Source organism: Streptomyces griseus (assembly GCF_900460065.1).
Classification (GTDB): Bacteria; Actinomycetota; Actinomycetes; order Streptomycetales; family Streptomycetaceae; genus Streptomyces; species Streptomyces griseus.
On the sequence record NZ_UAVD01000025.1, the window covers coordinates 1 to 230,686 of the forward strand.

Below are 230,686 nucleotides of genomic sequence, written 5' to 3' on the forward strand. Positions count from 1 at the left end.
GGCCGCGGTGATCAGCGGGCCCATCTCGGAGGCGGGGTCGTTGCCGGGGCCGATCTTGATCTTCTCAGCGCGCTCGCGGATCTTGGCGACCAGCTCGTCGCCGATCGCGCCGACCGCGACGACGGCGGAGATCGCCATGCAGCGTTCGCCCGCGGAGCCGTACGCCGCCGAGACCGCGGCGTCGGCGGCGGCGTCCAGGTCGGCGTCCGGGAGGACCAGCATGTGGTTCTTGGCGCCGCCGAGCGCCTGGACGCGCTTGCCGTTGGCGGAGGCCGTGGCGTGGATGTAGCGGGCGATGGGGGTGGAGCCGACGAAGGAGACGGCGGCCACGTCGGGGTGGTCGAGCAGGGCGTCCACCGCGACCTTGTCCCCGTGGACGACGTTGAGGACGCCGTCCGGGAGGCCGGCCTCGGCCGCCAGCTCGGCCAGCAGGTTGGCGGCCGAGGGGTCCTTCTCGCTGGGCTTCAGCACGAAGGTGTTGCCGCAGGCGATGGCCAGCGGGAACATCCACATCGGCACCATGGCAGGGAAGTTGAACGGGGTGATGCCCGCGACGACGCCGAGCGACTGGCGGATCGAGGAGACGTCGACCCGGCTGGACACCTGGGTGGACAGCTCGCCCTTGAGCTGGGTGGTGATCCCGCACGCCAGCTCGACGATCTCCAGGCCCCGGGCGACCTCGCCCAGCGCGTCCGAGTGCACCTTGCCGTGCTCGGCGGTGATCAGCGCGGCGATGTCGTCGCGGTGGGCGTCGAGGAGCGCGCGGTAGCGGAAGAGGACGGTGGTGCGCTGGGCGAGCGAGGAGGTGCCCCAGGTGGCGTACGCGGTCTTCGCCGCCGCCACGGCCGCGTCGACCTCCTCCGCGGAGGCCAGCGCGACCTGCGTGGTGACCGCGCCGGTGGCCGGGTCGGTGACGGGACCGTACTGGCCCGACGTGCCCTCCACGGTCTTGCCGCCGATCCAGTGGTTGACGGTCTTCGTCATGACGTACTCCTTCAGGCTTCTGGCCGCTCAGGCCGTTCGAGCGGCTTCAGGCGGTCTTCACAGGTGGCGGCGTCGGGCGGCGACCTGCCGGTCGTACTCCTCCCGGGCCTTGACCGCCGCCGGCCGGCTCGCGGTCTCGGCCACCGGAACATCCCACCACGCCTGTGCCGGAGGGGGGCCCGACACTGTGTCGGGCGTTTCGGTCTCGACGTAGACACAAGTGGGGCCCTCCGCGTCCCGGGCCTCGGAGAGTGCGGTGCGCAGGTCGTCGACGGTGGTGGCGCGCAGGACGCGCAGGCCGAGGGAGGCCGCGTTGGCGGCCAGGTCGACGGGGAGCGGCGGGCCGGTGAAGCCGCCGTCGGCGTCCCGGTGGCGGTAGGCCGTGCCGAAGCCTTCGGCGCCGACCGCCTCGGAGAGCCCGCCGATGGAGGCGTACCCGTGGTTCTGGAGGATCAGCAGCTTCAGCGGCAGGTTCTCCTGGACGGCGGTGACGATCTCGGTGGGGTTCATGAGGTACGTGCCGTCGCCGACGAGCGCCCAGACGGGGCGGCGCGGCCGGTGCGGGCCGCCCCGGGCCCCGTCGGCGAGCAGGACGCCGATCGCGGCGGGGATCTCGTAGCCCATGCAGGAGTAGCCGTACTCGACGTGGTACTGGTCGGGGGAGCGGGTGCGCCAGAGCTTGTGCAGGTCGCCGGGGAGGGAGCCCGCGGCGTTGACGATGATGTCGTCCTCGGTGACCAGGGCGTCCAGCAGGCCGAGGACCTGGGTCTGGGTGGGGCGCGCGGTGGGGTCGGGGGTGGCGAAGGATGCTTCGACCCGTTCCTCCCACGCCTCCTTCGCGCCGGTGTACTCCGTCTCGTACGCCGGGTCGACCCGGTAGCCGCGTCCGGCGAGCTGTGCCGTGAGCGCCTCCAGTCCGGTGCGGGCGTCGGCGACCAGGGGGAGGGCGGCCAGCTTGTGGGCGTCGAAGCCGGCGATGTTGAGGTGGAGGAAGCGGACCGACGGGTTGGCGAAGAGGGTGCCGGAGGCGGTGGTGAAGTCGGAGAAGCGGGTGCCGACGCCGATCACCAGGTCGGCGGTGCGGGCCAGTTCGTCGGCGGTGGCGGTGCCGGTGTGGCCGATGCCCCCGACGTCGGCCGGGTGGTCGTGGCGGAGCGCTCCCTTGCCCGCCTGGGTCGCGGCGACCGGGATGCGGGTGGCGGCGGTGAACGCGGCGAGCGTCTCCTCGGCGGCGCTGTGCCGGACCCCGCCGCCCGCGACGATCAGGGGACGGCGGGCGGAGCGGATCGCCCGTACCGCCGTCTCCAGCTCGTACGTGTCGGGCGCGGGCCTGCGGACGTGCCAGTCGCGCTCGGCGAAGAACTCCTCCGGCCAGTCGTACGCCTCCACCTGCACGTCCTGCGGCAGCGCGAGCGTGACGGCCCCGGTCTCGGCCGGGTCGGTGAGGACCCGCATCGCCTGGAGGGCCGCCGGGATCAGCGCCTCGGGCCGGGTGATCCGGTCGAAGTAGCGCGAGACGGGGCGCAGACAGTCGTTGACGGACACGTCGCCGGCGTAGGGGACTTCGAGCTGCTGGAGTACGGGGTCGGCGGGGCGGGTCGCGAAGGTGTCACCGGGCAGCAGGAGGACGGGCAGGCGGTTGATCGTCGCGAGGGCGGCCCCGGTGACGAGGTTGGTGGCCCCCGGGCCGATGGACGTGGTCACCGCGTGCGCGGAGAGCCGCCCCGACTGGCGGGCGTATCCGACGGCCGCGTGCACCATGGCCTGTTCGTTGCGGCCCTGGAGGTAGGGCATGCGGTGCGCGGCCCCGGCACCACTGTGGCCGTTCGCGTTGCCGTTCGCGCCGCCGCCGTTCCCGTCGCCGTTTCCGCGCGGGCCCGCCTCGACGAGCGCCTGGCCGATGCCCGCGACGTTCCCGTGCCCGAAGATGCCCCAGGTGGCGCTGATGAGCCGCTGCCGACGGCCGTCGCGCTCGGTGTACTGCCGGGCCAGGAAGGCGACCAGGGCCTGAGCGGTGGTCAGCCGGCGGGTGGGGCCGTGGGCGTTCGCGGAAGGTGCCGTGCGGGCGGGACTCGTCGGGCTCAAGGCGTTACCTCCGGGCCGGGCGACGGATGCGCCGTGTACAGCGGGAGTCTGGCGTCGATCGGCTCGCCCGGCCAGGTGTCGCGGATCCATCGGTGGTCGGGATGGTCGCGGATCAGCCAGGCGCGCTCCTCCCCCGGCCCGGCCATCACGTTCAGGTAGTACAGCGTCCGGCCGGGCGGGGCGATGGACGGGCCGTGCCAGCCGTCGGGGATGAGGACGGCGTCGCCGTCGCGCACTTCGGCGAGGACGTCCGTGCCGCCGTCGTGCGACGGGGAGACGCGGTGGTAGCCGATCCCGCCGTCCGCGACCTCGAAGTAGTAGATCTCCTCCAGTTCGCACTCCTCGCCCGGCACGTGCTCGTCGTGTTTGTGCGGCGGGTAGGAGGACCAGTTGCCGCCGGGGGTGAGCACCTCGACGGCGATCAGCCGGTCGCAGTCGAAGGTGTCGGCCGCGGCGAAGTTGTTCACCTGGCGCGAGCAGGTCCCGGAGCCGCGCAGCTCGACGGGTACCTCCGGCGCGGGGCCGTAGCGAGCGGGGAGTCGTCGCTCGCACTTCGCTCCTGCCAGGGCGAAGCGGCCACCTGCGCCGGAGGCGATCTGTGCGGGGGAGTCACGCGGTACGTAGGCGAAGTCGGAGACCCCGCTGAACACGCTCTCCCGGCCCAGCAGTTCAAAGGTCTCGCCTGCCGTACGCACCGTACATGCACCGGCCAACGGCAGGACGATCCATTCACTGCCGCCGGTGTCGAGCGTGTGAACACCTCCCGGTTCCAGCTCCAGCACCCGCAGGGCCGAACGCTCCCAGCCGGCCCGCCCGGGGTCGATGTCGACGGCGTACGCCCCGCGCGCTGCGCTGCCGGCCGGCAGGTGGTGGCGAGGGTGCGGCTGTTGCTGGTGATGCGTCGTCATGCCCCCTGCCTACCCGTACCGAGCAGCGATACGGCGGTGTCGACGGCACTCTTCACGTCCCCGTCGACCGGGTAGAGCAACGAGCGGCCCACGACCAGCCCCCGTACGGTGGGCAGCCGCAGCGCGTCGCGCCATTTCCCGTACGCGGCGTCCTGGTCGTGGCCGACCTCGCCGCCGAGCAGGACGGCGGGCAGGGTGGAGGCCTCCATGGCCCGGGCCATGGCGTCGGGGTCGTCGGTGACGGGGACCTTCAGCCAGGTGTACGCGGACGTCCCGGCGAGGCCCGACGCGATGGCGATGGAGGTCGTCACGGCTGCGGCGCCGAGGTCGTTGCGGAGGCGGCCGTCGACGCGCCGGCAGAGGAACGGCTCGACGAAGACCGGCAGCCGGTGCGCGGCCATCGCGTCGATGGTCCGGGCGGCGGCGTGCAGGGTGTCCAGCGAACCGGGGTCGTCGTAGTCGATGCGCAGGAGCAGCTTCCCCGCGTCGAACCCGTGGCGGACCAGGTCGTCGGGGCGGTGGCCGGTGAACCGGTCGTCGAGCTCGAACGCGGCGCCGGCGAGTCCGCCGCGGTTCATCGAGCCCATCACGACCTTGTCCTCCAGGGCCCCCAGCAGGAGGAGGTCCTCCAGGACGTCGGCGGAGGCGAGCACGCCGTCGACCCCGGGGCGGGAGAGGGCGAGGCAGAGCCGCTCAAGGAGTTCGAAGCGGTTGGCCATGGCGAGGGACCGGTCCCCCACGGCGAGCGCGCCGCGCGCGGGATGGTCCGCCGCGATGATCATCAACCGGTCGCCGGGGTGCCGGATCAGCCGCCGTCGTCTCCGTCGCGCGGCGGCCTCGGCCACGGCTTCGGGGCGCTCGGCGCGCAACCGCACGAGCGCGGAGAGGGAGGGCGCGAAAGGCGTCATGAGCCCGCTCCGGTCCCGGCGGCACCGGGCGCGGAGTCACCCGTCGGGGCGTCTCCGGTCCGGGAACCACCGGCCGGGGAATCACCGGTCCGGGAATCACCGGTCGGGGCGTCTCCCGACGAGGCGTCTCCGGGCGAGGCGTGTCCGGGCGGGGCATCGGCCGTGGTTCCGGAGGGCCCCTGGGCGCCGGGGGTCGTCCGAGGGCCCGGGTCCGACGTGACGGCCCCGGCCCTGACGGCTTCCTCGACCTCGTCCGGGAAGGGCATCGCGGACGAGCAGGCGAGCCGCGAGGCGACGATGGCGCCGGCCGCGTTCGCGTACCGCACGATGCGCTCCAGCGGCCACCCGGCGAGCAGCCCGTGGCAGAGCGCGCCCCCGAACGCGTCCCCCGCGCCGAGTCCGTTGACCACGTCCACCGGCAGCGGCGGGCAGTCGGCGGTGGTGCCGTCGCGGTGGACGGCGAGCACGCCCTTCGGGCCCTGTTTGACGACGGCGAGCTCCACCCCGGCCGCGAGCAGGGCCCGGGCCGCGGCGTACGGTTCGCGTTCGCCGGTCGCGATGCGGCACTCGTCGACGTTGCCGACGGCGACCGTCGCGTGGGCCAGCGCTTCGCGGTACCGCGCGGGCGCCTCGGCGCTGTCGTCACCGCCGTCCCAGAACATGGGCCGCCAGTCCAGGTCGAAGACGGTCGCCGTGCGGGGCGGGCCGGCCGGGCCGGTGGTGCGCGCCGCGAGTGCGGCCAGGGTGGCGGAGCGGCTCGGCTCGGCGCTGAGTCCGGTGCCCGTCATCCAGAAGATCCGGGCCTCGCGCACCGCGTCCAGGTCGAGGTCCGGCGCGTGGATCTCCAGGTCGGGGGCCTTGGGGTGACGGTAGAAGTAGAGCGGGAAGTCGTCCGGCGGGAAGACCTCGCAGAAGGTGACCGGGGTCGGGTACTCCGCCACGGTCGTCGCCCAGCGGGCGTCCACCCCGAACCGTTCCAGCTCCTGATGGAGATACGCGCCGAAGGCGTCCTGCCCGGTCCGGGTGATCACGGCCGTCCGCCGCCCCAGCCGGGCCGCCGCCACCGCGACGTTCGTCGGGGAGCCGCCGAGGAACTTGCCGAACGTCTCGACCCGGGCGAGCGGTACCCCGATCTCCAGCGGGTAGAGGTCCACCCCGATCCGCCCCATGGTGATCACGTCGTACGGCTCAGGCATGCCCATCCCTTCGACCCGCCGGTGGCCGGCTGGGTCCCAGGTGTAGCCCCCTCCCGGGAACCCTGTCAACATTTTGTCCGGACATTCGGACGAACCCTTGACACTCTTCCGCACGGCCCGTGAGGCTGGGCGTTATGACCCCCTCCGTCCGCTCCCCGGCCCGCATCCGTATCGGCTCGGCCCCCGACTCCTGGGGTGTGTGGTTCCCCGACGACCCGAAGCAGGTGCCGTGGCAGCGCTTCCTCGACGAGGTGGCCGAGGCCGGGTACGCGTGGATCGAACTCGGCCCGTACGGCTATCTGCCCACCGACCCGGCGCGGCTGGCCGACGAGACCCGCGCGCGGGGGCTGAGGGTCTCCGCCGGGACCGTGTTCACCGGACTGCACCACGGCCCTGACGTCTGGGACCGGACGTGGGCGCATGTCGCGGACATCGCCGGACTGACCCAAGCCATGGGCGCCGAGCACCTGGTCGTCATCCCCTCCTTCTGGCGCGACGACAAGACGGGCGAGGTGCTGGAGGACAGGGCGCTCACCCCGGCGCAGTGGCGTGAACTGACCGCTCAGACCGAGCGGCTGGGCCGGGAGGTCCGCGAGCGCTTCGGGCTGCGCATCGTCGTCCACCCGCACGCCGACACCCACATCGACACCGAGGAGAACGTCAACCGCTTCCTCGACGCCACCGATCCGGATCTCGTCTCCCTGTGCCTGGACACCGGGCACTACGCCTACTGCGGGGGCGACAGCCTCAAGCTCATCGAGACGTACGGGGAGCGCATCGGCTACCTCCACCTCAAGCAGGTCGATCCGGAGATCCTGGCGACGGTGGTGGCGGACGAGGTGCCGTTCGGGCCGGCGGTGGCCCGGGGGGTGATGTGCGAGCCGCCCGGCGGGGTCCCCGCACTGGAACCGGTGCTGGAAGCCGCCCGGGCCCTGGACGTCGACCTGTTCGCGATCGTGGAGCAGGACATGTATCCCTGCCCGCCGGACAAGCCGCTCCCCATCGCGCGCCGCACCCGGGAGTTCCTCCGCTCCTGCGGAAGGCCCGGCGCAACGGCCTGAGCCCGTCGGCGCTTCGGGCTCGGCCGCGGGACCCGTTTCACCCGTTCTGCTACAGCGGTCATCATTTCGGCGCACATATCTCGGTTACGCGTGGTTTCTGTCACAGCCGGTCGACAGCTCCGCGCCGCCTGCCGTCCGAGTCGGCCCGGCCGAGCACAGGCTGAGTGGTCGTCAGCCTGCGCCGCGGAGCGCAGCAGAGCCGGAGAAGCGCTGAGAGAGGTGTCACCGATGACCGACGGAACGCTCTGGTCCTACAAGGACATTGCCGCGCACATCCAGGTCCAGCCGGACACCGTCCGCTCCTATCGCAAGCACGGGCTCCTGCCCCCGCCCGACCAGGTGAGGAACGGGAAGCCGTACTGGTACGGAGACACCATCCGCGCCTGGGTCGCCTCCCGCCCCCGCAACCGGAGCCGCTGACCTCCGGTCCCGCACGGCGGCCCCGCCCTCCGGGGCCGCCCCGTCAGCTCCGGGCGGGCGCCCGGAAGAGGGCCGTCCAGAGGAACGGCTCCCCGAAGACCGGGGATTCGGGGGCCTCGTCGTTCATCCGGCGCAGCTCGATCTCCGTCAGCCCGGAGAAGACGTGACGCAGTTCGTCGTCCGTGTAGGCGAGCCCGCCGTGCAGACCGCCCGTCAGATAGAGCTCGGCGTCGGGCAGCTCCGAGCCCATCCCGCCCTCTCCGGCGGCGAAGCAGGTGAGCGCGAAGTGGCCGCCGGGCGCCAGGCAGCGCTCCAGGAGGGCGAGATAGCTGATGCGCCGGTGGGGTGGCAGATGGTGGAAGCAGCCCGAGTCGTAGATCAGGTCGTAGGGGCCGGCGAGGGCGGCCCCCGCCGCCGTCAGGGCGAACGCGTCACCGTGGTGGAACCGGATGGTCCCGGCCCCCGCCTCGTCGGCCCGCTCCCGGGCCCAGGCCAGCGCCTCCGGGGAGAGGTCGACCGCGTCGACGTCGAAGCCGAGCGCGGCCAGACGGAGGGCGTTGCGGCCGGGCCCACAGCCCAGTTCGAGCGCGCGCCCCGGGGCGATCCGCCCCTGGCGGAGGTGGGCGTCGAGGTTCTCGTCGGGCTTCTCCGCGAAGAACGGGACCTCGCGTGAACGGTCCGCGTAGAACGCGTCCCACCAGGACGCCCCACCAGCCGTCCACCGGTCCGCCTCCGGGGCGAACAGGCCGTCCAGCAGAGCCAATACGTCATCGGTCGTCGATACGTTCCGGTGCATCCGGGCCCCCTTCTCCGTGAGGGAATTCTAGGCGGGATGGGCAGGAAAGCCCAGGTCAGAGGCGCTTTACCGATGCCGTCCGCGGGCCTGTGGAGACCCCCCGGCCGGCGGCCGGGCCCGGGCCCCGCCCATCATCCGTCCGTTGCCGGGCGGGCCCGCCCTGTCGCCTCCAGAGGGCATTCCCGGCTTCCCCGAGGACCCCTTTCCGGTCGACTTCGGTGTGAGGGTCTCAGCGTCGCGCCGGTTCGCCGATCTCCCTGCTCGCGCCCGAACCCTCCTCGTCCTCCGCGGTCGGTCGCGGGCCCGCCGGGCCTCCCCGGCCGGCCGGGTCCGGCACAGCCGGCGGGGCGACGGCCGAGGTCGCCTCCCCTTCGCTGAGGCCGAACCTGCGGTGGAAGGAGCCCAGGGGTGCGGGGGCCCACCAGGTGGAGGGGCCCATCAGCTTCATCACGGCGGGGACCAGCAGGCCGCGCACCACCATGGCGTCCATCAGGACGGCGAGGGCGATACCGAGTCCCAGCATCTTGGTGCTGGTGACCCGTGAGGTGCCGATGGCCACCATCACGACCGCGAGGATCACGGCGGCAGCGGTGATCAGCCCGCCGGTGTGCCGGAGTCCGAAGGTGACGGAGTGCTCGTGGTCACCCGTGCGGTCGTGCTCCTCCTTGATCCTGGATATCAGGAAGACCCCGTAGTCCATGGAGAGTCCGAAGGCGACGCAGAACATCAGGACGGGCAGGGTCGTCTCGATGTCGCCCGTGCTGGTGAAGGCGAGCAGCCCGGAGAGGTTCCCGTCCTGGAAGACCCAGACCACCGCTCCGAACATCGCGGTCAGGCTGAGGGCGTTGAGGACGACCGCCTGGAGCGGGATGAGCACGCTGCCGGTGAGCAGGAACACCAGGAACAGGGTGACCACCACGATGATCCCCACCGCCCAGGGCAACCGGTCGGCTATGGCGTCCTTGGAGTCGACCAGGACGGCAGCCGTGCCCGTCACCGAGGTGTCGAGGGAGGCGGCGGAGGGCAGGGCCCTCAGGTCCCGTACGAGCTGCTGCGCCTTCTCGCCGACGGCTTCCCCCTCGGGCAGCACGCCGTAGAAGGCGACGGCATCCCCGGTGACCGGGCCGTCGACCCGCAGGACGCCGGGGAGCTGCTCGATCCGGCGCTTCAGCTCCGCGTACGCGGCGGGGGACCCCTGCCCCTCGGCCAGCACCTCCAAGCCGCCGCCGGGGCTGCCGGGGAACCCGTCGCGGAGGTGCTCCTGGACGATCCGGGACTCCGCTCCGGCGGGCAGCTGGCGGTCGTCCGCCGTGCCGAACCTGACTCCCAGGAAGGGCAGTCCGAGCAGCAGGAGCCCGACGGTGGTGACGACGGCGAAGACGGGCGCCCTGCGCATCACCAGCACGGCCAGCCGCGCCCATCCCCGGCCGGGCGACGCACCGGCGTCGGCGGGCCCCTTCTTCCGGCGGCGGAAGAGGCGGCGCAGGTCCAGGGAGTCGACCCGGTGGCCGAGCAGCACGAGGGCGGCCGGCAGCAGGATCAGGGCGGCAGCCGCGGCCAGGAGGACCACGGCGATCCCGGCGTAGGCGAAGGACCGCAGGAAGTACTGCGGGAAGACGAGCATGGCCGACAGGGACACCGCCACGGTCAGCGCCGAGAACAGCACCGTACGCCCGGCGGTCCGCAGCGTCGTGCCCACGGCGCTCCGGGGGTCCGCCCCGCCGGCCAGCTCCTCGCGGAAGCGGCGGACGATGAACAGGGCGTAGTCGATGGCGAGTCCGAGGCCGAGCGCCGTGGTGAGGTTCATGGCGAAGACCGAGACGTCGGTGAACTCCGTCAGGGCCCGCAGCACGGCGTTGGTGCCGAGGATGGCGACGATGCCGACACCGAGCGGCAGCAGCGCGGCGACGGCGCTGCCGAAGACCATGACCAGCAGGACGAGCGTCACCGGCAGGGCGATCAGCTCGGCCCGCAGCAGGTCTTCCTGGATGATCGTCTGCATCTCGTGCTGGACCGCCACCGGTCCGCCGAGGGAGACCGTCACCGGGCCCCGCTCCCCCGCGAAGGCCGGGGCCAGTCGGTCGAGGGTCTCGCCCGCGGTCTTCTCGTCGCCCCCGATCCGCGCGGCGATGACCGCCTCGTGACCGTCCTCGGAGCGCAGGGCGGGGGATCCGGTCTCCCAGTAGGACCCGACGCCCGAGATTCCCGGCTCGGCCTTCAGCCGCTCGACCAGGCGGGCGGCTTCGGCGGCCACCGCCGGGTCGTCGACGGACGCGGAGCCGCCGTCCACCAGCAGGAGCAGATTGGGCTGGGAGGCGGGGAACTCCCTCGCCAGCACCTCGGTCGCGTAGGTCGACTCGGCGTCGGGGGCCTGCCAGCCGCCGCTGCCCATCCGGTCCGCCACCCCGCTCCCGGCGAAGACGGCGAGCGCGGTGATCACCAGCGCGGCCAGCAGTGCGAACCGCGGCCGGGCGGTGACGAACCGGGTCCAGCCGCCGATCGGAGGCGGCGCGGAACGGTTGACTTCGGACATGGTGCGGTGTCCCCTTCACCGAGACCCGGGCGGCACAGGGCAGCATGGGTCGGTCATTGCCACTTACCCTGGCAAACACGAGTAGTCGCTCGCGTTTCACAAGAATGCGAGCGAACACTCGTGTTTGTCAATCGCATCACGAGAGCCGGGGATGGACCGTGTCGGAGGCCAAAGCCACCAAGGGCGCCACAGCGGGCGGAGCGGACGACGGAGCCACCGCGGACGCGGCCGACGGAACGCCGGGGTCCGCCCGCCCGCGCCGCCGCCAGGCGCGCGGCGAGGCCCGTATCGCCCAACTGCTCCAGGCCGCCGCCAGCGTCTTCTGCACCAGCGGCTACACCGCGTCGAGCACCAACGCCATCGCCCGCGAGGCCGGGGTGTCGCCGGGCACGCTCTACCAGTTCTTCCCGAACAAGGAGGCCATCGCCGTCGAGCTGGGCGATCAGCTGCTCAACCGCTGGCGGGACACCTACGGCGCCGCCTTCACCCAGAGCCACATCGAACTGCCGCTCGACCGCATGCTGGACGCCATCCTCGACCCGCTGATCGCCTTCAACTGCGAGAACCCGGCCTTCTCCGTCCTGATGCACGGCTCGGAGATCCCCGGCCGGATCACCGAGGAGCACGACACGCTGCACGCCACGATGCTGACGCGGGTCGAATCGGTGCTCGCCGGCTACCTCCCGGACGTGCCGGACGGCCAGGTCCACCGCATCGCGGACATGACCTTCATGATCTTCAAGGCCGGACTGGATCTGATCATGGCCCACGAGGGCGAGGAACGCGCGGCCTACGTCCGGGAGCTGAAGACGATCATGTTCCGCTACCTGGACCCCCTGGTGGGCGACGCCGTGCGGCACCGGACCCCGAACGCGCCGTAGGCGGCCCGCGCACACCGCGGACGGGCCCGGGACCGACACAGGGCGCCCCTGGATCGCTTTATACCCCCTAGGGGTATAGTGTGGTGACGTCGGAACGCAGGGAGCCCTCCGCGACCCCCTGCGCCCCGCCACGCCGCCGTAACGTGTTCGCGAAGAGGAGAACGTCATGACCGCCGAGACCGAGACCACCCCGTCCACCGGTTCCTGCTGCTCGCCCACCGGCTCCTGCCACGACGGCGCGGCCGACGTGCAGATCGAGCAGAGCGACTCGGTCACCACCGTGTACCAGGTCAAGGGCATGACCTGCGGCCACTGCGAGGGCTCCGTGTCGGAGGAGATCTCCGGCATCGCGGGCGTGACCTCGGTCGCGGCCGTCGCCGCCACCGGCCTGGTCACCGTCACCTCCAAGGCCCCGCTGGCCGAGGACGCCGTCCGCGCCGCCGTCGACGAGGCCGGGTACGAGCTCGTCAGCCCGGCCGTCTGACGACCTGTCGGAGCGGCAGCACCCCTTCGCCGTCGGGCCGTCTCCCACCAGCCGATACTGGTGGGGTACGGCCCGATCTGCGTTTCCCAGGAGTTCCGGACATGGCCAGCACAGCAGCAGCCGACTTCCCCACCGCCGAGGCGTCCGAGGCCGAGCTCATGATCGGCGGGATGACCTGCGCCTCGTGCGCCGCCCGCGTCGAGAAGAAGCTCAACCGGATGGACGGCGTCACCGCCACGGTGAACTACGCGACCGAGAAGGCCCGCGTCACCTTCGGGGAAGGCCTGGAGCTGGGGGACCTCGTCGCCACGGTCGAGAAGACCGGCTACACGGCCCGCCCCGTCGCCCGGCCGGAGCGGAGGGCGCCGACGCCGTCCGAGGCCACCGCTCCCCCGGCCGCCGCCCTCCCGAGCCCCGCTTCCCCGGCCGCCGTCCCGGCCCCGTACGCCGGCGAGAGCCGCCGCACGGACCCCGCCACGCCCCTCGACGCCACCCCCGCCGCGGGACCCGGGCCGGACCCGCGCTCAGCGGACCGGGACGCCGGGGCGGAGCAGGACGCCGCCATCGGCGCGCTCCGCCGGCGCCTGGTCGTCTCGGCCGTGCTGGCACTGCCCGTGGTCCTGCTCGCCATGGTCCCGGCCCTCCAGTTCGACTCCTGGCAGTGGCTGAGCCTCGTCCTCGCCGCGCCGGTCGTCGTCTGGGGCGGCCTGCCCTTCCACCGCGCCGCCTGGACCAATCTCCGGCACGGTGCGGCCACGATGGACACACTGGTCTCGCTCGGCACGCTCGCCGCGTTCGGCTGGTCGCTGTGGGCCCTCTTCTTCGGCGACGCGGGCATGCCCGGCATGCGCCACGGCTTCGACCTCACCGTCGCGCGGGCCGACGCCGGCTCGACGATCTACCTGGAGGTGGCGGCCGGGGTCGTCACCTTCATCCTGCTCGGCCGCTACCTGGAGGCCCGCGCCAAGCGGAGGTCGGGGGCGGCGCTGCGGGCGCTGATGGGCCTGGGAGCCAAGGACGTCGCCGTGCTCAGGGGCGGCCGGGAGGTCCGCGTCCCGGCGAGCACGCTCGTGGTCGGGGACCGTTTCGTGGTCCGGCCCGGGGAGAAGATCGCGACGGACGGGACCGTCGTCGAGGGCTCCTCCGCCGTGGACGCCTCCATGCTCACCGGCGAGTCCGTCCCCGTCGAGGTCACCACCGGCGACACCGTCACCGGAGCCACCCTCAACGCCGGCGGACGCCTCGTCGTCGAAGCCACCCGCATCGGCGCCGACACCCAACTCGCCCGCATGGCCAAACTCGTCGAGGACGCCCAGAACGGCAAGGCCTCCGCACAACGCCTCGCCGACCGCATCTCCGCCGTCTTCGTCCCCATCGTCATCGCCCTCGCCCTCGCCACCCTCGGCTTCTGGCTCGGCAACGACGCCGGACTCACCGCCGCCTTCACCGCCGCCGTCGCCGTCCTCATCATCGCCTGCCCCTGCGCCCTCGGCCTCGCCACCCCCACCGCCCTCATGGTCGGCACCGGCCGCGGCGCCCAGCTCGGCATCCTCATCAAGGGCCCCGAAGTCCTGGAGACCACCCGCCGCGCCGACACCATCGTCCTCGACAAGACCGGCACCGTCACCACCGGCCGCATGACCCTCCAGACCACCCACACCACCCACACCACCGACACCACCGAAGTCCTCCGCCTCGCAGGAGCACTGGAGAACGCCTCCGAACACCCCATCGCCCAAGCCGTCGCCACCGCCGCAGCCGCCACCACCGGCCCCCTCCCCACCCCCGAGGACTTCACCAACGTCCCCGGACTCGGCGTCCAGGGCACCGTCAAAGGCCACGCCGTCCTCGTCGGACGGCCCCGGCTGCTCGCCGACGCGGCGATCCCCCTCCCGCCGGTGCTGGAGGCCGCCCTGGCGGAGGCCGAGGAGCTCGGCCGTACGGCGGTCGTCGCGGCCTGGGACGGGGAGGCCCGGGGCGTGTTCGCGGTGGCGGACGCGGTCAAGGACAGCAGCGCGGCGGCCGTGCGCGAGCTGCGCGCCCTGGGGCTGAGGCCCGTGCTGCTGACCGGCGACAACCGGGCCGTGGCGGAGGCCGTGGCCCGCGAGGTGGGCATCGACGAGGTCCACGCGGAGGTGCTCCCCGAGGACAAGGTGAACGTCGTGAGGCGGCTTCAGGCCGAGGGCCGGGTCGTGGCCATGGTCGGCGACGGGGTCAACGACGCGGCCGCCCTCGCCGCGGCGGACCTGGGGCTGGCGATGGGCACCGGGACGGATGCGGCGATCGAGGCGAGCGATCTCACACTGGTTCGTGGAGATCTCAAGGTGACGGCTGACGCAATCCGCCTCTCCAGGCGTACGCTGGCCACCATCAGGGGCAACCTCTTCTGGGCCTTCGGGTACAACGTCGCGGCCTTGCCCCTGGCTGCAAGTGGCCTGCTCAACCCTATGATCGCGGGAGCCGCCATGGCGTTTTCGTCCGTGTTCGTCGTCACGAACAGTCTACGGTTGCGTGCCTTCACGTAACTTCCACAAAGAGATTTAGATCACACCGGTTTCAGGGTAACCATCCGGTGGGTTCGCGAGTCTTAGAGTGCGATGCCAAGGATGTCTTGGGGGACGTCCGATGGAGTGTCTTGGGGGACGCTCCTGTGGCAAGCGTTGGCCGGGGCACGTGCACCGGGGAGCTTTGAGCGGCCCTCCCGTGCGTACGTACCCCGGCGGACCGCAGCACAACAGAACAACGGGAGCCTCGGCTCCTTGCAGACGCCCGGCCGGATCCCGTGGGGGGAATCCGCTCCGGGATATGGGAAACGCCCTGACCGTCGACCCGTGGGGGGATCGGCGGCGGGGCGTTTCTCGCTTTCCGGCAAAGGGGCGCGACCGAGCCCCGCGCACAACACCGCAGGAGCCGCCGGCGCGACCGCCCAAGCCCTCCCCCGTGCGCACACCGCCCCGCCCAGGCCCCGTACGCGCGCCCGCGGCCCCCTTGAGCCGCCCACGCGTGAACACGGCCCCTCAGGCCCCGTACGGACGCCCGCGGCCCGGCTCAAGCCCCGTACGCACCCCGCGCGAAGCCCTCCACAAAGCCGAATCGCCCCGGACACCGCGCTCTGTGCGAAGCGCGGTACGCGGGGCGAAGGCAGTCGGCCGAAGAGGCCGGGCACTCCAGAGGGTCGTGCGGTCGGGTCAGCGGCCCTCGACCGGGACGAAGTCGCGCAGGACCTCGCCGGTGTAGATCTGGCGCGGGCGGCCGATGCGGGAACCCGGCTCCTTGATCATCTCGTGCCACTGGGCGATCCAGCCGGGAAGGCGGCCGAGCGCGAACAGCACGGTGAACATCTCGGTCGGGAAGCCCATGGCCCGGTAGATCAGACCGGTGTAGAAGTCCACGTTGGGGTAGAGGTTGCGCGAGACGAAGTAGTCGTCGGAGAGCGCGTGCTCCTCCAGCTTGAGCGCGATGTCGAGCAGCTCGTCGGACTTGCCGAGCGCGGACAGCACGTCGTGGGCGGCGGCCTTGATGATCTTGGCGCGCGGGTCGAAGGACTTGTACACCCGGTGGCCGAAGCCCATCAGGCGGACGCCGTCCTCCTTGTTCTTCACCTTGCGGATGAAGGAGTCGACGTCGCCGCCGTTGGCCTGGATGCCTTCCAGCATCTCCAGCACCGACTGGTTGGCGCCACCGTGCAGCGGGCCCCACAGCGCCGAGATGCCGGCGGAGATCGAGGCGAACATGTTCGCCTGCGAGGAGCCGACCAGACGCACGGTGGAGGTCGAACAGTTCTGCTCGTGGTCCGCGTGCAGGATGAGCAGCTTGTCCAGCGCCGAGACGACGACCGGGTCCAGCTCGTACTCCTGGGCGGGGACCGAGAAGGTCATGCGCAGGAAGTTCTCGACGTACCCGAGGTCGTTGCGCGGGTAGACGAAGGGGTGCCCGATCGACTTCTTGTAGGCGTACGCCGCGATCGTCGGAAGCTTGGCGAGGAGGCGGATCGTCGAGAGGTGACGCTGCTGCTCGTCGAACGGGTTGTGGCTGTCCTGGTAGAACGTGGACAGCGCGCTGACCACCGAGGACAGCATGGCCATCGGGTGGGCGTCGCGCGGGAAGCCGTCGAAGAACCGCTTGACGTCCTCGTGCAGCAGGGTGTGCTGGGTGATCTCGTTCTTGAAGGTCGCCAGTTCGTCGACCTTCGGCAGATCGCCGTTGATCAGCGTGTACGCGACCTCGAGGAACGACGAGCGCTCGGCGAGCTGCTCGATCGGGTATCCGCGGTAGCGCAGAATGCCCTGCTCACCGTCGAGGTACGTGATGGCGGATTTATAGGCGGCGGTGTTGCCGTATCCGCTGTCCAGCGTCACCAGGCCGGTATTGGCCCGGAGCTTCCCGATGTCGAAGCCCTTGTCGCCGACGGTGCTGTCGATCACCGGGTAGGTGTACTCGTCATCGCCGTACCGCAGTACTACAGCGTTGTTGGTGTGCTCGCTCACGTCATCCCTCACCGACGTAGTGCCTCTTCTTCGAGGTGCCCTGACTGTCTTCCACCCTCCCCCATTCGGCTCAGGAGAGTGCACTCGGGGTCGTCCATTGGACTCATGGGCGGCACTGAGTGCCGCCAACTTACTCATCCTGCCCCCTTGACTCCGGTTCCGGAAGACCTCCGTGATGTTTCCCACCGATTTGATCGATCATTTTTTCCACGGCTCACGCGAAGTCTTCTCCGGAGCCGCCCCGGAGCCGGAAATCCAGTGCCGTACAGCGCCTGCCTGCGGAAACCGTGCGGACCGCCTGACCGATCGCCTTACGGGACCCGACCAGCACCACCAGCTTCTTGGCCCGCGTCACGGCCGTGTAGAGCAGGTTGCGCTGGAGCATCATCCAGGCACTGGTGGTGACGGGGATGACGACGGCCGGATACTCGCTGCCCTGGGAGCGGTGGATGGTCATGGCGTACGCGTGGGCCAGCTCGTCCAGTTCGTCGAAGTCGTACCCGATCTCCTCGTCCTCGTCGGTGTGGACGGTGAGCCGCTGTTCGTCGACGTCGAGGCCGGTGACGACGCCGACCGTGCCGTTGAAGACGCCGTTCTCGCCCTTGTCGTAGTTGTTGCGGATCTGGGTGACCTTGTCGCCGACCCGGAAGACCCGGCCGCCGAACCGCTTTTCGGGGAGATCGGGACGGCCCGGGGTGATGGCCTGCTGGAGCAGCCCGTTCAGATTCCCCGCGCCCGCCGGACCCCGGTGCATCGGGGCGAGAACCTGCACGTCACGGCGGGGATCGAGGCCGAACTTGGCCGGAATGCGACGGGCCGCCACATCGACGGCGAGCTTGCCCGCGTCCTCGGTCTCGTCCTCCACGAAGAGGAAGAAGTCGCTGAGCCCCTCGGTGAGCGGCGGCTGCCCGGCGTTGATCCGGTGGGCGTTGGTGACCACGCCGGACTGCTGGGCCTGGCGGAAGATCCGGGTGAGCCGGACGGCGGGGACCGGGCCGCCCTCCGCGAGCAGATCGCCCAGCACCTCCCCCGCGCCGACCGAGGGCAACTGGTCGACGTCGCCCACGAGGAGGAGGTGGGCACCGGGTGCCACCGCCTTCACGAGCTTGTTGGCGAGCAGCAGGTCGAGCATCGACGCCTCGTCCACCACGACCAGATCGGCGTCCAGCGGGCGGTCCCGGTCGTAGGCGGCGTCCCCGCCCGGCTTCAGCTCCAGGAGCCGGTGCACGGTGGACGCCTCGGCCCCGGTCAGCTCGGAGAGGCGTTTGGCGGCGCGCCCGGTGGGGGCGGCGAGCACCACCTTGGCCTTCTTCGCCCGGGCCAGTTCGACGATGGACCGTACGGTGAACGACTTGCCGCAGCCGGGGCCGCCGGTCAGGACGGCCACCTTCCGGCTGAGCGCGAGCCGTACGGCCTGCTCCTGTTCGGGCGCGAGGGTGGCTCCCGTACGGGTGGCGAGCCAGGCCAGGGCCTTGTCCCAGTCCACGTCCCGGAAGGCCGGCATGCGGTCCTCGCCGGTCTTCAGCAGGCGGCGCACCTGCCCGGCGAGGGACAGCTCGGCACGGTGGAAGGGGACGAGGTAGACGGCGGTGATCGGCTCGCCGCCGTCGGGGGACGGCACCTTCTCCCGTACGACGCCCTCCGGGTCGGCGGCCAGCTCGGCCAGGCACTCGATGACCAGCCCGGTGTCGACCTGGAGCAGCTTGACGCCGTCCGCGATGAGCCGCTCCTCGGGGAGGAAGCAGTGCCCCTGGTCGGAGGACTGGGACAGGGCGTACTGGAGGCCGGCCTTGACCCGCTCGGGGCTGTCGTGCGGGATGCCGACGGCCTGGGCGATCCGGTCGGCGGTGAGGAAGCCGATGCCCCAGACGTCGGCGGCCAGCCGGTAGGGCTGGTTCTTCACGACGGAGATCGAGGCGTCCTCGTACTTCTTGTAGATGCGGACGGCGATGGAGGTGGAGACCTCGACGCTCTGGAGGAAGACCATGACCTCCTTGATCGCCTTCTGCTCCTCCCAGGCGGTGGCGATCATCTTGGTGCGCTTGGGGCCGAGGCCGGGGACCTCGACGAGGCGCTTCGGCTCCCGCTCGATGATGTCGAGGGTGTCGACGCCGAAGTGGGTGGTGATCCGGTCGGCCATCACCGGCCCGATCCCCTTGATCAGCCCCGAGCCGAGATAGCGGCGGATGCCCTGGATGGTGGCGGGCAGCACGGTGGTGTAGTTCTCCACGGTGAACTGCTTGCCGTACTGCGCGTGCGAGCCCCAACGGCCCTCCATCCGCAGCGACTCGCCGACCTGCGCGCCGAGCAGAGCGCCGACCACGGTGAGGAGGTCGCCCGCTCCCCGCCCGGTGTCGACGCGGGCGACCGTGTACCCGTTCTCCTCGTTGGCGTAGGTGATCCGCTCCAGGACACCTTCGAGGACGGCCATGTTGGACATGACCCGACGCTACCGGGTGCCGCTGACAGGGCGGTTCGCGGCCCGGGGCCCGTCACGGCGTGCGGAGGCGCGGAGGCCGTCGCGGGGCGCGGGGGCCGTCAGGGCGTGCGGGGGTCGTCCCGGGGCGCGGGGGCCGGTCCGCCGTCGCGGTACTCGTCGGCCAGCAGGGAGTCCATGGTCGAGCGCAGCCCGCCGAGGAACCGCTCGAACCGCTCGATCTCCTGCGGGGAGTAGGCGGCCATCGCCGCGGCCATCCGCTCGGAGTACGGGCCGAAGAAGGCCATGGCCCGCGGCCGGATGTCGGGGCTGCTGCGCAGGGTCACCACCCGGCGGTCGGTGCTCTCGCGGGTGCGGACGATGTGTCCGGCCTGTTCGAGCCGCTTGAGCAGGATGGCGGTCGCGCCGGAGGAGAGCGAGACGCGCTCGCTGAGCCGGGCCGGCGACAGGGGCGTGCCCTGGTCCTCCGCGTAGAGGATCTCCACCAGGGCGGCGGCGTCGGTGGAGTGCAGCCCGAGCCAGGCCGCGAAGCGGCGGGTGAACTCGGTGTAGTTGGCCCCGAAGGCGCGCAGGCCGTCCATCACCCGGTCGACCCGTGAGGCGTCGTGGCCGGTCGCCCCGTCACCGCCGGCGACGGCGTTCCCGCCCACCGGGCCGACCTCGTCCGCCCTGGCGTTCCCGTCGGCTCCGTGCCCGTTCGGCATTGGCGCTGCCCCGCTCTCTTCCGGTTCCGGTTCCGTCGCGGGCCCTCCGGCCGCGTCTCCCACCGTCTGTTTTGACAACCTACCCCGCCACATTTACCTTTGCGACAAAGCTATCTTCCTTTGCCGCAAAGTGAATCCGGGGAGTCGAAGCACTGTGTCCGAACCAGCGGAAATCCCTCCCACAGCACGTCAGTGGCTCGGTCTCGTCGCCGTGGCGCTCGGCGTGGCCCTGATCGTCGTCGATCTGACGATCGTCAACGTGATCCTCGCGCCGATCATCGAGGACCTCTCCATCGGCTCCTCGGAGGCCCAGTGGATCCAGGAGTCGTACGCGATCACGTTCGCGGCGCTCCTGCTGGTCACCGGGCGCCTCAGCGACCTGTACGGCGCACGCCGGATCTTTCTGCTGGGTCTCGCCGTCTTCGGCGTCACGAGCCTGCTGGCGGCGCTGGCCCCCGGCGGCGGTCCGCTGATCGTCGCCCGGTTCGTCCAGGGCGTCGGCGGAGCGATGATGCTGCCCACCTCGCTGGCCCTGCTGAACGCCACGTTCACGGGCCGGGCACGCGGTCAGGCGTTCGCCGTGTGGGGCTCGACCATCGGTGCGGCGGCGGCCGTGGGCCCGCTGCTGGGCGGTTGGCTCGCCGACATCTCCTGGCGCTGGGCCTTCGGCATCAACATCCCGCTGGTCGCCCTGATCGTCGTCGGGGTGCTCAGGTATCTGGACGTGTCGCCCCGCACCCGGGGCCGTATCGACGGCGTCGGCGCGGTGCTGTCGGCGGTGGGCCTCGGCCTCCTCTCCTTCGTCCTGATCGAGGGGCGCACCCATGGCTGGCTGATGACGACCGAGCCCCTGGAGATCGGAGGCCTCTCCTGGTCCGGCGGGCTCTCGCCGGTCTTCGTCGCGCTGCTGCTGTCCGTGCCGGCGCTGGCGGTGTTCTGGCGCAGGCAGGCCGTGCTGAGCCGGGCGGGCGACGAGCCGCTGATGGACGTGGGGCTGCTCTCCATCCGCTCGTTCCGCAACGGCAACTTCGTCACGCTGATGGTCGGCCTCGGGGAGTTCGGCATCATCGCGGTGCTGCCGCTCTGGTTGCAGTTCGCCCTCGGCTACAGCGCGTTCGAGGCGGGACTCGCCCTCGTCGCGCTCGCCGCGGGCAGCTTCGCCGCCTCCGGGGCGAGCTTCCCGATGGCCGCGGCGGTCCCCGCGCTCGCCCAGGTCCGGATCGGCCTGGGCCTGGAGGCCGCCGGGCTGACGATGCTGGCCCTGATCGCGTCGACGGACAGCTCCTGGTGGCTGATCTCGATCGCGTTGTTCGTGTACGGGATCGGCGTCGGCTTCGCCACGGCCCAGGTCACCAACATCGTCCTCGTGGACGTGCCGGAACGGAGCGGGGGCCAGGCCTCGGGCATCCAGAGCGCGGCCCGCGAGCTCGGGTCGGCCCTCGGCATCGCCCTCCTGACGACATTGTTCTTCAGCACCCTGGCCTCCGGCATGACCGACCGGCTGACCCGGGAGGGAGTCCCCGCGGACGAGGCGGAACGGCTCGGGGGCGTGGTGACGGACAGCGCGGGATCGGTGATCGGGAGTCTCGCGTCGGAGCCGCGCACGGCGTCGGCGGCGGAGGCGGCCCGCGAGGCGATGGCGGTCGGCGTGCAGGTCTCCGGGTACGTCTGCGCGGGGCTGCTGCTCCTGGCCCTGGCGGCCACCCTGTTCATGTCACCGAGGGGGCCGAGGACACCGAAGACGCCGAAGACGCCGCAGAACCAGGGCCCTTCGGACCCGAAGGCACCGCACGGTCCGGTGCGGCGAACGGTGTGAACAACCCGGTCGCCGACGGCGCTCTCCCGGCCGCATGATGACCCCATGCCCCTGAACGACACCCTGGCCCGCGTGGACGCGGACCTCGCCGCCGGCCGGATACCGGTGGCGAGGCAGCGTCTGCGCGGCCTGGTCTCCTCCTACCCGCACGAGCCGGAGCCCCGCCGTCGGCTGGCCGCCGTCCACCGCCTGTACGGCGACCCGGCGGAGGCGGGCCGCTGGATGTATCTGGAGGAGGACCGCGTCCCGGAGGAGACGGCGGCCTTCGAGAAGCGGTACGCCACCCCGCTGCGCCGGATGACCGCCGTCGCCTGGCGCGATCCGGAGTCTCCGGAGGAGGTTCCCGCCTTCGCCGCCCGGCAGTTGACGGCCCTGCGCACCGCGGCGTCGGACGAGGCCGGCTGCCCGCTGGACTGGGACGGCCTCCCGGCCGGGCGGCCAAAGCCCGGCCCCCGCGAGGACCTGCCCACGACCGTCGGGGAGCGCGCGGCGGCCGTGGGCTGCGCGGTCGCCGTGATCGCGTTCCTGGCGATCTGGGTGAACGGGCTGATCGACCTCTTCGACTGACCGGCGGCGAAGTCCCGTACGTACCGCCGCCGCTGTGCGGCTCGTTCGTCGCGGCGGCCGGTGGCCCGGCCCGGCCGACGGTCATCCCGGGCCCGGGCGGCGCTCCCTCCCGTGAGGGGGCCGGCCTTCCGGACTCGGGCCCGTGGGGCGGGCCGTGCTCCGGGGGTGGGCCTGCTCAGCTCGGGTCCGTGCGCCGGCCCGCGTTGAAGCGCGCCTTCTTCTGGCGGTTGCCGCAGGTGTTCATGTCGCACCACTTGCGCGTACGGCTCTGGCTGGTGTCGAAGAAGGCAGCCCGGCAGGTCGGGGAAGCGCACAGGGCCAGTCTTCCGTCCCGGACGCCCGAGATCACGTCGACCGCGTCGGCGGCCACCACGCTCAGGGCGTCCTCCACGGAGGAGGAGGCGAGCCGCCACCGCCGCTCGCCCCCGGGGGTCAGGACCGCCGCCGCCCGCCCGGCGACGCTGTGGTCGCCGATGACCTGGACCGCGTCGGCGGGGAGGGGCTCGTGCAGCGCGGCGGCCGTCGCCGCGGCGTGGATCGACTCCCTCAGCTCCCGGGCCCGGTCGAGCTGGGCCGGGGTGCAGGAGTCCACGGCGAGTCCGTACTCCGCCAGCCAGTCGACGAGCCGTCGCGGAACGGGGATGCGCTCCACGGCGTCGCCGAAACGCTCCGACAGGGTCCCGGTGAAGCTCGTCGCCAGCACGTTGCCGAGACGGAAGTCAGGAAAGCCAGCACGCATGGAACCACCTTAGCCGGTTGCGACCCGCGCCGGATCACTGTTAGAACCGTCTTAGACGGTTCACGATGGGCCGGGGTCGTCGCGGTGGCGGCGGGGCGGTACGGGCCCGCCCCGGCCGATCGACGCCGGTCCCCACCATGGCCAGGAGGCCCCATGCCGCACCCGAACAGCGACGTCCACGCCTACGAGGCCCGCGCGACCGAAGCCGATCTCGATGATCTGAAGGCGCGACTGGCCGCGGCGCGACTGCCGGAGGCCGAGACCGTCCGGGGCGCCGAGCCCGGCCGCCGCTGGGACCAGGGCGTTCCGCTCGCCGACCTCGTCGACGTCGTGGAGCACTGGCGCACCGGGTACGACTGGCGGTCGTTCGAGCGGCGCCTCGACCGGATGGGCCAGTTCCGTACGGTCATCGACGGCCTGGGCATCCACTTCCTGCACCGGCGGTCCGCGCGCCCGGACGCCACCCCGCTGCTCCTGACGCACGGCTGGCCGGGCAGCGTCGTCGAATTCCTGCACGTCATGGACGAGTTGGCGGACCCGAAGGACGCGACCGCACCGGCGTTCCATGTCGTGGCCCCCTCGCTGCCGGGCTTCGGGTACAGCGACCGGCCGACCACCACCGGCTGGGGCACCGAGAGGATCGCGGCCGCGTGGGTGGAGCTGATGGGCCGGCTCGGCTACAGCGCGTTCCTGGCCCACGGCGGCGACTGGGGCGGCAACATCACCACGGTGCTGGGCGGGCGGTTCCCCGACCACGTGCTCGGCGTCCACTCCACCTTCGCGGAGGCCCCGCCCGGCCTGACCACGGACGGCCTGACGGAGACCGAGCGGAGGTGGACCGAGGAGACCCGCCATTTCTGGCGCCACCGCGCGGCCTACGCCAAGCAGCAGGCGACCCGGCCGCAGACCGTCGGCTACGCACTCGTCGACTCGCCGGTCGGGCTGCTCGCCTGGATCCTCGACAAGTTCGCCGAGTGGTCGGACACCGCGGACAGCCCGTTCGAGACGATCGACCGGGACCGCGTCCTCGACAACGTCACCCTGTACTGGCTGACGCGGACGGGAGCCTCGGCGGCCCGCATCTACCACGAGAGCCACAACTCGCTGGACCCCGGGCTCCGGGTCGACGTCCCGTCGGCGATCACCATGTATCCGCGCGACATCGACAAGACGCCGCTCCCCTGGGCCCGGGAGCGGTACCGGAACATCGTGCGGTGGCGGTCGCCCGAGGCCGGAGGGCACTTCCCGTCGCTGGAGATGCCCGACTTCTTCGTCGCCGACCTGCGGGCGGGCCTGGCGGCGGTCCTGGCCGCCCGGCGGTGAGCGGCGCGCCGCTCACCGAGGGTCCACGCTCCGGGCACCGCCCGGTCCACGCCGGCTCCGGTGACCGACCGCGCGAGAGCCGGAGCCGGAACCGGTGACCGACCGGAGCGCGGGCCTCGGCCGAGCGCTCAGCCACTCAGCCACTCAGCCACTCAGTCACTCAGTCACTCAGTCACTCAGCCCATGCTCGCCGCGACCTCGCTGCGCAGTTGCGGCAGCTTGTCGTGGAGCACGCCCGGGCAGAGGGTGTCGCCGAAGTCCTTGTGCCCGTAGATGCGGCTCGGCGCGATGCCGTACTGCCGGCAGGTGTACGCGCAGAGCGCCACCAGGACCTCCCACTGGGCGCGCGGCGGCTGGGCGCCGTCGTGGTACGCGCCTTCGTTGGCGATCCCGATGCCCGCTCCGTTCTGGCCGGAGGTGTGCGCGCCCAGGACGAAGTCCCTGCCGCTCCGCAGCGCGCCGAGGCTCTGGTGGCGGCCCTCGGTGATCCAGCCGCCCCGGCTGACGAGGAAGTGGTAGCCGGTGTCGGTCCAGCCGTTCTCGTCCATGTGCAGGTCCTGGACCCAGTGGGCGTGTGCGTGGGCCTGGGCGCGGGAGACGTCGGTGGTGTTGGCGCTGACCGTGTGGTGCACGACGATCATCGTCGGCCGCTTGCCCACCAGGTCGATCGGCCCCTGCGGCGGGCGGGCCTTCCACCGGGACGTGCTGTCGACGTCCGGTTCGACGACGTCGAGGGCATGGGCCGTGTTCGGCAGCGCGGCGGCGGCGAGACCTCCGGCGCCGGCGAGGAGGACGTGGCGGCGGGACGGCCGGGGAAGGTGCACGGCGGACTCCTGATCTGTGGTCGTTCCGGCGGCCGGGCCGACCCGGCCGCCGTGGGCGCGGGGCGGCTAAGCCGTGTTGTCGGCGAGGGCCTGGAGCCGGGCCGGGGAGCCGTTGAACTTGTTGCGGTCCACGTCCCCGGAGACCCCGGAGACCCGGCCGGTGGCCGTGTACTGCCAGATCGTCCAGGTGGGGAAGCCGGCCGGGATGTTCGGGCTGCTGGTCCCCCAATGGGCCACCCAGAGGGGAGATTTGGCGGACATCCCGGTCCAGCTGCCGGTGCAGGTGTTCCACCAGCTCGCCGTCGTGTAGATGACGACGTCCCGGGTGGTGCGCGCCTTGTAGGTGTTGTAGAAGTCGTTGATCCATGTGCGCATCTGGGTCGTGGAGAGGCCGTAGCACATGGCGCCGTACGGGTTGTGCTCGATGTCCAGCACTCCGGGGAGGGTCTTGCCGTCCCTGGACCATCCGCCGCCGTTGCCCGCGAAGTAGCCCGCCTGCGTCGCCCCGTTGGAGACGTCGGGGCGGGCGAAGTGGTACGCGCCCCGGATCAGGCCGGCGTTGTAGGAACCGGTGTAGTTCGCGCTGAAGCGGCTGTCCTTGAAGGACGTGCCCTCGGTGGCCTTCATGTAGGCGAAGTCGATGCCCGCGGCCTTCACCGAGCCCCAGTTGATCGCCCCCTGCCAGTGGGAGACGTCGACGCCCTGGACACCGCTGGTGTCCATCGGCGTCACGCCGCCCGGAACCGAGGAGGACGGGCCCTGCTCGATGCGGGTCCCCGCCCCCATCCACGCCTGCCCGGGCCGGACCGGCTCATCGGGGTCGGGCGGCGCGGCGGCGGCCGGGCCCGTGGCGGTCAGGACCAGCGCCGCGGCACTGCCGAGGGCTCCTGCGGCCAGCAGGGCCCTCCGGGATCTCTTGAGTCGGCGGGACGGAGAACGGTACGCGGGCACAGCCACCTCCGGGCACGTTGACGGGAAGAGGGCCATGGCATCCGCATAGCGGACGCCATGGACATGTCATGAGTAACGCACGGGCGGCGGGAGGCGTAAAGAGGCCCTGCGGTCTAGACCTGTGCCGACCGGTCCCACCTGCGCGAACGCTCCGGATCGGCGAGAATTTTCACGCCTGAAGGCCCCCGGCGCCCGACCCCGCCCCACGGGCGCGCCACGGCGCGCAAGGGCGGCGGCCGGTCACGGAACACCCCTTGCCCTCAGTATTCAAATTTGACTACGCTGTCGGGCATGACCGAGACGACCATCCCGATGCTGCCCTGCCGCACCTCGCTGATCGAGACCACCGTCGAGTTCTACACCGCCCTGGGCTTCGCGACGACGTACCTCCAGAAGAGTCCGTACGCGTACGCCGTCGTCGAGCGGGGAGCGGTCGAACTCCAGCTGTACGGCATGAAGGAGTACGACCCGGCCTCCTCCCACTCCGGGTGCTACGTCCTGACCGAGGACGTGGACGGCCTGCACGCGGCGTTCCGGACGGGCCTCAAGGCGGCCTACGGGCGCGTCCCGGCGCGGGGGCTGCCGCGCATCGGCCCGCTGAAGGACATGTCGTACGGGGTAAGGCAGTTCCTGGTGACCGACCCGACCGGGAACACCATCCGGATCGGGCAGCCGATCAGCGAGGACCAGAGCCACCGGCCGGCGCCGAAGGAGACCTTCGCCCGCGCCCTGCACATGGCGGACCTCTTCGCCGACTCCAAGCAGGATCTGGCGGGCGCGGCGAAGATCATCGACCGGGCGCTGGGGCTGACGGACGAGCAGCCGACTCCGGTGCAGAAGCTGCGGCTCCTCGTCCTGCGCGGGGACATCGCGCAGCGGACGGGGGACGCGGAGCGGGCGGCGGCGCTGCTGGCCCAGGCCGCCGCGCTGCCACTCGACGCCGAGGAGCGGGACGTGGCCGCCGACACCCTGTCCAGGCTCGCGGAGCTGCGGAGCTGACGCCCGGCGCCGACCCGAAGGGGTCGCCGGGCGTCGGGCGCCCGCACCCGCCCGACACCGCCGCTCGGGCGGCGCCGTCAGGCGGACGGCGTCAGGCGGACGGCGTCAGCTTCTGTGCCGTACTGCAATGACTGGTCCGCGCGTGCCTCCACAACTGCACGATCGTCAGGGTGAACAGCGCCGAGAACGCGACCAGGAGCACCGTCACGATCACCGCCTGCCGTCCGCCGGAGCCCCGCTCCGCCTGGAGCACCAGGCCCAGCAGGCTGAGCACCGCCCCTGCGAGGTACACGGAACGGATGCGGCGGAGCTGCCGCACAGCGCGAGGGGCGAGGGCTACACGCTTCATGAGGGCCATGACCGCCGATTACCCCGAGGCGGCCCGTTCTACCCCGCGGCCGGCCACCCGGCCCCGGTCGCTCCGCCCGCCCCCGGCCCCGGTCGCTCCGCCCGACCCCGGCCCCGGTCGCTCCGCCCGACCCGGGCGGCGTACCGCCGAAGTGTCCCCGGACAGCGGAATGGGGCCCGGCCTCGCGGCCGGACCCCCCTCGCTTTCCCCTCCCGTCGGGCCTTCCCGTTCCCCCCGGACCCCTCCCCGGAAGTCCCGACGCCATGTGTGACCCGGGAGGGTACGCAAAGGTTGCAGCCCTTTGCGATCTCTTTACCCGAGCCTCGGCGCACGGCTCTCAGCAGGCGTGTTGCACATAGCGCTCCGCCACTTCCGCCAGGACCTCCGCCCCGTCGCGGGCCCACAGCGCCTCGTTGAAGATCTCCACCTCGATCGGGCCGTCGAAGCCGGCGGCCTCCACCTGACGGCGGAAGGCGCGGAAGTCCACGCTGCCGTCGCCGAGTTGACCCCGGCCCAGCAGAACACCCGCCGGGAGCGGGGTGATCCAGTCGGCCAACTGGAAGGAGTGGATGCGGCCGCCCGCGCCCGCGCGGGCGATCTCCGCCGGGGCCCGGTCGTCCCACCAGAGGTGGTAGGTGTCGACGACCACCCCGACCTGCTCGGCGGGGAAGCGCTCCGCGAGGTCCAGCGCCTGGCCGAGGGTGGACACGACGCAGCGGTCGGCGGCGTACATCGGGTGCAGCGGCTCGATCGCCAGGCGTACGCCGCGCGTCGCCGCGTACGGGGCCAGCTCCGCCAGCGCGTCGGCGACCCGCTCGCGGGCCCCGTGCAGATCCCGGCTGTCGGGCGGGAGGCCGCCGGAGACCAGGACCAGGGTGTCGGTGGACAGGGCCGCCGCCTCGTCGATCGCCGACCGGTTGTCGTCCAGGGCGCGGGCCCGGTCGGCCGGGTCGAGTGCGGTGAAGAAGCCGCCCCGGCAGAGGCTGGTGACGGCGAGCCCGGCGTCGGACAGGAGGCCGGCCGTGCGCTCGACGCCGTAGGCCTGCACCGGCGCCCGCCACAGACCGACCTTGCCGACGCCCGCCTTGACGCAGCCCTCGGCCAGTTCGGGCAGGGACCACTGCTTGACGGTCTCCTGGTTGATCGAGAGGCGGGAGAGGGGGCCGTCGCTCATCGTGCGCCTCCGTGGACCGTGAGCAGGGAGCGCATCCGGTGCTCGGCCAGCTCCGGGTCCGGGAACAGGCCCAGACCGTCGGCCAGTTCGTACGCCTTCGCCAGATGCGGGAGCGAGCGCGCCGACTGGAGCCCGCCCACCATCGTGAAGTGGTCCTGGTGGCCGGAGAGCCAGGCCAGGAACACCACACCCGTCTTGTAGAAGCGGGTCGGCGGCCGGAAGAGGTGGCGGGAGAGCTCGACCGTGGGGTCCAGGAGGGCCCGGAAGCCGTCCACGTCTCCCGTGTCCAGCACCCGTACCGCGTGCGCGGCCAGCGGGCCCAGCGGGTCGAAGATCCCCAACAGGGCGTGGCTGAAACCGCGTTCGTCGCCCGCGATGAGCTCCGGGTAATGGAAGTCGTCGCCCGTGTAGCAGCGCACCCCGCCCGGGAGACGGCGGCGGACGTCGATCTCGCGGGCCGCGTCCAGGAGGGAGATCTTGATGCCGTCGACCTTGTCGGGGTGTTCGGCGATGACCTTGAGGAAGGTGTCCGTGGCCTCGTCGAGGTCGGCGCTGCCCCAGTAGCCCTCCAGGGCCGGGTCGAACATCGGGCCCAGCCAGTGCAGGATCACCGGCTCCGAGGCCTGGCGCAGGAGGTGGGCGTAGGTGGTGAGGTAGTCCTCCGGGCCCCGCGCGGCGCGGACCAGCGCGCGGGAGGCCATGAGGATCGGCCGGGCGCCGTGCTCCTCGGCCAGGGCCAGCTGCTCCTCGTACGCCGCGATGACCTCGGCCAGGGCGGGCGTCCCGTCGGCGGGCAGCTGGTCGGTGCCCACGCCGCAGGCGATCCGGCCGCCCACCGCCTTGGCCTCGGCGGCCGACCGGCGGATCAGCTCGGCGGCGCCCGCCCAGTCCAGGCCCATGCCGCGCTGCGCGGTGTCCATGGCCTCCGCGACGCCCAGGCCGTGCGCCCACAGGTGGCGGCGGAAGGCGAGCGTGGAGTCCCAGTCGACGGCGGCCGGGTCGTCCGGGCTGATGTCCGCGTAGGGGTCGGCGACCACGTGCGCCGCCGAGAAGACCGTACGGGAGGTGGGGGCCGGTGCTCCCGGGGCGAGGTCGAGCGGGGTGGCGCGGGGCATGTAGGGGCCCTGCGGGAGGTGGATCGTCATGTCAGCGGCCTCCGTCGGCGCCGCGGACCGGCCGCGCGGGTCACAGGTTCAGCTCCGGGACGTCGAGGCGGCGGCCCTCGGCGGACGACTTCAGCCCCAGCTCGGCCAGTTGGACGCCCCGGGCGCCGGCCAGCAGGTCCCAGGTGTACGGCTCGTCGAGGACGACGTGGCGCAGGAACAGCTCCCACTGCGCCTTGAAGCCGTTGTCGAACTCCTGGTTGTCCGGGATCTCCTGCCACTGGTCGCGGAAGGACTCGGTGACCGGGAGGTCCGGGTTCCAGACCGGCTTGGGGGTCGACGAGCGGTGCTGCACGCGGCAGTTGCGCAGCCCGGCGACGGCGGAGCCGTGCGTGCCGTCGACCTGGAACTCGACCAGCTCGTCGCGGTTGACCCTCACCGTCCAGGAGGAGTTGATCTGCGCGACCGCCCCGCCCGCCAGTTGGAAGATGCCGTACGCGGCGTCGTCGGCGGTCGCCTCGTACGGCTTGCCCCGCTCGTCCCAGCGTCGCGGAACATGCGTCTGCACATGGGCGGTTACGGAGGTGACCTGGCCGAACAGCTCGTGGAGCACGTACTCCCAGTGCGGGAACATGTCGACGACGATGCCGCCGCCGTCCTCCGCGCGGTAGTTCCACGAGGGGCGCTGGGCCTCCTGCCAGTCGCCCTCGAAGACCCAGTAGCCGAACTCCCCGCGCACGGAGAGGATCTCGCCGAAGAAGCCGCCGTCGATCAGGCGCTTCAGCTTCAGCAGGCCCGGCAGGAAGATCTTGTCCTGGACGACGCCGTGCTTGATGCCCGCGTCCCGGGCGAGCCGGGCCAGGTCGAGGGCCCCCTCGACGTCCGTGGCGGTCGGCTTCTCCGTGTAGACGTGCTTGCCCGCCGCGACGGCCTTCTTGATCGCCTCCACCCGGGCCGAGGTGACCTGGGCGTCGAAGTAGACGTCGATCGTGTCGTCCGCGAGGACCGCGTCCAGGTCGGTCGACCACTCGGTCAGCCCGTGGCGCCCGGCGAGCTCCGCCAGGGCGTCGGCACGGCGGCCGACGAGCACGGGCTCGGGCCACAGCACCTCGCCGTCGCCGAGATCAAGGCCTCCCTGCTCGCGGATCGCGAGGATCGAGCGCACCAGGTGCTGCCGGTACCCCATGCGTCCCGTGACGCCGTTCATGGCGATGCGCACTGTCCTGCGTGTCACGAAGGTCCCTCCATACAGCCGTAGCAAGCGCTTTCTATCGAAGATGACGCTAGCCTGCCGACAGCGGCCGGACAAGAGGGGGCCGCACGTGATCTCACGGAGGACAGCGATGACAGTCACCCTGGCGGATGTGGCGGCCCGCGCCCGGGTGTCCCCGGCCACCGTCTCGCGTGTGCTGAACGGCAACTACCCGGTGGCCGCGTCGACCCGGGAGCGGGTCCTTCGCGCGGTGGACGACCTGGACTACGTGCTCAACGGTCCCGCGAGCTCGCTCGCCGCCGCCACCTCCGACCTGGTCGGCATCCTGGTCAACGACATCGCCGACCCGTTCTTCGGGATCATGGCGGGGGCGGCCCAGACGCAGATCGGCGGACCCGGCGACGGTTCCGGGCGGGCGGGCGGCGAGAAGCTGGCCGTCATCTGCAACACCGGCGGCTCCCCTGAGCGCGAGCTCACCTATCTCACCCTCCTCCAGCGCCAGCGCGCCGCCGCCGTTGTCCTCACCGGCGGCGCGGTCGAGAACCCGGCCCACCAGGCGGCGATGTCCGCGAAGCTGGCGAAGCTCGCGGACGCGGGCACCAGGATCGTCTTCTGCGGGCGGCCCCCGCTGCCCGAGGGGGACGCCCTCGTCGCCGCGCTCACGTTCGACAACCGGGGCGGCGGACGCCGGCTCGCCGAGCACCTCGTCTCACTCGGCCACCGCAGGATCGGTTACGTCGCCGGGCCTCCGGAACGCACCACCACCCGGCACCGGCTGGAGGGCCACCGGGAGGCGCTGCGGGCCGCCGGGCTGGACGCCGCCCCGGCCGGGGCGGACCGCGACCGGAGCTCCGACGATCAGGAGCGGCTCACCGTGCACGGCCCCTACGACCGGCGCTCCGGCTACGAGGCCACCCTCGAACTCCTGCGCAGGGCACCGGACGTGACCGCGATCGTGGCCGCCAACGACACCGTGGCGCTGGGCGCGTGCGCGGCCGTCCGGGACCAGGGGATGCGGATCCCCCAGGACATCTCGGTCGCGGGCTTCGACGACCTGCCGTTCTCGGTGGACGCGGTGCCGGCCCTCACGACGGTCCGGCTGCCCCTCTTCGAGGCTGGCGCCCGGGCCGGCCGGCTGGCGATGGGCAAGGAGAACCCGCCGCCCGGCGGCATCGCGACCATCGCGGCCGAGCTGATGATCCGGGGGTCCACGGCGGCGCCCCGGGGGTGAGGCCGGTGCGGGCGGCGGCCCCGAGGACCGGGACCCGGAGGTCCGGGGTCTCCCGGCCTCCGGCCCCACGCACCCCCGACGGCCGTCCCGGATCCCGCGGCGGGACAGCCTCAGCCCAGCAGCCCCAGCAGCCGCCCCAGCGCGTCCGCGACGGGCTGGGCCATGGGTCCCACGCTGTTGGCGATCTGGCCGAGCCGCGCCAGGACGAGGCCGCGCTCGGTCATGGCCTCGCGGTCCAGGGCGAGCACGGGCAGGGTCTCTTCGACCGCGCGGACCTGCTCCGGGGTGAGATGGGCCGTCAGGTCACGGAGTCGGGCGGTCAACTCCTGCACCGCGGCGCGGAGTTCCGGGTCCTGGGTGGCTCCGACGATGCCGTAGTTGATGCCGATCACCTGCTCTCCCCGCTGGTTGAAGACGGGGCCGTTGTAGGTCGTGTGGTGCGTGGGTTCGGTCACAGCTTGATCCCCGTGTTCGTCCCGCCGTTCTGGTTGAAGACGGGGCCGTTGTAGTTGTTCAACTCGTGCACGTACGCGGTGAACTCGGCCTCCGGGTGGTTGATCGCGTGGACGATCTGACCGGCGATCGTCCGCAGCTCGTCCACGCTCGGCAGCGTCACGACCGCCAGGGAGCCGCCGGCCGTCTCGACGGCCAGGATCGGCTTCGCCGGTTCGAGGAGTTCCTTGATGAAGTACATGACCAGACCGACCAGGAAGACGACGAACACGGGGTTGCCGCTCTCCCCGATCCGCGCGTCACCGCCGCTCGACGCGTTGACCACCACGTAGACGACGGCGGTGAGGGCCAGCCACTTCAGGAAGCTGAGGAAGGTGGCGCCTCGTTGCGGCTTGACCTTGGTGGCCTCGACCCGGGTGAGGTTGTCCAGCGGGAAGGCCGCCGAGCCGATCCAGAGCATGCGCTGGTTGACCGACACCTCCAGGACGCCGCCGGGACGCGGCAGCGGCGGTATGGGCGGCTGCCCCTGCGGAGGTCCGGGCGGAGGGCCCGGCGGTGGCGGGGACGAGGAAGGTGGTGAGGAGGGCGGCGGCGTGGAGGGCGGCGCCGGTGACGGTCCGGACAGCCGCCCGGACGGTGGCGCGGATCTCTGTGGCTGCCCGAAGCTCCCAGTGGTGTCCATGTGCTCCCCCGTGCACTCGTCACTCACCCCGCGCTCGCGGGAGCCCTATTAAGCAGCAACCCGGCTCCGCGCGGCAGGCGAGAAGTGGCCATTTCCCGAATCCGCCGCCGCGGCCGTGGCCGGTGTCTGCGGGGCCGGGGGGCGAAAGATGGGGGCGACTCCCCCATGCGCCCCCACCCGCTCCCCCGCCACGATGGACGCGGGCGGCCCGACCGGGGCCGGCCCGGGACCGGGGAGGTGCGGAGCGGTGACGGAGAAGGATCTGATCGACAGAGGGCCGAGCCGTCGCCCCGCCGCCGCGGTTCCCTTCGCGTCCGCTCCCGTCACTCCCGGCGCGTCCGCTCCCGCGGTGTCCGCCGAGTCCGCGGCGGCCGTTCCCGTCGGCTCCTCGCCCGCCGTATCCGTCGAGTCCGCGCCCGTCGTGCCCGTCGGCTCCGCTCCCGCGGTTTCCACCGGGTCCACGCCCGCCGCTCCCGTCGGCTCCGGTCCCGTCGTCTCCGGCGCGTCCGCTCCCGTCGTGCCCGTCGGATCCGCTCCGGCCGTTCCCCTCGGCTCCTCGCCCACCGCTCCCGTCGCGTCCGTCGCTGCCCTCTTCTCCACCGTCGGGGAGCCGTGGTGGCTGCCCGGTGTCGTCGGGGGCGGCCCCTCCGGCGAACCCGGCTGGGCGGTCTTCGCCCGGGAGGCCGTCGCCTCGGCGCCGCGTGACGTGGAGGTCGCCGACCGGGCGTACCCCGGACTCAGCGGCTTCGGGCCGATCGTCGCGCCGTTCGTCGAGGCGTCCGCACGGCGGCTCCAGGACGCGCCGGCGGTGGGCGGCTCGGCCGCGGACGGGCCGACGGGGGACGGTTCGGCCCTTCTGGCGGACTTCCGCCGGCAGCTGACGCGCCGGCTGTCCCGGATCGCGGCGCGCACCCTCGTCACGGAGTTGCACGAGGCCCGGCGGCTGGGCCGGTTGAGCGGCGAGGGCGCGAAGGAGCGCTTCCGGGACTTCGTCCGGCGCACCGCCCGACGCGACGGCCTCGCCCTGCTCGTCACCGGCTATCCCGTGCTGGCGCGCCTCCTCGCGACGGCCTGCCTGAACGCGGGGGACGCGTTCGCGGAGATGGCCGCGCGGCTCGCCGCCGACCGGCACCTGCTGGCCCCCTCGGGGGTCCTCGGCGACCGGGCCGGTTCCCCGGAGGGCGGACGCGGCGGGAGCACGGGGCCCGGGGCGCTCACCGGCGTCGAGGCCGGGGCGGGCGACAGCCACCGCGGCGGCCGGTCGGTGATGCTGCTGCGGTTCGCCGACGGCACGCGGCTGGTCTACAAGCCGCGTCCGCTCGCGGCGCACCGGCACTTCAACGCCCTGGCCGAGTGGTTCGGTTCGCTGTCCGGCGCGCCGGAGCTGCGGGTGCTGCGGGTCCTGGACCGGGGGGAGTACGGCTGGGCGGAGTACGTCGAGGAGCGGCCCTGCGCCACGGCGGCGGAGACCCGCCTGTTCTACCGGCGCCAGGGGGCGCTGCTGGCCCTGCTGCACACGCTGGACGGTACGGACCTGCACCACGAGAACCTGATCGCCTGCGGCCCGCACCCGGTGCTGGTCGACGTGGAGACGCTGTTCCACCCGCCGCTGGGGCCCGCCCGGTCCTCCGATCCGGCCGCCCGGGCCCTGCACGACTCGGTCCACCGGGTGGGCCTGCTGCCGCAGTTGCTCGTCGGGGACACCACCGCGCTCGACATGTCCGCCATCGGCGGGGGCCGGGCCGCGTCCTCGCCGATCGAGACCGCCGACTGGGCGGACGCCGGCACCGACCGCATGCGGCTGGTGCGGCGGGCGGGCCTGTTCACCGAGTCCGCCAACCGGCCCCGGATGGGCGGAGTGGCGGCCGATCCCTCCGCGTTCACCGAGGCCCTGTGCGGCGGCTTCCGCGCCGGATACACGGCGATCAGCGAGCACCGGGACGAACTCCTGGGCTCGGACGGTCTTCTGCGCCTCTTCGCGCGGGACGAGGTGCGCGTCGTGCCCCGGCCGACCTGGACGTACACGACGCTGCTGGACGAGTCGACCCACCCCGATCTGATGCGGGACGCCGCCGAACGGCACCAGGTCCTCTCGCTGCTGCGCACCCCGCTCCTGGGCGTGCCCGCCCTGCCCGGCGTGGAGGACGAGGAGGTCGCGGAGCTCTGGTGCGGTGACGTGCCGGTGTTCGGCACCCGGCCGGGCTCCACGGAGCTGTGGAGCGGCACCGGCCGTACGGTCCCGGGGCAGCCCGACGGCGAAACCGCCGGCCCCACCGGGCTGGCGCGCGTCGAGGCCAAGGTCCGCGCGATGGACACCGTGGACCGCCAGGACCAGGAACGGATCATCCGGGCCGCCATGGTGAGCACCTCGCCCGAGCCGCCGCACCGGTCGGCGCCGGGCGGCCGGTCGCGGAGCGCGGCGACCGCACCGGAGCCCGAGCAACTGCTGTCCGCCGCACGGTCGGTGGGCGACCAGCTCGTCTCCCTCGCCTACCGGCACGAGCGCCGCACCAACTGGATCGGGCTCGAACTGCTCGGCGAGCGCTACTGGCGGCTCACCCCGATGGCGGCGGACCTCGCGGGCGGGTACACGGGACCCGCGCTCTTTCTCGCGCAACTGGCGGCGCTCACCGGCGCCTCCCGGTACGCGGAGGCGGCCCGCGAGGCGCTCACCCCGGTCCCGGGGCTGCTGGACACCCTGCACGGCCGGGCCGACGAACTCGGGGCGCTGGGCTCCGGAGCCTTCGCCGGCCTCGGCGGCATCGCGTACGCGCTGACCGAGGTGGGCACGCTGCTGGGCGACCGGGAGGTGCTGGACCAGGCCGGTCCCGCCGTCCGGCTGAGCTGCGCGGCGAGCGCGGCCGAGGACGGGTACGGGGTGCGCGGCGGGGCGGCGGGCGGGCTCGTCTCGCTGCTCGCGGTGCACCGCGCCACCGGCCGCCCCGAGGCCTGGCGGGGCGCCGAGCGCTGCGCCGAGCGGATCGCCGCCGCCCCGCTCCCCGACGCCGCGGGCTTCGCCGACGGGGCGGCGGGGATCGGCTGGGCGCTGTTGCGCTTCGCCGGGGCCGGGGGCGACGCCAGCCACCGGAGCACGGGGCTGGCGGCCCTGCGCCGGGCCACGGCCGGAGCGAACCGCGCGACCGCCATCGGGACGGCTCCCGAACCGGCGGCCCGAGCCGCCACCGGGTCGGCCTGGTGCGACGGGGCGGCCGGTATCGCGCTGGCGATCGCGGACAGCCCCGACGCGCTGGTGGACCCGGAGCTGTCCGGCTGGCTCGCCGCGCGCTCCGCCGAGCTGGCGGGCATCGGTCCGCTCGCCGACGACAGCCTGTGCCACGGGGAGTCGGGGCTGCTGGAACTCCTCGGCCACCGTGCGCTGCCCGCCGCGCGACCCGCGTGGATGCGCCGGGCCGGAACGCTGCTGGCCTCGGCGGACCGGGCGGGCCCGCAGTGCGGGACACCCGGCCGCGTACCGCATCCGGGGCTGCTCACCGGGCTCTCCGGGATCGGGCACGGCCTGTTGCGGGCCGGGTTCCCCGACCGGATCGGGTCCGCGCTGCTCCTGCGCCCCTCCGGGGCCCCCTGACCGAACCACCGCTCCGATGACCACGACGACCGACAGCGACCGACGACCAGCGACAGCGCCGAGATCGGCGACAGCGACCACATCATCACCACCGCTATCACCACCACCCAGAGGATGAGGCAGAGATGAAGCAGTTCGGCGAATCGGCCCTGCAGGCGTCCGGCGAGATCGCGCACGAGGGCACGCCCGAGCACCCGGCGGGGCAGATCTCCTTGGGGTCCACCGGAGGCCTCGGTGCACGCGGCAGACTCCTCAGCGCCTCGGAGGGCGAGAGCGGCTACAGCCACGATCTGCCGTGGACCACCATGACGGCCCCGTGGTGAACGGTTCCAGCCAACTAAGCCTTAAATGAGCCGAATTGGCCCGCTGCCGTCGAGGATTGGGCTCCAGTAACCTGCGGCCATGCGAGCGACTTCGCCGGTCATCGTCGGACGGGACGAAGAGATCGGACTGCTGAGCAGCGCCCTGGACGCCGTACAACGGCGTTCGGGGCGCGCGCTGTTCCTCCTCGGGGAAGCCGGTATCGGCAAGTCCCGACTGGTGGGCGAGTGCGCCTACCGGGCGTACGGGCTCGGCATGCCCGTCCTGCGCGGCCGGGCCACCTCGACCGGGCTCGTCGTGCCCTTCCGCCCGCTCGCGGAGGCGCTGGCGTCCCGGTTCCGGGCCGCTGGCACCCCGACCGATCCGGAGCTGGCGCCCTACCACCCCGCGCTGGCCCGCCTGGTCCCGGAGTGGCGCAAGGACGGGTCCCCCGGCTATCCGGAGACGGTCGTGGAGCTCGCCGAGGCCCTGCTGCGGCTGCTGTCGGTGCTGGGCCGGGAGGCGGGCTGCGCGATCCTCCTGGAGGATCTGCACGACTGCGACACGGAGACCGTCGCGGTCGTCGAGTACGTCATCGACAACCTGGCCGATCTGCCCATCCTGTTGCTGGGCACCCTGCGTCCGGAGCCGGGCTCCGCACTGGACCTCGTACGCTCCGTCGAACGCCGGCACGCCGCGACCGTGCGGGAGCTGGGCCCCCTCCGCGACGACCGGGTGCGGGCGCTGACGGGCGCCTGTCTGGAGGCGCGGCCGGAGGAGATACCCGAGTCGGTGCACCGCCGGCTGGCCGAGCGTGCCGCGGGCAACCCGTACTTGCTGGAAGTCCTGCTGGCGGACCTGCTGGACACGGGGCGGCTCCGGCGGACGGACGAGGGGTGGGAGGCGGTGGACCAGCCGGGCGGCTCGGTCCCCTCGGACATCGTCCGCAGCTGGGCCCGCAGGCTGGAGCGGCTGGACGAGCCGGTGCGGGACCTCTTACTGGCGTCGGCCACCCTGGGCAGCCAGTTCTCGGTGACCGTGCTCCAGACCGTCACCGGTTTCGAGGACCGGGCCCTGTTCACGCATCTGCGCTCCGCCGTCGAAGCCGGTGTCATCGCCCCCGACGGCGCGGCCCCCGACCGCTACACCTTCCGGCACTCGCTGACCGCCGAGGCCCTGATCTCCTCGCTCGCGCCGGCCGAACGCGCCTCGCTCGCCCGCCGCGCCGCCGGGGCCATCGAGCACGCCGGGCAGCCGCTGGACGAGGACGGGCGGCAGCTCGTGGCCTCGTTGCAGCTGGCGGCGGGCAACCGGGCCGGAGCGGCCCGCCAGTTCGCGGAGGCGGGAAGACGGATGCTCGCTTCGGGGGCGCACGGCTCCGCCGTGGTGCTGCTGGAGCGGGCGCACCCGCTGGCCGCCGAGACCGACCGGGCCGCCGTCGCCGAGTCGTTGGCGGTCGCCCGGGCCGAGGGCGGCGATCTGGACGGCGCGCTGGCGCTGGCGGACGCGCTTCCGCCGGTTCCGGCGCGTTCCGAGGCCGCCGCCCGGCGCGGCCTGATCCACATCGAGCTGGCCTGGGCCGCGGTCATGGCGGAGCGCCCCGCCGACGCGGCGCTCCAGGTCGAGGCGGCCCGGGTGCTGCTGGGACCGTCGCCGCCGCCGGGCCGCCGGGCCGCGCTCGTGGTGGTCGACGGGTACCTGGCGCTGCTTCCCGGGCACGGGCGGCCCGGACCCGAGCCCCGGGATCCGGCGGGCTCCGAGCGGGCCGTGCGGGAGGCCGCGGAGACCGCGGAGGCGGAGGGGCTGCCCGTGGTGGCCTGTCAGGCGTGGCAGTTGCTGGCGCTGCTGCGGCGCGAGGAGGGCTTCGACGCGGCGGACGCCGCACTGGAGCGGATGCTGTCGATCTCCACCGAACACGCCCTGCCGGTCTGGCGGGTGGAGGCGCTGGTGCGGCTCGGGGCGAACGCCTTCATGCGGACCGGGGACGCGGCCCGGCTGCTCTCGGCGCGGGCGGCGGCCACCGAGCTGGGGGCGCTGCTGCTGACCCGCACGGTCGACGGGCTGCTCGCGATGAACGCGGTGATGTGCGCCCGGTGGGAGGAGGCGCAGGAGATCATCGACCGCTCGGCGGAGGCCAGCGCGCGGGTCGGTGACCGGTCCGCCCACCGCTACCTGCTGCTGGCCGGGGCGACGATGGCCGCGCACCGGGGGCGGCGGCGGGACATGGACCGGTCGCTGGCCGCGTTCCGGCGGGCGGGTGGCGAGCAGTCGCTGCTGGTGCCGCTCCGGTCGGGGCTGTGCCGGGCGTTCGGGGCGCTCCTGGAGGAGGACCGGGAGCGGGCGGCGGCGGATCTCGACGAGGCGCTGGCCTGGGAGGCGGACCACCCGAGCTACTACTACCTGAGCGGGCGGTACGGGCTGCGCCCGCTGCTGCGGGTGCTGGCGGGCGACGCGGACCGGGCGGAGCTGGAGGAGGCACGGGCGACGCCCGGGGGGTGTCTCGCCTGGAACCGGCAGTTCCTGGAGCTGGCGTCCGCGGTGCTGCTGGGGCGGGAGGGGGACGCGGCCGGGGCGGCCCGGCGGATGGCGTCGTTCGACGGGCGGTCCGCGCCCTTCCCGGTCGCCCGCCACCTGGGGCTGCGGCTGGTCGCGGACGCGGCCCGCGCGGACGGGTGGGGCGAGCCGGTGGCGTGGCTGCGGTCCGCCGAGGAGTTCTTCTACGGGGCGGGGGTGCAGCCGGTCGCCTCCGCGTGCCGGGCGGCGCTGCGGCAGGCCGGGGCCAGCGTGGGCCAGCACCGGGGCGGCTGGGACCGGATCCCGTCGCCGCTGCGGTCCAGCGGGGTGACCCCGCGCGAGTACGAGGTGTTCGTGCTGCTGCCCGAGCGGCCCGGCAACCAGCAGATCGCCCGGCGGCTCTCCATCTCGCCCCGCACGGTGGAGAAGCACATGGCCAGTCTGCTGAGCAAGACCGGGCGCGCGGACCGGGCGGCGCTGTGCGAGTTCGCCGCCGAGTGCGCCGTCGAACCGGCCTGAGCCCCGACCCGCCCGAACCGGACCGGCCTGAGCCGCGATCCGCCCGGACCGGCCGGGGGCGGGGTCCGCTCCGGGGCCCATGGGGGCCGGGGCGGGCAACATGGGGGCAGCGGGCGGTTTCGGTCGGGTGGCCGGGCGGAAAATGCGTGCGGGGCCCCGATGTGCGGGGGTCGGGGGGGCCAGCAGGATCGGGCGTACGTACGGACCAGTCCGCCGCCCGTCCCCGTTCCGGAGGCCCGCTGATGACCCGACCTCCCGCCCGTACCGGCTCCGCAGGTGCGGTGCACGTCTCCCTGCTCGGCCCGCTCACCGCCCGGCTGGACGGCCGTGAGCTGCCGCTCGGCCCGCGAAAGCAGCGCCTGGTCCTCGCCACGCTGCTGGCCCGCCCCAACACCCCCGTGCCGGTGGGCGTGCTGACCGACGCGGTGTGGCCGGACGACCCGCCCCGGACCGCCCGCAAGAACCTCCAGGTCTACGTCAGCGCCGCCCGCACCCTCCTGGGGCCCGCCGGGGACGGGGGCCGGGACCGGGTGGTGCACGGTTGCGGGGGCTACCTCCTGCGCATCGCCGAGGCGGAGCTGGACACCCTGCGGTTCGGGGCGCTGGCCCGCGCGGGGCGGGCGGCGGCCGGCCGGGGCGATCTGCCCGGCGCGGCCCGGCTGCTGCGTGAGGCACTGGACCTGTGGGAGGGGCCGCCGCTGAACGATCTGCGCGACTCCGTCGGGGTCGCCGAGGAGGCCGACCGGCTGGAGGCCCGCTGTCTGACGGTGTTCGAGGACTGGGCGGAGACCGAGATCGAGCTGGGCCGGGCCGCCGTCGCGGTGGACGGGCTGCGGGATCTGGTGGAGCGCCACCCGCTGCGGGAGCGCCTCCGGGCCGCCTGGATGACCTCCCTGCACCAGTCGGGGCGGCAGGCCGAGGCGCTGGCGGTGTACGACGACTACCGGCAGCTGATGTCGCGGGAGCTGGGGCTGGAGCCGTCTCCGGCGATGGCGGCGCAGTACCGCTCGATGCTCGGCCGGGGGCGTGAGGCCCGGCGGCCCGCCGCCACCCGGGAGGCGGGGAGCGCGGGGGCGCTGCCCGCCTGTACGGGCGCGTTCACCGGCCGCCGCGACGAACTGCGGGACCTGCTGGACGTGCTGGGCGGTGGCGAGGAGCGGGTGGTGGTCGTCTCGGGTCCGGCCGGGGCCGGGAAGTCCGCGCTCGCGGTCCGGGCGGCGCATCTGCTCGCCGACCGTTTCCCCGACGGGCGCGTCCACGTCCGGGTGCGCCGGGAGGACGGTACGGCCCGGAGCCGGGCGGAGGTCCTGGCCGAGCTGGGACGGCTGTGCGGGGTGGCCGGCGCCGCGCCCGCGGGGGCGGCGGGCGGCCCGGCGGACGCGCGCGGGGCCACGGCGGCCCTGGCGGACGCCTGGCAGGGGTGGCTGGCCCGGCACCGGGCGCTGGTCGTCCTGGACGGCGTGCCGGACGAGGCGGCCGTCCGGGGGCTGCTGCCCCGGTCCGGGAAGTGTTCCGTACTGGTCACCGCCCGGGGGCAGTTGGCGGGTCTCGCTCCGGTACACCGGATCGCGTTGCCCGCGCTGGCGGACGGTGAGGCGCTGGAGCTGCTGGGGAAGCTGATCGGGGCCGGGCGGCTGCGGACCGACCCGGGGGCGGCGTTACGGATCGTCCGGGCCTGCGGGGCGCTGCCGCTCGCGGTCGAGGTGAGCGGGATGCGGCTGGCGGTGCTGCGGCATCTGCCGCTGGCGGAGTACGCGGCCCGGCTCGACGACCCGTCGGCCGCGCTGGACGAACTGGTCGCCGGGGACGTCTCCGTACGGGACCGGATCGCGTCCGGCTGGCGGGACCTCGGGGACGGCGACCGGTGGGCGCTGGGCCGGCTGGCGGAGCTCGCCGAGGACGGGGGCTTCGCCCTGGACCGGGCCACGGCGGCGCTGGGCCGCGGGGAGCGGGCGGCGATCCGGGCCGTGGAGTCGCTGATCGGCGCGGGGGCGGTGACCTCGCCCGCCGGGGAGGTCACCGCGCACGCCGCGCTCTACGAGGTGCCGAGGCTGCTCGCCCTGTACGCCCGTGAGCGGGAGGCTGCCGCCCTGCCGGGGGCCCCGGACCGGCCGGAGGCCCCGGACCTGCCGGGTGTGCAGGCCTCCGCGCTCATCCCAGGGTGAGCAGATCCAGCAGATCGTGCGGCCGGTCGCCGGCGGGGGCCCCGAGGGAGGGTCCGCCGGCTTCCGCACCGGCCAGGAAGTACAGGGACAGCAGCAGCCCCGCCGCTCCGGTGGCCAGGTCGGCGGAGCAGCGCAGCAGCCCCGCCCCCGGGACGAGCAGCCGGTCCTCGTCGGCGACCAGGTGCCAGGACAGGTTGCGTACGGAGGCCAGGACCCCGGGGGCCGTACGGCCCTCCGGCGACAGGGCGCCCGCCACGGCCATGAGCCCCGCCCGGCCGGTGAACAGCCCCGGCTCGCGGACGAATTCGAAGGCGCAGCCCCTGGCCACCCCGGGCAGCAGGGCGGCGAGCTCCGGGGACTCGCGGCGGGCCAGCCAGGCCCGGGCCACCAGGGCGAACCCGCCGCTGCCCTGGTCCAGGTAGAGGAAGTGCCGTCGGCCGTCCTTCACCTGGACGGTGCCGTCCGGCATGGTCACGCAGTGGGCCGCCTCCGCCTCCAGGGCCCGGCCCGCCGCGAGAAGGAACCGCTCGTCGCCGGTCATGGCGTGCAGTTCGAGGTGGAGCAGGGCCGCACCGCTCAGCCCGCGCAGCAGACCCGCCGAGGCGGGGGCGCGCAGCCCCGGCACGGACTCGCCCCGCACCAGCCGGTCGAGGTCGTGGGCGGTGCGGGCGGCGGCGTCGACGAGGTCGTGGTCGACCTTGGCGTCGGGCGAGGCGCCCTCCGCGCGCTGGGGGCGGGCGAGGCGCAGCGCGGCGAGGGCGACGCCCGCGCGGCCGTTCATCAGGTCGGCCGAGGCGGACGGGGGCGCGGCGGCGCACCGTTCGTAGAGTTCCCGGCCCTCCTCCCGGCGGCCCAGCGCGGACAGCACCACCGCGGTGCCCGGCAGCCCGCCGTAGAGGCCGCCGGGCGACGCGGGATCCTGGCGCCGGGCGGTGTCGGCGAGCCAGTCGGTCCAGGCGGGCGGCACCGGGGCGCCGGTGCGGTGCAGGGTGTGGAGCACCCCGGCCGCCCCGTGCGCGACGTCGGTCCCGCCGGTCGAGAAGGCCTGGGGGTCCCCGGGGAAGAGGCGGTCGGTGCGCTCGGGCGTCGCCCCCGCGTGGATGCCCCGCAGCAGCCGGTCCCGCAGCCCGGCCCAGTCCGGCCGCGGCCCTTCGAGGAGCGCGGCGGTCTCCCGCTCGCGGCCGTCGGTGCTCTCCGCGGCCCGCAGCGCCGCGGGCCTGCGCGGTCCCGCTCCGGCGTCCAGGCCGTACCTCCGGCGGGCCCAGCGTTCCAGCGTCAGGGCCTTGGCCCGGTCGTGGCCGGCCATCTCCATGATGGGCATCAGCATGTAGAGCCAGGTCGCCCAGAGCGCGTAGGCGTCGGCCTCGGCGCCGACGGTCCCGGCGGGCGCCTGGAGCCCCGGTGCCCCCGCCACCGGGGTGTCCGGGTCGTCGAGGGCGGTGGCGTACTCGAAGTCGATCAGGGCCACGCGGCCGTCGGGGCGGATGATGACGTTGGAGGGGTGCAGGTCGCCGAAGCGCAGACCGCGCTCGTGGACGGCGGCCAGCGCCGCGGTCAGCCGCTCGGTCACCGACTCCACCCAGTCGGTGTACGGGGCGAGTTCGGCGGCCGTGCCGGTGGTGTGGAGCAGGGCGAAGCGGCCGACGATCTCCTCCAGGAGGGTGGTCCCCTCGATGTGCTCCTCGATCAGGAAGTGGTGCTCCCACACGGTCCGTACGCCGTACACCTCGGGAACGCAGTCCAGCCCGGCCAGCGCGGTCAGGGCCCGGTGCTCGCGGCGCAGCCGGGTGACCGCGTCGTCGCCCGCCTCGTCCAGCCCGCTGTGCGGCCTGGCCTCGCGGAGCACCACCCGCCGGCCCGTCTCCCGGTGCCGGGCCAGGTAGATGCCGCCCGCGTTGGAGAACTGGAGGGATTCGGAGACGTCGTAGGGGAAACCGGCGTCCCCGGCCGCGGCGCGGGCCGCCAGGTGCGGGCGCAGCGCGTCGGGGACGGTGACCCACGGCGGTATCCGGAACACCACCCCGCGCTCGTCGGGCACCAGTTCGCCCGAGGGGTGGCGCAGGGCGAGGACCCGTTCCCCGTTCCCGTCGAGGCACCAGCGGGAGACGAACGCCCCGTACCGGATGTACACCGGGGCGTCGCCGATCCGCAGGTCGCTGAGGATGTAGGGGCCGCGGCGGCCGGCGAGGGCGCGGGTCAACTCGTCCAGCACCCGCAGGAAGACGCGCTCGTCCGGCGGGTAGAGCGTGATGAACTTCCCGGCGCCCGCCCGGGACATGTACTTGCCCGACATCAGCAGGAGCGCCCGCTCGCTGCGGAGGAACTTGAACGGCACCCCGTGGGCCCGGCAGATCCGGGCGGTGTCGAGCAGGGTCTCCTCGGCCTCCTCCGGGACGGTGGAGACGTGGATCTTCCAGCCCTGCCCGGCCGGTTCACGGCCCTCGGGGAGCAGGGAGGTCCACAGCCCGCCCGCGACCCGGCGCCAGCCGTCGGCCGGCGGCTCCGAGTCCAGCGGGTAGCGGGTGCTCTCGTCCTTCAGCCGGGCAGGGGTCTCGTAGTACGTACGGTCGGCGAGGCAGTAGAGCTGGGTCTGCTGGAGACCGGGCACGGGATCCTCCTCAGGGTGTGCCGGGGCCCGCGGCGTCGGGGGCCGGCCCGGCCGTGGTCCGCTCCGGGGCGGTCGCCGGGCGGGTGGGGACGGTTCCGGCCGGTTCCGGGTCCGGCCGTTCGGGCAGCTGCGGCGTCGCCGGCTCCTCCCGCGGCTCCGGCGCCCCGGCCGCATCCGGCTTCTCCCCCACCGCACCCGCCCCGGCGCGGACGGACGGCGCGAGCGTCACGACGGCCGCCGAGACGGCCAGCACGCAGCCGATCACGACGAAGGCGGCGCTGCTGTCCAGCGTGGTCAGCAGGAAGCCGCCGACGAGCGGGCCGAACGGCTGGACCAGCGAGGAGAGGAAGCCCGCGGCGCTCTGCACCCGCCCGATCCGGTCCTCGGGGGTGACGACCAGCAGGGTGGAGAGGAAGCCGATGCTGGCGACCGTCGAGAGGCACATGCAGAGCGCGCAGAGCAGTCCGGCCACCAGCGGGCTGCTGAGCCAGGCCAGGACGCCCGCCGTCGCCACACAGCTCCAGCAGGTGAGGACGATGAGCGTCCGGACGTGGCGCTCCGCGGCGAACCGGGGCGCGATCAGCGCACCGGCGAGGGCTCCCGCCGAGACGCAGGTGATGACGAAGCCGCCGCCGAGGCCGGAGCGCCCGCCGTCGGAGAAGACGGCGAGCGCCGTGAAGGTGAGGGCGCCGAAGGAGAAGTTCATGCCCAGCCCGAAGACGAGCAGCACCGTCCGCAGATAAGGCAGTTGCCACAGGAAGGAGAGTCCCGCGGTGAGCTCCCGGCGGCTGAACACCGAGCCCGCCCGGCTCCTGGCCTTCGAGCGGGTCCGTACGAGCGCCACACAGACGGTGGAGAGGAGCAGCCCGAGGAACTGGGCGGTGAAGGGCAGGGCCTCGTGCACGCCGAACAGGGCGCCGCCGACCAGCGGCCCGACCAGCCGGGCCGTGGAGGTACGCGCCTGGAGCCGGGCGGTCGCCGTGCTCATCCGGTCCGGCGGCACGACCGCGCGCATCAGACCGAAGGCGGCGGGGGCGTAGACGCTGTTGAGCACGGCGCCGGCGGTCGCGACCAGGAGGACGAGGGCCATCGGGGCGTGCCCGTTCCACACGGCGACGGCCAGCGCGGTGACGGCCGCCAGGCTGCCCACGTCGCACAGCCGCATCAGCCTGCGGCGTTCGACCCGGTCGGCCATGACCCCGCCCGGCAGCATCGTGATCAGCACGGCGCAGACGGCCACGGTTCCCACGGCGCCGGCCTGCACGGCGGAGCCCGTCTCCTTGAGGACCAGCAGGGGCAGCGCGATGGCACTCATCTGGCCGCCGAGAACGGCGAAGAGGCCGCTCAACCAGAGCAGCCGGAAATCCCGGTTGGAACGGAGCGACTCGGCCATCGTGGGCTCCCGTCGGTGGTGGTCGTTCGGCTGCGCGGGACGGGGCGGCCTCCGTGGTGCGCGGAGGCCGCCCCGGCTCAGGCCGGTGCCACGGCCGTGGGACTCGGGGCCCGTCGGGCGTGGCTCAGGGCGGTGCGGCCCTGACGGCCGCGTGGTCCGTCCGGTCAGCCCAGGACGAGGCTCACGGTGCTGACGCAGTTGCCGGGGACGTCGATGATCTCGTGGTTGCCGGCCGTCTCCTGGAGGTCCAGGACGGAGTGCGCCTCGACCTCGGGGGTCTCCTCGGCGTCGCCGGCCTCGGGCTTGGTGTTCTCGGACATGATGGTCTCCATCCACTCGTCACAGCGGGGCCGGGTTCCGTCGGGGATCGCCCCTCGGTGTCCGGTGCGGCCGGCTGGTGCCTGCCGTTGCCGAGAACGTTAGGAAGCCGGGCCTGGCAATCGCTTCGGCGTCGGTATGGCGCCGGTATCGGGCCAGTTGACGGTGTACGGGGGCCGGTTCGCGACCGTTCGCGGCGGCCCGCGGACCCGCTCCGACCTGGGCCCATACCGCCGCCGAACCACCTTCGGACCGTCCCCGAACCGGTGCCGCGCAGCCTGGGTACGCGCCCGACGCGCCCCGGCCCCGAAGGAGGCGGCCCGCATGGAACTCGCCGAACTCGTCGCACGGCGGCCCTTCCCGGCCGCCGGTCTGCTCCTCGGCCTCACCCGGCGCTGCCCGCTGAGCTGCGCGCACTGCTCGACCGGGTCGGACCTGTTCACCCGGGAGGAGCCGGACGGCGGTCAGCTGGAGCGCTTCGTGGGCTCGTTCACCGAGGTGGACCGGCCCGACATCGTCATGCTCACCGGCGGGGAACCCCTGCTGCTGCCCGCGCTCGCCGAACGGCTGAGCACCCTGGCGCGCGGTGCCGGGTCCCGTACCGCGCTGCTCAGCGGCATGTTCTTCGCCCGGTCCGGGAGCCGGCGGGGCCGGAGGGGCGCGGCGATTCCCCCCGCGATCCTGCGCGCGATCCGCTCCGTCGACCACTTCTCGGCCTCCCTCGACCTGCACCACGAGCGCGAGGTGCCGCGCGCCGACGTGTTCCGCGCCCTGCACCGGATCCGGGACGAGGGCGTGGCGGTGAGCTTCCACCTCACCGGGACCGGTGCGGCCGACCCGTATCTCGCCGACATCACCCGGGCGGTGGAGCGGGAGTTCGGCGGCCGGGTCCCCTGCCTGGTCAACGAGGTGCGCCCGTTCGGCCGGGCGGCCTCCTGGGCCAGGCCCGCCCGTACCGGCCCCGACCCCGCGGCGGCCTCCCCCTGCTCGATGGCCGCCTGGCCGGTGGTCGCCTTCGACGGCCGCGTACTGGCCTGCTGCAACCAGGACACCGTCGACAAGCGGCCCGTCCCGGCCCATCTGGACCTCGGGCACATCGGCGCCGACGACTGGGGGACCGTACGCGCCCGGGCGCTGGAGTCGCCGGTGCTGCGCATGCTCCGCACGGTCGGGCCGACGCATCTGGCCGCCCGGTACGGCTCCGGCCCCGGGGCGGGCTCCTACTGCGACGGGTGCCGGGCGCTGGGCGACGACGAGGCGGCGGCGGCCGGGGCGCTGGCCGTGGCGGGCGGGGCGGCCGGGGCGCTGCTGGACCTGACGGCCGCGGTGCGCGGCTCCCGGGAGGGTGCGCAGGGCGTCGTGCGCCGCCACGGCTGTGCGGCCTACGCGCCCCTGGTCGTCACGGGCGGGCCACCGCTGCCGGAGACCGAGGGGCGGGACGTCCGATGAGCACCGCGACCGACGGCACACGGGTCGGGCACGCGGGGGCGTCGGCCCGGCTGCGGGTCAAACTGCTGCTGCTGGAACCGGAGTTCCGGGACGCCACGCACCACATGTGGCGCGCCGACGGGCTGTTGCCGCGCTACCGGACGTATCTGTGCACCATGCACGCCGTCATCCGCGCCTCCGTCCCGCTGATGGAGCTGGCCCTCGACCGCACCCGCGCCCTGGCCGGGTCCGGCGATCCGCTGGCCGTGCCGCTCGCCGCGTACCTGGAGGAGCACATCCGGGAGGAGGCGGACCATGACGCCTGGCTGCTGGAGGACCTCCGGGCGGCGGGCGGCGACCCCCGGGACGCGCTCGACCCCCTGCCCTCCCCCCTGGTCGCCTCGCTCGTCGGGTCCCAGTACTACTGGATCGAGCACCACCACCCGGTCGCCCTGCTCGGCTACATCGCCGTCCTGGAGGGCTACGCCCCCGCCCCGGGCCTGACCGGCCGCATCGCCCGGCTGACCGGGCTGCCCGCCGCCGCGCTGCGGACCGTACGGGAGCACTCGGTGATCGACACGGAGCACCTGGACGAGCTGTACGCGCTGCTCGACCGGCTACCGCTCGACCGGGGGCGGGAAGCGGCCGTCGCGGTCAGCGCACTGCACTCCCTCGACGCGCTCACCAGGCTGTTCGTCCGGCTCGGGCGCTCCGCACCGGCGCCGTCGCTGCGGGGAGCCGGACTCGTCCCACCGATGGGAGTCACACCATGACCGGACCACCCGAGAACGGCGAACGGCCCGTGCTGCCCGCCGCCCTGTACGAGGCGGGCTTTCCCGTGGACCTGCTCACCGAGGAACAGCGCGAGGTGCTGTGCGGGCTGACGCCGGAGGAACTGGCGCTGCTGCTGGACGTCAAGGGCCGGCTGGACGCCGTGGGGCCGGAGGTCCAGGCGCACGGCGAGATCGCCGGCGGCGCCCTGTTCTGACCGGCGGGCGGTGACCGATCACCGGTACGGCCCCGGCGGCGGGTTCAGGGCCGCCGGGGCCGTACCCGCCGGGGCACGGGCGCCCGGTGCGCCCGCCCGGCCCCTCACCGCACACCGTCCGACCGCACGCCCCCCGACCGCGCACGGGCGCCTGACCGCACGCCACCCCGCCGCACGCGCGCACACCTGACCGCACGGCACCTCCGACCGCACGGCCCCCGGGAGAGAAGGACCCGCCATGAACTGCTCCTCGTGCCAGCAGGATCTGCCGCCGACGGCCCGGTTCTGTTCGTCCTGCGGGACCCCGTGCGCGGCCACCGGGGCCGCCGGGGCCGGGCCGGTCCCCGCCGCGCCGCCCGGTGACGAACGCAAGCCGGTGACCGTGCTGTTCTGCGACCTCGTCGGGTCCACCGCGCTGTCGGGGGTGCTCGACCCCGAGACCCTGCGCACGGTGACCCTGCGCTACTTCGAGGCGATGAGCGCGGAGATCGTGGCGCGGGGCGGCACCCCGGAGAAGTTCATCGGGGACGCGGTGATGGCGGTGTTCGGCGTACCGGTGGTCCGTGACGACGACGCCCGCCGGGCGCTGGCGGCGGCGCTCGGGATGCGTCGGGCGCTGGCCCGGCTGAACGAGGAGCTGGACGCCACTCTGGGCATCGAGCTGACCACCCGGATCGGCGTCAACACCGGGCAGGTGGTGGCGGGTTCGGACACGACCGCCCGGCAGGCCCTGGTCTCCGGGGAGACCGTCAACATCGCCGCCCGGCTGGAGCAGAACGCGGGCCCCGGCGAGATCCTGATCGGCCCGGAGACCCTGCTCGCCGCGGGCCCGACGGTGCGGGCCGAACCCACCGGGCCGCTGCGGCTGAAGGGCAAGCGGGACAGCGTGGAGGCCTACCGGCTGCTGGCGCTGGGCGCGGACGACCCCGAGCTGCTGCGCCGCTTCGACGTCCCCTTCGTCGGCCGCGACGCCGAACGGCGTTCGCTCGACGCCGCTTTGGAGCGAGCCGTCCGCGGCGGCGGGGCCGGGCTGCTGCGGGTCACCGGGGAGGCGGGCATCGGCAAGACCCGGCTGGTACGGGAGTGGCTGTCGCGACGGTCGGCGTCCGGCGCGCTCACGTACGGGGCGGGGCGGTGCCGCAGTTACGGGGACCACGGCACCCTCGCCCCGCTGGCCGACGCGGTGCGCTCGCTGGTGGCGGTGGGGCCCGCATCCGATGCCGGGCCGGGCTCCGGGGCCGGATCGGCGGCGGGGTCCGGGCAGGCGCCGGAGCCTGGGCCCGGGTCCGGTCATGTCTCCGGGCAGGCGTCCGGTCGGATGCCCGGCGCCGCGGACGACGGGAAGGACACGGCGGGTGGTCTGGCGGTCGACGACGCGATGGCCCTGCTGTCCGGGGGCCTCCTGCGCGACGGTACGCCGAACGCGCCGTTCGAGGACATGTGCGCGGCCCTGACGGCGGTCCTGGAGCGGGCCGCCCGGGCCCGCCCGGTCGTCCTGGTCCTCGACGACTGGCACGCGGCGGCCCCGTTGCTGGTCCGCACGGTGCGCCGGCTGACGGACGGCTCGGGGTGCGCGGGGGTCCTGGTGGTCTGCGCCGGGCGGCCCGACGGACCGGACGGCGCGGAGGGCCCGGGAGCGCCGGAAGGGCCGGACGAGGGGGTCGAGGGGGACGGGTCCGCCACCGGTGCGGGGCGCCTCCTGCTCACCGGTCTGCCGCCCGGGGAGGCGGCGCGGCTCGCCGCCGGTCTGGCGGGGCCGGACGCCGGGCCCGCCCCGGTGGACGACCGGCTCCTGGCCCGGGCCGGCGGCAATCCGCTCTACCTGGAACAGCTCCTGATCGGCGACCGGGCGGACCCGGCGGTCGCCGCCCGTCCGGGGGAACCGGCGGCCGAGGAGGATCTGCCGCCCACGCTCCAGGCCCTGCTGGGCGCGCGCATCGGCGCCCTGGCCCGGGCGGAGCGCGGGGTGGTGGACCTGGCCGCGGTGATCGGACGGGAGTTCACCGCGGCGGAGCTGGTCCGGCTGGAGCTGTCGCTACGGGCCGGGGAGGGGCACGACGCCGGGCAGCTCGCCGGGGCGACCGGCGCGGCCGGGGCGGCCCCGGAGCACCGGCGGCGCGTCGAGGAGGCGTTGGCCGTGCTGGGCCGTCGCCGGCTGGTGGAGTCGGGGGCCCCGGGGTCCCGGGAGCCCGCGCCCTACCGGTTCAGCAGCGGACTGGTGCACGAGGTCGCGTACGCCTCGCTGTCCAAGCGGGCCAAGGCCGAACGCCATGCCTGGGCGGCGGAGCTGCCCAGCGTGCTGCGCAGCGGCGACGGCGCGGTCGGCGGCCATCTGGAGCGGGCCTACCGCTACCGGGCGGAGCTGGGCCTGCTGGACGATCCGGCCCGGCGGCTGCGCGAGCGGGCCGCCGCGGCGCTGGGCCGGGCCGGGGCGCAGGCCGCCGCCCGGTCCGACCTGCACTGGGCGCACGGCCTGCTGGAGCGGGCGGTGGACCTGTGCCCCGGGGACCCGGCGGCGACCCGGCGGCTCGGCGAGGTACGGGTGGCGCTGGGCCGCACCGTGGAGGGCGCCGAACTGCTGCGCCTCGTCCGGGACTCGGGGGGCGACCCGGTGGAGGCCGCCCATGCCCGCCTGGCGCTCGCGGTGCTGGATCCGGGCGGTCCGGGTCCCGGCCCCGCCGCCGTGGCCCGGGCCGTGCTGCCGGTGTTCGAGGCGGCCGGGGACTCGGCCGGCCGGGCGCGGGCCCATCTGCGGCTCTCCCAGCAGTTCCAGCGGTCCGGTCGGCACGAGGAGGCGGAGCGGGACCAGGCGCGGGCCCTGGAGCACGCGGTGCTGGCCGGCGCGGAGCCGGAACGGGCCGGGGCGCTCGGCGCGATCGGCGTCTCCCTGTGGCGGGGGCCGGTTCCGGTGCCCGAAGCGGTGGACCGCTGCCGGTCGCTGCTGGCGGCGCACGGGGCGGGCCGGCCCACGGTCCGGGTCACCCTCAACTGCCCGCTGGCGGTGCTGCACGCGCTCCAGGAGCGGCCCGACGAGGCATACCGCTGCCTGGCCGAGGCGGAGCGGCTCGCCGGGAAGCTGGGGTTCGCCGAGGCGGAGGTCTTCCTCCCGGTGTTCCGGGCGGCGGTGGAGGCACTCCTCGGCAACGGCCCGGAGGCCCTGGACCTGCTGGGGCGGGCGGACGCGGCGGCCCGGCGCACGGGGGCGGCCGGGATGCGGACGGCGGTGGCGCTGGACGCGGCCCGCCTGGAGCTGGACGCGGGCCGGGAGGCCCCGGCGGCGGCCCGGCTGGCGGGCGTCGGCGACACGTCGGGGCTGAGCCGCGCGGACGCGGTGGACCTGGCGGGGCTGCGGGCCCGGCTGACGGTGCGCGACCGCCCGGAGGAGGCGGCGGAGCACGCGGACCGGGCGGTCCGGGCCTCGCTGCTCACGGACTCCCCGCTGGTGCAGGCGACGGCCGAGCTGGACCGGGCGCAGACGCTCGCCGCCCTGGGCCGGTGGCCGGAGGCCGAGGCCTCGGCCCGGTCGGCCGGGGCGCACTTCACGGGCAAGGGGCATCTGCCGGGGGTGCGCCGGGTCTCCGGCTTCCTCGCGCACCCGCCCCGGCCGCTGGCCACGACGAGGGAGAGGAGCTGACCGATGACGACCACGGAATCGGAACGGCCACGGACGGAACCGGAACGGCCGCGGACGGCCCCGGGGCAGGGGCTGACCTGGAGCCTGCGCGGGCGCGGCCCGGAGGACGTACCGGTGCTGGCGGACCCCGGGCCGCCGCTCGGCCGCCCCACCGGGCCCGCCACCGGGCGCGGGGTGCGGGTGTGCGTGGTGGATTCGGGCGTGGAGCGGGACCATCCGCTGATCGGCCCGCTCGCCGGTTCCTGGGTGGTCGTCAAGGACGCGGAGAGCGGGGAGATCACGGTCGAGCCGACGACCACCGGGGACACCTGCGGGCACGGCACCGCGTGCGCGGGCATCGTCCGCCGGACCGCCCCGGAGTGCGAGATCCACAGTGTGCGGGTGCTCGGGGAACGGTTCTCCGGCACCGGCGACGTCCTGATGGCGGGGTTGCGCTGGGCGGTGGAGCAGGGCTTCGACGTGGTCAACCTCAGCCTGTCGACGACCCGTACGCGGTTCGCGCAGGAGCTGCACAGCCTGGCCGACAGCGCCTACTTCGCCCGTACGGTGATCGTCGCCTCGGCCCACAACACCCCGGTGGAGAGCTTCCCCTGGCGGTTCGCGTCGGTGATCTCGGTGGGCAGCCACCAGGAGGACGACCCCGAACTCCACCTGTACAACCCCGAGCCCCCGGTGGAGTTCTTCGGGCCCGGCCAGAACGTGACCGTGCCGTGGCTGGGCGGCCGGACGATCCGCACCACGGGGAACAGCTTCGCCACGCCGTACGTCGCCGGGCTCTGCGCCCGCGTCCTGTCCGCGCATCCGCGGATGACGGCCTTCCAGCTCAAGAACGCCCTTTATCTGTCCGCGGCCAATGTGCGCCACACGCCGCGTCCTTCCACTGCGGCAGGAGATATCCGTGATGACTCCGAGAACTGATCCCGCTCCGTCCCTCTCCCCCACCGCCGCCGCCACGGTCGCCGACGCCCCGCGCCGCGAGCTGCTCCAGTCGGTCGTCGACGTGGCCCGCGCCATCTTCGGGGCCGAGGCCAGCTCGGTGTTCCTGCTCGACGAGGAGGCGGACGAGCTGGTCTTCCAGGCCGTGTCCGGGCAGGGCGAGGAGTTCCTGGTGGGCCGCCGGTTCCCGGCCGGCCGCGGGATCGCCGGGTGGGTGGCGACCTCCGGCGAGCCGATGGTGGTGGACGACCTGAGCTCCGACACGTCGTTCGACCGGTCGCTGGCCGAGTCGACCGCGTACGTGCCGAACGCCCTGATGGCGGCCCCGCTCATCAGCGAATCCCGGATCCTCGGGGTGCTGGAGGTGCTGGACCCCTCCCCGCAGGCCAGGTCGGGCGTCCGGGAGCTGGACCTGCTCGCGATGTTCGCCCGGCAGGCCGCGGCGGCGCTGCGGGTGGTCACCCCGGAGCCGGTCCGCGAGGCCGAGCAGCGGGCGGCGGCCGGCGCGGGCGTGCTGGACGGTGCGCGGCGCGAGGACGCGCTGAAGCTCCTGGGTAGCCTGGAGCGGCTGCTGCGCGGCGTCGGCTGAGGAGGCCGGCGCCCGGGCGGCCGTCAGCCCCGGGCCGGGAGCGCCCGCCGACCACGCGGTCGGGAGTAGCGACCGGCCCGGCGGGCAGGAGCGGGGCGTCGGCACAAGGGAAGGAACCGCACGATGAAGCTCGCATTCTCCACCCTCGGGGTGCCGGGAACGCCGGTCCCGGAGGTCGTCCGGCTCGCCGCCGGGAACGGCTATCAGGGGGTGGAGCTGCGCGTCCACCCCGAGGAGCCGGTGCACCTGGGGCTCTCGTCGCTGGAACGGGCCGATGTGGTCGAGGCGTTCAAGGCCGGCGGGGTGGAGATCCTGGCCCTCGCCGGGTATGTGAAGGCGGCTGCCGAGGGGGACGACGAACCGGTCCTGGCGGAACTGTCCGAGCTGGTGAAGCTCGCCCGGGACCTGGGCGCGTCCTACGTCCGGGTCTTCCCGGGCGGCGGCGACCAGGAGCAGGCGGAGGCCGACGCGACGGCCGCCCGGCGGCTCGGGGCCGTGGCGCCGGCCGCCGCCGACATGGGCGTGAGCATCCTGCTGGAGACCCATGACTCGCACCGGGCGGGCCTCGACGCCGCCCGGGTCGTCGCCACGGTCGGGCACCCCCGGGTCGGGGCGATCTGGGACGTGCTGCACACCTGGCTCGCCGGTGAGGAGCCGGCCGCCAGCCACGCGGTGCTCGCACCGCACCTGGGCTACGTCCAGGTGAAGGACGTGGCGTCGGCGGACGACCTGACCCCGTTGGCGCTGGGCTCCGGGGTGCTTCCGCTGGCGGAGTGCCTGGACGGGCTCGATCCGGACACGTGGGTGTGCTGGGAGTACGAGAAGCGCTGGCACCCGGGGGCGGCGGAGTTGCCGGGGCTGCTGGGCGCGGGGCGCGAGCACCTGCTGCGGCTCAGAGCGCCGAAGCAGTAGCGGCGGGCGGTACGAGGGCGCGGGGGCGGCGGGAGCCGGCGCACCCCGCGCCTTCGCATGCCCGCCGGAGGGCGTTCCCCCGCGCTTCCGGGCCGCTCGTTCCCGTCCCCCCGTTCGCGTGCGGGTCGTCACGCGAACGGCCGGGCCCCTTGACCGGAAGTTACTTTCCCTATAAGCGTACTCACTTGGAAGTTTCTTTCACCCCGGGAAGGAGCTCACGTGCCCCACCGCACCTCAAGACGCACCCTCCTCACCGCCACCGCGGCCGCCACGGCCGCGGCGGCCACCGGCGCCCTCGCCGTCCCCTCCGCCGCTTCCGCGCACCCCACGAACGCCTCCTCCGACCGCCGGCTGCGACGGATCATCGCCGGGATGAGCCTGGAGGAGAAGGTCGGCCAGCTGTTCGTGATGCGGGTCTACGGGCACTCCGCCACCGACCCCGACCAGGCGGACATCGACGCGAACCTCAAGGAGATCGGGGTCCGTACGGCCGCCGAGTTGATCTCCACGTACCACGTCGGCGGCATCATCTACTTCACCTGGGCGCACAACACCCGCGACCCGCACCAGATCGCCGACCTCTCCAACGGCCTCCAGCGCGCCGCGCTCGCCGGGCGCTCCCGGCTGCCGCTGCTCGTCTCCACCGACCAGGAACACGGCATCGTCTGCCGGGTCGGCGAACCCGCCACACTGCTGCCGGGCGCGATGGCCCTGGGCGCGGGCGGCTCGCGCTCCGACACCCGCCGGGCGGCCCGGATCGCGGGCGCCGAACTCGCCGCGCTCGGCATCAACCAGAACTACGCGCCGGACGCCGACGTCAACGTCAACCCGGCCAACCCGGTCATCGGCGTACGGTCCTTCGGCTCCGACCCCGCCGCGGTGGCCGCCCTGGTCGCGGAGCAGGTGAAGGGGTACCAGGGCGCGGGCGTCGCGTCGACCGCCAAGCACTTCCCCGGCCACGGGGACACCAGCACCGACAGCCACACCGGGCTGCCCGTCATCAACCACACCCGGGCCCAGTGGGAGGAGTTGGACGCCCCGCCGTTCCGCGCCGCCGTCCGGGCCCGGATCGACTCGATCATGACCGCGCACATCGTGGTCCCCGCACTCGACCCGTCCGAGGACCCGGCCACGCTCTCCCGGCCGATCCTCACCGGCATCCTCCGCGAGGAGCTCGGCTACGACGGGGTGGTGGTCACCGACTCCCTCGGCATGGAGGGGGTGCGCACGAAGTACGGCGACGACCGCGTGCCGGTCCTGGCGCTGCTGGCGGGCGTGGACCAGCTGCTCAACCCGCCGAACCTCTCCGTCGCCTGGAACGCCGTGGTGGCGGCGGTGCAGGGCGGCGAGATCAGCGAGGCGAGAGTCGATGAATCGATCCTGCGGATCCTGCGGCTGAAGGACCGGCTGGGCCTGTTCCGCGACCCGTTCGTCAGTCGGCGGGACGTCGGGCGCACGGTCGGCAGCCGCGCCCACCGGGCCGCCGCCGACCGGATCGCCGAACGCACGACCACCCTGCTCGCCGACCCGGGCGCCCTGCTGCCGCTCTCCCGCCGCAGCCACCGCGACCTGCTGGTGGTGGGGGCCGATCCGGCCTCCCCCTCCGGGACGACGGGCCCGCCGACCAGCACCCTGCGCGACGCCTTCGGCGAACTGGGCTTCACGGCGACGGCGTTGTCCACCGGTACGGCTCCGAACCAGGCGAAGATCGCCGAAGCGGTCGCCGCGGCCCGGGGCCGGGACGCGGTCGTCGTGGCGACGTACAACGTCACGGCGACCAGCGCGCAGCGCACCCTGGTCACCGCCCTCGTGGCGACCGGCGTCCCGGTGGTGGCCGTCGCCGTCCGCAACCCCTACGACATCGCCCACCTCACCGGGACCGGAGTCGCGGCGAGCCTCGCCGCGTACTCCTGGACCGATGTCGAACTGCGCGCCGCGGCCCGGGTGATCGCGGGCCACGCCGACCCGCGGGGCACCCTCCCGGTCCCGGTGCAGCGCGCGGACGACCCGACGCAGGTGCTGTATCCGGTGGGCCACGGCATGTCGTACTAGCCCTACGGCGGCCGGACGGCACCGCCCTCCGGCCACGGACGCAAAGCGCCCCGCGCACCTGGCGTGGCCCCGCTCGCGCGGGCCGCGCCGGGTGTACGTCTGGAGAGACGTATCGGGGGTTCTCCATGGATGAGCGCACTTTCCCGGGAGCCCGGCGCCGGCCGCCGGTTCCATCGCGGGCCCGGGTCACGGCCCGCGCCGCCGTGCCGGTCGTGCTCGTGGCCGCGCTCCTGCTGACGGCCTGCCGGGCCTCGGACGGGACGGCCGCCGACGACCGCGGGCACGCCTCCGCCGCCGCACCCGCGCCCGGCCCCGGCCCCGGCTCGCCCGGCCCCTCCCCCTACGGGGTGGTCTTCCTCGGCCCCGGCGACTGCAGTTCGCGCGGACCGGAGATCCGGGAGGTGTTCTGCCGCAGCGAGAAGGCCCTGGCCACCGTGCTCGCCCGGCACCTCGGCACCCCGGCGTCGGGCCCGCCCTGCCCCGACGCGACGGATTTCGTCCTGCATGTGTCGGAGACGGGCGCCGGGGCCCGTTCCCGGCTCACCACCGGTTACGCCTGCATGCGCAACCTGGAGCCTCCGCACCCGGGCGATCCGGGGCAGGGCGGCGGTCCGCTGACCGTGGTCGGGGACTGCGTCACGGGCTCCCGCGCGGGGGAGGTCACCGAGACCCCGTGCGCGGACACGGGCGGACGGGCACCGCGCTACCGGGTCGAGTCGGCGGTGCAACGGCGGGCGCAGTGCCCCGCCACCACGGACCTGTTCGTCGCCCTGGACGGGGACAGGCCGGTGGGCTGCGCCCACCGGTCACCGGGAGAGTGACCGGGGGACACAGCCCACGGGGACGGGCCGGGACGCCGGCGGAACCGTGCGTGGCCGGGACGCCGCCCGGAGAACCGCGCCTCGCCGTTACGGGCGCAGCGTGGCCTCGTCGCGCTCGACCTCGCCGTTGCGCAGGTCCAGCCTCTTGTCGAACTTCGCCAGCGGCTTCGCCTTGGCCGGGTCCGCCTCGACGGCCGCCGGGGCGACGCCCGCCCAGCGCAGGATGTCGGCGGTGGCCTTCGCCCGCTGGGCCTCCGGGAGACCGGAGACCCTCGAACCGTGGTTGCCGCCGGGGACGGTGTGGACGGCGCTGTCCTTCGCGCCGCGCCCGAGGCGGAAGGGCTCCGCGCTCCACGGGTCGTTCTCGCCGTTGACGTACATCATCTGCCGGGCGTTGTGCCTGACCCAGCTGTCGATGTCGCGCATGGCGCCCCGGTCGAACTTCATCGGGATGGAGCGGGGCACGAAGTTGCGCGGGGGCTGGTAGCCGTAGCGGCTCAGGTTGCCGAGCCAGGGCTGCTTGATGTCCGGCGATCCGAGCTGGGTGCCCGCCTGGTAGTAGTACGGGGTGTACGTCTGGAGACCCTGGTCGGCATAGCCGGAGAAGCCGACGATGCCGTCGACGGAGTTCCAGATGTCCTCGTCCGTCGCCTTCTTCGCGTCGGCGGGGATCTCCACGCAGTCGGCGAGCAGGCTGTACTGCCAGAAGGCGAACACGTAGTCCAGGACCGTGGCCTCGTAGGCGCGGTCGAGGGAGCCGACGGTGTTGAAGGTCCAGCCGTTGGCGGCGGCCTGCTCCTGGTACTTCTTCTGGAGCGGGGCCCGGCGGATCAGCGCCTCGCGCTGCACACCGGCCAGCTTGTCGCGGCACTCCTTCGTCCCGACGTCGCGGAAGAACCGGTCGTACGCCGAGTCCTCCTTGTCGTTGACGTCGTTGGGCGCGACGTAGGCGACGACCCCGTCCATGTCCTTCGGGTAGAAGCGCTCGAAGTACGTGGCGGTCATGCCGCCCTTGGACCCCCCGGTGGCCAGCCACTTCTTGTCGTAGATCTTCTTCAGCGCCGTGAACACCCGGTGCTGGTCGCTGGCGGCCTGCCAGATGTCCAGCTTGGACCAGTCGGCGGGGGCCGGCCGGGACGGGGTGAAGTAGCGGTACTCCAGGGAGACCTGGTTGCCGTCGATGATCTGCGTGGGCTCACTGCGGCTGGGGTTGGTCGAGACGTTGTAGCCGCTGGTGAAGAAGACCGTCGGACGGCTCACGTCCTTGTGCAGCAGGGTCAGGCGCTGCTGGAACGTGCCCTTGGACGGGCGCCGGTGGTCGACCGGCTGGGTGTAGTTGAGGACGAAGTAGCGGTAGCCCGCGTACGGCTTCTCCTCGATCAGACTCATGCCCGGGATGGCCAGGATGCGGTCCTTGATGTCCTCGTTGCTCGCTTCGCTGCCCGCGACGGCTCCGCTGCTCCGCTTCGCGGCCGGTTCCGCGGCGGTGGCCGCACCGGCCGAGGCCCCCGTGGCTCCGACCGTGCCTATGAGCACGGCGAGCGAGAGAACCCCTGTGAGTGACTTGCGCATGCACGCTCCCCTTGATTCACAACAGTCGCCGTGAACTTATCGGGGCAACACACGCCACGCCAGACCTGGTTGCCCGTGTCAGTGGGGAAGATCCGCCCCGGGGGCGAAGTTCGGCCGGCCGGGCGGCGGTGGTCAGCAGAGAATCCATCCGGTGGAGGCGGACTTCTTGCCGATCGCGCCGGTGGCCCGGACGCAGCGGTTCAGCGCGCTGACCGTGACGGGCCCGGCCATCTTCGTGTACGAGCCCTTGTCGGTGACCGCGCGACCGCCGCGCGCCTGGAGCGTGACGCTCATCGTCCGCCGCTTGCCGGGCTTCTTGGCGACGGTCACCGCGCACGCCTGCGCGCGGCTCTTGTAGACGCGCAGCTCTCCCGTGGAGAACTCGACGGTCTTCGCGGGGCGGCCGGAGCAGCCGGAGGCGGCCTGCGCGGTGGCGGGGGCGGCGAGGAGGGGGACGGACCCGGCGAGGAGGGGAAGGACGAGCAGGCGGACGAGCAGGCGCCGCGCCCTGGGCCGGGTCGGGCCGCCGGACGCCCCGGGCCCGGCGGACGTCCCCCGACCGCCGGGCGCCCCCGGTCCGGCCGGTAGCGCCGGTCCCGTCGACTCCGCAGTTCTGTCGAACACCTTCGCCCCCACCTGACGTCTGTGCGCACCCGTGCGTCCCTGGCTACGACGCAGCGGGCCCGCGGGAGGTTGCGTCACCGGGGCCACCCGGACCACGCGGCCCCGGCGTCACCCGGACCACGGGGCCCGGTGGACCAGCCGCGCGGGCCCGGTGGACCACGCGGCCCGGGGGCCGCTCAGACGCCCGCCGGCTCGTCCTCCCCTATGCCCTCGCCGATGAAGGTGCGCCACAGCCGGGCGTACCGCCCGCCGAGGGCGAGCAGCTCGTCGTGGGTGCCGTCCTCGACGACGCGCCCGTGGTCCATGACCACGACCCGGTCGGCGCGGGCGGCGGTGGTCAGCCGGTGGGCCACCACCAGCGTGGTGCGGCGGCCCGCGAGGCGGTCGGTGGCCTGGTTGACCAGGGCCTCCGTGGCGAGGTCCAGGGCGGCGGTGGCCTCGTCCAGGAGCAGGACGTCCGGGTCGACGAGTTCGGCGCGGGCCAGCGCGATGAGCTGGCGCTGCCCGGCGGAGAGGTTGCGCCCTCGCTCGGCGACCTCGTGGAGATAGCCGTCCTCCAGCGTGGCGATCATCTCGTGCGCGCCGACCGCCCGGGCGGCGGCCTCCACCCGGGCGTCGGTGGCGTCGGGCAGCCCGTAGGCGATGGCGTCACGGACCGTGCCGGCGAAGAGGTACGCCTCCTGCGGGACGACGCCGAGGCGGTGCCGGTAGGCCGTCAGGTCGAGGGTGCGCAGATCGGCCCCGTCGGCGGTGACCCGGCCGCTCGTGGGGTCGTAGTAGCGGGCGACCAGTTTGACGAGGGTCGACTTCCCGGCACCCGTCTCCCCGACGAACGCCACCGTCTGGCCCGCCGGGATGCGCAGGTCGACGCCGGTCAGGGCCTCCTCGTCGGAGCCGTACGCGAAGGAGACGTCCTCGAAGGCGATCTCGCCGCGCAGCGAGAGCACGTCGAGCGGTTCGTCCGGGTCCTCGGTCGAGGTGGGTTCGCGCAGCAGCTCCTGGATGCGGCCGAGGGAGACGGTCGCCTGCTGGTAGCCGTCGAAGACCTGGGAGAGCTGCTGGACGGGGGCGAAGAACAGCTCGATGTAGAGGAGGTAGGCGACCAGGGCCCCGACGGTCAGCGTGCCGTTGTCGACCCGTCCCGCGCCGACGATGATCACGGCGGCGGCGGCGACCGAGGCCAGCAGCTGGACGAACGGGAAGTAGACGGAGATCAGCCACTGGCCGCGTACCCGGGCCTGGCGGTAGTGGTCGCTGCGCTCGGCGAAGCGGGCGGCCCCGTCGTGCTCGCGGCCGAAGGCCTGGACGATGCGGAGACCGGAGACGGACTCCTGGAGGTCGGCGTTGACGGCGCTGATGCGGGTCCGGGCCAGCTCGTACGCCTTCACACTGCTGCGCCGGAAGAAGACGGTCCCGATGATCAGTACGGGCAGGGTGGCGAAGACGACCAGGGCGAGCTGGACGTCCAGGACGAGCAGCGCGACCATGATGCCGAAGAAGGTGACCACGGAGACGAACGCGGTGACGAGCCCGGTCTGGAGGAACGTGGCGAGCGCGTCGACGTCCGTCGTCATCCGGGTCATGATCCGGCCGGTCAGCTCCCGCTCGTAGTAGTCGAGGCCGAGCCGCTGGAGCTGGGCGAAGATCTTCAGGCGGAGCGAGTAGAGGATCCGCTCGCCGGTCCGGCCGGTCATCCGGATCTCGCCGGTCTGCGCCGCCCACTGGACGAGGACGACGACCAGCGCGATGGCGGACGCCGCCCACACCGCGCCGGTGGAGAGCCGGGAGACGCCCTCGTCGATGCCGTGCCGGATGAGGACCGGCAGCAGCAGGCCCATGCCGGCGTCGACGGCGACGAGCCCGAGGCTGATCAGCAGGACCGCGCCGAAGCCGCGCAGCAGCCGGCGCAGCCCGTAGGAGTCCTCCGGTCGCACGGCGGCGGTCTCGTCGACCTCGGGGGTGTCGGTGGCGGGCGGCAGGGCCTCGACCTGGGCGAGCAGCTCGGGCGTCGCGGGCATGCCCGCGACGGTGGTGTCCCGCTCCTCCTCCTCGCGGATCCAGAGTGCGGGGGTGATGCCGCGCTCCGCGTCGAACTCGGCGTCCAGCTCCTCCTGGAGCGCGCGGTCGTCCTCGGGGTCCGTCGCGGTGCGCAGCGGGCGGTGGCCGGGCGAGGCGCCGCCCAGCTCGTCGGGGTCGGTGAGGAGGCGGCGGTAGAGGGCGGAGGTGCGCTCCAGCTCCTCGTGGGTGCCGATCGCGGCGAGTTTCCCGCCGTCCAGGACGGCGATGCGGTCGGCGAGCTGGAGGGTGGAGCGGCGGTGGGCGATGAGGAGTGTGGTGCGACCCGCCATCACCTGCTTGAGGGCCTCGTGGATCTCGTGCTCGACCCGGGCGTCGACGGCGGAGGTCGCGTCGTCGAGGAGGAGGAGCCGGGGGTCGGTGAGGATGGCGCGGGCGAGGGCGACGCGCTGGCGCTGGCCGCCGGAGAGGGTGAGCCCGTGCTCGCCGACGGTGGTGTCGTACCCCTCGGGCAGGTCGGCGATGAACCCGTCGGCCTGGGCGGCGCGGGCGGCCTGTTCGATCTGCTCCTGGGTGGCGCCGGGGAAGCCGTAGGCGATGTTGGCGCGGATGGTGTCGGAGAACAGGAAACTGTCTTCGGGGACGAGTCCGATGGCGGAGCGCAGGGACGCCTGGGTCAGCTCGCGGACGTCGTGGCCGCCGATGAGGACGGCCCCGTGGGAGACGTCGTAGAAGCGGGGCAGCAGGAGCGAGACGGTGGACTTGCCGCTGCCGGACGCGCCGACGACGGCGACGGTCTCGCCGGGCTCCACGGTGAGCGAGAACCCGTCGAGGACGGGCCGCTCCTCGTCGTACCCGAAGCGGACGTCGTCGAACTCGATGCCGGCCGGGGCGTCGGCGGGCAGTTCCTTCGTGCCGTCCCGCAGGGAGGGCTCGGTGTCGATGAGCTCCAGGACGCGTTCCACACCGGCCCGGGCCTGCTGGCCGACGGTGAGGACCATGGCGAGCATCCGGACGGGTCCGACGAGCTGGGCCAGGTAGGTGGAGAAGGCGACGAACGTGCCGAGGGTGATCTCGCCCCGGGTGGCCAGCCAGCCGCCGAGGGCGAGCATGGCGACCTGGCCGAGCGCGGGCACCGCCTGGAGGGCCGGGGTGTAGCGGGAGTTCAGCCGGATGGTGCGCAGCCGTCCGGCGAACAGCCGGCGGCCGACCTCGCGGAGCTTGCCGGTCTCCTGGTCCTCCTGGCCGAAGCCCTTGACGACCCGGACCCCGGAGACGGCCCCGTCGACGACTCCGGCGACGGCGGCGGCCTGGCTCTGGGCGTACCAGGTGGCGGGGAAGAGGCGGGCACGGGAGCGGCGGGCGATGACCCAGAGGGCGGGGGCGACGGCGAGGGCGACGAGGGTCAGGGGCAGCGAGAGCCACGCCATGATCACCAGGGAGATGAGGAAGAGGAGGACGTTCCCGATGGTCATCGGGAGCATGAACAGCAGGCCCTGGATCAGCTGGAGGTCGCTGGTGGCGCGGCCGACGACCTGGCCGGTGGAGAGCTCGTCCTGCCGTTTCCCGTCGAGCCGGGTGATCGTCGTGTACATGTCCGTACGCAGGTCGTGCTGGACGTCCAGGGCGAGCCGGCCGCCGTAGTACCTGCGGATGTAGGTGGCTATGTAGACGAGGACGGCCGCGCCGATGAGCAGCCCGGTCCAGACGGCGAGGGAGCGGGTGTGGTCGGTGACCACGTCGTCGATGATCACCTTGGTGATGAGCGGCACGAGGGCCATGACGGCCATGCCGACGAGCGACGAGCCGAGGGCGAGCACGACGTTGCGCCGGTACCGCCACGCGTACCCGGTCAGCCGCCGGCCCCACCCCTGTTGCTCTGCGCCCGTCACGCGTTGCCTCCCGTTTCGGCCCGTCCGCCGGCCTGTCGCTGATCCAACTGTTCCACCGGTGGCCGGGGCCGCATCCCGTGCGCGTCCCGTCCGGAGCCCGCCGTCGGACCTCGCCCACCGCAAGGCACCAACGCCCGGGGCTGCGGATTTCATCCCGCCGCAACAAGCCGCAACAAAGGGGGCGGGAGACGGGACCGGGGTCCCGGGACCGGTTCGCCGCCCCGGCACGGTGGGTAGTCATCCGCGGCGGCACCGGCGGCCTCCCCGCCGGACGGCACCCGAAGGGGCGGGAACCATGGCGATCGACCGGCTCACCGAGGCCCACCGCTGCGGACGGCTCTACGCGGCGCTCGCCGCGCTGGAACGTCTCGGCGAGGGCGCGCACCACTCCCTGGGGAGGCCCGGGACACGGCGGCAGGTGTCCACCGAGCCGCGCAAGCACCTGACCGTGCACCTGTGGCAGGCGGGCCGGTATCTGGCCGCCGCCGCCGGGCGGGGCGAGGGTCCCGCCGCCGCGGTGGTGTTCCGGCAGCTGCCGGATCTGCTCCCGCTGCGCCGGGAGCTGCCCGGGGAGATCCGGGACCCGGCGGAGCGGGCCCGCTTCCAGGAGGGCGTCCAGGAGCAGGAGGCAGCGATCGGGAAGGCGCTCGCGGAGCTGTGAGCGGGCGGGCGCCCGGGTGACCGGGGCGCCCGCCGCCGGCTCACGCGCGCCGGCCTACAGGTGCGTCGGCTCGAACATCCGCAGCAGGGCCGGGAGGACGACCACGGACGGGCCCGGGGCCGCCAGCGCCTTGCCGAGGTCGGCGGCGAGGGACTCCGGTGTCGTACGGACGGCCGGTACGCCGAAGGACTCGGCGAGCGCCACGAAGTCCGGGCGGGACAGCTCGGTGGCGGTGGCCTCGCCGAAGGCTCCCGTCATGTACTCGCGCAGGATGCCGTAGCCGCCGTCGTCGACGATCAGCCAGGTCAGCGGCAGGTCGTACTGGCGGGCGGTGGCCAGCTCCGCGATGGAGTACATCGCGCCGCCGTCGCCGGAGACCGCGAGCACGGGCTTCGTCGGGTCGGCGGCGGCGGCCCCGATGGCCGCCGGGAAGCCGTAGCCGAGGCCGCCCGCGCCCTGGGCGGAGTGCATGGTGTTGGGGCGGCGCGCGTCGAACGCGGACCAGGCCCAGTACGCCAGGATCGTCATGTCCCAGAAGCTGGGCGCGGTGTCGGGCAGCGCCTCGCGGACGGCGGCGAGCACCTGCTGTTCGAGGGTCAGCTCCTGGGCGTCGATCCGGACCCGTACCTTCTCCAGCACCGTACGCACGCGCTCGGCGGCGCCCGGGTCCTCGCGGCGCTCCACCGCCTCCAGCAGGTCGGCCAGCGCCTCGCGGGCGTCGGAGTGGATGCCGAGGGCGGGGTGGTTGGACTCCAGCTTCCCGGCGTCCGCCTCGATCTGGATCACCCGGCCGCGCGGGCGGAAGGTGTGGTAGTTCGAGGAGAGTTCGCCGAGGCCGGAGCCGACGACGAGGAGGACGTCCGCGTCCTCCAGGAAGTCGGTGGTGTGCCGGTCCTCCAGCCAGGAGCGCAGCGAGAGCGGGTGCTCCCAGGGGAACGCCCCCTTGCCGCCGAAGGTGGTCACCACGGGGGCGTCGATCCGCTCGGCCAGCGCGCGCAGCTTGCCGGAGGCGTCGGAGCGTACGACTCCGCCGCCCGCGATGATCACGGGCCGTTCGGCGTTGGACAGCAGGTGGGCGGCGGTGATCGTCAGCTCGGGGCGCGGGTAGAGCTCGCGCGGGGTGGCGTCCATGGCGCTGACGACCGGCAGCGTGGTCTCGGCCAGCAGCACGTCCTGCGGGATCTCCACCCAGACCGGGCCGTGCGGGGCGGTCAGGGCGGACTCCCAGGCGGCGGCGACGGCGGAGGGGATCTGCGAGGCGGACCGCACGGTGTGCACGGACTTCACGATGTCGCGGACGGAGGCCTGCTGGTCGCGCAGCTCGTGGAGATAGCCGTGCCGCCCGCCGCCGAGCCCCGCCGTGGGGATCTGGCTGGAGATGGCGAGGACGGGCGCGGAGGCGGCGGCGGCCTCCTGGAGGGCGGCGAGCGAGGTCAGCGCCCCGGGCCCGGTGGACAGGAGCAGCGGGGCGACCTCGCCGGTGATCCGGCCGTACGCGTCGGCGGCGAACCCCGCGTTGTTCTCGACGCGGAGTCCGACGTAGCGGAGGGAGGAGCGGCGCAGCGCGTCGAACATGCCGAGCGCGTGCTGACCGGGCAGGCCGAAGACGGTGGTCGCGCCGAGCCCCTGGAGGGACTCGACGACGAGGTCACCGCCGTTGCGGCCGGCCGGCGGGTTCAGTACGGCGGCGGCCTGGGCGGCGGTGAGCTGCGGCCGGTCGTCGTGGTCGTGGCTCACTTGGCGTCCTCGGCTTCCTTCGCTTCCCGCTGCGCGGCGATCTGCCGGGACATGATCGTCGTCAGCTCGTACGCGGCGTGCGAGGCGGCCACGGAGGTGATCTCGGCGTGGTCGTACGCCGGGGCGACCTCGACCAGGTCGGCGGAGACCAGGTGGCAGGAGGAGAGGCCGCGCAGGATCTCCAGCAGTTCGCGGGAGGTGAGGCCGCCGGCCTCGGGGGTGCCGGTGCCGGGGGCGTGCGCCGGGTCCAGGACGTCGATGTCGATGGAGATGTAGAGCGGCCGGTCGCCGATGCGCCCGCGCAGCTGGTCGGCGATCTCGTCGACGCCGCGCCGCATGACGTCGGCGGAGGTGACGATGCCGAAGCCCATCTTCTCGTCGTCGGTCAGGTCCTGCTTGCCGTAGAGCGGGCCGCGGGTGCCGACGTGGGAGAGGGCGGAGGTGTCGAGGATGCCCTCCTCGACGGCCCGGCGGAACGGGGTGCCGTGGGTGTACTCGGCGCCGAAGTAGGTGTCCCAGGTGTCCAGGTGCGCGTCGAAGTGGAGCAGGGCGACGGGCCCGTGCTTCTTGGCGACGGAGCGCAGCAGGGGCAGGGCGATGGTGTGGTCGCCGCCGAGGGTCATCAGGCGTGCGCCGGTGCCCAGCAGGTCGTCGGCCGCGCCCTCGATGGTCTCGACGGCCTCGTTGATGTTGAACGGGTTCGCCGCGATGTCGCCGGCGTCGGCGACCTGCGCGAGGGCGAACGGGGAGGCGTCCTGCGCCGGGTTGTACGGGCGCAGCAGCCGGGAGGCCTCACGGATGGCGTTGCCGCCGAAGCGGGCGCCGGGGCGGTAGGAGACCCCGGTGTCGAAGGGCACGCCGACCACGGCGACGTCGGTGCGGCCGACCTCGTCGAGCCGGGGCAGCCGGGCGAACGTCGCGGGCCCGGCGTACCGCGGGACGCGGGAGGAGTCGATGGGGCCGCGCGGCGCGTCGGTGCTGCTCATGGGGTGTGCCTTTCCTTCGGTTTCGTACGGTGTCAAGTGTGCGGTCTTCTCAGCCCGTGCGGCGACGCTCAGCCCGTGCGGCCGCATCAAGCCCGTCCGGCGATTGAGGACGCCTTTGAGCCCGGCCCAACTCAGCCCGTGCGGCGATTGAGGACATCGGTGGGCTCGGCCGGATCCGGCGCAGGGGTTCCGTCCTCGAACGCCGGACGCGCTGGGTTGCCCGCGAGGCGTTCGCGCCACGCCGCAAGCACGGCCGCGTCCGTCGGCGGCGTGGCCAGCGAGACGACCACGTACACGGTCAGCGACGCCAGCAGCCCGTAGTAGATCGGCTGGTTGGCCAGAATCCCGTAGTGCCCCATCAGCCCGATCACCGCGAGACCCCCCACGCAGACCGCCGACAGCGCCCCGGCCGCCGTGCCGCGCCGCCACAGCAGCCCGCCGATGATCGGCACGAGCAGCCCGCCGACCAGCAGGTTGTACGCGACGGTGAGCGCCTCGACCACGTCGTTGAGCGCGATGGCGATGAGGATGACGCCGATGCCCATGATCAGGATGAAGGCCCGGTTCCCCTTGACCTCGTCGACCTCTTCGTGCGGCCCCTCGCCGCCCGCGCCCCGGCCGACCACCCCGCGGATCCGGGACCAGATGTCGTTGTTGGCGACGGTGGCGCAGGCGATCAGCGCACCGGAGGAGGTCGACATCACGGCGGCCAGCGCGGCGGCGAGCACCAGTCCGCGCACGCCGACCGGCAGCTCGTCCTTGACGATCGTCGCGAAGGCGGAGTCCGGGCTCGCCAGGTCCGGGTACATCACCTTGGCGGCGGTGCCGATGACGGCCCCGGCGATGGCGTAGACGAGGCAGTACGTACCGGCGACCGTGCCGCCCCAGCGCGCCGTCCTGTCGCTGCGCGCGGTGAAGACGCGCTGCCAGATGTCCTGCCCGATGAGCATGCCGAACGTGTAGATCAGGACGTACGTGAAGATCGTCTCGCCGCCGATGCCGAGCGGGTCGAAGTACTCGGTGGGCAGCTGGGCCTTCATCTCGCCGAAGCCGCCCGCCTTGACGACGGCGATCGGCAGCAGGAGCAGCAGCACCCCGATGGTCTTGACGACGAACTGGACCATGTCGGTGAGCGTGATCGACCACATGCCGCCGAGCGTCGAGTACGCGACGACGATCGTGCCGCCGAGGACGATGGCGACGGTGCGGTTCACATCGAAGAGGACGTCGAAGATGGTGGCGTACGCGATGGTCGAGGTGACCGCGAGCATCAGGGTGTACGCCCACATCACGACGCCGGAGATGATCCCGGCCCGGCCGCCGTAGCGCAGGTCGAGCATCTCGGAGACGGTGTAGACCTTCAGCCGGGCGATCCGCGCGGAGAAGAAGACGGACAGGGCGAGGAGCCCGAGGCCGATGGTGAAGACCATCCACGCGCCGGAGAGGCCGTACTGGTAGCCGAGCCCGACACCGCCGATGGTGGACGCGCCGCCGAGGACGATCGCGGCCATGGTGCCGGAGTACATCCCCGGCCCGAGGCGGCGGCCCGCGACGAGGAACTCGCTCTTCGACTTGGCGCGGCGCATGCCCCACCAGCCCATGGCCAGCATGCCGGCCAGATAGGCGACGATCACGGCGTAGTCGACAGCCATGGGCTTCCCTCCGTCTCGCGGAACAGATGTACGTGCGAGGAAGACGGTAGGTGGCCGAAAGCCGACGCTGAAGTGTACGTTTCCTCCCATCGCGACGCACTGAATGGATGAACCGTCCATGCCGAACTCCGCCACGGGCGCCTCGCAGCCGACTCCGCCGGCCGGCCCGCCGACCCCGCCCATCCCGCTGGCGGAGCTCCTGGCCCGGGAGGAGCTGGGCCTGCGCCTGATCGCGGGCCCGGCCGAGGCCGATCTGCTCTGGGTGCACACGTCGGAGATGGCCGACCCCTATCCGTACCTCCTCGGCGGCGAACTGCTGCTGAGCGCGGGCGTGCTGCTGACGGACCCGGACCACTACGTCGGCCGACTGGTGGAGGCGGGGGCGGCGGCGCTGGGATTCGGGGTGCGGCCGGTGCACGAGACGGTGCCCCGGGCCCTGATCGAGGCGTGCGACCGGGAGGGGCTGCCGCTGCTGGAGGTGGGGCCGAAGACCCCGTTCACCGCGATCGCGCGGGCGGTCTGGCGGCTGATGGCCGAGGCGCGCCACCGCGAGCTGCGCCGGGTGACCCGCGCCCAGCAGGCGCTGGCGACGGCGGCGGCCCGCCCCGACCCCGTAGCGGCGGTCCTGCACCAGCTCGCGACGCAGCTCGGCGGCCGGGCGGTGCTGCTGACGGCACGGGGCGAGGAGGTGCACGCGGCGGGCCGCGCCCCGGTCGAGGAGGTGCGCGCGGCGGGCCGCCGCCCGGACCAGGAGGCGGCGGGCGCCCTGATCCGGCTGGCCCGGGTGGTCGCCCGCGAACGCCCCGGCTCCCCGTCCTCGGCCACCGACACCCACGGCGGTACCCACCTGTCCGCGTACGCGCTGGGCGGCGGTCAGGGCCTGGTCCTGGCGCTGGCGACCCGGGGACGGGAGTCCGGCGACCACACGGTGGCGGGCATCGCGGTGGTCCTGCTCTCCCTGCTGGCCGCCCCCCACCAGGGCGCGGACGCGGCGGGCCGGTCGGCGGCCCTGGTCCGCATGCTCCTGGGCGCCTCCCCGGCCGAGGTGGCGCCGCTCCTGGGCTCCACCGACCCGGACGCCTCCACCGGCTCCTGGACGGTCGTCCACGCCCGCCGCGCGGACGGCGCCCCGGCGGACGCCCTGACGGCCGGGGCGCTGGGCGCGTCGCTGGGCACCGCCCTGGTCGACGCGGGACGCGGGCCCGGCGAGGCGGTACGGCTCCTGCTGCCGGGCGGCGGAGAGGGGCCGGCGGCGGGCGACGAGCCCCGGAACGGCGATCCCGCGGCGCCCGCGGCTCCCCCCGGGCGGGGCTCACCGCCCGGGGGGATCCGGCTCACCCCGCAGCCCGGCTGGACGCTGGGCGCGTCCGCCCCCACCCCGGTCACCGCTCTCGACACCGCCGACGCCCTGGCCGCCCGTGCCCTGGCCCACGCACGGGCGACCCGGTCCCCGCTGACGGTGGACTCCCCCACGAGGGGCCTCGCCGCGCTGGTCCCGCCCGAACAGGCCGCCGCCCACGCCCGCGCCCTCCTCGCCCCGCTCACCGCGCCGCTGGCCGAGACCCTGCGCTGCTGGCTCTCCCTCCACGGCAGTTGGGACCGTACGGCGGTGGCCCTCGGCGTCCACCGCAACACCGTGCGCCAACGCATCGGGCGGTGCGGGGAGTTGCTGGGCGCGGACCTGGACGACATGGACGTACGGACGGAGTTGTGGTTCGCGCTGCGGCAGGGGTGAGCCGGGGCGGTACGGGGCGAGGGGCACCGCGGCACTCCGCCCGGGGAAGCGGACGGCCGGATGCCCCGGGCGGGTCGGCGCACTACCCTCGCGCCCATGCCTCCCGTCGTGCGACGCACCCTGTCCCCCATCGAGACCCCCCGGGCGCTGCGCGCGCTCGGCGTGTGGACCCCGGCCGACGCCCCGGCGGGGAGCCTGCACCCCGGGGACGTGGGCTGGCTGCTGCGCCACGCGGACGCGACGGTCCACCTCTGGGTCGACGCCCGGGGCGCGGGACGGCCCGACCCCCGGCTCGACCCCCGGCACGACGCCGCGGCGCCCGTCGCGGTGGGGTTCCTCGACGGGCGCGTGCTCCGGGTGACGGCCGCGCCCGACGCGGATCTCGGGGCGCTCGCGGCGGACGCGCAGGAGTTGCTCGTACCGGGCAACGACTGGTCCGACGGCCTGCCCGTACCGGGGTGGCGCCCCGACCTGAAGGAGAGCCGGCTCGTCCTGTCCTGGACCCCGGAACCGGTGACCACCCGCGCCGAACCGGTCGGCGAACCCGACGCGGCCGACCGGGTGCTGGTGCACCGGGCGGCTTTCCCGGGGTCGAAGTTCGCCCTGAAGCACTGGGAGGCGATGCGGGCCTCCCCGGCGGGCCACCTGGCCGTGGAGACGCTCGTCCGCACCCCCGCCGGAGACCCCGCCGCAGCCGCGACCGGCTGGTTCGCGGGCGCGGGCCGGTGCGGCCTGCTCGAACCGGTCGGCACCCACCCGGACCACCGCGGCCACGGCTACGGCCGCGACGCCGTACGGGGCGCGTGCGCGGCACTCGCCGACCGGGGCGCGAGCGCGGTGGCCGTCCTGACGCCGGCCTCCGACGAGGCGGCGGTGGCGCTCTACACGTCGGCCGGGTTCACCGTCCTGCGCGAGTACCGCGACTGGAAGCGCCCCGACCGGGGGTGAACCCCGCCTCTTCGGCGGAACGCCGGGTCACCCCAGCAGACCGCCGAAGCGGACCGCCGACGGCTTGACGCCCAGGGTCGACTCGCCGAAGGAGACGCTGCCCTTCGCGACCGGGCCCGTACGGCTGCCCTTGAGGAGCCAGACGCCGCCCTGGTCGGTGTTCTCCCCGGGGGCGGCCACCGCGAGCGTGGCCCGAACCCCCTTGGCCGGGGCCACCACGTGGACCTCGCCGCCGAACGCGTCGCCCGGCTCGTCGACTCCGGGGACGTTCGCCGTCGACTGGCCGATCACCTTCGTGCCGGCGCCCGTGATGCCGGTGGCGCGGCCCTTGAAGACCAGGACCCCGCCGGCGTCCTCGGCCGCGCCCACGTCCTCGCCCGGCAGGCCCACGACGACCTCGCCGTAGCCGTCGCCGTCCAGGTCCCCCACCGCCGCGCTCGCGCCCATGGCGTCGCCCTTCTCGTCGGCGCCCGGCACGCCCGCGGTGGCCTGGGTGATCCACTTCGGCTTCACCGCGGTGTTCTGGCCCTTGGGTCCGCCGAGGACGACCGCCACGGCGCCGCCCTTGCTCGGGAAGTCCAGGTCGCTGTCCATGCCGGTGGGCTGCCGGGTGAAGACCAGGTCGGGGTAGGCGTCGCCGTTGACCGAACCGACCGTCATGGAGGAGTGCGTGAGGGAGGTTCCCGGCGCGGTGACGATGGGGGTGCGGGTGAACCCCGTCCCCGTCGACAGGTACAGCGACCGGCCACCGCAGTCCGGCTCGTCGTTGCAGCCGGTGCTCACCAGCAGGTCGTCCTTGCCGTCGTTGTTGATGTCCACGGCCTGCACGCCCTCGAAGACGATGGCGCCGTTGTCGACGGTGAGCGCCGTGCGGGTGCCGCCGACGGAACCGTCCGCGCCGATGTTCTCGTCCAGCACCACCTTTCCGTCCCACTCGGCGTGGTCGATGCCGGCCGCGTCGATCCGGCCGTCGCCGTCGAAGTCTCCCAGCGCGTACCCCTGGCCCTGATACGCGACGGCCCGGGTGCCGAGGCCGCCCTTGCCGCCGAACAGGATGATCCGCGGGCCCTTGCCGGCCGAGACCAGCAGGTCGGTGTAGCCGTCCCGGTCGATGTCGGCCGGGGTACCCGTGCCGAAGCGGGCGTTCGCGGCGGCCGTGCCGGGAACCCCGGAGGTGTTCTGGTGGATCACCCGGTGCCGGGCCGGGCTGACGCCCTGCGCGTCGCCCGGGTAGACCACCAGGTACCCGGCCTTCTTGAGGCCGGACGCGGTTCCGTCCGGCACCGAGGCGTACATGTCCTCGTAGCCGTCCCCGTTGAAGTCGACCTGCTGACGCGCGGCGGAGACCGGCGCGGCGGCGGTCGCCGTACCCGAGAGGGCCGGTACGGCCGCGGCCGTGGCCGCGAGCGTCACGACGATCGCGGAAGCGGTACGGAGCCGGAGCCGAGAAGTCTTCATCGTTGTTCATCCCCCTGATGTGCCTGCGTGCTCACTGGTGAGGAAGACCATCCGTACGGCGAATGGTTGTGCGCTCCGGGGCCCGTGCCCTTGCGTACGAGGGCGGCTCCGTCGCCATCTTCTTGCGCTTGCGGCAAGATCGCATGCATATGGCGCAAGTCCCCGTACGCTCGATTCCATGGCTCACGGACACCAGCACCAGCACCAGCACCAGCACCAGCACGAACATGCGGCACACGCCCGCGGCTCCGACGCGACGCCGAACGGTCTCCCCGAGATCCTCGATCTCGACGCCGCCCTCTTCGCACCCCACCTGACCGCGCTCACCGGGCGTATCGCCTGCCTGGCCGGTGACGACGTCCGGAGCGTCGTCGACCTCGGCTCGGGCACCGGGACCGGCACGTTCGCCCTGCTGGAGCGGTTCCCGACCGCCCGGGTGACCGCCGTCGACAGCTCCCCCGAGATGCTGGAGCGGCTCGCCTCGGCGGCCCGGGACCGGGGGCTCGGCGACCGCGTGCGCACGCTGGAGGCCGATGCCGGTGCGGGGCTGCCCGGGGTCGCCGACGCCGACCTCGTCTGGGCGTCGGCGTCCCTGCACCACCTGGACGACCCCGCCACCGCCCTGGCCGGCATCCGCGCCGCGCTGCGCCCCGGCGGCCTGCTGGCCGTCGCGGAGGTGGACGGGATGCCGACCTTCCTGCCCGAGGACGGGGAGCCGGGCGCCCTGGAGCGGCGCTGCCGGGAGGCCCTCGACGGCCTGCACGCCGAGCGGTTGCCGCATCGGGGGGCCGACTGGGGTTCGCTGCTGACGGCCGCCGGCTTCTCCGTCGAGCAGGAACGCGCCGAGCCGTGGGAGCTGCGCGCCCCGCTTCCCGAGGGAGCCGGCCGGTACGCCTACCTCGTCTTCGAGCGTGTCCGCGACAGCCTGGTCGGGCGCATCTCGCCGGAGGACCTGGCCGCGCTCGACCGGCTCGTCGACGGCGGGCCCGAGGACGTGCGCCACCGGGACGACCTGGTCGTGCGGTCGATGCGCGAGACGTGGATGGCCCGCCGCCCCGTCTGACGCCGGGGCCGGTGCGGGCGGGCCGGTCCGGCGTCAGACGGCGCGCAGCTCCCATCCCCGGGCGGTCCGCGTGACCTCGCGGAAGCCGTGGCGGCGCAGGGCGTCGATCTCGTCGCGTTCCTCGGGGCAGGCGCAGGTGAGGAGCCGGTCGATCCCGCAGAGGGTCAGCCAGTCCCGGGCCCGGGCGAGCAGCCGGGCGAGGATCTCGTCCGCCCCCTCCGGAGCATCGGCGTCCAGCTCGACATCGGCCAGCTCCGCCAACCCGCCGCCCCGCCCGACCCGTTCGGGACGGTCGAGCGTGGTGTCCAGCTCCAGGTGCCCGAGCACGCGGTCACCGGCGAGGGCGGTGAAGCGGGTGCCGAGGGGGCCGAGCGTGCGCAGCAGGGCCGGGCTCTCCCGGCCGGCCCGTTCACCGGGCTCGGGAAGGTCGCTCACCTCGGCGAGCAGCAGCACCTCCGTGGCGCCCGTGTGCACGAACCCCGCCCGCTCCAGCGCTGAGCGGACGTGCGGCCAGGCAGCGGGGACGCCGTACACCCCCGGGCAGGGAAGTGCCCCGTCGGCGTGGACGCTGCGAGCCCGCCACCGGGTGGCGGTCGCCAGGCACGCGGCGAGCAGGCGGTCCGCCGCCTCCGAGGAGACGGGGTCGCCGCCGGGGTGGTGCACGAACCAGGGGACGGCGACGGCTCCCCGGTAGTCGGGGCCGACGTCCGGCTCGTCGCGGTAGCGGTGCAGATGGGCCGCCGCGACGACACGGCCGCGGTGCTCGGTCACGAGCGTGAGGCGCTCCGCGACCCACGGATCGACGACGTACTCGTCGGGCCGCGCCTCAAGGCTGCTCAGGACGGTGTTGACCGAGGTACTGACGCCGGGAAGCACCGCGGCGGCATGGCGGTTCACCAGGTCGGTCAGCTGGTGGCGGTCACTGCGGCGGAAGGTGCGCACGGCAGGGGAGAAGGACATGGCGATCCTCTGGAGAGAAGTGAGGGGAGACCGCCATGCGATGCGGCACACCGCGACGCTAACAGATGCGGGGAAGGGCGTCCGGCCCGGACGGTGCGACGGCTTCCACCGCTTCCAGGGGGTGGTGCGCTCCGGTCACGTGGTGGCCTCGACGACGGCGCCCGCCGAGACCGCCGCCACGGTCCGCATCACGGCGGCGTTCACCGCTTCCGCGCCCCAACTGCTCCGCTCCAGTCTCGTCGCGCACGATCGTGTCCCACCGTCGGCGTCGGACGTACCCGGTCCTCCCACCCGAGCCTGCCGCGCGGAGAGCGGCCGGGGCGGTGCGGGCTGTCACCACTGTTCATGACAGACGTCATGAACGGTCCGGCGGCCGTCGTGCGTCCCCGATGAGTTTCCCCGCCCGTCCCGGTCCTACTGGTGAACGGCAGCGGCGGAAGCCCTCGCATCGCGAGCTCCTGAACAGGCGGTATCCACGATGGACCACAAGACGAACGGCACGTTGGACAAGCGGTTCACCGCGACCCTGCGGAAGAGTCCGGAGAAGGGCGGCTGGACCTATGTCGTGTGGCCCGAGTCGGCCGCGTTCTTCGGCACCCGCGGTCTGGTGAAGGTCCGGGGCACCATCGACGGCCATCCCTTCCGCAGTTCGTTCATGGCCCTGGGCGACGGCACGCACAAGCTGCCGGTGAAGGCGGACGTGCGCAAGGCGATCGGCAAGGAGGAGGGGGACCGTGTGACCGTCGTCCTGGAGGAGCGGGTGGACACGTGACGTCCAGGTGCCGCTCCGTCCGCCGCCTGCCGTCCGGCCCCGGGACCAGCGCCTGGACGGCGGATCACGGCACCCTGAACTCTCGCCGGTAGGCGCCCGGCGTCGTCCCGGTCCGGTCGCGGAAGCGACGGCGCAGGTTGACCGAGGAGCCGAAGCCCACACGCATCGCGATCGCCTCGACCGGCAGATCCGTCTCCTCCAGCAGAGTCCGCGCCGCGGCCACTCTCCGGGAAAGCAGCCACGCCCCCGGACTCATGCCGAACCACTGGGCGGAACGCCGGGCCAGGGTGCGGGGTGAGACACCGAGGTGGGCGGCGAGGTCGTCCACCGACAGGGCCGCCCCGAGGCGTTCGTCGACCCACGGGAGCAGTCCGTCGAGGGCGTCCCCGGGTGCTGGGGGCGGCGCGTGCCGCGCCTGGCCGACCTCGCGATGGGGCGGCAGCACCATGTGCCGCGCGAGGAGGGCCGCGTACGCGGCCCCGTGGTCGTTCCGGACCAGATGCAGACACAGGTCGAACCCCGCTCCCGCGCCGGCGCTGGTGGCGACGTCACCGTGGTCCACGAAGAGTCTGTCCGGCTCCACGCGCACGTGGGGGAACTCACGTCGCAACTGCTCGGCCCGCGCCCAGTGCGTGGTGGCCGAGCGGCCGTCCAGCAGTCCGGTGCGGGCCAACGCGAACACCCCGGAGCAGATCGTGACCAGCCGAGCCCCACGCGCATGCGCACGCAACAGCGCCCGGCGTACGGGGTCGGACAGCGGCTCCTCCACCGGCAGCCAACCGGGGATGATCACGCTGTCCGCGGTGTCGAGCGCCGACAGGTCCTGCGAGACGGTCATCGCGTACCCGCCCGTGGTCGGCACCGGGCCGGGCGTCTCCGTGCACACCCCGAACGTGTAGTGCTGCGGCATCTCCGGTCGCTCCGTACCGAACGCCTCGATGGCGCAGCCGAGTTCGAACGTCGACTGCACCGGTCGCACCAGAGCCACCACGCGATGCATGGCACGAAAGTACCCCAGGCTGTCCTCGCGGGCTCTGTCTCGTCGCGATCCGCGCACGGCACTGTTGCGGGCATGCACCCACGCCTTGCCATGCGCCCCGAGATCCTCGCCCAGGAGGGCTACACCTCCGTCTCCGTCGACGCCTCCCCGGTCCGTGAGCTGTTTCCCGGGATCCGGCTCCGTCCCCTGTGGCAGGGACCGACCGGAGCACACGCCAACGTGCTGGAGATGGAGGCGGGCTCCACCTGGCCGCACCGCGATGTCCACGAACCCGGCCCGGAGGAGGTCTTCGTGGTCGCCGGAACCTTCAACGACGGAGCACGCGACTACGCTCCCGGCACCTTCCTGCACGCTCCCGCCGGGTCGTGGCACGTGCCCTCCACCAGCACGGGCTGCACACTGTTCCTCTTCTACCCTGAGGGCTAGGTGTATTGATCACGAGCGTTGTCAACGCTCGTGATCAATACACCTGGCGGCCTGCGCACCGAGGCCGGGGCGGGGACGACGGATGAGGAGCGACACGTGCGATTCGCGCTGGAAGCACTGCTGGCCGATGTGCCGGACGAGCAGGTGGCCGAGGCCCGCGCCTTCTACCGGTCGAGGGTGGCGGGCCGCGGGCCCGGCTCGTTCGAGGAGCTGAAGGAGGCCCGCGCGCGGAAGCCCGAGCCCCGTGCCGCCGTTCCCCCGGCCCTCGAAGAGACGGTCGAGGCCGCCGGGGCACGCGTCCCGGTCAGGATCTTCCTCCCTTCCAGCGGCCCGCCCCGGGCCGTCTACCTGGGCATCCACGGCGGCGGCTTCTACATGGGCTCGGCAGCGCAGGGCGACGAGCGCCACCGCGAACTCGCGGACGCGCTCCGGATCGCCGTCGTCGGGGTCGACTACCGGCTCGCGCCCGAGCACCCGTGGCCCGCCGCTCCGGACGACTGCGAAGCGGCGGCCCGGTGGCTCGTCGACGAGGCCGAGGCCCGTTTCGGGACCGCCCGGCTCGTGATCGGCGGGAGCTCGGCCGGGGCCACCCTCGCCCTGGCGACCCTGCTCCGGCTGCGGGACCGGGGCGTCGTCGACCGGTTCGCCGGGGCCGCGCTCCGCTTCGGCACGTGGGACCTGAGCGCGCGGACGCCGGCCGGCCGTCTCATCGCCGACGAGTACTTCCTCCAGGCGTACGCGGGCCACGTGGCCGACCGCACCCTTCCCGACATCTCACCCCTCTACGCCGACCTGAGCGGTCTTCCTCCGGCGCTGCTGGTCGTGGGCAGCGAGGACGTGCTGCTGGAGGACAACCTGACGCTGGCGGGCCGGTTGTCGGCGGCCGGGAACGATGTGGAACTGCGCGTCTATCCCGCGTCTCCCCACGGCTTCACCGGCCACCCCACGGCCTTGGCCGCGACGGCGCTCGACGGTGTCAACTCCTGGCTGCACGACAGGATCAGTCGCCCCTGACCCGGGCGTGCAGATGCATATCGTGACGCCCGTCGTCGTGCACGGCCGCGTTGCGCCTGGTGCCCTCCAGCCGGTAGCCGGCCTTCGCGGCGACCCTGCACGAGGCGTGGTTGCGCGTCGAGTGGTCCAGCTCCAGGCGGTGGAAGCCGATGTCCTCCAGGGCCCACGCGCTGAGCACCGCGAGCGCCCGGGAGGCGACCCCCGCGCCGCGTGCGGCCGGGAGCACCCAGTACGCGGCGTTGGCCACGCCGTCGGCGAAGTCCACTCCGCGCAACGCCATCCGGCCGAGCACCTCGCCCCCGTCGCGGGCGACGGCCCAGTGGCAGCCCTTCTCCCGCTCCCAGTCCTGCCGGTACCCCTCGAACCACTCCCGGACCTCGGCCTCGGTCGACGGCCGGTGCGTGTGCCAGCGACGGGTCTCCTCGTCCTGGTACGCGGAGAGGAACGCCGCCGCGTCGGCCCGTTCCCAGGGGCGCAGCACCAGACCACCGCCGCCCGGGGCCGGGAGTACGGGTTGCGGGGCGCGGGCGAGGCAGCCGGGGGCCATGGCGGGCGGTGTCGACAGGACGCGGGTCATGGCCCCATCGTCACCCGTGCCCCCTCACGGCCGCAGCCGGACCAGCCCCGGACCCGACGGGTGTCCGGGCTCGAAGTCATCGGGAATCCCGAGCCGCAGACCACGGCTCCTCGCGACCCGGTGGACGTCCCGCAGGGAGTAGGTCAGGGCGGCGGCGACGTGGCGGAGCTGGACGGTGGTGGAGGTGTCGTCCGCGACCATGTCGTCGGCGTGGTCGAGGAGTTCGTACGCCATGCCGAGCTGCAGGGCCTCGACCTTGTCTGCCTCGCGCGAGACCTTGCCGTGGCCGTCGCCGATGACGTAGCAGGGCCTGCCTTCCGTACCGGCCCACGGAAGCAGGCGGGCGGCGTTCGGGGGCTGTTCGTTGATGGGGGCGTCCATGGGGGCGTCAACTCCGTGAGGTGAGGGTGGGTCCTTCGCTGCGTAGCGATCCACTCACAGCGTGCGATCGGCGCGGCTAGGCTCGCCAGGGGTCTGGAGTGACACCACGCTCGTCACACGGGAGTCGGCTGTGAGCAATACCTATGGCGAATGGTTGAAGGCGCAGCGCGAAGCGGCCGGACTGACCCAGCAGGAGCTGGCGGACCTGGCGTTCATGACCCGGTCCCATATCGCACACATCGAGGCCGGGCGTCGCATGCCGAGCGGGGAGGATGCGCAGCGACTGGACAGGGCGCTGGGCACGGGGAACGTGCTCACGAGTTTCCGGCCGGGAGCGGAGGACGACGGAGTCCTCGCGGACTACTTCAGCGCGGCGCGGCATCTCGAACAGCAGGCGACGATGATCCGCGAGTTCGCCCTGTCCTTTCTCCCGGGCATCCTCCAGACCGAGGCGTACGCACGCACTGTTCTCGGGATGGCATTCCCACCGCCGAGTCCGACGGAATGTGACAAGGCCGTCGTCGCACGGCTGAAGCGCGCAGAGATCTTCCAGGGCGCCAGGGCACCTGTGGTCTGGGCGATCTTGGACGAATCATCGCTTCGGCGTCCGATCGGTGGACCGAAGGTCATGGCGGACCAGTTGGACCACATCATTGCGCTCACCGAGGCGAAGCTCGTCCGCACCCACGTGCTCCCGATGTCGCTCGGATTCCACTCATTGCTGGAAGGCATGCTGACGTTGATGTGGTTCGACGACCAGCCGCCAGTCGCCTACAGCGAAGGAGTGCGAGCAGGGAAGTTGCACGAATCGCCGGCCGTGGTCGAGGCACTTCAGAGCCGTTACGCTCTTGCACTGAGCGACTCCCTGTCACGAGAAGAGTCCTTGGCAGTGGTGAAGGCGACAGCGAAGGGCTACAGAGAACATGGCTACCCTGACCGACTCCTCTCTCACCCGCTGGCGCAAGTCCTCCCACAGCGGTAGCGAGTCGGGCAGCTGCCTCGAAGTGCAGGACCACCACCCCACCTCCGTCCCCGTCCGCGACTCCAAGGTCCCCGGCGGGCCGTCCCTGCTCATCCCCGCCGCCGGGTGGGCCTCCTTCGTGGACGCGGTCAAGCGCGGAGCCCTCTCCGCCTGACCCGGAGGCCGGGCGGAGGGGGCCCCTGGCCTCACGCGCCCACGTACTCCGCGAGGTGCTGGCCCGTGAGGGTGGAGCGGTCGGCGACCAGGTCCGCCGGGGTGCCCTCGAAGACGATCCTGCCGCCGTCGTGGCCGGCGCCGGGGCCGAGGTCGATGATCCAGTCGGCGTGGGCCATGACCGCCTGGTGGTGCTCGATGACGATCACCGACTTTCCGGAGTCGACCAGGCGGTCCAGGAGGCCGAGGAGCTGTTCCACGTCCGCGAGGTGCAGGCCGGTGGTCGGCTCGTCGAGGACGTAGACGCCGCCCTTGTCGGCCATGTGCGTGGCCAGCTTCAGGCGTTGGCGTTCCCCGCCGGACAGGGTGGTGAGCGGCTGGCCGAGGCTGAGGTAGCCGAGGCCGACGTCCACGAGGCGGTCGAGGATCTTGTGCGCGGCCGGCAGGGCCGCATCGCCGGAGGAGAAGAACTCCTCGGCCTGGGCGACCGACATGGCGAGGACCTCGCTGATGTCGCGGCCGCCGAGGTGGTAGTCGAGGACCGAGGCCTGGAACCGCTTGCCCTCGCAGTCCTCGCAGGGGCTGGAGACGCTCGCCATCATGCCGAGGTCGGTGAAGATGACGCCCGCGCCGTTGCACGTGGGGCAGGCGCCCTCGGAGTTGGCGCTGAACAGGGCGGGCTTCACCCCGTTGGCCTTGGCGAAGGCCTTGCGGATCGGCTCCAGGAGGCCCGTGTACGTCGCCGGGTTGCTGCGGCGGGACCCCTTGATCGGGCTCTGGTCGACCGAGATGACGTTCTCGCCCGCCGGGATCGAGCCGTGGACGAGCGAGCTCTTTCCGGAGCCGGCGACGCCGGTGATGACGGTGAGGACGCCGAGCGGGATGTCGACGTCGACGTCGCGGAGGTTGTGCGAGGTCGCGCCCCGGATCTCCAGCGCGCCGGTGCGCTCGCGCACCTCGTCCTTGAGGGCGGCCCGGTCGTCGAGGTGGCGGCCGGTGACGGTGTCGGAGGCGCGGAGGCCTTCCAGGGTGCCTTCGAAGCAGACGGTGCCGCCCGCCGTGCCGGCCCCGGGGCCGAGGTCGACGACGTGGTCGGCGATGGCGATGGCCTCGGGCTTGTGCTCGACGACCAGGACGGTGTTGCCCTTGTCGCGCAGGCGCAGCAGGAGGTCGTTCATGCGCCGGATGTCGTGGGGGTGCAGGCCGATGGTCGGCTCGTCGAAGACGTACGTGACGTCGGTGAGGGAGGAGCCGAGGTGGCGGATCATCTTGACCCGCTGCGCCTCGCCGCCGGAGAGGGTGCCGGAGGGGCGGTCCAGGGCGAGGTAGCCGAGGCCGATCTCCACGAACGAGTCCAGGGTCTGCTGGAGCGCTTCGAGGAGCGGGGCGACCGAGGGCTCGTCCACGCCGCGGACCCATGCGGCGAGGTCGCGGATCTCCATCGCGCAGGCGTCGGCGATGGAGATCTTGTTGATCTTCGAGGAGCGGGCGCCCTCGGTGAGCCGGGTCCCCTCGCACTCGGGGCAGGTGGCGAAGGTGACCGCCCGGTCGACGAACTCCCGGATGTGGGGCTGCATCGACTCGCGGTCCTTGGACAGGAACGACTTCTGGATCTTGGGGATCAGCCCCTCGAAGGTGAGGGTGGAGCCCTCGACCTTCACCTTGGTCGGCTCCCGGTAGAGGAAGTCCTGCATCTCCTTCTTGGTGAACTTGGCGATCGGCTTGTTCGGGTCGAGGAAGCCGGAGTCCGCGTAGATCCGTACGGTCCACCAGCTGTCCGACTTCCAGCCGGGGATGGTGAACGCGCCCTCGGCGATCGACTTGGAGTCGTCGTAGAGCTGGGTGAGGTCGATGTCGGAGACCGAGCCGCGGCCCTCGCAGCGCGGGCACATGCCGCCGGTGCGGCTGAAGGTCGCCTTCTCCGTCTTCTTGTTGCCGCGCTCGACGGTGATCGCGCCGCTCGCGGTCACCGAGGGGACGTTGAAGGCGAACGCGCCGGGCGGGCCGATGTGCGGCTCGCCGAGGCGGCTGAAGAGGATGCGGAGCATGGCGTTGGCGTCGGTGGCGGTGCCGACCGTGGAGCGGGGGTCGCTGCCCATCCGCTGCTGGTCGACGATGATCGCCGTCGTCAGGCCGTCGAGGACGTCGACGTCGGGCCGGGCCTGCGTGGGCATGAAGCCCTGGACGAAGGCGGGGTAGGTCTCGTTGATCAGCCGCTGGGACTCCGCGGCGATGGTGGCGAAGACCAGCGAGCTCTTGCCCGAACCGGAGACTCCGGTGAACACCGTCAGCCGCCGCTTCGGGAGCTCGATGCTGACGTCCTTCAGGTTGTTCTCCCGCGCACCGTGCACACGGATCAGGTCGTGGCTGTCGGCAGCGTGCGGCTGCTGGGTCTTCGTTCGCGGAGCCATGCTCGTCGTCTCTCCATTACTGGTGCGCGGAGCCTGCTGGTGCGGGGCCCTGCTGGTACGGCTCGTGGGACTGGTGCGGGCGCCCGCCGGTGCGCGGAGCCTACTGGTCGTGCGTGGGGGCCGGGGCCGGTTTCGGCCCCGGCCCCGGTGGGGCGGCGGGCTGGTGCTACTTCTTGGCCTGGGTGATGCGGAGCATGTTGCCCGCGGGGTCGCGGAAGGCGCAGTCGCGGACGCCGTACGGCTGGTCGATCGGCTCCTGGAGGACCTCTCCGCCCGCCGCGCGGACCTTCTCGAAGGCCTCGTCGACGTCCTCGGAGGAGAGGATCACGCCGCGCAGCATCCCCTTGGCGAGCAGCTCGGCCATGGTCCGGCGGTCGGCTTCCGGGGCGTTCGGGTCAGCGAGCGGGGGTTCGAGGACGATCTCCACGTCGGGCTGTGCGGGAGACCCGACGGTCACCCAGCGCATGCCTTCGAATCCGACGTCGTTGCGCACCTCCATTCCCAGGGCGTCGCGGTAGAAGGCGAGCGCCTTGTCGTGGTCGTCGACGGCGATGAAGCACTGCGAGAGCTTGATGTCCATGCGTTTCACGCTACGGGCGGGGCTTGCGATCCGCTTCTCCATTCCTGACCGGTCGGGTGAGCATCTTGGCGACGCACGCCGGGATGGTCTCGCCCGCGTCGTGGGGGCGGGCCCGGTAGGCGCTCGGGCTCTCGCCGACCAGCTCGGTGAAGCGTGAGCTGAACGAGCCCAGTGACGTACAGCCGACGGCGAAGCAGACGTCCGTGACCGACAGGTCGCCCCGGCGCAGCAGCGCCTTGGCCCGCTCGATGCGGCGGGTCATGAGGTAGCTGTACGGGGTCTCGCCGAAGGCCGCCCGGAAGGTGCGGGAGAAGTGGCCGGGCGACATCAGCGCGGCGCGGGCCAGCGAGGGCACGTCGAGGGGTTCGGCGTACTCGCGGTCCATGCGGTCGCGGGCCCGGCGCAGCCGGGCCAGGTCCTCCAGCCTCACTCCTTCACCCTCCCACGGCCGCCGGCGCCCGGCGCGTCCCGCCGGGGCGGCACCCGGCCACCCCGCGCGCTCGGCGACCGGTCACCACTCGCGCTCGGCGATCAGCTCCTCCGGGTCCGCGTCCGCGAACCCGTACGCCGTCGCGATGATCCAGAAGGCCTCGCCTATCTCCTCGCGGGCGACCGTCTCGATCTCGCTGCCCGCCGCCTCGAACTCCGCCTCCAGGTCGTTGAAGGCCCGGGTCGGCGCGGCGGTCAGCGCGTACAGGGCGGCGAGGTCCGCGGGCCTCTCGGCCTCGATCCGCTCGCACAGGGCGCGCAGGATCGCCGTGCCCTTGTCCAGGACGTGGTCGGGGAAGTAGTCGTCCTCGTACAGCAGGGCCAGGAAGGCGTACTGCGCGAGCCGCTCGTTGGTGATGGTCACGGTGGTCTCCCCCATGCGTTCCGTGCGTTCCGTCGCCGTCGTTCCGATACTCCCCCACGCCACTGACAACCGGCCCGCGCGCGGGTGGCGGGGGTGCGGTGCGCACCGGGCGTCCGCGTGCCGAGCATCACCCTGGACAGCGACCACAACCGGCGGGTAACTTCGAAGGGAGTCTGAGCAAGCGCTTAGCCGCATATCGCGGGTGTCGCATACCGCGAGTTCCGCGAACCGACTGCCGACCTAGGAGGCATCCCGTGCGCCGTACGGTATTCAACGAGGACCACGAGGCGTTCCGGGAGACCATCCGCGCCTTCATCGCGGCCGAGGTCGTGCCGGTCTACGACGAGTGGTTCGCCGCGGGGCAGGCGCCGCGCGACTTCTACCTCAAGCTGGGCGAGCTGGGCGTCTTTGGCATCGAGGTCGACGAGGAGTACGGCGGCGCGGGCATCGACTCGCACAAGTACGAGGCCGTCATCTACGAGGAGACCGCCCGTGCGGGCGTCTCCTTCGGCGGCTCCGGCGTCCACACGCTGCTCGGCCTCCCGTACATCAAGATGCTGGCCACCGGCGAGCAGAAGAAGCGCTGGCTGCCGAAGTTCGCGACCGGTGAGGAGATGTGGGCCCTCGCGATGACCGAGCCCGGCACCGGCTCCGACGTCGCGGGCATGAAGACCACCGCCAAGCTCTCCGAGGACGGCACGCACTACGTCCTCAACGGTGCGAAGACCTTCATCACCGGCGGCGTCCACGCCGACCGCGTCATCGTCTGCGCCCGTACCGCCGCCCCGCGCGAGGACGACCGCCGCTTCGGCATCTCCCTCTTCGCCGTCGACACGAAGTCCGAGGGCTACTCGGTCGGCCGCAAGCTCGACAAGCTGGGCCTGAAGGTCTCCGACACGGCCGAGCTGGCGTTCGTCGACGTCAAGGTCCCGGTCGAGGACCTCATGGGCGAGGAGAACAAGGGCTTCGGCTACCTCGGCACCAACCTGGCGTCCGAGCGCTGGGGCATCGCCTTCGGCGCGTACGCCCAGGCCGCCGCGGCCGTCCGGTTCGCCAAGGAGTACGTCCAGGACCGCACGGTCTTCGGCAAGACCGTCGCCTCGTTCCAGAACACCAAGTTCGAGCTGGCCGCTTGCCAGGCCGAGGTGGACGCGGCCCAGGCCGTCGCCGACCGCGCGCTGGAGGCCCTGGACGCCGGTGAGCTGACGGCGGCCGAGGCCGCTTCCGCGAAGCTGTTCTGCACCGAGGTCGCGCACCGCGTCATCGACCGCTGCCTCCAGCTGCACGGCGGCTACGGCTTCATGAACGAGTACCCGATCGCCCGCCTGTACGCGGACAACCGGGTCAACCGCATCTACGGCGGCACCAGCGAGGTCATGAAGTCGATCATCGCCAAGTCCATGGGCCTGTAGAGGGGTTACGTTCCCTCGATGAACGAGAGTCCCGACCCCCTGCTCGATCTGCTCCACCTGCTCGACCTGGAGCGGATCGAGCGGGACATCTTCCGGGGCGTGAGCCGCAGTTCGCTCGTGCCCCGGGTGTTCGGCGGCCAGGTCGCGGCCCAGGCGCTCGTCGCCGCGGGCCGCACCGTCCCCGACGACCGGTCCGCCCACTCCCTGCACGCGTACTTCCTGCGGGCGGGCGACCCGGGCGCGCCCATCGTCTACACCGTCGACCGCATCCGCGACGGGCGGTCCTTCACCACCCGCCGCGTCGTCGCCGTCCAGCACGGGCAGCCGATCTTCCACCTCTCGGCGTCCTTCCAGACGTACGAGGAGGGCATGGAGCACCAGGCGCCGATGCCCGCCGCCCCGGACCCGGAGACCCTGCCGACGGCGGCCGAGATGCTGCCCCGCTACGCGGACCGCTTCAGCGATCCGGGCGTCGTGGACCGGCTGATCGAGGCGCGGGCCGCGGTGGACCTGCGGTACGTGGACGCGCCGCCGTTCGGCACGGTCGGCGAGGCGCGCGAACCCCGGTCCCAGGTCTGGTTCCGGACGAACGGCAAGCTCGCGGACGATCCGCTGCTCCACGTCTGCCTGGCGACCTACGTCTCCGACATGACCCTGCTCGACTCGGTGCTCCTCGCCCACGGGCGGGGCGGCTGGGCGGTCGGGGACGTGGTCGGCGCCAGCCTGGACCACGCGATGTGGTTCCACCGGCCGTTCCGGGCGGACGAATGGCTGCTGTACGACCAGGAGTCCCCGTCGGCCTCCGGCGGGCGCGGCCTGGGCCAGGCCCGTATCCACACCGCCGACGGGCGTCTCGCGATCACCGTCATCCAGGAAGGCGTCGTCCGCGTCCCGAGGGCATGACCCGTCCCCGGGGGGGGCGACGCGTCCTCGGGGATGAGCACCACCTGAAGCGCCATTTCGGACATACTCCCCACCATGGGTGACGCGGAAGCGGGCAGTGGGGCCGAGGGCGGGGAGTCCACGTTCACCGTGATCGTGGCGGCCGGCGCCAACCTCGGCATCGCCGTGGCGAAGGCCGTCGCCGGGCTGATCAGCGGCTCCAGCGCGATGCTGTCCGAGGCGGCCCACTCGGTCGCCGACACCGTCACCGAGGTGATGCTCCTCGCCGCGCTCAAGCGGAGCGGGAAGCCGGCCGACGAGGACCACCCGCTGGGCCACGGCCCCGAACGCTACATCTGGGCGATGCTCGCCTCCATCGCCACGTTCGTCGGCGGGGCCGTCTTCTCGATCTACGACGGAGTCCACACCCTGGTCGCGGGCGAGGAGTTGGGCGACCCGCTCGTCTCCTACCTCGTCCTCGGCGTCGCCTTCCTCCTGGAGGGCTACTCCCTGCGCACCGGGGTCAAGCAGGTGCGGCGCGAGGCGGCGCGGCTGCGGGTGCCGGACACGTACTACCTGCGCCACACCCCGGACACGGCGGTGAAGGCCGTCGTGATGGAGGACTCGGCGGCCCTGATCGGGCTGCTGCTGGCGGCGGGCGGACTGCTCGGCGGGCAGCTCTCGGGCTCGGGCGTCTGGGACGGGATCGCGTCCTGCCTGATCGGGCTGCTGCTCGTGTACGTGGCCTGGGTGCTCGGCCGCACCAACGCGCAACTGCTCATCGGGCGTCCGCTGCCCCCGGCGATGCGGGCGGGGGTGCGCGAGGAGCTGCTGTCGGTGCCGCACATCGTGGACGTGCTGGAGCTGACCACGCTCATCCAGGGACCGACCGAGATCCTGATCGCCGCGAAGATCGACTTCCGGGACATGGCCACCGCGGCGGAGGTCGAATGGGCCTGCGAGGAGGCGGAGGCCCAGTTGCGCGAGCGGTTCCCCTCGATCCAGCGGGTCTATCTGGACCCCACGCCGGGGCGCGCGCAGCGTCTGCGGCGCCCCGGCCCCTGACCGCCCGCCTCCGGCGCTCCGCGCGCCCCGGACCCGGAGAGGGAAGGCCCTGTGGGCGTGCCGCCGACGGCCCTACGCTGCGGGCTCCCCCACCGGCTGCGCTGGCTCCGCGGGCTCGACCGGCTCCGCCTCCAGCAGCCCCGCCGCGTGCAGCAGGTAGTCCGTCATCGGGTCGTAGAAGCGCGGGTCGGTGACGTGGTCGTCCAGCGGGACGGTGACCTGGAGGGTGCCCTCCGCCTCGGCGAGGAACAGGGCCGGGTCGTTGCAGTCCGCGTAGCCGATCGCGTCCAGCCCCCGCTGTCCCGCGCAGCCCGCCCAGCCGTGGTCGGCGACGACCAGGTCGGGCAGCGGGCGGCCCTGGTGGGCCATGGCGTCCAGGATGGCGGCCATCGGGGCCGGGGAGTGGGTGTGCCACAGGGTCGCGCCGCGTTCCAGCATCGCCACGTCGGCGAACTGGAAGACCATGCCCTCGTCCGCGATCAGCCCGGACGGGATGCGGACGATCTCGCAGCCCGCGCGGCGCAGCGCGTCCGCCGTCTGCCGGTGCACGTCCAGCAGGCCGCCGGGGTGCCCGGTGGCGAACAGGACCCGCTCGCGGCCGTCGGCGGCCTTGCGCAGCCGGGCCGCCATCCGCTCCAGGGCGTCGACCGTCAGCTCCGGGTCGATGGTGTCCTGGCCCTGCCGGTGCGCGGGGTCGTCGTTGACGCCGCAGCGCTCGGCCATCACGGCGAGCACGTCCTGCTCGTCGGTCCAGCGGTCACCCAGCTCCAGGCCCAGCCAGTAGTGGCGGTCGCCGTTGGCGAGCTTGCGGTAGTGGGAGAGGTTGTTGTCGCGTGGCGTGGCCACGTCCCCCGCGATACGCGTACGGACGAGGTGGTCGACGAGGGCGGCGCGGCTGGGTATCGGCATGGACCCATTGTGCCGTCCGGTGTGCGGGGCGTGCCCGGTGTCCTGTCCGGCGGGCGGGGGTGCCGGGCGTTCCGTCCGGCGGAGGGTGCGCCTCCACCCCGGGCGGGCGGTCCGGTGGTCGGCGGTGCGTCCGGGCCGGCGTCCGGTCCGGCAAGTCTTCCGGGACTGTTCACCCCCGCGTGACCTGCCTCTTCCTCCTTCGGGCGGCCGTCGGGCTCGAATAGGACCACCAAGAGGTCTGGACCAATTGAGTCGCGCCAAACCGGTGTCCGATTCTCTCCGTCGGGGCGCTCTCGGCCAAGTGGTCTATACCTTTGACATTAGGGTGGGCCACCTGAAACGGGCACATAGACAGCCGTGGGGGGCTTTATGACCGTGCATCACCTTCCGCAACCTCCGTCCGACAACGAGCTGTACTGGTACTTCGGACCGCAACGCCGGTGGGTGCTGGTGAGCAGTTCGCTGGCCTTCGTCTTCACGGCGGCGACGATGTTCACCTTCGCGTTACGGACCCCCGCGCTGTGGGCCTTCCTCGCGGTCCTCGGGCTGAACGTGGTGGCCCTGCTGCTCTCCTCCGTGAACAGCCTGCGTCAGCGCCGGCTGACCCGGGCCTCCCACGAGGTGCTCGTCCGCGCCTGGCGGCCCACCGCGCTGCCGGGGGTGGACCTCTACCTGCCGACCTGCGGCGAGCCGCTGCCCGTGCTCGCCAACGCCTACGCGGCGGTCGGCGCCCTCGACTGGCCGGGCGCGCTCACCGTCTGGGTGCTGGACGACGCCGACCGGGCCGAGGTGGCGGCGCTGGCGGCGGAGCACGGCTACCGGTACGTCGTCCGACCCGACCGGGGCCACCTGAAGAAGGCGGGGAACCTCAACCACGCGCTCACCCTCTCCGCGGCCGAGTACATCGCGATCCTGGACGCCGACTTCGCACCCCGGCCGGACTTCCTGCGCCATCTGGTCCCGTATCTCGCGGACCCCGCCGTCGGCATCGTGCAGAGCCCGCAGTGCTTCGACACGGACGCGGGCATGGACTGGATCCAGCGCGCCGCCGGGGCCGCGCAGGAGTGGTTCTTCCGCTGGATCCAGCCCTCGCGGGACGCCAGCGACGCGGCGATCTGCTGCGGCAGCAACGCCGTCTACCGGCGCTCCGCGATCGACCTGGCGGGCGGCTTCGCCCGGCTCGACCACAGCGAGGACCTGTACACCGGACTCGCCCTGCACGAGAAGGGGTTCCGCACCCAGTACGTCCCGGTCCTGGTCGCCAAGGGGACCTCTCCCGACACCGTCACCTCGTTCGTCAACCAGCAGTACCGGTGGGCGATGGGCAACCTGCACCTCCTCGGCGCCCCCGTCCTGGGGCGCATGGGCGCGCCCTGGCGGATGCGGCTCTGCTTCTACGAGGGCGTCGTCGGCTACCTGACCACGGCCGTGAACACCTTCGCCGCCCCGCTGCCGCCGCTGGTGATGATGTTCTGGTACCCGGACCACGTCCGCCCCTGGCACGTGCTGCCGCTGCTCGCCCCGCTGTGGCTGTGGCACGTGCTGCTGCCCCGGATCAGCCGGACCCGGTGGCGGGTGGAGGTGATCCGCGCCAACGTCCTCACCAGCGTGGCCGCCGCCACCGCCTTCTGGCACACCCTGCGGGGCCGCAGCGCCGCCTGGGTGCCCACGGGGGTACGCGGCAGGGGGAGTTCGGGCTCGATGGCCCGCCGGGTGGTGGGCGTCTCGCTGGTCTGGCTGGTCCTGTCCAACGGAGCCGCCGCCGGAGGCCTCGCGGTGGTCGTGGCCCGCAACGGTTGGGAGCCCGCCTGGGGCCTCGGCCTCTACCTCCTGGTCCAGCTCCAGATCAACGTGCCCCTGATCCGGGGCCTGCTGACCGAACTGCGGCCGGACCGCCGGGCATCCGCCGAGGCCGCCGGGCCGCCCGCCGACCACCGCTCACGGACCCGGACGGGCGTGCTGCCCCGCCGCTGGCCGGAGGCGCTCGCCGCCTCCGCCGTCCTCCTGCTCACCGGCCTGCTCGCCTCCGGGTGGGTCGACCCGATGCTCCCGTGGCTGAGCTGAGCCGCACCGAAAGGCGCCACCCGATGCCGTTCCTCCTCACCCACGGGCCCCGCAGGAAGCGGCCCGCACCCCTCTCCCCGGACAACCGGGCCGGCTCGGACAGCTCGACCGGCTCGGACAGCTCGACCGGCTCGACCGGCTCGGACAGCTCGGCCGGCTCGACCGGCTCGGGCGGCGAGTCCGGGCCGAGCCCGCACCGGTCCACGTTCCGGCCCGACATCGAAGGGCTGCGCGCCGTCGCGGTCCTCGCCGTCCTCGCCTTCCACGCCCAGATACCGGGCGTGGCGGGCGGCTTCGTCGGGGTGGACGTCTTCTTCGTCATCTCCGGCTACCTGATCACCGGCCTCCTGGTCCGGGAGGCGATCACCACCGGGCGGATCCGGCTCGGCGACTTCTTCTCCCGCCGGGCCCGCCGGCTGCTGCCCTCGGCCGCCGTCGTCCTCGCCGCGGTCGCGGTCGCCGGGGCGTGGCTGACCGTACCGCTGCTCCGCGCCGACCTGGAGCAGGACGTCCTCGCGGCGGCGCTGTCCGTCGCCAACTGGCGGTTCGTCTCGCAGCAGACCGACTACCTCGCCGCCGGGCACGACCAGAGCCCGCTGCTGCACTTCTGGTCACTCGCCGTCGAGGAGCAGTTCTATCTGCTCTGGGCCCCGCTGCTGGCGGTGATCGTGCTGGTCGCCGCCCGCGCGGTCCGCCGGGGCCGCGCGGTGCGCGCGGTCGTGGCGCTCACCACCGCCGCCGTGGCGCTCGCCTCGTTCGCGCTGTCCCTGCACTGGACGCGGGACTCCGTCTCGCTCGCGTACCTCGGAACCCCCTCGCGGGTCTGGCAGTTCGCCGTCGGCGCGCTGCTGGCCCTGCTGCCCTGGCACCTGCTGCGCGGGCCGCGCCCGCTGCGGCTCGTCTGCGGGTGGGCGGGGGCCGCGGCGATCCTCTGGTGCGTCGTGTCGTACGACGCGTCGACCCCGTACCCGGGCCACGCGGCGCTCGTCCCCACCCTGGGCACGGCCGCCGTGATCCTCGCGGGGATCCCGGGCCGGGGCGAACGCGAGGCCCAAGGGGCCCACGGTGTCGGGCGGTTGCTGAGCGGCCGGGCTCCTCGTGCGGTCGGACGGCTCTCCTACAACCTCTACCTGTGGCACTGGCCGGTGCTCGTCCTGGCCGAGGCGCGGCTCGGGACGCTCGGCTGGCCCGCGAAGACGGCCCTGACCCTGGCCGCCGCGCTGCCCGCCCTCGCCACGATGCGCTGGGTCGAGCAACCGCTGCGCCGCAGCCGTACGGTCGCCGAACTCCCGCGCCGCGGGCTGGCGGTGGGGATCTCCGCCATCGTCCTGCCGGTCGTGCTCGCGCTGGTCGTCGGCACCACGACCCTGCACCTGATGGGCCCGGCCACCCCCGTCGACACCAAGGGCCTCCCGCCGGGCGCGGCGGCCGGCCCCTCGCTGCTCGCCCGGGGCGACGGCTCCCCGCTCCCGGACGGCCCGCTGGTGCCGGGACCGGCCCAGGCGCGCGAGGACTTCCCGCCGGACGGGGCCTGCCAGGTCCCGCCGGAGGCGACCCGCAGCCCGGAGTGCCTGTTCGGGGCGGTGGACAGCCCCGACCGCGTCGTCCTCCTCGGCGACTCCCACGCCGGGCAGTGGTTCTCCCCGCTGCTCGCACTGGCCTCCCAGCGCGGCTGGGCGCTCCAGGAACTGGTGAAGCAGGGCTGCCCGCTGCCGGAACTGACGTTGAAGAACCCCCAGTTGGGACGCGAGTACCGGGAGTGCGACACCTGGCGGGCCGACGCACTGGACCGGTTGCGGACGGGACCGAAGCCCCGGCTCATCGTGATCGCCTCGCTCAACCGGTACACCGCCGACCGTGAACTCCTCGCCGCCGCCTGGGAGAGGACGCTGAAGCCGCTGCGGGCGATCGGCGCGCCGATCGTGTACGTCGAGGACACCCCCGTACCGGGGACGGACATTCCGGCGTGCGTCTCCGGCGCTCCGGACTCCGCCGCCGCCTGCGCGTTCAGCCGGGCGGAGGCGGTCCCGGAGGATCCGCTGGCCCGGCGGATCGCGGCGGGCGCGGTGCCGGGCGTGCGGTCCGTCGGCGTCACCTCGGTGCTGTGCCCGGGGGACGGCCCGACCTGCCCTGCGGTGCGGGACCGGATCCTGCTCTACCGGGACGACGCCCATCTGACGAACGTGGCGGCCATCGTGCTGGCCCCCCGGCTGGAGCGGCTGCTGACGGAGTCGGGCGCACTGCCCCCGGCCGGCGCCCCCGCCCCCGTGCCGTCCGCCGCCCCCGGGGCGGACGGCTGGACCGAGCTGCTGCGGGACGACTTCGACGGCCCGGCGAACAGCCGCCCCTCCCCCGCGAACTGGAGTCACGACCTCGGCACCTGCTACCCCGGCTGCCCGGCGCCCCGGTGGGGCACCGGGGAGATCGAGACGATGACCGACTCGACCGACAACGTGCGTCTGGACGGGCAGGGCGTGCTGGAGATCGTGCCCACCAGGAAGGACGGGAAGTGGAGTTCGGGCCGGATCACGACCGTGCGGTCCGACTTCGCGCCGCCGCCCGGCGGGGTGCTGCGGATCGAGGCGTCGATCGCGCTGCCGGACGTGACGGGCCCCGCGGCGGCGGGCTACTGGCCGGCGTTCTGGACCCTGGGAGCGGACCTGCGCGACGGGTACACCGGCTGGCCCGGGGTCGGCGAGCTGGATGTGATGGAGTCGGTCAACGGCCGGGACACCGTCTTCGGGTCGATGCACTGCGGCGTCCTGGACGGCGGCCCGTGCCGGGAGCCGGTGGGGCTGACATCGGGACCTCGGGCCTGCCCGGACTGCCGCGAGGCGTTCCACACGTACGCCGTGGAGGTCGACCTCTCCCCCGGGGCGCGGGAGGTGCGCTGGTACCGGGACGACCGGGTCCACCACCGGGTGCGGGCCGACGCGATGGACGCCGGGACCTGGGAGCGGGCCGTGGACCACGGGGTGTTCCTGATCCTGAACGTGGCGGTCGGCGGCAAGCTGCCGGAGGCCGACGGGGCGACCGCGGGCCCCGCGACCGAGCCGGGCCATCCGATGCGGGTCGACCGGGTCAGGGTCGCGGTCCGGGGCGCCGCGGGCTGACCGGGGCCAGGCCCCTCAGGGGCTCGGGCTGAGGCCCTCGACCGCGAGGGTGAACAGGCGGTCGGCCTGGACCGAGGGTTCGCTGTGGTGCTCGGTGGCCAGGGCGATGCCGACGGCGAGGGTGAGCAGGTCGTGGAAGGTGGTGCCCGCCCTGACCGTGCCGTCGTCCAGGGCGCGGGCCAGCAGCGGGGCCGCCGCGTCCGCGAGCACCGCGCCGCAGGAGTGCGGCGCGTCACCGGCGGGCGCGTCCGTCGGCGGCTCGTAGGTCAGCGCGTCCGCGAGTCCCCGGGCGGAGACGGCGTACGCCACGAGGCCGCGCAGCCAGTCCAGCAGGGCGGCGCGGCTGTCCTCGGTCCGGCCCAGCTCCTCCGCGCGCCCGCAGAGGGCCTGGACGCGCTCCTGGAAGACGGCTTCCAGCAGGGCCTGGCGGGTGGGGAAGTGACGGCGCACAGTGGCGGAGCCGACGCCCGCCGTGCGGGCGACCTGTTCGAGGGAGGCGGCGGCTCCGTGCTGGGCGACCTCGGCCTCCGCCACGGCGAGGATGCGGCTGTAGTTGCGGCGGGCGTCCGCGCGCTGACCGGTCACGTTCTCTCCATGTTGCTAAGTGGTGGGCCCCGCCATATCGTAGCCGGAAGCAAAACGGCGGGCCCCGCCGTTTTGTGTTCCCGGTCGCGAGGAGACACCGCCATGGCATCACCCACCGCCCCCGTCCTGGTCACCGGCGCCACCGGCCGCCAGGGCGGGGCAACCGCCCGGGCCCTGCTGGCCGCCGGCGTTCCGGTCCGCGCCCTGGTGCGCGACCCGCACACCCGGCGCGCGAAGGACGTGGAGGCGCTGGGCGTCGAGCTGGTGACCGGGGACCTGGCCGACCGGTCCTCGCTGGACGCGGCCTGCGCGGACGTCCGGGCCGTGTTCTCGGTGCAGATGCCGCCGATGAGCGAGGGCGGCGTCGACTTCGCCGGGGAGCTGGCCCAGGCGAGGCACCTCGTCGAGGCGGCACGGGCGGCGGACGTGCCGCAGTTCGTCCAGTCCTCGACCAGCGGGGTCGGCGCGCACACCCGGACGCCGGGCTGGGCCGAGGGCCGCTGGGCGGCGCTGGAGCCCTACTTCGACACCAAGCAGGCCATCCTGGAGGCGGTGCGCGGGGCGGGCTTCGCCCGGTGGACCGTGGTCAAGCCCGCGTTCTTCATGGAGAACCTGCCCCAGCTGGCCCCCGGCGGCCCCGACGGCGGTCTCGCGACGGTGATCCGGCCGGAGACGGTCCTGGCGCTGGTGGCGTGCGAGGACATCGGCGCTGCCGTCGCCCACGCCGTGCGGGAGCCCGACCGCTTCCACGGGGTGGAGCTGGAGCTCGCGGGCGACCGGCTCAGCATGGAGCAGGTGGCCGCGGTGCTGTCGGACGTGTGGGGCGTACGGGTGGAGGCCCCCACGATGGATCTCGACGAGGCGCTCGCGGCGGGGATGCCCGCGTGGGGCGCCGGCCACCTGTGGAGCAACGCGATCACGCAGCCGGCCCGCCCCGAGCTCGCCGTGGAGCTCGGGATTCCGGTGACCTCGTTCGCCGCCTGGGCGCACCGGCATCTGGCGGCACGGAGCTGACCGGCGTCCGACGGCACGGGGCCGACGGTCCGGGTCCGGGCGCCGGCCCACGGCCCGGTTCGGCCCCGGGCCCCCGCGTCCGGATTTCGGCCCCGGGCCCCCGCGTCCGGATTAGGCCGGATCAGGCCGGATCAGGCCGGATCAGGACCGATCGGCCACCACACCGCGGGCCCGAGCCGATCCGGACGGAAGACCTCAGGTCACCACGGTCAGGACCGTCACCAGCGTCACCGCGGAGATCGCCGCCCGGACGTCGCGGATCGCCTCGCCCACGCTCACGCCCGCCCAGTGCCCTTCGGCGATCCGCGCCATGCGCGGGGCGATCCGCTTCCTCGGCACTCCGGGGAAGGCCTGGGGGTGCATGCCCGTGGCGTGCAGCAGGGCGACGAGGGAGCTGGTGCGCGCGTCCGGCTCGGCCTCGTGGAGCACGACGTCGGCCAGCCGGGCGCGCAGCTCCCGCTCGACGGTCCCGTCGGCCTCCGGGTAGCGGCGCACGGGGAAGACGCCGAGCGCCCGGTGCTTCTCCTCGGTCACCAGGCCACGGCCGACGAGGCTGTCCACGACGTCCTGGGAACCCTTGGCCTGGTCCCGGGTCAGCCAGTCGGTGACCTTGCGGCTGCTGGACGCCCCGTGGACCCAGCGCGCCAGCCGGTCGAGCCGTCCGTCCAGGAGGGCATCGCCCGTCGGGGACGGGTCGAAGACCTCGACGCGCCCGCCCTTGACCGTGACACGGCCCGCCATGGCCAGCTCCAGGAGCATTCCGGCCGCCACGCCCCAGCGGGCCGCGGTCTCCCCCTTCGCCGCGCCGGTCGCGTCGTCCAGCGACAGCAGCATGATCTCTTCGCCCAGCGAGACGGCCATGGTGCGGCTCCCCGATTCCTTGCGTGACGACCGGACGGTTGCGTGTCGACCCCCTGTCCACCGGAGAGACGCGCGCGTCCCGTCCGGGGTTGCTCAGGGGGCGCGACCGCCGCTCAGGAGGGTTCCGCGGCGGCGAAGGCGCCCCGGGCCAGCCGGTGCAGCAGGGCGGCGGTCACCGCCCGGCCGGGCAGGGCCTCGGGGCGGGCCAGGTGCGGGGTGGAGTTCAGCAGGCCGAAGACGGCGTGCACGGTGACGCGGGCCCGGTTCTCGGCCAGCGCCGGGTAGAGGGCGCGGACGACGCCGACCCACACCTCGACGTACTCGCGCTGGAGCCGGCGCACCCGCTTGCGGTCCGTGTCGCGCAGCCGGTCCAGCTCGCGGTCGTGGAGGGTGATCAGGGGGCGGTCGTCGAGGGCGAAGTCGATGTGACCCTCGATGAGCGCGTCCAGGAGCTCCTCCGGGGAGCCGCCGCCCCGGGCGGCGTCCTCCGACACCCGCATACGGCCGCCCTCCAGCAGCCGTTCGCTGATGCCCACCAGGAGCTCGGCGAGCATCGCGTCCTTGCCGGGGAAGTGGCGGTAGAGGCCGGGACCGCTGATCCCGACGGCGGCGCCTATCTCGTCGACGCCGACGCCGTGGAAGCCGCGCTCGGCGAAGAGGCGGGCGGCCTCCCGGAGGATCTGCTCGCGGCGGGTGGGAGCCGCGACGCGGGCGGCGGCATGGGTGCTCATGAGGATTCATTCTAGACAGGGTCGTTAGCGCTCGTTAACCTGAGGGAAACGCGTTAACGCTCACTAACAGCGGCGCGACAGCAGCGGTTGACTTTTCCGGTACGGGCAAGGGGGCTCGACACGATGCAGCAGGCACCGGTCCTGGCGAGCGCGGCCGATCCCGCCTCGGAGGCCTGGCAGGCCAACGAGGCGGCTCATCGCGCGCTCTCCGACGAGCTGGCGGGACGCCTCGCCACGGCACGGCTGGGCGGGGGTGAGAAGGCGCGGGCCCGCCACGAGGCGCGCGGCAAGCTGCTCCCCCGGGACCGGGTGGACACCCTCCTCGACCCGGGTTCGCCGTTCCTGGAGCTGGCCCCGCTGGCCGCCGACGGGCTGTACGGGGGCGCCGCCCCGGCCGCCGGGGTGATCGCCGGGATCGGGCGGGTCAGCGGCCGGGAGTGCGTGATCGTCGCCAACGACGCGACCGTCAAGGGCGGCACGTACTACCCGATGACGGTGAAGAAGCACCTGCGCGCCCAGGAGGTGGCGCTGGAGAATCGTCTCCCCTGCCTCTATCTGGTCGACTCGGGCGGCGCGTTCCTGCCGATGCAGGACGAGGTCTTCCCCGACCGGGACCACTTCGGGCGGATCTTCTACAACCAGGCCCGGATGTCGGGGGCCGGCATTCCGCAGATCGCCGCGGTGCTGGGCTCCTGCACGGCGGGCGGGGCCTACGTTCCGGCGATGAGCGACGAGGCCGTCATCGTGCGCGGCCAGGGCACGATCTTCCTCGGCGGCCCGCCGCTGGTGAAGGCCGCCACCGGCGAGGTCGTCACGGCGGAGGAGCTGGGCGGCGGCGAGGTCCACTCCCGCACGTCGGGGGTCACCGACCATCTCGCGGAGGACGACGCGCACGCCCTGCGGATCGTCCGCAACATCGTCGCGACCCTCCCGGACCGGGCCCCGCTCCCCTGGTCGGTCGAGCCGGCCGAGGAGCCGAAGGCCGACCCGGCCGGGCTCTACGGGGCCGTGCCGGTGGACTCCCGGACGCCCTACGACGTACGCGAAGTGATCGCACGCGTGGTCGACGGCTCCCGCTTCCAGGAGTTCAAGGCGGAGTACGGGCAGACCCTGATCACCGGCTTCGCCCGGATCCACGGCCACCCGGTCGGGATCGTCGCGAACAACGGGATCCTGTTCTCCGAGTCGGCCCAGAAGGGCGCGCACTTCATCGAGCTGTGCGACCAGCGCGGCATCCCGCTCGTCTTCCTCCAGAACATCTCCGGCTTCATGGTCGGCCGGGACTACGAGGCGGGCGGCATCGCCAAGCACGGCGCGAAGATGGTCACCGCCGTGGCCTGCACCCGGGTGCCGAAGCTGACGGTGGTGGTCGGCGGTTCGTACGGCGCGGGGAACTACTCGATGTGCGGCCGGGCCTACAGCCCCCGCTTCCTGTGGATGTGGCCGAACGCCAAGATCTCGGTGATGGGCGGTGAGCAGGCCGCCTCCGTGCTGGCCACCGTCAAGCGCGACCAGCTCGGCGACGACTGGAGCGCCGAGGACGAGGAGGCGTTCAAGGCCCCGGTCCGCGCCCAGTACGAGACCCAGGGCAACGCCTACTACGCGACCGCCCGGCTCTGGGACGACGGCGTGATCGACCCCGTGGACACCCGGCAGGTGCTGGGCCTCGCCCTCACGGCCTGCGCCAACGCCCCGCTGCCGCAGAAGGACCCGGCCGGTCCCGGCTTCGGCGTCTTCCGGATGTGAGGAACGAGATGACGACGATGTTCGACACCGTGCTGGTCGCCAACCGCGGCGAGATCGCCGTCCGGGTGATCCGGACCCTGCGGGAGCTGGGCGTGCGCTCGGTCGCGGTCTTCAGCGACGCGGACGCCGACGCCCGGCACGTGCACGAGGCGGACACGGCGGTGCGAATCGGCCCGCCGCCGGCCGCCGAGAGCTATCTGAACGTGCCCGCCCTGCTGGAGGCGGCCCGCCGCACGGGCGCGCAGGCCGTCCACCCCGGCTACGGGTTCCTCGCGGAGAACGCGGAGTTCGCGCGGGCCTGCACGGACGCGGGGCTGGTCTTCATCGGCCCGCCCGCCGCCGCGATCTCGCTGATGGGCGACAAGATCCGGGCCAAGGAGACGGTCGCGGCGTACGGCGTCCCGGTCGTGCCCGGCTCGTCGGGCAGCGGCCTGACCGACGCTCAACTGGAGGAAGCAGCACGGGAGATCGGCACCCCGGTCCTCCTGAAGCCCTCGGCGGGCGGCGGCGGCAAGGGCATGCGCCTGGTCCGTGACGCGGCGGTGCTGGGCGAGGAGATCGCGGCGGCGCGGCGCGAGGCACGGGCCTCCTTCGGCGACGACACCCTCCTCGTGGAGCGGTGGATCGACCGCCCGCGCCACATCGAGATCCAGGTGCTCGCCGACACCCACGGCAACGTGATCCACCTCGGCGAGCGCGAGTGCTCGCTCCAGCGCCGCCACCAGAAGATCATCGAGGAGGCGCCGAGCGTCCTGCTGGACGCGAAGACCCGGGCGGCGATGGGCGAGGCGGCCGTCCAGGCGGCGCGCAGTTGCGGCTATGTCGGGGCGGGGACGGTGGAGTTCATCGTCCCCGGCAACGACCCGGCCTCGTACTACTTCATGGAGATGAACACCCGCCTCCAGGTCGAGCACCCGGTCACCGAGCTGATCACCGGCCTGGACCTGGTGGAGTGGCAGCTGCGGGTGGCGTCCGGCGAGCGACTGCCGTACGCACAGCAGGACGTCACCCTGACGGGCTGGGCGATCGAGGCCCGCGTCTGCGCCGAGGACCCGTCCCGCGGCTTTCTGCCCTCCGGCGGTACGGTGCTGGCGCTGCGCGAGCCGCAGGGCGGCGGGGTGCGGACGGACTCGGGGCTCAGCGAGGGCGTGCCGGTGGGCAGCCTCTACGACCCGATGCTGTCGAAGGTCATCGCGTACGGCCCCGACCGCGCGACCGCGATCCGCAGGCTGCGGGCGGCTCTCGCGGACACGGTGATCCTGGGCGTCCCGACCAACACGGGCTTCCTGCGCCGCCTGCTGGCCCACCCGGACGTGGTCTCCGGCGACCTGGACACCGGTCTGGTGGAGCGCGAGGCGGCGGGCCTGGTGCCGGACGGGGTGCCGGACGAGGTGTACGCGGCGGCAGCGGCGGTCCGCCGGGACGCGCTGGCCCCCCGGCCGGACGCGAACGGCTGGACGGACCCGTTCTCGGTGCCGAACGGCTGGCGGACAGGAGGCGCTCCGGCGCCCCTGCGCTTCCCGCTGCGGGTGGCGGGCACGGACCCGGTGACCTACGGCGCCCCGGACTCCGCGGCGGTCACCGCGGACCGGGTCACCGTCGAACTCGACGGCGCGGTGGGCCACTTCCACCGCTCCGGGGACTGGCTCGGCCGGGACGGCGACACCTGGCACGTCCAGGACCACGACCCGGTGGAGGCGTCCCTGAGCGGCGCGGGCCGGAGCGGGGCGGACACCCTGGCGGCCCCGATGCCGGGCACGGTCACGGTGGTGAAGGTCGCCGTCGGCGACGAGGTCGCGGCAGGGCAGAGCCTGCTCGTGGTGGAGGCGATGAAGATGGAGCACGTGATCTCCGCCCCGCACGCGGGGACCGTCACCGAACTGGACGTCACGGCGGGTGCGACGGTCGCGATGGACCAGATCCTGGCGGTCGTGGTTCCCCTGGAGGACTCATGACGACACGTGCGCTGCCCATGCGGGTCCCGGCCCCGGGCCTCCCCGCCCGGGTCAGGATCCACGAGGTGGGGCCGCGCGACGGCCTCCAGAACGAGAAGGGCACCGTCCCGACGGAGGTGAAGGCTCAGTTCATCCGCCGACTGGCGGTGGCCGGCCTGACCACCATCGAGGCGACGAGCTTCGTGCATCCGAAGTGGGTGCCCCAACTGGCAGACGCGGAAGCCCTGTTCCCCCTCGTCGGGGACATCGCGGACGTGGGCGACGTCTCGCTCCCCGTCCTCGTGCCGAACGAACGCGGACTGGACCGGGCCCTGGCGCTCGGGGCCCGGTCGATCGCGGTGTTCGGCTCGGCGACGGAGACGTTCGCCGCACGCAATCTGAACCGGACCGTGGACGAGTCGCTGGCGATGTTCGCGCCGGTGGTGGCCCGTGCGAAGGCGGAGAAGGCCTCTGTGCGCGGCTATCTGTCGATGTGCTTCGGCGACCCCTGGGAAGGCGCGGTGCCGGTGGCGCAGGTGGTCAGGGTCGCGAAGGCGCTGATGGACCTGGGCTGCGACGAGCTGTCGCTGGGCGACACGATCGGAGTGGCGACGCCGGGCCACGTCACAGCGCTGCTGACCGCCCTGAACGAGGCGGGCGTCGCGACCCCCGCGATGGGCGTCCACTTCCACGACACGTACGGCCAGGCGCTGTCCAACACCCTCGCGGCGCTCCGGCACGGGGTGAGCACGGTCGACGCCTCGGCGGGCGGCCTGGGCGGCTGCCCGTACGCCGAGAGCGCCACGGGAAACCTCGCCACCGAGGACCTGGTCTGGATGCTCGACGGCCTCGGCATCGAGACGGGCGTCGACCTCGACGAGTTGACCGCCACCAGCGTCTGGCTGGCCGGACACCTGGGCCGGCCGAGCCCGTCCCGCACGGTCCGCGCCCTCACCCCCTCCACTTCCTCCCCCTCCCACAAGGAGTGAGCCACACCATGTCCCTGGACCACCGGCTGACCGCCGAACACGAGGAACTGCGCCGCACGGTCGAGGCGTTCGCGCACGACGTGGTCGCGCCGAAGATCGGCGACTTCTACGAGCGCCATGAGTTCCCCTACGAGATCGTGCGCGAGATGGGCCGCATGGGCCTGTTCGGGCTGCCGTTCCCGGAGGAGTACGGCGGCATGGGCGGCGACTACCTGGCGCTCGGGATCGCCCTGGAGGAGCTGGCCCGGGTCGACTCCTCGGTGGCGATCACCCTGGAGGCCGGGGTCTCGCTGGGGGCGATGCCGCTCCACCTCTTCGGCACGGAGGAGCAGAAGCGGCAGTGGCTGCCGAAGCTCTGCGCCGGTGAGGCGCTGGGCGCGTTCGGTCTGACCGAGCCGGACGGCGGCTCGGACGCGGGCGGCACGCGCACGACGGCGGTGCTGGACGAGGCGACGGACGAGTGGGTGATCAACGGCTCGAAGTGCTTCATCACCAACTCCGGCACGGACATCACCGAGCTGGTCACGGTCACGGCGGTGACGGGCCGCAAGGAGGACGGCCGCCCCCGGATCTCCGCGATCATCGTCCCCTCCGGCACTCCCGGCTTCACGGTCGCCGCCCCCTACTCCAAGGTCGGCTGGAACGCCTCGGACACCCGGGAGCTGTCCTTCACCGACGTCCGCGTCCCGGCGTCGAACCTCCTGGGCGAGGAGGGCCGGGGCTACGCGCAGTTCCTGCGGATCCTCGACGAGGGCCGGATCGCGATCTCGGCGCTGGCCACGGGGCTGGCGCAGGGCTGCGTGGACGAGTCGGTGAAGTACGCAGCCGAGCGCCACGCGTTCGGCCGGCCGATCGGCACGAACCAGGCGATCCAGTTCAAGATCGCCGACATGGAGATGCGGGCCCACATGGCCCGGGTGGGCTGGCGTGACGCGGCCTCGCGGCTGGTGGCGGGCGAACCCTTCAAGAAGGAGGCCGCGATCGCGAAGCTGTACTCCTCGACGGTCGCGGTGGACAACGCCCGTGAGGCCACGCAGATCCACGGCGGCTACGGCTTCATGAACGAGTACCCGGTGGCCCGGATGTGGCGCGACTCGAAGATCCTGGAGATCGGCGAGGGGACGAGCGAGGTGCAGCGGATGCTGATCGCCCGGGAGCTGGGGCTCCCCGGCTGAGCCGTTCACCCGCCTTCCCGACCGCCGCCCCGGTCGCCGTGGACGTTCCCACGGCGGCCGGGGCGTCGGCGTCGGCGGTGTCGGCGGTGGTGGCGGTGGCGGACAGGGGACCCGTCATCCGGCCGATGCGGTCGCCGCCTCCTCGATGAGGTCGGTGACCGGGCCGGGCTGCGAGGCGAGGGAGGCGTGGCCGGCGTCCAGCTCGACCGTCCTGCGCGGCTGCATCCGTGTCGCCATGCGGCGCTCGTTGTCGGGGTGGATCATGCGGTCGGCGGCGGAGACCTGGTACCACGTGGGCTTGGACCGCCAGGCCGGCGCGGTGACGTTGTCGCCGAACGTCGAGGCCAGGGGCGCCTTCTGGGTCACGGCCATCACCAGCGCCTCCTCCTCGGACAGGTCCTGGGCGAAGCTCTCGTGGAACTTGTCCTGCTTGACCCACAGGTAGCCGTCGGAGTCCGGGGCGAGGTTCTCGAACGCCGCGGGGGGCTTCTCCTGGCTGATCTGCCCGGGGCTCTCACCGGCGTCCGGCGCGAACGCGGCGATGTAGACGAGTCCCGTGACGTTGGGCAGGTCGCCGGCCTCCGTGATGACCGCGCCGCCGTAGGAGTGGCCGACCAGGACCACCGGTCCGTCGATCTGCCGGACCATCTTGGCGGTGCGCTCGGCGTCGTCGGCCAGGGAGGTCAGGGGGTTCTCCACCGCGTGCAGGGAGCCGAAGCCCCGGCGGTGCAGTTCGGTGATGACCTTGGCCCAGTGGGCGGCGCCGCCCCAGAAGCCGTGGACCAGGACGATAGAGGGTTTGTCAGCCATCGGGCGGGGCCTTTCGCGGGGGGGGTGGGGTGGCGGAAACCGTTCCTCCCCAGCAGACGTCCGCTCCCGTGCCCCCGCATGCCGGAGCCGTCATTCAGGTGGTGCCCCGGACGCCACCGGCCACGGCCGGCGTCACCCGGTCGGTCCCGGCTCCGGCTCCGGTGCCGGTGCCGGTGCCGGTCCGGATGCCGGTCCCGGGGGGCTTCCTCAGCGCCAGGCGTGGCGGATCTTCAGCCGGCCGTATCCCACGGCCCCGGAGAAGCGGATGCGCGGCGCGCCCGGGCGGCTCGGCTGCCGGGGCCGGTATCGCAGGTCCTTCCAGCCGGTCGTCAGGCCCTCGACCTCGACGATCGCGTCGCGCGGCACCGTGATGCTCGCGTTGCCGGTGCCGAGGCTCAGCTCGATGTCGACGACCGGGCCTTCGATGATCGCCCGGGACAGGTCCAGGCGTACCCGCCCGAAGGCGGACTCGACCTTGAGGACGCGGGGGACCCGCCACGCGCCGCGCCGTTTGATCCGGCCTCCGGCGGCGGCGATCGTCGCCGTGGTGCCGGGGTCCTCCGCCGGGAGGGTGTCCAGGGCCGCCGCGAGCTCCGCGCGGGACGAGGCGGCCAGCACCCGGCCGAGGCGCTCGTCCATCTCCTCGTGCGAGATGTGCTCCTCGGCGTACGCCTCCCGTACGCGCCGTACGGCGGCCTCCCGGTCGTCCTCGCTCACGCGCGAAAAGGCTTTTCCCTGGGGTGAGTTCACCGCTTCACCCTAAGGGCTGTCCCGCAAATTCCCGGTGGATCGGCGCACGGCGTCAGACGCGGTGCGTCGCAAGGCCAAGACGCACCCGCGTACGGGAGGTATTCGGGTGCTTCGACAACGCGGCGAGGCGCCGTAGCCGGCGCCGTGCGCCCGCCGGGAATTGCGGGACAGCGCTCAGTGCGGCCCGGGCCCTTCGGACATGGCCGGCGAAGCCCGGGCCCCGGCAGACCGGCGGCCCCGGCGTCAGGTGGCCGAGGCCCCGGCCTCCTGGCGGGCGTCGTAGTCGGCGCGCGCCTTCGCGATCTCCTGCTGGTGGCTCTCGGTCCAGTCGACGAGCGACCTGATCGTCGTGTGCAGGGTCGCGCCCAGCTCCGTCAGCTCGTACTCCACGCGGGGCGGGACGACGGGGTAGACCGTGCGCCGCACCAGGCCGTCGCGTTCGAGCTGGCGCAGGGTCACGGTGAGCATGCGCTGGCTGATGCCCTCGATGAGCCGGCGCAGCTCGGAGAAGCGCAGCGTGCGGCGTTCCAGGTGGGCGATGGCGAGGAGGGACCACTTGTCCGCGACGCGGTCGAGGATCTGCCGCACCTCGCAGCCCTCGCGGACGTCCCACTGGCTGATGTCGTAGTCCGGACCGGCGCCGGTATCGACGCAGTGACTCGGTGACTTCGAAGTGCCTTCTTCCATACCGCCCCACGGTGCCGCAAGCTTCAGGTGGTTACAAGAGGGAACCGACCACCGGTTCGGTAACTCGCCTCGGTTCCGTGCCGCTTGAGGCCCCCGCACACCAACCCCGCTTCACCGATTCGCTGTTGCGGCTGTTCGTCATGCCCGTTTCGTCCGCGCACAAGGAGAATTCCGTGTCCTCATCACCGCCCCCGCCGAGACCGAGCAGTGACCGCATGACCGCCCGTGCCCGGGGCGTGCTGCTCGTCCTGTGCGGCGCGATCTTCCTCGAAGGCATCGATGTGGCCATGCTGAACGTGGCGCTGCCCGCGATCCGCGAGGACCTCGGCCTGCCCACCGGCACCCTCCAGTGGGTGATGAGCGCGTACGTCCTGGGCTACGGCGGCTTCATGCTGCTGGGCGGACGGGCGGCCGATCTCTTCGGCCGCCGCCGGATGTTCGTCCTCTGGCTCGTCGTGTTCCTGGTCTTCTCCGGGCTGGGCGGACTGGCCACCGAAGGCTGGATGCTGATCGCCGCCCGCTTCGTGACCGGGATCGCCGCCGCCTTCATGACCCCGGCCGGCCTGTCGATCATCACCACCGGCTTCCCCGAGGGGCCGCAGCGCGACAAGGCCCTCCTGCTCTACGCGGGCACCGCCGCCGGGGGCTTCTCGATCGGCCTGGTCGTCGGCGGGCTGCTCTCCGCGATCGACTGGCGCTGGGTGTTCTTCGCCCCGGTCATCCTCTCGCTGGGCATCCTGCTCGCCGCGCTCGCGCTCATCCCCGCCTCACCCCGCCCCGACCGCACCGGGCAGGGCGTCGACCTGGCCGGAGCGGTGACCGTCACGGCCGGGATCCTGCTGCTCGTCCTCGGCGTCGAACGGGCCACGCACGTCCCGGCCGCGTGGACGGTCGGCACGGTCGGCGCGGCGCTGCTCCTCTTCCTCGCGTTCGTCGTCGTCGAACGCTCCTCGTCCTCGCCGCTGGTGCGCCTCGGCATCTTCCGCAGCGGGTCGCTGGTCCGCGCCAATGTGTCGGGGCTGCTGTTCGCCGCCGGGTTCTTCGGCTTCCAGTTCGTCGCCGTGCTCTACCTCCAGGAGCTGCGCGGCTGGTCGCCCCTGCGGACCAGCCTCGCGCTGCTCGTCGTCGGTGTGGACGCGGTGCTCTCGCCGCTCCTGACCCCGAAGCTGGTGGCCCGCTTCGGCAACGCCCGGGTCATCTTCGGCGGGCTGCTCGTCGCGTCGCTCTCGTACGCCCTGTTCCTGCCGCTCGCCGCGGACTGGACGTACGCGGCGATGTTCCCGGGCCTGCTCCTGCTGGGTGTGGCCTTCTCCCTGGTCTACGGCCCGCTGACCATCGTGGCCACGGACGGTGTCGCCGAGGAGGAGCAGGGGGTGGCCGGCGGACTGCTCTACACGTCCTGGCAGTTCGGTGCCGCGCTGGGGCTGTCCGCCGTGACCGCCGTCACCGTCGGCGCGACGGACGGGACGTCCCCGGCCGCCCTGCTCGACGGATACCGGGCGGCCCTGGCGGTGCCGCCGGCCGCCGCCCTGATCGCCGCCGCCGTCAGCGCGTTCGGCCTCCGTCCCCGACGGGCCCGGGCGGGCGGCATCGCTGTCGCCGGTCACGGGGCCGAGTCGGACAGGAGCGGTGCGCCGGGCGGTGTCGAGCAGCCGGCCGGGCTCGCGTCCTGACCGCGCGGACGGCAGACCGTGGAGGGGCTCGACGCCTGCCGGGCGGAGTTCGGGGCGTGAGCCGGCGGCCCGGGGGCCTCACACGACGCCCCATTCAAGCAAGGGTAGGCTAACCTTCCTTCGGATCGCCCCCGCTGGAGCCCGGGCCCGTCCGCCCGACGCTGCGGCCCGCCCCGGAGGAGCTCCCGTTGACGCCGACGACCGCCGCCGCCCCCGAAGCAGCCCCGTTCCGGATCTTCGACCTGACCGTGGTGCGCACCCGGCGGCTCGGCCCGTCCATCCTGCGGATCACCCTCGGCGGGGCGGGGTCCGGGGGGTTCCGCGGCGGCCGCCGCGACCAGAGCGTGTCCCTCCTCCTCCCCCGCCCGGGGCAGCGCGAGGCGGTGGTCCCGGCGGGCGGGTCCGGGACCTGGCACGAGCGGTGGCGGGCACTGCCCGAGGACGAACGGGCCGTGCTGCGTTCGTATGCCGTACGGGCCGAGCGGCCGCGGCCCGACGGCTCCACCGAGGTCGACCTCGACTTCGTGCTGCACGGCGACGGCGGCCCCGCCTCGCGCTGGGCACGGGGGGCCGCCCCCGGCGACCGCCTCGCGGTGCTGGGCCCCACCGCGGCGGACAACGCCGCCGTGCGCTTCCGGCCGCCCGCCGACACCGACTGGGTGCTGATCCGCGCCGACGAGACCGCCCTGCCCGCCGCGGCAGCCGCCCTGGAATGGCTGCCCGCGGGGCTGCCGGCCCGGGTCTGGCTGGAGATCCCGCGCACCGAGGACCGGCAGGCACTGAACACCGCCGCGAAGGCCCGGATCAGGTGGCTCGTCCGCAACGAGGGGGCCGCCTGCGGCGTGGAGACCGTGCGCGCGGCCGAGTTGCCCGGGGGGACTCCGTACGCGTGGATCGCGGGCGAGGCGTCCGGGGTGCGGGCGCTGCGCCACCACCTCCTCCAGGAGCGGGGTTTCGACCCGGGGCGGGTGACGGCCTGCACCTACTGGCGGCGCGGCCTTTCCGAGGAGCAGGCGCGCAGAGCGGAAGCGGAAGCGGCGACCGGCACCGTCGGCTTCGGGCCCGAGCTGCTGAAACAGGGACCACCAGGAGAGCAAGTGGAGGGATAGGGGAGGGAAAGCGGACAACCGGTGCAGCCGGGGGGCCGGAGGAACAAGGGGTTCCGAGTTAGGTTAGGCTCGCCTTACTTTGGCATCGCGCCCTCGTCCCCCCTTCCTGCCCGGAGGGCCGCGATGAAGTTCCCCTCACCCGGGAGGACCCCTTCATGCGTTCGCACCTGCTCAACAACACGACCGCGGAGCACTATCGGAACACCGTCTCCGCAGGAGTGGAACGGGTCGCGGCCACCCTCGCCGCCACCGAGCGCCCCTTCAGCGGGATCGATGTCGACGAGCTCTCCCCCCTCGTCGACGCGATCGACCTGGACCGGCCGCTGGGCGACGCCGCCGCCGCCCTCGACGAGCTGGGCGAGGTCTACCTCCGCGACGCCGTCTACTTCCACCACCCCCGCTATCTGGGGCACCTCAACTGCCCGGTCGTCATACCCGCCGTGCTCGGCGAGGCCGTGCTCTCCGCGATCAACTCCTCGCTGGACACCTGGGACCAGAGCGCGGGCGCCACGCTCATCGAGCGCCGGCTGATCGACTGGACCGCCGAGCGGATCGGGCTCGGCCCGGCCGCCGACGGGATCTTCACCAGCGGCGGCACGCAGTCCAACTTCCAGGCGCTGCTGCTGGCGCGGGAGGAGGCGAAGGTCCGGCCCGAGGACTTCACCCGGCTGCGGATCTTCACTTCCGAGTGCAGCCACTTCAGCGTCCAGAAGTCCGCCAAACTGCTCGGCCTCGGCCCGGACGCCGTCGTATCCGTCCCCGTGGACCGTGACAAGCGCATGCGGACCGTGGCGCTCGCCCACGCGCTGGAGAGTTGCGTGGCCGAAGGCGCCGTCCCGATGGCCGTCGTCGTGACCGCCGGCACCACGGACTTCGGGTCCATCGACCCGCTGCCCGAGATCGCCGCACTCTGCGAGCAGTTCGCCACCTGGATGCACGTGGACGCCGCCTACGGCTGCGGGCTGCTGGCCTCCCGTGAGCGGCGCGGGCTGCTCGAAGGCATCGAGAACGCCGACTCGGTGACGGTGGACTACCACAAGTCCTTCTTCCAGCCCGTGAGTTCGTCGGCCGTCCTGGTCCGTGACCGGGCGACCCTGCGCCACGCCACGTACCACGCGGAGTATCTGAACCCGCGCCGGATGGCCGAGGAGCGGATCCCCAACCAGGTCGACAAGTCCCTCCAGACGACCCGCCGGTTCGACGCGCTCAAGCTCTGGATGACGCTGCGCGTCATGGGCGCGGACGGGATCGGCGAGCTGTTCGACGAGGTCTGCGACCTGGCCGCCGAGGGCTGGCAACTGCTGGCGGCCGACCCGCGCTTCGACGTGGTCGTCGAGCCCCGGATCTCCACGCTCGTCTTCCGCTACATCCCGGCCGGGGCCGCCTCCCCCGACGAGATCGACCGCGCCAACCTGCACGCCCGCAAGGCGCTGTTCGCCTCCGGCGAGGCGATCGTCGCGGGCACCAAGGTGGGCGACCGCCAGTACCTCAAGCTCACCCTGCTCAACCCCGAAACGACCGTGCACGACATCGCCGCCGTCCTCGATCTGATCTCCGGCCACGCCGAGAGCTACCTGGGAGACTCCCTTGACCGCGCTTCCTGACCCCCACGACTTCATCGGGATCGGGCTCGGCCCGTTCAACCTCGGCCTCGCCTGCCTGACCGAGCCGGTCGACGAGCTGAACGGCGTCTTCCTGGAGTCCAAGCCGGACTTCGAGTGGCACGCCGGGATGTTCCTCGAAGGGGCCCACCTCCAGACCCCGTTCATGTCGGACCTGGTCACCATGGCCGACCCGACCTCGCCCTACTCCTTCCTCAACTACCTCAAGGAGCGCGGCCGGCTCTACTCCTTCTACATCCGGGAGAACTTCTACCCGCTGCGGACCGAGTACAACGACTACTGCCGCTGGGCCGCCGCGAAGCTGAGCAGCATCCGGTTCGGCGAGACCGTCGACACGGTGACGTACGACGAGGGCTCCGAGCTCTACACCGTGACCACCGCCTCCGGTCGGGCGTTCCGGTCCCGGCACCTGGTCCTCGGGACCGGCACGCCGCCGCACATACCCGAGGCCTGCCGGGGTCTCGGTGGGGACTTCCTCCACAACTCCCGCTATCTGGAAGGCAAAGCCGAGCTCCAGAAGAAGAAGTCGATCACCCTGGTCGGCAGTGGGCAGAGCGCGGCGGAGATCTACTACGACCTGCTCTCCGAGATCGACACCTACGGCTACCGGCTGAACTGGGTGACCCGCTCCCCGCGATTCTTCCCGCTGGAGTACACCAAGCTGACGCTGGAGATGACCTCTCCGGAGTACATCGACTACTTCCACGCCCTGCCCGAGGAGACCCGCTACCGGCTGGAGACCGGACAGAAGGGTCTGTTCAAGGGCATCGACGGGGAGCTGATCGACGCGATCTTCGACCTGCTCTACCAGAAGAACATCGCCGGGCCCGCACCGACGAGACTGCTGACCAACTCCGCCCTCGTCAGCGCGCGTTACGACGCCGAGGGCGGCGCGTACAGCCTGGGGCTGCGCCAGGAGGAGCAGGGCAAGGACTACGGGCTCACCACCGAGGGCCTGATCCTCGCCACCGGTTACCGGTACGAGGCTCCCGCCTTCCTCGCCCCCGTCACCGGGCGGCTGCGGCACGACAGCCGGGGCCGCTTCGACGTCGCCCGCAACTACAGCATCGACACCACCGGGCGCGGGATCTTCCTCCAGAACGCCTCGGTGCACACCCACTCGATCACCTCGCCCGACCTCGGCATGGGCGCCTACCGCAACGCGTACATCATCGGCGAGCTGCTCGGCCGCGAGGTCTACCCGGTCGAGAAGTCCATCGCCTTCCAGGAGTTCGCCGTATGAGCCACCCCGGCAAACAGCAGTCCGCGGCCATCGGCGAGTTCGCCGTCCGCCCGCTCGACCCCGCCGCCGACGCCGAACTGGTGCACGGCTGGGTGACCCACCCCAAGGCCGCGTTCTGGCTGATGGGCGACGCCGGACTCGCCGACGTGGAGCGGGAGTACCGGTCCATCGCCGCCCATCCGCACCACGACGCGTTCATCGGGCTGCACGACGGCGCGCCCGCCTTCCTGATCGAGCGCTACGACCCCACCGAGGTCGAGCTGAAGGGGCTGTACGAGGCGGAGCCCGGCGACGTCGGGATGCACTTCCTGGTCGCCCCCACCGACACCCCGGTGCACGGCTTCACCCGGGCCGTGATCACCACCGTGATGGCTTTCCTGTTCGCCGATCCGTCGGTGCGCCGGGTGGTCGTCGAGCCCGACGTCACCAACAGCGCCGTACAGGCCCTCAACAAGGCCGTCGGCTTCGAGGTGCTCCGCGAGATCGCCAAACCGGAGAAGGACGCCCTGCTCAGCGCCTGCACCCGTGCGCAGTTCGAAGCAGCAACCGGAGGTAACGACCGATGACGACCGACCTCACCGACAGCGTCGCCCACCTCACCCCGGGGCGCTGGGCCACCGCAAACCGACTGCTGGTGCGCAAAGCACTGGCGGAATTCAGCCATGAACGGCTGCTCGCCCCCACGCCGCTCGGCGACGGCCGCTTCACCGTCCGTAGCGACGACGCCTCCACCGAGTACCGTTTCACCGCGCGACTCTTCGCCCTGGACCACTGGCAGATCGACGCCGAGACCATCACCCGGCACCGGCACGGCTCCGAACTCCCGCTGGACACGCTGGAGTTCTTCATCGAACTGCGGCACACCCTGGGAATCTCCGCGGAGGTCCTGCCGGTCTACCTGGAGGAGATCTCCTCCACCCTGGCCGGAACCGCCTACAAACTCACCAAGGAACCGGCGACCTCCGGCCAGCTCGTGGCCGCCGGCTTCCAGGCCATCGAGACCGGGATGACCGAGGGCCACCCGTGCTTCGTCGCCAACAACGGGCGGATCGGTTTCGGCGTGGACGAGTACCGGGCGTACGCCCCCGAGGCCGCCTCGGAGATCCGGCTCGTCTGGCTGGCCGCCCACCGGGACCGGGCCACCTTCACGTCGGGCGCCGGGCTCGACTACGAGGCACTGGTCAAGGACGAGCTGAGCGAGGCGACCCGGGAGCGGTTCGACGGGGCGCTGCGCGGACTCGGCCTCGACCCGGCCGACTACTACCTGCTGCCCGTCCACCCCTGGCAGTGGTGGAACAAGCTCGCGGTCAGCTTCGCCGGAGAGCTGGCCGCCCGGCACCTGGTGGTGCTCGGCGAGGGCGAGGACGGCTATCTCGCCCAGCAGTCGATCCGCACCTTCTTCAACGCCGACCACCCCGAGAAGCACTACGTCAAGACGGCGCTGTCGGTCCTGAACATGGGCTTCATGCGCGGCCTGTCCGCCGCGTACATGGAGGCCACTCCCGCGATCAACGACTGGCTGGCCGGCCTGATCGAGCGCGACGGCCTGCTGCGCGGCGTCGGGTTCTCGATCATCCGGGAGCGGGCCGCGATCGGCTACCACCACCGGTCCTACGAGGCCGCCACCGTCAAGGGCTCCCCCTACCGGAAGATGCTGGCCGCCCTGTGGCGCGAGAGCCCCGTGCCGGGCCTCCGGCCGGGCGAGCGGGTCGCGACGATGGCCTCGCTGCTCCACACCGACCACGAGGGCGGCTCGGTGGCCGGGGCGCTGATCGCCGAGTCGGGGCTGGACCCGCAGGTGTGGCTGCGAAGCTACCTGGACGCCTATCTGGTGCCGGTGCTGCACAGCTTCTACGCCTACGACCTCGTCTACATGCCGCACGGCGAGAACGTGATCCTGGTCGTGGAGGACGGGATCGTCACCCGCACGATCTTCAAGGACATCGCCGAGGAGATCGCGGTGATGGACCCGGACGCCGTGCTGCCACCGCAGGTCGAGCGGATCCGGGTCGAGGTCCCCGAGGACATGAAACTGCTGTCGGTCCTCACCGACGTCTTCGACTGCTTCTTCCGCTTCCTGGGCGCGGGCCTGGCCACCGAGGGCGTCCTGGACGAGGACACCTTCTGGCGGACGGTCGCCGCCTGCGTGCGCGACTACCAGGAATCGGTGCCGTATCTCGCGGACAAGTTCCGGCAGTACGACCTGTTCGAGCCGGAGTTCGCCCTCTCCTGCCTCAACCGTCTCCAGCTGCGCGACAACCAGCAGATGGTCGACCTCAACGACCCGGCCGGAGCACTCCAGTTGGTGGGCCGCCTGAAGAACCCGATCGCCGGGTTCTGAGCCCGGCCGCCGGACAGCGGCGGCCCTGTGGGGGCGAGCGCCCGGGGACCGCCCCCGGGCGCTCGCCTTCCCCGGCGTGCCCCGGAGGCGGACTGGCAGAATCGCGGACATGGCAGAAATCATCCAGCGGGACGGAACATGGACGTTCGACGGGGACACCGTCCGGATCGTGCCGGGGGGCAGGGCGCACCCGGTCCGGCAGGAGCTGGGTGAGACAGCCGTGCCCCTCCAGGCGGTGGCGGGCATCTCCTTCGAACCGGACCGCAAGGGCGGACGGCTGCGGCTGCGCCTGCGCGGCGGGGCCTGCCCGGTGCTGCGGGCCGCCGACGGACGGCTCAAGGACGGCGCCGACCCCTACGCGCTGACCGTGGAGAAGGACCGGACCGGGGTCGCGGAGTACTTCGTCGACGAGGTGCGCAACGCGCTGCTGATCGAGCAGGTGCCGGACGGCCCCGTGGACCGCTTCCTGCTGCCGGGCCCCACGCTGCCCGTCTCCGGCGGGGGCGGCGACGGGACGGCGTCCTTCGACGGCGAGAGCGTCCGGCTGACCTGGAACTGGAAGGCCGAGGAGTCCAAGACCGCCGGGGGCCCGACCACCTTCCCGCTGTCGCGGATCGCGGGCGTGCGGTGGATGCCGTCGATCGGCCTGGAGAACGGCTACCTGCGCTTCGAACCGGTCGAGGGGCCCGTCTCGGCCCCGCCGAAGTACGACACGTACGCCCTGGACCTGTGGGGGATCTCCAAGAAGGAGCACACGGCGGTCCTGGTCGCGGCGGCGGTGCTGATGCGACTGCCCGGGGCCCGCGCGGCCCTCGACGCCCCGGGGGCGGCCCCGGCCCTGGCCAAGGGCGCCGGTCCGGCCCCCGCCGCCCCGCCCGCGGGCGATCACGACACCCTGCTGCGGCGGCTCCGGGAGCTGGGCGAGCTGCACCGGGCCGGAGTCCTCACCGACGAGGAGTTCAGCACCGCCAAGCAGGCCGTTCTCCGCAGCATGTGACGCGACCGGACGGCCTTCCCGGCCACTCCTGCCCGATTTCGGGCAGATTTCTTGCATAAGCGCGCCCCGGCAAGCAATATCGACGGGTGCTTGAACGCCGCTCGTCCCATGACGACCTCATCGATCACCTCGTACGCTCCACCGCGCTCCAGCGCGGCGAGGCGGCCCGGGTGATCCTCGACGTGCTGGCGTACTTCGACGAGAGCACCGACGACTTCGTCCGGCGCCGCCACCGCGAACTGCAGTCCGGCGGCCTGGTCAACACGGAGATCTTCGAGCGGATCGCGGCCGAGCTGCCGCACCGCGCCGTGGCGCCGCCGGAGCTCTCGCTCCGCCAGCTGCGCCGCATCGTCTACGGCTGAGCGGGCCGGGCGCCCGTGCGGGGCGCCGAACGCGAGCAGGTACGAGTACGTCGATGGAGGGGCAGAGAACTCATGTGCGGGATCGTCGGATACATCGGAAAGCGTGACGTGGCACCGCTGCTGCTGGAGGGCCTGCAGCGGCTGGAGTACCGGGGGTACGACTCCGCGGGCATCGTCATCACCGGCAAGGCGGCTGCGGGCAAGCCGGGCGCGCTGAAGATGGTCAAGGCCAAGGGGCGGGTCCGCGAGCTGGAGGCCAAGGTCCCCAAGCGCTTCGCCGGCACCACCGGCATCGCCCACACCCGCTGGGCCACCCATGGCGCGCCGAGCGACGAGAACGCCCACCCGCACATGGACGCGGAGAACAAGGTCGCCGTCGTCCACAACGGGATCATCGACAACGCCTCCGAGCTGCGCGCCAAGCTCACCGCGGACGGCGTCGTCTTCCTCTCCGAGACCGACACCGAGGTGCTGGTCCACCTGATCGCCCGCGCCCAGGCCGAGACCCTGGAGGAGAAGGTCCGCGAGGCGCTGCGGCACGTCGAGGGCACCTACGGCGTCGCCGTGCTGCACGCCGACTTCAACGACCGCATCGTGGTCGCCCGCAACGGCTCCCCGGTCGTCCTCGGCATCGGCGAGAAGGAGATGTTCGTCGCCTCCGACGTCGCCGCCCTGGTCGCCCACACCCGCCAGGTCGTCACGCTCGACGACGGCGAGATGGCCACGCTGAAGGCGGACGACTTCCGTACGTACACGACGGAGGGCTCGACCACGACGGCCACGCCGACCACCGTGGAGTGGGAGGCCGAGTCGTACGACATGGGCGGCCACGACACGTACATGCACAAGGAGATCTCCGAGCAGGCCGACGCCGTGGACCGCGTCCTGCGCGGCCGGATCGACGACCGCTTCTCCACCGTGCACCTGGGCGGGCTCAACCTGGACGCCCGGGAGGCGCGCGGGGTGCGCCGGATCAAGATCCTCGGCTGCGGCACCTCGTACCACGCAGGCCAGATCGGCGCCCAGCTGATCGAGGAGCTGGCCCGGATCCCCGCCGACGCCGAGCCGGCCTCCGAGTTCCGCTACCGCAACCCGGTCGTGGACCCCGACACCCTGTACGTCGCGGTCTCCCAGTCGGGCGAGACCTACGACGTGCTGGCCGCCGTCCAGGAGCTGAAGCGCAAGGGCGCCCGGGTCCTCGGCGTGGTCAACGTGGTCGGCTCCGCCATCGCCCGGGAGGCCGACGGCGGTACGTACGTCCACGCGGGCCCGGAGGTCTGCGTGGTCTCCACCAAGTGCTTCACCAACACCGTGGTCGCCTTCGCGCTGCTCGCCCTGCACCTGGGCCGGATCCGTGACCTCTCGGTCGCGGACGGCAAGCGGATCATCGACGGGCTGCGCCGACTGCCGGAGCAGATCAGCGAGATCCTGGCGAACGAGGACGAGATCAAGCGGCTGGCCGCCGAGTACGCGGACGCCAAGTCGATGATGTTCATCGGCCGGGTGCGCGGCTATCCGGTGGCCCGCGAGGCCTCGCTGAAGCTGAAGGAGGTCTCGTACATCCACGCCGAGGCCTACCCCGCCTCCGAGTTGAAGCACGGCCCGCTCGCGCTGATCGAGCCCGCGATGCCGACCGTGGCGATCGTGCCGGACGACGACCTGCTGGAGAAGAACCGCGCCGCGATGGAGGAGATCAAGGCCCGCAGCGGCCGGATCCTCGCCGTCGCCCACCAGGTGCAGGAGAAGGCCGACCACACCATCGTCGTGCCGAAGAACGAGAACGAGCTGGACCCGATCCTCATGGGCATCCCGCTCCAGCTGTTCGCGTACCACACGGCCCTCGCGATGGGCCGGGACATCGACAAGCCGCGCAACCTGGCGAAGTCCGTGACGGTCGAGTAGACGGCGGCGCACGGACGTCGGGCCCCGTACCGCCGGGAAGCCGGTACGGGGCCCAACGCGTGCCGCTCCAGGGCTTTCTGGCGGCCTCTCAGGTCACCGGGGGCCGCTCGGATCTCGCCGCCCGATCCCGTCGCCCGGGGCGCTCAGGGCGCTCCGGCCGCCCGGGTCCTCAGGGGATGACGATGACCGGGCGCTGCGCCCGGCGGGCGAGGCGGCCGGCCACGGAGCCGAAGATCCGGCCGACGATGCCGTGCGTGGAGCCCACGACGATGGCGTCGGCGGCGTACTCCCGGCCGACCTCCTCCAGTTCGTGGCAGATGTCGCCCCCGCGCTCGACGAGCACCCAGGGCACATCGGAGAGATAGTCCGCGCAGGCCAGTTCCAGACCGAGGACCTCGGTGCGGTGATCGGGGACGTCGACGAAGACGGGGGGCTCGCAGCCCGCCCAGACCGTGGTCGGCAACCGGTTGGCGACATGGACGATGATCAGGCCGGAGCCCGAGCGGCCGGCCATGCCGATGGCGTAGGCGAGAGCCCGCTCGCTCGACGTGGAGCCGTCGAAACCGACCACGACTCCGTGCCGGAAAGCGGGATCACACGCGGGGCGTGCTTCTTCGACCGTCCGCGGCTCCGACCCTGGGTCGGCGAGCGGCTTGCGGTCCTTGGGTTCAGGGATTTCGTGACCGGCCATCGGTGTCTCGGCGAAGAGAATCCTCGTGAGGAGGGAACGGTTTCGAGAGGTGCATCAGCTGGCGGTGAAGCTCTGTCCGGGAATCATCTTCCCAACCCCATACCCCCAAGGGTACGGCGTCACTCCTCCACCGCCCAGACCCCCGCAAAAGCGTGCGTGACGCTGGAGGGAGCATGCCCGAGCCCGTCCGCGATGGCAATGCCGGTTGTGTCGTACACGGGCCTCGGAGGGCGCGAACACCGTCAGCCGTCCTGTTTTCCGCGCGGGCGGGCGGTCGCCCGGCGAACCCGGCGGCGAGGCCCTCACCCGGTCCCTGTTGGCCACGCCGCGACCGGTCCGTCACCCCGGGGGACGACGCCGCGGCGCACCCGACGCGATCGCCGTTCGAGCCGAACCGGGTGACGGACCCCCGAACCGCGGCGGGCCGGGTCCGCGGGACCGCCCGCGAACGACGCCGGAAACCCGCGGTTCTCGTGCCGCAGGGCCCATCGGTCGGTAATCCGGCCCTGCGCGGCCGGGGCCCCGCCCGCCCCGCGACGAGCCCCCGCATCCCTCCGCGGCGATCCGAACACGCCATCGTTCCCGGCGGTGAGGGAGCGCACCGGCGCGGCCTTCAGGCGACGGTTGTGCGCCCGGCGTGACCGGATACAGCACACGCAACCAATGGTTTTAAGCCAACTTCACCCGGGTGCCGAACCCTTCGCGGGATGGCCGGACACCCCACCGCCCACCAGGCAGGAACGGACCGCGCGGTACGCTTTCACCCGACGCGGACGGGCCACGTTGTCGAAGGGCACTTCCCTGTGCGCTTCGCGAGTGAAACGCTTCGTGATCGAACGCTTCACGCCACGTTTCCTTATCGACATTGAGCTGGTGGGGGAAGGTGTCACGGCGGGACCACGCGACGCAGTAGATTCGATCTTGGAAATCGGAGACTGGGGACACGTGCGACACCGAGGGGAAACGTGCAGGAGCGACAGGCCCGTAAGGACCAGGGAGACGCGAACACCGAGGGGGGCTTAGCGTCATGAGCCAGGACTCCGCCGCCGCGACGGAGGCCGCACGCAAGCTGACCGGGCGGCGACGCCGGGAAGTCGTTGCCGTGCTGCTGTTCAGCGGCGGCCCTATCTTCGAGAGCTCCATCCCGCTCTCCGTTTTCGGAATCGACCGGCAGGACGCGGGAGTTCCCCGCTACCGCCTGCTGGTCTGCGGCGGCGAGGAAGGACCGCTGCGCACCACCGGTGGGCTCGAACTCACCGCGCCGTACGGCCTGGAGGCGATCAGCAGAGCCGGCACCGTGGTGGTGCCCGCCTGGCGGTCGATCACCTCGCCGCCGCCCGCCGAGGCACTGGACGCGCTGCGGCGCGCCCACGAGGAGGGCGCCCGCATCGTCGGTCTGTGCACGGGAGCCTTCGTGCTCGCGGCCGCCGGCCTGCTGGACGGCCGGCCGGCCACCACCCACTGGATGTACGCGCCGACGCTGGCCAAGCGCTATCCGTCGGTGCACGTCGATCCGCGCGAACTGTTCGTGGACGACGGGGATGTGCTCACCTCCGCCGGCACCGCCGCCGGGATCGATCTCTGCCTCCACATAGTCCGCACCGACCACGGCACGGAGGCCGCGGGGGCACTCGCCCGCAGGCTCGTCGTGCCGCCACGGCGCAGTGGCGGGCAGGAGCGCTACCTGGACAGGTCTTTACCGGAGGAGATCGGCTCCGACCCGCTCGCCGAGGTCGTGGCCTGGGCCCTGGAGCATCTGCACGAGCAGTTCGACGTGGAGACGCTCGCCGCGCGCGCCTACATGAGCAGGCGGACCTTCGACCGGAGGTTCCGTTCACTCACCGGCAGCGCACCGCTGCAGTGGCTGATCACCCAGCGGGTGCTGCAGGCGCAGCGGCTGCTGGAGACCTCCGACTACTCGGTCGACGAGGTCGCCGGCCGCTGCGGCTTCCGCTCCCCGGTCGCGCTGCGCGGGCACTTCCGCCGCCAGCTCGGCTCCTCCCCCGCCGCGTACCGGGCCGCTTACCGGGCCCGCCGTCCGCAGGGGGTGGCGGAGAGCGCCGCGACGGTGGTCGAGACGATGGTGCCCAGCCAGGGGCCACCGTCCGGACGCCGGGGCTCGACCCTGTCCTCCGCGGCCGTCGCCGTGGCGGCCTCGGTGGGGTCCGGGGAGCTGTCCCTGCCCGGACCTGACGCGTACGTTCCCGGGCGCCCGGCCCTGCCGGGACAGCGGAGTGCCCCGTAGGGTGGGGCGCATGAACGACCGCATGGTGTGGATCGACTGCGAGATGACCGGGCTCTCGTTGGCGGACGACGCACTCATCGAGGTGGCCGCCCTGGTCACCGACTCGGAGCTGAACGTGCTCGGCGAAGGGGTGGACATCGTGATCCGCCCGCCGGACGCGGCCCTGGAGACCATGCCCGAGGTGGTGCGGCAGATGCACACCGCCTCGGGCCTCCTCGACGAGCTGGCCGGGGGCACCACCCTGGCGGACGCCGAGGAGCAGGTCCTGGCCTACGTCCGCGAGCACGTGAAGGAGCCCGGCAAGGCCCCGCTCTGCGGGAACTCGGTCGGCACCGACCGGGGATTCCTGGCGCGGGACATGCGGGAGCTGGAGGGCTACCTCCACTACCGGATCGTGGACGTGTCCTCGGTCAAGGAGCTGGCCCGGCGCTGGTACCCCCGGGCGTACTTCAACAGCCCGGCCAAGAACGGCAACCACCGGGCGCTGGCGGACATCCGTGACTCCATCACGGAGCTCCGCTACTACCGGGAGGCGGTCTTCGTGCCGCAGCCCGGCCCGGACTCCGAGCGCGCCAAGGAGATCGCGGCGCGCTTGTCGGCTCCGGCCGCACCGTAGGAACCCGCTGGTCACGGGCGCGAGAGCGCCCGTGGACCGGCCCCGGGAAACGGGGGCGCGAGCACCCTCCCGGACCCTGTACACTTTTTCTCGGCCGGTCGGAAACGACCGGGCGACATGGTGGGTATAGCTCAGCTGGCAGAGCACCTGGTTGTGGTCCAGGATGTCGCGGGTTCAAGTCCCGTTACTCACCCTGAGGGAAGGGCCCCGGTCTGTGGACCGGGGCCCTTCTTCATGTGTGCGGGGTGGTGGGCCGCCCGGGAGATCGGGCGCTCCGGTCGCCCGGGCGGCCCGGTGGATCAGAAGGTGACGTCGGAGCAGGCGTAGAACGCGTTGCCGGTGTCCGCGATGGTCCAGACGCCGAGGATCAGGTGCTTGCCCGACTTCTGCGGCAGGTTGCCCGCGTGCGTGACCGTCGCCCCCGGCTGCCGGCCGCCGAACGGCACGGTCAGGAAGGGCTGCGGGTCCAGGTCGGCCCTGGTCAGGGGCTTCGACGGGTCGTAGCCGTCCTTGGTGACGTAGTACCGGAAGTCGGTGGTGGCGTGCCGGGCAGTGATCCGCCAGCGGAACGTGTGGCTCGCCCCGGCGCTCACGGCGGAGGCGGGCCAGGCACCGCCGCGCGGGTCGTCCAGCTCGGCGAACCGCTGGTTGCCCCCGGCGCAGATCAGACCGTCGCGGGGGCCGCGCGCCGGGAAGCCCTTGGGGCCCTCGACGCTCGGCGGCTCCCACTGGATCTGCCCGCAGTTGCGGACGGTGCCGTTGCCGCAGAGCTGCTGCCGGCTGACCGGCGAGTCGGTGTACCCGTGGCCCTGGGCGCTGCCGGAGGTGGCCAGCAGGGAGACTCCGGCGATACCGAGGCCGAGGAGTAAGGAGGTGATCTTTCTGCGCATGTGGTGCTCCTGAGGTGAGGGGTGGAGCTTGGCGGACAGAGGGACCGGCGTGCGGCGACTCACCGCACTTGGTCTAGACCAAGACGGAGGTTAGTCCTGTCCTTTGGTCATGTCCATACCACTGAAAGACCCCCCGGAAGGCCCCGCGCGCACCGAGCGGCCCGGGGACGGCTCGGTACGGGGTCGGTCCCGCTCAGGCCGCACCCAGGCCGCACTCAGGTCCCGCTCGGGTCCGCTGCGCCCCGGCCCGGGGACGGCTCGGTACGGGCCGGTCCCGACCGTGCGGCCGGGACCGCCGCCGCCCCGCCGGCCGTCACGACGAGTCGCGGACCACCAGCTCCGTGGGCAGGACCACCGAGGGGCGCTCGTCGCCCGGGGCCCGGCCCGCGATCTCGTCCAGGAGGAGCTGGGCCATCCGGCGGCCCATCTCCTCGATGGGCTGGCGGACGCTGGTGAGGGCCGGGTGCATGTGGCGGGCGACCACCGAGTCGTCGAAGCCGATCAGGGCCACGTCCTCGGGGATGCGGCGGTCCGCCTCGCGCAGGACCTGGCGGGCGCCCGCGGCCATCACGTCGGAGGCCACGAAGACGGCGTCGAGGCCGGGGCGGCGGGCCAGGAGGTCGCGCATGGCCCGGGCGCCGCCCTCCTCGGTGAAGTCGGCCGGGGCGATCAGGCGCTCGTCGGGGGCCAGGCCGGCGGCGGAGACCGCGGCGCGGTAGCCGTCCAGGCGGCGCTGGGCGCCGTAGACCTCCAGGCGGCCGGTGATGGTGGCCACCTGGCGGCGGCCCCGGGAGACCAGGTGCTCCACGGCGGCCCGCGCGCCCTCGAAGTTGTCGGAGTCGACCGAGGGCAGCGTCTCGGCCGCGTGCCGGGCGCCGCTGATCACGCAGGGCATGCCCAGCTGCTCCAGGAGCTCCGGCAGCGGGTCATCGGCGTGCACGGCGACCAGGAGGACCCCGTCGACGCGGTGGGCGGTGAGGTACTGGGCGAGCCTGCGGCGCTCGCGGTCGTTGCCGACGAGGGTGAGGAGCAGCTGCATCTCGGTGTCGGCCAGGGCCGCCCCGACACCGCGCACTATGGCGGAGAAGTAGGGCTCGGCGAAGAAGCGGGTCTCCGGCTCGGGGACCACCAGCGCGATGGCGTCGGTGCGGTTGCCCGCCAGGGCGCGGGCGGCGCGGTTGGGGACGTACCCCAGTTCGGCGACGGCCGCCTCGACGGCCTGCCGGGTGGCGTCGCTGACCCGGGGCGAGCCGTTGATGACCCGTGAGGCGGTGCCCCGGCCGACCCCGGCCCGTGCCGCGACCTCTTCGAGCGTGGGCCGCCCGCCGTTCCGTACTCGCGATGCCGCCATGGCCGCCTCCCCGTTCCCGGTCAATTTCTCACAGCCGTACAGTCAATCCAAGTCCTGGACCGATCACCCCGACGAGCGTACGGACAGTGTATTGGGAGCGCTCCCAAGAAGGGGACGGAAAGGCGGTGGGCCCGGTCGGGGTCGACCGGGCCCACCGCTCTCAACGGGCTGCCGCCGGGTCAGGCCTCCGGGGGCAGCGCGTGGCGGGCGATGACCTCGCCGTACCAGTGGGCGCTGGACTTCGGCGTACGGAGCTGGGTCTCGTAGTCGACGTAGACCGCGCCGAAGCGCTTCGCATAGCCGTAGCCCCACTCGAAGTTGTCCATCAGCGACCAGAGGAAGTAGCCCCGTACGTCGGCGCCGTCGGCCGCCGCCCGGCGCACCGCCTCCAGGTGGCCGCGCAGATAGGCGATCCGCTCCGGGTCGTGGACCCGGCCGTCCGCGTCCGGGGCGTCGTCGAAGGCGGCGCCGTTCTCGGTGACCATCAGCGGCAGCTCCGGGTGCTCGCGCGAGACGTCCATGAGGAGGTCGTACAGCCCCTCCGGCTTGACCGACCAGTTCATCGCGGTGACCGGCCGGCCCTCGGCGAGGTGGAAGGCGACGTGCTCCGAGCCGGGCCACGGGGAGTGGTCGCTGCTGCCGTGGCCGTCGTTGCGGGTGTCCCCCGCGCCGGAGGCGGGCGTGCTGACGATGGTGGGCGTGTAGTAGTTGACGCCGAGCACGTCGATCGGGGCGGCGATCGCGGCGAGGTCGCCGTCGCGGACCAGCTCTCCCCAGTTGACGATGCGTTCGGTGTCGGCCAGCAGGTCCTCCGGGTACGCGCCCTTCAGCATCGGACCGGTGAAGACGCGGTTGCCCACCGCGTCGATCCGGCGGGCCGCGTCCGCGTCCGCCTCGCTGCCGGTCAGCGGGCGCACCTGGTGGAGGTTGAGGGTGACCGAGGTCTGCGCGGCAGCGGGGAGGTTCGCGCGCAGCGCCTCGGTCGCCCGGCCGTGGGCGAGGTTGAGGTGGTGGGCGGCCCGCAGCGCGGCGGCCGGTTCGGTGCGGCCGGGGGCGTGGACCCCGGAGCCGTAACCGAGGAAGGCCGAGCACCAGGGTTCGTTCAGCGTGGTCCACATCCCCACGCGGTCGCCCAGGGCGCGGGCCATGATGGCCGCGTACTCCGCGAACCGCTCGGCCGTCGCCCGCTCGGGCCAGCCGCCCGCGTCCTCCAACTCCTGGGGCAGGTCCCAGTGGTAGAGCGTGGCGACGGGCTTGATGCCGGCGAGGAGCAGCTCGTCGACGAGCGAGCGGTAGAAGTCGAGGCCGCGTTCCACGGCGGGTCCCCGGCCGGTGGGCTGGACGCGGGACCAGGAGACCGAGAAGCGGTACGCCTGGAGTCCGAGCCGCTTCATCAGGGCGACGTCGTCGCGGTAGCGGTGGAAGTGGTCGGCCGCCACGTCCCCGGTGTCCCCGCCGAGGGTCCGGCCGGGCGTGTGGCTGAAGGTGTCCCAGATGGAGGGCGTGCGGCCCATCTCGGCCGCCGCGCCCTCCACCTGGTAGGCGGCGGTGGCCGCGCCCCAGAGGAAACCGGTCGGGAAGGGGGCCGTGGCGGCGGGGGCCTGCTGCGGGACCGTGTCAGGTCGGACGACTGTCATGTGGGAGCGCTCCCTGGGGAAGTGAGGGGTGGGAAGGAGGTGGAGAGGACGCCGGGCGAGGGAGGGTCAGCCCTTCACCGCGCCGGACATGATCCCGCCGACGATCTTCTTGCCGAAGACCACGAACACCACCAGCAGCGGCAGCGTGCTGATCAGCGCGCCCGCCATCACGATGGACTGGTCGGGGGTGTACGAGGCGCTGAGCTGGCCGAGGGCCACCTGAAGGGTCGGGTTCTGCTGGTTGAGGGCGAGGTAGGGCCAGAAGAAGTCGTTCCACGCCTGGACGAAGGTGAGCATCCCGAGCACCATCATCGCGGGGCGGGCCACCGGCAGCACCACGCTCACCACGATGCGGAGGTTGTTCGCGCCGTCGATCTTGGCCGCCTCGATCAGCTCGTACGGCAGCGCCTCGATCAGGTACTGGCGCATGAAGAAGACGCCGAACGCGCTCACCAGCGTCGGGAAGATCACGGATTCGAGCTGCCCGCCCCAGCCGAGGCCGGACATCATCATGAACAGCGGGACGACGCTGAGCTGCGGTGGGATGGTGAGGGTGGCGATGACCGCGGTCATCAGCCAGCCGCGGCCCCGGAAGCGCATCTTGGCGAACGCGTAGCCGGCGAGCGTGCAGAAGAAGAGCGTCGCGAGGGTGATCGAGGACGAGACGATGACGCTGTTGAGGATCGCCGTGCCGAGGTTGGCCTGCTCCCAGGCGGTCTGGAGGTTCTCCAGCAGTTTCCCGCCGGGGAGGAACGGCGGGGTGGCGGCGAGGACCTCGTCCTGGGTGCGGGAGGCCGCGACCAGGGTCCAGTAGAGCGGCAGCAGCGAGCCGAAGCCGACGACGGCGAGCGCAATGTACGCGAACGGGCCGCCCTTCAGCTGCTGGCCGGCGCCCATCCGGAAGCGGCTGGGCCGCCGCGGGGCGCCGCCCTGCGGGGCCGGCGCGAGCTTCACGGGGGCGGGGTGCGTGGGGCTGGTCAGGGTCATGGATGCGCTCCCGGTCAGACCGCGGACTTGCGGACGAATCGGCCGATGAACCAGTTGGCCGCGGCGATGATCAGCAGGAGGGCGAGCATCGCCCAGGCGACGGCGGCGGCCGGACCGAGATGTCCGAGGTTCCAGCCGTAGTTGTAGAGGTAGATGCTGAGCGTCTCGTACTGGTTCTCGTTGCCGCCGGTGGCGCCCAGCGCGCCGCCCTCCAGCAGCAGCGGCTCGCCGAACAGCTGCATGGAGCCGATGGTGGAGATGACGATGGTGAACAGGATCGTCGGCCGCAGCGAGGGGATGGTGACCTTGCGGAACTGCTGCCAGCGGGAGGCCCCGTCCAGGGAGGCCGCTTCGTAGAGGTCGTTGGGGACGGCCTGCATGGCGGCGAGGTAGATCAGCGCGTTGTACCCGGTCCAGCGCCAGATGACGATGATCGAGATCGCCAGCTTCGACGTCCAGTGCCCGTTGGCCCAGTTGACCGGGTCGAAGCCGACCAGGCCGAGCGTCCAGTTCAGCAGCCCGCCGTCGGCCCGGAACACCAGGGCGAAGACGAGGGCGGCCGAGGCGACCGAGGTCGCGTACGGGGTGAGGATGACCGTGCGCCAGAACGTGCTGGCCCGCAGCTTGTAGTTGAGGAGGTGGGCCAGGCCGAGGGCGACCAGGAGCTGCGGCACGGTGGAGATGACGCCGATCAGGAACGTGTTGCTGACCGAGGTCCAGAACTCGGGGTCGTGCAGGATCTTGTCGAAGTTCTCCCAGCCCACCCACTCCATCGAGTCCAGGCCGGTCATCTCCACCCGGTGCAGGGCGATCCAGCCGGTGTAGAGGAGGGGGTAGAGCCCGAAGGCCCCGAAGACCAGGAAGAACGGGGCGATGTACGCGTACGGGGACGCCTTGTCGTCGAACCGCCACAGCCGGCTGCGCCACAACTGCCGCCGTTCGCTGGGCGGTTCCTTCTTCGGTTCACGGGGCGGGGTCGCGTACGCATCCCGGGTGGGGGTCGAGGTTGCCACGGGCGGGGAGTCCTTCCCTGGGTGCGCCGACGGACGGCCGGGGCGGCCGGAGGGGCGGCTGGAGGAGTGGAGCTGCGGGCGGCCGGAGGGGTGGGCGGGCGGCGGGGCGGGCGGTTGTCGCCCGCCCACCCCGGCGCGGGACCGGCTCGCGGCCGGTCGGGGATCAGGTCAGCCGATGGCCTTGTCGATCGTCCGCACGGCCGCGTCCCAGGCGTCGTCGGGGCTGGTGCCGCGCTGCTCCATGTTGTTGATCTGGGTGGAGATGGAGTCCTTGATCACGCCGTCCTTCGGGCCGAGGACCGCCTCGGGGATGGACTTCGCGCCATCGGCGTAGATCTGGCCGATGGGGGCGTTGTTGAAGTACGGCAGGGTCGCGTTCTTCACGTCCGGCAGCTCGTAGGCGCCCTGGTTGGACGGGAAGACGCCGATCGCCTTGAAGACGGCGGCCTGCTGCTCGGGGGCGGTCAGCCACCTGACGAGCTTGGTGGCCTCGGCGACGTTCTTCCCGGACTTCGGGACGGCGAGGAAGGAGCCGCCCCAGTTGGCGGAGGTGTTGCCGGGGGCGCTGGTGATGTCCCACTTGCCCTTGTTGGCGTCACCGGCGTAGGTGGAGATCTGGCCGGCCATCCAGGCGGGGCAGACGACGGTGGCGACGGTGCTCTTGCGCAGGGCCGCCTGCCACTGGTCCTCGAACTGGGCCAGGCCCTGCGTCAGCTTCTTGGACGCGGCCTCGGCGGCGAGCTTCCAGCCCTTCTCGACGCTGGCGCTCGTCTCGTAGACCGGCTTGCCGCTCGCGTCGTAGTACTGCTCGGGGCTGGAGCTGACCACGGCGTTGAACATGGCGCTCGCGGAGTCCATGAAGTACGTGCCCTCGGGGGCCTTCTTCTTGTACTGCTCGCCCAGCGCCAGGAAGTCCTCCCAGCCGCCCTCCGTCAGCTTCGCGACCTCGGCGCGGTCGGTGGGCAGCCCGGCCTTCTCGAACAGCTCACGGTTGTAGCAGAGGGACATGGGGCCGATGTCGGTGCCCGCGCCGATGACCGCGCCGCTGGGGGCGGTGGCCTGCTTCGCCTTCCACGACACCCACTCGTCCACGCCGATCGTCTGGGAGAGGTCGGCGAAGGAGTCCGCCTTGGTGTCGACGATCTCCTTGATCCGGCCGACCTCGATGCCCTGGACGTCGGCGAGGCCGCTGCCGGAGTTCAGCTGCTGGAGGAGCTTGGGGTAGTAGTTCTTCTCCTCGGCGGTGGTGTCCTCCTTGACCGTGATCTTCGGGTTCAGCTCGTGGTACTTCTCGAAGAGCCCGGCCTCCTTGTACCCGAACTGCCCGAAGTCGGCGAGGGTCAGGGTGATGTTGCCGTCCGCGTCGGCGCCCTTGTCCGAGTCGGACGAGCCGCCGCATCCGGTGAGGAGGAGGGCGGTGACCGTGAGGCCCGTGGTGGCCACGAGGGCGGTTCTCCTGCGTCGACCGGCAACGCTGCGGGTGATGCGCATTCCACTGCTCCTTGTTCCGGGGTGGTACCGGCGCCGTTCCGCGAGGCAGGGCGGAGGGCGTCGGATCTGGTGCGGGAAGAGGAAGCGCGCGAGACCCTCCCCTGGAGTGGGAGCGCTCCCATGCGCCGTTGCCGGAAGGTTGCTGCCTGAAGGGGGTGGGTGTCAAGAGTTGAAGACGATTCCGTTGCCGAGGGATGTCCGGAGCGTCACCGAGGGGGCGTTGGGCCACCCTTCCGTCGGAAGGTGAACGGGGGGCGGCCGGGCAAGGCGAGCCGCGAGGGCACCACACCCCTGTTAATTTCTCCTTTATGCACCTTTTGAGCATCCTGGTCGCCGACACCAGCCCCGGTGAGTGAGGCGGGATGGGCGTCCTGCGCGACCATCCCGAACTGGCCCTGTTCTTCTGCCTCGCGGCCGGCTACCTCGTCGGCAAGCTCCGCGTCGGCCCGATCACGCTCGGCGGCATCTGCGGCACCCTCATCGTGTCGCTGCTGCTGGGCACCCGGCACGTCAGCGTCGACGACGACGTCAAGACCGTCTTCTTCGCACTGTTCATCTTCTCGCTCGGCTACATGGCCGGGCCGCAGTTCTTCGCCAACCTCAACCGCAAGAGCCTGCGCTTCTTCACGCTCTGCCTGATCGAGCTGGTCTGCGTCCTGGGGATCGCCTACGGGCTCGCCGAGGCCTTCGACCTGGACGTGGGCACGGCGTCCGGCATCCTCGCCGGAGCGGCCACCGAATCCGCCGTCGTGGGGACGGCGACCGAGGCCATCGGCAAGCTCGACGATCTGACCTCCGAGCAGATCAGCCAGTACCAGGGGCACGTCGCCACCGCGTACACCGTCTGCTACCTGTTCGGCCTGATCACCATCGTGCTGTACACCAGCCAGATCATGCCGATGCTCATGCGCATCAATCTGGCGGACGCCTCGCGCGAGCTGTGGGAGAAGATGCGCGGCGGCCAGGGCGGGCTGGAGTCCGACGAGCGCGAGGCGCTGCCCGGCATGGTCGGCCGCACCTATCTGGTGACCCGGGCCGACGGGCGGACGGTCGGTGATCTGGAGAACGCCCTGGGCGGCCGGATCACCGTCGAGGGCGTCAAGCGCGGCAGCAGGCTCCTGACGCCCTCCCCCGGTCTGGAGCTGACGCTCAGCGACCTGATCCAGGTGGTCGGGGAGCGGGCGGCCATCATCGAGGCGGGCCGCGAGATCGGCCCGGAGACCCCGGCCGTGCCGGGGCTCGACGCCCCGCTGGCCACCAGTCAGGTCGCGGTCACCGAGAAGGAGACGATCGGCGCGACGATCGACCGGCTGGAGAAGCGCCATCCCGAGTTCCGCAAGGACGGCGTCTACGTCACCGACGTGCTGCGCAACGACCAGCATCTGCCGGCCAGCGGGGAGACGGTCCTCGCCCGGGGCGACGTGCTCACCCTGGTGGGCGCCCGCGGCGGACTGAACCGGCTCGTCGCGAAGCTCGGCGCGGTCGTGAAGAACGACGCCACCGACTTCATCTACCTCGGTTTCGGCATCGTGGCGGGCTCCCTGCTCGGCCAGGTCGTCGTCAAGCTCGGCGATGTCCCGATGTCGCTCGGCACCGGCGGCGGCTGTCTGATCTCGGGTCTGGTGTTCGGCTGGTTCCGCTCCCGCAGCCAGACCTTCGGGGCGTTCCCGCCGCAGGCCGCGAGCACGCTCAAGGACATGGGCCTGGCCGTCTTCATCGCCTGTACGGGGCTGGCGGCGGGGCCCCAGGCCTGGCCGCTGCTGAAGGAGTACGGGGCGCTGCTGCCGTTCGCGGGCATCGCGATGGTGCTGGTCCCGGCGACGGTCTCCCTGGTCGTCGGGCGCAAGCTGCTGAAGATCGAGAAGCCGCTCCTGATCGGGGCGATCGCCGGACAGCAGTGCTCGACCCCGGCGATCACCTCCATCACCCAGGTGGCCCAGAGCTCGGTACCGCTGCTCGGCTACACGATCACGTACACGCTCTCCAACTTCCTGCTGCCGCTGACCGGGCCCGTCCTCGTCGGCGTACTGGGGGCGTGACGTGGTCGACTTCCTGAACCGGAACATCTTCCAGCCCCACCCCGAGCTGCTCGTCTTCCTCGTGGTCGCGTTCGGCTTCCTGCTCGGGAAGATCCGCTACCGGGCCATCGCGCTGGGCGCGGTGACGGGCTGCCTGGTCGCCGGGCTGCTGCTCGGGGCCCAGTTCAAGGTCCAGATCGACGACACGGTGAAGAACCTGTTCTTCATCATGTTCCTGTTCGCCCTGGGCTACCGGGTCGGCCCGCAGTTCTTCCAGGGGCTGCGGAAGGACGGGCTGCCGCAGGTCGTCAACGCGGTGGTCGTCTGTGTGACCGGGCTGCTGGTGTCCTGGCTGTTCGCGAACCTGCTCGGTTACGGTCCCGGGCTCGGCGCCGGCCTGATGAGCGGGGCCCTGACGCAGTCGGCCGCGATCGGGGTCGCCCAGGACGCGATCGGCACCCTGCCCGGCCTCTCCTCCGCCGAGGTGAAGACCCAGGAGAACCTGGTGGCCGTCGGGTACGCGGTGACGTATCCGCTGGGCACCATCCTGTGCGCGATGCTCCTGGCCAACGCGCTGCCGAGGCTCTACCGACGCGACCTGGCGAAGGAGAGCGCGGAGCTGGCGGCGGAGCTGGACGCGCCGGACGAGAGCCCGGACGAGGGGGAGGGCTACTACGAGGTGGTGCTGCGCGCGTACAGCGTCCAGCGGCCCGATCTGGTGGGCCGCTCGGTGGCGGACTTCGAGGAGCAGCAGAAGTCCCTGGGCCGCCGGGTCTACCTCACCGGGATCCGCCGCGACGGCACGGTCCTGGAGCACGACCAGTCCCGCGTCCTGCGCCTCGGCGACACCGTCGCGGTCAGCGCGATCCGGGGCGACCTGGTGGCGTTCGACGCGGTGACGCACATCGGGGCCGAGGCCGACGACGTGACGCTGCTGGGCTACCGCACCGAGACGCTGCACGTCGTCGTCTCGGAGAAGGCTCAGCTGGGCCGGACCGTGGAGGAGGTGCGGCGGGAACCGTTCATGGTCGGCGTGTACATCGACCGGCTGTACCGGGCGGGGGCGGTCTTCCCCTACCGGCTGTCCACGAAGCTGGAGCGCGGCGACACCCTCGTCCTCACCGGCCCGGAGCGCCTGGTCGGCCCCGCGGCGAAGGCGCTGGGCAAGCCCGTTCCGACGAGCTTCGCGACGGACATGATCTGGGTCGGCCTCGGCATCTTCCTCGGCGGCTGCATCGGCATCCCGGCGCTGACGGCCGGCGGGGTGCCGATCTCCCTGTCCACCTCGGGCGGCGGCCTGATCATGGGGCTCGTCTTCGGCTGGATCCGCGGCAAGTACCCGACGTACGGGAACGTGCCGCCCGGTGCGCAGTGGTTCATGGACACGCTCGGGCTCTGCCTGTTCGTGGCCGTCGTCGGGATCAACGCCGGGCCCGGTTTCACCAGTGGGCTCTCCACGGCCGGCTGGGGGCTGCTGCTGCTCGGCGCGGTCGCCACCGTCGTGCCGCTGCTCGTCGGGTTCCTGGTCGGGCACCACGTGCAGAAGATCCGCTTCCCGATCCTGATGGGCGTCCTGGCGGGCGGCCAGACCACCACGGCGGCGATCGGCGCCGTCAACGAGACCTCGAAGTCCCAGATCCCCACCCTCGGCTACACCATCCCGTACGCCGTCGGCAACGTCCTGCTGACGGTGTGGGGGGCCGTGATCGTCCTGCTGAACCACTGACCCGCTACGGAGTGGACACCACCATGCCCAAGACCCGCATCAGCCGTGAAGAGATCCGGTCGTTCGCCCAGCTCTCCCCGTTCGAGCTGAAGGACAAGTTCATCCAGATCGCGACAGCCGCGCAGAGCGATCAGCCGGGACAGAAGGGGAAGTCGACCCGGACGATGCTGAACGCGGGCCGCGGCAACCCGAACTGGGTGGCCACGGGGCCCCGTGAGGCGTACCACGCGCTCGGCTACTTCGCGATCGCGGAGTCCCGGCGGGTGTGGACCGCCGACAACCTGGGCGGCATGCCGGAGGAGTCGGGGTGTTCGGAGCGCTTCGAGCACTTCGTCCGTACGCATCCGGAGCTGCCGGGCATCGAGCTGCTGAAGGCGAGCGTGGACCTGGCGGTGAAGCGGTTCGGCTTCGACCGGGACGCGTTCGTGCACGAGCTGGCGGACTCCTCGATCGGCGACAACTATCCGGTCCCGGACCGGATCCTGCACCACACCGAGCAGATCGTGCGCGGCTACATCGCGGACGAGATGTTCGACCACCGGCCGCCGGAGGGGCAGACGTTGAGCCTGTTCGCGACCGAGGGCGGCACGGCGGCGATGTGCTACGTCTTCGACTCGCTGATGAAGAACGGGATCCTGGCGAAGGGCGACCGGATCGCCCTGATGGTGCCGGTGTTCACCCCGTACCTGGAGATCCCGGAGCTGGACACGTACGACTTCGACGTGGTGCGGGTGGAGGCGAGCCTGTTCACCGAGACGGGGGTGCGGCAGTGGCGCTACCCGGAGGAGGAGATCGCCAAGCTGGCGGACCCGTCGATCCGGATGGTCTGCTGCGTCAACCCGAGCAACCCGCCCTCGCTGGCGCTCTCCACCAGGGTCGCGGAGCAGATCGTGTCCATCGTCGGGGAGCGCAACCCGAACCTGATCATCGTGACCGACGACGTGTACGGAACCTTCGTGGAGGGCTTCCGCTCGCTCGCCGCCGACCTGCCGCGCAACACCCTCCTGGTCTACTCCTACTCCAAGCACTACGGGGCGACCGGATGGCGGCTCGGGGTGATCGCGCTGCACGACGACAACGTGATCGACGCGATGCTCCGGGAGCAGGGGGCGGAGCAGAGGGAACGGCTGAACAGGCGCTACGGAACGCTGTCGTTGGAGCCGGAGAAGATGAGGTTCATCGACCGGATGGTGGCGGACTCCCGGCAGGTGGCGCTGAACCACACGGCGGGGCTCTCGCTCCCGCAGCAGGTGATGATGGCGCTGTTCTCGCTCTTCGACATGCTGGACGAGGGCCAGGCGTACAAGCACCGCGTCCGGGCCATTGTCCGGCAACGGCTCGAACTCCTCCTGGAGGGCGTGCACATGAAGGTGTCGGAGGACCCGAAGCGGGCGGCCTACTACATCGAGCTGGACCTGCTGGCCGAGGCCGAGCGGGTGCACGGGAAGCCGTTCGCCGACTTCCTGGAGAAGAACTACGAGCCGGTCGACCCGCTGTTCCGGCTGGCCGAGCAGACGTCGGTGGTGCTGCTCAACGGCGGCGGCTTCGACGGCCCCGAGTGGTCGGTGCGGGTGTCGCTGGCCAACCTGGACGATCTGGACTACCTGAAGATCGGCCACCATCTGCGGGCGATCTTCGACGCGTACGCCGAGGAGTGGCGGGCCCAGGCGGGTTGAGAGGCGCGCCCCGGCCGGAGGTGGGGTGGGGTTCCGGCCGGGACGCGCGGTGGGGGGCCATGGTGCGGTTCGTGGGCCCGAGGGGGGCGTTCGGGCTGCTGGGCTGCCGGTTTCCCCGCCGCCACCGGGGCGACCGGTGGCGGTGGGGGCCGGCGTGGGGGTCTGTACCGCCGACGAGGAGGTACGACGAGAACGCTAGCGGCAACGGAACGGGCAAAGCGGGTGTTCCGGACCGCGGTCGAGGTTCTTAGGGCGGGCTTAAGGAACCCATCGGAGCGGGTTAATGCTGGGCCCGGCTCGCGGCCCGGGAGTCCCTGCGCCGCTGCCAGCCGATCCGGCGGCCGACCCGGCGGCCGTGCCCCCGCCGGCCGAGCTCGGGGCGGCTGCCGTACAGCCCGATCCAGATCCGCACCTCCGTGCCGCCGAGGACGGACCGGCCGATGCGCAGGTCGCCGCCGGTGGACTCGGCGACCCGGCGCACGATGTCGAGGCCGAGACCGGTGGAGCCGACGGACCCGCTCGCCGGATCGCGCCCGCTGGCGCCCCGGGCGAGGGCGGCCTTCGGGTCGGAAATCCCCGGGCCGGCGTCGGAGACGAGCACGATGACCGCGTCGCCGCTGTGGTGGACGTCGACGGCGAAGGCGGTGCCCTCGGGGGTGTGGCGGAAGACGTTGCCGAGCAACGCGTCGAGCGCGGCGGCCAGTTCGGGGCGGGCCACCGGGATGCGCACCGTGCGGTCGACTCCCGCCAGGCGCACCTCGCGGCCCTCGTCCTCCGCGAGGGCCGACCAGAAGCCCATCCGTTCGCGGATCACCTCGGAGGCGTCGCAGCCCGCCCCCGCCTGCCCGCCCGGGGACTGCGGGCGCTGCTCCCGGGCGGTGCGGATGATCGTGTCGACCTCGTGCTCCAGTTGCAGGACCGCCGCCCGGGTCTGTTCGGCCGCCGGGCCCTCCCCGAGGGACGCGGCGTTCAGCCGGAGCACGGTGAGCGGGGTGCGCAGCCGGTGCGAGAGGTCGGCGGCCAGTTCGCGCTCGTTGGCCAGGAGTTGGACGACCTGGTCAGCCATGGAGTTGAACGCGACGGCGGCGGAACGCAGTTCGGTGGGGCCCTCTTCGGGGACGCGGGTGCCCAGGCGCCCCTCCCCCAGGTCCTGGGCGGCGCCCGCGAGGCGCTGGGCGGGCTGCACCATCCGTATGCCGAGCCGGTCGGCGACCGCCACCGAGCCGACGATCAGCGCGACGCCGACGCCCGCCAGCGTCAGCCAGGCGGTGGCGACCCCGTGGGAGACCTCGCCCTCGGGGACGAACACCTCGACGACGGCGATGTCCCCGGTGCCCAGCGCGGTCGGCTGGAGCAGCGCGAAACCGCCGGCGACCTCGGTGATGGAGGCGCGCCCGGCCTTGCGTACGGTCGCCACGTCCTTGGGGGTGGCGCGCCGGGTGCCGATGTCCAGGGGCCCTCCCTCGGCCGGGACATGGACGGCGAGGCGGCCCCGGTCGCCCGGTTCGGTGGACAGGACGGCCCGGGTCAGCTCCTCGCGGTCGGTGGTGATGGAGAGCGTCGGGGCGATCATCGCGGCCTGGCGTTCGGCGTCGGAGAACGCCCGGTCACTGGCCATCTCCCGGATGACGAGTCCGAGCGGCACGGCGAAGGCGATGACGACCATGGCGGTGACCGCCAGGCAGACCTTGACCAGGGCCCATCTCATGCGGGCGGCTCCGTGAGCGGTGCGGCGGCCGGTGCGTCGGCCGGCGGCTGGAGCTTCACGCCGACGCCGCGCAGCGTGTGCAGATAGCGCGGGCGGGCGGCGGTCTCGCCGAGCTTGCGGCGCAGCCAGGAGAGGTGGACGTCGATGGTCTGGTCGTCGCCGTAGGACTGCTGCCAGACCTCGGCCAGCAGCTCCTTGCGGGCGACGACCACGCCGGGGCGCCCGGCCAGGAAGGTCAGCAGGTCGAACTCGCGGCGGGTCAGGTCGAGTTCGGCCCCGTCCAGCTCGGCGCTGCGGCGCAACGGGTCGATGGAGAGCCCGCCGACGCGGATGACCCGGGGCGGCGGCGCCTCGCCCCCGGCGGCGCGCGAGCGGCGGAGCACGGCGGCCATCCGGGCGGAGAGGTGCTCGACGGAGAACGGCTTCGTCAGGTAGTCGTCGGCGCCGTCGTTGAGCAGCCGGACGATCTCGCTCTCGTCGTCCCGGGCGGTGGCGATGATCACGGGCACATCGGTGATGGACCGGAGCATCTTCAGCGCCTCGCCGCCGTCCAGGTCGGGCAGCCCGAGGTCGAGGATGACCACGTCGAAGCGGAAGTGCGCGACCTCGCGCAGCGCTTCGAGCGCGGTGCCCACGCTCCGTACCGTGTGGGAGGCCTCACTGAGGTGCCGGATGAGGGCGGAACGTACGAACTGGTCGTCCTCGACCACGAGCACACTTGCCATGGGCGGCACCGTACGCCATGCCGGCGGGCCCGGTCCCGGTCCCGTCGGAAACCTCCGCAAAGGCCGGAGAAGGGCGGTTGTTGACGCAGACCGGGGGCGAGCGGGGCGGGGCGGGTGGTGCAGGATGTGCCGATGCAACGAGGACTCGTACACGCGCTGGCGTGGACGCTCGCCACCGGCGCGGCGGTCACGCTCTCGTGGTGGGGCGTGCACACGGTCATGACGGGGACGGCCTACGACCCGCCCCGGGCCGTGCCGGTGCTGGTGGGTTCGGCCCCTCCCCAGCACCTCGGGCAGAGCACCGGGGCGCCGCTCGTCTCCTCGACGCACCGGACGCCGCCCTCCCCCTCCGCCTCGGCCCCCGCCCCGTCGCGCCCCGGCGAGGTGAGCACCACGCCGCCGGCCCCACGCCCCTCCCGGACGCCGTCGGCCACCCCCGCGAAGCCTCCGGCGCCGTCGGCCTCGGGCACGGTCAGGAGCTATCGCACCGACGGGGGCCGGGTGGTGTTCGAGCTCGGCGCGCGCTCGGCGAAGCTCGTCTCGGCGACGCCGGAGCCGGGCTGGTCGATGCAGGTGTGGCCGAACGACGCCTGGATCCGGGTGGACTTCAGCGACGGGGGCGGGAAGGACGGGACGACGTACTCGGTGTTCTGCACCTGGAACGGGACTCCGCCGACGGTGCAGGTGGTCGAACCGTGACCGGGAGCAGGACCGGGGGCGTGAACGGGGCCGGGGCGGGGCCGTAGTCGGGACCGGTCACGGGTTCTCGAAGACGGACGGCGGCGGTGCGGGCGACGGTTTGGCCGCCGCGTCGGTGACGACGGCCGCGCCGCCGGTGAAGTCGGCGAGCGCGCGGCCGTGTTCGACGCGGCCGGGGTGCGGGTCGCTCGCCACCCGCCGGGTGAACTCCGCGACGGGGAGGGGCAGGCCCGAGGCGAGCAGGACCGCGTTGCCGAAGCGGCGCCCCCGCCACACCACCGGGTCGGCTGCCAGCGCCAGTTCGGGGAAGACGGCGGCGGCGGTGGCGACCTGGCCCCGCAGATGGGCGAGCGGGGGGCCGTCCGTGAGGTTGGCGGCGTACCGTCCCTCGGGCTTCAGCACCCGGCGCACCTCGGTGAGGAATTCGGCGGAGGTGAGGTGGGCGGGGGTGCGGGCCCCGCTGAAGACGTCCGCGATGACCAGGTCGGCCCAGCCGTCGGGGAGCCTGCCGAGCCCTTCGCGGGCGTCGGCGGCCCGGACCCGGACGCGGGCCTGGGGGTCCAGCGGGAGGCGGTTGCGGACGAGCTCGACGAGGGGGGCGTCGAGCTCGACGATCTGCTGGGTGGAGCGGGGGCGGGTCGCGGCGGTGTACCGGGCGAGGGTGAAGGCCCCGCCGCCCAGGTGCAGGACGTGCAGCGGCCGGAGCGGGGGTGCCGCGAGGTCGATGACGTGGCCGAGGCGGCGCTGGTAGGCGAACGAGAGGTGGGCGGGGTCGTCGAGGTCCACGTGGGACTGCGGGGCGCCGTCGATCAGGAGCGTCCAGCCGTGCGGGCGTTCCCGGTCGGGCAGGAGCTCGGCGAGTCCGCCGGCGACCTGCCGGGAGACCGGCTCCCGCTCGGTACGGCCGGGCCCCCGGCCGCCGCCCCGACGCCCCGTCGCGTCGTCGGCTCCGCCCTTGCCGGAGGCCTTGGCCCTGCCCCGGGTCGACGCTCCTCGACGTGCCACGTTCGCTGGTCCTTGCTGGTGGGGCCCGGCTCGCCGGTCGCGCGGAGGTGTTCCGCCCGCCCGGCCATTATGGGCTCAGCAGCAGTTGTCGGCCGCCTCCAGCAGCCGGGCGGCCTGATCGAGGGCGGCGCGGAGCACGGCCGGGTCGGTGACCGGGGCGTCCTCGGCGGGCGGCAGCAGCCAGCCGGAGCCGGAGACGGGCGGCTCGGCGGGGATGCGCAGCCCGCGGCCGTCGGTCCGCGTACAGGCGCTGCCCGGTACGTCCCAGGCGTCGGCGGTGCCCGGCGGAACGAGGAAGCCGAGGGTGTCGCAGGCGCCGTCGTGCAGAACCGGGCCGACGGTTTCCCGGTTCCGGCCCCGGCGGAGGATGTCGACGGCCTCCAGGCCCTGCCGGGCCGGCACCGTGACGAGGTCGCAGGACTGGTCCGCCTGCGCCGGTGGCAGCGGATGCGTCGCGGTCGTCCGTGAGCCGGTCTCCCTGCCGAGGTGCAACAAGGGAACCCCTCCTCTCATCGCCGAACGGAGCCACGCTCCGTCTCCGCATGGACCAACGCCCCGGGTGCGTCAAGGGCTACGGGTCCGCACCGCCGCAAAGGGTGGCAGTTCATGGCAGATCAAGGGTGGTATGCCCCTTTCGCAACGAAACGCTGTGTGTGCGCCCCGTCACAGAAGGTACGTTCTTGCTCCGCCGGGGCGCCGGGATCCACGGGCCCCGGCCGCACCAGAGAGGGGCCGGCCATGGTGGCGACAGCGGCAGTTCCCAACCTCGCCTTCCGTCAGCTGCGCGGACAGCGTTCCGCCGGGGAGTTCGCGGCGGCCGTCCGCAGGGCGGCGCGGGAGATCGGGGAGCAGGTCGCGTGCGACGCCCGCTACATCGGGCGCGTGGAGTCCGGGGAGATCCGCTGCCCCAACTACGCCTACGAACGGGTGTTCCTGCACATGTTCCCGGGGGCGTCCCTGACCGACCTCGGGTTCTCGGCCCGCGAGAGCGTACGGGGGCGGGGGGCCCGGGTCGTCTCCGAACCGCCGCCGACGGGGGCGGGGACGGGGGCGCGAACGGTCTCGGCACCGGCCGCCGCGCCCCGTGCTTCCGGTCTCCGGGACCCCTCCTCCGGGCTCCCGCACGACTCCCGCGGCGACCACGCCTCCCGTCCCGGCACGGGGCCCCTTCTCCACCGCGAGACCGATACCGACGACATCCCCGAGGAGAGCGACGTGCTGCGTCGCGTGTTCATGATGAGCGGCACCACCACGGTGGCGGCCACTTCCCTGGGCCTCGGCGGCTCGCCCGCCTCCGCCGAGAACCGGGTCTCCCTGCCCGCGCAGCGCAGGGTCGGCGAGGCGGAGGTGAACGCCGTCGAGAAGGCCGTGCGGCAGATCCGGCTGCTGGACGACCGGCACGGGGCGGACGGGCTCTACCGGCGGGCCGCCCAGCCGCTGCGCGCGGCCTACGAACTGCTGGACGGCGGGACCACCGCACGGCGTGCCACCTCGGACCGGCTGCACGCGGGCGCGGGCGAGCTGGCCATCTCGGTGGGGTGGCTGGCCCACGACTCGGGCCGCTTCGACGACGCCCGCTCGCACTACGCGGAGGCGCTGGCCACGGCCCGGCTGGCGGGGGACGCGGGCCTGGAGGCGCACGCCTTCTGCAACACGTCGTTCCTGGCCCGGGACGCGGGGCGGCCGAGGGAGGCGGTACGGGCGGCGGAGGCCGGCCAGCGGGCGGCCCGCACGCTGGGGTCGCCCCGGCTGCTGGCGCTGCTCGCGCTGCGGGAGGCGGGTGGCCGGGCGGGGCTCGGGGACCGGACGGGCTGCGACCGGGCGATCGGACGGGCCCGGGCGGCGTTCGAGCGGGGCACGGCGGCGGGTGACCCGGAGTGGATGAGCTTCTTCCGGGAGGCGGAACTGGAACTGCTGGAGGCGCAGTGCTGGTCGGCGCTGGGCGACTGGTCCCGTGCCGCGCGGCACGGGCGGCGGGCGACGGCGCTCCAGGACCCGCACTTCACCCGGAACCTGGCGCTGTACCGCGCCCAGCTCATGGGTGACCTGGCCCGGTCGGGCCGGGCGGACGAGGCGGCGGCGACGGGGCACCAGGTGCTGGACCTGCTGACCCGGGTCCAGTCCTCGCGGATCCGGGGGATGCTGGCGGGGGCGGCGCGCGTGCTGGGCCCGCGGGCGGGGGCGGGCCCGGTGGCCGCCTTCCTGACCCGCCACCAGGAGTCGCCCGGGCCGGGCGGCCCTGACGGCCACCCCGGCCGGTAGGGCGACGCTTGGCCCGTCCCGCGCCCGTCCCGGCCCGTCGGGCGTTCGAGGACGGACCTGAGGGGCGCGGGCGGTCCCCGGCCGACCGGTGCCCGGCGACCGGTGCCGCTACCGGTCCAGGTGGCCCGTGTCGTTCCAGCGTTCCACGGCCGGCAGGCCGTAGGCCCAGCCCAGGACCGACAGCGACGTCGGGTCCAGGCGGATGCGGGCGCCGAACGACAGGTCCTCGCCCAGCCACCGCGCACCCAGCGCCCGCAGGATGTGGCCGTGGGCGAAGACCAGGACGTCCCGGTCCGCCGAGCGGGCCCAGGCGACGATCTCGTCCGCGCGGGCGGTGACGTCGGCGACGGACTCCCCGTCCGGGACCCCGTCGCGCCAGATCAGCCAGTCGGGACGGTCCGCCCTGATCTGCGCCGGGGTCAGCCCCTCGTACGCCCCGTAGTCCCATTCCATCAGCGCGTCCCACGGCTCGGCCCGCTCGCCGAACCCGGCCAGTCCACAGGTCTCGGCGGCCCGGACGAGCGGACTGGTGCGGACCTCGACGCCGGGCAGACCCGCCCACGGCGCCCGGTGCAGCCGCTCGCCGAGGAGCTTCGCGCCCTCGCGCCCGTCGTCCAGGAGCGGGATGTCCGTCCTGCCGGTGTGGTTGCCCCGGACCGACCACTGGGTCTGGCCGTGCCGGGCGAGCAGGATGCGCGCTGCCATGAAGGCTCTCCCTGGAACGTTTGGTGCTGTCGGGCCCTTCCATCATCCCGTACCGGCCCGGCAGGCAACCTCCCGGGCCGTGCGGGCGTCCCACCCTGAGCAGCGCCCCCGGCCGAGCGTACGGACCAGGGCGGGGACCGCCGCGTACGGGATGTCCGGCAGGGGACCCCCGGGGGAGACGGCGGCACGGTGCCGCCGTACGGTTGAACGTTCGTCGTCGGCCGCATGAACATGGGGAGAGCTACCGGATGCCGCACGCCACCGCGCCGCCCGCGACCGGTCATCGGCCCCGCTGGTGGACGGAGCTGCCACTGATCGCGGTGGTGTACGCGCTGTATTCGGTGGGCCGGCTCCTCGTACGCGGCGACGTGTCGACGGCCGTCGACCACGGCCTGGCGATCCTGCGGCTGGAACAGGCGCTGCACCTCAACGCCGAGCATCCGCTGAACCGTCTCTTCACCAGCACACCGTCGCTCGGGATACCCGCCGACTTCGCGTACGCGTCGCTGCACTACCTGGTCACCCCGGCCGTGCTCATATGGATGTTCCGGCGCAGGTCGGCCGCGTACCGGGCGGCGAGGGTCTGGCTGATGAACTCCACCCTGCTGGGGCTGGTCGGCTTCACGCTGATGCCGACCTGTCCGCCCCGGCTGCTGGACGCGAGCCACGGCTTCGTCGACACGATGGCGCAGTACAGCGCGTACGGCTGGTGGGGCGAGGGGGCGAGCGCCCCGCGGGGACTGAGCGGGATGACCAACCAGTACGCGGCGATGCCCAGCCTGCACGTCGGCTGGTCGATCTGGTGCGGGATCCTGCTGTGGCGGCACGGCCGCCACCCCCTGATACGCGCGGCGGGTATCGCCTATCCGCTGCTCACCACGGTCATCGTGATGGGCACCGCCAACCACTACTTCCTGGACGCCGTCGCGGGCGCCGCGGTGATGGGCGTCGGAGCCCTGCTGGTCAGGCCCGTCGTACGGATCGCCGACCGGGTCAAGGCGTGGGGCGCCGCGCGGTTCACCGGACCGGCCGCCGTCCTGTTCGCGGGCCGCGGCGAGGACGGCCGGAGCACCGTCGCCGGGTCCGTATCCGCGGCCACGCCCCCGAATGTCAGTACCGGATGCAAGACTTCCCCGGGTGAGCGAATCCCCGGCCAGCGGACCACCTCCGCAGATCCCCCCGGCCCGGCAGTCGGCGGCACGGCAGCCGGCGACGACGCCGACGCGGCCGCGAGCGACGACGCTCCGGCAGCGGCTCGCTGAGCTGCGCGGCCCGTCCGTCCAACCGCATCCGCTGGACGCGAGAGCCCTGGCCGCCCTCGCGGCCAACCCCGGGTGCAAGCGGCGGGCCCTGCTCGACGGCGCCGGGGTGGACAAGGGCGTGCTGGCCACCGCGCTCGGCTCCCCCGCCCCCTTCGGACAGTCCCAGTTCGCCTTCATGCGGGGCAACGCGTTCGAGGCGAAGGTCAAGGCCGACGGCGGGGCGGAGCTGCTGCGCCTGCTGTACGAACGGCTCGGCGGCGGCGCCCCTCCCCCGGCCGGGGACACCGCCACGCCCGATCTGAGCGCCGCCGGCCCCGAGGGCCGTGCCGCGCGCACCGCGCTCGCGCTCCGCGAGGCCACGGCGGCGGGCGGCTGGGCGCTGCTGGACCACCCGATGCTGGCCCTGGAGGTCGCGGGTTCCCCCGCCTATCTGGAGCCCGACGCGGTCGTGGTGCACCCCGACGGCCGGTGGACGGTGGTCGAGATCAAGTCGTTTCCGATGATCGACGCGTCGGCCGATCCGTCGAAGGTCGGCGCCGCCGCCCGGCAGGCCGCGGTGTACGTGCTGGCGCTGGAGCGGGTCGCGGCGGTCACCGAGGGTGCGGAGGTCGGCCACCGGGTGCTGCTGGTCTGCCCCAAGGACTTCTCGAACCTGCCGACCGCCTCCGTCGTGGACGTGCGCAAGCAGCGCGCCGTGACCCGCCGGCAGCTGACCCGGCTGACGCGCGTCGAGGACATCGCGGCGGCGCTGCCGGAGGGGACGACGTTCGATCCGGCGTGCCCGCCCGAGGAGCTCGACGCCGCCGTGGCCGCCGTGCCCCCGGCGTACGCCCCGGAGTGTCTGGCCGCCTGCGAGCTGGCGTTCCACTGCCGGTCGAGGTCCCGGGCCGAGGGGGCCGTGGAGGCGCTGGGCCGGAGCGTGCGCGGCGAGCTGGGCGGGCTGACCACCGTGGCCGGGGTGCTGGCCGCCGCCGCGGGCAAGGAGGGCGATCCCGCCGATCCGACGGTCGCGGCGCTGCGCCGGGCCGCCGCCCTGCGCGCCGAGGCGCTGGAGAGCGCCTCCGCCGCGCGGGCCGGGACCGACGTGCCGGAGGGTGCGGGCGCATGTCGCTGATCACCACCCTGGCCCGGCTGGAGGCCGTCGACACGGGCCGCGCGCAGCCGCTGGCGACCGTCCGGCACCGTCATCTCGCCGACCGGCCGCTCGTGCTGGTGCCGCTGACCACCGCCGGTGAGGCGGGGGCCCCGCTCGGGGCACTGGTCGGCACGGACCGGGAGGCACCCCGGCTGCTGGCCGTCGCCCAGCCGCGCGACCGGGACCTGCGGTTCGCGTTCCTGGCCGAGCTGGCGGAGGCGGTGCTCCCGCACATCGAGGCGTACGCGGACGTCGTCGAGCCCGCCGAGCGCAACGAGACGGATCCGGCGACGGGTAAGAAGGCCAAGGTCGAGGTCGAGCTGTGCACGGACGCCGCCCAGCTGATCGTGCCGAGCCGGGCGGGCGTCGAGTTCGTCCGCCTGCTGGGCCGGTCCATGCGGTTCCGGCGCACCGCCGAGGACGATCCGGACACCCCGTATCCGGCCCCGGCCCGCGTGCCGCTGCTCGGCCGCTGGCTGACGCACTACGGGGAGCGGGCCCGGGTGCCCGGCTCCTCGCTGCTGCCCGCCGTCACGGACCTGCTGAACCGGCACTGGGCGAGCGGGCAGAGCAGCCTGGAGGACCAGCACCTGGGCGCGCTGCTGGCCTGGATCGACCCGCCGGCCGGCTCGTCGGGGGCCGAGGCGGCGCTCCGGGCCGAGCTGGCCCGGGACGGGAAGGGCCAGTTGCTCTGCCCGCCGGCGGGTCCGGCCACCGACCCGGACTTCGACAACCGGCTCCTCGCCCCGGCGATCGAGCGGTACGACCGGGCGCGCACGGCGCTGGCGTCCGCCGAGGACGGGCTCGCCGCCGATGCCCGCCTCGGCGAGCTGAGCGCCGCCGAGCGGGAGATCCGCTCGCTGCTGGCGCGGGTCATGCTGCCGACCTGGGACGCGGTCTGGCGGGGCCTCGACCTGCTGCGGGAGCTGCCCGAGGGGTCCCGGACGGAGGACCGCTGGACCCGGGACCGCTGGTCGTTCACCGCCCACCGGGACCGGGTGCGTTCGGGTGAGCCGCCGCAGCCGCGCCGCGACGACGCGGTGACGGCGGCCCAGAAGCTGGCCTCCCGGGAGACCGCCCAGGCCCAGCTGGAGGCGCAGGAGGCGCTGGACGACCCGCTGGTGCTGGCGGGGCGGCGGCTGGCGGGCGAGGCGTTCCTCGCCACGGTGTCCGCGGTGGAGATGGCGTACACCGAGTCCAAGCGGCCCGCCCCCCGCCCGCTGCTCACCGTCCGCACCGACGAGCGCCCGCACCTGGCCGAGCGGACGAAGGTCTACCGCTCGCTGGAGGGCAAGCCGCAGACGGCGGAGTTCGTGCGGTACGCGGACGGGCCTCCGGCCGACGACGGGGAGATCCCGCTGGTGCTGCGGATCCTGGACCGCATGGGCCGGGGCAAGGAGCCCGCGCCCGGTTCGGTGCCCGAGCCCGGCGAGCGGATCGCCTGGACCCTGTTCGAGCACGACCAGCGCGGCGGCCCGAAGCTCCCGGACCCGGAGGAGACGCCGTGGACCCACGGCGGCCCGCCGGGCGCGGACGCCGCGACGCGTGCGGAGCTACCCGACCCCGTGACCCCGGAGGATCTGCTGTGACGACCGCCGTCTGTGAGGGCCCGCTGTGGTGACGACCGGTTTCGATCCGGGCGCGGAGGCGGCCCGGGCGACGGGGGCGATCCTCGACGACACCCTGCGCGGCAGCGCCCGGGGCGTCGTCGTGGACTCCCCGCCCGGCGCCGGGAAGTCGACGCTGGTGGTCCGGGCGGCCCTGGAGCTGGCCGCCGCCGGGCATCCGCTGATGGTGATCGCCCAGACCAACGCCCAGGTCGACGACCTGGTGGTGCGGCTCGCCGAGAAGGACCCGGAGCTGCCGGTGGGGCGGCTCCACAGCAGCGACTCCGATCCGTACGACAAGGTCCTGGACGGCCTGGCCAACGTGACGAAGTCGGCGAAGGCGGCGGATCTGGCCGGGCTCGACGTGGTGATCTCGACGGCCGCCAAGTGGGCGCACGTGAAGAACGTGGAGCCGTGGGGGCACGCGATCGTCGACGAGGCGTACCAGATGCGCTCCGACGCCCTGCTGGCCGTGGCCGGGCTGTTCGAGCGGGCGCTGTTCGTCGGGGACCCGGGCCAGCTGGACCCGTTCTCGATCGTCGGCGCGGACCAGTGGGCGGGGCTCAGCTACGACCCGTCCGCGAGCGCGGTGTCCACGCTGCTCGCGCACAATCCGGAGCTGCCGCAGCACCGGCTGCCGGTGTCGTGGCGGCTCCCGGCGTCGGCCGCCCCGCTGGTGTCGGACGCGTTCTACCCGTACACGCCGTTCCGCAGCGGTACGGACCACGGGGACCGGAAGCTCTCCTTCGGGGTGGCCTCGGACGGTTCGGGGCCCGACCGGGTGCTGGACGAGGCGGCCGAGTCCGGGTGGGGGCTGCTGGAGCTGCCCGCGCGGCACACCCCGCGCACCGACCCCGAGGCGGTACGGGCGGTGGCGCTGGTGGTCCGGCGGCTGCTGGACCGGGGCGGCGTCGCCACCAGCGAGCGGGCCGAGGAGCCGGTGCCGGTGACGGCGGACCGGGTGGCGGTCGGCACGGCCCACCGGGACCAGGCGGCGGCGGTCCGGGCGGCCCTCACGGAGCTGGGCGTCACGGGGGTCGCGGTGGACACGGCCAACCGGCTCCAGGGCCGCGAGTTCGACGTCACGGTGGTGCTGCACCCGCTGTCGGGGCGGCCCGACGCCACGGCCTTCCACCTGGAGACGGGCCGCCTGTGCGTGCTGGCCTCCCGGCACCGGCACGCCTGCGTCGTGGTGTGCCGGGAAGGGGTGGCGGAGCTGCTGGACGAACACCCGTCCACCGAGCCGGTCCAGCTGGGCGTCACGGTGAAGTTCCCCGACGGCTGGGAGGCGAACCACACGGTGCTGGCCCACCTCTCGGAGCACCGGGTGCGGTGGCGGCCCTGAGCCGGGGCCCCGGGCCGGCCCGGGCGGGAGGCCCGTCCCCGCGCCCCCGCCGCGCGCCCCGGCCCCCTTGCGCGGGGTTGGACAATGGAGGGTGGCCGTCCGGATCCTCCGGTCATCAGGTCGTCCGAGGGAGGAACACCACATGACACAGTCCGAGCGGAACGAACGGCAGCGGCTGCGCCCCGCGCCCCTGCTTTTCGAGCCGTCTCAGGCCACGGCGGACCCGGAGCACTTCTTCGACCTGGAGTCGGTGGAGGACCCCCGTGAGCTGCTGGCCCGTGCGACCGAGCTGACGCAGGCCTTCCGGGCGGCGACGGACCGGTCGGTGGAGTTCCAGGCGATGGCGGCGGCCCAGCTCGCCGACCCGCGCCGGTTCGACCGGCTGACCGCGGCGGACGTCGCGGAGCGCGCGGAGTGGACCGAGGACTACGCGAAGAAGATGATCGAGTTCGGCCGCTCCCTGCTGGACGCTCCCGGCGCCTGACCGGCCCGGGTGAATCACGCCCCGCGGCACCGCGTCCCGCGTGCCCCGTGCCCCGCGGACAGGGCCGTGGGTGGACCGGGTCGGTGGCGCGGGGGACACCGGCAGGACGGGTGAGACCGGGGGGACGCGTGAGACCGGTGGGGCGGGTGTGGGCGTAGTGAACGTGTGTGGCCTGTGGGGCGGACGGGGCAGATGCGGTCGCATCAGACCGGGGGTCAGGTCCCGTGGCATATTCCGGCGGGCAAGATACCCCTCCCCCTCCCGGCCTGTCCCGGATTCCGGCAACTCTCGGAATCCTCACCGTCACTCCCGGTAGACCTTGCTCCATGAGCGCATGGCTGAAAGACGAAACGACCCTGCGGACCGGTGCCGCCCAGCACCACGGCGTCGACATCTTCGCCCTGCTGCGGGACCAGTCCGGGCCCCAGGCCGCACAGGTCACGGCGGCCGGCGCCGCCTGGCTGGCGGGGGCCGCCCCGTATCCGCGCAGCACGCTCGCCCACTGGGAGGAACGCCCAAAGGCCCCCGGAGTGCTGCCCTGCGGTTCCGCCTTCGACGTCGTGAACGTGCCGGCGCTGTTCGGGCGGCGGATGCTGGAGCAGCTCTGGGCCGAGGGGCCCGGCTCCGGTCCGGTCGCCACGCACCGGGGCCGGATGCTGCTGTTCGCCGCCCCCGGAACGGCCCAGCGGCTGCCCTCGCTGCTCGCCTGGGAGGAGTGGGGAACCAGTGGTTCCGGGGGCGGCGGAGACTCCGGGAAGCAGCGCGGGGCGGTGCCGCCCGTGCTCTGCCACGGCACCGGTGACGCCGTGACCGTACCGCCGCTGACCTGCGTCCCGTCCGAGAGCGGGCCGCGTTGGGTGGTCGCCCCCGACACCCGCAGCCCCTGGCTCCCGGGCCCCGATGTGCTGCTCTGGGCGTGTGTGCGGGTGAGCCGGTCCTCGTCGTCCCCGGGTGCCGCACATACGATTTTTCCTCGGGCGGATCAGGGTGCTAATGTCTACGACGTCACCAGGCGCCGTTAGCTCAGTTGGTTAGAGCAGCTGACTCTTAATCAGCGGGTCCGGGGTTCGAGTCCCTGACGGCGCACAGACGGAAGAAGCCCCCCGCGGAAGCGGGGGGCTTCTTCGTTCACCCGGGTGCGGCGATCCCCTCCCCGGAGCTCTCACCCGGGCTCTCCCCGGGGGCGCTCCCGACGCCGGTGGTGATCCGGACGGTCCAGGAGCCGGACGGAGTGCGGTCGGCGACCTCGACGCGGGTGTCGTCGCCCGGCACGGTGAAGGTCTCCCCGACGGCGAGCGGGGCGTCCGCCAGCGGCGGGTAGACCGAGCGGTCCCAGCAGGCCCCGGTGTCCGGGTGGGTGTCGACCACCTCGACGGGTCCACCGCCGGAGGCCGTTTCGCTGCGGACGCGGTAGATCAGGATGCCCTCGGCGCAGGTGTCGCGGTCGTTCCCGGTGGCGCTGCGGGCCTCGATGGCCAGGACGCTGCCGGCGCCGGTGCGCACGACGGCGAGCCGGGTCCCGATCGACCCGCCGGGGACCGGGGCGGCGGCGACCGGTTCGAGCGTGACGTCGGCCGAGCCCCGGACGCAGACGACCTGGCGTCCGCCGAGCCAGCCGAGCTTCCACTTGTGCCAGCCGAACAGGTCCGGGGCGAGGCCGAACTGGCTGCCCATGACGTCCCAGTCGCCGACGTGGGTGTCCCAGTCGCCCTTGCCGTCGGTGGGCCGGTGGTAGAGGTCGGCGAGGTCGAAGACGTGTCCGGTCTCGTGGGCGAGGACGTTGCGGTCGGGCGGGTGCTGCTCGAAGACGGTGACGACGCGCCGGATGTCGCTGTCGTCGGCGCGCAGCGGGCGGTCGAAGTTGACGACCTTGGTGGCGTCGGAGTCGACGCCGGGGGCGTCCGGGTCGGCCACCAGGTAGACGACGTCGTACCGGGAGAAGTCCACGTCCGGGTCGGCGGCGTCGATGGCGTCGCGCAGGTAGGCGGTGCGCCGCTCGGCGTTCCAGTCACGCTCTATGCCGTACCAGGTGGAGTCGCGCGGCATCCGCGTCCAGGTCCGCTGCGGATGGGGACGCAGGGTGAACCGGCCATAGCTGGCGCGTTCGAAGAAGCGGGTCGTGGCGGGGAAGTGGTCGGCGGTGAGCGCCTCGGGGGTGAGGGTGGGCTCGGAGTCCGGGAAGGACAGGAAGATCATGACCGCGTCGAGCCCCCGGTCGGGGCGCGGGTACGCCGTGTTCCAGGTGTTCAGGCCGAGCGAGTGGTGCGCCGCCGTCCGGGGCAGGGCGCAGGGGGTGGCGTTCTCCATGGCCGCCGCGGCGGGGCCCGCGACGAGGGACGTGGCGGCGAGCGCCAGGAGGGAGGTGGCGGCGGCGGCCAGACTGCGCAGCGGCGGCCGTTCCGCTCCCCCGGGTCCGCGACGGCACGGCACATCGACCTCCGGGTGGGGAAACACGGTCCATCCCGTCCACCCTGTGTCGCTTCACCACGCCACGCCCTGTTGTGCTGCCCCACACGGGTCAGCGGTCAAAATCGCCACCCACACCTTCACGGAACGTCACCATCGGCCACTCGGGCCATCCGATGAAACAGATCTGCACAGAATTGATCAGGATCGGGCAAAGCGGAACGTCCGGCCCCGTCACCCCGCCGACCCGCGCGATGGCCCGGACCGGACGGTGAGCTGGAACGCCCGACGCGGCACCCTCTATGCTTCACCACGCTTTCCCGCGTGGCACGGGCCCGTTCACGGGACCGCCACACGGTGGCCAGTCCGACCCCACCAGTTCACGACGACCTTCACAGCGGGAGCGAGCGGTGAACGGAACCTCCGAAGGGCCGGGCGCCCCGGCAGGCACGGCCTCCGGCGTGCCCCCCGCGCCGGTCACGGAGCGTCATGCGGCGGCGATGGACCCGGCGGTCACGGACCCGCCGACCGGGAGCCCGGGCGGAGCGCCCCCGCCCCCCGACGACGGCGATCCCATCGCCTCCGAACTCCGCGACCACCGGGCCGCCTTCAACGCCGCCACCCTGCCCATGGGGGTCGTCGACGGCCGGGGCCACGTCGTACGGGCCAACGAGGCGCTCGGCGGGCTCCTCGGCACCGCGGCCGCGGTCCTCGCCGGACGCCGGGCGAGCGAGCTGCTCGACCTCGCGTCCGACGACCGCACCTGGCACGCCTACCGGGAGGTCCTGCTGGGCCGCCGCTCCCGGTTCCGCTGCACCCGCCGCCTCAAGCACCCCGACGGGCGCTCCCTGTGGGCCGAGATCACCGTCGTGCCGATGACCGGAGCGTCCGCCGCGGAGCCCGCCCGGGTCCTGCTGACGGTCGCGGACGTCAGCGACCGGCGCGAGCTCCAGGAGCGGCTGCGCCACCTCCAGATGCACGACCCGGTGACCCGGCTGCCCAACCGGACGCTGTTCTTCGAGCGCCTCGCCTCGGCCCTGGAGACCCCGCCGTACCAGGACGACTCGATGCCGCCGCGGCAGCACGCCCGGATCGGGCTCTGCTACCTGGACCTGGACGGTTTCAAGGCGATCAACGACACCCTCGGGCACCGGACCGGGGACCGGCTGCTGGCCGCCGTCGCCGCACGGCTCACCGACTGCGCCGAGAACGACGCCTCGCGCCGGCCCGGCGGCAGCCGGCTGGTGGCACGCCTGGGCGGCGACGAGTTCGCGATCCTGGTCGAGGACTCGGCGGGCACGGAGGAACTCGCCGAGCTGGCCCGCTCGGTCCTCGCCGCGCTCCAGCAGCCCTTCGACCTCGCCGGACAGCGACTTTCGGTCTCCGCGTCGATCGGGGTGGTCGAACGGACCGCGGCGGGCACCTCGCCCACCGGCCTGATGCAGGCCGCCGACACCACGCTCTACTGGGCGAAGGCGGACGGCAAGGCCCGCTGGACCCTGTTCGACCCCGAGCGCAACGCCCACCGCATGACCCGGCAGTCCCTCTCCTCCACGCTCCGGCCCGCCGTGGAACGCGGCGAGTTCACACTGGAGTACCAGCCGCTGGTGGGGATGGCGGACGGGGTGCTGCGCGGTGTCGAGGCGCTGGTGCGCTGGAACCACCCGCAGTTCGGCGTACTGCCGCCGAATCGGTTCGTCCAGATCGCCGAGGAGGACGGCTCGATCGTCCAGCTCGGCCGGTGGATCCTGCGCACCGCGTGCCGCCAGGCGCGGCGCTGGGAGCTGGACCACCCGGACGAGCCGCCCCTGTTCATCAGCGTCAACGTCGCCGTACGGCAGGTCTGGGACTCCGACCTGGTCGCCGACGTGGCGCAGATCCTGGCCGAGACCGGACTGGCCCCGGGCCTGCTCCAGTTGGAGCTGACCGAGTCGGCGGTGATGGGGTCGGGCGGCCGTCCGCTGCGGGCGCTCCAGGCGCTGAGCGACATGGGCGTGCGGATCGCCATCGACGACTTCGGGACCGGCTATTCGAACCTCGCCTACCTCAGCAGGCTGCCCGTCTCCGTGCTGAAGCTGGACGGGGCGTTCGTGAAGGGCTTCCGGTACGAGGACGGTACGCATCCGAGCCCCGCCGACGAGACGATCGTGGAGGCCATGGTGCAGCTGGCGCACCGCCTGGGCCTGACCGTCACGGCGGAGTGCGTGGAGACGGCCGGGCAGGCGGAGCGGCTGCGGCGGATCGGCTGCGACACCGGGCAGGGCTGGCTGTACTCGCGGGCCGTGGCGCCGGAGCAGATCGCCGGGCTGATCGGGTCCCGGCCGCTGGAGGGCTGATGCTCCCCCGCGCCGGGGCCCTTTCCCGCGCGACCGGGCCGGGACGCTCCCCCCGAGCCACCGCGCCGGGACCCGCCGCCGCTCCACCGGGCCGGGAGGTCCTCCCGCGTCACCGGCCCCGGCCCACCCGGCCGGGGCCGCGCACGGGCTACGGAGCGGTCGGCAGGCCGTACGCGTCCGCGATCAGTCCGTAGCTGCGCAGCCGCGCCTCGCCGCCGTGCGCGTTGGCGGTGATCATCAGCTCGTCGGCGCCGGTCCGCTTGGTCAGGTCGTCGAGGCCGCCGCGGACCTCGTCGGCGGTGCCGTGGATCACGTTGGCGAGCCAGCCGTCGACGAACTCCCGCTCCATCGGGGAGAAGTCGTACGCCGCCGCCTCCTCGGGGCTCGGGATCAGCCCCGGCCGGCCGGTGCGCAGCCGGACCATGGAGAGGGCGCCGGTCAGCACCTCGCGGCGGGCCGCGCGCTCGTCGTCGGCGGCCAGCGCCGACACCCCGATCGCGGCGTACGGGGCGTCCAGCACGGCGGAGGGCCGGAAGGACTCGCGGTACAGGTCGAGCGCGGGAATGGTGTTCTGCGCCGAGAAGTGGTGCGCGAAGGCGAACGGCAGCCCCAGCGTGCCGGCCAGCCGCGCGCTGAAGCCGGAGGAGCCCAGCAGCCAGACGGGCGGCCGGTGCGGGGACTGCACGCCGCCGGGGGCGGTCGCCTGGACCGGGCCCGGTACGGCGTGGATCCGGCTGTACGGGTGTCCGTCGGGGAAGTCGTCGTCCAGGAAGCGGATCAGCTCCATCAGCTGCTGCGGGAAGTCGTCCGCGCCCTCGTTGAGCCGGTCGCTGCGCCGCAGGGCCGCCGCCGTCGCGCCGTCCGTGCCCGGGGCGCGGCCGAGACCGAGGTCGACCCGGCCCGGCGCCATCGCCTCCAGGGTGCCGAACTGCTCGGCGATGACCAGCGGCGCGTGGTTGGGCAGCATCACGCCGCCGGAGCCGAGCCGGATGCGCTCGGTGTGGGCGGCGATGTGCGCCAGGATCACCGCCGGGGACGACGAGGCGACGCCGGGCATGGAGTGGTGTTCGGCGACCCAGAAGCGGTGGAAGCCGCGGCTCTCGGTGAGCTTCGCGATCTCCACGCTGGTGCGCAGCGCCTGGGTCGCGGTGCGGCCCTGCCCGACGGTGACCAGATCGAGGACGGACAGCGGAACGGCGGCCGTTCCGGCCGCGGCGCCCCGGATGCCGTCCGCGTCGGCGGGGCCGCCGGTCGCGCCCCCGGTCGGGTCACCACTCCTGTCGCTGCGGGTCTCGTCGCCTCGGATCTCGTCCACGTGTCGGCCTCTCCCGGTGCTGCTGTCGTACGGCTGCGTGTCGGAGGGGTGCAACAGGAGGATGGCTCCGTTTATTCCCGCACCGCACCCGGGACCCGGCCGGGCGCCGGGCCCCGACGACCGGACGCCGAGGCTACTCCCGTACCTCGATGCCCTTCGGCTCCAGCTTCCGCAGCACCGGCTCACGGGTGGCGAACAGGGTGCCCAGCGTGGGGGCCCACGTCCGGCGGTCGGTGAGGCGCAGCCCCTCCCAGACCGTGACCTGGTTCGCCGTGAGGACGGGCTTGCCGAGCAGTTCCTCCAGCTCGGGGACGTACGCGACGGTGTGCAGGGAGGTGTCCGGGATCAGCACCACCTCGGCGTCCGGGTGGTCGGCCTCCCGGGCCAGCCCCTTCACCCGCTCCGGGTCCCAGGAACCGGCCTCGGCCGACGAGGCGGCCCCGCCGGACGCCGCGGCCACCACCTCGACGCCCGCCGACGCCAGGAAGCCGGCGAAGATCCCGGTGACGTCCTCGGGGTAGGGGGAGGCGACGGCGACCCGGTGTGCGCCCAGCTCCCGTACCGCGTGACCGAAGCCTATGGAGGTGCTGGAGGCGGGCAGCCCGGCCGTCCGGGCGAGCGTGGCGATCTGCTCGTGGGCGCCCTCCCAGCCCTGCCCGAAGCTGCCTCCGCTGGACGCCCAGACCAGGGCCTCGGCCCCGGCGAGGCGCAGCTCCTCGACGCCCTCGGCGATCCGGGCGGCCTCGCCCTGCTCGCGCAGCGCGTCGGGGCGGTAGGCGTCCTCGCCGGTCTCGGTGGAGAACAGGGGCAGCCGGATATCGGTGTCGAGCAGGATCTCGGTCCGTGGGAAGTCGTCCTCGGCGGCGTGGCCCGGGTAGAGAAGTCCTACGGTCGTCATGTCCACCCTTTCCTGTACGTCGACGGCTCGCCGCACGGCGGGCGACCCCGCTACGGGCCGCCGCGGGCCCTCCGGGCGCTCCGGCGGCCGTGACCGCGCGACCGGTCACTCTTGCCCCGGCCTGTTCCCAGTATTCCCCCGGGCGGGCACCGGGGCGCGCGGCCGGGCCTCGTTGACGCAGGGGGAACCTGCTGCGAGCGTGGGCGGACCGTTACGTACCGTTCCGTCGCGGAGGGCTGACCAGCGATGCCGGATCCCGTCCTGCTCGTCCTCGACACCGCGCCCTCCCCGCGACTGGGCCGGCTGACCGGCCGGGTGGACGTGCGGCACGCGGACGCCTCCTCGCTCGCCGGACTGCTCCCGGCCGCCGACGTCCTGCTCGTGTGGGACGCGGCGTCGGACGCGGTACGGGCGGCCTGGCCGGGTCCGGGGCGGCGACCGGGCTGGGTGCACACGGCGGGGGTGCGCGTGGACCGGGTGCTCTGCCCGGAGCTGGCCGCGTCCGACACCGTCCTCACCAACGCGCGGGGCGTCTTCGAGCGGCCGGTCGCCGAGTACGTGGCGGGGCTGGTGCTGGCGTTCGCCAAGGACCTCCCCGGCGCCCCGGAGCTCCGGGGACGCGCCCGCCACCGCGAGGTGCAGCAGGTCGCCGGCGCGCGGGCGGTGGTGGTCGGCGCGGGGCCGGTCGGCCGGGAGATCACCCGGCTGCTGCACGGCCTGGGGGTGCGCGTCGCCCTGGTGGGGCGGACCGCGCGGCGCACGATCCACGGGGCGGCGGACCTGGACCGGCTGGCGGCCCGGGCGGACTGGGTGATCGCGGCGGTGCCGCTGACGGACGCGACGCGCGGGATGTTCGACCGCCGGTTCTTCGGCCTGCTCCAGCCGTCGGCGCGGTTCATCAGCGTGGGGCCGGTGGCGTGCGTGGTGCGGTCCGGCCTTCAGGACGCGCTGGAGCGCCGCTGGTTCGCGGGTGCCGCGCTCGATGTGTCCGAGGGCGAACCCCCCGGGCCGGACGGCCCCTCGCGGGACGTCCCGGGGCTGCTGCTGTCGCCGTACCCGAGCGGGGCCACGGTGGGGTGGCGCGACCGGCTGGGCGAGCAGTTCGTCGCGCTGTACGAACAGTGGGCGCGGGGCGAGCCGTTGCCGAACGTGGTCGACAAGGAACGCGGCTACGTCCCCTCCGCCGACCTTCCCGGGGGCGCCGGTCCGGACCCCGGCACGGGCCCCCGGGTCAACGGGTCAGCGGCGCCGCCCGGGTGACGAACGCCTCGACCGCCTCCCTCGCCCCGGCGTCCGGGGCGTCGCGCTCGGTCCGGTCCCGGGCGGTCGACTGGAAGAGGTGCGTGATCACGACACCCCTGCGGGCGCCTCCGACCGCTACGACGCTTGCCCACAGGGCAACCATGGAGTCAGCTGATCACAGAAGCGGCTGATGCGGAGTCATGAATCCCGTGTGACGGGGGAACACGCCCCGCACACCCCCGGTCGCCCTCCGCCCCCCCTTCGGGCACGGGAAGGTCACCTTCCGGCCACTGTTGGGTTACATGACTCCGGCCTCCTGCATAGACGTACGGGATCGGGCAGGCGCTCACCCTGTCCGGACTGTTCGACCTCCAGGAGATTGCGAACCATGGCTGAATTCCCGAACCTGTCCCGCCGGGGTTTCCTCAACGGATCGGCGGCCGTGGGCGGCCTCCTCGTCGTTCCCGGCCTCCTCACCGCGTGCAGCAAGACCGACGCCGGCTCCGCGACCGGCGAGGGCGCCCTGGACAAACTCCGCAAGCAGGGCTTCGTGCGGGTGGCCTACGCGAACGAGGCCCCGTACGGATACGTGGAGGGCAAGGAACTCAAGGGCGAGGCCCCGACACTGCACCGGGAGATCTTCAAGGCGCTCGGGGTGGACGAGCTGAAGCCGACGCTCTCCGAGTGGGACGGGCTGATCCCCGGGCTCCAGGCCGGGAAGTACGACGTGGTCAGCGCGGGCATGGCCATCACCCCGGAGCGCTGCGACAACGCGATCTTCTCCGAGCCGGAGTTCATCTCGCCCACCGCATTGATGGTGCGCAAGGGCAACCCGAAGAAGATCACCGATCTGGCCTCCGCGAAGGAGGCGGGGATCACCGTCGGCGTGATGTCGGGCGCGGTCGAGGGCAGTTACGCCAAGGGCGCCGGCATAGCCGAGGACAAGATCAAGACCCTGCAGAAGCCGCAGGACGGGGCCGACGCGGTCAAGGGCGGCCGGGTGGACGCCTTCCTGCTCACCGGCATCTCGCTGCGCTGGCTGGCGAAGACCAACCCGGACACCGAGGTCACCGAGGCGTTCGTGCCGCAGCTGGACGGCAAGGCCCAGTTCTCCCCCGGCGGCGCGGTGTTCCGCAAGGGCAACGAGGACCTGCGGGACTCCTTCAACCGCGAGCTCAAGAAGATCGTGTCCGATCGCTCCCGCTATGTGCAGTTGCTGGAGCCGTACGGGTTCGGGGAGACGGAGATCCCGCCCGCCGACCTGAAGACCGCTGATCTGTGCAAGGGCTGACGGGGCGGACGCACACGCATGAGTGACTTCTTCTCCCTCCTCTTCGAGGAGTTCCCCCGAGTCCGCTCGGGCCTGTGGGTGACGCTCCAGGCCACGGTCCTGGGCGCGCTGCTGGCCGGGGTGCTGGCCTTCGCGCTCGGGCTGATGGCGGGCAGCCGGCTGCTGTTGGCCCGGGGAGTGTCCCGGGTGGTCGTGGAGTTCTTCCGGGGCACCTCCCTCTACATCCAGCTGTTCTGGCTCTACTACGCGATGCCGCTGCTGACCGGCTACGAACTGACCCCGGTGATCTGCGGCGTGGTCGCGTTCGGCCTCAACTTCGGCGCCTACGGGGCCGAAGTGGTGCGCGGCGCGATCAACTCCGTACCGCGCGGACAGTACGAGGCCGCGATCGCGCTCAACCTGAGCCCCTCCAGGCGGCTGTGGAAGGTGATCCTGCCGCAGGCCTGGGTCCAGATGATCCCGAGCTTCACCAATCTGCTGATCCAGCTGCTGAAGGCGACCCCGCTGCTGTGGCTGATCTCGGCCGCCGACCTGATGACGGTGATCCAGCAGCTGCGCGACCGTACCGGTGAGACCCTCACCGCCTATCTGACCCTGCTGGCCGCCTACTTCGTCCTGGCGTACGCGCTGACGATGCTGATGAATCTGCTGGAGCGGAGCGCCAAGCGGCGGCTCGGCCTGGACATTGGCGCCAGGAGCCTGTTCAAGAGCCGCAGCGTGTCCACGACCGCCGTGGGAGGTACCCGGTGAACGGCTTCGACTGGAACGCCGTCGGGGAGTCCCTGCCCCTCCTCCTGGAGGGGTTCAAGGTCACCCTGCTCGCCACGGTGCTCGGCACCCTGGTGGCGGCCGTGCTGGGGCTGGTCGTCGCGATGGCCGGGCGCGCGCCCAGCACGTTCGTGACCGTCCCGGTGCGGCTCGTCACGGAGTTCGTCCGCTCCACCCCGCTGCTGGTCCAGCTGGTGGGGGCGGCAGCCCTGTTCACCACGGTGGAGCCGCTGTACATCGGCATCACCGTGCTGGGCGTCCACTACGCCGCGTACACCTCCGAGGTCTACCGGGCCGGGATCGACGGCGTGCCGAAGGGCCAGTGGGAGGCGTGCCGCGCGCTGTCGCTGTCGCCCCGCCGCACCTGGCAGGCCGTGATCCTGCCGCAGGCGGTGCGCAACGTGCTGCCCGCGCTCGGGAACTACGCGATCTCGATGTTCAAGGAGACGCCGTTCCTCGCCGTGATCACGGTGCAGGAGATGGTCTTCGAGGCCCGGAAGTACGGGGCCGAGCAGTTCGCGTACACCGAGGTGTTCACCCTCGCCGGCCTGATCTTCCTGGTCGCGAGCTACCCCACGTCGCTGTTGATGAGAAAGCTGGAGAAGCGCCTTGGCCACTGAACCCCTCCCCCTGAAGAAGACGGAGTCCCCGGGGCCGGCCGCGGCCCCGCAGGACGCCGTCCCGGCCACGGCGCGCACGGGCGAGCCGCTGGTGCGGTTCGACAAGGTGGTGAAGCGCTACGGCGACCACGTCGTGCTGGACGAGCTGGACTTCACCGTGGACCGCGGCGAGCACGTCACCCTGATCGGGCCGAGCGGCTCGGGCAAGACGACGATCCTGCGGCTCCTGATGACGCTGGAGAAGGTCAGCGACGGGGTGATCTGGGTCGACGGTTCCCCGCTGTCCCACGTCCGCACGCCGGACGGTTCGCTGAAGCCCGCGGGCGAGAAGCGGCTGCGCGAGTCCCGGAAGAAGATCGGGATGGTCTTCCAGCAGTTCAACCTCTTCCCGAACATGAAGGTGATCGAGAACATCACCGAGGCCCCGGTCAGCGTGCTCGGCAAGAGCCGCGAGGAGGCCGAGGTCCGGGCCCGGGAGCTGCTGGACCTGGTCGGCCTCTCCGCCAAGGTCGACGCCCATCCCTCGCAGCTCTCCGGCGGCCAGCAGCAGCGGGTCGCCATCGCCCGCGCCCTGGCGATGGAGCCGGAGATCCTGCTCCTGGACGAGGTGACCTCGGCGCTCGACCCGGAACTGGTGGCGGGCGTGCTGGAGCTGCTGGGGGACATCGCCCGGAACACCGACATCACCATGCTCTGCGTGACCCACGAGATGAACTTCGCCCGGGACGTCTCGGAGAAGGTGCTGATGTTCGACGCGGGACGGGTCGTGGAGGCCGGGTCCCCGGAGAAAATCTTCTCCGATCCGTCACACGAACGTACGCGCGAGTTCCTCAACGCGGTGCTGTGACCTCCCGGTTGAGCCACCGCCCATGACGCTGGCATATGCCAGGCGGGTGCGCCCCAGTTGACAGCTCCGGGGCGCGCCCACCGACCCGCCAACTGCCGCCCCGCGGCGGCCTTCCGACGGCTATCGTGGGGCGAAAGCTTGCGGTCACAACCTGGTAGGGGGACACCGTGGCGTTGAAGCCCGAGCCGACCGCACCGTTCCACTCGGTGCAGTACGCCCTGCGCGTGCTCGAAACGGTTTCCCGGCACGGCAACGGCGTGACCGAGGCCCGGATCTCCCGCGAGACGGGGCTGCCGACCGGCCACCTCGCCTCCCTGCTCCTCACCCTGCGCCGCGAGGGCTATGTGGAGCAGGTCAGCGACGGCGCGTACGTCATCGGCGCGTCCCTCCTGCTGCTCGGCTCCGGGGCGGCCCGCCGCCAGGCCCTGGAGGACCGCCTCCAGAACACCCTGGCCGAGCTGCGCGACTCCGTCGGCGCGGCGGTCTATCTCAGCCGGTACGTCGACGGCGAGATCAGCGTGGAGCAGGTCGCGGACGGGCCGCTGACGCCGGCGGTCAACGAGTGGGTGGACTTCCGCTCCGCCGCCCACGCCAGCGCGGTCGGCAAGTGCCTGCTGGCCCAGCTCGACCACGAAGGGCGGCGCGACCACATCTCCCGGCACCGGACGGCCCGGCTCACCTCCCGGACGATCACCAACGAGAAGGTCCTCTTCTCCCAGCTCGACGCCCAGTCCGCCACGGTCCCGGTGCTGGACCTCCAGGAGTACGCGGTGGGCACCGTCTGCGCGGCCGTGCCGCTGACCGCCGGCTCCGCCGCGGGCTGCCTCGCCCTGTCCCTGCCGGTCGAGGACGCGCACCGGCTGCGGGCGGCGGCCGACACCCTCAGCCGCCGGGCGGCGCCGGTCCTGCTCTCGCTGGCGCTGTAGCGGTCGCACCGGGTGTCGGACCCGGTGGGCAGCCGCCCCACAGGCCTGGTGGACCCGGCGAGGGGGCGCCGTCGGCGGGTGTCATCAGCACCCCTGGGGACCAGGTATTATTTTCGAGTCAGCAGGCGCCGTTAGCTCAGTTGGTTAGAGCAGCTGACTCTTAATCAGCGGGTCCGGGGTTCGAGTCCCTGACGGCGCACGACACACAGTGGGCGGTCTCCTTCACGGAGGCCGCCCACTGTGCTTCATCCCTGGTCAGAGCGGTCTTCCGTGTGCGGCGTACTGGGCGAGCAGGGCCCCGAGGGCCTCGGCGTCGAGCGGCCTGTACGAGCCGTCGCCTGCCGGGTCCCACCAGACCGGGCCCGCGCGGCGGAAGCCCTCCCGGCGGAGCGCCACCCGGTGGATCTTGTTCGTCGCGGTGACCGGCATCCGGTCGAGGATCCGGACGAACCGGGGGGCCATCTTCGTCCCCAGGTCCGGCTGGGCGCGCAGGAACGCGGCGAAGGCCGCCGGGTCGAAGACCGCGCCCTCCCGGAGCGCCAGGGCGGCCATCACCTGGTCGCCGGTGACCGGGTCCGGGACCGCGTAGACGGCGGTGGCGACCGCCTCCTCCCAGCGGGCCAGGATGTGCTCGATCGTCGCGGCGGCGAGGTTCTCGCTGTCGACGCGGAGCCGGTCGTCGGTGCGGCCGGCGAAGTAGAGGAAGCCGTCGGCGTCCCGGTAGAAGAGGTCCCCCGTCCAGTACCAGCCGCCGCGCGCCCGCTCCGCGTCCGCCTCCGGGTTGCGCCAGTAGCCCTCGAAGGGCGTCGGCCCCCGGTTGACGAGCTCGCCGATGGCCTCGTCCCCGTTGAGGAGCCGCCCGCCCGGGCCGAAGCGGGCCGGGGCCCGTTCCGTACCGGTCTCCGGGTCGACGACGGCCAGGTCGTCGGCGGGGGCGGCCCGGCCGATCGCCCCCGGCGGGGTGCCGGGGGTGCGCTGGATGGCGGCACCGCCCTCGGAGGAGCCGTACCCCTCGACCAGCCGCACCCCGAACCGTTCCCGGAACCGGGCCGCGTCCACCGCGCCCGCCTCGGTGCCGAAGCCCAGGCGCAACGGGTGGTCCCGGTCGTCGGGTCGCTCGGGGGTGGCCAGCAGGTACTGCACGGCCCGCCCGACGTAGGTGAAGTACGTCGCCCCGTAGGCGCGCACGTCGTCGAGGAAGGCGGAGGCGGAGAAGCGGGGGCGCAGCGCTATCGCGGCCCCGGCGGCCAGCGCGGGGGCCCAGTCGGCGAGGACCGCGTTGCCGTGGAACATCGGCATGCAGATGTAGTGGACGTCGTCCGGCCGTACGCCGAAGTGCCGGGCCAGGGACGCGCCGGCGCCGGCGAGCCGGCCCTGGGTGCAGATCGCGGCCTTGGGCGCGCCGGTGGAGCCGGAGGTGAAGTAGAGGAGCATGCGGGTGTCGCCGCCGACCGGGGCGACGACGGCGTCGCCGGGCCGGGCTCCCGCGTAGGGGGCGAGCAGGGCGGCGTACGCCTCGGTGTCGGTGACCAGGACCCGTACGCCGGGCAGCTCCAGGCCGTCGATGAGCGGCAGGTGCGCGCGCTCGGTGATCAGCACCGGGGCTTCGGTGTGCAGGATGTCGCGGGCCAGTTCGGGGCCGCGCCGGGTCGGGTTGATCCCCGCGACGGCGGCCCCGGCCAGGGCCGCCGCGCTGAGCCACAGCGGGAACTCGGGGGTGTTGTCCAGCAGGAGGCCGACATGCGGCTCACCGCCTCGCGGAAGGAGGTCCGCGAGGAGCGCCGCCCGTGCGGCGGCGCCCTCGACCACCTGGTGATGACTGAGCACGGTGGGGCCGTGCTTCAGGGCGGGCCGGTGGTCACCCCATTGACGTCGTACGAGTTCCGCGACGGTGCCGGTACTGCTCATGGCGCCGCACGATAACTGAAGGAGCGTCAGAACTTAACGTCGGAGCAGGCGTAGAACGCGTTGGGGGTGTCCGCGACGTTCCAGACGGCGAGGATGATGTGCTTGCCGTTCTTCTGCGTGGGAATCGTGCCCTGGTGGGTCAGGGTGGCCGGCGGCTGCTTGTTGCCGTACGGCACAGTCATGAAGGGCTGCGATTCGAGAGCGGCCCGGGTGAGCGGCTTGGTGGAGTCCCAGCCGTCCTTGGTGATGTAGTAGCGGAAGTCGCTGGTGGAGTGGCGGGCGGTGAACTGCCAGCGGAAGCTGTAGCCCTGGCCGCCGGTGACCTGGGTGGCGGGCCAGTTGCCGCCACGCGGGTCGTCGAGCTGGGCGAACTGTCCGTTGCCGCCGGCGCAGATCTTGCCGTCCGCCGGTCCTGCCGCCGGGAAGCCCTTGAGCCCCTCGACGCTCTGCGGCTCCCACTGGATGTTGCCGCAGCCGGTCACCGTGCCGTTGGCACAGAGCTTCTGACGGCTGATCGGGGAGTCCGTGTAGCCGTGGCTGCTGGCGCTCGTGGTCGCGAGCACCGAGACGCCCGCTATCGCCAGACCGATCACGGCCGCGCTTGCCTTTTTCCGCATGGGCTGTCGCTCCTCTAGAACGTGGGGGAGGTTCCATGAGCATTGCTCGACTGCTGCGCGCTTGGTACGTGGTGCGTGGTGCTGTGTGCATGCGAGGTACTGCGGTCTAGACCAAGTCTTAGATTATTGACGGGACGTGAACATGTCCAGACCAATGAGGGGTTGTATTCCAGCGGTCGGCCGACTGCCCCGAACCGCCCCCGCATCCCTCGCCGGCCTCCCCCGGCGCTCCCCCGGGCGCCTCAGGCGCCGTCTCCTCCCCCGCTGCGACCCGTGTAGAAGGCGACCGTCAAGTCCTTGACCAGCGCCTTGCGTTCGTAGTCGTCGAGTTCGACGATGCCGCGCGTGGTGAGCCGGTTGACGGTGTCGTCGACCGCGTCCACCACGGAAGTGAGCACGCTGTCCCGGTGCTTGGAGTCGATCGCGGCGATCCGCCGCCGCTGCATCGCCGCCGCGACCTCGGGGGCGTACTCGATGCCGGTCGGCTGCGCCGAGTACACCTCCACGCCCACCGGTTCGCAGTCCGCCTTCAGCATCCGGGTCAGGGCGTCGCCGACGGCCTCCGCGTCACGCAGGCTCGGGGCGTCCTCGTGGAACGCGTCGGCGGGCAGCTGCGAGAGGACCCGGGCCATCGCCGCCTCGACCTGTGCGCTCAGGTACGCCTCGTGGTCCTCGATGCCGAGGACGGCCCGGACCGTGTCGTCGATCCGCCACACCACGAGGACGACCACGCGCAGCGCGGTGCCGTTCGCGTCGACGGCCGGCAGCGGCTCGCTGCGCCAGTGCCGCAGCCGTACGTCGACGCGGCGGCGCAGCAGCAGGGGCGAGACCCAGACGAGGCCGGTGCGCCGGACGCTGCCCCGGTAGTCGCCGAAGAGGGTCAGCACCCACGCGTAGCCGACCCGGCCCCGGCCGAGGCCGCCGAGCGCCAGGAGCACCACGGTGGCGAGGAGGGCGAGCAGGGCCCAGGCGCCGACGCCGACGCCGAGGTCGGCCCGGGGGGCGAGACCGACGGCCGTCTGCCAGGCGGCGGGCAGCGCGCCGCGCCACCACAGGACGGCCAGCCCGCCGGCGATTCCGGCCGCGCCGACGAGGAGGGCGGCGGAGCCGGGAAGGGCCGGGCCGGGCCGCTCGGCGAGACGGGGGTCGGCGACCGGGGCGGGCCGGGTCGACGGCTGGACCCGTGTCTGCGGCGAGCGCGGGACGGGGGGCCGCCGGGTGGCGGGCGAGCGGTCCCCGGTGGCGGGGCGGCGGACGACGGTCGCGGGCAGCGCCGCCGCGGCGCCCGGCCCCGCGGGCTCCTGGTCGTCGCGGAAGAGGAGGTGCACGGGGATGGAGGCGGTGGTCTCGTTGGCGATGACGGAGTGGCGGCGGCCGGGGTACGGGGGCGTCGTCGCGGCGGAGGCGGGCGTCGCGGCGGTCGGGGACGCGGGCACGGGAAGGGTCACGGGCACGGAGAACGTGGCGGAGGCGGCCCCGTCGCCGGAGGCCAGGTCCAGGACGAGGTCCAGCTCGGTGTCGGGCCCGGGGTCGTCGGCGCGCGGCCCGCGGCCCGGCGGGGCCTTCGGGGCCTCCGGGGCCTTCGGGGCCTTCGGGGCCTTCGGGGCGGAGCCCTTCCCGGCCCCCGGCTCGGCCCCGTAGGACGGATGCGGGGTCCAGTCCGCCGAGGGTTCCGTCCTGGCCCGCCGGACGGGCTTGAGGTGGAGGTTCCCGTCGAGCGGTACGGGGCGCGCGGGGGTGGGCCGCCCGCCCGCCGGACCCCCGGGGGCGGGACGGCCGTCGGCAGCGGCGGCCGGGGCCGGCGCGTCCGGCCGGCGGTCCGGGGCGGGGCCGCCGGAGGCGGGACGCTCACCGGCCGGGGGCGGGTCGGCGCGGCCGTCGGCAGCGGCGGCCGACAGCGGCCCGCCCGTCCGCCGGTCCGGGGACGGGCCGAGGTGCAGACTCACGCCCGGAGGCTCCGGGGCTCCGGCCCGGGGAGTCGTGGGCGGCGCCTCCCCGGTGCCGGGCGGGGCGGAGTCGCGGTCCCGGTCCGCGCGGCCGAACAGCGGCGGCGGCGCGGGCTCGTCGCCCGGCGGGGACGGGGGCGGACGGGTGGCCGAGGGCGCGGGAGGGTCCGGCAGCGCTCCGCCCGTCGACGGGGCCCTGTCGACGGCGGGTCCGAACAGCGGGGGCGGAGACCCCTTGCCCGGCGGCGCGAAGAGGGACGGCGGGAGTTGGTCGTCCAGGGGGTGGGGGGTGGGGCTGGTACGGGGGGTCTGGTCGTCGTTGGGGGTCACCGGGTACCGCTTCCTTTCCGTCACGTCCGTCACGCGAAGAGCCGGCGCCAGGTCTCCGGCCCCGGGTAACCGTCGGCCGCCCCGCCGCGCCAGCCCTGGGCCCGCTGGAACGCCTCGACGTTGCGGCGGTCGGCCTCGGTCCAGCGCGGGTCGGGGCCCGACAGGTAGTGCTTGCCGTATCCCTTCTTCACCAACTGTCTGCCGAGCCGGTCGACATGGCTGTTGGTCTGACCCGGCTTGAAATAGCCGCGCCCGGGGAAGGCGACGGCCGTATTCGGGCTGCCGCCCGCCCCGGCGGCCGGAATGTCACGTCCGCCGCCGGTGGCCAGCAGGCGCCAGGTGTGCGGGCCCGGGAGACCGTCCGCCTCCTTGCCCTGCCAGCCCTGCGCCCGCTGGAACGCCTCGGTCGCACGCCGGTCGGCCGCGCTCCACTCGGGCCCGGGGCCGACCGCGTAGAACCGCTTGCCGCCCCGCTCGACCAGCATCCGGCCGAGCTCGGTGACGTACTTGTTGTCGGCGCCGGGGCCGAACCGCTCCGCCCCGGGGAAGGCGGTGGAGGATCCGGAGCCCGGCGATCCCTCCGTGACGCCTTTGTACCGGTACGCCACGTAACGATCTGAGTTGTTCCAGTACGCCATGGGCGTCGACTGCTTCCGCGTCTGCGGGCGCGTCTGCTCGTAGGCGACGTACCGCGTGCGCGCGGAGTCGGCCCAGCCGCCGAAGATCGTGACGTGCGAGCCCTTGGAGGGGTCGGCCGGGTTGTGGAAGAGGAGCATGTCGCCGGGCTGGAGGTCGGCGCGGGCGATCCGGGTCCCGTAGGCGGCGAGACTGCCGGTCCACTCGTTGCTGCCGAGGTTCCAGGCCATCGAGACATAGCCCGAGCAGTCCTGGCGGTACCCGTCCGACCAGTACTTCTCCATGCTGTACGGGACCTCCGCGGCCACCCACCGCTTGGCCCGGTCGATGATCTCGGCCCGGGTCGTACTCGGCGCGGCCGACCCGGCGGACGGGGGGCCCGAGGCGCCGGTGCCCCGCAGCGGCCCCTTCTCCCCCTGCGGGGTCGACGGTTCGGGATCGGCTCCTCCGTCGGCGCGCGGGGGCCCCGGGACATGGCCGGCGGCGGCAGCCGCACCCGCGGCCCCGCAGGAGAGCACCACCCCCGCGGCCGTGGCCAGCACCAGGGCGCGGCGCGCTCCGTGCGCGGCGGGGTGGCCGCCGCGCCGCACCGGCAGGGCCCGCGCGGCGGAGCGCCGCCGCACCGCGCACCCCGCGCATCCGCAGTCGACAGCGGGTTCGTACTCCTCGAAGACCGGCACAGTCATGCGATTCCCCTCCGCACTCGTCATTCGTCAAGATCTTTGGGCGCAGCCCCAACGGGCGTCAGTGTCTCAACTCTCCCGACATATCGCATTTTGACGGAACAAAGGAAAAAAACGACTATCTGACGGGGCGTGGCGTCCGGTAAATGGTTCGGAGCACCCCTGGGAGTCGGGTAGAGTTCTCCAGGTCAGCAGGCGCCGTTAGCTCAGTTGGTTAGAGCAGCTGACTCTTAATCAGCGGGTCCGGGGTTCGAGTCCCTGACGGCGCACGCACAGTCAAAGCCCCCTCACGTTGAGTGAGGGGGCTTTGATCATTCCCCGTCCGGCACCAGGTGACACCCGATGGCCGCACACGCACAGCTACGCACCGGCCCCGCACGCGGGTCCCCGGCCGGCCGCCGAGCGGTGGCCGGCCGGTGACGCGGCCATGACGGAGAGGGAGCGAGCGCCGGTCTCCACTTCGTCACACCCCCTCCACAAGGTGTGGTCAAATCGTGCGTATGACCGGCAAACAGTCCGTTTCACCCTTGCGATCCCGTTCGGTGTCGGACAATCTGTCTGGGGGCCGTCGGGTCCAAGGGCGCTGCTGATCCGTACAGTTGGCGCAGCAGAGCGTGACGTTCCGGTTGTCTGCGCCGCGGGGTGGGGGTCCCGCTCACGAGCGGACGCCGAGGGGGCATCATGCAACCGGAAGGCCGCCGATCCATGTCTGTGGGGACGGTGGCCTGCCACCGTGTGCGTGCCCGGTGAAGAACGGGGGCCCACCGCGCACGCAGAAAGAGACCGAACAGTCACGCACCAGCATGCGTGCGGGGGGATGTACCCATGACGTCGACGCCGCCAGGCGACCGGCAGGAGAACGACGCTTCCCGGACGACGCAGCTCCGGATACCCGCCGGGCTGCGGGCCGGCGCGGCGCGGCGGCGGGCCAAGAAGGAGCTGCCGCGCTACGACTACGAGCACTACAGCCGGCTCGCCGGACCGCTGACGCAGCCCCCCGCGGGCAAGCCGTACAAGGTCCAGTACCGCTCGCTCATATCCCAGGAGCCGCACCGCGTGCGCGCGGCGCTCCTGCTCGGCGCGGCTCCCCTCGTCTCGCTCGGCCTCTTCGCCTGGCTGATGCAGCCCAGCCACTGGACGGACCGCGATCCGAACCTGGACAACGACCTCCTGCTGGTCCTCGACGTCGTCATGCTGGTCTCGATCGGTCTGATCGAGCTGTTCCGCACGATGAACGTCCTCTCGAACGCGCACGCGACCCTGGTCGCCCGCGACCCGGTCCCGGTGATCCCGGAGTCCGGCACCAGGGTCGCCTTCCTCACCTCCTTCGTCCCCGGCAAGGAACCGCTGGAGATGGTGACGAAGACCCTGGAGGCGGCCGTGCGGATCCGCCACCGCGGTCTGATGCACGTGTGGCTGCTGGACGAGGGCGACGACCCGGCGGTCAAGGAGGTCTGCGCCCGGCTCGGGGTGCACCACTTCTCCCGCAAGGGCGTGGCGCACTGGAACCAGGCCAAGGGCCCGCACCGCGCCAAGACCAAGCACGGCAACTACAACGCCTGGCTGGACGCGCACGGCGGCGACTACGACTTCTTCGCCTCGGTCGACACCGACCACATCCCGATGGCGAACTACCTGGAGCGGATGCTCGGCTACTTCCGCGACCCGGACGTCGGCTTCGTCATCGGCCCGCAGGTCTACGGCAACTACGACACCTTCGTCACCAAGGCCGCCGAGTCGCAGCAGTTCCTCTTCCACGCCCTGATCCAGCGCGCGGGCAACCGCTACGGCTCGCCCATGTTCGTCGGCACCAGCAACGCGGTCCGCATCTCGGCGCTCAAGCAGATCGGCGGCCTGTACGACTCGATCACCGAGGACATGGCCACCGGCTTCGAGATCCACCGCCACCGCAACCCGGCCACGGGGAAGAAGTGGCGCTCGGTCTACACCCCGGACGTGCTGGCCGTCGGCGAGGGCCCGACCGCGTGGACGGACTTCTTCACCCAGCAGCTGCGCTGGTCCCGGGGCACCTACGAGACGATCATCGGGCAGTTCTGGAAGGGCTTCGGGACCATGCCGCCCGGCAAGCTCTTCAACTACACGATGATGATCATCTTCTACCCGATGTCGGCCATGAACTGGATCCTCGCGGCCCTCAGTTGCGCGCTGTTCCTCGGCATGGGCGCCTCCGGCGTCCAGATCGACCCGACGATCTGGATGATGCTGTACGGCAACGCCTCCGCGCTCCAGATCGGCCTGTACATCTGGAACCGCCGCCACAACGTCTCGCCGCACGAGCCCGAGGGCTCCGGCGGCCTCGCCGGCATGGTGATGTCGGCGCTCTCCGCGCCGATCTACGCCCGCTCGCTGATGGACGCGGTGCTGCGCCGCAAGAGCGGGTTCGTGGTGACCCCCAAGGGCGACTCGTCCAGCCCGGACACGCTGTTCGGCACCTTCCGCATCCACCTGTTCTTCATCGCCGTGTTCGGCGCGTCGATGATCGCCTCGTTCTTCCTGGGCCACAGCCACCCCGCGATGGTCACCTGGGCCACGCTGGCCCTGCTGATCACCGCCGCGCCGATCATCGGATGGCGGTACACGATCCGCGCCGAGAAGAAGAAACGCCGGGCGGGCGGCGGATCGCACCGCAGCGGCGGCCCGGCGCCCGAGCCGAGGCCCCAGCCCCTGCCCGGTGCGCCGGGCAACGACCAGACCATGCAGATCGCCCGGATCGCCCTTGGGGGACGTAAGAAATGAAGTACCGTCCGAGCCGCCGTACCCGCCGCCTGGCGATCAGTACGGCGGTGGTTCTCGCGCTCGCGGGGGCGAACGGGCCGTGGCTGTACCGCTTCAGCACCGAGCGCTATCACGCGTACACGATCAACAAGCCCGAGTACAAGGCGGCCAACGGCCACTGGGACTTCCTGGACGTCCCCTCCGAGCACCGGATCAACACGATCCACGCGGCGCTGCTGCACACCGGCAAGGTGCTGCTCGTCGCGGGCTCCGGGAACAACCAGAAGAACTTCGACGCCAAGAGCTTCCGCTCGGTGCTGTGGGACCCGAAGACGAACGTCTTCAAGGACATCCCCACGCCCAAGGACATGTTCTGCGCCGGGCACACCCAACTGCCCGACGGCAAGCTCCTCATAGCCGGCGGCACCAAGCGCTACGAGAAGCTCCAGGGCGACGTCACCAAGGCCGGCGGCCTGATGATCGTCCACAACGAGAACCCGGACAAGCCGATCACGCTCCCCGCGGGCACCCGGTTCACCGGCAAGGACAATGGCAAGACGTACGTCTCCAAGGACCCGGTCCTGGTCGAGAAGGCCAAGAAGGTCTTCGACAAGCAGACCGGCGCGTTCCTCCGCAACGACCCGGGGCTCGGACGGATCTACGTCGAGGCGCAGAAGACCGGCAAGAAGTACGAGACCGGCACCGAGGACAACTACCGGGTGGCGGGCCTGTCCGGCTCGGACACCCGCAACGTCTACGGCATCGCGCAGAAGCTGGCCCTGGACAAGAAGGACTTCCAGGGGATCAAGGACGCCTTCGAGTTCGACCCGGTCGCGGAGAAGTACATACCCGTCGACCCGATGAACGAGGCCCGCTGGTACCCGACGCTGACGACGCTGGAGGACGGCAAGGTCCTCGCGCTGTCGGGGCTGGACGAGATCGGGCAGATCGTCCCCGGCAAGGACGAGGTCTACGACCCGCAGACCAAGGAGTGGGAGTACACCGGCATCGTCCGGAAGTTCCCCACCTACCCGGCGGTCTTCCTGCTGAACGACGGCAAGCTGTTCTACTCCGGCTCCAACGCCGGGTACGGTCCGGCGGACGTGGGCCGTGACCCGGGCGTCTGGGACCTGTCGACGAACAAGTTCAAGAAGATCCCCGGGCTCAGCGACCCGGACCAGATGGAGACCTCCGCGACCGTGCGGCTGCCCCCGGCCCAGGACGAGAGGTTCATGGTGATCGGCGGCGGCGGGGTCGGCGAGTCGGAGAAGGCCAGCGAGAAGTCCCGGCTGGTCGACCTCCGGAAGAAGAAGCCGGAGTTCACCGACGGGGCGTCCCTCGCCGAGGGCACCCGCTACCCCAGCGCCTCGCTGCTCCCCGACGACTCGCTGCTGGTCACCGGCGGCTCCGGCGACTACCGGGGGCGCGGCGGCTCGGACGTGCTCCAGGCCCGGCTGTACGACGCGAAGACGGACACGTACAAGAGGGTCGCCGACCCGGCGGTCGGCCGGAACTACCACTCGGGTTCGGTGCTGCTGCCGGACGGCCGGGTGATGATCTTCGGCTCGGACTCGCTCTTCTCCGACAAGGCCAACACCCGGCCGGGGGTCTTCGAGCAGCGCATCGAGATCTACACCCCGCCCTACCTCTACCGGGACTCCCGGCCGGAGCTGACGGCCGGGCCCAAGCAGATCGAGCGCGGCGGTACGGGCCTGTTCACCACCCAGCACGCCTCGAAGATCACCTCGGCGAAGCTGATGCGGCCCTCGGCGGTCACCCATGTCACCGACACCGACCAGCGCACCATCGCGCTGGAGATGGAGAAATCGGACGACGGGATCACCGTCACGGTGCCGGAGAACCGGGCGCTGGTGCCGGCCGGCTGGTACATGCTGTTCGTCACCGACGACCAGGGCACCCCGTCGGAGGGCATGTGGGTGGAGGTGCCCGAGTAGCGGCACGTGTCGCGCACGCCCACGGCGAGGGCCGCGCCCGGGGAGACCAGGTCTTCCCGGGCGCGGCCCTCTTCGCCCTCTTCGCCTACTTCGTGGCGCCGGCCAGGCCCAGCGCGTACTCCGGCCACCAGGCGCCGGCCTTCGGGCCGCCCTTGCAGTCGCCGTCGGACTCGCCGGGCCGCTTGACCCACAGGTAGGCGTCGACCAGCTCGTCGCCGGTCCGCGTGGTCGGGACCTCGCCCAGGGCGCGGCCCGGGGGGTTGCACCAGCTCTCGGCGGGATCGCCGCCCGTGTAGGGGCCGTTGCCGTTGCGGCTGGTGTCGATGACGAAGGGCTTGCCGCCGATCTTCTCCGACAGCTTCTTGCCGAACTCCGTGGAGACGGCCGTGGTCTGGAAGTTGGAGACGTTCAGCGAGAAACCGTCCGCCTCGGCTATCCCGGCCCGCTGGAGGGGCTGGTACAGGGCGTCGGGCGACTGCCAGCCGGCGTTTCCCGCGTCCAGGTAGACCTTGGTGGCGGGCTGCTGTTTCAGCCGCTGGATCGCGCCCTTGAGGAGGTCGTAGCGCTCCTCGTGGAACTCCTGGGGGGTGCAGCCGTCGACGAGGTGGAGCAGGGCGTCGGGCTCCAGGATCACCGTGGCGCTCCGGTCCCCGATGCCCTTGGCGACGCCGTCCAGCCAGGCCCGGTAGGCGTTGCCGTCGGAGGCCCCGCCCTTGGAGAACTGGCCGCAGTCGCGGTGCGGGATGTTGTAGAGGACCAGCAGGGCGTCCCGGTCGACGGCGGCCGCCGCCTCGGTGACGCCCTTGACCTCGGCCTCGGGGTTGTCCGGGCTGATCCACTCGCCGACCGGCTGCCGCGCTATCCGCCGGATCAGCTCGGCGTTCTTCTCGTCGCCGTCCTCGGTGTACGCGGCGACCTGACGGGCCGCGTTGCCGTCGGGGTTGACCCAGTAGGGATCCTTGTCCTTGGGCTGCTGCTCGACGGTCGGCGCGCTCTTCTTCCCGCCGCCCTCCCCGTCGCCGGAGCATCCCGCCAGCAGCAGGGCCGCTCCGAGCGCCGCCGCCGTGCCGGTCGTCCGCAGGCCCGCCGCGCGCCCGCGCGTCCGGGACCGGCCGGTGTAACTGCCGTACATCCACTCCCCCTTGGGTGCACTGCCTGCACTGTTCTCACTGGTTTCACCGATGTGCTGCCGGCCCGAGCCATCCTGGCACAGCGGCCGGGAGCCCACGCTCCCACCCGTACAACGGTCGCCCACGGGCACCGGTTCCGGACATCCCGTTCGAAAGCCGGTCATCCGTCCGCCGGGTGCCCCTAGAGTGACGGGCATCGGGCTTCCCACCGCACCGACCTCCCGTACCGCGCCGGGCGACTCCCGCGGCCGGGCGCACGCGGTCGAGGACCGGCCCGGCCGGCACACCCCGTGAGAGGCGGCCGGCCGGGCCGGGTTGAGCTCGTGTGTGCGTGTTCCCCGTGGTGCGGCGGTCAACCACGGCTTCCGTGGGCCACCGCCTGTACGCGCTCCCCGCCGTCCCCGGCCTCCCGCGCGTCCCGCGCGCCGGTGAGGTAGGCGGAGACCACCACGTTCGCCGTGTAGGAGCGGGTCCTGTGGTCGTACGTTCCGCCGCAGGTGATCAGCCGCAGCTCGGCCCGGCCGTCCTCGCGGGGCCCGTACGCCTGCTGGGCGTCGAAGCGTGTCCGGGTGACGAGCCGGACGTCCTCCACGGTGAACTCCGCGACGCTGCCGTCGGTCCGGGCGACCTCGATCCGGGCGCCCGGCTTCACCGCGCTGAGCCCGTAGAAGACCGCCGGTTCGGTGTCGGTGTCGACGTGGCCGACGAACAGGGCCGCGCCCTTGGCGCCGGGCTCGGTACCGTCGCCGTACCAGCCGGCGGTCTTCGGCATCCCGTACGGGGGCGGGTCGATGGCCCCGTCCCGGTCGAGGCCGCGCGCGATGACGGGGGCCTCGATCCCCACGGAGGGGACCTCGACCCGTTCGGGGGCCGCCGCGTCGAGCGGTTCGTGGGCCGGGGGCAGCTCCGCCCCGAGGGGACGGCCGACCGCGGCGACGTCGCCGGTGGTGGGCCCCGACAGGCCGCCGAAGCCGCCGGCGTCCCGGCCCCAGATCCACAGACCGAGCAGCAGCACGGCCCAGGTCACTCCGGTGAGCAGCCGCCCGTTCCCCGCCGGGCGGTCCGGGGCTGCCATGTCAGCCGCCGGCCGGGCCGCGGCGCCGGCGCGAGGTGCGCAGGGCGACGGCGACGGCCGCGACGGCGGCGAGCACCAGACCGGTCACCGCGTGCCGGGTGCCGGGGCCCTCGGCCTCGGTCGACCGTTCGGCGAGGGTGGCGGCGCCTCCGCCGCCCGCCTTGACGGGTGCGGCGGGCGAGGGGCGGTGGTGGTGGACGACGGTGAGCGTGCCGGTCGCCTTGCCGCGCCCGTCCCGGCACGTCACCCAGACGTCGTAGGAGCGGGGTTCGGCGTCGTCCCGGATCCGGGCCTCGGCGAAGAGTCCGTTGTCGTCGGCGGGCCGGAAGCGGGCCTCCGAGGCGAAGGCGTCGGAGTTGCCCGTCGCCTCGCGGCCCTTGCCGCAGACGTCGACCCACAGCTCCACCTTTCCGCCGGGGGCGATGGTGGACGGGGTGACCGAGACGGTGCCGGTGCGCCGGTCGTCGTCGCCGGCCGGGGCGGCCGGGGACGCCAGAGCGGCGGGTACGGGCACGGCTATGAGCGCGGCCGCCGCCGCGGCACAGAAAGTGATGGACATGGAACGCATCGTGAACCTCCTACGGGAAGGTTCACGCCTGCGGCGGCGGCCCGCATCCGCAGTCCTCCATTCGAGCGACGCCGGGGCGACGGTCGGGACGACCGCGGACGCGGTCCGCGCGGTTCGGGCCCGGCTGCGGGGGGACTACGCGGACCGGTCCGCCTGGTCCGCCCGGTCCGTCTTCTCCGTCTGCTTGCCCTGGTCCACCTGGTCCGGCAGGTCGATGAGGTCGACGAGGTCGGCGATGGACTCGACGACGTGCGAGGGACCGAACGGGTAGCGGTCGACGTCGGCGACGGTCGTCAGGCCGGTCAGCACCAGGAAGGTCTGCATGCCCGCTTCGAGGCCCGCGAGCACGTCGGTGTCCATCCGGTCGCCGATCATGGCGCTGGTCTCGGAGTGCGCGCCGATGGCGTTGAGGCCGGTCCGCATCATCAGGGGGTTCGGCTTGCCCGCGAAGTACGGGTCCTTGCCGGTGGCCTTGGTGATGAGGGCGGCGACCGAACCGGTGGCGGGCAGCGGGCCCTCGGCGGACGGGCCGGTCTCGTCGGGGTTGGTGCAGATGAAGCGGGCGCCCGCGTTGATCAGCCGGATCGCCTTGGTGAGCGCCTCGAAGCTGTACGTCCGGGTCTCGCCGAGCACCACGTAGTCCGGGTCGTGGTCGGTGAGGACGTACCCGATGTCGTGCAGGGCGGTGGTGAGACCGGCCTCGCCGATGACGTACGCCGTGCCGCCGGGACGCTGGTCGTCCAGGAACTGGGCGGTGGCGAGGGCGGAGGTCCAGATGTTCTCCACGGGCACGTCCAGGCCCATGCGCTTCAGCCGGGCGTGCAGATCGCGCGCGGTGTAGATGGAGTTGTTGGTGAGGACGAGGAAGGGCAGCCCGGAATCCCGCAGCCGCTTGATGAAGGCATCGGCACCGGGGATGGGCGTGCCCTCGTGGATGAGGACGCCGTCCATGTCGGTGAGCCAGGATGAGATCGGCTTGCGCTCTGCCATGTGTCGGGACTCCTGCCGTACGCACTGCGTGCTGGGGGTGCCCGGACCACGCCGTCCCGGCACCCCCAGCATAATTAGCTCGCGGTGACCTTGACCCCGTCGATCACCCAGTACCAGTTGTTGCTGCCGGTGTAGTGGAACCGGAAGCTTACGTTGGCGGCTCCGGACGGCACGTCCAGGGTGAGCGTCTGGGGCCGGGAGATCACGTCGGAGGTGTAGCGCTTCACCTCGACGGGCGTTCCGCCGTTCCAGGAGGCGAGGACGCGGGCGCTCTGGGCGCCCTCCTGCCGGTAGAGGGTGGTGAGGGCGAGCGTGACGGTGGACTTGCCGCCGACCGCGTACGCCGGGGTGACCAGTGTGGAGTCGTACGGGCCCGAGGAGGCCTTGTCGTCCCACTCGTCGGAGTCGGCGACCGCGAAGATCCCGCGCGAGCGGACGTTCAGCTCCCGGGACTGGTCGCGCTGGCTGCGGCTCCAGAACTCGTCGGTGGCGAAGGACCAGCCGCGCCACTCGGCCACGCCCCCGGTGCCCATCGCGGAGTTCACGACCGACCAGCCGCTGGGCGCGGTGTGGGTCCAGCCGAGGACTCCGGCCGGGATGCCGGTCTCGTCGGCGCGGGCGGCGAGAGCGGGATAGAGGATCTCGAAGGGGTCGGTGGAGCGTTCCTGGATCGGCTTGCCGTCCAGGCCCCAGGCCGGATCGGGTGTGATGCCGAGCTGCCGGAACACGGTGGCGGCGACGTCCACGAGCCGGGTGTCGGCGGGGCGTGCGCCGGCCGCGATGCCGGGGCCCTGGGCGAGGACGAAGGTGCGCCGCTCCTCGATCGCGCTGCCGCCGTGGCCGCCGGAGTCGGTGTGGCCGTGGTCGGTGGTGACGATGACGGTCCAGCGTTCGGTGGCGTACGAGGGACGGGCCCGGATCGCGGTGAGGAGGCGGCCGAGGTAGCCGTCCTGGACGTGGATGGCGTCGCGGTAGGCGGCGCTGCCGGCTCCGGAGTTGTGGCCGGCGATGTCGGTCTGGCCGAAGTAGACGAAGAGGACGTCCGGGTTCTGGTTCCGGAGGATCGACTCGGTCTCGGCGGCGATGGTGGCGTCGTGGCCGGTGTAGCCGTCGCGGTCGCCGTCGAGGACGAGCTTGGCGTCGGCGCCCGGGGTGACGGTGCCCTGGGTGTCCAGGGGCTTCCAGTCGACGGCGGCGTAGGTGGAGAGCTGGGGGCGGACCTGGGCGAGGCGGGCGAGGAAGCCGGGGTACTTCGCGTAGTCCTTCCCGGCGAAGGAGTTCTCCTTGACGCCGTGCTTGTCGGGCCAGACGCCGGTGGAGACGGTCGACCAGCCGGGGCCGGAGGAGGTGGCGGCCATCGGGTCGGCGTACAGCAGCGAGGTGCCGTACGTCCCGTTCGCCATCATCGACGTGAGGTACGGGGCCTTGGCGGCGGCGATGACGTCGTGGCGCAGCCCGTCCATGCCGACGACGAGCACCTTGTCCTTGCTGGTGCCGTCGGGGAGGGCGGGCGCGGCGTGGGCGGCGGTGGAGGTGGCGAGGGGGCCGACGGCGGCGGCCGTGGCCGCGGCGGCGGTGGTGGCGAGCACGGAGCGGCGGGACAGGGACCGGGACACGTGATCCTCCAGGGAGGGGGCGGGGTCGGACGGGGCGGGGCGTGAACGGCCTGCTGGGCTTGCTGCGCTGGTCGGGGCTGGTGAAGCTGTCGGGCCTGTGCTGGGGCTGTTGGGTTTATCGCGGTTGCGGTTGCTGCGGCTGTTGGCGTCTGCCGGTTTACCGGATCCCATGGACCAGACCCGTTACCTTCGTGAGACAACCGGGCCGGGTCCAGACCTTCGCAGGAATCCGTGGCGCGGAGATGACCGGTCAGCTTCCGGTGGCCGACTTCCAGGCGTCGATGTACGTGTCCAGGTTGGCGCCGATATCCGCCCAGTCGGGCTCGAAGATCTCCACGCCCTCCATCAGCCGGGCCAGTTCGACGGCGTTGGCGTCGGTGGCCTCGATGTCCTTGCGGGCGGCGAATCCGCCGCCGACCGCGCTGACGTCGCGCTGGGCCTGCTCGGAGAGCATGAAGTCGAGGAGCTTCTTGCCGTTCTCGCTGTGCGGGCCCTTCGCGACGAGGCCGGCCGCGTACGGCAGGGCGAAGCTGGTGGGCTTCCCGTCGCCCTTGGCGGGGAACCAGATGCCGAGGTTGGGCATGTCCTTGGACTGGGCGAAGTTCATCTGGACGTCCCCGTTGGCGGCGAGGAGTTCCCCCTTGTCGACCTTGGGGGCGAGCTTGCCGGTGGAGGCGGACGGGCCGACGTTGTTGGTCTGGAGCTTCTTCAGGTAGGCCATGGCCGGCTCCTGGCCGCCGAAGTCGTGCAGGGCCTTGATGAGGACGGCGGTGCCGTCGCCCGCGACGCCGGGGGTGGAGTACTGGACCTTCTCCTTGTAGGCGGGGTCGAGCAGGTCCTCCCAGGTCCTGGGCGGGTTCTTCAGCTCCTTCTTGTTGTGGACGAACCCGAAGTAGTTGTTGACGACGGAGGTCCACTTCCCGTCGGCGGCCCGGTCGGCGGCGTCCACCTGGTCGGCGCCCTTCGGCTCGTACGCGGTGAGGAGGCCCTTGGCGTCGGCCTGCTGGATGAAGGGCGGCAGGGTGACGAGCACGTCGGCCTGGGTGTTGGACTTCTCGCGGGCGGCGCGCTGCACCATCTCGCCGGAGCCGCCCTCCACGTACTTGACCTCGATGCCGGTCTTCTTCTCGAAGTCCTCGAAGACCTTGTCGTACCAGCCGTCGCCCTTCTCGCCCTTGAGGCCGTCGGCGCTGTAGACGGTGACGGACTTGGCGTCGGACGCGGCGGAGGAGCCGCCGCAGGCGGTCAGGGTGACGGCGGCGACGCCGGCCAGGGGGAGGGCGAGGGCACGGTAGCGGTTGCGCATGGGGTTTCTCCTGGGGAGGGACGGGGTGGGGATCAGCGGTAGGAGGCGCGGGTCCGGATGCGGGAGACGGCGGCCAGGACGAGGAGCGTCGTCGTCATCAGGACCACGGCGAGGGCGGCGCCGGTGAAGAGGGAGCCCCGGTCGGTGGCGGCGAAGATCTGCACCGGCAGCGGGGTCCAGTCCGGCGGGTAGAGCATCATCGTGGCGCTCAGCTCCCCCATGGACAGGGCGAAGCAGAGCCCGGCGGCCGAGGTCAGCGAGGGCAGCAGCAGCGGCAGCCGCACCCGCCACAGAACGCGGGCGGGGCTCGCGCCGAGCCCGGCGGCGGCCTGTTCGTACATCGGGTCCAGACGGCGCACGGCGGCGGAGACCGACTGGTACGCGAACGCGGTGACGAGGACGGTGTGGGCGAGGATGACGATCCAGCGCGTCCCGTTGAGCAGGACGGGCGGCTTGCTGTAGGCCACCAGCACCGCGAGGCCGACGACCACCGAGGGCACGGCGACCGGCAGGATGAACAGGGCGTCCAGGAGCCGCTTCCCGCGTCGGCGGAGGGCGGCTGCGGCCAGGGCGGCCCAGCCGCCGAGGGTGAGCGCCAGCACGCTCGCGGTCACGGCCGTGACCAGGCTGGTGGTCAGCGCCTGGAGCGAGTCGCCGCTCGTCGCCGCGGAGTAGCGCTCGACGGTGGGTCCGGAGGGGAAGGCCCCGGACCAGTTCGTGGCGAGGGACGCGGCGAGGATGACGAGCAGCGGGACCGCGAACAGCGGGACGAAGAGGAGGAGGAAGACGGCCCAGGTGGCCCACTTCCCGGCCCGGCTATGCACCAGCACGGCGGCTCACCACCCGGTAGAGGCCGTAGAGGCCCACGGAGATCGCGATGTTGACGACGGCGACGACGCAGGCGGCCGGGTAGTCCGACTCCAGGATCGCCTTGCTGTAGACGAGCATCGGCAGGGTCGTGACGTCCTTCGCGCCGGTGAACAGGACGATCCCGAACTCGTTGAGGCACATCACCAGGACGAGGCTGCCGCCCGCCGCGAGGGCCGGGAGCGCCTCGGGCAGGATGACCCGCCGGATGATCCGGACGGGCCCCGCGCCGAGGGAGGAGGCCACTTCCAGCTGTCCGGTGTCGAGCTGGGAGAACGCGGCGAGCAGCGGGCGCATCACGAACGGCGTGAAGTAGGTGATCTCCGCGAGCAGGACGCCCCAGGGGGTGGTCAGGAAGTGGAAGGGCCCCTCGGCCGCCCCGGTGACGTCGGTCCAGAGCCCGTTGGCCATCCCGACGGAGCCGTAGACGAACAGCAGGGCGAGGGTGATGAGGAAGGACGGGAAGGAGAGGAACACGTCGACGAACCGGGCGACCGCCTTCCCGCCGGGGAACGGGACGAAGGCGATGACCAGCGCCAGGACGAAGCCGAGCACCAGGCAGCCCACGGTCGATCCGACGGCGAGCCAGACGGTGGTGGTGAGGGCGTCGCGGAAGACCTCGGAGGCGAAGACGTCGGCGTACGGGTCGAGCGATACGCCGCCCTCGTCGGGGGTGACGGACTGCTGGACGACGAGGGCCAGCGGATAGAGGAACGCGAGCGCGAGGACGGCGACGGGCGGCAGGGCCCAGACCCAGCTGGGGACGGAGCGGGGCCGTGCCGGGGCGGAGCCGGGTCCGTGGGCGGTACGGGAGGGGGTGGCGGCGGGGGCCTCGGCGCGGGCGACGGCCGATGCGGTGGCGGAGACGCTCATGGGGCGGCTCCTGACGCCCCGGCCGTCCCCGCCGGGAGCAGCACCGCGTCCTCGGCGGCGAAGTGCAGGGTGACCGGGTCGCCGATGGCCGGGGGTTCGCGCAGTTCGCGGAGGTCCGCCATCAGGCGGTGCCCGTCGACGTCGGCGTGGACGCGGTGGGTGGAGCCGCGCCACTGGACCTCGGTGACGCTGCCGGTCAGCGCGTTCGGCCCGGCGCCGAGGCCGACCAGGTGCGGCCGGACGCAGAGGGTCGCGGTGGCGCCGGGTGCGGCGGTGTCGGTGGGGGCGGCGAGGGGGCGGCCGGCGAACGCGACGGCTCCCTCACCGGCGACCGTGACCGGGAGGAGGTTGGCGTTGCCGACGAACGAGGCGGTGAACTCGGTGCGCGGGCGGCGGTAGAGCTCCTGGGGGGTGCCGCAGTCCTGGAGCCGGGCCCGGTCCATGACGGCGATCCGGTCGGCGAGGGTGAGGGCCTCGACCTGGTCGTGGGTGACGTACAGGATCGAGACGTCCGGCAACTCGCGGTGGAGTCTGGCCAGTTCGGCGAGCATCCCGGAGCGGAGGCGGGCGTCGAGGGCGGAGAGCGGTTCGTCGAGGAGCAGGACGCCGGGGCGGATGGCGAGGGCGCGGGCGATGGCGACGCGCTGCTGCTGGCCGCCGGAGAGTTCGCGGGGGTGCCGGTCGGCGTACGCGGCCATGCCGACGAGTTCGAGGGCCTCGGTGACCCGGCCGGGGATCTCGGCCTTCGGGGTGCGGTGGGCCTTGAGCCCGAAGGCCACGTTGTCCTTGACCCTGAGGTGCGGGAAGAGGGCGTAGCTCTGGACGACCATGCCGATGCCGCGCCGGTGCGGGGGCAGGGCGGTGACGTCCCGGCCGCCGAGGAACACCCGTCCGGCGGCGGGCCGGACGAACCCGGCGACGGCGCGCAGGGCGGTGGTCTTGCCCGAGCCGGAGGGCCCGAGGAGGGCCATCACCTCGCCGGGTTCGACGGTGAGGTCGAGCCGGTCGAGGACGACGTTCCCGCCGTAGGCGACGGTGACGCCCTCGAAGCGGATGCCGCTGGGGGCGGCGGTTCCGCCGGGGGCGGGGGCGAGGGCGGCGGCGCTCACGCCTCGGCCCCCGCGACGGGGCCGGGCGCCTCGGCCGCCTCGGCCCGCGCGATGAGGTCGGGCAGTTCGGCGACGGACCCGAGGACGTGGGTCGCGCCGTGCCGGGCCAGTCGGTCCCGGTCGTGGGCGCCGGTGAGGACCCCGGCGACGATCCCCGCGCCGGAGCGTACGCCGCTGAGCATGTCGTACGAGGTGTCGCCGGCCACCACGGTCCGGCGGACGTCGGCCACGGCCCCGGTGCGGAGGAAGGCGGCCAGCACCATGTCCGGGAAGGGCCGGCCCCGGCCGCCCGCGTCGGCGGGGCAGAGGGTGAGCGGGACGAGGTCCTGCCAGCCGAGGGCGGCGAGGATGGCGTCCTGGGTGGTGCGGGCGAACCCGGTGGTCAGGACGACGGTGCGGCCCTCGGACGCGAGCCGTTCCACGGCCTCCCTGGCACCGGGGAGCGGGGCGATGCGACCGCCGTCGACGAGCTCGCCGTACGCCTCCTCGAAGGCGGCGTTGGCGTACTGCGCCCGGTCCTCGTCGCCGAACAGATGCCGGAAGACGGAGATCTTCGACTCGCCCATGGTGGCGCGTACGTAGGCGAGTCGGCGGGCGTGTTCGTCGGATCCGGGGCGCACGCCGAGGCGTTGGGCCGCCGCGGAGAAGGCCTGTTCGACGAGGCCGCCGTCGGCGACGGTGGTCCCGGCCATGTCGAGGACGACGAGCCGGTAGGGGTCGCGCGGGAGGCCGGCCGGGGAAGCCGTGCCGGCCGGGGAAGTCAGGTCGGTCGGGGAAGTCATGTGGTTCACCAGCCCAGTCGGTCGGCGGTCGTTTCGGCGATGGCGGGCGAGCACGTCATGCCGCGCCCGCCGGGCCCGGTGACGAGCCAGACCCCGTCGGACACCTGCTGCCGGTGGACGACGCGTGAGGTGTCGGTGCACTGGGCGTAGACGCCCGCCCAGCGGTGGCGGACGCGCGGCAGCGGTCGGCCCAGGAAGGTCTCGACGACCCGGGTGAGGTGCTCGTAGGGCTCCTCGACGGTGTCGAAGGCGAAGGGGTGCTCGTACTCGTGGGTGTCGCCGATCGTCAGTCCGCCGTCGCGGCGCTGCACCATGAGCAGCTGCATGCGGTGCTCGGCGGCGACCGGGTCCTGGGCCTGTCCGGCGTTGAGGGCGTCGAGCGCCTCACCCCGGTAGGCGGGGTAGTAGCGGAAGCTGTCGGCGTCGGCGACAGAGGTGGTAAGCGGTTCGCCGAGCGGGTCGGTCTGCATCATCTGGAGGCGGACGCGGCGCACCGGCAGCTCGGGCCCGGCGAGTTCCCGGACCAGCCCGCCGAGCCAGGCGCCGGTCGCGAGGATCACGGCGTCACCGGTGTGGACGTCGCCGTGGTCATCGCGCACGGAGGCGGTCCCGACGACGTCACGCACCTCTCGGCCGCCGAGGAAGGTGTACCGGCCGGAGGCCAGCAGGTGCTCCTTCAGAGCGAGTTGGGCGGTGCGGGGTTCGACCGCCGCGTCCCGCTCGCACCACAGGGCGCAGGTGAAGGCGCCGCGCAGGGCGGGGTTGAGGGCCCGCGCCTCGTCGGCGGTGAGCAGCTGGTAGCCGCGCGCCGACGCGTCGGGCCGGGCGAGCGCCGCCTCGGCGACGGCGACCTCGCGTGCGGTGCGCAGCGGGGTGAGCGAGCCGCAGGCCCGGAAGCCGAGTCGGGGCACCCGCTCGCCGATGCCCTCCCACAGCTCGCGGGCGCGCAGGGCGGTCTCCAGCTCCTCGCCGCCGGCCCGCCCGCTGACCCATATCTGTCCGAAATTGCGGAGCGATGCCCCGCGCGCCTCGCTCTCGCGCTCGATCTGGACGACCTCGTGGCCGCGACTGACTGCGTGCCAGGCGTGCATGGTTCCCACCACGCCGGCTCCTACGACGATGACTCTCACGACGGCCACGCTCCTCGGGAGGGGTGTCCCGCACGCGTCCGTTCACCGACGGGACGGTGAACGACCCCGCAAGTTTGGACCAGACCCGTTACCTTCTCGTGATATTCAGGGGTCGTTCGTACGGTGAACCGGACCACGCCCCCTCACGGCTGCGCGCCCCGCCCCTCAGCTCCGCTCCTCGCCCCGCAGACGGGTGGAGAAGGAGAAGCGGTCGCCCCGGAACAGCGTCCGCACGCGCTCCAGCGGCCGGCCCTCGGCGTCCCGGGAGAGCCGGTGGATCAGGAGCATCGGCAAGGCGGGCGGGGTCCCGATGAGCAGGGCTTCGCGAGGGGTCGCGAGGACGGTCTCGATCCGCTCGTCGGCGTCGCCGAAGGCGATCCGGAGGCGGTCGCGGAGGTAGGCGTAGAAGGAGGAGTCCGGGTCGAACTCCGTGTCCAGGTCCGGGACCCGGTCGACACCGACGTACGTGCTCTCCAGCCCGACCCGTTCGTCGTCGGCGAGCAGCACCCGCTCCAGGTGCCAGACCGGCTCGCCCCGCTCGACCGCTATCTCGGCGGCGAGCGCCTCGGGGCAGGGGAAGCGGTCCAGGCCGATGAGGTGGCGGCCGGGCCGGCGGCCCTGGCGGCGGACCCCCTCGGTGTAGCTGGCCAGGGAGAGCGGCTGCTCCAGCTTGGGCCCGGCGACGACGGTGCCGCGCCCCTGCCGGCGCAGCCGCCCTTCGAGGAGGAGTTCGCGCAGGGCCTGGCGGACGGTCTCGCGCGCGACCCCGTGCCGCTGGGCGAGCTCCCGTTCGGTGGGCAGGAGCCCGCCCTCGCCCAACTCGTCCAGCAGCACCGCGATACGGGCCTTGACCGCGTAGTACTTCGGGATGCGGCCGTGCTCGGGGATGCCGGAGCGGATCGGTGCGCCAGGTGCCTGGTCGTTCGGGTAGTCCACGGCCCGATGGTCGCAGACCCGGGTGAACGGACGGCGGTACGGGCTCCGCCACGGCCGGTCAGTCCGCGGTGCGGCGGGCCCGGCGGGCAACCGCCACCAGAGCGGCCCCGCCGAGCAGGAGCGCCCCGGCGGCGGCCCCGGTCCGGGCCGGTGACTGCGGTCCGGTGCGGGCGAGTTCGGGGAGCGGGCGGACCGGGCCGTCGCGGGGCGGGAGTCCGGGGCGGTCCTCGTCGGCGCCCCCGGCCTCTTCCCCGGTCCCGGGGCGGGTCGGCGGCCGGGAGCCGGGGGCGCGGTCCGGGGACGGGTCCGCTCCGGTGCCGGGGTCGGCGCGGGCATCGGCGCCGGGGTCGGTGCGGGTGCCGTCGCCCGGGCCGGTGGGCTCGGGGCGGGCGAGTTCCGGATCGGCGCGCGGCGGATCGGAACGTTCTGGATCGGGACGCTCTGCATCGGGACGCTCTGCATCGGGGCGTTCCGACCGGGGAGTCTCCGGCCGAGAGGTCTCCGGCCGCGGGTGCTCGGACCGGGGCTGTTCCGGTTCACGGATGTCGCCCGTGGTGCCGTCGGTGATCACGAAGGGGTAGTCCTCCGACTCCCCGACCCATTCACCGTCCTCGCGCCCGCCGCCCTTGGCCTTGTCCTGGTGGCGGCGCTGGACGACGGCGGCACGGGCCGTGACCGGGCCGGGGGCGGCGTCGGAGGTGAACGCCATCCGGACGCGCACCGAGACGGTCGCACCGGCGGGAACGGTGAATCCGAGGAACGCGTCACCGGAGCCGTCGCCGTCGGAGCCGCCGGCATCGGCGCTCGGGCCTCTGCTCGCGTCCGTACCACGCGACGTGCCCGCCCCGCCTTCTTCGCCGCCCCGCGCCCTCTCCCGGTCGCCGTCCCGGTCGCCGCCGAAGACGCCGATCTGCTCGTCGCGGTCGGTGGCCTCCCAGGTGACCCGGTGTTCGATGCCGGGGCGGCCGGGCTCGGAGAACTCCAGCTGGATCTGGTCGGACGTCAGCCTGCGGTCGCGATCGGTGAGGACGAGGACCGGGTGCAGGGCCCGGCAGGAGGTGTCGGTGGTGTTGGTGAGGTCGAGGAACCAGGTGCCGTAGCCGCCGCCGGAGGCGTATCCGTCCGGGGCACGCCGGATCCGGGTCTCGATGGGGAAGTCCTTGGCCTCCGGGTCGCCGCAGACGGGCTGCTGATCGGCGGTCAGGGAGGCGGGCGCGGGCGCCTGGGCGGCGGCCGGCGGGCCGCCCAGGAGCGCGGCGGGCACCGTGATCCCGGCGGCCAGCCCGAGGGCGGCGCGCGCACGGGCGTCACGCAGCCGTGCGCAGGGGGTGGGGGGCATGGCGGGTCACCCTTCACTGCTCGCGGACGACCGGGGCGGGGGCCTCGGTGGTGGCCTCCGACACCACCACGCGCGCGCGGACTCAGAGAGTCGACATGCCGACTTGATTCATAGGATCACCCGACTGCTTTCCCCCTGATGCCCGCCACGCCCGCGTGCTCGCCCCCTCCCCCGCGCCGACCACGCATCCCCCTCGCCCCGCCGCACCCTCAGCGCCTTCGCCCCGCCGTGCGCTCAGCCCCTCGCCCCGCCGACCCGCTCCCCCACCCGTCCGAACACCGGCGCGAGCACCAGGTGCGCCGCGCCCTCCGCGACCGGCCGGTCGCCGCCCCGGGCGACCGTGACGGTCACGCCCGTGCCCGCCCCGCCCCGCGCGGCCCGCTCCTCGATCACGGCCCGGACGCCCCGTACGTACGCGTCCTCGTCGGCGGCCACCGTCCTGCCGCCCAGGACCACCCGGTCGATGCCGAGCAGGCCGACCAGGTTCGCCGCGCCCGCGCCCAGGACCCGGGCGGCCTCCGCCCGGTCGCCGCGCGCCTCGGCGGCCAGGCACAGCGCCTCGATGCAGCCGCGTCCGCCGCAGCCGCAGAGCGGGCCGTCCAACTGGAGGGTCTGGTGGCCGAATTCGCCCGCCCCGGTGCGCGCGCCCCGGTGCACCTCGCCGCCGAGGACCAGGCCCGCGCCGAGCCCCGTACCGAGGTGGAGGTAGGCGAAGTCGCCGCGCGGCTCGTCGAGCGCCAGGGCCACCGCGAGCGCGGCGGCGTTGGTGTCCTTGTCCAGCGTCACCGGCAGCCCGGTCCGTTCGGCCAGGGCGGCGCGCAGGGGGTACCCGTCCCACTGCGGGAATCCGGTGACCCGGCGCAGCACGCCGTCCCGGTGGTCCAGCGGGCCGGGCACCGCGACGCCGACGCCGAGCACCGGCTTGTGCGGTTCGGCCGCGCACAGGTCCCGTACCGCGTCCGCCGCGTCGGCGAGGACCCGGTCGGCCGGAGCGCCGAGGTCGAGCGGCGCGCGGGTGACCGCGACCGGGCGGCCCGCGAGGTCGACCAGCACAGCGGTGAGCCCGTCGCGGTCCAGGTGCAGCCCGACGGCGAACTGTGCGTCGGGGACGAGCCGCAGCACGGTGCGCGGCTTGCCGCCGGTGGAGGGGCGCAGGCCCGCCCCGGCGGCGAGCCCGTCCTCCCGCAGCCGGGCGGTGATCTTGCTGACGGCCTGCGGGGTGAGGCCGGTGCCCTCGGCCAGCTCCAGCCTGCTGATGCCCTCCGCCCCGGCGGCCCGCAGCAGGTCCAGGACCAGGGCGGCGTTGTGGTGGCGCAGGGCCGGCAGATTCGCCCCGGCCTGGGTCTTCGTGCGGCTCCCGTTCACGGTTCGCTCCTCTTCACCGCCCCATTGTGCCGGTCGCTTGCACTTTGGCAACAGCGTTGCTTAAGTGGAACGCATGACCTCCAACGCCCCCGACGCCCCGGGAACCCCTCTGCGCGTCGCCCTCGTCGGATACGGCCTGGCCGGCTCCGTCTTCCACGCCCCGCTGGTCTCCGCGACCGACGGGCTGGTCCTCGACACGGTCGTCACGTCGAACGAGGAGCGTCGGACCGAGGCCCTCGCCGCGTTCCCCGGCGTCCGCCTCGCCGCCGCGCCGGACGAGTTGTGGGAGCGCGCCGACGAGCTGGACCTCGTCGTCATCGCCACCCCGAACAGGACGCATGTCCCGCTGGCGACGGCCGCGCTGAAGGCCGGGCTGCCGGTGGTCGTGGACAAGCCGGTCGCCGGGACGGCCGCCGAGGCGCGCGAGCTCGCGGCGCTCGCCGACGCGCGGGGGCTGCTGCTCTCGGTCTTCCAGAACCGCCGCTGGGACAACGACTTCCGCACGCTCGCCGGGCTGATCGCCGACGGCGAACTGGGCGAGGTGCAGCGCTTCGAGTCCCGCTTCGAGCGCTGGCGGCCCCAGCCCAAGGGCGGCTGGCGCGAGTCGGGCGACCCGGAGGAGATCGGCGGTCTGCTGTACGATCTGGGCAGCCATGTCGTCGACCAGGCGCTCGTGCTGTTCGGCCCGGCCGTCCAGGTGTACGCAGAGTCCGACGTACGACGTCCCGGCGCGGCGGCGGACGACGACACGTTCATCGCGATCACGCATGAGAACGGGGTCCGCTCGCACCTGTACGCGAGCGCCACCACGGCCCAGCTCGGCCCGCGCTTCCGGGTCCTGGGCTCGAAGGCGGGCTATGTGAAGTACGGCCTGGACCCGCAGGAGGCGGCCCTGCGCGCGGGCCTGCGCCCGGCGGCCGGTGAGCCGTGGGGCGAGGAGGACGCGGAGCTGTGGGGCCGGCTCGGCTCCGGCGAGTCCCCGCTGACCGGCGGCGGCGCCCCGGTCCGCACGCTGCCCGGCGACTACCCCGCGTACTACGCAGCCGTCGCCGCGGCGGTGCGCGGCACCGGCGACAACCCGGTCACCGCGTCGCAGGCGGCCTCCGCCCTCGACGTCCTGGAGGCCGCGCGCCGCTCGGCGCGCGAGGGCGTCCCGGTCACCCTTCTCCCCCGCCACGACGCAGAGGAGCGGCGCGCATGACCACCACCTCCCCCACCCTCTCCGAGCTGATCGACCAGGAACGCCGGCTCACCCTGCCGCGCTTCTCCCACGACGACGCGTTGGCGCTCGGCGGCCTGCTGGTCGAGCTGGCCCGGGAGCGGCGCGCACCGGTCGCGATCGACATCCGGCGCGGCGCGCAGCAACTCTTCCACGCCGCGCTGCCGGGTTCGAGCGCGGACAACGACGCGTGGATCGACCGCAAGCGCAGGGTCGTCGAGCGGTACGCCGAGAGCTCGTACCTGGTGGGCACCCGGTTCCGGGCGAAGGGCACCACGTTCGAGGAGTCCTCGCGCCTGGACCCGGACACGTACGCGGCCCATGGCGGGTCGTTCCCGGTCGCGGTGGAGAGCGCGGGCGTCATCGGCACGGTCACGGTCTCCGGGCTGCCGCAGGCCGAGGACCACGCGATGGTGGTCGAGGCGCTGGAGCGGTTCGCGGCGACACAGGGGGCCTGACCCCACGGGGAGGGGGCGCCGCGCGCAGGGGGCGCCCCTCTGCCGCGTACGGCGACGCCTGCGCCCCCTCCCCGTCGTCCGTGAGGGGCTACGCCCCCTTGAGCTCCTGCCGCTGCCGGCCGAGCCCCGCCACCTCCAGGTCCACCACATCGCCCGCCCTCAGGTACGGCTTCGGCTCGGGCTGCCCCATCGCGACCCCGGCGGGCGTACCGGTGTTGATCACGTCGCCCGGGTAGAGCGTCATGAAGTGGCTGAGGTAGCGGACGACCTCGCCGACCGGGAAGATCTGCTCGGCCGTGGTGCCGTCCTGCCTCAGCTCGCCGTTGACCCAGAGGCGCAGCGACAGGTCCTGCGGGTCGGGCACCTCGTCGGCGGTGACCAGCCAGGGCCCCAGCGGGTTGAACGTCTCGCAGTTCTTGCCCTTGTCCCAGGTGCCGCCGCGCTCGATCTGGAACTCGCGCTCCGAGACGTCGTGCGCCGTCGCGTACCCGGCGACGTGCGCGAGTCCCTCCTCGGCCGTCTCCAGGTAGCGGGCGGTGCGTCCGATGACGACGGCCAGCTCGACCTCCCAGTCGGTCTTGCGGCTGCCGCGCGGCACCAGGACCGTGTCGTGGGGCCCGACGACGGTGTCCGGGGCCTTGAAGAACAGGATCGGCTCCGCCGGGATCTCCGCACCCGTCTCGGCGGCGTGGTCGTGGTAGTTCAGCCCGATGCACACGATCTTGCCGATGCGCCCCAGCGGCGGGCCGATCCGCAGCCCCGTCGCGTCCAGGGCGGGCAGCACCCCGGGCGCCCCGGCGGCGGCCCGTACCCGGGCGAGCGCGGAGGCGTCGGCGAGCAGCTCGCCGTCGATGTCGGGGACGATCCCCGACAGATCACGCAGCGTCCCGTCGCGGTCGAGAAGTGCGGGGCGCTCGGCGCCCGCCGTACCGACTCGAAGCAGCTTCAACGGTCCAACTCCTCTTGGTCGAGGTGGCGGCCCTCCGGCGGGGTGCGGCCGACGGAGGACTTGGCCGATCGTCCAAGAGATGCGATCACTCCGCAAGACCTCGTTCACACACTGGACCGGTGCGGCGGGCGGGCCGCTTACGCCGCCGTGGCCACGGCGCTGCCGGCGACCGGCATGTCCCGGTAGAGCCAGGCCCGCTCGACGGCGGTCCAGGTGGTCGTGGTGACGACGTACAGGGCGGCGGCCAGCGGCACGACGGCCACGGTGATCAGCGTGAAGAACGACATCAGCGGCATCACCTTCGCCATCGCGCCCATCCCGGGCACGGCCTGTCCGTCCGGTCCGGCGGCGGGCGTCATCGGGTTGGCGGCCAGTTGCCGCTTGGTGCGCCCGTAGTTGAACGTGGCGACGGCGGTGACGATCGCGAAGAGGCCCAGGTAGACCCATCCCTGCGCACCGAACATCCCGCCGTTCCCGAGCGCGTCGTGCCAGCGCCCGCCGAGCGGGGCGCCGAGCAGGTCGTGGCTGAGCAGGGCGTTCGGCTCGCCGCCGATGGAGCCGCTGGAGAACAGGTGGTAGAGCAGGAAGAACGCGGGCATCTGGAGCAGGCTCGGCAGGCAGCCGGAGAGCGGCGACACCTTCTCGGCGGCGTGCAGCTCCATGATCGCCTTCTGCATCTTCTCCGGGTTCTTGCCGTGCTTCTTGCGGAGTTCGGCGATCTGCGGCTGGAGCCGGCTGCGGGCCTTCTGCCCGCGTGCGGCGGCCCGCGACAGGGGGTGGACGGCCAGCCGGACGAGCGCGGTGAACAGGACGATCGCGGCGGCGGTGGACGCGGTCTGGAAGAACGGCTGGAGCAGGTCGGCGAGGGAGCCGACCAGGCTCGCGAAAGCGGACATGAAGGCGGACATGGGTGAGCCCTCCGGGGGTCTCGTCGTGCCGGGAGGTACCTGCGAGGAGGTACGGGGTGATCACTCGGCATGACGACCGGCGCGGGGGGGCACCGCCCGTACGGGACGACGTACGTACGCCGAAGACGCGCAGGACACGCGAGACGCGGGAGACGCGAGGGGTTACGTACGAGGAACGTGCGGGAGAGGTGCGGCGGTTCGCTACGCGGCGGCCGTCAGGAGGGCGTGCCCGGGTGCCCGGGGACGTGTGCGGCCCCGGGCGTCGGGGTCGCGTTGCGGGAGGAACGCGGTGCGCTTCTCCCGGTCCCTGATCGCCGTACGGACCCGGGTGCGGGGCACCGGGGACGCGCAGCGGGCGCTGATGACGGAGCAGGCCAGGAGCGCGGATCCGGCGGCGGCGGTGGCGGCGAGCGCGACGGCCGCGGAGAGGCTGCCGCCCTCGGCGAGGAGCACCTCGGTGAGGAAGAGGACGAGGAGTCCGGCGGGCCGGAGCAGCCGGGCGAAGGCGCGGCGCAGGGCGTTGGCGTCCCGCACGCTGACCACCTCCTGCCCTTCCCGGGGCTCGATGCCGCCGTACGAGGACGCGTACGGCACTCCCTTCGTTATACACGATGATCGGATGCGCACCGGGCGGCCCGGGCGACGTCGAGGGACTCGTCCTCCTCCCCCACCGGGTCGTGGGCCAGCACCTCCGCGTCGGGCCGGGGGTCCGCGTCGCGGGGCCCGGCGAGGGTGACGGCGAGCGCGACGGCCAGATTGGCGGCGAGCGCGACGAGCCCGGCGTTCACACCCCCCACCGGGTCGTTCCCGGTGAAGACGAGGGCGCAGACCACCGCCACGCCGACGATCAGCCCGCTGAACGCGCCCCGGAAGGTGAGCCGCCGCCAGACCAGGGCGAGCAGCACCATCGGCAGGAGCTGCGCCATCCCCTCGTACGAGATGAGGGAGAGGCGTACGAGGGTGTTGGGGGCGGTGTACGTGAGGAGCAGCGCGAGCGAGCCGGCGACGACCACGACGACCTGGGCGGCGGATTTCTGCCGCTCGGCGAAGCGCGGCACGAGCGACAGCACGCTGCGCCCCCACATCGTCCCGATGACCAGCATGAAGACGGCCATGGGCACGATGGAGGAGAGCGCCGCGGCGACCCCGACGAGGCCGACGGCCCAGGCGGGCAGCGCGTCGACGACCAGCTTGAAGAGTGCGAGGTTCGACTCCGCCCCGGTCAGTCCCGGCACCACGAACAGGGCGGCGAGGCCGAGCAGCATCGGCACGAAGAGGAGGACGTTGTACGCGGGCAGGTACACGGCGTTGCGGCGCAGCGCGTCGGCGCTGCGGGCCCCGAGGTATCCGGCGACGGTGGTCGGGAAGATGACGACGGTCAGCGAGTTCAGGAACGTGGTGCTGATGAACCACAGCTCCCCGAACCCGCTGCCGCCGCCGTCCCCGCTCCCGCCCCCGTGTCCCGGGAGGGTCAGCCACTCGCCCTTCTCGGTGACGAGCCGGTCGAGGAAGGGCCCGTACCCGTCGAAGTAGTGCAGCGGTACGGAGAACGCGAGGAACCCGAGGGTGGCGATGACCAGGACATCCTTCAGCACGGACACCCAGGCGCTGCCGCGGAGCCCGCTGACCACGACGAATCCGGTGGTGACGGCGAAGGCGACGAAGTAGGCCCAGTTCAGGCTGACGGCCCCGTAGGAGATGACGGAGAGGACCACCCCCATGCCGGTGATCTGGAGCTGGATGTAGGGCAGCAGGAAGACGGTGGCCAGCACCGCGACCACCGCACCGAGCCAGGGCCGGCCGAAGCGGTGGGCGACCATGTCGGTGATCCCGACGAGGCCGTGCCGGCGGGCGTACGCCCAGAGCATCGGCCCGACGACGTACCCGATCGCGTAACCGCACGACATGTAGGCGACGACGTACAGCACCGGTGCCCCGTAGTTGTAGCCCCAGCCCGCGGCCCCCAGATAGCTGAAGCTGGTGTAGCCCTCGCCCGCCATCAGCACCCAGATGAAGACGGGCCCCAGACTCCGCCCGCCCACGGACCACTCGGCGAGCCCACCGCCCTTGCCGCGCCCGCGCAGGGCGAGGAGGCCGAGGGCGACGGTGGCGACCATGAAGACGGCGAAGACGGAGGTGGCGACGGCGGCGTTCACCGGAGGTCCCCTCTCCGCGCGAGCCACACGGCGACCGGCGTGAGGAGGGTCGCCCCGAGGAGCCACACGAAGAGGAAGGGCACGCCGAACACGAGGGGGGTGACCCGGTTCACGAACGGCAGCGCGCCGAGGTACAGGACGTGGGGGACGAGCAGCCACAGCAGCCGGGGGCGTCGTCTGATCACTCCGAACACCCGGGGACCCTACTCCCGCCCGCCCGCCCGGCGTCGCCGTCACCGCGGACGCATCGAGGTGAGCTTCCCCCAGACGATGAGCCGGTAGCGGGAGCTGAACTCGGGGGTGCAGGTGGTCAGCGTCAGGTAGTAGCCGGGCGCGCTGTAGCCGACGGAGGTGGTGATGTTGCTGCGCGGCACGGGCGCGATGACGCCGCTGTCCGAAGGGGCGGTCCGGGCGAGGCGTTTGCCGACGGTGTACGTGTAGACGGCGTCCCGGGTCTCGACGGTGATCCGGTCACCGGCGCGCAGCCGGTCGATGCGCCGGAAGGGCTCGCCGTGCGTGTTGCGGTGCCCGGCGAGCGCGAAGTTCCCGGCCTGCCCGGCCTGCGCGGTGCGGGCGTAGTGCCCGACGTACCCCCGGTCGAGCACCCCGCCCTTGCTGGTGCCCTCGGCGACGGGGGCGGTGAGCCCGATCCGGGGGATGCGCAGCACGGCGTACGCCTGGTCCCAGCGGGGAGCGGACCGGGAACGGGCCGGGGCTCCGGACGCCGCCGGGGCGGCAGACGGGGCCGGGACCGCCCCGCCCGCGCGGTCGGGGGCCGGAGGCCGGGGGCTCCCCTCCACCACCGGATCCCCGGCCGCGCCGGGCTCGCCCCACTCCCGCTCCAGGCTCCGCACGGTGCGCCCGGCCTCGGCGCGTGCCTCGCGGTTGGTCCACCACAGCTGGTGGGCGACAAGGAGCAGGAGCACGACACCGAGGGTCACGACGAGCTCGGCCGCCCCCCACAGCCCCCGGGCGAGGAGGCGCGGCGCACCGCCCCCGCCGCCGCGCACAGCCGACCGCCCCCGGACCCTCCGGACCTCGCGGGCCCCCAGGACCTTCGGAACCTCCCCGGCCCACCGGGCCCACCGGGCCTCCAGGACCTTCCGGTCCTCCCGGGCCCACCGCCCCTTCCGCGCCTCCCGGGACCTTCGGGGCCACCGGGGCCACCGGGCCTCCCCGGCCCACCGGATCCCCCGTCCCGACCGGACCCGCCGGGCAGAGCGGCCCCGCCCCCGCCGGCCCCGTACAGCTCGCCAGTCCCGTCGGCCCCGTACAGTTCCCCAGTCCCGCAGCATCGACGTCACCTCTCCGGTCCGCTCCGGCCCCGATCCGCCCCCGGCCCGCTCCCCATCCGCGCCGGTTCGCTCCAGTCCGCCCCGATCCGCCCCCGGTCCAGTCCGCGCCCGGTTCGCACCGGTCCGACCCCGGCCCGCTCCGATCCGCACCGGCGGCACCGGTCCGCACCGATCCGCCCCCGGTCCGCGCCGCCTCGGCGCGTAGGACGCCGTACGGACACCGGAGCCGTGCCCGCCCGTGCGGGCACGGCTCAAGACCCACGACCCACGACCCACGGCGTCGTACGGGCATGGCGCGCACGGTAGGGGCAAACCTCACAACTCTCCAGACTTCTCCCCCTTCTCCTCCCCCGCCCTCTCCTCCACGCCGTCACCGACCGGCAGTACCGTGTGGTCCATGCGCCCCGACACGCCTGCCGACCACACCACCGAAGCCGAGCGTCTGCTCCGCACCGCGGCGCAGTACCCCGAGGACCACGAACCGCTGATCCTCCAGGCCGCGGCCCACCTGGAACTCGCGGGCGACCGCGCCCGCGCGAGCACGCTCTACGACGACCTCCTTGCCGCCCCCGACGCCACCGTCGACCACCCGCACCTGATCAAGGCCCTGAAGGCGGCCAACCTCTGGGAGTACGGCCACGAGGCCGAGGCCCGGGCGATCATCGACGGCATCCGTGCCGCGGGCCCGCTGGACGCGGCGCCGTGGCAGGTGGCGGCGGAGACCCTGGAGGCGCACGACGAGCTGGAGAAGGCGCACGACTTCCTCTCGACCGCGCTGACCCTGCTGCTGGCCCCCGGCGAGGAGGTCCCGTACACCGTCCAGTCCCTGCTGACCGGCCGCCACCGGGTGCGCAGGCTGATGGGCCTGGACCACGACGCCTGGGACGAACTGGCGGGCCAACTGCACACGGCCCCGGTCCCCCTGGACGAACTGCACGACCCGAAGCGCCTGTGGTCGCTGGGCTCATCGGACCCGGTCGAGCTGAAGGCCGAGATCACCCGCCTCCGCGCCGAGTTGGGGACCTACCGTACGGCGCTCTCCCGCCCGTTCCCGGTCGCCGTCCTGCACTGGCCCACGGACGAACTGCGGGAACTGCTCACCGCGTACCCGGCGTTGACCGGGGAGTACGTGGACCGCGCCACACACCTGGACCGCCTGGAGGCCGCGCTCCGGGACCTCCACGCGGCGGGCACCCCGAATCTGGGCATCGTCACGGGGACGGTCCCCTCGTACGAGGCGTTCGCCGCCTCCGAAGCCGCTTCCCCGGCCGCCCCGGGCCTCCTCCCCCAGTACGCCACCACCCTGGCCGCCCGGGGCCGCGCCATCCCCTGGCCCCCGTCGCGCACAGCCGCCTGCTGGTGCGGCAGCGGAGAGACCTACGGGCGGTGCCACGGGGTGTGACCCCGATCCCGACGACCGTGGCCCGGAACCCCGCACGAGGGGTGCGGGGTTCCGGGCCACGGCCGTCGGCGTGTGGTCCACGAGCCGTTCACGGGGGACTGCCGGGCGCGGAACCAGGCGATTCACTCAATGGCCCTCGTACACCCAACCTTTCCCATACGATCACATTTCAACGATCAACTCAGGGCCGACGTCCCCACACGGGCCCCGTCATGTGTGCGAGGAAGTCTTCATGCCGCCCTACCAGCCTTCCGCGGACTGGCAGTACGAGATCCCGGTCGCGGGAAGCAAGCGCCTGCCGCCCGCGGCGCGTTACGTCGAGTCGCTGACACACCAGGGATACGGCTTCGAGGCGGCCGTCGCCGACCTCGTCGACAACTCCATCGACGCGGGCGCCCGTAACGTCGTGATCAGCTTCCTCCGGGACGACCAGCGGCTCGTGGGGCTGCTGGTCGTGGACGATGGCTCCGGCATGAACGACGAGACGCTCGACACCGCCATGACGGTCGGCGGACGCCAGGAGTACGGGGACGGCTCGCTCGGTCACTTCGGCGCCGGCCTCAAGGCCGCCTCGCTCTCGCACGCCGACTCCCTCACCGTGATCAGCCGCACCAAGCGCAGCCCGTCGACCGGCCGCCGCTGGCTGACCGCGAGCGCCCGCGCCGACTTCACCTGCGACATCGTGGACCCCCGCTACTGCCAGGCGCTCGTCGACCGCTACGACGGCCTGATCGAGTGGCACGGCACGATCGTCCGCTGGGACCGGGTCCGCGCCTTCGAGACGATCACCGCCGGCCAGGCCGACCGCTTCCTGAACGACGCCATCGAGAAGCTGGAGACCCACCTCGGTCTCCACCTCCACCGCTTCCTGGCCCGCGACGGCTTCCACGTCGACATCGTCGTCGAGGACGTGACGACGGGGGAGGAACTCGACCACCGCGGCGTCGAGCCGATCGACCCGTTCGGCTACCGGATCTCCGGCCGGCCCGGCTTCCCGCGCACCTACACGGCCCCGGTGGAGGGTGTCGGCGAGGTCGCGCTGACCGCCCACGTCTGGCAGCCGAAGTCCCCGCTGGTGAGCTTCCGGGGAATCGGCCCGCTCGCCGAACGCCAGGGGTTCTACATCTACCGCAACAACCGTCTCGTCCAGGCGGGCGGCTGGAACGGCACCCGCAGCCCGGAGGGCCACCTCGCGCTGGCCCGCATCGCCATCGACCTGCCGGCCGAGGCGAACGACGTCTTCAGCCTCACGGTCAAGAAGGACGGCGTCGCGGTCACCCCGGCCTTCGCCCGCGGCCTGGAACAGGCGCGGGACAGCGCGGGGAACGACTTCGCGTCCTACGTCAAGGAGGCGGAGGCGACCTACCGGGAAGCGGCCCGGCGTGCCACCGAACCCCAGCGCAAGGCGGTCCTCCCCGCCGGCAAGGGCCTGGACCCCCGGCTGAAGCGCACGTTGCGCGACGAGCTGCCCGAGCTGGAGGGCGAGGACCCGATCACGTTCCGCTGGGACAGCCTGGCGTCCGACGTGTTCTTCGAACTCGACCGCGAGGAAAGGGTGGTGAAGCTCAACAAGGAGTACCGCCAGGTCTTCAACGGCGGGCGTCGGGGCGGTCTCAACGATGCCCCGGTGGTGAAAAGCATGCTGTACCTCATGGTCAACGAGATCTTCCAGAAGGAACGGGTCCGGGCCACGCACATCGACAACATCGCCCTGTGGAACAGCGTCCTCGTGACGGCCGCGCGCTGCGAGCTCGCGCGCTGACCCGTCCCGTCACGACACCCCTCCCGCCGGAGAAGAGATCCGCCACATGACCGACCACCTGCTCCACCTCCATGGCGACGTCCTCGCCGCGATGCGCCGCGGGCCCCGGGACTTCGCCAGGCTCGCCTTCGCCCTCGCCGACGAGGTGGAGCCCGACGACTCGGAACAGGCCAGGTTCCGGGACCGTGTCGCGAGCTCGGGCCCGGGCGACGAGCTGACCGCGCTGTGGCACCGGACGCTCACCGCGTGGGACCTCGCGGAGCAGGCGGACTGGTCGGCGGCCCCGCCCCGTACGGACGAGCGGCGGGCGGACGCGTACGACCGTCTCGGCTTCGGCGCCGGCCTGCGCAAGGTGCTGGACCACGCGGTCCCGGTGTTCAAGGAGCCCGGCCCCACCGTCATCAGCACCACGCCGACATCGTGGTACTCCCGCGACACGGCCGCGGTCCGGTCCTTCTACTGGACCGCGTACGAGCGACTGCTGCGCGACAAGGGCTGGTCGGACGCCGCCGTGGCGGGCCTCGACGAGGCGAGCCACGCCGTCGTCGAGCGGCTCGCGGACCCGATGCGCCCCGACGCCTACGGTGCGCGGGGCCTGGTCGTCGGCTACGTCCAGTCCGGCAAGACCGCCAACTTCACCGGCGTCACGGCCAAGGCCATCGACGCCGGCTACCGCCTCGTCATCGTCCTCGGCGGCACGCTGAACCTGCTGCGCGGGCAGACCCAGCGCCGCCTGGACATGGAGCTGATCGGCCGGGAGAACATCCTGCGCGGCGCGGACCCCGACGACCCGGAAGCCCTGATCGGCGTCGACTACCAGGACGACGAGGACTGGCCGGCCAAGTTCGTGAGCCACCGGGGCCGCCCGTCCGCGCTCGGCGCCTTCGACATCGAGCGCCTCACCACCCGGGACGACGACTACCAGAGCCTCGCCACCGGGATCCGGGCCCTCGAATTCGACAAGCAGGTCCGCACACAGCCCCTGCACGTCCCGGACAACCTCCACCGCGCCGCCGCCCGCATGATGGTCGTGAAGAAGAACCAGTCCGTCCTGAGCAAGCTCATCAAGGACCTCAGGAAGATCGGCGGCCCGCTGCTCTCCGAGATCCCGACGCTGATCATCGACGACGAGTCGGACCAGGCGTCCGTCAACACGACGGACCCGAAGAAGTGGGAGGAGGGCAAGGTCACCCGTACGGCGATCAACCGCCAGATCTCCGAACTGCTGGGGCTCCTCCCCCGCGCCCAGTACGTGGGCTACACCGCGACGCCGTTCGCCAACGTCTTCGTCGACCCGGGCGACGGCGAGGACATCTTCCCGCGCGACTTCCTGATCTCCCTGCCCCGCCCGACGGGCTACATGGGCGTCCAGGACTTCCACGACCTGGACCGCACCGACGAGTCGGCCGCCGGGAGCGCCGAGCGGGCACACGTACGCGGCATCTACGACGACGCCCACGGCGACCGGCTCGCGGAGGCCCTCGACGCCTTCGTCCTCTCCGGCGCGCTGAAGCTGTACCGCGCGGCCCACGACGTGGACGACGGCCCCTTCCGCCACCACACCATGCTGGTCCACGAATCCGTCGGGGTGAAGGAGCACGCCGTCCTGGCCGGACGGATCCGCTCCCTGTGGGAGAAGGCGGCCTACACGAGCCAGGAGGGCCACGACCGCCTCGCCGCGCTCCTCGCCGCGGACTTCCAGCGCTTCGCGGACGACGGCCTGCCCACACCCACCGCGTACGCGGACCTGAAGCCCCACGTCTCCCGGGCCCGCCAGCTGATCAACTCGGGCGGGACACCGGTCCTGGTCGTCAACGGCAGCAAGGAACAGGACTACGAGCAGCCCGACCTCGACTTCGACCGCACCCCGAACGTGTGGAAGATCCTGGTGGGCGGCACCAAGCTCTCCCGCGGCTTCACGGTCGAGGGCCTGACCGTGACGTACTACCGCCGCAGGACCCAGCAGGCCGACACCCTGATGCAGATGGGCCGCTGGTTCGGCTTCCGCCCCGGCTACCGCGACCTGGTACGCCTCTACATCGGCCGTGCGGAGCCGGTGGGCAGGACCAGGACGGTCGACCTGTACGAGGCCTTCGAGGCGATCTGCCGGGACGAGGAGACGTTCCGCGCCCAGCTCACCCGCTACGCCGCCCTCGTCGACGGCAAGCCACAGGTGACCCCGGCCCAGATCCCGCCCCTGGTCTCCCAGCACCTGTCCTGGCTGAAGCCCTCCGCCCGCAACAAGATGTTCAACGCCGAACTGGTGGAGATCCGCTCCCCGGGCGAGTGGGTCGAACCGACGGCCTACCCGACCGCCGCGGCGGACCTGCGCCACAACGCGGAGGTGTGGCGGCCGGTGCTGGACCTGCTCGGCGACGGCCCCGTCACCCTGTTGCCCGACGCAGCCGCCGGCGACAGCTTCGAGGCACAGGTCGGCACGCTCGACCACGAGACGCTGCTCAAGATCCTCTGTGACCTGCGTTGGTCGGTCCCCTCTCAGTTCTCACCCCATCTGGAGTCGCTCCTCTCCGCCGGTGAAGGCGGCGAGAGGATCGACGACTGGCTGGTGGTCCTACCCCGGCAGACATCTCCTCGTCGTGTCGAGGCGAGCGTCCTGGGGTCCGCCCCTCTCTCGCTGGCCCACCGCTCCCGGCGGCGTGGTGATCTCTTCGGCGCCATCGGCGAGCCGAAGCATCGCAGAGCCGCGCTCCGGATCGCCCGCGCGAGCGACGCGACAAACCGGTCGGGTGACGGCACCCTGGAATCGTTGGCGCGCGATCGGCGCGGCGTGGTCGTCCTGTACCCCGTGGTGGAGGAAAAGCCCCCGCCCGTGTCCCCGACCGGAGCGATAGCCCCGGAGCACCTTGTCATGGCCTTCGGTCTGGTCGCGCCCGGTTCGTCGAGTGCCCCGAAGAAGAATCTGGTGCGCTTTCGGACCGTCGATTCGACCAGGGGAGACTTCGCGATCGTGGAACGCGGGGCGGACGGTTCGTAGGAGACTGGTGGCAATGAGCACGGTCGAACCCTCGTCCCCCGGCGTCTCCGCCCGAATGAGCCGCCAGGTGAGCCGCGACACCAAGCCCGAAGTCGCGGTGCGGAAGTTGCTGCACGCTGCGGGCTATCGCTTCCGGGTGAACACCCGGGTGCCGGACATGCCCCGGCGCACCATCGACATCGCCTTCACGCGGGCCAAGGTCGCCGTGATGATCGACGGTTGCTTCTGGCACGGCTGCCCGGTGCACGCCACGCAACCGAAGGCGAACGCCCAGTGGTGGCGGGAGAAGCTGGACCGGAACATGGCCAGGGACCGGGAGACGACCGAGCATCTGGCTGCGGCAGGATGGACCGTGCTGCGCTTCTGGGAGCACGAGGCGCCGGAGGGGGCCGCCGAGCTTGTGGCGGCGGCCGTCGACGGCAAGCGTCGAACGAACGAGGACGGGGGCCCATGAACAAGCTGAGGTTCGTCGATGTGTGCGCCGGTGCCGGGGGTCTGGCCCTGGGCTTCGAGAAGGCGGGCTTCGAGCCCGTCCTCCTGCTGGACAAGAAGCGGATCGCCTGCGAGACGCTCCGGATGAACCGACCGACGTGGAACGTCCTGGAGGCGGACCTCCTGGACTTCGACCCGGCCGAGCACCGGCAGACCTACGACGTGGATCTCCTGTCGGCCGGACTTCCCCGGGTGAAGTCCAACGCGACGGTGGCGAGGATCGAGACGGAGGAGGAACAGCGGCTGCTGGAGGCCTCGGTCCTCCTGGCGCATGCCGTCCAACCGCGCGCGCTGGTGATCGAGAACGTCCCGGGACTGGTCGACTCCCCGAAGTTCGAGAGCATCCGCGATTTCATCCGCAAGGAACTCGAGCACCTGGGCTACCGCTTCCGTTGGTTCGTCCTGAACGCCGCGGACTTCGGCGTGCCGCAGGATCGCAAGCAGGGAGTGCTTGTCGCGCTGAAGGATCGGTACTTCGACGCGTTCGTACCTCCGGCTCCGACGGTCACGGAGCATCTCCCGGTGGGGCCGGCGCTTCGCAGCTCCGTGGGCGCCCGCGGTTGGCCGGGGGCCGACGCCTGGGCGGCGCAGGCCATCAGCGTCGCTCCGACACTGGTGGGCGGCTCGGACAACCGGGGAGGCGCGGACCTCGGGCCGACGGGTTCGAAGAAGGCATGGGCTCGGATGAGGGTCAACGGCGGAACCGTGGCCGACGAGGTTCCCGGCCCGAACGACGACGTCTCCGGGTTGATCAAGCTCACGGACGCGCAGGCGGCGATTCTGCAGGCGTTTCCCCAGGAGTGGCGGTTCGCGGGAAAGAAGACCGCCCGCTACCGGCAGATCGGCCACGCCTCTCCCCCGCCGGTCGGAACGGCGCTCGGACGGGCCGTCGCCACCGCTCTGAAGGGCTGATCCGCGCGCCGGGGAGGGCGCCGGAGGAAGCGCCCTCCCCGGTCTGATCGCCGGCTACACTTGCACACCATGACCCACCCCTCTCCCCCTTCACTCCCCTCTGCGAAATTCGGAATCGTCGATCTCTTCGCAGGGCCCGGCGGCCTCGACATCGCCGCCACGATCATGAAGGACGAGGGCGTCGAGAGCATCGGTGTCGAGTGGGACGACGCCACCCGTGCCACGCGTGCGGCGGCCGGCCTCCTGACCACCGACGTGAAGGATGTCGCCGAACTCGGCCCGTGCGACCCCTCGGTCGTCGAGGCGACCGTGCTCACCGGAGGACCGCCCTGTCAGTCGTTCTCGGTGGCGGGAAGCCGCAAGGGGCACCAGGCCTTGGACGACGTGCTGCGCCTGGCCACACGGCTTGCGGATCACGAGGACGAGGCATCGTTCGACGCGGCCTGGAAAGAGGTCAAGTCGGAGACGGATGCGATGTCGGACGACCGGACCGGGTTCGTTCTGCAACCCCTCCGTTGGATCATGGAGGCCAAGCTCAAGCGCGGCAGGCCTTACGAAGTGGTCGTGCTGGAGCAGGTTCAAACGGTGATGCCGGTGTGGCAGCACTTCGTGAAGATCCTCCGTAGGACGGGGTACGCCGCCGAGGCCCACATGCTGCACACCGAGGACTTCGGTGTCCCTCAGACGCGGCGCAGGGCGGTCCTGATCGCACAGTTCGATCCGGAGAACGTGCACCGGAAGGTCCGTTTCCCGGAGGCTACGCACCAGCGGTACCGGAAAGGCGCCGAACGGCTGCCTCCGACACACGACCACGAGGACGGGGCGCTGTTCCGCACCTCGCACGGCGGGGATGACGTCGAGCCCTGGGTGTCCATGGGAGACGCGCTCCAAGCCACGCGAACGTCGGAGTTCGTCATGGTCTCCAACTACGGATCCGGCGGCGATCCCAAGAACCGCGGACGTCGCGAGTCCGGGGAGCCGGCCCCGACGATCACCGGCAAGGTCCGCCGCAATCGCCTCTACCACCTGAGGAAGGACGCCTCGGGCGAGATCGTGATCAGGTCGGAGGACGAACTCGACCGCCTCTCCGCCCAGGAGGCCGGTCTCCTCCAGTCCTTCCCCGCCGCGTACCCCTGGCGCTCCACCGACGTGGCTCAGCAGATCGGCAACGCCATTCCGCCCCGCCTGTCGCTGCACATCCTGAGCATGGCGCTGCTCCGCGAGCCGCCGCAGGAGAAGTGGTACAGGCTGTTGAAGGAGTGGCGACCGCAGGAGGAACCGACGCTGTCGTCCGCCCCGCCGGTAGCCGTTCGACGGCCCACGCCGCCTCAGACCTCGGCGCCGGTCTCCTCCTCGGCATCCGTCCGTCCCCGTACCGGGGCCTCGGCGAAGAGTTCGGCGAAGTGATCGACGAGCACATCCACCGAACGCTCCGGAGTCTTCTCCTCGTACGGCCCGGTGGGCAGGTCCCTGCGTGGGACGGCCGGAGCCGACTCCGCCTCCTCGATCCACTGCCGTAGGGGCTTGCCGTCCCGTTCGGCATCGGGCGCAACGACGTCGTACATGAGGGTCGCGGCGGAGGCGTTGATGGCCGCTGCCATGGCAATCGCCTCCCGGGTGCTGGTCACCGTCCCACGTCCGATCAGGCGCACCATCGCCTGCGCCGTCGGCCGATGCTCGATGACATCCATCCGTAGAGCGGTGTTGAGCATTTCCTGATTGCCGCACGCGGTCACGACGGGCCCGTAGTCGGGGCCGTCGCGGTACAGCTCCGCGGCCCACCACAGCCGAGAGAACGCCTGGGTGTACGCCGGGCCTCGAAACCGTGCGGCGGCGACCTTCGGTGCGTCCCCCTGCGACTTGGCCACCAAATGGCGCCACACCACGTAATCCGGAGCCACTCCCAGCGCAAGGTAGTTCCAGATCCGCCGGTCGGCCGCCTCCCGCCGGGTGAGTCTGAGCGCCGCGTGGAGGCGGGGTGCCAACCAGGCGTCGGCGTTGGTCGGTCGGTCGTCCCGGAACTTGTACATCGCGTCGTCGATCAGGTCGCGCACCGGGGCCAGCTCCGCACGGCTCTCACCGTCGTGGGGCAGGGGTTCGGTGACCTTGTTGAGCGCTATGGCCTGCGCGTTCTCCTTGCCCGACAGCAGCCCATCGGTGAGGTACCGCGCCGCGTTGAGGTCCGCGAGCAGCGCCAGGCGCTCCGGGAGGTGGTTCGGCTTGTCCGTCATGCGTCGGTCCCCCGGTGAATGCCTTCCAGGCCACGGATGCTGGTGCTCAGCACCTTGGGCACGTCCGCCCTACGGGTGGCGGCGTAGTGGATACGTGGCTGGAGGTCGGTCCACCCCGACGTTCCGGTTCGTCGGCGGTGGACCTCCCCCAGCGCGTCCTCGACCGGGAGGCCGGGTACGACGTCGGGCAGCATCTCGCGCAACACCTCGCCTCTCCAGTCGCGAGGGAACAGCGGAGTTCCGTCGTCCTCGATCTCCAGATCTCCGATGGCGGTGTGGAAGACGGCCGTCCACACGTCCGTGCACATCTGGGCGAGGAGCAGATCCCGCACCATGTTGTCGACCGAGGTGCCGTTGCCGCCGATCAGGTCGGAGACTCCCTCGAAATCCGTGTTGAGATGCACGACGGGCAGGTCACCGGACGTGTCCACGGCCCAGGGAATCTCGTGGAAGCCGCGCAGCCACTCGGGGCCCTCACGGAAGCCGACCTCGACGACGTCGAGTTCCCGCCCGCGCAGCGGGGCTTCGGCTTTGAGGTCGACGATCCAGTCCTTGGTCGAGGCGGCGATCTCACGTCCCGCCACGCCGTCCACCGTGGCGACGACATGCACGGACATGGTGGCCCGGTCCAGATGGTCCGCACGCCAGAGGTCGAGCTGTCCTACCCACTGCCGGCCGCCCTCCGCGCCAGGGGTGAGGGCCGTGGTGATCCGCGTGTTCGTGGCCCCTTCGCTCAGCACGACGACGACCGCCAGGTCGGTCCACGGGCCGTCGGGAGCAGTCGCCCTGCCCGGCACGGTGGCCGAGACCTTCATACGGAGCCACTCCCAGTCGTCCCGTTCCGACGAGCCGGGCGCGACAACCTGCTCGACGGCGGAGAAGGCGCTGGTGTCGAGGGGGTCCCTGATGTCGTCCGGGCCGCGCAGTTCGACGGAGGTGACCCGGAGCGACACGACACCGGGAAGTCGCTGATACGGGTATGCCCTCATGCCTGGGCCCCCTTGTCGGTGCGGAGTTCGACGACGAGGCCGCTGAACTGGGCGCGTACGGGATGGGTCGTGACGTCAGTGGTTCCCCGGAAGGTCGCGCTGCGCGCACCGGGGACGAAGCGGATCCTGCCGTCGACGACTTCGCAGTTGTGCACGGCCACCAGCTCCGACCAGGCCAGAAGCGGTCGAGGCCCGGAGCGCACGTCGAGCTTGGCCACCGGTGTGGGGCGCCAGGAATCGCCGCCGACAGGGATCTTCATCTCGGCGGTGACGCACCACGCACCGCTGTCGTCGATCCTGGCGTCGAGTTCCTCCAGGGTCGGCGGGCCGGCCGGGGGGGTGGGGCGGGCCGTCTTGCGCCCTCCCACGGACAGACGTTTGCGCAGTCGTTCCGGACCGCCCTTGCGACTCTTCCTGGGCAGGGCGACCAACTCGCGCACAGCTCTGTTCGCCTGGGTCGTGAGTGCGCCGATCCGCCGGTACGCGGAGGGCGAATACAGCATGCGCAGTTCCTCGGTCTGCCCCCACTTGTCGTGCTCGGGCGGTTCGGAGGCGCGCAGGAAAGCCTCGGCCTCGTCCGCGAAGGGAGCGTCGTCCCCTGCCGCTCTGCCCGCGAGCAGAACGGCCTGGAACGGGTTGGTGCCCACCGGTAGACCGGGCACCCAACCGATCTTGACCGTCATGCGGTTGCCCCGCATGGTCGTCACCCGGTTCGGCTTTCCGTCGTCGCCGTCCTCTGCCTCCGTGACCAGTACGACCGCCCGGTGCTCGACCGCGTTTCCGCGACCTGCGGGGGCGGGGACCATCAGGGGGACGGTCGCCTTGGCCACCTGCCCGGACTCCGTCATCCTGTCGACGGTCGTACCGTCCAGGAACGCCTGCAGTGCGCGTGTCCGGGAGGGCTGGGTCTCCCGGGGGTCGACCCGTGCCTCGGGAATGATCTCCACTCCGTTGCGGAGCGTCCTCACCGATGCCTCCAGCAGGGGCCGTTGTTGGCCGCCGCCGGTCATGGCCGCCCAGAAGTTCCGGCCGAGCGCGTCCTTGAGGCGGTGGTGCATGCGGTGCACGCTGTCGTCGTCCTCCACGTCGGCCTCGGTGTCGGTCCCTTCGACGAGGCTGGCGACGTCGTGCGCTCCGACGATGAGGAAGGAGGTCCCTGGCTCGGCGCTCTCCCGCGTGAGGTGGAGGCGTTCGACGCTCTCCTCGTCGGCCCACCACGAGCGAGCGACGTTGACGTCCTCGGCATCCGGATCCGGCCGACCGAACCAGGCGGGACCGGCCCACGTCCTGTCACCCACCCTGCGCCAGGGAAGGTCGAGGCGTCCGACGAGCCGACGCTCGGTCCGTCCCTCGTGCGGCTCCGACAGGGTCGAGTTCATGAGGACCAGGCCGAGACGGCTGGTCGCCCAGAGCGTCGCCTTGCCCAGGCCGTAGGACCCACCGGCAGCGCTCGTCGACTTCTGGCTGTCGAGCTGGCGACGCACGACCGCGGCGAAACGGCCGGTCTCGTAGTCGTCGCCGGTGAGGCCGGAGGCGTTGTAGTCGTCGATGCGGAGGAGTACCAGCCGGTCGCGGTCGTACATGTCGCTCAGACCGGCCGCGATCATGCGCCCGACCTTCTGGTCCTGCTCCGCGGCAGCCTCGTAGTGGGGCAGTAGGTCGTCCCAGCGGATCTCGTCGCGGAACCGGGCCAGGGCCTCGCCCGAGAGTTCGTGCAGGGTGTAGCGGACCCGGACCGGCTGGGCGAGGTCGAGTCGTTCGTCGAGGCTGTTCTGGGTGGCCTCCCGGGCCAGGACCTCGACGTCGGCCTCGAAGGCGAAAGCCGCCGCGTTCCCGAACTCGCGGCCGCCGTCGGCGTGGCCCGGGCGGTGGTACCAGGAGATCGGCAAGCCGGCCAAGGTGTCGGCGGTCCGGGTGTGGATCGTCCCCAGATCGGTGCCGAGCGCCTCGGCGATCTTGTTGATCGTCTCCTCGCGGGGGGTGGCCCGACCGGTGATCCAGGCCGAGACCGCGGCTCGCGTCAGGCCGATCCGCTGGGCCAGATCGGCCTGGCTCATGCCCGACTGCTTCAGCTGCCGGGCCAGCCAGGGACCAAAGTCCATGCCGGTGTCCAACGTCATCACTCCTCAGCCGCCGCGTCGCCCATCTACGGCACCATACACCTGCCGTTTGACACTGACACTCCGCCCGACAACAACCTTTGACACGGCTTCACCGGGCTCTGATTACCTCACTCGCTCCATTGGGCAATTAACCCGAGTATGACCCGAAAGGGAAAATGGTCCGCATTGAACCCTGGGACCGCTTTGCCCCATTCACCCCGAACGCACCCACCAGGGGCGGCGAAAAAGCTCCCGCCGCAACCCCTCCGGAGGCTTGCGGCGACAGCTTTCGAGCGGGTAGCGTGAAATCGGGAAGCACCTCACCAGGCGCAACCGGCCCACCTTCGGGAGGGCCTTGTTTTGCATGCCCGGAATTATTTCAGAACACGGTCGGGAAAATTCTGCGAAATAAATTCCATCAACCGGGTTGCCGTCGACCGACCTCATACGCTTGGCTTCTTCCACGTTCGGTTCACATCCTCTTCCCGCCTTCCCATCCATCCGATCAAACCCTTCCTCCTGGCGAATGGGCTCTCGTCCTGCTCTGCCTTTCCGCCCTTCTGCACGTGCGCCATTTCCGTCCCGCCCGGTACACATTCACCAGGACCCTGGGGGCCCGCATGGAAACCAGCCCGCCCGACCCCGACGATGCCGCGTTCGGACTCGTCGAACAGTACGACTCCATCGAGGACCCGTACTTGCGGTCCCAGTTCCTCGACGACGTCGGAACGACGCGTTCGCGTATCAACCACCTGCGGCTCCTGCGTGACAGGGCCGCGGCCCGCAGCATCGCGGCGGCCCCGGAGCCGGAGCCGGAAGAGGTGGCTCCGGAAACGGACGGCGGGAAGGGTTCCCAGCGACCCGTCCCTCCCTTGCCGAATCGTTCCCGCACCACTGATGTCGCCACCCGTCCGCCGAACAACACCGGTGGCACCAGGCGGAGGAACCGGCGCCGCCGGAACCGTGAGCGCCCGTAAATCGTCGTCACTGTCTTCGGGCTCGACCATCCCGGCACCTCGTCGGACTCCCAGCTCCTATCGTTGAGTCGACGGCCGGCCGCATCCCCCGCAGCGGCCGGCCGCCGACTCCCCCTCGTTCAGCTCACAGCCACGGAATGGGAATACTTTGAACCACCCCAATGTGACGGACAGTTCGGGCGAGACGTCCGTCATCCAGACGATCATCGGGCAGTCGGCGCGCGTTCTGGAGACGTATCGTGTCGACCCGGGGTTGATTCTGGAACACGCCAATGGTGAGCGGCGGATCACCCAGGGTGGTTACGGGGACCGCCAGTTGTTCGAACTCGTCCAGAACGCCGCGGACGAGATCGCGCATTCTCCCGGCGGAAAGGTGCACGTCGTCCTCACCGACACGCACCTGTACTGTGCGAACGAGGGAAAAGAGGTCACGGCGGAAGGAGCCGAGACCATCCTTCGGATGAGTGTGTCGAAGAAGCGCGGTGGGCAGATCGGCCGTTTCGGGGTCGGGGTGAAATCGGTCCTGGCCGTCACCGACGCTCCTCAATTCTTCAGCACGTCCGGGGCCTTCGGATTCGACCGGGCATGGTCTTTCGAAGAAATCCGCAAGGCCGGTGGCCGGGCGGCCGGCGGCGATTTCGAAGCCCCTGTCCTGCGCATGGCCCGCCCCTTGGAGGCGGAGGCCGAACGTTCGGCGGATCCCGTTCTCGACGAGCTGCTCGGCTGGGCCACCACCGTGGTCCGGCTCCCCCTTCTGCCCGGCGCGGCCGATCGCCTGGGGCACGACATCCACACGGTGGCCGGCCGGCAGATCCAGCGGGAGTTCCCGGCGCGCTTCCAGCTGTTCTCCTCCCACGTGGGGACGGTGATCCTGGAGAACCGTCGTGCCATGCCGCAGATCCGGCGGGAGATCACGATCGAGCGCGAGGACATCGCGCACACGATCCACGAGGTACGGACGGGCAAGCCGGAGTCCCGTGCCACCTGGAAGGTCTTCACGTGCGCCCACCGGCCCACCGAACGGGCGAGGGCCAGCGCGGGCGAGATGCACGACCGGGGAACGATCGACATCTCGTGGGCCGTTCCCGAGTACACCGGCGACACCGTTCTCACGGTCCCCAAGGGACGCGGCGAGTTCTGGTCGTTCTTCCCGACCAAGTACCCGATGACGTTGGCGGGGATCCTGAACGGTGCCTGGAAGACGAACGAGGACCGCCAGAACCTCTTGGACTCCAGTCCCTTCAACGAGGAGATCCTCCAGGTCGCCGCGAGGCTGGTGGTCGAGTCGCTGCCTCGATTGGCTCCCGCCGAGGACCCCGGGGCGTACCTTCCGCTGCTGCCCGGTCGGACCAGGGAGTCGGAGACCCTCAACTGGGCCGACCGGTACCTGACCGAGCAGATCTGGAAGCTGACCGCGCGGCTGCCGTCCCTTCCCGACCAGGACGGTGTCCTGCGGGCCCCCGGGGAACTCCGCGTGCACCCGGCGCCGACGGGCAAGAACCCGCTCAAGGTCGACTGGCTCCGGATGTGGCACGCGTACCCGGGCCGTCCTTCGAACTGGGTGCATCCCTCCGTGGAGGCAGGCGAATTCCGCGCCGGCAAGGTGGCGCACGTTCTCGAACAGACGAGACAGGGCCGCGCGACCGTCCGTGAGTGGTTGGAAGCGCTCGTCAGCGACGGTACGGCCGAGGCTTCTGCCGTCGCGATCCGCATCGTCGCCGCGATGGTCGGCGACGGCTCACCCTTCGCGGAGGAGGCCCGGACCGCCCGCATCGTGCTGACCGAGGAGAGCGGCCTGGTGCCCGCCGTAGTGGGCATGGTCTACCGCCGGGCCGTCCAGGACGGTCTGCGGGACGGCACAACGTACGTGGACTCCTCCCTCTCCGAGGACCAGTCGCTCATCGGTGACCTGAACACCATCGGCATCCGGGAGGCGGATTCCCGCGGGCGCTTCATCGGCGTCCTGGAACAGGGCTTCTCCGGCTACGGTCCCCAGGACTGGGGACGCTTCTGGGAGCTGTTCCACAACGCGGGCGGCAGCCAGGTGAGCGGCGAGGTGATCGCCCGGGTACCCGACCCGTTGACGACGCTGTACGTCCGCACGGTGGATGGCCGTTTCCACCGTATGCGGGACTGTCTCCTCCCCGGGGCCGTGGTGCCCGCCGACGGCAGTCGGGACAGCTCGGTGGCGGTGGACCTGGACTTCCACTCCGACGACCGGATGGTCTTCCACGAGTTCGGCCTGCGTGCGACGCCCACCGCCGGGCACCGCCCTTCGCCGGACGAGGCCTGGTACGCCGCGTACTCGACGGCGATCTACGACAACTACTGCCGAACCCTGAGCAGCAACGCCGCACGTCCTGCCTTCAACAGACTCAAACTGGAGGGCTCGCCGATCGGAGGGCCGCTGCACCTGCTGGAGCGGCTGTCGGACGAGGGCCGGGCGGCCTTCGTGAAGGCCTTGCCCGAAGCGAGCGTCATCGACACCTGGACCATGCAGTTCGGCGTCCAGCTGAACACGCGCAAGTCCGTCCGTTCCCCCTTGCGTTGGATGCTGGCCCGCCACGGCCGCGTCCCCACCTCCCAGGGTGTCGTCCCGGTCTCCGACGCCGTAGGACCTCAACTCCACGCGTATGCCGACGTCCTGCCGGTGTCGGACATCAGCGCCGAGAAGGCCCGCAAGCTGCACCTGCCGACCGTGGTGGACGATGTCCCGGCGAAGCAGTGGGACCGACTGCTCGAACAGCTCCGCACCAGCGACGACGACGCCTTCGTCGGCCGTACGTACGTGATGCTGACCCGGCTCGAGGTCGACTTCCCCGAGGGAGAGCTCACCCGCTGCCGGATCGGATCGCAGTGGTCCGCGCAGGAGGACGACAAGATCGCCGTCGCGGCGTCGGAGGCGGAGTACCGCACGCTGCGTGCGGAGCAGATTCCGGCATTGCTCGCAGGTAGCACCGAGGACGCGGCGTTGCTCGTCAAGACGTGGGGGATGTTGCGTTACGCCGACGTGGTCAGCCGGGAGACCCGACACGTGGGTATCGGTGAACCGGCAGCCCTGCACGACGAGTTTCCCACCCTCCGTCAGCGGATGGGCAATGCGGTCAACAACTACCGACTGCTGCCGTGCTCCGAGTTGGAGGAGGTGACCCGTACCCCCCAGGGCACGCGGTCCGCACCCCTCAGAAGCGCCCTCCAGGGCAACACCGTGCTCGTCCTGGAGCCCGAGGACCGGCTCGCCGCTCTCGTGGCGGTCGACCGTGAGCTCCGCTGGGGGCTGAAGGAAGCCGGATGCCGCGCGGTTCTCGACGCCCAGGAGCGGCAGGAGGCCGACCAGCAGCTCCAGGCGGCCCTGCGCAAGGTCCGCGAGGCCGAGAGCGTCGAGGAGAAGCTGGAACTGCTCATCGGCGAGGCCGCGCTCCGCGCAGGCCTGCCGCCCGGCCTGCTGGAGAGCGAGCGGGCCGAACTCGGAGGGGTCGACCCGTCGGCCCGCCGGATCGCACGGATGGCGTACAACGCCCATGGCGACGGCGTACTGCACATGCACACCCGTGATCTGCTGGCCGCCTACCCGAGCCACGCGCCGTCCAGCTTCGCCGGCTCCTCGCCCGCCGTGAAGTTCGTCTCCGAGTTCGGTTTCCCCGACTCTTTCGCCGGGACCAGGGCACCTTCGCTGCCGCCGAGGGTGGAAGTACCCGGCCCCACCGAGTTCCCGCGGCTGCACGACTACCAGGAGCGTCTCGCCACCAAGGTGTTCGCGATGCTCGACCGGTTCGCGCCCCAACGCGGAATGCTGTCCCTGCCCACGGGCGCGGGCAAGACCCGGGTGGCGGCGGAAGCGGTGATCCGCTGGGTCAAGTCCGTAGGGGAGTTGGACGGACCCATCCTCTGGATCGCCCAGACCGAGGAACTCTGCGAGCAGGCCGTCCAGAGCTGGAGCTTCGTGTGGTCGAAGGTCGGCGCCGAGAGCTCTCTCACCATCAGCAGGCTGTGGACGACCAACGAGGCGGGGCCGGTGAACGATCGACCGCACCTCGTGATCGCCACCGACGCGAAGCTGCGCAACTGCCTCGGCACCGACGGATACGCATGGCTACGAAAGGCGAGTCTGGTCATCGTCGACGAAGCCCATGTCGCCATCTCTCCCCAGTACACGAAGATTCTCGAAGAACTCGGCCTGACCGCTCGTGAGACGCGGCGCCATCTGCTGGGACTCACCGCGACCCCCTTCCGCAACACGAACGACGAGGAGACGAAGCGCCTCGTCCAACGTTTCGGGGCACAGCGTCTCGACGACGGGATCTTCCCCTCCGACGACGCGTACGGGGAACTGCAGCGGCTCGGCATGCTGGCGAAGGTCGACCATCGGGTCCTCATGGGCGGCACCATCGAGTTGACCAACGACGAAAAGGAGCGGGCCGACCAGATGAGCCTGCTGTCGAAGGCCGCCGAGCAACGCCTCGCCGACGACCACGACCGCAACAAGCGCATCCTGGAGGAGATCGTCGAGATGCCCTCCGACTGGCCGGTCCTGGTGTTCGCCACGTCCGTGGCACACGCCAAGTTCCTCGCGGCGAAACTCAAGGACCGTGGGATCACCGCCGCTTCGGTGGACTCGGCGACCTCCGCGGGCGAGCGCCGCAGGAGCATCGAGGACTTCCGCCGCGGTCGTGTGCGCGTGCTCACGAACTACGGTGTCCTGACCCAGGGTTTCGACGCACCGGCCACCCGGGCCGTCGTCGTCGCCCGTCCCACCTACAGCCCCAACGTCTACCAACAGATGATCGGTCGCGGTCTCCGCGGTCCCGGCAACGGGGGCAAGGAGACCTGCCTGATCCTCAACGTGCGTGACAACATCACCAATTACGGCAAGGCGCTCGCCTTCACGCAGTTCGAGCACCTGTGGAGGGCCAAGTGACCGACGCGTACCACGACAGTCCGCCCCTGACCGAGGAGCAGCGGGCTGTGGTCGAGCAGCCCTGGGATGCCCGGTTGTTGGTCACGGCCGGCGCGGGTGCGGGCAAGACGCACACTCTGGTCCGCCGCCTCGACGCGCTCCTGGGCCACGAGGAGGACGCCCTCGAAGCGGGCGAGATCCTGGTGCTGAGCTTCTCCCGTGCTGCGGTCCGTGAGCTGCGTGAGCGGATCGCGCTGCATGCCCGTCAGGCCCGCCGGGTCCGGGTGCAGACCTTCGACTCATGGGCCTATTCCGTGCTGCGTGGCGAGCAGCCCGACCGGGACTGGGGCGCGCTGCGCTTCGACGAGCGGATCAGGGAGACGACCGAGGCGATCCTGCGGGGGGCCGTCGAGGAGAGTGAGCAGGGGCCCCCGGCCCACGTGGTGATCGACGAGGTCCAGGACCTGGTGGGCGATCGCCGGGACATGGTGGAGACGCTGCTGGACCGCTTCCAGGACAGCTGCGGATTCACCGTGGTGGGGGACGGGGCGCAGGCCATCTTCGGCTTCCAGGTCTCCGACCAGGATGCCCGTGCCGCGGAGACGAACTACTTCTTCGACTGGCTCCGGGCCTCCTACCCCGACGACCTGGTCGAACTGCACCTCACCACCAACTTCCGGGCCCGTACGGAGGAGGCCCGTACCGCCCTCGCTGTCGGCGCCGAACTCAAGAGGCTGCCGTCGGAGCCCGCCGAATCCGACGCGGCAGGCGAGAAGTTTCACCGTCGGTTGACCGACCTGCTCCGGTCATGCCCCGACTTCGGCCCTCTGGAGGACCCGTTCACCGTCGGGTCGCTCCGGGCCTACCCGGGCACCTGCGCCATTCTCTGCCGGGACAACCGGCAGGCTCTGGTGCTGTCCGAGGCCCTGTTCTCCCTCGGAGTGGGGCATCGGGTCCAGCGCGCCCTCCAGGACCGTCCCGTCCCCGCCTGGGTCACCTCGGTCCTACGGGGTACCGGTACCACCACCTTGGCCGAGGAGCGCTTCCAGGAGTTGCTCTCCGCAGGTCCGATCGCCCCCGTCGGGGACCGTACGCGGATCTGGCGTTCTCTGCGCGGCGCGGCCCGGGCCCCCGGAGGGTTGATGGATGTCGCGGCGGTACGGCGGCTGGTCGCCGAAGGGCGCTTCCCGGACGATCTGGCGGCCGTGGAGCCCGCGAAGCTCGTGGTGTCGACCGTGCACCGGGCCAAGGGGCTGGAGTTCGATCGGGTGATCGTGGTGGAACCGGCCACGACGGCGGAACTCCGCAAGCAGCACACCCACGTCGACCCGGCGGCCGAGGCGCGTTCGCTGTACGTGGCGATGACCCGCGCCCGGGACGACCTGTTCCGGATCGCGGCGCCCGACACCGCGCTCGTACGCCGTGACAAGGTCACCGAGCGCTGGTATCTCGGCGGTTGGAAGTCGTACATCCGCGACGGCATCGTGGCCTCCGGACAGGACGTGGGTCGGGAACATCCGCCCGGTACGGACGGCTTCACCGACGACGCCTCGTCCTTGCAGGACTACTTGGCCGCGTCGGTCTCCCCCGGGGACGAGCTGGTTCTCCGCACACAACACGAGATGCCCATGGCCGTCGACCAGAGCCCTCCGTACACGATCTTCCACGGAGATCGGCCGATCTCCGTCGTCTCGGAGCGGTTCCGCAAGGATCTCCACACGTCTCTGAAGATCAACAAGACGTGGGAGATCAACTGGCCGGTGGAGATCAACGGATTCCGGGTCGACTGCGTCGAGACCGTCGCGGGCAGCGGTGCCTCCGGTGCCCGCGCCGGGCTCGGCGACCACGGCATCTGGACGGTACCCCGCTTGTCGGGGCTCGGGCGCTACAGGCGCGTCAGAGGGATCACGCAGGAAGGCATCGTCGGATGACGGACGACACGAGCGTTCACGCCGCTCACTACACGCTCCGGGAAGGGCTTGTGGAGCAGCTCCGCAAGGACCTTCTCGGCCCGCGATCCGCCGACGAGATCCTGACCCAGGATCCCCCGATCACCACTTACCCGATAGGGGTGTTGTTCCCCAGGGCGTCCGATGCCGAGTCCGAGCAGGTGCTCCGGGAGGACGCGGCCGAGAACGAGGGACTCGACGACGCCCCGATCCCGCGGAGGGGCCGGGACATCGAGGATCCCCTGCCCGATCTCGGTGCGGCTCAGGTCGGCGACCGACGCCCCTCGTCGATGGGGCTCACGTTCGCCGTGGACCCGAAGGTCGCTCCCCGACTCGTCGTGCGTACGGAGGCCGCCGCCTACGACCCGGTCGACGCCGAAGGGCGCCCCGTGGCGGCCGAGCGCGCCCGGGCGCGGACGGTGTCCGAGCAGAAGGAGCACTGGCGCAGGCGGGCCCTGTCCATCCGCGAGGTCATCGTCGATGTGACCGTGCCGCGTCGCGAGCGGTTGGACGATCTCCACGAAGGGGCGGCGCTGGACATCGTCGTCCGGCCACCGGCTCCGGCGAGCGGAACGGTCACCGTGACCGTCACCCTCATCAACACACGACAGGTCGGAAAGTACGCCCTGCAGGATGCCTTCTGCCTGTACCAGCCGCGCCTGACCGTCACCACCGAGTCGGACGAGCGGGGAATCGTCGACCGCCCCTCCGAGCGCAGGGGGCTCGACCCGGAGGTCGCCTCGAGCCGTCTCCTCCACCGCCACGCGCCCACCTTCGCTGTCGGGCACGGCTGTTCGGCTGACTGGGACTGGATCCCGCCGGCCATTGGCGAGAAGAACATCGACCGTGCGGCGATCACCACGGTCCGTACCGAGTTCGTACCGGCCCACGATGTCCTGCTCACCGACTCCAACCCCGACATCGACGACTCGGCTCTCACCATGGAGGGCCTTGCGACACGTCCCGAGAGCGAGGTCCTGTCGGCCCTCAACGCCCTGATGGCCGGGTACGCGGAGTGGATCGACCGCAAGGAGGTGGAGGCCCGGGACTTCCGGGGCACCCAGCACGAGGTGCCCGCGCGGGAGCAGCTCGAGCACTGCAGAACGGCCCTGGCCCGTATGCGTCGGGGCATCAGAGTGCTGGGCACGGACACGGAGGCCATGCGGGCTTTCCGTCTCGCAAATCGTGCGATGGCGCAACAGCGGGGGCGCAGCGAGTGGGTGAAGAACGGTCGTACGGGCACCCCGGACACGGCTGCGGGCCGGTGGCGCCCGTTCCAGATCTCTTTCATGCTGCTCTGCCTCGAAGGAATCGTCGACCCCGACCACGACGACCGCGGAACCGCTGATCTCCTCTGGTTTCCCACCGGTGGCGGGAAGACCGAGGCGTATCTCGGTCTGATCGCCTTCACTGTCTTCCTGCGTCGCATGCGGCACGAGGAGCGGGGAGGCGGCGTGACGGTCCTGATGCGATACACGCTGCGCCTGCTCACCCTGCAACAGTTCGAGCGTGCGGCATCCCTCATCTGCGCCATGGAACGCATTCGTCTCGGTGACGAGCGGGCGCTGGGGACGGAAACCATCTCGATCGGGATGTGGGTGGGCCAGTCCGCCACGCCCAACAAACTGTCGGTCGCCGAGGAGAGCCTCGCCGAGCTCCGCAGGGAAAGGGAGCTGCAGGAGAAGAACCCGGTCCAACTGCACGCGTGCCCCTGGTGCGGCACCCGCATCGACGCGTACCAGTACGAGGTCGATGAGGAGGCGAAGCGGATGTACGTCCGTTGCCCCGACACCTGGTGCGACTTCCACGACGGACTTCCGGTCCATCTGATCGACGAGGCCGTCTACGACGCACGTCCCACACTGGTGATCGCCACGGTCGACAAGTTCGCCGCGATGCCGTGGCGCGAGCAGACCGCGGCACTGTTCAACCGTGACCGCGAGGACGGCACCCCGCCCCCGGAGCTGATCGTCCAGGACGAGTTGCATCTCATCTCGGGACCGCTCGGCACACTCACCGGTCTGTACGAGACGGCGGTCGACCTGCTCGCGGGGGAGCCCAAGGTCATCGCTTCGACCGCGACCATCCGAAGGGCTTCGGAGCAGGGCAGGAAGCTGTTCGCCCGCGATGTCGCCCAGTTCCCGCCGGCCGGCCTCGACGCACGGGACTCGTGGTTCGCCGTCGAGACGCCCGGCGAGCGCAAGGCGAGTCGCCAGTACGTCGGTCTGCTCACCCCCAGTACGAGCCAGTCCACCCTGCTCATCCGCACCTACGCCAATCTGCTGCACCGCGCCGCGCAGGGCCAGGAGGACGCCCGGACCCGTGACGCCTACTGGACGCTCGTCGGGTACTTCAACAGCCTCAGGCTCCTGGCCGCGGCGGAACTGCAGGTCCACGACGACGTGGACGCGCATCTCGGACATCTGGCCGACCGCGACGGGGGCGTACGGCGAAAGGTCCTGGAGCAGACGGAGTTGACGAGCCGCGCCAACTCCAGCGAGGTCCCGAAACGCCTCAAGCAGGTGGAGCAGCGGCTGGGCCACCAGGATGTGGTGGATGTCCTTCTCGCCACGAACATGATCTCGGTCGGCGTCGACGTGGACCGGCTCGGACTGATGGCCGTCATGGGGCAGCCGCAGACCACCGCCGAGTACATCCAGGCAACCAGTCGAGTGGGGCGCCGCCACCCCGGCCTGGTGGCCGTGATGCTCAACTCCAACCGTTCGAGGGACCGTTCTCACTACGAGAGCTTCCAGCACTTCCACTCGGCCCTGTATCGCGAGGTGGAGTCGACCAGTGTGACCCCGTTCTCCTCCCGCTCCCGCGAGCGGGGTCTGCACGCCGTCGTCGTCGCCCTCGCCCGCATCATGATTCCCGGGCTTCGCCCGAACGACGGCGCGGGAAGGATCGACGAGTTCCGTGACGAGTTGGACGGGATCGTCCGGAGCACGCTGCTGGCCAGGGTGGAAAGGGTCGACAAGGACGAGTACGCGTCGACGGCCGATGCCTACGACGAGTTCGTCGAATGGTGGTCGGGGGAGGCCGAAGCCCGGGGCGAACTGCTCTACGAGCCCAAGCGCGGCCGGAGGACGCCGTCGCTGTTGTGCGGGTTCGACGACAGTGAGCCGGAGGCGTGGCCCACCCTGTGGAGCCTGCGCGATGTGGACGCCGAGTCCGCTCTCTTCATGGAGGCAACCCGATGACCCCTCCCCCCGCCCGACGCCGTCGGACCGGAGCACCGGAACGCAGCTACCCGCGCCGTGGTTCCGTCCGTCGCGCCCAGATGATCACGACGTACGGCGTCGGCTCGCTGGTCGCCGTGGACAACGAGTCGTTCATAGTGGCCGGCACCGACTCCTGGAACATCAGCGACGCACCGACCGTTTTCGAGCACCGTCTGGCGCGGGTCCTGGGCGTGAAGTCGTTCCGTCTGCCGCCCGCATCGGACGACACGAGCAAGGACGGTGTGCACGTCCGCCGATTTCCCCTGTGGCACTCGTGCCCGAAGTGCGCATCCCTCCAGCACGTCCGGCGGTTCAACTCACCGGCGGGCAAGAACGAGTGCAGTGCGTGCGAGGAGGACCTCGTCCCCTCACGCTTCGTCATGGCGTGCGCCAAGGGCCATATCGACGACTTCCCCTACTGGAAGTGGGCGCACCGCAAGAACCGTGCGGAGGGTGAGACCGGCCTCTGCGGTGGCGAGATGCGGCTGCGAACGAGCGGGAAGACGGCATCCCTTCGCTCGATCCTGATCTCCTGCACCTGTGGGGTCCCGGAGGTGTCCATGGAGGGCGCGTTCACGGGCACCGCGCTGTCCGACCTGAACGTGTTCTGCAGCGGCAAGCGGCCCTGGCTCAAGGACGCACCGACCGAACGATGCTCGGAGCGGCCGCGCACCCTGCAGCGAGGATCTTCCGTTGCCTGGCAGCCGATCGTGCGGACCGCGTTGTCCATTCCGCCGTGGAGCGACGAGCACTTCACCAGGCTCGGAAGCCGCCTGGACGATCTGCGGGAAATGTACGAGGCAGGCGACGAGCACGGTATTCGCGTGTATCTGAAGGTGCTCGGGATCGAAAAGAAGTACGAGTTCTCGGCCGCCAAGGTCATCGCCCTCCTCGCGGCGGAGAACCAGGAGGACGGGGGATCCGACGGGGAGGCCACCGTCGACAGCCCGTTCGTCAGGCTCCGGAACCAGGAGTACGAGCGTCTGATCGTGGGGCAGCCCGAGAAGGAGACAGGACGCGAGGACCAGTTCGTCTGCGAGCATCCGCTGTCCTCCCCGGCCGTGCTGAGCCCGTACGGCGTCACCGGTCCGATGCTGGTGAAGCGGCTCCGGGAGGTCCGCGCCCTCAAGGCCTTCTCCAGGGTGGACACCCCCGAGACACGGACGGACGTTCACCAGGCCGCGCTGTCCCTGGTGGAGTTGGACTGGCTGCCCGCGATGGAGGTGCAGGGCGAAGGCGTGTTCCTCCGGCTCGACGAAGATCGACTGGACGACTGGGCCCGGAGCGTCGCCGTGGCGGCGCGTACCGATCGCATCCGGAACAACCACACCCGCATGACACGTGAGCGCGCGCAGGATCCGGAATCCGTGCCCGACTCGCCGGCTTCTCCCCGCATGATCCTCCTCCACACCCTGGCACACGCCCTGATCAACGAGTGGAGTCTTGACGGCGGTTATCCGGCTGCCTCGCTGCGGGAACGCCTGTACGCGAGTGACGCCATGGCCGGAATCCTCATCTGTACCGCGACGAGCGACTCCGCGGGCAGCCTGGGGGGCCTGGTCGCACAGGGCGAACCCGATCGTCTGCGTAACTCCTTGGACTCGGCGCTGGACCGGGCACGGTGGTGTTCCGCGGATCCCCTGTGCGTCGAGTCGACGGGCAGCGGTGTCGGTGGGATCAACATGGCGGCGTGCCACGCCTGCGTGCTGCTGCCCGAGACGAGTTGCGAGCACAACAACGGGCTGCTCGACCGTGCCCTCCTCGTGGGAACGCCGGAGGATCCGTCGATCGGATTCTTCAGCGACGTGCTGCGCTACTGAGAGAACGATCATGCCGCTTCGAGCAGTTCCGCCTCGAAGTTCGCCTGTGCGCGATCCAGAGCCCCGTCCGGATCGCAGCCGTGGGCCCGGAGCCAGTGGAGGAGGTCGGCGATCATGTCGATGGCGGCCTCCTCCGCGTGCGCCACGGTCAGTGGCCCCCGCTGAACATCCTCCCGCACGGACAGACCGAGAAGCCCGAGCAGCGCCTCGGCCCTCGCCACCTGGGGCCCGTCCACATGATCGACCGACGACCGCAGACCCGTGGTCGGCTCGCACCAGGTGACCTTCGAGTCGGCTCGCAGGACAACGCCCCAGCGATCGGCGAGGGCGTCCACAAGAACCGCGTTTCTCAGCGCACGCTCTGAAACGTCGACGTGAGGAACCCCAGCCATGACAGTCGGACCCACCACCCGAAGGCGCCGACCAGGCGCGGATCTGCGTCGCCTGCGTGAGCGCAAGGGCCTCACCCTGGAGGAGTCGGGGTCCCTGGTCGGCATCTCCAAAGCGACCCTCAGCCGCTACGAGAGCAAGCAGGGTGCAGTCAAATGGCCGGCTGTGGACGCGCTGTGCCGTGCGTACGGCACCACGGACGACGAGCCGCTCCTCACTCGTCGAGTTGGCCAAGGGCGCGCGAATCCAGGGCTGGTGGCGTTCGCTCGCGGACCCCGTCCCCGAGTCCATGAACCTCATGCTGACCCTGGAGGACGAAGTGGTCAGTGAGGACCACTACGCCTGCATGTACGTCCCCGGATTGCTCCAGACGCGTGCCTACGCCGAAGCCGTGCACCGCGCCTCCGAAATACGGTGCACGGACAAGGAGATCCAGCACATGGTGGACATCCGCATGAAGCGACAGGAGCTGCTCGACAGGTACGAGCCGCCCCACATCTGGGCGGTGGTCGACGAAGCGGTCATCCGCCGTGCCGTGGGTGGCCGCGACACCATGCGCGCACAACTGCGCCACCTGCTCGAACAGGCCCGACGCCCCCACGTCACCGTGCAATCTGCCCTTCGAGACGGGCGCTCACGCGGCGGCCGACGAGGCCCGCAGGCCCCCGTATATCCGTCTCCCACGCGGCCTGGGCCCAGTTCGTCGCCGGCATGGGGATGCGGAGGCTGCAGTTCGGCGAGTGGTCGCGCCGACCCCCGCATTCCTAAGGAATCGCCTGCCGAGCCCGGACGATCACGTGTTGCGCCTCGGCGCCGAACACGGCGGACTCGCGCAGGGATTCCCAGACCCGTCGGTACAGGGTGACCGTATCGGCGCCGTCCAGCCAGAGTTCCGCGTGCCAGTCCTCGGTGATCACCAGTCGCTCGCCGACGATCCAGAACGCATTGGCGGGAGGAAGGCTCAGAACCGCGTCCAACGGCACGATCCCCAGCCGGACGGTATCCATACCGACAACGCCCAGCAGGCGGTCCATCTGCCCCTTCAGAACATCCGGTGGGCACACCTGAGCTCGTAGCGCGCCTTCCCATATCAAGAGGTTCAGACGCCTTCCGGGCTGGTACAGCCATCTCTGGCGGTCCATGCGGGCGCGTACCGCGTCCTCGGTGTCACGGGGTGAGTTCTGGAGTGTCGCGTAGCGCTCGAACACATGCCGTGCGTAGTCCGGGGTCTGCAAGAGGCCGTTGACGGCAAAGGAGTCCCACACGTGCAGGACGCGGGCCGCCGCCGTCACCTCGTTCCACGTCTCCTGCACCGGGCGGTGCCCCGACGACAGCTGTCGACGCCACGAGCGGACATGCGACTCGAAGCCCTTCAGCCGACCGTGCAGCTCGTCGTACGCCCCGGGGTGTCCGGTGGCATCGGCCCATGCCCGGAGGTCCTCCGCAGTGGGAGTCTGACGCCCGTTCTCCAGTTTGCTCACTTTGCTCTGTGCCCAGCCGAGGCGGGCACTCAGGGCGGTGCCGGTGAGTCGGCCGTGAGGGCACTCGATGCGGAGAACCCGGAGTCGTCGCCCCAGGTCCTCACGGGCCTTCTGGAAGTCGGTGCTCACCGGTACGCGTCTGTTCCTTCTGCTCTTACTCGCTGTCGCTCAGCTTCGCCGCGAACTCTTCGTAAGGCACCGCGTGATGCCATGCCGCATCACGGATGACGGAGTAGCGGACGACTTCGGCCGGCTCCGTGATCAGCTCGACGTCCACGAGGTGGTCATCGTCGCCGAATCGGAGCTTCGCAGCAAGCCGACTGTCGAACAACCAAAAGTCCTCCGCAGGCAGTTGGAGGCTGTCTGCATCCATCCGCCACAGGTTCCGGATGTCCTCCCCCAGACCACTGTTCCGCTTGGCGTTGTCGAGGAGATAGAGCTGCCCCATGGTCGGCGGCTGATCAACGATCCGCACCCGTTCAACACGTTTGCCCTGCGCGGTCTGGGAACGGATCAGTTCACAGTACGGATCTTCCACGGGCCAGTCGACTACGCCGTTCTCGACGAACTGTCGGTACGTGTCCGTGGCTTCGTCGCTGGCGAAGCGCCGCCGGGTTTCCAGTCGCCATGCCGAGTGACTGAACGTGCTGAACAAAGCCTCGAACTCGTCCAGTCCGATGATTCGGGCCTGCCGGGTCGCGTCCTTCGGTGTCCAGTCGACCAACAGCTCACGAGGTACCACCAGGACAGGTGCCGCAGTTGGGCGAGGTCGCCAGGATCGGTGAGGGGCGGCCCGTGGACGATGACCTCTCCGCTCTGCGCGTCCTCATGGACGGAGGGACATCCCGAACCACCACTGCCTGTGCCGTTGAACCGTAACTGCCGTGCCATCACGCGCCGCCTCACACTGAGAAGGGTGTTCAGTTCTCTGACTTCAAGGCTGTTCGCAGCTCCACGTGAATGTCGAGAGATGACCGCACCACTCGGGAGAATATTCGCGAATATCAGTCGGTGCGGTGGAGCCTGTCGGCCAACCATGGACCGCATGACCGAGCCCACCAGGTACAGCACCTCCCCTGTACGGCTTTCACTTCACGTGGAGGCCGATCCCGCACCCGTGGACGGCTGCGCCGGATGCACCGAACTCTCATCGGTGAGAGACCGTGCCCGAGCAGGTGGCGACATGACCACCGTGTCCGACTGCAACGTGCTGCTGCGGCGGCATCCTCAGGGGCACTGAGGCGGGACTCGCAAAGGAACGTCGCGGCCACCCCGTCTCTACGGCTCCGGGCCGGACGAAGGAGTACACCACCTGAGACCATCGCCTCAGAACTGATCCGCCCGGCAGCCCGTCCTAGGAGACGATGCCGAGCAGGATGGAACGTCGTGACGGAACAGCAGGTGGGCAAGGGAAGGACCCCGGTGACGGGAGGGGCGGGAAGGGTTTCGGTGCGCTGGAACGGGGCGCGGGGACGCGTCCTCGCCGCGTTTGCCGTGGTGTTGGCCGGGGTGATGGCTTTTCATCGGGGTGTGCCCCATGCCGTCGGGCGGGTCGGGAGTCTGCTGGAGTCCTTTCTGCCGTGGATGGGCGTCCTGATCGTGGCGCTGTTGATCTGCGCCCTGGTGCGGCGCTCCGCCGTCGCCCTGGTAGCGGTGCTGCTGCCCGTGGGGGTCTGGGTGCATCTCTTCGGTGGCTTGCTGCTGCCCGCAGGTGATGCCGAAGCGCGGGAGCTCGTCGTCGTGCAGCACAACGTCAGCGATGAGAACCGTGATCCGGCGGCGACCGCCCGTGCGCTGATCGCGGCCGGGGGCGACCTCGTCGCGCTGGAGGAGCTGGTGGACCCGCAGCTGTCCGTGTACGAGAACGCCCTCGCCGCCGCGTATCCGCATCATGTCGTCCGGGGCACCGTCGGGCTCTGGTCCACGTACCCGCTCAGCGGGGAGCGGGTCGTCGACATCAAGCCCCCGAGCATCGCCGAAGGGTGGAGCCGTGGTGTGCGGGCCGTCGTCGATTCGCCGTACGGGGACATCGCCGCGTACGTCGCCCACCTGCCCTCCGTCCGGGTCGGGCCGGGTGGGCTCGCCTCCGGCCGGAGAGACGAGAGCGCCGAGTTGCTGGGGCGTGCCATCGCCGCCGAGAGCGTCGATACGGTGATTCTGCTCGGGGACCTCAACGGGACCGTGGAGGACCGGGGCCTGGACCCCCTCACCTCACGCCTGAACGTGGCCGAGCGGGGCTTCGCCTTCAGCTTCCCCGCCGCTCTCCCGCTGGCCCGGATCGATCAGGTCATGGCCCGTTCCGCCACCGTCGGCCACATCCGCACCCTGCCCGCGACCGGCAGCGACCATCTGCCCGTCGCCGCCCGCGTCGTCCTGGGGTGAGTGCGCGGCTCGGAGCGCGTCGGCCCTCCGTACCGCCTCGACGCGTTGCCTCCAGGTCATGTCCGCGGGGAAGTCGTACGTGTCCGTGTCGACCATCCAGCTCGCGTACGCCGCCGCTCTGCGGCAGTCCGCGCACAGCGTCTCGTCGCCCAGCGGGCGGAAGACGTGCTCCTCCCCCTCGCCCGCGCAGGCGATCAGCTCCCTGACGGGCGGCGGGGGCGGCGGAGCAGCCGGCGGGGCCACCGGGCATTTCCGGATCAGGCGGTGGCGCAGGAAGCCCACCGCCGAACGCACCCCCTCCTCGGGCCTGGCGGACAGGAGCGCGTGCCGCACGTCCCCTTCCGACAAGCCGGCCTCCAGCCACTTCACCACCTCCACCGCCAGCCCTCGCGCCTCCCCCACGCCCAGCAGCAGGTCGCGGTGGGTGTGGCGCAGCGACAGCAGCAGCCGTTCCGCTGTGGCCAGTCGGGAACCGGGGTGGGGTGTGGGGGCGGGCTCGGGCGCTGCGGGCCGGGGTTCCGGCTTCGGTTCCGGTTCCGGTTCCGGTTCCGGTTCCGGTTCCGGTTTCGTGGTCGGATTCGGTTCCGGTGCCGGTTCCTCATCCGGTTCCGGTCCCGTCGCCGGGCCCGTCGTCGGTTCCGGCTTCGGGTTCGGTTCGGGTGGCAGCTCCGGCTCCTGCTCCGGTGCCTGCTCCGGCTTCGCGACCCGACTCAAGCCCGGCTTCCGCCTCGGGTCCGGTTCCGTCGGCCGCGCCTCCTGCCGTTCCGCTTCGGAGGGTGGGCGGGGAGTGGTCTTATCACTGTGGTCTTCCTCCGGTTGATAGCCACCGACCGTCCGGTGGGCCGGGCCGCCGACCGTCGGATACCGCTCACCCGGCGGCGGAGCAGCGGCGGCGGCAGCTCCCACTCCCGGTGAGCGCCTGCCGTCCGGCTCCAGCGTCGCCCGTAAGATCCGCGCCTCGTCGCTCGCCATCGGTGTGTTCGTGAACAGCTGGTCCGTCGCCCACCGCCCGCCTTCGGCCTGGGAGCGCCACTCGTGGACGTAACCGTGCTCCATCAGCTGCTTCTTGGCCAGCTGGTACGCGCGGCCCTTGATCTCCAGTTTCCGTGCCAGCTCACCGAGCGGACGGTCCGTCGCGGAGTCGGGCAGGCCCTGGACGTACAGCAGGAGGACCTTCGCATCGCTGTTCATCCGCCGGTCGCGGACGACCGTGTGCGGGGCTTTCGTCCATCCCGAAGAGGGCGCGATAACATGACGCAGCATTTCTAGTGGGCTCCTGCCACTGGGGGTGTTAGGCCCTCGGGTGGGTGTTGGAGCACCTCCGGGGGCCGCCCTGTGTCCGCCTGGATGGGCGGCACAGAACGTGATGACTTCGTCACGCTACCGCACGGTTTCGGCCCGCTACGACGTCCGTGGAAAGTGCGCCCCCGCTCACCACCCGGCTCACCACCGGACTACCCGTGTGCGCTGTTGTGCCTGTCGGGCCCGGCTACAGCTCCGTGAGCCACGCGTGCCCCGGGTGTACCCGGGCGAGCAGTTCCGCCAGGGTCGCGCGCTGCGCCCGCGTCAGGTGCGGGACGGTCGTGTCGAAGTCCCGCTGATCCTTCGGACGCGCGTGCTTGGCCTTGAACAGGAGCACCAGTTCGGGCGCCAGATACGGGATGCCGTCCTCGGTGCGGTGGATGATCTCGCGGTACGGGAGCCGGATCTCCTCGTCCCGCCGGCAGATCCAGGTGTCGCCGTCGTGCGGCTCCCGGAACACGTCGAGCAGGTAGTCGCCGGTGGCCGGGTCGCGGAGCCATGTCTGGTGAACGGCGGCCAGTGTCTCCGGCGGGGCGTCCTCCCAGATCCGGCCGCTGCCCGCCGCGTCGAGGACGTATCCGGGGAAGCGGTCGCGGATCTCGGGAAAGCCCGCCTCCGGGATCGCGATCTCGATGTCCCCGTGAGCGCGGGTCTGCCCGCCCCGGAACAATTCGAGGGCCCAGCCCGCCGCCACGCACCAGGGCGCCCCGACCCCGGCCAGCCGCCGAGCGACCTCGGCCGGAGTCCAGCTGGACGACCACCTGGCGTCGAGGGCCTCGATCTCGGCGGGTGACAGTTCGATTCCGCCGCCGGGGAGTTGCCCGCTCATCGCGGGAAACCGTCTGCTGACGTCGGCGCCGCGGCCTCGGCCGTCGTGGACCGTACGCCTTCGGGCCCGGCGTCCCAGCGGCTCCGGCCGTCCGCCAGCGCGGCCACCGCGCCGACCAGCCCGTCCCACGCCTGCCGCGTGTCGGCCGTGTCCGGGTGCTGCGCGCCGAAGACGTCGAGCGCGGCGGCGATGTCGTCCAGGGACCAACGAAGTTCGTAGTACGCGAGCAGGCGCGGGTCCGGTCGGTGGCCGGTGAGTTCGGTGTAGCGGGACAGGTCTTCCGGGGCACTGGTGGCAAGCCAGAGGTCGCGCTCCGGCGGTGCCACGGCGACGGTGTCCCAGTCGACCAGGAGGGTGCGGCCTCCGGGGTCCAGGACGTTGCCGGGGTGGGGTTCGCCGTGGGTGACCACCGTGGCGGCGGCCGGAGAGGCCGACGCCCCGGACGCGATCCTGGCCGTGTCGCTGTCGAAGCGGTCCAACGTGGCTTTCAGCGCGTGGTAGTTGGCGGTGAGCAGGGTCTGGCATCGTCGCGCGTACGGGCCCGCATCCGCGCGGAGGCTCTGCGGATCGGCCAGCGCCGCCGCGATCACCTCGCGGCCCGGCAGCGCGGGGTCATGGACCGGAGCCGCCAACGGCGGCCTTACGGCGTGCAGTTGAGCCAGGCGCTCCACGAGCATCCGCCGCGCCCCGGGGTCCAGCACCTGGCCGAAGTGGCCCGTGGGCGCGTCCACGTAGCGGAAGAGGCTCACGGCGTACCGGTCGGTCAGGCGGAGCAGCGTCTCGCCACCGTCGGTGCGCTGCGGTGCCACCAACGCCCCATCTCCCAGGGCCGATGCGAGCGTCGCCGCCGTGCTCATGGCACGGCTCAGGCCCGTCCACGCCTCCGCCGCGTCTCGCCCGCAGTGCGGCTTGTGCGCGAGGTCGGCGACCGTCACGAAGGTCCGCCGCCCCTCCGCGTCGGCCGCGACCCAGTGGTGGTCGCCGTAGCCGACGGGGGCGTGGGTGAGCATGGCCGGTTCGACGCCCCAGGCCCCGAGCGCGGCGGCCAGGACGGCCTCGTCGATGTCGGTCGGGCGGTCCTTCATACGGACACCGTAGTGCCCTCACGCAGATGCTTCGCGTGACGGATCGAAGGAGGCGGACGGTCGGCTCCGACCGCCACCGCATCGCCCCTCGCCCGCCCCGTCTCGGCCCTCACCCCGCTCGCCCTCGCCCGCCCCGCCTCGGCCCTCACCCTGCTCGCCCCTCGCCCGTCGCGCCGTCGGCTCCTCCCCGCACCTCACTCCCGCCCCTCTCCTCACCCGACCTTGTCGCCCACACGCTTTGTACACGCTCTCATCACAATTCCGCTTCGCTTCCGACATGCCCCTGATGTACGTCCGGGCGCGCTGCGAACATCGGCTGCTCCACAGCACAGAGTTCGGCCATGGGGGCAACACATGCAGACGAGGAAGCAGTCACGGCGGCCCAGGCGCGGGTTCCTCCGCATACGGATGTCGGCCGGAGCCGGCGTGCTCGCACTGGCCCTGACGGGGTGCGGCGCGGACGACGGCACCACGGACGACCAGGGCGGGAAGGCCGGGTCCTCGGCCTCCGTGGATCGGGCGCTGGCACTCACGGACGACGAGCAGAGCATGGACGCGGGCAACAGCCTGGACGTGGACGTCCTCGACAACGACTCCGTCACCCTGGAGAACGGGGACCGGGCCGCACTGCTCCACACGTACGACCCCGCCGAACTGACCGTGCGCATCGACACCGAGCCCGAGAACGGTTCCGCATCGGTGTCCGGGACCACGGTCACGTACACCGCCCGGGACGGGTACGCCGGCGAGGACAGCCTCACGTACGAGGTCCTCGTGAAGGGCACCGAGGTCCCCGCCGCCACCGCCGTCGTCCGCATCACCGTCACCGCGGCCGCCTCCGACACGAGCCCGAATCCCGCCTCGAACGTCTCGGGCTCCGCCCCGGGGAGCGCGGATTCGGCGCCCGCGGCGTACTACGAGAACTGCGACGCCGCGCGCGCCGCCGGGGCCGCTCCCGTCGAGGAGGGCGATCCCGGCTACGCCCCCCACCTGGACCGCGACGGCGACGGCGTGGGGTGCGAGCCGTGGGGCGAGTCCTCCTCGTCCGCAGATTCCGCCGACTCGTCCGACTCCTCCGACGGAAGCGGTGCGAGTGGGAGCGGTGGTGGCGGCAGCGTCTCCTACGCGAACTGCACCGCCGTACGGAACGCGGGCGCCGCCCCCATCCGGACCGGTGACCCGGGCTACGGGCGGCACCTGGACCGTGACGGGGACGGCGTCGGCTGCGAGTGAGCCGCGCCCGGCGGGGCGTGGGGCGAGCGGTGTGACACGAAGACCTCCGTGTGCGGTGCGGCTCAGACACCTCCACCACACCGGAGGTCTTCGTCGTGATCAAGACCTGATCGGCGTTGACAACGCTCGTGCTCAATACACGTGGCCCGTCTCGCCCGTCTCGCCCGTCTCGCCCGTCTCGCCCGTCTCGCCCGTCTCGCCCGTCTCGCCCGTCAGGCGAACTGGTCGAATCCCATCTTGGCCACCATGCCGGTGACCACCAGCACCAGAACGACCCGGACGAAACCGGACCCCCTCTTCATCGCGGTCCGCGAACCGATCATCGCGCCCGCGATGTTGCCCACCGCCATGCCCAGCCCCAGGGCCCACAGGACGTTCCCCTGCCAGGCGAAGACCGCGAGCGCCCCCAGATTGGAGGAGGCGTTGATCACCTTCGCCATGGCCGCGCTCTCCAGGAACTGGGTCGCGAGGAGCGTCGTGAAGGAAATGATCAGGAAGGTGCCGACGCCCGGCCCGAACACCCCGTCGTAGAAGCCGATGCCGACGCCCGCGACGAGGATCGCGGTGTTGCGGCGGCGCGGGGTGACGGTGATGTTCCGCTGCTGGACCCCGAAGTCGGGGCGGAAGGCCACGAAGAGAGCCACCGTGATGAGCAGGCCCATGATGACGGGCCGGAAATAGCTCGCGGGAACGCTCGACGCGGACAGCGCGCCCAACGCGCCGAAGGGGATCGCCAGTCCGGCCGCCGGCAGCAGGACCGAACGGTCCAGTTCGGTGCGCCGCTGGTACATGTACGCGGCGGTCGCGGTCCCCATGACCGCCGCGATCTTGTTGGTGCCGAGAGCGACCGCGGGTGAGTACGTGGGAAAGGCCAGCAACAGGACCGGGATGAGCAGCACCCCGCCACCGCCTACCACCGCGTCCACCCAGCCCGCCGCGGTCGCGGCGGCGAGCAGGCCGACCACTTCGTACAGATCCACGCTTCCCTCGCTCACGTGACATGACATGGCCGCTCCCGCCGCACGCGGGGAACAGCCCGGGGGCGAAACAGCCTGGGGGGACGGAACAGCACCGGGGGATGGAACAGCCGCGGGGTGGGTCCCTGTCAGCGGTAGTCGTCGGGGTGGCCCTGCATCCAGGCGTTGACGCCGTCACGGGTGCCGACGATCGCGGAGAAGTGCTTCTCCAGGTGGGCCTCGGACCGGTCGTCGCCCACCTTGTCGAACAGGGCCTTCATGTCGGCGAGCGGCTGCCGGAAGTGGCCCGGGCCCTTGCCGTCCGCCCGCATCGCCTCGTCCAGTTCGGTGAGTTCCCGGGTGACCCGGCCGAGGAAGTAGGCACAGTCGCCCGCGCCGGGGGTACAGGTTTCGCCCAGCGTCGCCTGGAGGGTCGCGAAGGCGTCGCGGACCAGCTCGGGGCCGGGCGTGGGCTCGGCGGTGGGCTCCCCGGCCGCGGCGTCACGCTCGGCCCGGTCCGCGTCGTCGGCGCTCTCCGCGTTCTCCGCGATCGGTGCCCGGTCCGCCGCCGGGTCAGCGGACGCGGCAGGCACGTCCCCGTCGGGGCCGCCGCCGCTCGACGCCTGGGTGCAGGACACCAGCGCTGTGGCCACGACCACGGCAAGTGCCCCGGTGCGCAACCCGGTTCGGAACGAACGGCGAGCGTCGGCACGGTCACCCGTACCGGTGGTGGTGCGGGCAGCGTTACGGAACAGCATGAGACCCCCCTCGTGCGAACGGTCCCGACCCTACCTGGCGCGCACATGCCACCGCGCGACAGCCCTCAGGCGTGGAGCCGCGCGAAGAAGGCCGCCATCTCCCCGTACACCGCCGCCGTGTTGTCCAGGTGGGCGTCGTGACCAGCGCCCGGGATCACGCCGATGCGCGTCCCCGGACGCCGGGCCCGCATCCGGTCCGCCTCGACCGGCTTCATCGCGCCATTCTCGCCCCGTAGCACCAGCACCGGGCAGCGCACTTCATCCCATTCGTCCCAGTAGTGCCGCTGCGCGTTCTCCTGGACCGTGGCGACCATCACGTCCCGGTCGACCCGGGGATGCAGACCGCCGGGGCCCGCCACCAGCCCCGCCGCCCAGGCCCGGCCCCCGGGTCCGCCGCCGAAGAACGCCTCGGCCGTCTCCGTGTCCGGGAACGGCACCGGCCACGAGTCGAGCCAGTCGCCTATCTGTTCCGGCAGTCGAGGACTCGGCCCCGACGGGCCCGCCTCGATCAGGACCAGCGCGCGGCACACCTCCGGGTGGGCCGCCGCCGTCAGCAGGGCGGTGAGGCCGCCCATCGACTGGCCGACGAGCACCGTGTCCTCCCCCGCCAGTCCGAACCGGTGCGCCACCGCGAGGACATCGCGGACGTGTGCCGCCCGCGTCACGTCCCCGGGACGGCGGGTGCTCGCCCCGCTGCCCCGGGCGTCGAAGGCGATCACCCGGTGGGTGGAGGCGCACCGGGCCGCCAGCGCGTCCCACTCGCCGGCATGACCGGCCAGGCCGTGCAGCAGGAGAAGGGGCGGGCCCTCGCCGCCGTGGTCGGTGCAGGAGAGGCGTACGGGTCCGGCCCCGGCCGCCGCTCCCCGGTCCTCGACCGTCACCGTCGCCGTCACCGCCGTCGTCCCCGGTCCCACCCGACACTCCCCGCTCTCCACTCGCTCCACATCGCGTCCCGCACGCATCTCTCCGGCCCGCCCGGCGGTGCCGTCGCCCCGAACGCTAGCCTCGGGCCGAGGAGCCGACCAGAGGCAACCACAGGGATACCGACGGCTCACGGGAAGCGATGGTGGCGGCGATGGTGAAGATTCCGGCAGCGGCAGTGGCGGCGGGCGGGCTCGTCGGAGGCTACGGCGTCGCCCGGTGGACCGGGAAGCGGCCGCTCGGCGGCGTAGCGCTCGCCGCCGCCGGGTCCCTCGCCGCGTACGAGTGGAACCGCCAGGCCGGGCCGCGCAGCGCCGCCGGGCTGACGGCCGCCTACGTCGCCGCCTTCGCCGGATCGCACCCGCTCGCCAAGAAGGTCGGCGCCTGGCCCGCCGTCTTCACCGTCGCGGGCGGCGTCGCCGCCGCTTCCTGGGCCGTCACCCGGCGCGTCGCGAACCCCTGAGCCACTCGCCGGGGGCCACCCCGCCCCCGGCCTCACCCCCGCCCCCAGGGCGGACCGCTCACCCGCTCAGCGCATGCGACACCGTGTAGATCGCCAGGCCCGCCAGCGCGCCGACCACCGTGCCGTTGATCCGGATGAACTGGAGATCACGGCCGATGTGCGCCTCGATCTTCTTCGACGTCTGGTCCGCGTCCCAGCTCGCGACCGTGTCGCTGATGAGCGAGGTGATCTCCGCGCGGTACGTCGTCACCACGTACACCGCGGCGTCCTCCAGCCAGCCGTCCAGCTTGCCCTGGAGCCGTTCGTCGCTCGACAGCCGCGCGCCCAGCGACATCAGCGAGGCGCGCGCCCGCAGCCGCAGCTCGCTGCGCTCGTCCTCCGCCGCGGAGAGGACCATCGTGCGGACGGACGACCAGGCCGAGGCGATGACGTCCTGGACCTCGCCGCGGCCCAGGATCTCCGACTTCAGCCGCTCCACCCGGGCCCGGGTGTCGGCATCGCTCTGGAGGTCGGCCGCGAAGTCGGTCAGGAACGTGTCGATGGAGCCGCGCGCCGGGTGCTCCGGCATGTCCCGCATCTCCGTGACGAACCGCAGCAGCTCCTTGTAGACCCGCTCCCCCACCCGCTTGTCGACGAACCGCGGGGTCCAGCCGGGGGCCCCGCCCTGCACCGCGTTCATCACCGAGTCGCCGTGCTCCACCAGCCAGTCGTGCGCCCGTACGCAGATCAGGTCGACGACCTTGCGGTGCCCGCCGTCCGTGACGACCTTCTCCAGCATCTTGCCGAGCCCCGGGCCGACCTCCACCGCATCCGCGCGCCGGGTGATGGCCTCGCCGACCACCGCCTGCACATCGGAGTCCCGAAGGACCGTCAGCGCACCGCGCAGGGCCGTCGCCAGCTCGGCGGTGACCCGGTCGGCGTGGGCCGGCTCCGCGAGCCACACACCGAGCCTCCGACCGACCCCCAGAGCGTGAATTCGGTCACGAATGACGTCTCCGGAGAGAAAGTTCTCGCCAACGAAGGAACCGAGGGACTGTCCCAGCTGATCCTTCTTGGTGGGGATGATGGCTGTGTGCGGAATGGGCAGGCCGAGCGGGCGCCGGAAGAGCGCCGTGACGGCGAACCAGTCCGCCAAGGCACCCACCATCCCCGCCTCGGCAGCCGCCGCGACGTAGCCCGGCCAGCCCCCCACGCCCGAGTTCTTCGCCCAGGTGGCCAGGACATAGACGAGCGCGACGAACAGAAGGAGGCCGGTGGCCGTGAGTTTCATGCGCCTTACGCCGCGCTGCTTCTCCTCGTCGGCGGCGGTGTACGCGAACGAGGCCAGCGAGCCCGCGCCCGCACCCGCACCCGGCCCCCGCGCCGCCCCCGGTGCCCGCCCCTGTTCCTGGGCCGGCGGCAACGCCGCGGGCTCCGACTGCTCCGACTTCTGCACCGCGTCCTCGCCCCGCTCCTGCTCGCCGGATCCGGTCCGTTCCATCCGCTCCACCCGTCCGCGTGCGTCTCGCCCCCGTGACGTACGCATTGTCCCTGCCTCCCCTACTCCCGGGCCGCACGTCGAGTTCCCGACGGCCTGTCGCATCATGGGACCAGCACGATCATCACAAGGAGAAACACCGCACATGCCCAGGCGCCAGGGGTATGCCCTGCTCATCGCCCTCGTGGCGGGCACCGCCGTGCTCGCCGCCGCCGTCGCCTTCGGTACGACGCTGCTCTCCGGCTCCCGGTCGACACCGCTCCCGCCCGCCGAGACCCAGGCGGCGGCCCGTAACCCGGTGGCCCCCGCGGCCTCGGGCGGCAGATGGGTCACCACCTGGGCCGCCGC

The 230,686-nt window shown here is 72.6% G+C and carries 184 protein-coding genes, 4 tRNA genes and 2 pseudogenes (1 of these 190 cut by a window edge); 95 read left to right on the forward strand and 95 right to left on the reverse strand.

What is annotated here, in order from left to right; genetic code table 11:
- From mmsA to iolC, 5 genes are all read right to left on the reverse strand, one after another.
- Positions 1–984, reverse strand: a 984-nt coding sequence (mmsA, locus tag DTB53_RS12275; RefSeq protein WP_112416008.1) for a CoA-acylating methylmalonate-semialdehyde dehydrogenase, incomplete at its 3' end; no start/stop codon positions are given.
- 57 nt (positions 985–1,041) lie between these two features.
- Positions 1,042–3,069, reverse strand: a complete 2,028-nt coding sequence (gene iolD / locus DTB53_RS12280) for a 3D-(3,5/4)-trihydroxycyclohexane-1,2-dione acylhydrolase (decyclizing) (RefSeq protein WP_012380908.1) — start codon at positions 3,067–3,069, stop codon at positions 1,042–1,044.
- On the reverse strand, positions 3,066–3,977 hold the full coding sequence (gene iolB / locus DTB53_RS12285; RefSeq protein WP_012380907.1) for a 5-deoxy-glucuronate isomerase: 912 nt from the start codon (positions 3,975–3,977) through the stop codon (positions 3,066–3,068). Before iolB ends, iolD begins: the two co-directional genes overlap by 4 nt.
- Positions 3,974–4,885 (reverse strand): Cgl0159 family (beta/alpha)8-fold protein, encoded by a 912-nt coding sequence (locus DTB53_RS12290; RefSeq protein ID WP_012380906.1) that lies wholly within the window; start codon positions 4,883–4,885, stop codon positions 3,974–3,976. The genes iolB and DTB53_RS12290 overlap by 4 nt, the downstream gene beginning before the upstream one ends.
- The gene (iolC, locus tag DTB53_RS12295) at positions 4,882–6,081 is read right to left on the reverse strand and encodes a 5-dehydro-2-deoxygluconokinase (RefSeq protein ID WP_042497162.1); all 1,200 of its coding nucleotides are present in this window, start codon (positions 6,079–6,081) and stop codon (positions 4,882–4,884) included. The genes DTB53_RS12290 and iolC overlap by 4 nt, the downstream gene beginning before the upstream one ends.
- Positions 6,082–6,215: 134 nt before the next feature.
- Here iolC and DTB53_RS12300 point away from each other — a divergent pair, with 134 nt between their 5' ends.
- Positions 6,216–7,142, forward strand: coding sequence for a sugar phosphate isomerase/epimerase family protein (locus DTB53_RS12300; protein ID WP_012380904.1), 927 nt, complete (start codon positions 6,216–6,218; stop codon positions 7,140–7,142).
- A 228-nt stretch (positions 7,143–7,370) separates the two neighbouring features.
- Positions 7,371–7,562: a helix-turn-helix transcriptional regulator gene (locus DTB53_RS12305; RefSeq protein ID WP_003969083.1), complete on the forward strand. Its 192-nt coding sequence runs from the start codon at positions 7,371–7,373 to the stop codon at positions 7,560–7,562.
- Positions 7,563–7,605: 43 nt separating this feature from the next.
- On the opposite strand, the gene DTB53_RS12310 is transcribed toward DTB53_RS12305, so the two are convergent.
- Both DTB53_RS12310 and DTB53_RS12315 read right to left on the reverse strand, forming a co-directional pair.
- A complete protein-coding gene (locus DTB53_RS12310; protein ID WP_012380903.1) occupies positions 7,606–8,358 on the reverse strand; it encodes a class I SAM-dependent methyltransferase in 753 nt (250 codons plus the stop codon).
- A gap of 229 nt (positions 8,359–8,587) precedes the next feature.
- Positions 8,588–10,891 carry an MMPL family transporter gene (locus DTB53_RS12315; protein WP_012380902.1) on the reverse strand — a complete coding sequence of 768 codons (2,304 nt, stop codon included), beginning with the start codon at positions 10,889–10,891 and terminating at the stop codon, positions 8,588–8,590.
- 158 nt (positions 10,892–11,049) lie between these two features.
- On the opposite strand from DTB53_RS12315, the gene DTB53_RS12320 reads away from it, so the two are divergent.
- From DTB53_RS12320 to DTB53_RS12330, 3 genes are all read left to right on the forward strand, one after another.
- The gene (locus DTB53_RS12320) at positions 11,050–11,772 is read left to right on the forward strand and encodes a TetR/AcrR family transcriptional regulator (protein WP_012380901.1); all 723 of its coding nucleotides are present in this window, start codon (positions 11,050–11,052) and stop codon (positions 11,770–11,772) included.
- A 166-nt stretch (positions 11,773–11,938) separates the two neighbouring features.
- The gene (locus DTB53_RS12325; RefSeq protein WP_012380900.1) at positions 11,939–12,256 is read left to right on the forward strand and encodes a heavy-metal-associated domain-containing protein; all 318 of its coding nucleotides are present in this window, start codon (positions 11,939–11,941) and stop codon (positions 12,254–12,256) included.
- Between the two features lie 101 nt (positions 12,257–12,357).
- Positions 12,358–14,781 carry a heavy metal translocating P-type ATPase gene (locus DTB53_RS12330; RefSeq protein ID WP_012380899.1) on the forward strand — a complete coding sequence of 808 codons (2,424 nt, stop codon included), beginning with the start codon at positions 12,358–12,360 and terminating at the stop codon, positions 14,779–14,781.
- A gap of 663 nt (positions 14,782–15,444) precedes the next feature.
- Here the strand turns inward: DTB53_RS12330 and DTB53_RS12335 are convergent.
- The 3 genes from DTB53_RS12335 to DTB53_RS12345 all read right to left on the reverse strand — a co-directional run bounded on the left by DTB53_RS12335 (position 15,445) and on the right by DTB53_RS12345 (position 19,884).
- Positions 15,445–16,743 carry a citrate synthase gene (locus tag DTB53_RS12335; protein WP_003969077.1) on the reverse strand — a complete coding sequence of 433 codons (1,299 nt, stop codon included), beginning with the start codon at positions 16,741–16,743 and terminating at the stop codon, positions 15,445–15,447.
- A gap of 214 nt (positions 16,744–16,957) precedes the next feature.
- Positions 16,958–19,183, reverse strand: a complete 2,226-nt coding sequence (gene recD2 / locus DTB53_RS12340; protein ID WP_003969076.1) for an SF1B family DNA helicase RecD2 — start codon at positions 19,181–19,183, stop codon at positions 16,958–16,960.
- A 98-nt stretch (positions 19,184–19,281) separates the two neighbouring features.
- Positions 19,282–19,884, reverse strand: a complete 603-nt coding sequence (locus tag DTB53_RS12345; protein ID WP_012380898.1) for a MarR family winged helix-turn-helix transcriptional regulator — start codon at positions 19,882–19,884, stop codon at positions 19,282–19,284.
- A 154-nt stretch (positions 19,885–20,038) separates the two neighbouring features.
- Here DTB53_RS12345 and DTB53_RS12350 point away from each other — a divergent pair, with 154 nt between their 5' ends.
- Positions 20,039–21,700, forward strand: coding sequence for an MFS transporter (locus tag DTB53_RS12350; protein ID WP_042497159.1), 1,662 nt, complete (start codon positions 20,039–20,041; stop codon positions 21,698–21,700).
- Between the two features lie 45 nt (positions 21,701–21,745).
- On the forward strand, positions 21,746–22,267 hold the full coding sequence (locus tag DTB53_RS12355) for a DUF6584 family protein (RefSeq protein ID WP_012380896.1): 522 nt from the start codon (positions 21,746–21,748) through the stop codon (positions 22,265–22,267).
- Positions 22,268–22,442: 175 nt separating this feature from the next.
- Here the strand turns inward: DTB53_RS12355 and DTB53_RS12360 are convergent, their stop codons facing one another.
- The gene (locus tag DTB53_RS12360; RefSeq protein WP_012380895.1) at positions 22,443–23,006 is read right to left on the reverse strand and encodes a CGNR zinc finger domain-containing protein; all 564 of its coding nucleotides are present in this window, start codon (positions 23,004–23,006) and stop codon (positions 22,443–22,445) included.
- 153 nt (positions 23,007–23,159) lie between these two features.
- On the opposite strand from DTB53_RS12360, the gene DTB53_RS12365 reads away from it, so the two are divergent.
- Positions 23,160–24,329: an epoxide hydrolase family protein gene (locus DTB53_RS12365; protein WP_012380894.1), complete on the forward strand. Its 1,170-nt coding sequence runs from the start codon at positions 23,160–23,162 to the stop codon at positions 24,327–24,329.
- 176 nt (positions 24,330–24,505) lie between these two features.
- Here DTB53_RS12365 and DTB53_RS12370 read toward each other — a convergent pair whose 3' ends face one another.
- Positions 24,506–25,153, reverse strand: coding sequence for a peptidoglycan recognition protein family protein (locus DTB53_RS12370; RefSeq protein ID WP_012380893.1), 648 nt, complete (start codon positions 25,151–25,153; stop codon positions 24,506–24,508).
- A 66-nt stretch (positions 25,154–25,219) separates the two neighbouring features.
- Entirely contained in the window at positions 25,220–26,104 is an 885-nt protein-coding gene (locus DTB53_RS12375) for a lysozyme (RefSeq protein ID WP_042497155.1), read from the reverse strand.
- Between the two features lie 291 nt (positions 26,105–26,395).
- Between DTB53_RS12375 and DTB53_RS12380 the strand changes: the two genes are divergently transcribed.
- Positions 26,396–27,103, forward strand: a complete 708-nt coding sequence (locus DTB53_RS12380) for a bleomycin resistance protein (RefSeq protein WP_042497153.1) — start codon at positions 26,396–26,398, stop codon at positions 27,101–27,103.
- A 91-nt stretch (positions 27,104–27,194) separates the two neighbouring features.
- Here DTB53_RS12380 and DTB53_RS12385 read toward each other — a convergent pair whose 3' ends face one another.
- From DTB53_RS12385 to DTB53_RS12400, 4 genes are all read right to left on the reverse strand, one after another.
- Positions 27,195–27,461: a hypothetical protein gene (locus DTB53_RS12385; protein ID WP_003969066.1), complete on the reverse strand. Its 267-nt coding sequence runs from the start codon at positions 27,459–27,461 to the stop codon at positions 27,195–27,197.
- Between the two features lie 328 nt (positions 27,462–27,789).
- Entirely contained in the window at positions 27,790–28,626 is an 837-nt protein-coding gene (locus DTB53_RS12390) for a sugar phosphate isomerase/epimerase family protein (RefSeq protein WP_012380890.1), read from the reverse strand.
- Positions 28,623–29,771: a dihydrodipicolinate synthase family protein gene (locus DTB53_RS12395; protein WP_012380889.1), complete on the reverse strand. Its 1,149-nt coding sequence runs from the start codon at positions 29,769–29,771 to the stop codon at positions 28,623–28,625. Before DTB53_RS12395 ends, DTB53_RS12390 begins: the two co-directional genes overlap by 4 nt.
- Positions 29,772–29,811: 40 nt before the next feature.
- Entirely contained in the window at positions 29,812–30,963 is a 1,152-nt protein-coding gene (locus tag DTB53_RS12400; protein WP_012380888.1) for a Gfo/Idh/MocA family protein, read from the reverse strand.
- Between the two features lie 109 nt (positions 30,964–31,072).
- Between DTB53_RS12400 and DTB53_RS12405 the strand changes: the two genes are divergently transcribed.
- Positions 31,073–32,173: a LacI family DNA-binding transcriptional regulator gene (locus DTB53_RS12405; protein WP_012380887.1), complete on the forward strand. Its 1,101-nt coding sequence runs from the start codon at positions 31,073–31,075 to the stop codon at positions 32,171–32,173.
- Positions 32,174–32,283: 110 nt separating this feature from the next.
- On the opposite strand, the gene DTB53_RS12410 is transcribed toward DTB53_RS12405, so the two are convergent.
- Together DTB53_RS12410 and DTB53_RS12415 are read right to left on the reverse strand one after the other, a co-directional pair.
- A complete protein-coding gene (locus DTB53_RS12410; protein WP_012380886.1) occupies positions 32,284–32,628 on the reverse strand; it encodes a hypothetical protein in 345 nt (114 codons plus the stop codon).
- Positions 32,625–33,104: a DUF6232 family protein gene (locus DTB53_RS12415; RefSeq protein ID WP_003969059.1), complete on the reverse strand. Its 480-nt coding sequence runs from the start codon at positions 33,102–33,104 to the stop codon at positions 32,625–32,627. Before DTB53_RS12415 ends, DTB53_RS12410 begins: the two co-directional genes overlap by 4 nt.
- Before the next feature lie 451 nt (positions 33,105–33,555).
- On the opposite strand from DTB53_RS12415, the gene DTB53_RS12420 reads away from it, so the two are divergent.
- The 4 genes from DTB53_RS12420 (at position 33,556) to DTB53_RS12435 (ending at position 42,392) form a co-directional block, all read left to right on the forward strand.
- On the forward strand, positions 33,556–36,894 hold the full coding sequence (locus DTB53_RS12420; RefSeq protein WP_042497146.1) for a type 2 lanthipeptide synthetase LanM: 3,339 nt from the start codon (positions 33,556–33,558) through the stop codon (positions 36,892–36,894).
- 125 nt (positions 36,895–37,019) lie between these two features.
- The gene (locus DTB53_RS12425) at positions 37,020–37,217 is read left to right on the forward strand and encodes a hypothetical protein (protein ID WP_003969056.1); all 198 of its coding nucleotides are present in this window, start codon (positions 37,020–37,022) and stop codon (positions 37,215–37,217) included.
- Positions 37,218–37,296: 79 nt separating this feature from the next.
- Positions 37,297–40,227 (forward strand): helix-turn-helix transcriptional regulator, encoded by a 2,931-nt coding sequence (locus DTB53_RS12430; RefSeq protein WP_012380884.1) that lies wholly within the window; start codon positions 37,297–37,299, stop codon positions 40,225–40,227.
- A gap of 242 nt (positions 40,228–40,469) precedes the next feature.
- Positions 40,470–42,392, forward strand: coding sequence for an AfsR/SARP family transcriptional regulator (locus DTB53_RS12435; protein ID WP_030701828.1), 1,923 nt, complete (start codon positions 40,470–40,472; stop codon positions 42,390–42,392).
- Here the strand turns inward: DTB53_RS12435 and lanKC are convergent.
- The 3 genes from lanKC to DTB53_RS36840 all read right to left on the reverse strand — a co-directional run bounded on the left by lanKC (position 42,379) and on the right by DTB53_RS36840 (position 46,713).
- Positions 42,379–45,000 (reverse strand): class III lanthionine synthetase LanKC, encoded by a 2,622-nt coding sequence (gene lanKC / locus DTB53_RS12440; RefSeq protein WP_012380882.1) that lies wholly within the window; start codon positions 44,998–45,000, stop codon positions 42,379–42,381. The two genes, DTB53_RS12435 and lanKC, sit on opposite strands and share 14 nt — an antisense overlap.
- A 10-nt stretch (positions 45,001–45,010) precedes the next feature.
- Positions 45,011–46,393 (reverse strand): MFS transporter, encoded by a 1,383-nt coding sequence (locus DTB53_RS12445; RefSeq protein ID WP_012380881.1) that lies wholly within the window; start codon positions 46,391–46,393, stop codon positions 45,011–45,013.
- 164 nt (positions 46,394–46,557) lie between these two features.
- Positions 46,558–46,713 carry a hypothetical protein gene (locus DTB53_RS36840; protein WP_003969051.1) on the reverse strand — a complete coding sequence of 52 codons (156 nt, stop codon included), beginning with the start codon at positions 46,711–46,713 and terminating at the stop codon, positions 46,558–46,560.
- Between the two features lie 322 nt (positions 46,714–47,035).
- Here DTB53_RS36840 and DTB53_RS12450 point away from each other — a divergent pair, with 322 nt between their 5' ends.
- From DTB53_RS12450 to DTB53_RS12490, 9 genes are all read left to right on the forward strand, one after another.
- Positions 47,036–48,160: a radical SAM family protein gene (locus DTB53_RS12450; protein ID WP_030701822.1), complete on the forward strand. Its 1,125-nt coding sequence runs from the start codon at positions 47,036–47,038 to the stop codon at positions 48,158–48,160.
- Positions 48,157–48,912, forward strand: a complete 756-nt coding sequence (locus DTB53_RS12455; protein WP_012380878.1) for an iron-containing redox enzyme family protein — start codon at positions 48,157–48,159, stop codon at positions 48,910–48,912. Before DTB53_RS12450 ends, DTB53_RS12455 begins: the two co-directional genes overlap by 4 nt.
- Positions 48,909–49,127, forward strand: a complete 219-nt coding sequence (locus DTB53_RS12460) for an aroma-sacti cluster domain-containing protein (protein ID WP_003969047.1) — start codon at positions 48,909–48,911, stop codon at positions 49,125–49,127. Before DTB53_RS12455 ends, DTB53_RS12460 begins: the two co-directional genes overlap by 4 nt.
- Positions 49,128–49,365: 238 nt before the next feature.
- Positions 49,366–52,761 (forward strand): adenylate/guanylate cyclase domain-containing protein, encoded by a 3,396-nt coding sequence (locus tag DTB53_RS12465; protein ID WP_012380877.1) that lies wholly within the window; start codon positions 49,366–49,368, stop codon positions 52,759–52,761.
- A gap of 3 nt (positions 52,762–52,764) precedes the next feature.
- Complete coding sequence (locus DTB53_RS12470; RefSeq protein WP_003969045.1) at positions 52,765–53,679, forward strand: S8 family peptidase; 915 nt, start codon at positions 52,765–52,767, stop codon at positions 53,677–53,679.
- On the forward strand, positions 53,663–54,286 hold the full coding sequence (locus DTB53_RS12475; RefSeq protein ID WP_030701819.1) for a GAF domain-containing protein: 624 nt from the start codon (positions 53,663–53,665) through the stop codon (positions 54,284–54,286). Before DTB53_RS12470 ends, DTB53_RS12475 begins: the two co-directional genes overlap by 17 nt.
- Before the next feature lie 123 nt (positions 54,287–54,409).
- Positions 54,410–55,198 (forward strand): sugar phosphate isomerase/epimerase family protein, encoded by a 789-nt coding sequence (locus DTB53_RS12480; RefSeq protein WP_012380874.1) that lies wholly within the window; start codon positions 54,410–54,412, stop codon positions 55,196–55,198.
- Between the two features lie 219 nt (positions 55,199–55,417).
- Positions 55,418–57,250: a glycoside hydrolase family 3 protein gene (locus tag DTB53_RS12485; RefSeq protein WP_012380873.1), complete on the forward strand. Its 1,833-nt coding sequence runs from the start codon at positions 55,418–55,420 to the stop codon at positions 57,248–57,250.
- A 125-nt stretch (positions 57,251–57,375) separates the two neighbouring features.
- Positions 57,376–58,071: a hypothetical protein gene (locus tag DTB53_RS12490; RefSeq protein ID WP_012380872.1), complete on the forward strand. Its 696-nt coding sequence runs from the start codon at positions 57,376–57,378 to the stop codon at positions 58,069–58,071.
- An 87-nt stretch (positions 58,072–58,158) separates the two neighbouring features.
- Here the strand turns inward: DTB53_RS12490 and DTB53_RS12495 are convergent, their stop codons facing one another.
- The 3 genes from DTB53_RS12495 to DTB53_RS12505 form a co-directional block, all read right to left on the reverse strand.
- On the reverse strand, positions 58,159–59,643 hold the full coding sequence (locus DTB53_RS12495) for a S28 family serine protease (RefSeq protein WP_012380871.1): 1,485 nt from the start codon (positions 59,641–59,643) through the stop codon (positions 58,159–58,161).
- Between the two features lie 132 nt (positions 59,644–59,775).
- Positions 59,776–60,267, reverse strand: a complete 492-nt coding sequence (locus DTB53_RS12500) for a hypothetical protein (RefSeq protein ID WP_236586424.1) — start codon at positions 60,265–60,267, stop codon at positions 59,776–59,778.
- Positions 60,268–60,443: 176 nt separating this feature from the next.
- Positions 60,444–64,175: an ABC transporter ATP-binding protein gene (locus DTB53_RS12505; protein ID WP_012380869.1), complete on the reverse strand. Its 3,732-nt coding sequence runs from the start codon at positions 64,173–64,175 to the stop codon at positions 60,444–60,446.
- Positions 64,176–64,470: 295 nt separating this feature from the next.
- Here DTB53_RS12505 and DTB53_RS12510 point away from each other — a divergent pair, with 295 nt between their 5' ends.
- Positions 64,471–64,836, forward strand: a complete 366-nt coding sequence (locus tag DTB53_RS12510; RefSeq protein WP_012380868.1) for a hypothetical protein — start codon at positions 64,471–64,473, stop codon at positions 64,834–64,836.
- Between the two features lie 54 nt (positions 64,837–64,890).
- On the opposite strand, the gene DTB53_RS12515 is transcribed toward DTB53_RS12510, so the two are convergent.
- From DTB53_RS12515 to DTB53_RS12525, 3 genes are all read right to left on the reverse strand, one after another.
- Entirely contained in the window at positions 64,891–66,573 is a 1,683-nt protein-coding gene (locus DTB53_RS12515) for a thiamine pyrophosphate-binding protein (protein ID WP_012380867.1), read from the reverse strand.
- Positions 66,570–67,559 carry an agmatinase gene (gene speB, locus DTB53_RS12520; protein WP_012380866.1) on the reverse strand — a complete coding sequence of 330 codons (990 nt, stop codon included), beginning with the start codon at positions 67,557–67,559 and terminating at the stop codon, positions 66,570–66,572. Before speB ends, DTB53_RS12515 begins: the two co-directional genes overlap by 4 nt.
- A gap of 131 nt (positions 67,560–67,690) precedes the next feature.
- On the reverse strand, positions 67,691–69,211 hold the full coding sequence (locus DTB53_RS12525; RefSeq protein ID WP_012380865.1) for a sodium:solute symporter family protein: 1,521 nt from the start codon (positions 69,209–69,211) through the stop codon (positions 67,691–67,693).
- A gap of 103 nt (positions 69,212–69,314) precedes the next feature.
- Here DTB53_RS12525 and DTB53_RS12530 point away from each other — a divergent pair, with 103 nt between their 5' ends.
- Both DTB53_RS12530 and DTB53_RS12535 read left to right on the forward strand, forming a co-directional pair.
- Positions 69,315–70,946: a PucR family transcriptional regulator gene (locus DTB53_RS12530; RefSeq protein ID WP_012380864.1), complete on the forward strand. Its 1,632-nt coding sequence runs from the start codon at positions 69,315–69,317 to the stop codon at positions 70,944–70,946.
- Between the two features lie 96 nt (positions 70,947–71,042).
- On the forward strand, positions 71,043–71,894 hold the full coding sequence (locus DTB53_RS12535; RefSeq protein ID WP_042497142.1) for a GNAT family N-acetyltransferase: 852 nt from the start codon (positions 71,043–71,045) through the stop codon (positions 71,892–71,894).
- Positions 71,895–71,921: 27 nt separating this feature from the next.
- On the opposite strand, the gene DTB53_RS12540 is transcribed toward DTB53_RS12535, so the two are convergent.
- Positions 71,922–73,352, reverse strand: coding sequence for an FG-GAP and VCBS repeat-containing protein (locus DTB53_RS12540; RefSeq protein WP_042497138.1), 1,431 nt, complete (start codon positions 73,350–73,352; stop codon positions 71,922–71,924).
- Positions 73,353–73,530: 178 nt separating this feature from the next.
- Between DTB53_RS12540 and DTB53_RS12545 the strand changes: the two genes are divergently transcribed.
- Positions 73,531–74,415 (forward strand): class I SAM-dependent methyltransferase, encoded by an 885-nt coding sequence (locus DTB53_RS12545; RefSeq protein WP_012380861.1) that lies wholly within the window; start codon positions 73,531–73,533, stop codon positions 74,413–74,415.
- A 33-nt stretch (positions 74,416–74,448) separates the two neighbouring features.
- Here the strand turns inward: DTB53_RS12545 and DTB53_RS12550 are convergent, their stop codons facing one another.
- Complete coding sequence (locus DTB53_RS12550) at positions 74,449–75,375, reverse strand: hypothetical protein (RefSeq protein ID WP_030701798.1); 927 nt, start codon at positions 75,373–75,375, stop codon at positions 74,449–74,451.
- 478 nt (positions 75,376–75,853) lie between these two features.
- Here DTB53_RS12550 and DTB53_RS12560 point away from each other — a divergent pair, with 478 nt between their 5' ends.
- The gene (locus DTB53_RS12560) at positions 75,854–76,147 is read left to right on the forward strand and encodes a DUF1905 domain-containing protein (RefSeq protein ID WP_012380859.1); all 294 of its coding nucleotides are present in this window, start codon (positions 75,854–75,856) and stop codon (positions 76,145–76,147) included.
- 64 nt (positions 76,148–76,211) lie between these two features.
- On the opposite strand, the gene DTB53_RS12565 is transcribed toward DTB53_RS12560, so the two are convergent.
- Complete coding sequence (locus DTB53_RS12565; protein WP_012380858.1) at positions 76,212–77,147, reverse strand: GlxA family transcriptional regulator; 936 nt, start codon at positions 77,145–77,147, stop codon at positions 76,212–76,214.
- Between the two features lie 90 nt (positions 77,148–77,237).
- Between DTB53_RS12565 and DTB53_RS12570 the strand changes: the two genes are divergently transcribed.
- Positions 77,238–77,573, forward strand: coding sequence for a cupin domain-containing protein (locus DTB53_RS12570; RefSeq protein WP_003969024.1), 336 nt, complete (start codon positions 77,238–77,240; stop codon positions 77,571–77,573).
- A 96-nt stretch (positions 77,574–77,669) separates the two neighbouring features.
- A complete protein-coding gene (locus DTB53_RS12575) occupies positions 77,670–78,587 on the forward strand; it encodes an alpha/beta hydrolase (RefSeq protein WP_042497134.1) in 918 nt (305 codons plus the stop codon).
- On the opposite strand, the gene DTB53_RS12580 is transcribed toward DTB53_RS12575, so the two are convergent.
- Together DTB53_RS12580 and DTB53_RS12585 are read right to left on the reverse strand one after the other, a co-directional pair.
- Positions 78,574–79,164: a GNAT family N-acetyltransferase gene (locus DTB53_RS12580; RefSeq protein ID WP_012380855.1), complete on the reverse strand. Its 591-nt coding sequence runs from the start codon at positions 79,162–79,164 to the stop codon at positions 78,574–78,576. The two genes, DTB53_RS12575 and DTB53_RS12580, sit on opposite strands and share 14 nt — an antisense overlap.
- A gap of 24 nt (positions 79,165–79,188) precedes the next feature.
- Positions 79,189–79,545, reverse strand: a complete 357-nt coding sequence (locus DTB53_RS12585; protein ID WP_012380854.1) for a hypothetical protein — start codon at positions 79,543–79,545, stop codon at positions 79,189–79,191.
- A 130-nt stretch (positions 79,546–79,675) separates the two neighbouring features.
- Between DTB53_RS12585 and DTB53_RS12590 the strand changes: the two genes are divergently transcribed.
- Positions 79,676–80,527 (forward strand): helix-turn-helix domain-containing protein, encoded by an 852-nt coding sequence (locus DTB53_RS12590; RefSeq protein ID WP_012380853.1) that lies wholly within the window; start codon positions 79,676–79,678, stop codon positions 80,525–80,527.
- Complete coding sequence (locus tag DTB53_RS12595) at positions 80,469–80,681, forward strand: DUF397 domain-containing protein (RefSeq protein WP_012380852.1); 213 nt, start codon at positions 80,469–80,471, stop codon at positions 80,679–80,681. Before DTB53_RS12590 ends, DTB53_RS12595 begins: the two co-directional genes overlap by 59 nt.
- Positions 80,682–80,712: 31 nt before the next feature.
- Here the strand turns inward: DTB53_RS12595 and DTB53_RS12600 are convergent, their stop codons facing one another.
- The 4 genes from DTB53_RS12600 to DTB53_RS12615 all read right to left on the reverse strand — a co-directional run bounded on the left by DTB53_RS12600 (position 80,713) and on the right by DTB53_RS12615 (position 84,524).
- Complete coding sequence (locus DTB53_RS12600; protein WP_003969018.1) at positions 80,713–83,091, reverse strand: ATP-binding cassette domain-containing protein; 2,379 nt, start codon at positions 83,089–83,091, stop codon at positions 80,713–80,715.
- Between the two features lie 166 nt (positions 83,092–83,257).
- A complete protein-coding gene (locus DTB53_RS12605; protein WP_012380851.1) occupies positions 83,258–83,671 on the reverse strand; it encodes a VOC family protein in 414 nt (137 codons plus the stop codon).
- 10 nt (positions 83,672–83,681) lie between these two features.
- Positions 83,682–84,101: a helix-turn-helix transcriptional regulator gene (locus DTB53_RS12610; RefSeq protein WP_003969016.1), complete on the reverse strand. Its 420-nt coding sequence runs from the start codon at positions 84,099–84,101 to the stop codon at positions 83,682–83,684.
- A gap of 81 nt (positions 84,102–84,182) precedes the next feature.
- Complete coding sequence (locus tag DTB53_RS12615) at positions 84,183–84,524, reverse strand: DUF5713 family protein (protein ID WP_003969015.1); 342 nt, start codon at positions 84,522–84,524, stop codon at positions 84,183–84,185.
- 254 nt (positions 84,525–84,778) lie between these two features.
- Here DTB53_RS12615 and DTB53_RS12620 point away from each other — a divergent pair, with 254 nt between their 5' ends.
- The 3 genes from DTB53_RS12620 to DTB53_RS12630 all read left to right on the forward strand — a co-directional run bounded on the left by DTB53_RS12620 (position 84,779) and on the right by DTB53_RS12630 (position 87,883).
- Positions 84,779–85,936 (forward strand): acyl-CoA dehydrogenase family protein, encoded by a 1,158-nt coding sequence (locus tag DTB53_RS12620; protein ID WP_003969014.1) that lies wholly within the window; start codon positions 84,779–84,781, stop codon positions 85,934–85,936.
- Positions 85,937–85,954: 18 nt separating this feature from the next.
- Positions 85,955–86,839, forward strand: a complete 885-nt coding sequence (locus DTB53_RS12625; protein WP_003969013.1) for an acyl-CoA thioesterase — start codon at positions 85,955–85,957, stop codon at positions 86,837–86,839.
- A gap of 75 nt (positions 86,840–86,914) precedes the next feature.
- Positions 86,915–87,883 carry a cation diffusion facilitator family transporter gene (locus tag DTB53_RS12630; protein WP_012380849.1) on the forward strand — a complete coding sequence of 323 codons (969 nt, stop codon included), beginning with the start codon at positions 86,915–86,917 and terminating at the stop codon, positions 87,881–87,883.
- A gap of 72 nt (positions 87,884–87,955) precedes the next feature.
- Here the strand turns inward: DTB53_RS12630 and DTB53_RS12635 are convergent, their stop codons facing one another.
- Positions 87,956–88,792, reverse strand: coding sequence for a phosphatase (locus tag DTB53_RS12635; RefSeq protein WP_012380848.1), 837 nt, complete (start codon positions 88,790–88,792; stop codon positions 87,956–87,958).
- 369 nt (positions 88,793–89,161) lie between these two features.
- Here DTB53_RS12635 and DTB53_RS12640 point away from each other — a divergent pair, with 369 nt between their 5' ends.
- Together DTB53_RS12640 and DTB53_RS12645 are read left to right on the forward strand one after the other, a co-directional pair.
- Positions 89,162–90,856 carry a glycosyltransferase family 2 protein gene (locus DTB53_RS12640; RefSeq protein ID WP_012380847.1) on the forward strand — a complete coding sequence of 565 codons (1,695 nt, stop codon included), beginning with the start codon at positions 89,162–89,164 and terminating at the stop codon, positions 90,854–90,856.
- 23 nt (positions 90,857–90,879) lie between these two features.
- On the forward strand, positions 90,880–93,969 hold the full coding sequence (locus DTB53_RS12645) for an acyltransferase family protein (protein ID WP_012380846.1): 3,090 nt from the start codon (positions 90,880–90,882) through the stop codon (positions 93,967–93,969).
- Positions 93,970–93,984: 15 nt separating this feature from the next.
- Here DTB53_RS12645 and DTB53_RS12650 read toward each other — a convergent pair whose 3' ends face one another.
- Complete coding sequence (locus DTB53_RS12650; RefSeq protein WP_003969008.1) at positions 93,985–94,554, reverse strand: TetR/AcrR family transcriptional regulator; 570 nt, start codon at positions 94,552–94,554, stop codon at positions 93,985–93,987.
- Between the two features lie 102 nt (positions 94,555–94,656).
- Here DTB53_RS12650 and DTB53_RS12655 point away from each other — a divergent pair, with 102 nt between their 5' ends.
- The gene (locus DTB53_RS12655; protein ID WP_012380845.1) at positions 94,657–95,568 is read left to right on the forward strand and encodes an NmrA family NAD(P)-binding protein; all 912 of its coding nucleotides are present in this window, start codon (positions 94,657–94,659) and stop codon (positions 95,566–95,568) included.
- A gap of 195 nt (positions 95,569–95,763) precedes the next feature.
- On the opposite strand, the gene DTB53_RS12660 is transcribed toward DTB53_RS12655, so the two are convergent.
- Both DTB53_RS12660 and DTB53_RS12665 read right to left on the reverse strand, forming a co-directional pair.
- Positions 95,764–96,429 (reverse strand): GOLPH3/VPS74 family protein, encoded by a 666-nt coding sequence (locus DTB53_RS12660; protein ID WP_003969006.1) that lies wholly within the window; start codon positions 96,427–96,429, stop codon positions 95,764–95,766.
- A 113-nt stretch (positions 96,430–96,542) separates the two neighbouring features.
- Positions 96,543–97,160, reverse strand: a complete 618-nt coding sequence (locus DTB53_RS12665) for an SACE_7040 family transcriptional regulator (protein ID WP_003969005.1) — start codon at positions 97,158–97,160, stop codon at positions 96,543–96,545.
- Between the two features lie 123 nt (positions 97,161–97,283).
- Between DTB53_RS12665 and DTB53_RS12670 the strand changes: the two genes are divergently transcribed.
- From DTB53_RS12670 to DTB53_RS12685, 4 genes are read left to right on the forward strand one after another with little or no spacing between them, the layout of a single operon-like run.
- Complete coding sequence (locus DTB53_RS12670) at positions 97,284–98,906, forward strand: carboxyl transferase domain-containing protein (RefSeq protein WP_012380844.1); 1,623 nt, start codon at positions 97,284–97,286, stop codon at positions 98,904–98,906.
- Positions 98,907–98,914: 8 nt separating this feature from the next.
- A complete protein-coding gene (locus DTB53_RS12675; protein ID WP_042497131.1) occupies positions 98,915–100,861 on the forward strand; it encodes an acetyl-CoA carboxylase biotin carboxylase subunit in 1,947 nt (648 codons plus the stop codon).
- A complete protein-coding gene (locus DTB53_RS12680) occupies positions 100,858–101,829 on the forward strand; it encodes a hydroxymethylglutaryl-CoA lyase (protein WP_012380842.1) in 972 nt (323 codons plus the stop codon). The genes DTB53_RS12675 and DTB53_RS12680 overlap by 4 nt, the downstream gene beginning before the upstream one ends.
- An 8-nt stretch (positions 101,830–101,837) precedes the next feature.
- A complete protein-coding gene (locus tag DTB53_RS12685; RefSeq protein WP_042497128.1) occupies positions 101,838–103,004 on the forward strand; it encodes an acyl-CoA dehydrogenase family protein in 1,167 nt (388 codons plus the stop codon).
- 114 nt (positions 103,005–103,118) lie between these two features.
- Here DTB53_RS12685 and DTB53_RS12690 read toward each other — a convergent pair whose 3' ends face one another.
- From DTB53_RS12690 to DTB53_RS12700, 3 genes are all read right to left on the reverse strand, one after another.
- Entirely contained in the window at positions 103,119–103,814 is a 696-nt protein-coding gene (locus DTB53_RS12690; RefSeq protein WP_012380840.1) for an alpha/beta hydrolase, read from the reverse strand.
- Positions 103,815–104,021: 207 nt separating this feature from the next.
- Positions 104,022–104,564 (reverse strand): DUF1707 SHOCT-like domain-containing protein, encoded by a 543-nt coding sequence (locus DTB53_RS12695; protein WP_012380839.1) that lies wholly within the window; start codon positions 104,562–104,564, stop codon positions 104,022–104,024.
- Between the two features lie 243 nt (positions 104,565–104,807).
- Positions 104,808–105,251 carry a winged helix-turn-helix transcriptional regulator gene (locus DTB53_RS12700; RefSeq protein WP_012380838.1) on the reverse strand — a complete coding sequence of 148 codons (444 nt, stop codon included), beginning with the start codon at positions 105,249–105,251 and terminating at the stop codon, positions 104,808–104,810.
- A gap of 215 nt (positions 105,252–105,466) precedes the next feature.
- On the opposite strand from DTB53_RS12700, the gene DTB53_RS12705 reads away from it, so the two are divergent.
- The 9 genes from DTB53_RS12705 to glmS all read left to right on the forward strand — a co-directional run bounded on the left by DTB53_RS12705 (position 105,467) and on the right by glmS (position 116,500).
- Positions 105,467–106,924: an MFS transporter gene (locus DTB53_RS12705; RefSeq protein ID WP_012380837.1), complete on the forward strand. Its 1,458-nt coding sequence runs from the start codon at positions 105,467–105,469 to the stop codon at positions 106,922–106,924.
- A gap of 188 nt (positions 106,925–107,112) precedes the next feature.
- Positions 107,113–108,033: a siderophore-interacting protein gene (locus DTB53_RS12710; RefSeq protein ID WP_012380836.1), complete on the forward strand. Its 921-nt coding sequence runs from the start codon at positions 107,113–107,115 to the stop codon at positions 108,031–108,033.
- Between the two features lie 155 nt (positions 108,034–108,188).
- Entirely contained in the window at positions 108,189–109,637 is a 1,449-nt protein-coding gene (locus DTB53_RS12715; RefSeq protein ID WP_012380835.1) for a pyridoxal phosphate-dependent decarboxylase family protein, read from the forward strand.
- Positions 109,621–110,898, forward strand: a complete 1,278-nt coding sequence (locus DTB53_RS12720) for a lysine N(6)-hydroxylase/L-ornithine N(5)-oxygenase family protein (protein WP_012380834.1) — start codon at positions 109,621–109,623, stop codon at positions 110,896–110,898. The genes DTB53_RS12715 and DTB53_RS12720 overlap by 17 nt, the downstream gene beginning before the upstream one ends.
- Positions 110,895–111,464 carry a GNAT family N-acetyltransferase gene (locus tag DTB53_RS12725; RefSeq protein ID WP_012380833.1) on the forward strand — a complete coding sequence of 190 codons (570 nt, stop codon included), beginning with the start codon at positions 110,895–110,897 and terminating at the stop codon, positions 111,462–111,464. Before DTB53_RS12720 ends, DTB53_RS12725 begins: the two co-directional genes overlap by 4 nt.
- Complete coding sequence (locus DTB53_RS12730; RefSeq protein ID WP_003968992.1) at positions 111,461–113,239, forward strand: IucA/IucC family protein; 1,779 nt, start codon at positions 111,461–111,463, stop codon at positions 113,237–113,239. The genes DTB53_RS12725 and DTB53_RS12730 overlap by 4 nt, the downstream gene beginning before the upstream one ends.
- Before the next feature lie 109 nt (positions 113,240–113,348).
- A complete protein-coding gene (locus DTB53_RS12735) occupies positions 113,349–114,236 on the forward strand; it encodes a DUF4429 domain-containing protein (RefSeq protein ID WP_012380832.1) in 888 nt (295 codons plus the stop codon).
- An 86-nt stretch (positions 114,237–114,322) separates the two neighbouring features.
- Positions 114,323–114,598 (forward strand): hypothetical protein, encoded by a 276-nt coding sequence (locus DTB53_RS12740; protein WP_003968990.1) that lies wholly within the window; start codon positions 114,323–114,325, stop codon positions 114,596–114,598.
- 72 nt (positions 114,599–114,670) lie between these two features.
- Positions 114,671–116,500 carry a glutamine--fructose-6-phosphate transaminase (isomerizing) gene (gene glmS, locus DTB53_RS12745; RefSeq protein WP_003968989.1) on the forward strand — a complete coding sequence of 610 codons (1,830 nt, stop codon included), beginning with the start codon at positions 114,671–114,673 and terminating at the stop codon, positions 116,498–116,500.
- Between the two features lie 169 nt (positions 116,501–116,669).
- Here glmS and DTB53_RS12750 read toward each other — a convergent pair whose 3' ends face one another.
- Entirely contained in the window at positions 116,670–117,191 is a 522-nt protein-coding gene (locus DTB53_RS12750; protein ID WP_012380831.1) for a universal stress protein, read from the reverse strand.
- Between the two features lie 1,027 nt (positions 117,192–118,218).
- On the opposite strand from DTB53_RS12750, the gene DTB53_RS12755 reads away from it, so the two are divergent.
- The 3 genes from DTB53_RS12755 to DTB53_RS12765 all read left to right on the forward strand — a co-directional run bounded on the left by DTB53_RS12755 (position 118,219) and on the right by DTB53_RS12765 (position 120,245).
- Positions 118,219–119,436 (forward strand): helix-turn-helix domain-containing protein, encoded by a 1,218-nt coding sequence (locus tag DTB53_RS12755; protein WP_003968987.1) that lies wholly within the window; start codon positions 118,219–118,221, stop codon positions 119,434–119,436.
- A gap of 10 nt (positions 119,437–119,446) precedes the next feature.
- Positions 119,447–120,052, forward strand: a complete 606-nt coding sequence (gene orn, locus DTB53_RS12760) for an oligoribonuclease (protein ID WP_003968986.1) — start codon at positions 119,447–119,449, stop codon at positions 120,050–120,052.
- A 120-nt stretch (positions 120,053–120,172) separates the two neighbouring features.
- A tRNA-His gene (locus DTB53_RS12765) sits at positions 120,173–120,245 on the forward strand.
- A gap of 106 nt (positions 120,246–120,351) precedes the next feature.
- Here the strand turns inward: DTB53_RS12765 and DTB53_RS12770 are convergent.
- From DTB53_RS12770 to DTB53_RS12795, 6 genes are all read right to left on the reverse strand, one after another.
- Positions 120,352–120,942 carry a lytic polysaccharide monooxygenase auxiliary activity family 9 protein gene (locus tag DTB53_RS12770; RefSeq protein WP_003968985.1) on the reverse strand — a complete coding sequence of 197 codons (591 nt, stop codon included), beginning with the start codon at positions 120,940–120,942 and terminating at the stop codon, positions 120,352–120,354.
- Positions 120,943–121,255: 313 nt separating this feature from the next.
- Positions 121,256–122,293 (reverse strand): LacI family DNA-binding transcriptional regulator, encoded by a 1,038-nt coding sequence (locus tag DTB53_RS12775; RefSeq protein WP_003968984.1) that lies wholly within the window; start codon positions 122,291–122,293, stop codon positions 121,256–121,258.
- A 179-nt stretch (positions 122,294–122,472) separates the two neighbouring features.
- Positions 122,473–123,930, reverse strand: coding sequence for a GH1 family beta-glucosidase (locus DTB53_RS12780; protein WP_012380830.1), 1,458 nt, complete (start codon positions 123,928–123,930; stop codon positions 122,473–122,475).
- A 66-nt stretch (positions 123,931–123,996) separates the two neighbouring features.
- Complete coding sequence (locus tag DTB53_RS12785) at positions 123,997–124,917, reverse strand: carbohydrate ABC transporter permease (protein WP_012380829.1); 921 nt, start codon at positions 124,915–124,917, stop codon at positions 123,997–123,999.
- 14 nt (positions 124,918–124,931) lie between these two features.
- Positions 124,932–125,930 (reverse strand): carbohydrate ABC transporter permease, encoded by a 999-nt coding sequence (locus tag DTB53_RS12790; protein WP_012380828.1) that lies wholly within the window; start codon positions 125,928–125,930, stop codon positions 124,932–124,934.
- A gap of 168 nt (positions 125,931–126,098) precedes the next feature.
- Entirely contained in the window at positions 126,099–127,421 is a 1,323-nt protein-coding gene (locus DTB53_RS12795) for an ABC transporter substrate-binding protein (RefSeq protein ID WP_012380827.1), read from the reverse strand.
- Positions 127,422–127,783: 362 nt separating this feature from the next.
- Here DTB53_RS12795 and aspT (DTB53_RS12800) point away from each other — a divergent pair, with 362 nt between their 5' ends.
- Genes aspT (DTB53_RS12800) through DTB53_RS12810 form a run of 3 tightly spaced genes read left to right on the forward strand, consistent with a single transcriptional unit; the run spans position 127,784 to position 132,841 of the window.
- Entirely contained in the window at positions 127,784–129,460 is a 1,677-nt protein-coding gene (aspT, locus tag DTB53_RS12800; RefSeq protein ID WP_012380826.1) for an aspartate-alanine antiporter, read from the forward strand.
- A gap of 1 nt (position 129,461) precedes the next feature.
- Positions 129,462–131,165 (forward strand): aspartate-alanine antiporter, encoded by a 1,704-nt coding sequence (gene aspT, locus DTB53_RS12805; protein ID WP_012380825.1) that lies wholly within the window; start codon positions 129,462–129,464, stop codon positions 131,163–131,165.
- Between the two features lie 23 nt (positions 131,166–131,188).
- Positions 131,189–132,841 (forward strand): bifunctional aspartate transaminase/aspartate 4-decarboxylase, encoded by a 1,653-nt coding sequence (locus tag DTB53_RS12810; protein WP_003968977.1) that lies wholly within the window; start codon positions 131,189–131,191, stop codon positions 132,839–132,841.
- Positions 132,842–133,121: 280 nt separating this feature from the next.
- Here the strand turns inward: DTB53_RS12810 and DTB53_RS12815 are convergent, their stop codons facing one another.
- Positions 133,122–134,549: a sensor histidine kinase gene (locus DTB53_RS12815; protein ID WP_012380823.1), complete on the reverse strand. Its 1,428-nt coding sequence runs from the start codon at positions 134,547–134,549 to the stop codon at positions 133,122–133,124.
- A complete protein-coding gene (locus tag DTB53_RS12820) occupies positions 134,546–135,274 on the reverse strand; it encodes a response regulator transcription factor (RefSeq protein WP_003968975.1) in 729 nt (242 codons plus the stop codon). The genes DTB53_RS12815 and DTB53_RS12820 overlap by 4 nt, the downstream gene beginning before the upstream one ends.
- A 132-nt stretch (positions 135,275–135,406) precedes the next feature.
- Between DTB53_RS12820 and DTB53_RS12825 the strand changes: the two genes are divergently transcribed.
- Positions 135,407–135,973, forward strand: coding sequence for a hypothetical protein (locus DTB53_RS12825; RefSeq protein WP_003968974.1), 567 nt, complete (start codon positions 135,407–135,409; stop codon positions 135,971–135,973).
- 57 nt (positions 135,974–136,030) lie between these two features.
- Here DTB53_RS12825 and DTB53_RS12830 read toward each other — a convergent pair whose 3' ends face one another.
- Together DTB53_RS12830 and DTB53_RS12835 are read right to left on the reverse strand one after the other, a co-directional pair.
- A complete protein-coding gene (locus DTB53_RS12830; protein WP_012380822.1) occupies positions 136,031–136,978 on the reverse strand; it encodes a spermidine synthase in 948 nt (315 codons plus the stop codon).
- A gap of 75 nt (positions 136,979–137,053) precedes the next feature.
- Positions 137,054–137,473: a hypothetical protein gene (locus tag DTB53_RS12835; RefSeq protein ID WP_003968972.1), complete on the reverse strand. Its 420-nt coding sequence runs from the start codon at positions 137,471–137,473 to the stop codon at positions 137,054–137,056.
- A gap of 243 nt (positions 137,474–137,716) precedes the next feature.
- Between DTB53_RS12835 and DTB53_RS12840 the strand changes: the two genes are divergently transcribed.
- The gene (locus DTB53_RS12840) at positions 137,717–139,240 is read left to right on the forward strand and encodes an NsdA family TPR-like regulatory protein (protein WP_012380820.1); all 1,524 of its coding nucleotides are present in this window, start codon (positions 137,717–137,719) and stop codon (positions 139,238–139,240) included.
- Between the two features lie 108 nt (positions 139,241–139,348).
- Here the strand turns inward: DTB53_RS12840 and DTB53_RS12845 are convergent, their stop codons facing one another.
- A complete protein-coding gene (locus DTB53_RS12845; RefSeq protein WP_012380819.1) occupies positions 139,349–139,945 on the reverse strand; it encodes a histidine phosphatase family protein in 597 nt (198 codons plus the stop codon).
- Positions 139,946–140,193: 248 nt separating this feature from the next.
- Between DTB53_RS12845 and DTB53_RS12850 the strand changes: the two genes are divergently transcribed.
- The 7 genes from DTB53_RS12850 to DTB53_RS12880 all read left to right on the forward strand — a co-directional run bounded on the left by DTB53_RS12850 (position 140,194) and on the right by DTB53_RS12880 (position 146,864).
- A complete protein-coding gene (locus DTB53_RS12850; protein ID WP_012380818.1) occupies positions 140,194–141,207 on the forward strand; it encodes a phosphatase PAP2 family protein in 1,014 nt (337 codons plus the stop codon).
- A 106-nt stretch (positions 141,208–141,313) separates the two neighbouring features.
- Complete coding sequence (locus DTB53_RS12855) at positions 141,314–142,321, forward strand: hypothetical protein (protein ID WP_012380817.1); 1,008 nt, start codon at positions 141,314–141,316, stop codon at positions 142,319–142,321.
- On the forward strand, positions 142,312–143,931 hold the full coding sequence (locus tag DTB53_RS12860) for a hypothetical protein (protein ID WP_012380816.1): 1,620 nt from the start codon (positions 142,312–142,314) through the stop codon (positions 143,929–143,931). The genes DTB53_RS12855 and DTB53_RS12860 overlap by 10 nt, the downstream gene beginning before the upstream one ends.
- A gap of 28 nt (positions 143,932–143,959) precedes the next feature.
- Positions 143,960–145,294 carry an AAA domain-containing protein gene (locus DTB53_RS12865; RefSeq protein WP_012380815.1) on the forward strand — a complete coding sequence of 445 codons (1,335 nt, stop codon included), beginning with the start codon at positions 143,960–143,962 and terminating at the stop codon, positions 145,292–145,294.
- 142 nt (positions 145,295–145,436) lie between these two features.
- Positions 145,437–145,778: a DUF8844 domain-containing protein gene (locus tag DTB53_RS12870; RefSeq protein ID WP_003968962.1), complete on the forward strand. Its 342-nt coding sequence runs from the start codon at positions 145,437–145,439 to the stop codon at positions 145,776–145,778.
- A gap of 326 nt (positions 145,779–146,104) precedes the next feature.
- A complete protein-coding gene (locus DTB53_RS12875; RefSeq protein ID WP_012380814.1) occupies positions 146,105–146,800 on the forward strand; it encodes a bifunctional DNA primase/polymerase in 696 nt (231 codons plus the stop codon).
- Positions 146,791–146,864: transfer RNA gene (locus DTB53_RS12880), tRNA-Lys, on the forward strand. Before DTB53_RS12875 ends, DTB53_RS12880 begins: the two co-directional genes overlap by 10 nt.
- A 42-nt stretch (positions 146,865–146,906) precedes the next feature.
- Here DTB53_RS12880 and DTB53_RS12885 read toward each other — a convergent pair.
- A complete protein-coding gene (locus tag DTB53_RS12885) occupies positions 146,907–148,208 on the reverse strand; it encodes a M6 family metalloprotease domain-containing protein (protein WP_012380813.1) in 1,302 nt (433 codons plus the stop codon).
- Positions 148,209–148,594: 386 nt separating this feature from the next.
- Between DTB53_RS12885 and DTB53_RS12890 the strand changes: the two genes are divergently transcribed.
- On the forward strand, positions 148,595–150,520 hold the full coding sequence (locus DTB53_RS12890; protein ID WP_042497119.1) for a putative bifunctional diguanylate cyclase/phosphodiesterase: 1,926 nt from the start codon (positions 148,595–148,597) through the stop codon (positions 150,518–150,520).
- A 148-nt stretch (positions 150,521–150,668) separates the two neighbouring features.
- Here the strand turns inward: DTB53_RS12890 and DTB53_RS12895 are convergent, their stop codons facing one another.
- Complete coding sequence (locus tag DTB53_RS12895; protein ID WP_012380811.1) at positions 150,669–151,835, reverse strand: LLM class flavin-dependent oxidoreductase; 1,167 nt, start codon at positions 151,833–151,835, stop codon at positions 150,669–150,671.
- Positions 151,836–151,968: 133 nt separating this feature from the next.
- A complete protein-coding gene (locus DTB53_RS12900; protein WP_012380810.1) occupies positions 151,969–152,733 on the reverse strand; it encodes a maleate cis-trans isomerase family protein in 765 nt (254 codons plus the stop codon).
- 246 nt (positions 152,734–152,979) lie between these two features.
- Here DTB53_RS12900 and DTB53_RS12905 point away from each other — a divergent pair, with 246 nt between their 5' ends.
- The 7 genes from DTB53_RS12905 (at position 152,980) to DTB53_RS12935 (ending at position 158,626) form a co-directional block, all read left to right on the forward strand.
- The gene (locus tag DTB53_RS12905; protein WP_003968956.1) at positions 152,980–153,993 is read left to right on the forward strand and encodes an NAD(P)-dependent oxidoreductase; all 1,014 of its coding nucleotides are present in this window, start codon (positions 152,980–152,982) and stop codon (positions 153,991–153,993) included.
- 370 nt (positions 153,994–154,363) lie between these two features.
- Entirely contained in the window at positions 154,364–155,266 is a 903-nt protein-coding gene (ehuB, locus tag DTB53_RS12910) for an ectoine/hydroxyectoine ABC transporter substrate-binding protein EhuB (RefSeq protein ID WP_012380809.1), read from the forward strand.
- An 18-nt stretch (positions 155,267–155,284) separates the two neighbouring features.
- Positions 155,285–156,016: an ectoine/hydroxyectoine ABC transporter permease subunit EhuC gene (ehuC, locus tag DTB53_RS12915; protein WP_012380808.1), complete on the forward strand. Its 732-nt coding sequence runs from the start codon at positions 155,285–155,287 to the stop codon at positions 156,014–156,016.
- Positions 156,013–156,654 carry an ectoine/hydroxyectoine ABC transporter permease subunit EhuD gene (gene ehuD, locus DTB53_RS12920; RefSeq protein WP_003968950.1) on the forward strand — a complete coding sequence of 214 codons (642 nt, stop codon included), beginning with the start codon at positions 156,013–156,015 and terminating at the stop codon, positions 156,652–156,654. The genes ehuC and ehuD overlap by 4 nt, the downstream gene beginning before the upstream one ends.
- Positions 156,644–157,501, forward strand: coding sequence for an ectoine/hydroxyectoine ABC transporter ATP-binding protein EhuA (gene ehuA / locus DTB53_RS12925; protein ID WP_003968949.1), 858 nt, complete (start codon positions 156,644–156,646; stop codon positions 157,499–157,501). Before ehuD ends, ehuA begins: the two co-directional genes overlap by 11 nt.
- Positions 157,502–157,668: 167 nt before the next feature.
- Positions 157,669–158,427 (forward strand): IclR family transcriptional regulator, encoded by a 759-nt coding sequence (locus tag DTB53_RS12930; protein WP_003968948.1) that lies wholly within the window; start codon positions 157,669–157,671, stop codon positions 158,425–158,427.
- Between the two features lie 125 nt (positions 158,428–158,552).
- Positions 158,553–158,626: transfer RNA gene (locus DTB53_RS12935), tRNA-Lys, on the forward strand.
- Between the two features lie 56 nt (positions 158,627–158,682).
- Here the strand turns inward: DTB53_RS12935 and DTB53_RS12940 are convergent.
- The 4 genes from DTB53_RS12940 to DTB53_RS12955 form a co-directional block, all read right to left on the reverse strand.
- On the reverse strand, positions 158,683–160,335 hold the full coding sequence (locus DTB53_RS12940; protein WP_012380806.1) for a long-chain-fatty-acid--CoA ligase: 1,653 nt from the start codon (positions 160,333–160,335) through the stop codon (positions 158,683–158,685).
- Positions 160,336–160,361: 26 nt separating this feature from the next.
- The gene (locus DTB53_RS12945) at positions 160,362–160,952 is read right to left on the reverse strand and encodes a lytic polysaccharide monooxygenase auxiliary activity family 9 protein (RefSeq protein ID WP_003968946.1); all 591 of its coding nucleotides are present in this window, start codon (positions 160,950–160,952) and stop codon (positions 160,362–160,364) included.
- Positions 160,953–161,194: 242 nt separating this feature from the next.
- On the reverse strand, positions 161,195–163,228 hold the full coding sequence (locus tag DTB53_RS12950; RefSeq protein ID WP_241777153.1) for an SPFH domain-containing protein: 2,034 nt from the start codon (positions 163,226–163,228) through the stop codon (positions 161,195–161,197).
- A 29-nt stretch (positions 163,229–163,257) separates the two neighbouring features.
- Positions 163,258–164,550, reverse strand: a complete 1,293-nt coding sequence (locus DTB53_RS12955) for a peptidoglycan-binding protein (RefSeq protein WP_012380804.1) — start codon at positions 164,548–164,550, stop codon at positions 163,258–163,260.
- Positions 164,551–164,742: 192 nt separating this feature from the next.
- Here DTB53_RS12955 and DTB53_RS12960 point away from each other — a divergent pair.
- The 3 genes from DTB53_RS12960 (at position 164,743) to glxA (ending at position 169,238) form a co-directional block, all read left to right on the forward strand.
- A tRNA-Lys gene (locus DTB53_RS12960) sits at positions 164,743–164,816 on the forward strand.
- Positions 164,817–165,372: 556 nt separating this feature from the next.
- Complete coding sequence (locus DTB53_RS12965) at positions 165,373–167,304, forward strand: glycosyltransferase family 2 protein (protein WP_003968943.1); 1,932 nt, start codon at positions 165,373–165,375, stop codon at positions 167,302–167,304.
- Positions 167,301–169,238, forward strand: a complete 1,938-nt coding sequence (glxA, locus tag DTB53_RS12970) for a radical copper oxidase GlxA (protein ID WP_012380803.1) — start codon at positions 167,301–167,303, stop codon at positions 169,236–169,238. The genes DTB53_RS12965 and glxA overlap by 4 nt, the downstream gene beginning before the upstream one ends.
- Positions 169,239–169,323: 85 nt before the next feature.
- Here the strand turns inward: glxA and DTB53_RS12975 are convergent, their stop codons facing one another.
- From DTB53_RS12975 to DTB53_RS13040, 14 genes are all read right to left on the reverse strand, one after another.
- Positions 169,324–170,370: a glycoside hydrolase family 6 protein gene (locus DTB53_RS12975; protein WP_003968940.1), complete on the reverse strand. Its 1,047-nt coding sequence runs from the start codon at positions 170,368–170,370 to the stop codon at positions 169,324–169,326.
- A 350-nt stretch (positions 170,371–170,720) separates the two neighbouring features.
- The gene (locus tag DTB53_RS12980) at positions 170,721–171,443 is read right to left on the reverse strand and encodes a class F sortase (protein WP_003968938.1); all 723 of its coding nucleotides are present in this window, start codon (positions 171,441–171,443) and stop codon (positions 170,721–170,723) included.
- A gap of 1 nt (position 171,444) precedes the next feature.
- On the reverse strand, positions 171,445–172,011 hold the full coding sequence (locus DTB53_RS12985) for a hypothetical protein (RefSeq protein WP_003968937.1): 567 nt from the start codon (positions 172,009–172,011) through the stop codon (positions 171,445–171,447).
- Between the two features lie 135 nt (positions 172,012–172,146).
- Entirely contained in the window at positions 172,147–173,001 is an 855-nt protein-coding gene (locus DTB53_RS12990) for an HAD-IIA family hydrolase (RefSeq protein WP_003968936.1), read from the reverse strand.
- Positions 173,002–173,075: 74 nt separating this feature from the next.
- Complete coding sequence (locus tag DTB53_RS12995) at positions 173,076–174,617, reverse strand: alkaline phosphatase family protein (protein ID WP_012380802.1); 1,542 nt, start codon at positions 174,615–174,617, stop codon at positions 173,076–173,078.
- Between the two features lie 250 nt (positions 174,618–174,867).
- Positions 174,868–175,923 carry a 2-aminoethylphosphonate ABC transporter substrate-binding protein gene (locus DTB53_RS13000; RefSeq protein ID WP_003968933.1) on the reverse strand — a complete coding sequence of 352 codons (1,056 nt, stop codon included), beginning with the start codon at positions 175,921–175,923 and terminating at the stop codon, positions 174,868–174,870.
- 32 nt (positions 175,924–175,955) lie between these two features.
- A complete protein-coding gene (locus DTB53_RS13005; protein WP_042497113.1) occupies positions 175,956–176,753 on the reverse strand; it encodes an ABC transporter permease in 798 nt (265 codons plus the stop codon).
- The gene (locus DTB53_RS13010) at positions 176,740–177,663 is read right to left on the reverse strand and encodes a 2-aminoethylphosphonate ABC transporter permease subunit (protein WP_012380800.1); all 924 of its coding nucleotides are present in this window, start codon (positions 177,661–177,663) and stop codon (positions 176,740–176,742) included. Before DTB53_RS13010 ends, DTB53_RS13005 begins: the two co-directional genes overlap by 14 nt.
- The gene (locus tag DTB53_RS13015; protein WP_012380799.1) at positions 177,660–178,772 is read right to left on the reverse strand and encodes an ABC transporter ATP-binding protein; all 1,113 of its coding nucleotides are present in this window, start codon (positions 178,770–178,772) and stop codon (positions 177,660–177,662) included. The genes DTB53_RS13010 and DTB53_RS13015 overlap by 4 nt, the downstream gene beginning before the upstream one ends.
- Positions 178,769–179,554, reverse strand: coding sequence for a phosphonatase-like hydrolase (locus DTB53_RS13020; protein WP_012380798.1), 786 nt, complete (start codon positions 179,552–179,554; stop codon positions 178,769–178,771). Before DTB53_RS13020 ends, DTB53_RS13015 begins: the two co-directional genes overlap by 4 nt.
- A 5-nt stretch (positions 179,555–179,559) precedes the next feature.
- Positions 179,560–180,684, reverse strand: a complete 1,125-nt coding sequence (locus tag DTB53_RS13025; protein ID WP_042498737.1) for a TIGR03364 family FAD-dependent oxidoreductase — start codon at positions 180,682–180,684, stop codon at positions 179,560–179,562.
- A 165-nt stretch (positions 180,685–180,849) separates the two neighbouring features.
- Positions 180,850–181,620 (reverse strand): GntR family transcriptional regulator, encoded by a 771-nt coding sequence (locus DTB53_RS13030; RefSeq protein ID WP_003968923.1) that lies wholly within the window; start codon positions 181,618–181,620, stop codon positions 180,850–180,852.
- Between the two features lie 58 nt (positions 181,621–181,678).
- The gene (locus DTB53_RS13035; protein ID WP_012380796.1) at positions 181,679–182,959 is read right to left on the reverse strand and encodes a hypothetical protein; all 1,281 of its coding nucleotides are present in this window, start codon (positions 182,957–182,959) and stop codon (positions 181,679–181,681) included.
- A 234-nt stretch (positions 182,960–183,193) separates the two neighbouring features.
- Complete coding sequence (locus DTB53_RS13040) at positions 183,194–184,324, reverse strand: ROK family transcriptional regulator (RefSeq protein WP_012380795.1); 1,131 nt, start codon at positions 184,322–184,324, stop codon at positions 183,194–183,196.
- 73 nt (positions 184,325–184,397) lie between these two features.
- On the opposite strand from DTB53_RS13040, the gene DTB53_RS13045 reads away from it, so the two are divergent.
- Both DTB53_RS13045 and DTB53_RS13050 read left to right on the forward strand, forming a co-directional pair.
- Complete coding sequence (locus tag DTB53_RS13045) at positions 184,398–185,525, forward strand: Gfo/Idh/MocA family oxidoreductase (protein WP_012380794.1); 1,128 nt, start codon at positions 184,398–184,400, stop codon at positions 185,523–185,525.
- On the forward strand, positions 185,522–186,001 hold the full coding sequence (locus DTB53_RS13050; RefSeq protein WP_012380793.1) for a heme-degrading domain-containing protein: 480 nt from the start codon (positions 185,522–185,524) through the stop codon (positions 185,999–186,001). Before DTB53_RS13045 ends, DTB53_RS13050 begins: the two co-directional genes overlap by 4 nt.
- A gap of 88 nt (positions 186,002–186,089) precedes the next feature.
- On the opposite strand, the gene DTB53_RS13055 is transcribed toward DTB53_RS13050, so the two are convergent.
- From DTB53_RS13055 to DTB53_RS13080, 6 genes are all read right to left on the reverse strand, one after another.
- Positions 186,090–186,950 carry a fumarylacetoacetate hydrolase family protein gene (locus tag DTB53_RS13055; RefSeq protein WP_012380792.1) on the reverse strand — a complete coding sequence of 287 codons (861 nt, stop codon included), beginning with the start codon at positions 186,948–186,950 and terminating at the stop codon, positions 186,090–186,092.
- A 137-nt stretch (positions 186,951–187,087) separates the two neighbouring features.
- Positions 187,088–187,858: a YidC/Oxa1 family membrane protein insertase gene (locus DTB53_RS13060; protein WP_012380791.1), complete on the reverse strand. Its 771-nt coding sequence runs from the start codon at positions 187,856–187,858 to the stop codon at positions 187,088–187,090.
- Between the two features lie 201 nt (positions 187,859–188,059).
- Positions 188,060–188,392, reverse strand: a complete 333-nt coding sequence (locus DTB53_RS13065) for a DUF6412 domain-containing protein (protein WP_003968911.1) — start codon at positions 188,390–188,392, stop codon at positions 188,060–188,062.
- Between the two features lie 68 nt (positions 188,393–188,460).
- Entirely contained in the window at positions 188,461–190,014 is a 1,554-nt protein-coding gene (locus DTB53_RS13070) for a sodium:solute symporter family protein (protein WP_012380789.1), read from the reverse strand.
- Positions 190,011–190,208 (reverse strand): DUF3311 domain-containing protein, encoded by a 198-nt coding sequence (locus DTB53_RS13075; protein ID WP_012380788.1) that lies wholly within the window; start codon positions 190,206–190,208, stop codon positions 190,011–190,013. Before DTB53_RS13075 ends, DTB53_RS13070 begins: the two co-directional genes overlap by 4 nt.
- 39 nt (positions 190,209–190,247) lie before the next feature.
- The gene (locus tag DTB53_RS13080; protein WP_030701702.1) at positions 190,248–191,024 is read right to left on the reverse strand and encodes a class E sortase; all 777 of its coding nucleotides are present in this window, start codon (positions 191,022–191,024) and stop codon (positions 190,248–190,250) included.
- 682 nt (positions 191,025–191,706) lie between these two features.
- Between DTB53_RS13080 and DTB53_RS13090 the strand changes: the two genes are divergently transcribed.
- From DTB53_RS13090 to DTB53_RS13115, 6 genes are all read left to right on the forward strand, one after another.
- A complete protein-coding gene (locus DTB53_RS13090) occupies positions 191,707–192,711 on the forward strand; it encodes an SEC-C domain-containing protein (RefSeq protein WP_012380786.1) in 1,005 nt (334 codons plus the stop codon).
- Positions 192,712–192,943: 232 nt separating this feature from the next.
- A complete protein-coding gene (locus DTB53_RS13095) occupies positions 192,944–194,473 on the forward strand; it encodes an ATP-binding protein (protein WP_012380785.1) in 1,530 nt (509 codons plus the stop codon).
- A gap of 46 nt (positions 194,474–194,519) precedes the next feature.
- Positions 194,520–197,468, forward strand: coding sequence for a Z1 domain-containing protein (locus tag DTB53_RS13100; RefSeq protein ID WP_012380784.1), 2,949 nt, complete (start codon positions 194,520–194,522; stop codon positions 197,466–197,468).
- 13 nt (positions 197,469–197,481) lie between these two features.
- Positions 197,482–197,922: a very short patch repair endonuclease gene (locus DTB53_RS13105; protein ID WP_030701696.1), complete on the forward strand. Its 441-nt coding sequence runs from the start codon at positions 197,482–197,484 to the stop codon at positions 197,920–197,922.
- Positions 197,919–198,872: a DNA cytosine methyltransferase gene (locus DTB53_RS13110; RefSeq protein WP_012380782.1), complete on the forward strand. Its 954-nt coding sequence runs from the start codon at positions 197,919–197,921 to the stop codon at positions 198,870–198,872. Before DTB53_RS13105 ends, DTB53_RS13110 begins: the two co-directional genes overlap by 4 nt.
- Positions 198,873–198,941: 69 nt before the next feature.
- A complete protein-coding gene (locus DTB53_RS13115) occupies positions 198,942–200,279 on the forward strand; it encodes a DNA cytosine methyltransferase (protein WP_078562799.1) in 1,338 nt (445 codons plus the stop codon).
- Here the strand turns inward: DTB53_RS13115 and DTB53_RS13120 are convergent.
- The 3 genes from DTB53_RS13120 to DTB53_RS13130 are packed head-to-tail and all read right to left on the reverse strand — an operon-like array spanning position 200,201 to position 204,212.
- Complete coding sequence (locus DTB53_RS13120) at positions 200,201–201,103, reverse strand: DUF6339 family protein (RefSeq protein ID WP_012380780.1); 903 nt, start codon at positions 201,101–201,103, stop codon at positions 200,201–200,203. The two genes, DTB53_RS13115 and DTB53_RS13120, sit on opposite strands and share 79 nt — an antisense overlap.
- Positions 201,100–202,092, reverse strand: a complete 993-nt coding sequence (locus tag DTB53_RS13125; protein ID WP_012380779.1) for a hypothetical protein — start codon at positions 202,090–202,092, stop codon at positions 201,100–201,102. The genes DTB53_RS13120 and DTB53_RS13125 overlap by 4 nt, the downstream gene beginning before the upstream one ends.
- Positions 202,089–204,212, reverse strand: a complete 2,124-nt coding sequence (locus DTB53_RS13130; RefSeq protein WP_236586296.1) for a helix-turn-helix domain-containing protein — start codon at positions 204,210–204,212, stop codon at positions 202,089–202,091. The genes DTB53_RS13125 and DTB53_RS13130 overlap by 4 nt, the downstream gene beginning before the upstream one ends.
- A gap of 1,107 nt (positions 204,213–205,319) precedes the next feature.
- On the opposite strand from DTB53_RS13130, the gene DTB53_RS13140 reads away from it, so the two are divergent.
- Genes DTB53_RS13140 through drmB form a run of 4 tightly spaced genes read left to right on the forward strand, consistent with a single transcriptional unit; the run spans position 205,320 to position 217,061 of the window.
- A complete protein-coding gene (locus DTB53_RS13140; protein ID WP_012380776.1) occupies positions 205,320–210,089 on the forward strand; it encodes a DEAD/DEAH box helicase in 4,770 nt (1,589 codons plus the stop codon).
- Positions 210,086–211,999 carry a UvrD-helicase domain-containing protein gene (locus DTB53_RS13145; RefSeq protein WP_078562767.1) on the forward strand — a complete coding sequence of 638 codons (1,914 nt, stop codon included), beginning with the start codon at positions 210,086–210,088 and terminating at the stop codon, positions 211,997–211,999. Before DTB53_RS13140 ends, DTB53_RS13145 begins: the two co-directional genes overlap by 4 nt.
- The gene (locus DTB53_RS13150; protein WP_012380774.1) at positions 211,996–215,220 is read left to right on the forward strand and encodes a helicase-related protein; all 3,225 of its coding nucleotides are present in this window, start codon (positions 211,996–211,998) and stop codon (positions 215,218–215,220) included. Before DTB53_RS13145 ends, DTB53_RS13150 begins: the two co-directional genes overlap by 4 nt.
- On the forward strand, positions 215,217–217,061 hold the full coding sequence (gene drmB, locus DTB53_RS13155) for a DUF1998 domain-containing protein (protein ID WP_042497108.1): 1,845 nt from the start codon (positions 215,217–215,219) through the stop codon (positions 217,059–217,061). The genes DTB53_RS13150 and drmB overlap by 4 nt, the downstream gene beginning before the upstream one ends.
- A gap of 8 nt (positions 217,062–217,069) precedes the next feature.
- Here the strand turns inward: drmB and DTB53_RS13160 are convergent, their stop codons facing one another.
- On the reverse strand, positions 217,070–217,396 hold the full coding sequence (locus tag DTB53_RS13160; RefSeq protein WP_012380772.1) for a hypothetical protein: 327 nt from the start codon (positions 217,394–217,396) through the stop codon (positions 217,070–217,072).
- 55 nt (positions 217,397–217,451) lie between these two features.
- Between DTB53_RS13160 and DTB53_RS13165 the strand changes: the two are divergent.
- Positions 217,452–218,098 (forward strand): annotated as a pseudogene (locus DTB53_RS13165) (helix-turn-helix domain-containing protein); the annotation flags it as partial.
- Between the two features lie 117 nt (positions 218,099–218,215).
- Here DTB53_RS13165 and DTB53_RS13170 read toward each other — a convergent pair.
- Entirely contained in the window at positions 218,216–219,061 is an 846-nt protein-coding gene (locus DTB53_RS13170; RefSeq protein ID WP_012380770.1) for a helix-turn-helix domain-containing protein, read from the reverse strand.
- A 25-nt stretch (positions 219,062–219,086) separates the two neighbouring features.
- A pseudogene (locus tag DTB53_RS13175) lies at positions 219,087–219,823 on the reverse strand (DUF6879 family protein).
- 154 nt (positions 219,824–219,977) lie between these two features.
- On the opposite strand from DTB53_RS13175, the gene DTB53_RS37390 reads away from it, so the two are divergent.
- Positions 219,978–220,172 carry a hypothetical protein gene (locus DTB53_RS37390; protein WP_075025251.1) on the forward strand — a complete coding sequence of 65 codons (195 nt, stop codon included), beginning with the start codon at positions 219,978–219,980 and terminating at the stop codon, positions 220,170–220,172.
- A gap of 272 nt (positions 220,173–220,444) precedes the next feature.
- A complete protein-coding gene (locus tag DTB53_RS37395; protein ID WP_370454210.1) occupies positions 220,445–221,314 on the forward strand; it encodes an endonuclease/exonuclease/phosphatase family protein in 870 nt (289 codons plus the stop codon).
- A 1,489-nt stretch (positions 221,315–222,803) separates the two neighbouring features.
- Here the strand turns inward: DTB53_RS37395 and DTB53_RS13200 are convergent.
- Positions 222,804–223,445, reverse strand: coding sequence for a nucleotidyltransferase domain-containing protein (locus tag DTB53_RS13200; protein WP_012380766.1), 642 nt, complete (start codon positions 223,443–223,445; stop codon positions 222,804–222,806).
- Complete coding sequence (locus DTB53_RS13205; RefSeq protein ID WP_012380765.1) at positions 223,442–224,530, reverse strand: phosphotransferase; 1,089 nt, start codon at positions 224,528–224,530, stop codon at positions 223,442–223,444. The genes DTB53_RS13200 and DTB53_RS13205 overlap by 4 nt, the downstream gene beginning before the upstream one ends.
- Positions 224,531–224,938: 408 nt before the next feature.
- Between DTB53_RS13205 and DTB53_RS13210 the strand changes: the two genes are divergently transcribed.
- On the forward strand, positions 224,939–225,763 hold the full coding sequence (locus DTB53_RS13210) for an excalibur calcium-binding domain-containing protein (RefSeq protein WP_012380764.1): 825 nt from the start codon (positions 224,939–224,941) through the stop codon (positions 225,761–225,763).
- A 212-nt stretch (positions 225,764–225,975) separates the two neighbouring features.
- Here DTB53_RS13210 and DTB53_RS13215 read toward each other — a convergent pair whose 3' ends face one another.
- The 3 genes from DTB53_RS13215 to DTB53_RS13225 form a co-directional block, all read right to left on the reverse strand.
- Entirely contained in the window at positions 225,976–226,770 is a 795-nt protein-coding gene (locus DTB53_RS13215; RefSeq protein ID WP_003968886.1) for a sulfite exporter TauE/SafE family protein, read from the reverse strand.
- A gap of 98 nt (positions 226,771–226,868) precedes the next feature.
- On the reverse strand, positions 226,869–227,477 hold the full coding sequence (locus tag DTB53_RS13220; RefSeq protein WP_012380763.1) for a hypothetical protein: 609 nt from the start codon (positions 227,475–227,477) through the stop codon (positions 226,869–226,871).
- A 65-nt stretch (positions 227,478–227,542) separates the two neighbouring features.
- Complete coding sequence (locus DTB53_RS13225) at positions 227,543–228,439, reverse strand: alpha/beta fold hydrolase (protein ID WP_012380762.1); 897 nt, start codon at positions 228,437–228,439, stop codon at positions 227,543–227,545.
- 113 nt (positions 228,440–228,552) lie between these two features.
- Here DTB53_RS13225 and DTB53_RS13230 point away from each other — a divergent pair, with 113 nt between their 5' ends.
- Positions 228,553–228,861 carry a hypothetical protein gene (locus DTB53_RS13230; RefSeq protein ID WP_003968882.1) on the forward strand — a complete coding sequence of 103 codons (309 nt, stop codon included), beginning with the start codon at positions 228,553–228,555 and terminating at the stop codon, positions 228,859–228,861.
- A 58-nt stretch (positions 228,862–228,919) separates the two neighbouring features.
- On the opposite strand, the gene DTB53_RS13235 is transcribed toward DTB53_RS13230, so the two are convergent.
- Positions 228,920–230,341 carry a DUF445 domain-containing protein gene (locus DTB53_RS13235; protein ID WP_236586292.1) on the reverse strand — a complete coding sequence of 474 codons (1,422 nt, stop codon included), beginning with the start codon at positions 230,339–230,341 and terminating at the stop codon, positions 228,920–228,922.
- A 142-nt stretch (positions 230,342–230,483) separates the two neighbouring features.
- Here DTB53_RS13235 and DTB53_RS13240 point away from each other — a divergent pair, with 142 nt between their 5' ends.
- Positions 230,484–230,686, forward strand: the 5' portion of a protein-coding gene (locus DTB53_RS13240) for an SGNH/GDSL hydrolase family protein (RefSeq protein WP_042497090.1). The gene runs 1,045 nt beyond the window's last position; 203 of the gene's 1,248 nt are visible here — the first part of the coding sequence; its start codon is at positions 230,484–230,486; its stop codon lies off the right edge, out of view.

Excerpts from the sequence above, each read along its gene's own strand:
- iolB (WP_012380907.1), bottom strand. The coding sequence starts at position 3,977 with ATGACGACGCATCACCAGCAACAGCCGCACCCTCGCCACCACCTGCCG.
- DTB53_RS12290 (WP_012380906.1), bottom strand. The coding sequence starts at position 4,885 with ATGACGCCTTTCGCGCCCTCCCTCTCCGCGCTCGTGCGGTTGCGCGCC.
- iolC (WP_042497162.1), bottom strand. The coding sequence starts at position 6,081 with ATGCCTGAGCCGTACGACGTGATCACCATGGGGCGGATCGGGGTGGAC.
- DTB53_RS12300 (WP_012380904.1), top strand. The coding sequence starts at position 6,216 with ATGACCCCCTCCGTCCGCTCCCCGGCCCGCATCCGTATCGGCTCGGCC.
- DTB53_RS12305 (WP_003969083.1), top strand. The coding sequence starts at position 7,371 with ATGACCGACGGAACGCTCTGGTCCTACAAGGACATTGCCGCGCACATC.
- DTB53_RS12310 (WP_012380903.1), bottom strand. The coding sequence starts at position 8,358 with ATGCACCGGAACGTATCGACGACCGATGACGTATTGGCTCTGCTGGAC.
- DTB53_RS12315 (WP_012380902.1), bottom strand. The coding sequence starts at position 10,891 with ATGTCCGAAGTCAACCGTTCCGCGCCGCCTCCGATCGGCGGCTGGACC.
- DTB53_RS12325 (WP_012380900.1), top strand. The coding sequence starts at position 11,939 with ATGACCGCCGAGACCGAGACCACCCCGTCCACCGGTTCCTGCTGCTCG.
- DTB53_RS12330 (WP_012380899.1), top strand. The coding sequence starts at position 12,358 with ATGGCCAGCACAGCAGCAGCCGACTTCCCCACCGCCGAGGCGTCCGAG.
- recD2 (WP_003969076.1), bottom strand. The coding sequence starts at position 19,183 with ATGTCCAACATGGCCGTCCTCGAAGGTGTCCTGGAGCGGATCACCTAC.
- DTB53_RS12345 (WP_012380898.1), bottom strand. The coding sequence starts at position 19,884 with ATGCCGAACGGGCACGGAGCCGACGGGAACGCCAGGGCGGACGAGGTC.
- DTB53_RS12355 (WP_012380896.1), top strand. The coding sequence starts at position 21,746 with ATGCCCCTGAACGACACCCTGGCCCGCGTGGACGCGGACCTCGCCGCC.
- DTB53_RS12360 (WP_012380895.1), bottom strand. The coding sequence starts at position 23,006 with ATGCGTGCTGGCTTTCCTGACTTCCGTCTCGGCAACGTGCTGGCGACG.
- DTB53_RS12365 (WP_012380894.1), top strand. The coding sequence starts at position 23,160 with ATGCCGCACCCGAACAGCGACGTCCACGCCTACGAGGCCCGCGCGACC.
- DTB53_RS12380 (WP_042497153.1), top strand. The coding sequence starts at position 26,396 with ATGACCGAGACGACCATCCCGATGCTGCCCTGCCGCACCTCGCTGATC.
- DTB53_RS12385 (WP_003969066.1), bottom strand. The coding sequence starts at position 27,461 with ATGGCCCTCATGAAGCGTGTAGCCCTCGCCCCTCGCGCTGTGCGGCAG.
- DTB53_RS12390 (WP_012380890.1), bottom strand. The coding sequence starts at position 28,626 with ATGAGCGACGGCCCCCTCTCCCGCCTCTCGATCAACCAGGAGACCGTC.
- DTB53_RS12395 (WP_012380889.1), bottom strand. The coding sequence starts at position 29,771 with ATGACGATCCACCTCCCGCAGGGCCCCTACATGCCCCGCGCCACCCCG.
- DTB53_RS12405 (WP_012380887.1), top strand. The coding sequence starts at position 31,073 with ATGACAGTCACCCTGGCGGATGTGGCGGCCCGCGCCCGGGTGTCCCCG.
- DTB53_RS12425 (WP_003969056.1), top strand. The coding sequence starts at position 37,020 with ATGAAGCAGTTCGGCGAATCGGCCCTGCAGGCGTCCGGCGAGATCGCG.
- DTB53_RS12430 (WP_012380884.1), top strand. The coding sequence starts at position 37,297 with ATGCGAGCGACTTCGCCGGTCATCGTCGGACGGGACGAAGAGATCGGA.
- DTB53_RS12435 (WP_030701828.1), top strand. The coding sequence starts at position 40,470 with ATGACCCGACCTCCCGCCCGTACCGGCTCCGCAGGTGCGGTGCACGTC.
- DTB53_RS12445 (WP_012380881.1), bottom strand. The coding sequence starts at position 46,393 with ATGGCCGAGTCGCTCCGTTCCAACCGGGATTTCCGGCTGCTCTGGTTG.
- DTB53_RS36840 (WP_003969051.1), bottom strand. The coding sequence starts at position 46,713 with ATGTCCGAGAACACCAAGCCCGAGGCCGGCGACGCCGAGGAGACCCCC.
- DTB53_RS12450 (WP_030701822.1), top strand. The coding sequence starts at position 47,036 with ATGGAACTCGCCGAACTCGTCGCACGGCGGCCCTTCCCGGCCGCCGGT.
- DTB53_RS12455 (WP_012380878.1), top strand. The coding sequence starts at position 48,157 with ATGAGCACCGCGACCGACGGCACACGGGTCGGGCACGCGGGGGCGTCG.
- DTB53_RS12460 (WP_003969047.1), top strand. The coding sequence starts at position 48,909 with ATGACCGGACCACCCGAGAACGGCGAACGGCCCGTGCTGCCCGCCGCC.
- DTB53_RS12465 (WP_012380877.1), top strand. The coding sequence starts at position 49,366 with ATGAACTGCTCCTCGTGCCAGCAGGATCTGCCGCCGACGGCCCGGTTC.
- DTB53_RS12470 (WP_003969045.1), top strand. The coding sequence starts at position 52,765 with ATGACGACCACGGAATCGGAACGGCCACGGACGGAACCGGAACGGCCG.
- DTB53_RS12475 (WP_030701819.1), top strand. The coding sequence starts at position 53,663 with ATGACTCCGAGAACTGATCCCGCTCCGTCCCTCTCCCCCACCGCCGCC.
- DTB53_RS12480 (WP_012380874.1), top strand. The coding sequence starts at position 54,410 with ATGAAGCTCGCATTCTCCACCCTCGGGGTGCCGGGAACGCCGGTCCCG.
- DTB53_RS12490 (WP_012380872.1), top strand. The coding sequence starts at position 57,376 with ATGGATGAGCGCACTTTCCCGGGAGCCCGGCGCCGGCCGCCGGTTCCA.
- DTB53_RS12495 (WP_012380871.1), bottom strand. The coding sequence starts at position 59,643 with ATGCGCAAGTCACTCACAGGGGTTCTCTCGCTCGCCGTGCTCATAGGC.
- DTB53_RS12510 (WP_012380868.1), top strand. The coding sequence starts at position 64,471 with ATGGCGATCGACCGGCTCACCGAGGCCCACCGCTGCGGACGGCTCTAC.
- speB (WP_012380866.1), bottom strand. The coding sequence starts at position 67,559 with ATGAGCAGCACCGACGCGCCGCGCGGCCCCATCGACTCCTCCCGCGTC.
- DTB53_RS12525 (WP_012380865.1), bottom strand. The coding sequence starts at position 69,211 with ATGGCTGTCGACTACGCCGTGATCGTCGCCTATCTGGCCGGCATGCTG.
- DTB53_RS12530 (WP_012380864.1), top strand. The coding sequence starts at position 69,315 with ATGGATGAACCGTCCATGCCGAACTCCGCCACGGGCGCCTCGCAGCCG.
- DTB53_RS12535 (WP_042497142.1), top strand. The coding sequence starts at position 71,043 with ATGCCTCCCGTCGTGCGACGCACCCTGTCCCCCATCGAGACCCCCCGG.
- DTB53_RS12540 (WP_042497138.1), bottom strand. The coding sequence starts at position 73,352 with ATGAAGACTTCTCGGCTCCGGCTCCGTACCGCTTCCGCGATCGTCGTG.
- DTB53_RS12545 (WP_012380861.1), top strand. The coding sequence starts at position 73,531 with ATGGCTCACGGACACCAGCACCAGCACCAGCACCAGCACCAGCACGAA.
- DTB53_RS12550 (WP_030701798.1), bottom strand. The coding sequence starts at position 75,375 with ATGTCCTTCTCCCCTGCCGTGCGCACCTTCCGCCGCAGTGACCGCCAC.
- DTB53_RS12560 (WP_012380859.1), top strand. The coding sequence starts at position 75,854 with ATGGACCACAAGACGAACGGCACGTTGGACAAGCGGTTCACCGCGACC.
- DTB53_RS12565 (WP_012380858.1), bottom strand. The coding sequence starts at position 77,147 with ATGCATCGCGTGGTGGCTCTGGTGCGACCGGTGCAGTCGACGTTCGAA.
- DTB53_RS12570 (WP_003969024.1), top strand. The coding sequence starts at position 77,238 with ATGCGCCCCGAGATCCTCGCCCAGGAGGGCTACACCTCCGTCTCCGTC.
- DTB53_RS12580 (WP_012380855.1), bottom strand. The coding sequence starts at position 79,164 with ATGACCCGCGTCCTGTCGACACCGCCCGCCATGGCCCCCGGCTGCCTC.
- DTB53_RS12585 (WP_012380854.1), bottom strand. The coding sequence starts at position 79,545 with ATGGACGCCCCCATCAACGAACAGCCCCCGAACGCCGCCCGCCTGCTT.
- DTB53_RS12595 (WP_012380852.1), top strand. The coding sequence starts at position 80,469 with ATGGCTACCCTGACCGACTCCTCTCTCACCCGCTGGCGCAAGTCCTCC.
- DTB53_RS12600 (WP_003969018.1), bottom strand. The coding sequence starts at position 83,091 with ATGGCTCCGCGAACGAAGACCCAGCAGCCGCACGCTGCCGACAGCCAC.
- DTB53_RS12605 (WP_012380851.1), bottom strand. The coding sequence starts at position 83,671 with ATGGACATCAAGCTCTCGCAGTGCTTCATCGCCGTCGACGACCACGAC.
- DTB53_RS12625 (WP_003969013.1), top strand. The coding sequence starts at position 85,955 with ATGAACGAGAGTCCCGACCCCCTGCTCGATCTGCTCCACCTGCTCGAC.
- DTB53_RS12630 (WP_012380849.1), top strand. The coding sequence starts at position 86,915 with ATGGGTGACGCGGAAGCGGGCAGTGGGGCCGAGGGCGGGGAGTCCACG.
- DTB53_RS12635 (WP_012380848.1), bottom strand. The coding sequence starts at position 88,792 with ATGCCGATACCCAGCCGCGCCGCCCTCGTCGACCACCTCGTCCGTACG.
- DTB53_RS12640 (WP_012380847.1), top strand. The coding sequence starts at position 89,162 with ATGACCGTGCATCACCTTCCGCAACCTCCGTCCGACAACGAGCTGTAC.
- DTB53_RS12645 (WP_012380846.1), top strand. The coding sequence starts at position 90,880 with ATGCCGTTCCTCCTCACCCACGGGCCCCGCAGGAAGCGGCCCGCACCC.
- DTB53_RS12655 (WP_012380845.1), top strand. The coding sequence starts at position 94,657 with ATGGCATCACCCACCGCCCCCGTCCTGGTCACCGGCGCCACCGGCCGC.
- DTB53_RS12660 (WP_003969006.1), bottom strand. The coding sequence starts at position 96,429 with ATGGCCGTCTCGCTGGGCGAAGAGATCATGCTGCTGTCGCTGGACGAC.
- DTB53_RS12665 (WP_003969005.1), bottom strand. The coding sequence starts at position 97,160 with ATGAGCACCCATGCCGCCGCCCGCGTCGCGGCTCCCACCCGCCGCGAG.
- DTB53_RS12670 (WP_012380844.1), top strand. The coding sequence starts at position 97,284 with ATGCAGCAGGCACCGGTCCTGGCGAGCGCGGCCGATCCCGCCTCGGAG.
- DTB53_RS12675 (WP_042497131.1), top strand. The coding sequence starts at position 98,915 with ATGACGACGATGTTCGACACCGTGCTGGTCGCCAACCGCGGCGAGATC.
- DTB53_RS12680 (WP_012380842.1), top strand. The coding sequence starts at position 100,858 with ATGACGACACGTGCGCTGCCCATGCGGGTCCCGGCCCCGGGCCTCCCC.
- DTB53_RS12685 (WP_042497128.1), top strand. The coding sequence starts at position 101,838 with ATGTCCCTGGACCACCGGCTGACCGCCGAACACGAGGAACTGCGCCGC.
- DTB53_RS12690 (WP_012380840.1), bottom strand. The coding sequence starts at position 103,814 with ATGGCTGACAAACCCTCTATCGTCCTGGTCCACGGCTTCTGGGGCGGC.
- DTB53_RS12700 (WP_012380838.1), bottom strand. The coding sequence starts at position 105,251 with ATGGAAGAAGGCACTTCGAAGTCACCGAGTCACTGCGTCGATACCGGC.
- DTB53_RS12705 (WP_012380837.1), top strand. The coding sequence starts at position 105,467 with ATGACCGCCCGTGCCCGGGGCGTGCTGCTCGTCCTGTGCGGCGCGATC.
- DTB53_RS12715 (WP_012380835.1), top strand. The coding sequence starts at position 108,189 with ATGCGTTCGCACCTGCTCAACAACACGACCGCGGAGCACTATCGGAAC.
- DTB53_RS12725 (WP_012380833.1), top strand. The coding sequence starts at position 110,895 with ATGAGCCACCCCGGCAAACAGCAGTCCGCGGCCATCGGCGAGTTCGCC.
- DTB53_RS12730 (WP_003968992.1), top strand. The coding sequence starts at position 111,461 with ATGACGACCGACCTCACCGACAGCGTCGCCCACCTCACCCCGGGGCGC.
- DTB53_RS12735 (WP_012380832.1), top strand. The coding sequence starts at position 113,349 with ATGGCAGAAATCATCCAGCGGGACGGAACATGGACGTTCGACGGGGAC.
- glmS (WP_003968989.1), top strand. The coding sequence starts at position 114,671 with ATGTGCGGGATCGTCGGATACATCGGAAAGCGTGACGTGGCACCGCTG.
- DTB53_RS12750 (WP_012380831.1), bottom strand. The coding sequence starts at position 117,191 with ATGGCCGGTCACGAAATCCCTGAACCCAAGGACCGCAAGCCGCTCGCC.
- DTB53_RS12755 (WP_003968987.1), top strand. The coding sequence starts at position 118,219 with ATGAGCCAGGACTCCGCCGCCGCGACGGAGGCCGCACGCAAGCTGACC.
- orn (WP_003968986.1), top strand. The coding sequence starts at position 119,447 with ATGAACGACCGCATGGTGTGGATCGACTGCGAGATGACCGGGCTCTCG.
- DTB53_RS12770 (WP_003968985.1), bottom strand. The coding sequence starts at position 120,942 with ATGCGCAGAAAGATCACCTCCTTACTCCTCGGCCTCGGTATCGCCGGA.
- DTB53_RS12775 (WP_003968984.1), bottom strand. The coding sequence starts at position 122,293 with ATGGCGGCATCGCGAGTACGGAACGGCGGGCGGCCCACGCTCGAAGAG.
- DTB53_RS12780 (WP_012380830.1), bottom strand. The coding sequence starts at position 123,930 with ATGACAGTCGTCCGACCTGACACGGTCCCGCAGCAGGCCCCCGCCGCC.
- DTB53_RS12785 (WP_012380829.1), bottom strand. The coding sequence starts at position 124,917 with ATGACCCTGACCAGCCCCACGCACCCCGCCCCCGTGAAGCTCGCGCCG.
- DTB53_RS12795 (WP_012380827.1), bottom strand. The coding sequence starts at position 127,421 with ATGCGCATCACCCGCAGCGTTGCCGGTCGACGCAGGAGAACCGCCCTC.
- aspT (WP_012380826.1), top strand. The coding sequence starts at position 127,784 with ATGGGCGTCCTGCGCGACCATCCCGAACTGGCCCTGTTCTTCTGCCTC.
- DTB53_RS12810 (WP_003968977.1), top strand. The coding sequence starts at position 131,189 with ATGCCCAAGACCCGCATCAGCCGTGAAGAGATCCGGTCGTTCGCCCAG.
- DTB53_RS12815 (WP_012380823.1), bottom strand. The coding sequence starts at position 134,549 with ATGAGATGGGCCCTGGTCAAGGTCTGCCTGGCGGTCACCGCCATGGTC.
- DTB53_RS12820 (WP_003968975.1), bottom strand. The coding sequence starts at position 135,274 with ATGGCAAGTGTGCTCGTGGTCGAGGACGACCAGTTCGTACGTTCCGCC.
- DTB53_RS12825 (WP_003968974.1), top strand. The coding sequence starts at position 135,407 with ATGCAACGAGGACTCGTACACGCGCTGGCGTGGACGCTCGCCACCGGC.
- DTB53_RS12840 (WP_012380820.1), top strand. The coding sequence starts at position 137,717 with ATGGTGGCGACAGCGGCAGTTCCCAACCTCGCCTTCCGTCAGCTGCGC.
- DTB53_RS12845 (WP_012380819.1), bottom strand. The coding sequence starts at position 139,945 with ATGGCAGCGCGCATCCTGCTCGCCCGGCACGGCCAGACCCAGTGGTCG.
- DTB53_RS12850 (WP_012380818.1), top strand. The coding sequence starts at position 140,194 with ATGCCGCACGCCACCGCGCCGCCCGCGACCGGTCATCGGCCCCGCTGG.
- DTB53_RS12860 (WP_012380816.1), top strand. The coding sequence starts at position 142,312 with ATGTCGCTGATCACCACCCTGGCCCGGCTGGAGGCCGTCGACACGGGC.
- DTB53_RS12870 (WP_003968962.1), top strand. The coding sequence starts at position 145,437 with ATGACACAGTCCGAGCGGAACGAACGGCAGCGGCTGCGCCCCGCGCCC.
- DTB53_RS12875 (WP_012380814.1), top strand. The coding sequence starts at position 146,105 with ATGAGCGCATGGCTGAAAGACGAAACGACCCTGCGGACCGGTGCCGCC.
- DTB53_RS12900 (WP_012380810.1), bottom strand. The coding sequence starts at position 152,733 with ATGACGACCGTAGGACTTCTCTACCCGGGCCACGCCGCCGAGGACGAC.
- DTB53_RS12905 (WP_003968956.1), top strand. The coding sequence starts at position 152,980 with ATGCCGGATCCCGTCCTGCTCGTCCTCGACACCGCGCCCTCCCCGCGA.
- ehuB (WP_012380809.1), top strand. The coding sequence starts at position 154,364 with ATGGCTGAATTCCCGAACCTGTCCCGCCGGGGTTTCCTCAACGGATCG.
- ehuC (WP_012380808.1), top strand. The coding sequence starts at position 155,285 with ATGAGTGACTTCTTCTCCCTCCTCTTCGAGGAGTTCCCCCGAGTCCGC.
- DTB53_RS12940 (WP_012380806.1), bottom strand. The coding sequence starts at position 160,335 with ATGAGCAGTACCGGCACCGTCGCGGAACTCGTACGACGTCAATGGGGT.
- DTB53_RS12945 (WP_003968946.1), bottom strand. The coding sequence starts at position 160,952 with ATGCGGAAAAAGGCAAGCGCGGCCGTGATCGGTCTGGCGATAGCGGGC.
- DTB53_RS12955 (WP_012380804.1), bottom strand. The coding sequence starts at position 164,550 with ATGACTGTGCCGGTCTTCGAGGAGTACGAACCCGCTGTCGACTGCGGA.
- DTB53_RS12965 (WP_003968943.1), top strand. The coding sequence starts at position 165,373 with ATGACGTCGACGCCGCCAGGCGACCGGCAGGAGAACGACGCTTCCCGG.
- glxA (WP_012380803.1), top strand. The coding sequence starts at position 167,301 with ATGAAGTACCGTCCGAGCCGCCGTACCCGCCGCCTGGCGATCAGTACG.
- DTB53_RS12975 (WP_003968940.1), bottom strand. The coding sequence starts at position 170,370 with ATGTACGGCAGTTACACCGGCCGGTCCCGGACGCGCGGGCGCGCGGCG.
- DTB53_RS12980 (WP_003968938.1), bottom strand. The coding sequence starts at position 171,443 with ATGGCAGCCCCGGACCGCCCGGCGGGGAACGGGCGGCTGCTCACCGGA.
- DTB53_RS12985 (WP_003968937.1), bottom strand. The coding sequence starts at position 172,011 with ATGCGTTCCATGTCCATCACTTTCTGTGCCGCGGCGGCGGCCGCGCTC.
- DTB53_RS12990 (WP_003968936.1), bottom strand. The coding sequence starts at position 173,001 with ATGGCAGAGCGCAAGCCGATCTCATCCTGGCTCACCGACATGGACGGC.
- DTB53_RS13000 (WP_003968933.1), bottom strand. The coding sequence starts at position 175,923 with ATGCGCAACCGCTACCGTGCCCTCGCCCTCCCCCTGGCCGGCGTCGCC.
- DTB53_RS13010 (WP_012380800.1), bottom strand. The coding sequence starts at position 177,663 with ATGAGCGTCTCCGCCACCGCATCGGCCGTCGCCCGCGCCGAGGCCCCC.
- DTB53_RS13020 (WP_012380798.1), bottom strand. The coding sequence starts at position 179,554 with ATGACTTCCCCGACCGACCTGACTTCCCCGGCCGGCACGGCTTCCCCG.
- DTB53_RS13035 (WP_012380796.1), bottom strand. The coding sequence starts at position 182,959 with ATGCCCCCCACCCCCTGCGCACGGCTGCGTGACGCCCGTGCGCGCGCC.
- DTB53_RS13045 (WP_012380794.1), top strand. The coding sequence starts at position 184,398 with ATGACCTCCAACGCCCCCGACGCCCCGGGAACCCCTCTGCGCGTCGCC.
- DTB53_RS13050 (WP_012380793.1), top strand. The coding sequence starts at position 185,522 with ATGACCACCACCTCCCCCACCCTCTCCGAGCTGATCGACCAGGAACGC.
- DTB53_RS13060 (WP_012380791.1), bottom strand. The coding sequence starts at position 187,858 with ATGTCCGCCTTCATGTCCGCTTTCGCGAGCCTGGTCGGCTCCCTCGCC.
- DTB53_RS13090 (WP_012380786.1), top strand. The coding sequence starts at position 191,707 with ATGCGCCCCGACACGCCTGCCGACCACACCACCGAAGCCGAGCGTCTG.
- DTB53_RS13095 (WP_012380785.1), top strand. The coding sequence starts at position 192,944 with ATGCCGCCCTACCAGCCTTCCGCGGACTGGCAGTACGAGATCCCGGTC.
- DTB53_RS13100 (WP_012380784.1), top strand. The coding sequence starts at position 194,520 with ATGACCGACCACCTGCTCCACCTCCATGGCGACGTCCTCGCCGCGATG.
- DTB53_RS13105 (WP_030701696.1), top strand. The coding sequence starts at position 197,482 with ATGAGCACGGTCGAACCCTCGTCCCCCGGCGTCTCCGCCCGAATGAGC.
- DTB53_RS13110 (WP_012380782.1), top strand. The coding sequence starts at position 197,919 with ATGAACAAGCTGAGGTTCGTCGATGTGTGCGCCGGTGCCGGGGGTCTG.
- DTB53_RS13115 (WP_078562799.1), top strand. The coding sequence starts at position 198,942 with ATGACCCACCCCTCTCCCCCTTCACTCCCCTCTGCGAAATTCGGAATC.
- DTB53_RS13120 (WP_012380780.1), bottom strand. The coding sequence starts at position 201,103 with ATGACGGACAAGCCGAACCACCTCCCGGAGCGCCTGGCGCTGCTCGCG.
- DTB53_RS13125 (WP_012380779.1), bottom strand. The coding sequence starts at position 202,092 with ATGAGGGCATACCCGTATCAGCGACTTCCCGGTGTCGTGTCGCTCCGG.
- DTB53_RS13130 (WP_236586296.1), bottom strand. The coding sequence starts at position 204,212 with ATGACGTTGGACACCGGCATGGACTTTGGTCCCTGGCTGGCCCGGCAG.
- DTB53_RS13150 (WP_012380774.1), top strand. The coding sequence starts at position 211,996 with ATGACGGACGACACGAGCGTTCACGCCGCTCACTACACGCTCCGGGAA.
- drmB (WP_042497108.1), top strand. The coding sequence starts at position 215,217 with ATGACCCCTCCCCCCGCCCGACGCCGTCGGACCGGAGCACCGGAACGC.
- DTB53_RS37390 (WP_075025251.1), top strand. The coding sequence starts at position 219,978 with ATGACCGAGCCCACCAGGTACAGCACCTCCCCTGTACGGCTTTCACTT.
- DTB53_RS37395 (WP_370454210.1), top strand. The coding sequence starts at position 220,445 with ATGGCTTTTCATCGGGGTGTGCCCCATGCCGTCGGGCGGGTCGGGAGT.
- DTB53_RS13200 (WP_012380766.1), bottom strand. The coding sequence starts at position 223,445 with ATGAGCGGGCAACTCCCCGGCGGCGGAATCGAACTGTCACCCGCCGAG.
- DTB53_RS13205 (WP_012380765.1), bottom strand. The coding sequence starts at position 224,530 with ATGAAGGACCGCCCGACCGACATCGACGAGGCCGTCCTGGCCGCCGCG.
- DTB53_RS13210 (WP_012380764.1), top strand. The coding sequence starts at position 224,939 with ATGTCGGCCGGAGCCGGCGTGCTCGCACTGGCCCTGACGGGGTGCGGC.
- DTB53_RS13215 (WP_003968886.1), bottom strand. The coding sequence starts at position 226,770 with ATGTCATGTCACGTGAGCGAGGGAAGCGTGGATCTGTACGAAGTGGTC.
- DTB53_RS13220 (WP_012380763.1), bottom strand. The coding sequence starts at position 227,477 with ATGCTGTTCCGTAACGCTGCCCGCACCACCACCGGTACGGGTGACCGT.
- DTB53_RS13225 (WP_012380762.1), bottom strand. The coding sequence starts at position 228,439 with ATGCGTGCGGGACGCGATGTGGAGCGAGTGGAGAGCGGGGAGTGTCGG.
- DTB53_RS13230 (WP_003968882.1), top strand. The coding sequence starts at position 228,553 with ATGGTGAAGATTCCGGCAGCGGCAGTGGCGGCGGGCGGGCTCGTCGGA.
- DTB53_RS13235 (WP_236586292.1), bottom strand. The coding sequence starts at position 230,341 with ATGGAACGGACCGGATCCGGCGAGCAGGAGCGGGGCGAGGACGCGGTG.